The following is a 229,225-nucleotide window of genomic DNA, read 5'->3' as shown; positions in this document are numbered from 1 at the left end:
CTGACCGCGACGAGAGCATCCTGTCCGAGCTTGACGAATACGCACTCGAGGCAGCCCTGCAGCTGGCCGAAGCCCGCGGGGGAGCCAAGGCAGGCAACCAGGTCATCGCGCTGAGCATGGGCCCTTCGGGCGCCGTCAACGCCATCAAGAAGGCGCTGCAGATCGGGGCGACCGAGGGCGTGCACCTCACGGATGACGCACTGGCCGGTTCGGACGCCGCCGCCACGTCCCTGGCGCTGGCAGCAGCAGTCCGGCACCTGGGCAGCGTGGACCTGGTCATCACCGGCATGGCGTCAACCGACGGTGAAACCTCCCTCGTTCCCGCCCAGCTGGCCGAACGGCTCGGCCTCCCGCAGGTCACCTTCGCCTCCACGTTGGAGGTCGACGGCGGACGCCTCACCGCGCGCCGCGACGCTGACACGTCGTCCGAGACGGTGGAAGCACCGCTCCCGGCCGTCGTCTCCGTGACGGACCAGATCAACGAGCCGCGCTACCCCAACTTCAAGGGCATCATCGCAGCCAAGCGCAAGAGCATCACCACGCTCTCCCTCGCTGACATCGGTGTGGACCCGGCGCAGGTGGGGCACGCCGGTTCCTGGACCCGCGTGCTCAGTGCGGAGGAACGTCCGCCCCGGACCGCCGGGACCATCATCACCGACGAAGGCGATGCCGGCATCAAGCTCGTTGACTTCCTGGCCGCCCAGAAGCTGCTCTAAGAGGGACCACAGACATGGCAAAAGTACTTGTATTCATTGACAACCCCGGGGCTGCGCTCAAGAAGAGCAACCTTGAACTGCTCACTTTGGGCCGCTCACTCGGCGAGACGGCAGTTGCGCTGAACGGGACGCTGCACGACGACGTTGCGGCCACCTTTGCCGAGTACGGCGTCAGCACGGTGCTGTTCCCCTCGGCAGGGGACCTCGATGACTTCCTTGTTGCCCCGAAGGCTGCCTACCTGGCAGCTGCGGCTGAACAGGCCGGGGCCGGCATCGTCCTGCTCGACAATTCGCCTGAGGGCAAGGAGATCGCCGCGCGGGCGGGCATCCGCCTGAACGCCGGCGTCATCACCGACGTGGTAGCCGTGGACGCTGACGGCACCGCGCACAAGTCAGTCCTCGCGGGCTCCTACAACACCGCCTGCAAGGCCTCCACCGCGGTCAGCGTGCTGACCGTGAAGGCCAACAACGTCACCCCGGAGCCGGCTGCGGCGCCAAGCTCACCGGAGACGGCCACGGTGGACGTTCCCGCCGGCAGCACCGCCGCGGCCGCGCGGATCACCGCCCGGGAGCAGAAAGTAGCCAGCGGGCGCCCGGACCTGACCGACGCCCGCATCGTCGTCGCCGGCGGCCGCGGCCTTGATGGCGACTTTGGTCCGGTTGAGGAACTTGCCGACGCGCTGGGCGCAGCCGTGGGTGCCTCCCGTGCCGCCACCGACGCCGGCTGGATCAGCCATGACGCGCAGGTGGGGCAGACCGGCAAGACGGTGTCCCCGCAGCTCTACATCTCGGCGGGAATCTCCGGTGCCATCCAGCAGAAGGCCGGCATGCAGACGGCGAAAGTGATCGTAGCCGTCAATAAGGACGCTGAATCACCGGTTTTCGAGATCGCGGACTTCGGCATCGTGGGCGACCTCTTCGACGTCCTCCCGCAGGCCACAGCCGAGATCAAGAAGCGAAAAGGCTGACTCCTTGACTTCCTCTCCTGCACAGGAACAGGGCCCGTTCAACCCGGACATCCACCGGATTGGGCGGGTGCTCTGTTTTGCGGCACATCCCGACGACATCGACTTCGGTGCTGCGGGCACCATCGCCGGCTGGACGGCGGCCGGAGTCCATGTCAGCTACTGCATCATGACCGACGGCGACGCCGGCGGCTTCGACCCCGCCCACCGGGCGGACATCATCGCCCTGCGCGACGCTGAACAGCGCCGGGCCGCCGAACTGGTGGGGGTCACTGACATCCACTACCTCCACCAGCGTGACGGCTACCTTGAGCCGTCGCACGAGGTGATGAAGGGCGTGGTGAAACTGATTCGGGAAATCCGTCCCGACGTCGTGCTTTCCATGCACCCGGAACGGAACTGGAAGCGCATCCAGAAGAGCCATCCCGACCATCTGGCCGTAGGCGAGGCCGTGACGCGTGCTGTCTACCCGGCAGTGGAGAATCCGTTCGCCTACCCTGAACTGGCGGAAGCCGGCCTGGGGGCCTACAAACTGCCGTGGCTGTGGCTCTATGCCGGGCCGGAAGAACGGGAGAACCATTTTGTGGACGTCACGGAGCACGTGGAGTCCAAGCTTCGGGCAATCCATGTCCACGTCAGCCAGCATCCCGACGTGGAGGCGATGGAGGCAACCGTCCGGCGGGGCATGAAGCTGAATGCCGCACGCGCCGGCCTGCCGGAGGGGCGAAGCGCCGAGGCATTCCATGTGGTTGCGGTCAACGGTCCGGGAACCATCGCGGGCTTCTGACACATTTCCCCGGTGGGAAGACCACAGGCGAAAGCGCCCCGTTCCATGTCCTTCCGGAAGGTGGAACGGGGCGCTTTCAGCTGGTGCGGGAGCGTTCCCCTTAGGCGCCCAAGGGTGCGGCAGCCACCGTGGGCAACGTGGGCGACCGGGACCCGCCCGCCGGCTCCACGGTGATTCCCAGCGCCGCTGCGGAGGAGATCCCTTCCACCACAGCCGGCTTGGAAAGGGCTTCCTCGTCCATCAGGCCCTGGGATACGGGTGCCGAACCATCCTTGGGGATCAGCCACATCTGGTACACCTTGCCGGCGGGCGGCGCAGGAACGCCGTTCATCTTGACAACGGCGGCATCCTCGGAGGACGAAATGAGCAGGGTGGCGGTGCCGCCGCCGGCCACATCCACCGAGGCCTCCCGCAGGTCCCCTGCCCGCACCACCTGGTTGATGGGATCGTTCAGGTCCGCCAGGTATGAACCCACTCCCACGCCGCCGAGGGCGATGGCGGCCGCGGCGGCCACTCCGGCCAGCCAGCGGCGGGTGCCGGAAGGCCGTCGCCGTTCCTCCCGGCGCTGCCGCGCCTTGGCGAGCTCGTCCCCGGCAACCGGCTGCCCTGTTGCCGACGGCCCGGCGGGCGCGGCGGCAGGCCCCGCTGCGGGGGCCGGGCCGTCCGCTTCCGGGTGGTTGTCCTGTGCAGGAAGTTGTGCGACGATGCGGTCGAAAAGGTCGGACGGCGGCTCTTCCTCGACCCGGAAAGTCCTGGCCAGAGTTTCCCTTGCCTGGCGTACCCGGTCGAAAAAGAGGGTACGTTCCGATTCCGGGGCAGCCGAGATGTACTGCTCGATCGCCCGGCGTTCTTCGTCGGTCACCGCGTCCAGGGCATACAGCTCCGCCAGGTCCACGGCCCGGCCGGAAGCCAGGTCCATGGCTACGGTGTCACCAAACGAACTTGGACGGCCGTCGCGGCCATGGTTCATGTCACTCATCTCAACTCACCTCCAGACAGGTCTTCAGCCGGATTAATCCGTCACGGATCCGGGATTTTATGGTCGGTACTGCTGCGTTCAGGCGTTCGGCAACTTCCCGGTACGTGAGGCCGCCGTAGTAGGCCAGCCGCACCGACTCCTGCTGGGTTTCGGTCAGCGTTCCCAGGCAACGGACCACGGCCTCGGCTTCCAGCCTGCTCCCGACCTGGTCCGACACTGTGTCGTGGTCGATGTCCTGGGTGCTGGCGCCGTATTTGGCCTCGCGGTCAGTGGAGGACTGCGAGGACCGGACCCTGTCCACAGCGCGGCGGTGCGAAATGGTCATTAGCCAGGAGAGCGGGCTCCCGGCCTTGGGATCGAACTTCGCCGCGTTCTGCCACACCTGGAGGAAGACCTCCTGCGTGGTGTCTTCGCTGAGTTCGGGGTCGATCAGCACGCGGCGGGCCATACCGAAAACCCGGCGCGACGTGAGTCGGTAGAACTCGGCGAAGGCGGCCTGGTCGCCCCGGCCTATGCCTTCCAGCAGGACTGAAAGCCGGTGGCTGAGATCGGCCGGAGGGTCAGTTACCGCGGCATGGGCCTCGGAATGCGGGGCCTCGGAATGCTGGGCCTCGGAATGCGGGGCATTGGGGGTTTCCATTACTACCAAGCATAAGTGTCCGGACCGTGAATCCTCAGCAGTGCCGCCCCGGCTGCTGCGGGCGGTCCTGGAACGTGACTCCAGCAATGTCACCTGCAGCTCCTTGAACACGATGGAATGTTGTCGGGAGTGATTCGACGCCGCAGCAGGGGCGGATGGGTTGGCTGGGAAAAATGATACGGCCCGCCCGTTGTGTGCCTGGAACGGAGCGGGTCAGATCCTGGCGCCGGCGAAGCCCTGTTGGCGCCACGCTTCGTACACGGCGATGGAGGCGGCGTTGGCCAGGTTCAGGGAGCGCAGTGCCGGCAGCATGGGCAACCGGACGGTGGAGGTGACATGGGGATCTGCCTTCAGTTCCGCCGGCAGGCCCACGGATTCCCGTCCGAACATCAGGACGTCACCCGGCTGGTAGGAGATGTCCGTGTAGCTGGCGGCTCCGTCCGACGTAAAGGCGTACACCCGTTCCGGCTTCAGGTGCTGCCAGGCGTCCTCGATGCTCGGGTGCACAGTGACGACGGCGAGGTCGTGGTAGTCGAGGCCGGCCCGTCGGAGTTTCGCATCCGAAAAGTCGAAGCCTAGCGGTTCCACGAGGTGCAGTTCGGCCCCGGTGATGGCTGCCAGCCGGATGGCGTTGCCGGTATTGCCGGGGATTTCGGGGGCATGGAAAAGGATGCGGAACACGGTTCCATCCTAGCGACCGTTGCAGGCGCAGGGCGTCCAGGGTCAGTGCATGCCGCGCAGCAGCCTGGCCAGCACCGGAACGTTCACCGTATTGGGGGCCGGCCCGGCGGCAAGGAACTCCTTGAGGCCACGCACCATCCCCGCGGCATTGACCACCTGTACGGCTTCCAGCCCGCCTGCCGACCGGCGGTGGTTGTCGATCACCGGCTCATGGAGGTTGCCGTCCGGACTGAGCACGACGGTCCAGCCTGTGACATTCAGTTCCGGGAAGATGTCCTGCATGGCACGCACCACGTGTGCGAGCTGCGGCGGGGGGATGGCACGGCCGCCGTGGTTCAAGGTCCGGCCGTCCCAGGCATAGGCTCCCTTGGGCAACAGCATGGAGCCGATCAGCGCCAGCCGGTACCCGGACAGCACAGCATGGTCGATGTGGCTGTTGTCCGCGGGGGACTGGAGGCCATTAATGAGCCTGGCGGCCGGAATTGCCGGCAGGACCTGTCGGGTGAGGAGCTGGACGGTGCGCATTTCCCGCTGGATGCGTGCCTCGGCGCCGAATATTCCACGCTTCCGGGGCATGCCGTGGACCTGCTGGCTGGCGAGTTCCAGCGGGATAAGGGGAACGTCGCCGGCAGGAACGCTGTCGTACGCCGGGACGTAGACCGGGGGATCTCCGGCGGTGTTGCGGGCGTTGCCTGGCCGGTGGACGGTGGCAGAAGCGCGGCTGCCTGCCGCCGGGGCGTCGAAGTGCGGCTCCCTCCCGGCCTCGTCACCGCGGACAGTGCCGGCGGCGTAGGAGCGGTCGTAGGCTTTCCTGCGGATGGGGTCGATGAGGGTTTCATAGGCCTTTGTCACCCGCCGGAATGCTGCGGCATCTCCCCCGTGATCGGGGTGGGCCGTGCGGGCAGCCCGGCGGTAGGCCACCTTGATTTCCTTCTCCGTGGCTGTCACCGGCACGCGAAGCACCTGGTAATACGAGCCGCTGCTCTCGGTCAAGCACCCATCCTTTGGTTGATTCGGCCAGTCTTCGCAGGTAGCCCGGTCTGCACAGTTTAATGGCCCTGCCTGAACAACGACGTTCCGGCCCCGCCGGGTTCCCTGCGGCCGGCAGGGGCTGGCGTTGCGGGGCGGGGACCAGGGCGTTGGCCCGGGCCCGGATACCTCTAGACTCGTGCATGCGCGGCCGTCCGGCCGCGGCGGGATGCATTGGGGTAGGAATGGAAATGCCGGCGACGGCGGGAACGGCTGGCTGGGCCGGGCGGCGGCCCGTGCCGATACTGGCAGCCGCAATGGCGGCCCTGCTCATGGGCGGCTGCAGCGTTGAGGTACGGGACCCGGCGGCTCCGGAACCTGCGGCCAGCACGCCCGCAGTGGCTACGCCCACCATAACGCCGGGCCACGACGCCGAGGCAGTAGCCGGCCGGGACCTGCCCTTTGCTGCCGGCGGCACCCTGGCCCCGGGGGTGCCGGTTGGAATCTCGGATGGACTCAAGGAAGCTCCGGGCTGGAAGGCCGGGAGCCGCAACGTCGCGGGCGAAAGCCGGTACACCAAGGCCGACGGATGCCTGGTTGCCGCCAAAGCCCGCACCAACCAGAACGCCCTTGCCAGGGCTGATGACCGGGAATCGACCATTGCCCTCTTCGAATACCTTGATCCGTCCATCCTGCCCGGCTACCTGAAAACGGAGACCCTGCAGTGGGGCGCATCCCCGGAAGGGCCAGGGCGCGCGGTGGAGGTGCTGGCCCTGGAGCCGGCACCGCAGCCGGGCGGCAGGGCAACGGCTGTGCTGGCCAGGCTTTTCGGCACGGCCGGTTCGTCGGTCTATGTCTCCATCTCCTGCCCGGACGCCGCCTCGCTCGCGTCGGCCAGGTCCGACGTCGTGCGTTTCCTGCCTCTGGTCCCGCCGGCCGGCTAGCAGCCCCAGGCGCAGCCGCTCCTGCCTCAAGGCATGGACAGTAGAATTGGGAGGTGCCCGTTTACCTGGACCATGCCGCAACCACGCCCCTCTCACCTGAGGCGCTGGCTGCCTTGACGCGTGAGCTCGCGCGCACCGGGAATCCCTCCTCCCTGCACGGCTCCGGCCGACGCGCCCGCCGCGCGGTGGAAGACGCGCGGGAGGCCATTGCGGCTGCAGCGGGGGCCCACCCCTCGGAAGTCATCTTCACCTCGGGGGGCACGGAGTCTGACAACCTGGCCGTCAAGGGCCTCTACTGGTCACGGGTGGCAGAAAACCCTGCCCGTCGCCGCATCCTGTGTTCCGCCGTCGAGCACCATGCCGTCCTGGACACCGTGGAGTGGCTGGAGCGGCACGAAGGCGCCGAGGTGGCATGGCTTCCCGTGGACAGCGAGGGGGTCGTGGAACTGACCGCCCTTGAAAAGGAACTTTCCCGTGACCCGGACACCATTGCCCTGGCAACGGTCATGTGGGCGAACAACGAGGTGGGCACCATCCAGCCCGTCAGCCGGATCGTGGAACTGGCCCACGCCGCAGGGGTGCCCGTGCACTCCGACGCGGTACAGGCATTCGGTTCGCTTCCCGTGGACTTCAAGGCCTCCGGCTTGGACGCCATGTCAATCTCCGGGCACAAAATCGGCGGACCGGTGGGGGTGGGGGCCCTCCTGCTAGGGCGGGCGGTGAAACTGACGCCCGTCCAGCACGGCGGCGGCCAGGAACGTGACGTCCGCTCAGGCACGCTGGACACCGCCTCCATCGCAGCCTTCGCCGCGGCTGCGGAAATGGTTGCGGCCACCCTGGGCCAGGAGTCGGCGCGGATCGCGGCCCTCCGCGACCGGCTGATTGACGGCGTCCATGCACAGGTTCCGGAAGCCGTCCTGCGGGGTGCCCCAGGGAACGGCCGGCTCCCCGGGAACGCGCACTTCACCTTCCCCGGCTGCGAAGGGGACTCCCTGCTGTTCCTCCTGGACCTGGCAGGGGTGGAGTCATCCACGGGTTCTGCCTGCACGGCAGGGGTGCCGAGGCCTTCGCACGTCCTGCTGGCCATGGGCCTGGACGAGGAGACGGCGCGCGGAGCGCAGCGGTTCACCCTGGGCCACGCATCCGTGGAGGCCGACGTCGATGCGCTGCTGGCCGCGCTTCCGGGAGCCTATGCACGGGCGCGGCAGGCGGGCATGGCAGGACACGAGTCCAGTATCCAAACCGCAGGAACCCTGGCCCGCCGGGTGCCGGCCCAGGAATGACGGGAGCTTGCCGCGCCCGTCGAATTGACACCGCCGTAGAATAGATAGGCGAAGATCGTTTCCGGGTGACTGCCCGCCTTTTAAGCCGGCCTCCGGCAGTTCGGCCCCGGAAGTACCCCAACAGAAAGCAAACATGCGAGTTCTAGCAGCCATGAGCGGCGGAGTCGACTCCGCCGTTGCCGCCGCCCGCGCCGTCGAGGCAGGGCACGACGTCGTCGGCGTCCACCTGGCGCTGTCCCGCATGCCCGGAACGTTGCGCACCGGAAGCCGGGGCTGCTGCACCATTGAAGACTCCCGCGATGCATGGCGCGCCTGCGATGTGCTGGGCATTCCGTACTACGTCTGGGATTTCTCCGAGCGGTTCAAGGAAGACGTCGTCCAGGACTTCATCGATGAATACGCCGCCGGCCGCACGCCCAACCCCTGCATGCGCTGCAACGAACGGATCAAGTTCGCGGCACTGCTGGAGAAGGCCATCGCGCTGGGCTTCGACGCCGTGTGCACGGGACACTATGCCAAGGTGATCGAGGACGCTGACGGTAACCGCGAACTCCACCGCGCAGCTGACTGGGCCAAGGATCAGAGCTACGTCCTGGGCGTCCTGACCCACGAGCAGCTCAAGCACTCCATGTTCCCGCTCGCCGATACGCCGTCCAAGGCTGAAGTGCGTGCAGAGGCGGAGCGGCGCGGCTTGTCTGTAGCTAACAAGCCGGACAGCCACGACATCTGCTTCATCCCCGACGGTGACACCGCCGGATGGCTGGCGGAAAAGATCGATATGTCCACCGGTGACATCGTGGATGAAACGGGCACCAAGGTGGGCGAACATCCTGGCGCCAACGCCTTCACCGTGGGCCAGCGCCGCGGACTGAAGCTGGGCACCCCCGCCGCCGACGGCAAGCCGCGGTTTGTCCTTGAGATCCGGCCCAAGGAGAACAAGGTTGTGGTGGGCCCCGAGGCGCTGCTGGCGATTGACGAGATCCGCGGCATCAAAGTCTCCTGGGCCGGAATGCCCATCGCTGAAGTAGGGACGGGCGGGGACTTCGAATGCCACGCGCAGGTCCGTGCCCACGGCGATCCCGTTCCTGCCACTGCACGCATGGAGCCGGCCGGCCGGGATACGGAAGCGGGCGGAGGCCAGCTCGTCGTCCGGCTCGCCACTCCGCTGCGTGGAGTGGCCCCCGGGCAGACGATAGTCCTTTACCAGGGCAGCCGCGTGCTGGGCCAGGCAACGATCGACGCTGCCCGCTCGCTTCAGCGCGCCGCGCTCTAGACCCTTATTTTCGAGCACCGCCCCGGTTCCGCCGGGGCGGTGTTCTTTGTTGTGCGCGCCCTGGCGGGAGGACCGGGGCTCATTCAGGTAAATTTTGTGTCTCAACTCACAAAATCGTCCCGTCTGAGGGTTGACTCTCTGATTGAATCTAGGCATCAGCACCGCGCGCTTCCCGCCTGAGCACATGTACCCGTCAGCGGTCGGCGGGCGCGCACTCATCGAACAGAAAGTTCACAGATGACGAAGAGCAACAAAGCACTGCATGGCGCAATCGCGCTGGCAGGCATCTCCGCAATCGCACTGACAGCCTGCACGGGCCCCTCAGGCGGCGGCGGAACCTCAACCGGCGAGGCAGGAGGCGGTGCCATCACCTACGGCACCACGGACAAGGTGGTCACCCTCGACCCCGCCGGATCCTATGACGGCGGATCCTTCATGGTGATGAACCAGATCTACCCGTTCCTGCTCAACTACAAGCCCGGCACTGCAGACGCCGCGCCGGACATCGCCGAGTCCGCCTCCTTCACCAGCCCCACCGAGTACACGGTGAAGCTGAAGCCCGGCCTGAAGTTCGCCAACGGCAACACGCTGGACTCCTCGGACGTCGTGTTCTCCTTCAAGCGGGTCAAGGCCATTGACGACCCCAACGGCCCGGCCTCACTGCTTTCGAACATGGAAAAGATCGAAGCGACGGACCCCAACACCGTCGTGTTCACCCTTGCGGCCGGAAATGACCAGGTGTTCCCTGGCGTCCTCGCCTCCAACCCCGGGCCGATCGTGGACGAGCAGGTCTTCCCGGCGGACAAGGTCATGGACGACGACGCCATCGTCGCCGCAAAGCCCTTCGCCGGCCAGTACACGATTGAAAGCTACAAGAAGAACGAACTGGTCAGCTTCAAACCCAATCCGGACTACCAGGGCCTGCTTGGTAAGGCGGCCAACGACGGCGCAACCCTCAAGCACTATGCCGACCCGAACAACCTGAAGCTCGACGTGCAGCAGGGCAACATTGACGTTGCCGGCCGCATCCTCACGGCCACGGACGTCGCCGACCTCGAGAAGGATTCCAAGGTCAAGGTCCACAAGGGCCCGGGCGGGGAACTGCGCTACATGGTCTTCAACTTCGACACCATGCCGTTCGGCGCGAAGACGCCCGAAGCCGATCCCGCGAAGTCGCTGGCCGTGCGCCAGGCGATTGCACACCTCGTTGACCGCGACGTCATCGCCTCGCAGGTCTTCAAGAACACCTACACTCCGGTCTATTCCTACGTCCCCAAGGAATTCGAAGGAGCAGCGGAGCCGCTGAAGAGCCTGTACGGCGACGGAAACGGCAAGCCAAGCGTGGACAAGGCCAAGAAGGTCCTGGCCGACGCCGGCGTCACCTCCGTGGTTGACCTGAAGCTGCAGTACACGGACCGCTACGGTACGTCAGCTGCCGACGAGTACGCCCTGGTCAAGGAGCAGCTTGAGAAGTCAGGTCTCTTCGCCGTTGACCTGAAGTCCACGGAATGGACCACCTACACCAAGGAGCGCCGCGCGGACGCGTACCCGGTGTACCAGCTGGGCTGGTTCCCGGACTACTCGGACGCGGACAACTACCTGACCCCGTTCTTTATTCCGGGCAACTTCCTCGGCAACCACTACGAGAACCCCGCCGTCACGGAAATCGTGAAGAAACAGCTCGTCACCACGGACAAGGCGGAACGCAGCGATCTCCTGGGCCAGGCCCAGGAAGCCATTGCGAAGGACCTCTCCACGCTCCCGCTGCTGCAGGGCGCCCAGGTAATGGTGGCCGGAACGGATGTCAAGGGAGTCGAGAAGACCCTGGACGCGTCCTTCAAGACCCGTCTTGGCGTGATGTCCAAGTAGGTCCACTGAACAATCCGGCTCTGACCTAAGACGGGGCGGGACGCGGTGCGCCTGCACAGGTGCGCGTGTCCCGCCCCGTCTGCTGGTCGGGAAGCGGTGAACGCCCACCGCGGGCACCGCAAATAACAACCTGAGGCACCATGACTACATTGATCGACGCGCCGCCAACAGACGCGGACGGCTTGCTTCCGGCGGCCAAGAAATCCTCCGGCGGGGGATTGGGACAGTACATCCTGATCCGTTTCCTGCTGATTTTCCCCACAATATTCATCCTGGTGACTATGGTCTTCTTCCTGATGCGGATCACGGGAGACCCCATCACCGCGGCCATGGGCGGACGCCTGCCCGAGGACCAGCTACAGGCGCGGATCCAGGCTGCAGGCTACGACCGGCCCATCCTGGTCCAGTACTTCGAGTACCTCGGCCAGCTGGCCACCGGCAACTTCGGCCGGACGCTTACCGACAACCGGGCCGTCGTCGAAATGCTGACAACCTACGGCTCAGCCACCCTGGAGCTGAGCATCAACGCGCTGCTCGTCGCCCTCCTGGTGGGCATTCCCCTGGGCATGGTGGCGGCCCACCGCCGGGACAAGGCGCCGGACGCCGTCCTGCGGGTCTTTGCCATTCTTTGCTACGCCACCCCCGTCTTCTTCGCCGGCATGCTCCTGAAGCTGACCTTCTCTGTCTGGCTCGGATGGCTGCCGGTGGCCGGGCGGGCCAAGACCTCCAGCGAACTCGCCCTGACCTCCCTCCAGGCCCCCACCGGGATCTATTGGCTCGATGCCCTGCGGAGCGGCAACATGGCCGCACTCGGAGACGTCCTGGCGCACGCGGTCCTGCCTGCGGTGGCGCTGGGACTGCTGACGGCAGGGATTTTCCTCCGCCTCGTCCGGACCAACGTGATCGGCACCCTGGGCCGGGACTACATAGAAGCGGGGCGGTCCAGGGGCGTCAGCGAATACCGACTGGTCACCAAGCACGCCTACAAGCCCGCGCTCATCCCCATCATCACGGTGATGGGCCTGCAGATAGCGGTCATGCTTGGTGGCGCGGTACTGACCGAAAAGACGTTCGAATGGAAAGGCCTGGGGTTCCAGCTGGCCAACTACCTCACCGCGCGCGACTTCGTCGCGGTGCAGGGAATCGTGGTGCTGCTCGCCATCATCGTGGCCATGACCAACTTCATCGTGGACATCATCGCCGCGCTGATCGACCCCCGCGTGAGGTACTGACCATGAGCATCCCCACTGTTCCCGTCCCCATGGAAAATCCCAGGGCGCCCTGGTACCGGCGCCTGCCGGTGGTTTCACATTTCAACAAGAGCGTGGGCCTCCAGCGTGGCATGCTGGTGGCGGGCCTGATCCTCACCGGCCTCTTTGTCCTGACGGCACTTTTCGCGCCGCTGCTGGCACCTTACGGTTTCTCCCAGCTTTCCGACGCCGACGGCAACTTCCCCACGCAGGAGGCCCCCGGAGGCAAGCACCTTCTGGGCACAACGGTGGGCGGTTACGACGTCCTGTCCCGTGTCGTCTGGGGAGCGCAGACGGCCATCCTGGTGATCGTCGTCGCCGTCGCCATGTCCATCGTCCTGGGTGTTGCCCTCGGCCTAGCCAGCGGCTACCTTGGCGGGTGGCTCGACCGGATCCTGGTGGTCATCGCCGACGCCGTGTACGCCTTCCCGTCCCTGCTGGTTGCCATTGTCATGGCCATTGTCATCAGCGGCGGCCAGTCCAGCCTGCTTGGCGGCATCTTTGCCGCCGGCACGGCAATCACACTGGTGTTCATTCCGCAGTATTTCAGGGTGATCAGGGCGGAGACGGTCCGGCTCAAGGCCGAGCCGTTCGTGGAGTCGGCCAAGGTGGTGGGCGCTTCCAACATCCGCATCATGACCCGCCACATCTACCGCAACGCCACCCGCACCCTGCCGTTGATCTTCACCCTCAACGCTTCCGAGGCCATCCTCACCCTTGCCGGGCTGGGGTTCCTTGGCTTCGGCATCGAGCCGAGCTCGGCCGCTGAATGGGGATTCGACCTCAACAAGGCGCTCGCCGACACGACTTCCGGGATCTGGTGGACCGGCCTGTTCCCGGGCCTGGCGATTGTGCTCACCGTGGTGGGCCTGACCTTGGTGGGCGAGAGCATCAACGACCTGAATGATCCGCGGCTCCGGGGCCGCAAGAGCACGGGCGGCGGTTCGCCCGCGCCGGTGGACAACGCCGCCATCGCAACAGAAGTGAGGGCATCATGACCGTCAACATCGATCCGTCGTCCGGGGCCGGCTCCGGCCACGAGTCCGGCGGCGGCCGTCCGGTCCTCGACATCGACCACCTCCAGGTCACCTTCGCCACCGACGGCGGCCCGGTCCATGCCGTCAAGGACGTCAGCCTGGAAGTCCGGAAGGGAGAAGTGCTGGCCATCGTGGGGGAGTCGGGGTCCGGCAAGACGGTCACCGCCAAGACCATTCTGGGCCTGCTTCCGGAAACAGCCAGCAGCTCCGGGGCAGTGGTGATCAACGGCGCTGACGTGATCAGCGTCAGTGCCGCCAAACTGCGCCAGATCCGTGGCCGCGATGTCGCCATGGTGTTCCAGGAGCCGTCAACAGCCCTGAACCCGGTGTTCACCGTGGGCTGGCAGATCGCCGAAGGCATCCGCGCACACGCCGGCAGCGGCGGTAAGCGGGTTTCGGCCAGGGAAGCCAAGTCCCGGGCCGTCGACGCGCTCCGCAAGGTGGGCATCCCCGACCCCGAACACCGCGTCAACTACTACCCCCACCAGTTTTCGGGAGGACAGAAGCAGCGGGTGGTGATCGCCGCCGCGCTGGCCCTGAATCCGGGGCTGATCGTAGCCGACGAGCCAACCACCGCCCTCGATGTCACGGTCCAGGCAGAGATCCTGGAACTGCTGCGGGACCTGCGGGACAAGTACGGCACGTCCATCGTGCTCATCACCCACAACATGGGTGTGGTCGCGGACCTCGCCGACCGCGTGGTGGTCATGTACCAGGGGGACGTGGTGGAGGAGGCGCCGGCCCGCACCTTGTTCGCTGAACCCAAGCAGGACTACACCCGGAAACTGCTCGCAGCAGTGCCGCACCTGGGGCGCAACTCGGCGTCGGAGGGCCTGACCAGCCGGGCCCACCAGGATGAGGAAATCCTGGTGGAGGCCAGGAACCTCACCATCGAGTACCCCGGCAGGCTGGGAACGCCGGCGTTCAAGGCAGTGGATGGCGTCAGCTTCACCGTCTCCAGGGGCGAAGTCTTCGGGCTGGTGGGGGAGTCCGGTTCCGGGAAGACCACCATCGGGCGCGCAATCGCCGGCCTCAACAGGACCACCGGCGGGAGCCTCAAGGTCCTGGGCTACGAGATGCTGAACCTAAAGGAACGCACCTTCAAGCCGCTCCGGAAGGACATTGGCTTCGTGTTCCAGGACCCGGCGGCGTCCTTCAACCCGCAGCTGACCATCGGGGACTGCATTGCCGAACCCATGGTCATCCACACGAAGCCAAGCCCGGCCCAGGCGCGCAAGCGCGTAGGCGAGCTGCTCGAATCAGTCCAGCTGCCGGCGTCGTACGCGGGCCGCTACCCGCACGAACTGTCCGGCGGGCAGCGGCAGCGCGCCTCGTTGGCCCGGGCACTCAGCCTGAACCCCCGCCTGCTGATAGCGGACGAGCCGACGTCGGCCCTGGACGTGTCGGTGCAGGCGAAGGTCCTGGAGCTGTTCAAGGACATCCAGGAGGAGTTCGGTTTTGCCTGCCTGTTCATCAGCCACGACCTGGCCGTCGTGGACACGCTGTCATCCTGGGTGGGCGTGCTCTATAAGGGGAAGCTGGTGGAGCAGGGAATCGGGAGCCAGGTGATGGGAAGCCCGCAGCATGACTACACGCGGCGGCTCATCGCGTCACTGCCGGTGCCGGACCCGCAGGAACAGGCACGGCGCCGGGAGGAGCACCGGGCACTGCTCGGCATCTGATGGGTCGCGGCAAGCCCGGGGTTTGCGGCGCCGGTACCGGTTGCGGCGCCGGCGCTTAACACCCGGGCTATCCGCGTGCCCTCCCATAGACTTGAGCCATGACGCAGCACAACCCCCACTCTCCTGATTCCGATGACTACGACCCCTCCGCCAGTTCTTTGGCCGGCCAGGTGGACAACTCGGTGATGGCTGAGCTGCTGTCCATCCGTTCCAGCATCGACAACATCGATGCGACCCTGGTCTATCTGCTGGCTGAGCGCTTCAAAGCCACCCAGAAGGTGGGGTTCCTCAAGGCCGCCCACCGGCTCCCCGCCGGCGACCCCGGCCGTGAGGCAGCCCAGATCGCCAGGCTGCGAAGGCTGGCCGAGGATGCGCACCTGGATCCAGCGTTCGCGGAAAAATTCCTGAATTTCATCATCGGCGAGGTCATCAGGCATCACGAGGCGATTGCCGAAGACCACGAGGCGGCCTCCGGACAGCACCCGCAGGCACCAGCACGCGCGTGAGCCGGGACGAACGGCGCCGCGCCGACGCCAGCACCGGACCGGAGAACGGGGCTCCGACGCGTCAGGTGACGGCCACCGCGCTGGGACCCTGGCCGGGTGAAGATCCGGTGGAAGCGGCAAAAATCATCCGCGGCGAGCTGGGCAGCCCCCACCTGCCGTTCCTCGCCGAGCTGCCGGACCGGGGCGTCGGCTCTGATGCCCTGGGACGCACTGCCTGCCTCCTGGAGGAGCTGGCGGTCGACGTCCAGCCGTATGGCTGGCGGCTCGTGGACCGTCCCGGCAAGGACTTCCGGCGTGCGGCCTCCGCCCTTGCCACGGACATCAATGTCCTGGCCGACGTGGCCGGGACCGAGGAAAATCCGGCAGCCGAAATCAAGGTGCAGCTGGTGGGGCCGCTGAGCCTTGCGGCCGGGCTCCACCTGCACAACGGCGAACGGGCACTCATCGACTACGGGGCCCGCCGGGACCTTGCGGCTTCCCTTGCCGCCGGTGTGGGACGGTACCTCTCGCGGGTTGCCGCTGCCGTGCCGGGTGCCCGGCTGGTGGTCCAGGTGGATGAGCCGGACATCGCCGCGGTGCTGGCCGGCACCATCCCCACCTCCAGCGGCTACCGCACCCTGCGTGCTGTGGCCGCCTCCGAAGTACGGGAATCGTGGCGGGTGGTCCTGGACGCACTGCGCGCGTTCGGCGCAGCCGAAGTCGTCATAGCCGTGCCGGCGATCGAGGCGCCCTTCGAGCAGATCCTCGCGGCAGGAGCCGACGGCATTGCCGTTCCGTTTAACGCCCTGACTTCCCGGCAGTGGGAACAGTTGGCTGGAGCGGTTGAGGCGGACAAGCGCCTGTGGATCGGCGCGCTGGATACTGCGGGACGGTCCCTGCCAAAGGTGTCGGACTGCGTCGAGGGCGTGTGGCGCCCCTGGCGCCAGCTGGGGCTGCCCGCCACAGCGCTTGGCACCGTGCGGATCACTCCCTCGCAGGGGCTGGCCGGCGGCACCCCGGCACAGGCCACGGCGGTCCTCGGACGCCTCACGCAGGTGGCGGATGGGCTGAACCAGCTGGCGCTGGGATAGCGGGACTCAGACCCGGTTTTCCCAACGGTCCGGCTGCGCGTAGCGGGGCAGGAAACTCTGGGCTGAACTGCCGCCGGTGTAGGGGCGCAGCCTGTAGTCGAAGCTGCCGGCATACACCAGCACCAGGCCGATCTGCGGCTGGATCACCTTTACCTGGATGCGGTGCTTGCCCGCGGCGCCGTCGGCCGGGTCCCACCACTGTTCCGCGTATGCTTTGGCATCCAAGGCGGCGGGAAGGGGGATGCGGAGGGGGCCAATGAAGAGCCGGGAGGCTTCGGAGATGCCGCGAAGCCGGCCCTCCGGCGTGACGCTCAGGTTCAGGTCGGTCACCAGCCTCCGGTACCGTCCCACGTAGTCCACCAGCTGGGTGGCGCCGGCCCGGCGGGTCGCACTGGTGGTGTCCTGGAAGATCCGCGTCCGGCCCGGGAACCGGATTTCGCGGCGGGCTGTCAGGCTGGAGCGGCCAAAGGGGTCCTGGTAGGCATGGTTCTCAATCCGGAAAGGAATGTTCTCGCCGTACTCGGGGAAGAATGCTTCCTCCCCGCTGGTAAGCCGCAGCAGGGGGCGCAGCCATTCCTGCCGGCAGCCAACGACGTCGAAGGTCCCTTCCCCCACTCCGTAGCTGCCGGAACCCGGGGCCAGGGAAAAGTAATCCTGGAGCTCCGGCTGGAGCCGGGAAAAGTGCGCGCCGAGCGCCTGCTGGTAAATGGGAACGTTCAATGGGGCCTCCTGCGAAACGGTAGGACAAGATGCTGTGAACTCACAATGTACCGGCGGCCTTGAGCCTGATGTACATGTCGGCCAGCTTCGGCGGCAGCTGGTGCGGTTCGGCGTCCACCACTTCCACGCCGTGCTGCCGAAGCTCGGTACTGATGGCCGCGCGCTGCAGCAGCGCCCGCTCTGCGGCGGCGGCGCGGAATACACCGGTGGCGTCGTCGCGTTCCTTGAGCATGGCACCGAGCTGGGGGTCCCGGACGGCTGCCACCACCACCACGTGCTGCCGGGCCAGCTGTGCCGCGACGGGAAGGAGGCCTTCCTCGGGTGCGCCGCCGTCCAGCGACGTCAGCAGGACCACCAGGGAACGGTGCGCGGAAACGGCGCGGACCTGGGCCGGGACCGCTGGCCAGTCCATCTCGATGAGTTCAGCCTCAAGCGGTGCCATCGCCTGGACCAGCTGGCCCAGGAGGTTCCCCTGCCCGGCAGAGCCCGCCCGGGCGCGGGTGCGGCGATCAAACGCCACGAAGTCCACGCGGTCCCCGCCCCGCTCGGCCAGCACACCCAGCAGGAGCGCCGCTTCCATGCCCGTGTCCAGGCGGGTTTCGTCGTCGATCCTTGCCGCCGAGGTCCGTGAGGTGTCCAGGACCATGACCACCCTTCGGTCCCGTTCAGGCCGCCACGTGCGCACCACCACCGCTGACCGGCGCGCGGTGGCCCGCCAGTCAATGGACCGGACGTCGTCTCCCCGGACGTAGTCCCGCAGTGAATCGAACTCGGTGCCCGCGCCGCGGATCTGCACCGCAGCCTTGCCGTCGAGCTCACGCAGTTTTCGCAGCTTTGACGGCAGGTGCCGCCGGGAATGGAAGGGAGGCAGCACCCGCAGCGAACCGGGGCAGTCAATGGTCCGCTGCCGCGCGGCCAGCAGCAGCGGGCCGAAAGAGCGAAGGGTGACGTGGGGTACTTTCAGGTCGCCCCGCCGGACCGGCCGCAGCCGGACGGTGACGCGCCTGCCTTCCCCGGCCGGGACGTCGATGTCCTGCACCGGATTCTGCGCTCCCGCGGAGGGCTGCCATGCGTCGCGAAGGACACCTCGGAGCCGCCGGCCGCCGTCGTTCTGCACCTTTAACACGGCGTCCGTACCCGCATGCAGCGTGACGTTGCCAGGCTCGGAACGCAGGACGTGCACCGGACGCAGGGAAGCCGCCAGCAGGAGGTCGACGGCGGCAAGGGCCGCCAGCGCGGCGGCCACCAGCAGCACCGTTCCCCAGCCCGGCAATGCCAGGACCGGCACGGAGCCCAGCAGCACCAGCAGCACGAAACGCCCGGAGACGGCCATCAGCGGGGAACGGGAACGGACGCCAGGATGCTGCCCAGCACGTCGTCCACGCGTACTCCGTCCATTTGGGCTTCAGGCTGCAGCGCCACGCGGTGCCGGAGGCAGGGGAGGGCCAGGGCCTTGACGTCGTCGGGGGTGACAAAGCTCCTGCCGGAGAGCCAGGCCCAGGACCGCGAAGTGTTCAGCAGCGCAGTGGCGCCGCGGGGCGAGACCCCAAGCAGGAATGAAGGTGCGGAGCGGGTGGCACGCACCAGGTCCACGATGTACGCGATGACTTCAGGGTCCACCGCCACGGAGGCCACCGCCTGCCGCGCCCGTGCCAGGTCCTCCGCACCTGCAACGGCGCGGACGCCGGCGGCGGTAAGGTCCCTCGGATCGAAGCCGGCGGCGTGGCGCCGGATGACTTCCATTTCGTCCTGGCGCCCTGGCAGCGGCATGGTCAGCTTGAGCAGGAACCGGTCAAGCTGCGCCTCAGGCAGCGGATAGGTGCCTTCGTACTCCACCGGGTTTTGGGTGGCAGCGACGAGGAACGGTCCGGGCAGCGGCCGGGACTCGCCGTCCACGGACACCTGCCGCTCCTCCATGGCTTCGAGCAGGGAAGCCTGCGTCTTGGGAGGCGTCCGGTTGATCTCGTCCGCCAGCAGGATGTTGGTGAAGACCGGCCCCTCCCGGAAGGTGAATTCCGAGGTGTGCGAGTCATAAACCAGCGAGCCCGTGATGTCGCCTGGCATCAGGTCCGGAGTGAACTGGACGCGCTTGGTGTCCAGGCTCAATGCGGCGGACAACGCGCGGACCAGCAGGGTTTTCGCGACCCCCGGAACGCCCTCCAGCAGCACGTGCCCCTGTGACAGCAGTGCGATCAACAGGCCGGTAACGGTGGCGTCCTGGCCCACCACGGCCTTTGCCACCTCACTGCGCACGTCCAGGAGTGCCTGCCGGGCGGAGTCATGTTCCATGTGGTCCAGGACCCGGGGGCCGCTGCCTTGCTCGCTCATCGCCTTTTGACTTCTTTCTCTAGGTTGTCCAGCTCCCGCGACCAGGCAACAAGCCTTGCCTCGGTCCGCGGATGTTCGTTGACGAGTTCGTGTATCTGCCGGGCCGGCTGGCCAAGGTGCCGTGCTGCGGCGTTGACCACCTGGTCGGCCGTGGCCCCGGCGCCCACCCGCAGGTGCCCTGCAAGCCGAACCAGGGTTCCGGCCCGAAGATTGTCCCGGGCCTGGTCCACGGCGCGGGAATCGTGGTAGAGCCGGGCCCTGCCCTCTGCTGTCTCCACTGCCTTGACCACCACAGGAAGGGGCTCAAACACCAGCGGGCCAAGGCGCCTGCCCCGCCAGGCTATTGCCGCGGCGGCCACCAGGGCGAGCCACGGCCCGAGGAAACGCACCCAGTCGGGTGCGAGTTCGTCGAGGGTCTGCGGGGAAGCGCCGGTTTCCAGGTCCTCGATGGTCGGGAGGTACCAGACCAGGTCAGGGGAGGTTCCGAGGGTGCGGATGGCCAGCGCAGCGTGGCCTAGATCGTCCAGCCGCCCGTTATTGAGGATGCCGGTGCTTCCCAGGACGGTGAGCCGCCCGTGACCCTCCACGGCAAGCACTCCGGCGGCAGAACCGGCAGGCCGGTAACAGGAGGTCCCGCCGTCGTAAATAAAGCCTGACTCGCCGGACACCGGTCCGGCTGCTTCCGCGTCAGGAAGGCTGCACCCGGGATCCAGCGCGGAGGAGGCGTCCGGGACCACCCCTGCCTGGCGGATGCTGCCGCTGAGCGCGGCCAGGGTCTGCAGCCTGGGCGAAACCAGCACCACACTCTCCGCGGACGCCGCCAGTTCCTGGAGCCGCGGCTCGTCGAGGAAGCCGCTCCTGTCGTACAACAGAAGGGTCGGGGAGGTTCCCGCCTCCAGCGCCGCCATGGCCGCCTCGAAGTTCCCGACGCCGTGGACCTTGACGCCGTGCCGGCCCAGGATCTGCGTGACGGCCCGGGCACCGTCCGGGCCGGCGTTGTTGAGGGACAGGGGAACGGCGTCACCTTTCGGAGCGAGCTGCGCCCAGAGAACCAGCGCCAGGGCTGCGCCGACGAGGGCCCACAGTGCGGCGAGGGCACGGTGCCGCCCCAGCCACCCCCACAGCCCCTTGGCTTTCCCGGTGCCGCTGTCCGGTGCAGCGCCCGGCTCAGGCACCTCGCGGGTTGAGGGTGCCGGAGACACGGCGGTCATGGGCGCGCCGCCGTGTGCGGCAGGGAATCCTGCCGGGCCTGCTCCTGTGGGGCCTGCTCCTGCTGGGCGGGGGTGCGGGCGGGCTTCATGGCTTCGAGGCTCTTGTCCAGGCTGGCCATTGCCTGGTAGTCGGCGGCGTCCGCCGCCAAGTTCCCGTACCGGATAGCGTCGAAGGTCCCTGCTGCCTTGCCCAGTCGGTCCGCTTCGGTACGGAACGGTGCAGCAAGCTCACGGACCACCTCGTCAGCCGTCCGTCCCGGCTGCGGATCCAGGATGGTGCGGTCCTCGGCAGAACGGACCAGCGCCCGGAAGCGGTCGACGACGGCGTCCCCCCACTTCCCGGCCGCAGCGGACGTTTCGGCGCGCTGCCGGTAATCCGCTGGCGTCAAGACGCTGTCAGGCTCAAAGACCTCCCCGGCCCGCCGCACTTTCGCATTCAGCCGGGGTTTGGCAATGATCACGGCGGCGGCGATGACCACGGCGATGACGATCCCAATGACCGGGCTGGGCACTGTGCTCCCGTCAGCCGCGGAACCGTCCAGCGACTGGAGCCAGTCCACGAAGCCCTTCCAGAGCTCCTCAAGCCAGCCCGGAGCAGCTTCGCGGTACTCCGGTTTAGCCAGTTCCTCGGCCGCCCACCGCCGGGCTTCCTCTGCCGCGGGCAGGACCGGGGGTTCAGCGGCCATCCGGCCATGCCCCCGCCACGGGTCCGGGTCCGGGGCTCCAGCCAGGCTGGCTCCAGCCTGGCGTGCCCCTTGCGTGGCCCCGGCCCGGAATGCCGTCCGGATCGGCGCCGGACTCCATCTGGCGGAGCAGTGAGATGTCCAGCCCGTCCTTCCTCATCCGGAGGTCCATGTAGACCAGTGCCATCACAGACGTCTGCAAGGCGTAGCCGAGGGCCCCGGCCAGCGCGCCGAGGATTGCTGTGATGACTCCGACTGCCACGGCGAGGGCCACCTCCTGCTCACTGCCGCCGTGCGGGGACAGGAAACCGGCCACCAGCGGGGGCAGCAGGCCTACCGGGATCATGACGATCTGGCTGGCGACGCCGACCAGAATGCCCACCACCAACGTGATCCCCAGGATCCGCCACCAGTTGGCCCGGGTCAGTTCCCATGACCGGCGGAGGCTGTCCAGCGCACCCAGCTCCTCAATCACGACCGCGGCCGGGGCTACCATCAGCTTCACGTAAATCCATACGTACAGGGCAACGAAACCGAGGAACAGGGGGATGAGCAGCAGGATCCCGATCCCTTCCATGCTTGCGATCAGCGCGACGGCCAACGCTGCGGGGACAAGCATCGCCAGCAGGCCGGCGGCCATCAGCAAGGCAGCAAGCCGGACCAGGGCTCCGACCCGCGGGCGGGCAAGCGACCACATCTGCTTGAAACTGGTGGGCCGGTTGAGGATGGACCGGGCCACCGGCACCACCATGGCGCCCTGCAGGACGGAGGCAATGAAGAGGCTGAGGACGGCCACCAGCAGCATGGCGGCCACGAACCCCAGGCCGAGGGTTGCCAGATCGGCATCAGTGGCGCTGTTTGCCCAGCCTTCGATGGAGCCCGCCGAAGTTGCCGTGGCCGCAGTGAGGACAGCGGTAAGGATGGCGGCGAGGGATTGCGCCAGCAGGGAAGCGCCCAGCATGGCCTTCGCGTTCCGCCGGATCACCTGGAAGGACCCGTCCATGATTTCCCCGAACATCAGGGGACGCAGCGGGACTATGCCCGGCTTCGGGGGAGCAACATACCGCGGCTGGCCGTAGGGAGGGCCCTGGTTCGGAAAGTGCTGGCTGGGATACCGGGGCTGCGGCAACCCGGGATAGGCAGAACCGGGCTGCCCCCAAGGCTGCTGCGGCGAGGGCTGTTGAAACGGCGGCGGCCCCCAAGGCTGCTGCGCCGAAGGCGGTTGCCACGACGGCGGCCCCCACGGGTTCCGGGCCGGCGGTTGCTGCTCCGGAGGTTGTTGCCCGGACGGCTGTTGTCCCGATGGCTGCGGTCCTGGCGGCTGGTGGCCGGAAGGGTGCCGCCAGGCAGCCTGCCGGTCCTGAGGCTCCTGCGCGTCCGAATCCTGTGGTGACACCGATGTTCCTTCCCCCGTACCAGTGCGCCGTCAGCCAGGCGCCCGCTCCATTGACGCAGGCGCGGCGCGCCAACGCACGGCGTGGCACCAGCCTATAGTTCCGGCGTCGGGCATCCTAGCGCCCCGCCATGCCGGAGGGCGTCCAATAGGACAAAGCCATCCTCATAAGGGAATATATAGCTATGAAGGCACGCATTCTGGTGGTAGATGATGACGAAGCGCTGGCCGAAATGATTGGAATTGTTCTCCGCAACGACGGCTTCGAGCCCGTCTTCTGCGCGGACGGCGCCCAGGCGCTGGACGTTTTCCGGTCATCCCGGCCGGACCTTGTGTTGCTGGACCTCATGCTTCCCGGTGTGGACGGCATCGAGGTCTGCCGGCAGGTCCGCGCGGAGTCCGATGTTCCCATTGTCATGCTCACCGCCAAGTCAGATACGTCCGACGTCGTCCGCGGACTCGAGTCCGGCGCCGATGACTACGTGCCCAAGCCGTTCAAGCCGGCGGAACTCGTGGCCCGCGTCCGTGCACGGCTCCGACCCGGTGACCAGAAAGCGCCCGAAACGTTGCGCATCGCGGACATCACCATTGATGTCGCCGGGCACACCGTCAGCCGGGGCAATGAGCGGATCTCTCTGACGCCCCTGGAGTTTGACCTCCTGGTGGCGCTCGCCCGGAAGCCTTGGCAGGTGTTCACCCGCGAACTGCTGCTCGAGCAGGTCTGGGGCTACCGGCACGCTGCCGATACGCGCCTTGTGAACGTCCATGTCCAGCGGCTTCGTTCCAAGATCGAGCAGGATCCGGAAGCTCCGGAAGTCGTATTGACGGTGCGTGGTGTCGGCTACAAAGCAGGGGCCTGAACCCGCGTCGCAAGGCGGTACACCCGGTACGGGCGTGCCAGCTTCCGCGAACCCCGCTCCGGGGGAAACTTCCGGGCACCACAGCAGCGGCACCGGGCCGCCGCCTCCCCCCGAACACACGGACGCCATCAGCCTGCGGGGCCTGACGTTCCGCGCCCATCTCTGGCAGCGGCGGTCCCTGATTGTCAGCCTGCGCGTTGCGCGGCTGGTCAAGACCGGAGTCCGCCGGTTCCTGCCGGCGCTGCGGTACGTCGGACGTTCCCTCCACCGCCGGTGGCGCCGGTCCCTGCAGTTCCGGACTGTCCTCACCACCCTGCTCCTGGCCGTCACCTCCTTCGCTGTGGTGGGCGCGTACCTGTCCAACCAGATTGCCAACAACCTCTTCCAGGAGCGGTTGACGCAGGCCGAGTCGGAGACCCGCTACAACGTCAAGCAGGTGCAGGACACGTTCGACGGCGCGCAGGTCACCGACCAGGCCAGCGTGATCACCCTCGTTTACGACACCCTGAACGCCGTGGAGGGCCGCGGGTCGGTCATCCAGCGCAGGTACGTCTTCGAGGCCGTGCCTGAACAGACCAAACCGCGGAACCGCTGGGTCGAATCCCGGGCCTCCGACCAGTTGACCGTCAGCGTCATTCCGCCGGCGCTTCGCAAGGCCGTGCAGGAATCCGGGAAGGACCAGTACTGGGCATCCACGGTCATCCCGGTCGGCACCGAGGACCGGCCAGGCATTGCCGTGGGCAACAAAGTGACCTTCAACGGCACCGTCTACGAGCTCTACCTTATTTACGACCTGAATACCGCCCAGAAGACGCTGGACGAGATCCAGAGCGTCCTGTGGGCGGGCGGTGCGGTGCTGGTGCTCCTGATCGGAGCCGTCGCCTGGTATGTCACGCGGAACGTGGTCAGCCCGGTCAGCCACGCCGCCATGGTCTCCGAGAAGCTCGCCGCGGGCCAGCTGCAGGAGCGGATGGTGGTCCGGGGTGAAGATGAAGTGGCCCGCCTCGGCGCCTCCTTCAACCACATGGCAGCCAGCCTCCAGGAACAGATCACCCAGCTGGCAACCCTCTCCCAGATGCAGCAGCGCTTCGTCTCGGACGTCTCCCACGAGTTGCGGACACCGCTGACCACCGTCCGGATGGCTGCGGAGGTCCTGTACGACGCCCGGCACGATTTCGACCCCATCAACAAGCGTTCGGCGGAACTGCTCTACAACCAGGTGGAGCGTTTCCAGTCGCTCCTCTCGGACCTGCTGGAGATCTCCAGGTTCGACGCCGGTGTGGCGGTACTGGATGCGGAAGCGGAGGACATCCTGCAGGTGATCGCCCACGCCATCGAGGGTGCGGCCCCGGTGGCTGCCGAATATGGTTCCGAGATTGTCCTCAGGGCACCGGAGGGTGCCGTCATCGTGGAAATGGATGCCCGCCGTATCGACAGGATCCTGCGGAACCTGATCCTCAACGCCGTGGAACACGGCGAAGGTAAGCCAGTCACTGTCACCGTGGCGGCCAGCCAGACCGCCGTCGGGATTGCCGTCCGGGACCAGGGGATCGGAATGGATCCCGCGGAAGCGGCGCGCGTCTTTGACCGTTTCTGGCGGGCAGACCCTGCGCGGGCGCGCACTACCGGCGGAAGCGGCCTCGGCCTGTCCATCGCCATGGAAGACACCAAACTGCACAACGGCTGGCTCCAGGCGTGGGGCAGGAAGGGAAGCGGCGCCAACTTCCGGCTGACGCTGCCGCTCCGCCAAGGAGAAGAGATCGACAAGTCGCCGGTCCAGCTGGAGCCGGAGGACATCACCCTTCCCGGTGAGCCGCGCTCAGAGAACATACTCGTCCTGGAAACGGGTGCCGCGTCGCTTGCTCCGGCATCGTCCCCGAAGGAGGGAAAATGATCGGTCGCGCCGGCCGCCGGGCCAAGCTGCCTGCTTCACTGCTGGTCCTCCTGCTGGTGCTGCTGGCCGGCTGCGCCCGTATTCCCACCTCGGGGCCGGTGGGCAAAAGCAGCGAAGGCAGCGCGGGCAACGTCAGCGCGCCGGTGTTCCTGCCGGCAGCTCCCCAACCGGGTGCCTTGCCGGAAACCATCATCGATTACTTCTACCGGGCAGGCAGCGGCTATGAGGACGACTACGCTGTGGCACGCCAGTACCTGACCCAGGCCGCCTCGGTGTCCTGGAAGCCGGACCAGCGGGCGCTCGTCTACCGGGAGGCGCGGGTGGTGGCAACGGGAAACGAGAACGTCTACAACTACGAGCTGGATGTCGCCTACACCGTGGATGCGGACGGCATCGCCACACAGTCGCCGGAGGGAACCATTGAGAATATCCCGGTGACTCTTACCCAGGTGGATGGTGAATGGCGTATTTCAGGCCTCCCGGACGGCACCGCCATTGCTGAGGAAACCTTCAAGGTGATTTACGGGGCTTACCCCATCTACTTCTACGACCCCACATTCACGTTCGCTGTCCCGGACGTCCGCTGGTTCATCAAGAACAAGACCGTCAAGGCGATGACCAGCGCACTGCTGGCAGGGCCGGCGCCGTACCTGCGCGGGGCGGTGGCGAGTGCCTTTCCGTCCGGCATCAAGCTCGCGCGGGAGTCGGTCCCCGTCGTCTCAGGGGCTGCGCAGGTGGACCTGACGGCCAAGGAACTGATGGAGACGTCCCCGGAGGACCGGCTCCGGATGCAGATGCAGCTGACGCTGACGTTCCGCAGCCAGCCCGACGTCGTCAATGTCGAGCTGCGCGCCAACCAGGACCTGGTGCGGGTGGAAGACAACGGAGCCGTCCTCCCGCCGGTCCAGGACAAGAGCGTGCCGTCCCGCCAGATTGCCATCAGCGGCAACGAGCTGGTGCGGTACGAGAACAACAGGGTTTCGCCGCTTCCGGACATGCAGCCCGTATCATCGTTCGCGCCGCGGTTCCCCGCGGAGTCCCCGGTTTCGCAGACGGCCGCTTTCCTCAACGAAAGCCGCACGACGCTGTACAGCATCAGTCCCGGGCAACCCGCCCGGGCCCTGACCACGAGGAGCACCCTGAGCAGGCCATCCTTCGGCCTCAGTGAATGGGTGTGGTCGGCAGGTCCGGGTGCCACGGGCGGCACTGAAGTTGTGGCGTTCCGCCCGGCCGGGATTGCGGAGGGCGCCGCCGTTCCAACTGTCACCCTGTCGCCCGCATGGCTGGCTGGAAGGACAGTCAAGGAGTTCCGGATTTCCAGGGAAGGGGTCCGGGCGCTGGTGATTTCGGAGCAGAACGGCAAAACCAGGGTTCAGGTAACCGGAATCATCCGGGGCGCCGACGGCACCCCGCGGGAGCTGACACCGCCGGCCACCTTGGCCACCGGCAGCGATCCGGACCAGGGCGTCTGGGTCACGGATACAACTGTTGCCGTGATGAAGGCATCAGCGGGGCAGAACGTCACCCCGGAACTGCTGTCCCTCACCTCCGGGCAGCCGCAGCAGCTGGCACCGTGGCCAGGCCTCGTGGCCCTCAGCGCGGGCAACGGGGCTGAGGAAATCTATGCACAGTCGGCTGAAGGGATTTTCCAGCGGCTTGGTAACGGCTGGTCTCCGCAGATCAAGGGCCCGATCGATCCGGCATTTCCCGGCTGAGAACCGCGGCCGGACATCGTGGCCGGCAGTAGCGCTTCGGGGCACTGTCCACATAGCGCGCCTGCCCGCTGCGCGGCGACGGGGCGCAGGCCGAAGATGGTGGGGTGAGCCGCAGACCCTCAGCCGGCGGGCGGGCCGTGACAGGTGTCCGGCTCGATCCCGACCTTGACCCGCCCGACGGAATTGCCGCCCGGCACCGCTCAGACCACGGCAGCGCCTTCCTCCGGTTCACCGACCAGCTCACGGGAGCGGCGGCGGACCTCCTGTCGCTTGCTGTTCCGGTTGACTGCGTCAGCTGCGGCGCGGAAGACCGGGCGCTCTGCATCCCCTGTGATCGTCGCATCCGGCACCTCACCGCAGCCCCGTTCCGGGCAGAAAGCGGAGCGCCGGCACTCATGGATGTGGACGGGTCGGTGCTGCTTCCGGTGGTGGCTGCCGGCGTCTACCGCGAAGAGCTCGCGCAGGCCCTGCTTTCGTTCAAGAGGCACGGCCAGCAGCAGCTCAAGCGAAGCCTGGGCCGCGCGCTCGCCGGGGCGGTTCGCGCAGCCGCCGAGGGCTCCGGAGAGATCTGCCTCGTCCCCGTGCCCACCAGCACCAAGGCCTACCTGAATCGGGGTTTCAGCCCTGTCCACCTGCTGCTGGCCGGGGCCTCGCAGCAGCTTGCAGGGTTGCCTGTCGCAGATGTCCTCGCCAAGGCCGGCGGGTCCGTCCTGCAGCTGCCGGGCGGCCAAAAAGGCCTGGGCCGGGGCGCCCGGGCGCAGCGGGTGCGCGGTTCCATGCGGGTCTCCAGGCGGGGGCGGGCAAAGGTGGCCGGGCGCCGCTGCGTCATCATCGACGACGTCCTGACCACCGGCTCCACGCTGGCCGAAGCAGCCCGCGCGCTCCATGCATCAGGGGCACAGGTAACGGGTGCCGTCGTCCTCGCTGCGACACGCCCGCCGGACGCCGAGGGCCACGGCGCCCCACTCCCGAAGACCCGCGGAAGCCGCCATGACTTAGAAAAAAATAAACCAAGAAAGGATGAATAACGGGTGCCTATGAACTAACGTCGGTGGTGGGTACCAAGAACAGAATGTACCTTTCGATGGCGGCTCGGAGAGGGGCTCGACTGTCACACAGATCGGCCCAGGGAAGCGCCGCCGTCGTGTCACCGAAGTCATTTGGAGGGCACCATGGAGTTTATGATCAGCGGACGAAATCTGACAGTCTCAGACCGGTTCCGTGAATATGCCGGGGAAAAGATTTCGAAAATCGAGTCGCTTGGGGACAAGGTCCAGCGGGTGGACGCGAAAGTCTCGAAGGAGACCAATGCCCGGCAGACCGGCGACCAGCTGACCGTTGAGGTGACGGTGCTGGGCCGGGGACCCGTGATTCGTGCCGAAGCCAGCGCCGCTGACAAGTTCGCGGCCTTTGATCTTGCCTACAACAAACTGCTTGAACGGCTCCGTCGGGCCAAGGACCGCAAGAAGGTCCACCATGGACGGCACACCCCTAAGGCTGTCCGGGAAGCGACGGCCACCCTGGAACCCGCCAGCACGCAAGAACCGCTTTATGTCGAGGCCAGCCACCGGAATGAGGCCGTCGCCGCCCCCGAGGACAAGTCTCCCTACGATGTTGAAAACGACATCCCGGCCGGCAACTCGCCCGTCCTGATCCGGCGCAAGGTTTTTCCTGCCGCCTCCCTCTCCCTCGACGACGCCGTGGACAACATGGAACTTGTGGGCCATGATTTCTACCTTTTCGTGGACAAGGCCACCAACACGCCGTCGGTCGTGTACCGGCGCCGCGGCTGGACCTACGGGGTCATCACGCTGGATCACGAGTGCGAACCCGGAGACACCGTGGTGGAGGAAAAGGTCATTGCGTACCGTTCGGACGACGCCGCCGCAAACGCGTAGGGTGGTTGACACCATCCACAGAGAGGACTGAAGTGTCAGCGACGCTGAGCCTGGACCAGGCACGGCGGATCGCTTTGGCAGCCCAGGGACTCGACAAAGGACGGCCCACCGGCCCCGTGACCTCACGGGCGGTGGGCCGCACCTTTGCCCGGATCCAGCTCGTCCAGATCGATTCCGTGAACGTCGTCTCCCGGAGCCACCTCCTGCCCTTCTTTTCGCGGCTGGGAAACTACGACCGAACCATCCTCCAGCGAATGACCGCCGTCCATCCGCGGCGCATGGTGGAGTACTGGGCACACGAAGCGAGCTACATCCGCCCGGAGCACTACGCGGACCTCCTCCTGTGGCAGAAGCGCTCCTGGGTCGGCGCCTCCCGCATGGACCCTGACCTTCGCGCCGCAATCGCAGGGAAGATCCTGGACACGCTGGCACGCTCCCGGCCCCTGACCGCGGCCCAGCTGACTGCCAGGATGGGCCACGTCGAGGAGAAGGAGACTGCCAACTGGGGCTGGAACTGGAACGCCGTCAAACGGGTGCTCGAGCACCTGTTCGAGGAAGGCGTGGTCTCCGCGGCAGCGCGGACGGAGCAGTTCGAGCGCAGGTACACGTTGACATCCAGGGTGCTGCCGGAGTTGTCCGGGCCGGCGACAGGCGACGCCGGTCCAGCGGAAGCGATGCACCGGCTGATCGACGCCGCTGCCCAGGCACATGGCATCGGCACCGTACGTTGTTTCGCGGATTACTTCCGCACCCCTCCGAAGGCCGCGGCGGCCGCCGTCGAACATCTGGTGCGGATGGGCAGGCTGGAACGCGTCACAGTTCCGGGCTGGGAGCGTGATGTCTTCCGCCATGTCGAAGCGAGGTTGCCTCGGCGCGCCACCGGCCGCGCCTTGCTGAGTCCGTTCGACTCCCTGGTGTTCGAACGCCGGCGGCTTGAGGAACTGTTCGGCTTCCACTACCGGATCGAGATTTACACGCCCGAACACAAGAGGCGCTACGGGTATTACGTCCTTCCCTTCCTCCTCCGCGACAGGATCGTGGCCCGTGTGGACCTGAAGGCGGACCGCCAACGCGGGATCCTGCTGGCGAGGTCCGCCTTCGCGGAGCCTTACGCCCCGCCGGACACCGCCGTCGAACTCGCTGCGGAGCTTCGGCTCATGGCCGACTGGCTCGGCCTGTCCGAAGTGGACGTCTTCCCGGTTGGAGACCTCTCCGGGAGCCTCGCCGCGGCGGTCAGCGGCAGGGGAGTATCCGCTCTGAGGGAACAAACGGGGCTCGCGGCGGCGTCTCTCCCGTAGACTAAAAACGCCAGAATTCGGCGGCATGAGACTGGGAGCATCTTCACGTGGCATCACTTATCGAAAAACTTCTCCGCACCGGTGACAAAAAAACACTCCGGCAGCTGAGGAACTATGCCGACTCCATCAATGCCCTGGAAGACTCCTTCAAGACCTTCACGGATGCCGAACTCCGGGAAGAAACTGCCCGGCTCCGCGAACGCCACCAGGATGGCGAGGAGCTGGATGACCTGCTTCCGGAGGCTTTTGCCGCAGTCCGCGAAGCTTCGTCACGGACCCTGGGGATGCGCCACTTCGATGTCCAGTTGATGGGTGGTGCCGCCCTGCACCTGGGCAACATCGCGGAAATGAAGACCGGCGAAGGCAAGACCCTGGTGGCGACCGCTCCCGCCTACCTGAACGCGTTGACCGGCAAGGGTGTCCACGTGGTCACCGTTAACGACTACCTCGCCGAATACCAGTCCGACCTCATGGGCCGCGTCTACCGTTTCCTTGGTTTGACCAGCGGGTGCATCCTGGCCAACCAGGACCCGGCGGTCCGGCGCCAGCAGTACGCCGCGGACATCACGTACGGCACCAACAACGAGTTCGGTTTCGACTACCTCCGCGACAACATGGCGTGGGACAGGAACGAGCTCGTCCAGCGCGGGCACAACTTCGCCATCGTTGACGAGGTGGACTCGATCCTCATCGATGAGGCGCGTACCCCGCTCATCATCTCCGGCCCCGCGCAGGGGGACACAAACCGCTGGTACAGCGAATTTGCCAAAGTGGTCCAGCGGCTGCAGCCGGAGAAGGATTACGAGGTCGACGAGAAGAAGCGCACCGTCGGCGTCCTGGAGAGCGGCATCGAAAAGGTGGAGGACTACCTCGGCATCCAGAACCTGTACGAGTCCGCGAACACGCCCCTCATCGGGTTCCTTAACAACGCCATCAAGGCCAAGGAACTGTTCAAGCGGGACAAGGACTACGTCATCCTGGACGGTGAAGTGCTGATTGTCGACGAGCACACCGGCCGCATCCTGGCCGGCCGGCGCTACAACGAGGGCATGCACCAGGCGATCGAGGCCAAGGAAGGCGTCGAGATCAAGGCTGAGAACCAGACCCTGGCCACCGTTACGCTGCAGAACTACTTCCGCATGTACGACAAGCTCTCGGGCATGACCGGCACCGCCGAAACCGAGGCGGCCGAGTTCATGAGCACCTACAAGCTGGGCGTAGTGGCCATTCCGACAAACCGGGACATGCAGCGCATCGACCAGCCGGACCTCGTCTACAAGAATGAAACGGTCAAGTTCGACGCCGTTGTGCGGGACATTGCCGAACGCCACGAAAAGGGCCAGCCTGTCCTGGTGGGCACCACCAGCGTTGAAAAGAGCGAATACCTCTCCCGGCTCCTTGCCAAGGAAGGCATTCGCCACGAGGTCCTCAACGCGAAGAACCATGCACGCGAAGCCGCCATCGTTGCCCAGGCGGGCCGAAAGGGTGCCGTCACGGTGGCAACCAACATGGCCGGCCGCGGTACCGACATCATGCTCGGCGGCAACGCTGAGTTTACCGCTGTGGCCGAGCTCGCGAAGCGCGGACTGGACCCTGGAGAGAACTCCGAGGAGTACGAGTCCCAGTGGCCCGCCGCCCTTGAGGCTGCCAAGCAGTCCGTCAAGGACGAGCATGAAGAAGTCCTGGATCTCGGCGGACTCTACGTCCTCGGCACCGAGCGCCACGAATCACGCCGCATCGACAACCAGCTCCGCGGACGTTCCGGCCGCCAGGGCGATCCCGGCGAATCCCGGTTCTACCTGTCGTTGACCGATGACCTCATGCGGCTCTTCAACTCAGGGGCGGCGGAACGGCTCATGAACAGCTCCGTGCCCGACGACGTCGCACTGGAATCGAAGCTGGTGTCCCGGGCAATCGCCTCCGCCCAGGGGCAGGTTGAGGGCCGCAACGCCGAACAGCGCAAGAACGTCCTGAAGTACGACGACGTCCTTAACCGCCAGCGAGAAGCGATCTACAGCGACAGGCGCCGGATCCTCGAAGGCGACGACCTGCATGAGAAAGTACAGTTCTTCGTCGAAGACACCATCACCGCTTTCATCGACGCCGCAACGGCCGAAGGTAACGGGGACGACTGGGACTACAACCTGCTCTGGACCAACCTCAAGACGCTCTACCCTGTCAGCGTTACTCCGGACGAGATCATCGAGGAAGCCGGCGGGAAGTCCAGGCTCACTGTTGAGTTCCTGAAAGAGGAGCTGTTGTCCGACGCACGGCTGGTGTACCAGGCGCGCGAGGAAGCCATCGGCTCCGAAAGCATGCGGGAACTTGAGCGCCGGGTGGTCCTCTCCGTCATTGGACGGAAGTGGCAGGAACACCTGTATGAGATGGACTACCTCAAAGAGGGCATTGGCCTGCGCGCCATGGCACAGCGTGATCCCCTCGTGGAGTACCAGCGTGAAGGCTTCCTCCTGTTCCAGAGCATGATGGAAGCCATCCGCGAAGAGAGCGTGGGGTTCCTGTTCAATCTCGAAGTGGAAGTCACTCCTGCCCAGGACGTGGTGGTGCCGGATGCACAGGGCGGACACACCGAGCATGTCGAACCGCAGGTACGGGCCGCCGGTCTGGAAGCTCCGGAAAAGCCTGCCCAGCTGCAGTACACGGCTCCGAGCGAAACCGGTGGCACGCAGACCAGGGTAGAGACCCGTTCCTCCGGCCGTTCCGGAAATCCGGCCAAGGCGGCCGCGCAGGATGCGGCAAAGCGCCCCGCAAAGAAAAAGCGCCGCTGACCACAGAAGGACCTGCCTGCCGGCCGCGGTGCCAGGCAATGAGTGCGGGCAGGGCCGGGAACAGAGGTTCCCGGCCCTGCTTTCTTTCCGCTGCGTCGTCAACCAATGACAAGTTCGGTCACCCGCCACACCTGCTTGCTTTGCTCCAGCCGGACGGCAACGGCACGGGCCCGTACGTCGTCCACCACCACTGCGCTGGCCTCGTAAATGCCGTCGGCGACCTCGCAGACCCGGACCGACCTGACAGTCGAGTTGCGATGGAGCCTTGCCAGGGCCGGACTGCCCGTACGCGTGAGCTCGCGGCGGATAAGGGCGGCCCGGTGTTGCAGGGCCGCCAGGCATCGGGGGTCAAGGCGCCGGGCAAGCTGATGGATCGGCCGGATCCCGGCAAGTACCTCCATGGCCGCCTGCACTGTGGTGCGGGTGACTGTGCGGACCTCCGCCATGTCGTCGACGGGACGCAAAGGCGTGGAAGCTGCCTGGCGGCCCGGAGACAACGGTGGCGTGGTTGGCCGGCGCGGCGCATGATTTGCCTCCGCTCCCGGGGCCGTCCCTTGGCCCGCCCTGTTTGTGGTCTTGGCCGTGCGTATCGGTGTCACTGCACTCATTGGTTTCCCCTTGGTTGGATTGCCCGTCAGTGGGATGGCGGACGGGATCGGGCTTGGCCCGTAGGGTGTGGCCTGGCTATTCGCGGCCTGGCTATTTGTGGGCGGGTGAAGGTGGCTGAAGAATCTGTCCCGGGAGCAGCACGTCAGGGTTCTGTCCTATGAGTGCCAGGTTGGCCTGGTACCAGCGGGGCCATTGAAGCGCGATGTCCAGGTCCGAAGCGCCGTGTCCGAGATGACGGGCAGCGATGTCCCACAGGGTGTCTCCCGCCTGGACGGTGACGCCTTCAACCTCCGCAGGCGCTGCTTCCCGGGTGGCACGGATGGCAGGAGCCGCAAGCATGCCCGGATTCACCACCGGCGGGACCGGTTGCCAGCCGGGGTGGACGGGTGGCGGTGGCGCCGTTGTTTCAACGACGGCGTGTTCCTTCCCTGTATGGACCGGCGCCACGTTGCCGGCCGGTGCTTCATTCCCGGATCGGGTCACTGCACCGGCCAGCGTCTCCGTATGGGCCGGCGGGGATTTGGCTGGATCTTGGGCTGTCGCAGTGGCAGGGCCAGCGGGCGCCGAGGATGAGTGGCCTTGCGTGGGTGCCCACACCGGGCCGGGCGCCGGTACCGAGGCGTGGGCCACGGGTCCGGCCAGGAGTTGAACGGACAGCGCGCCGAGCACCAACCGCTGCATGAAAGCGGGGGAAAGCTTCCGCGTGGCTGCTGCGGCCCGGGCTCTGCCTGTTCTGGCCAGGACGGCGGTAGCGGCCGCGCACGCCAGCGACACGAACCACCAGGCCACAATGCCCGCTCCTGCAATGCCTGCTGCGGCAGCCAGATGAATCTCCACGCCGGGCAGCTGCTGCCGCGCATACGAATCCTTCCACTGTGCCAGCAGCCCCGAGCCGATGAGGCACAGCAAAAGGCCCAACAGGAGGACAGCTGCCGCTGCCACGGCGTCGGCAGACAACCGCCGTGATCCAGGCCTAGCCACAGAACTGCTCATTTGATGCAGTTTGATGTTGTTTGATACGCATAAGGAAAGTTTGAGCCCGTGCGTGCAGGTTTGTCCATACGCTGGAAAGAATTACTTGATGCATTGACCGGCCGCCCGGCCCGGTCCTACGCTGACGCAATGCGCTGGGATGCACTCTTCAATGACATGGAAAGCCAATTTGCCGAATCGGAGCGGCTTTCCCTGGACGCGGAGATCAACGAACGGACCCGGGCGGAGATGGTGGACGTCGGGCTCGCGGACCGGCTCCGCGGCGCCTTGGGGTGCCGCCTCGCCGTGCATCTCGCGTGTGGCGATGTTGTCCGCGGCGCGCTGAGCCACGCCGGCGCGGACGCCTTGGTTCTCGATGAGGAGCGGCACCAGGTCCTGGTCCCGTATGCCGCCGCTGTACGTTATGTGGGCCTGGGCAGGTTCTCCGTGGCTGAACCGTCGGCGGTGCGCAGGGGGCTGGGACTTGCGCACGCGCTGCGCGCTTTGGCACGGGACCGCGCGGAACTGGCGGTGACGTTGGCGCATGGTGCCGGTGCGGTGAGGCTGGCCGGGGTCATCGACCGGGTGGGGAAGGATTATCTGGACCTGGCGACGTTCACTCCGGGAGAGGTGCGCCGCAGCAACCAAGTCGGCCAGGTGTCAGTCATCCCCTTGGCGGCGTTGGCGGCCGTCAGGTCACGGCGGACTGGCGATTCTTAGCCGGCGGTGCTGTTGGCGCCGAAGTCCCGGACGGAGCTCAGACGGACCTGGACTTGGATTCCTGGATCATCCGGCTGGCCTCGGCGTAGCGCTCCTCGATGTATTGCTCCAGCATCTTTTCTTCAACCCGCCATTGGCCGCGGCCGCCCACCTGGATGGCCTTCAGTTCTCCACTGCGGACCAGCGCGTACGCGGCCGGCGAGTTGATCTGAAGCTGCTCGGCGACATCTGCGAGCGTTAGGAACCTTGGCATGCCTCCATTTTGCCATCGAATGGGACCTTATGCTGCTGTTATCCACAGATTGGCCCTGTTTGGCATCGTGACTTTCGTTCCAGCGTCACGGCGGTAACAATGAGGGTGTTTGGACACGGCGAGCAGGGCCGGCGCACATAGGGGGAGAATTTTCATGGTTCCTGATTCATCCGCCACAGCGGCCAGGCTGAAACGGCCATCATGGAAGGACCCCCGCCTGCTGGTAGGTGTCCTCCTGGTCCTGGTGTCCGTGGCGGGTGTTGTGTTCCTTGTCGGCAGTGCGGACCGGACCACCGAGGTATATGCGGCCCGTGACGGCATCGCCGTAGGGGAGAGGCTGACCCGGGATAACGTTGTGCGCGCAAAGGTGCGCCTGGGTGAGACGGAGGAGCAGTATATTACGGCCGAATCAGGCATCCCCGAAGGGGTGGTGGCGGTCCAGCGCATCGGCAAGGACCAGTTGGTGCCCCGCGCCAGCCTTGGCTCAGTCGACCAACTCGACCGGAAGCCGGTAGCCCTCACCATCGAGGAAACCCTCCCGGCGCAAGCCGTCGCCGGCGCGAGGGTGGACGTTTGGGTTGCGCAGCCGGATGCCCGCAACGGATTCAGTGAACCGAAACTCCTCCTTCCCGGCGCTGAGATCGCGGAAGTAACTTCCGGCTCGACGGCTCTGGGATCATCAAAAACCACCGTCCTGATGGTGTTGGTGGAGGATGGTCAAATGCCGGCCCTTCTGGGGGCCCAGGCCAATGAGGCGAAAATCTCTGTGGTCTGGAACCCGGGCGGCGGTGCCAGGTGAGCATCCCGGTAGTTACCGTCGGCCAGAGCAGGGACGATCTGGTGGGCGGGCTCGAGCGCCTGCATGGACCGGTAACGGTGGTCAGGAGGTGCACGGAACTTCCCGAACTTCTGGCGGCGTGCCAAAGCGGCCTGGCCAGGGCTGCGGTTGTGGCGGACGGGTCCGAAGGACTGACTTCCTCGCTCGTGGACAGGCTTTCGGCAGTTGGGGTGGCAATCATTGCCCTGACTGACAACGCCGACGAAGCCGCCCGGCTGCGGTCGATAGGGGTAGCTTCAGCGCTGACCGGCGTGGAGTCCGCGGCGCTCTCGGACAGGATCGCAGAGGCGGTAGCCCAACTCACAGGGCGGGGGCCAGGTGTTGCCCGGAGAAGCGGCCCGGCTGACCCCGGGGCTGCACTGAAGTCCGTCCAGGCCGAGCCGCCGGCGGGGCCGGATGAACCGGGTCCGGGCAGGATCATTGCGGTCTGGGGGCCGGCCGGAGCTCCCGGACGGACCACCGTTGCTGCAAATATCGCCGGTGAGTTGGCTGCGGAAGGAACGGCCGTGCTTCTTGTTGACGCCGACAGTTATGGCGCCAGCATCGCGGCTGTCCTGGGCCTCCTCGATGAGTCGGCGGGCCTGGCACAGGCATGCAGGCTCGCGGACCAGGGCCTGCTGGACAGGGAGGCGCTCGAGAAGATCGCCGCGCCAGTGGCAACCAAAGCGGGCACCTTCAGGGTCCTTACCGGGATTACCCGGGCGGACCGCTGGACGGAGCTCCGGGCCTCCGCCCTTGCGCTGGTCCTCGAACGCGCCCGGGAGATTGCGGAAGTCGTGGTGGTGGATGCCGGGTTCTGCCTTGAAGCGGACGAAGAACTCAGTTTCGATACGCTGGCCCCGCGGCGGAACGCAGCCACGCTGCGGTCGCTCGAGCTGGCTGACACGCTCTACGCTGTGGGTGCCGCGGACCCGGTGGGAGTGCCGAGGCTGGTCCGTGGCCTCGCAGAGCTCGAGTTGGCTGTTCCGCAGGCATCACCCATTGTTGTGATGAACCGCGTACGCGCCTCGTCGGTAGGCAGAGGGCCGGAGCGGCAGCTGAAGGATGCCTGGGAGCGGTACGGTCCCGCGTCTGAGCTTAAGGCTTTCCTTCCCTACGACGTGTCTGCGGCGGATGCCGCACTGTTGGGAGGGTCCCTGCTGCTTGAGGTTGCTCCAGATTCGTCCCTCCGCCACGCCATCCGCAATTTGGTTTGTGCATCCGACCAGCAAAATCGGAAATCCTCTGTATTTTCTTCCACAGCACGGCGCCGGGCGAAGGACTAGGCTCGCCATAAGAGCTGCAAGGGTGCAGCGAATATCTTGTGATGGAGGCGTTTGTCGATGTCGTCTGGATCCAGCGTGGAGGATCAGCCCCTTTCCCTTATAGGCGATGAGGGCTTCATTGGGGACTACTACCAGCACCTAGCCGAAGAGGACGCCCGAACGTACCCCCGGGACGTGCTGGTTGCCCGTGCCGACCATCACCGGGAGATCGCCTCCGTCCGGAGGCCTGGCCAGGCGAAGGTCGCCATTGCGGACGAGGAAGACAGCAGCGTGGTCTTCGTTGTCACAGATGACATGCCCTTCCTGGTGGACTCGGTCAACGCCGAACTCGTCCGGCAGCATGCCGCCATCAAGCTGGTCATTCACCCCCTCTTCGTGGCTACCCGGAACAGGGAGAGCGGCGAGCTCACCAAGGTCAGCAGGGTCCCGGCGCACCTTGGGATTTCCAGCGGCGACACGGCCGCCATGCCCAGCCTGTCCCACCTCATTGCCCAGGGTGAGAACGCCTCGCACATGGAGTCCTGGATCGCCGTCGAGATCAACCGCGTCTCGGAAGACGCGAAAGCCTCCCTCCTCGAAGGCCTTGAACGGGTCCTCAAGGATGTCCGCGCCGCCGTGGAGGACTGGCCAAAGATGCGCCAGAAGGCCATCCAAATCGCGGAAAGCCTTGACCAGACAGCCAACTCCTCGCAAATCGCCGAACTGCGGCAGGCGCAGGACCTCCTTCGCTGGCTCGACGACGGGAACTTCACCTTCCTGGGCTACCGGGAATACGACCTGGTCAACGTTGACGGGGAAGACGTCCTGGAGCTCCGTGAAGACAGCGGCCTTGGGCTGTTGCGGCCCTCCACCGACTCGCCCCACATTCAGCACCTGACGGACACCGGCCGGAAGAAGGCACGGGAAAAACGCGCCCTGGTCATCACGAAGGCAAACTCCCGCTCCACCGTCCACCGCTCGGCCTACCTGGACTACATTGGTGTGAAGAGCTTTGACGCCGCGGGGAATGTCAACGGCGAGCGGCGCTTTATCGGCCTCCTGGCAACCAGCGCCTACACCGGCTCCGTCCGGAATATTCCGATTGTGCGCGAGAAGGTTGACGCGGTGCTTCGAAGCGCCGGCTTTCCCCCGGACTCCCACTCCGGCAAGGACCTGCTGGGCATCCTGGAAACCTATCCCAGGGACGAGCTATTCCAGATTGAGGTCCCGGACCTAGCCGCCACTGCCCTCGGCATCCAGAAACTCCAGGAGCGTCGGCGCACCAGGCTGTTCCTTCGGCCTGACATCTACGGCCGGTTCATGTCCGCCGTCGTCTATCTTCCACGGGACAGGTACACCACGAACGTTCGCCTCCGCATCGAGCAGGAGCTGCGCGAAACGTTCCAGGCCGTCTCCATTGACTACGAAGCCCGCATGACGGAGTCGGCGCTGGCCCGCCTGTTCTTCCGCATCCGGCTGCCCAAGAACGCAGACATAAGCAACGTCAATGCGGAGGAGCTGGAGAAGCGCCTTGTGCGGGCTGCCCGCTCCTGGAGCGAAGGGATCGCGGAGGTCCTGCGCGAGGGGCGGGACGTTTCTGAGGCAAAGGAGCTTGCCGCCATCTGGTCGGAAGCGTTTCCCGCCAGCTACCGGGTGGACTACGAAGTCGAGGACGCACTCGAGGACATTGCACGGTTCGAGAAGTACGGTGCCGCCGCGGAACGGGCTGAAGGTACTGTCCAGGAGCGCCCCGGCGTGCACGTCTATCTCCCGGAAGGTGCGGGGGCAACACTGGAGGAGGACGCGCGGGTCAAGCTCTACATGCTGGAGCCCAAGAGCCTCAGCCAGATCCTGCCGTACTTCCACAACCTCGGACTGGAGGTCCTGGACGAGCGGCCTTTCGAAATCGAAACGGCGGACCGCCGCGACTTCTTCCTGTACGACCTTGGCCTGAAGTACCCGGCAAAGGTGGACCCGGTCTCCACGGGCCAGCTCCTTGCCGAGTCCTTCGGCGCTGCAGTGACGGGTGCAGCCGAGTCGGACAGCTTCGACCGGCTGGTGCTGCGCGAGGGTCTGCAGTGGCGGAAGATCACCGTGCTGCGGGCCTACGCGCGGTACATGCGCCAGATGGGTAACACCAACTCCTTCGGCTTCATGGCCGATACCCTGCTGGCCAACCCCCGCGTGACCAAGGGGCTGACTGCGCTCTTCGCCGCGCGCTTCGATCCTTCCCTCAACGACGAAGAGCGCAATGAGGCCCAGGCGTCCGCCCGCAAGGACCTGGACCTGGCCATTGAAAAGGTGGAGACGCTCGACGCCGACAGGGTCCTCCGCACGTTCGTCAACCTGATCGAGGCGACGCTCCGGACCAACTACTACCAGAACAAGCCTCACCTGAGTTTCAAACTCGATCCCGCCCGGCTTGAGGGCCTGCCCTTCCCGCGCCCCATGTTCGAGATCTGGGTCTACGCGCCGCGGGTGGAGGGGGTCCATCTCCGCTTCGGCAAGGTGGCACGCGGCGGGCTTCGCTGGTCCGACCGCCGCGAGGATTTCCGCACCGAGATCCTGGGGCTGGTGAAAGCGCAGACGGTGAAGAACGCCGTCATCGTGCCCACGGGGGCGAAGGGCGGTTTCTTTGCCAAGCAGCTTCCCGACCCCACGGTTGACCGCGCCGCCTGGATGGCGGAAGGGATCGAAAGCTACAAGACCTTCATCAGGGGCCTGCTGGACATCACAGACAACCTCCTCACCGAGGGTGACAGCGAAAGGCTCGTGCCGCCGTCGGACGTTGTAAGGCACGACGACGACGATTCCTACCTCGTGGTGGCTGCCGACAAGGGCACCGCGACGTTCTCCGACATCGCCAACGGGCTCGCTGCCGAGTACGGTTTCTGGCTCGGGGACGCATTCGCGTCCGGCGGATCCGTCGGGTACGACCACAAGGCGATGGGCATTACGGCGCGGGGTGCGTGGGAGTCGGTGAAACGCCACTTCAGCGAACTCGACCTGGACACCCAGACCCAGCCGTTCACCGTGGTGGGCGTGGGGGACATGTCAGGGGACGTCTTCGGTAACGGCATGCTGTTGTCCCGCCACATCCGCCTCCTGGCGGCCTTCGACCACCGCCACATTTTCCTCGACCCCAACCCGGACGAGGAAGCCTCGTTTGCGGAACGGCAGCGTTTGTTCGAGCTGCCGAGGTCCTCGTGGGATGACTACGACAAGTCGCTCATCAGTGAAGGCGGCGGAGTCTTCGCCCGGCAGGCCAAGTCGATCCCGGTTTCGCCCCAGGTCCGCACGGCGCTGGGACTGCCGGCCGAAACCACCGAACTCAGCCCGCCGGAACTCCTCCGCGCAGTCCTCCTTGCCCCCGCCGACCTGCTCTACAACGGCGGCATCGGGACTTACGTCAAGGCGAGCACCGAGACCAACGCCTCGGTGGGGGACAAGGCCAACGACGCGATCCGGGTGGACGGCCGGGACTTGCGCGTCAAGGTGGTGGGCGAAGGCGGAAACCTCGGCATGACACAGCGCGGCCGCATTGAAGCGGCTCTGCAGGGTGTCATCCTCAACACGGACGCCATCGACAACTCCGCCGGCGTGGACTGCTCCGACCACGAAGTCAATATCAAGATCTTCGTGGACCGGATGGTGGCTGCCGGAAAGCTGTCGGCGGAAGAACGCTCCGGCTTCCTTGCATCGATGACCGACGAAGTGGGCCGGCTGGTTCTTGAAGACAACATTGACCAGAACATCCTGCTGCTGAACGACCGGACGAAGGTGGCCGAGTGGAGCCCGAGCTACGAACGGCTGATGGACTGGCTCGAAAAGACGGCCGACCTGAAACGGGACCTTGAGGCGCTTCCCTCCACCGAAGCGCTCCGGGAGCGGCTGCAGCAGGGCCAGGGGCTGACATCTCCTGAACTGTCGGTACTCGCCGCGTATGCCAAGATCGAGCTCGCGACGGCACTGCGGGAAAGCGACCTGGCAGACGACCCCTGGTTCAGGCAGACGCTGCGCGCCTACTTCCCCGCGCAGCTGCGGGAGCGTTTTGACGCTGAACTGGACACCCACCCGCTGCGGCGCGAGATCATTGCCACTGTGGTTGCCAACGACATGATTAACCTCGGCGGCATCACGTTCGCGTTCCGGGTGATGGAGGAAACGTCGGCCAGCGAAGCAGCGGTGGCAAAGGCATTCGTGGCCCTGCGGGAGATCTACGAGCTGGACCACATGGTGGGGGAGCTGAACAGCCTGCCGGCGTCCTTCCCCACCGAGCACTGGAGCGCCGTCCACCTGGACATCAGGCGGTTGCTTGACCGTGCAGTCCGCTGGCTCCTGGGCCAGGGCACGGTCTCCCGGCCGATAGCCGACGTCGTGTCGGAGTTCAAACCCGTGATGGAGCCGATGCGGGCCCACCTGCTGGACTACCTGCGGGGTGATGACCGGGAACGGGTGGCAGGCTGGCTGGAGACAGCGCGTGAATGGGAGCTGCCGGAAGGCCTCGCCCTGCGATGGGCGGAGCTTTTTGAGAGCTTCGTGCTGCTGGACATTGCCAAGATCGCGCATGGGCGCAAAGAGCCTGTGAATGAAATCGCGGCCGTCTACTACACCGTCTTCAACCGGTTCCACGCCGACTCGCTGCTGGAACGGATCAGCAGCCTGCCCCGGCAGGACAGGTGGCAGGCCCTGGCCCGGGCGGCCCTGCGGGATGACCTGTACTCCACCATCTCGGACATGACGATGGCGGTGCTGGACGCCACCGCTGCCAGCGACTCGCCGGAGGCCCGCCTGAAGGACTGGGAGGCTCAAAATGCCGAGCAGCTGAGCCGGGCCAAGTCCATGTTCGACGAGGTCAATTCACTTGAGGCCGACGATATGGCGTCACTGTCGGTAGCATTGAGGCTCTTGAGGTCAATCGTTCGACGCTAGCCAAGCCGGCGTCGCAAATGGAGGTGCAGTGGCAATCTTTACGGACCCTATCAGGGAACATGCTGATTTTGGGCCGGGCGATGCCGAGTGGCTGCACCTCCTGGTGGGGGACTGGCAGATGGTCGCGGACCTGGCGTTCGCGGACCTTGCGCTGTGGTTCCCGCACCCTGACCACGGGTATGTGGCGTTGGCGCATGTCCGGCCCTCCACCACGCACACGGTGTTCCACGGCGACTTCGTGGGCGAGGGCATCCGGTCCGACCTGCAGCCGCTCGTGGACAAGGCATGGAACAGCCGTTCCATCGAACGCTCCAGCGAAACGAACTGGAGCAGTGACATGGCCCTGCGGGTGGAGGCGGTCCCCATGGTCCGCAACGGGCGCACCCTTGCCGTGGTCACCACGCACATGGACCTGTCCAGCTCGCGGATGCCGTCCCGGCTCGAACTGACCTACCGCCAGTGCGCGTATGACCTGCTGCGGATGGGCACGCTGGGGCTCTGGCCGGACTTCGCGTCGCCTACGGGTTCCCGGCGCGGTGCGCCGCGCGTGGGGGACGGGCTGATCAGGCTGGATGCAGAAGGCATCGTGCAGTACGCCAGTCCCAACGGTGTTTCTGCCTTCAGGCGGCTGGGTGACGGGGAATCCCTTGAGGGCCGGTCCCTCGCGGAGGTGACCGCCAGCCTCCTCAAGGACCGCCGCATGGTGGACGAGACGCTCCCCCTCGTAGTGACCGGCCGGATGCCCTGGCGCAGTGAGATCGAGTCCCGGGGGGTGAGCCTGTCCCTGCGCGCGATTCCGCTGCGCGACGAGCAGCAGCGCTTCGGCGCGCTGGTCCTGTGCCGCGATGTGTCCGAGTTGCGCCGGCGGGAAATGGAGCTTGTCACCAAGGACGCCACTATCCGGGAGATCCACCACCGGGTCAAGAACAATCTCCAGACCGTGGCGGCGCTGCTGCGCATGCAGTCCCGGCGCATGGTCAGCGACGAAGCCAAACAGGGCCTGGAGCAGGCGATGCGGCGGGTGGCCACCATCGCGCTCGTCCACGAGACCCTGTCCCAGGGCCTCACCCAGAGCGTGGATTTTGATGAGCTGATCGGACGTCAGTTCCGTCTTTCGGCGGAAGTCGCCTCGCCCTCGCAACAGGTCAGGACGGAACGCTCCGGCACCTTTGGCGAGCTGCCCAGCGACCTCGCCACCCCGCTGGCCCTGGTCATCAACGAACTGGTAACCAATGCCGTGGAGCACGGACTGGAGGGAAGGGCCGGAACGGTCTCGCTGATCGCTGACCGGTCGGAAGGGGATGACGGCGAGGAGCTCACCGTCACCATTGCCGACGACGGCGTGGGGCTTCCTGACACACCCCACGTTGAGGGGCTGGGGCTTCAGATCGTGCGGACCCTCGTGACGAGCGAACTGGGCGGGACCATCCAGTGGCGGCCACGGGAGGGCGGCGGCACTGCCGTCGAGATCCGCCTCAGCCTCGCCGGGAAGTAGGTCGGGAGCCCGGCTACCTTCGCCGGTGGCGGACTTGCCGAGGAGGAACAACTGAAACAGCCCCGGCTGCAGCCTTGGAAGGTTGCAGCCGGGGCTGTTTGTGCCTGGAGGTTTCCGGTGGGATCAGGAAGCGCGGCGGGCGCGGGCAGCGCGGCGCTTCAGCGCCCGGCGCTCGTCTTCGCTCATGCCGCCCCAGACGCCGGCGTCCTGGCCGGACTCGAGGGCCCACTGCAGGCAGGTATCCACAACGGGGCACCGGCGGCAGACGCTCTTTGCTTCCTCGATCTGCAGGAGGGCAGGCCCGGTGTTCCCGACGGGGAAGAAGAGTTCGGGGTCCTTTTCGAGGCACGCTGCGCGGTTACGCCAATCCATGCTGATCAGTTGCTCCATTTCTGGGAAGAGCCCTTGTGAAATTATTCACTAGTAGCTACAAAGGAAAAGGGCCCGGCGGGGCCCCCTTGGTCATCTGAATCAAGCCTGTCATGTTAACGCTGTGTAAACAAGGGGTAATAACGCTTGATATCCCGCGAAAGCTGAGCGATACATCACACCGGCGCTGCTGGCCCTCACCACTGTCCGACTATGTCCGGTAGGGTGCCAGTGTGTCAAGACCCCCGGTAAACCCAGCAGAGCCCCCTTCACCCGCACCGGACCCCGGCCAGGGCCGAAACGGCCAGCACGATAAAGGCCCGAGTGGCCGGCCCGCGGCGGTGCTGGTGGTGGCCCTGGTGGTGGCCGCGGAGGCCACTGCCCTCCTGGTCGCGGCCGGGTGGTACGGCTACCAGTTGCTGGCGGGGAGCCCTGTCCTGTCATTCTGGGGAGCTGTGTTCACCCTTGTACTCCTGCTTGCCTTCTCCGCCTGGCTCTATGCGGTGGCCCTCTTCCTGAACCGCGGCTTCCGCTGGACCCGGGCTGCTGCCCTTGTAGCGCAGCTGTTCGTTCTGACCATCGGATTTCCAACGGTCAGCAGCGGCCTCCTGCTTGCCGGGCTGGCAATGCTGGTTCCGGCCGTCACTGCCATCGTCCTTCTGTTCCAAAGCAAGGTGATCAGTTATGCGTCGCGCACCGGTGGGGGGACGCCGGCACTTTAGCAGGTTCTGCCGCCCGGTCCTGTTATTCCGTCCCCGCCCAGGCAACCTGGACCGGGGAGGACCGCCCCCGGGATATCAGGATCCCCCTGCCCGCAGGGGGATCCGGCTCGATGTCGAACCGGACCCCGAACAGGTCGCCCTCCGAAGCGGACCGCGGAGACAGCAGGAGTCCCCGTCCGGCGGCACGGCAATCCATGACCAACGGAACGCGCTGAAGCAGCAAGGGACTGTAATTTGCGGTCAGGACCACAGGGTGGCCGAGGGCGTGCAACTCAGACAGGTCCTGCAAGGCGCCGGCAGGCAAGAGGTCAATGTCGTCTGCCAGCAGCACCGCCGCCCTCGGCAGTTCCCCCTCCCTGGCCTTGGCCAGCGAACACTTCCAGAATTCCTCCGGGTCCGTGCCGCCGTCCGGGCAGGTCCACCGGCCCGCGGCCGGGTTCAGAGCCTGCAGGGTACGCAGGACGTTCGTCTTTCCCGAACCGGCTCCACCGAGGACGGCGAAGACGCCTCCGGCCGGAATCCGAACGGTGACAGGTTGAAGTTCATCGCCACCAACGCCCAGGAGCAGGTCCCGCGAGTGGGCGTCGCCGGTGCTCCGGCGTGGTCCCTGCCCGTTCGCGAGCGGCGCTTCGGGAACCGTCGCTCCGACGTCATCCATCCTGGCAGCCAAATCCTCAACCTCCGAGACTGATACCAGGGAGGGAAGCGGCTCAATCCGGAAAGGCCGGGTCCCCGCCGCAACGACTTCGTCCGGGCTGGTGCCGTCCTGCGCTGCACTGGCCGAAGCGGGTTCGAAGAGCTGGCAGACGGCTGCTGGGCCGCCGACGATCGGCCCGAAGGCCGCGCCCCTGCCTTTGACCGGGGCCGTGGAAGGCATCTTTGGCCATGCCATTCGGCTGTCCTCATTGGAGCCTGCGGGGAAGTAGATGCGGTTGGGAAGTGATCCGCAGAACCGGGCCGTAACCAGTTCCCTCTCACCGGAGATGAGGACCGTGATTCCGGCGTTGGCGCCATCGCGGACCAGATCCTGGACAAGGTCTTCGGCCCAGGCCAGCGGTCCTGCCCGAAAAGCCGATACCCAGGACCCCCAGCCGGAGATCACAAGGACAAGCGGAACGCGGCTGTCAGCCCGGTTCAGGCGGCTGGCCAGTTCCTGGGCCAGCCGTTCAAGTATGCGGACGGCACGCCGCAGCTCGTGCAGCCCTGCGTGGGCCCCCGTCCGGGTGTGTGCGGCCAGGCCGAGGAATGATCCGCCGGCGTCCAGGAAATAACAGTGTGATTCCGCTGTATGACCGGCCACTTCACGGGCGGCCAGGTCAAGGGCCTCCGCCGCGCCGGACGCCGGACCTCCGACAAAGGCGAGGTGGCTGTCCTTTGCGGGGTTCCACAGCAGGGGCGTCACCTCTTGGCGCTCGGGCAAGTCCACCAGGCCCAGATCAATGGTCCACTGACTGGTGCCGTCCTTCGCCGTTGCCCCGGCGGTCAGGCCGCCACGGGATATTTTCCTCTGGGGTTGAGTGAGCTTCCGGGGCAGAGGAGGGGCAACCGGCGGCCGTGGTGCTGCCCCTGCCTGTGAGGCCCAAAGATTTCGAAGCAGCGAGACGAGGGGAGCTGCTGCTTCTGCCGGTGTCAGGTCTGCGGTGCCGGCGGTGGCCGCGGTGTCTTCGCCCACGGCCTCCAGATACTCCGTGGCGAGCTGTACCTCCGTCTCTTCGACTGCCATGGCACGGCACGCTCCGGTTGCTGCCGCCTGGAATTCCTCCGGCTCCTCCATGCCGCGGGCAATAAAGGCACGCCCCGGAGTTGCCAGCCTGATGCCGGCTGCCGCCGCGGTCCTGATGACGTCGTGGGACTCCATCTCCGACTGGACGCGAAGCGCAATGCTGGATGTGACGTTGGCGCGGATGTCGGCGGTCAGCGCTCCCTGGGGACGCTGGGTTGCCATGACGAGGTGCAGGCCGAGCGAGCGCCCGATGGAAGCGATCCGCATGAGTTCGCGGATTACCTCTGGAGCGTCGTCCACGAGCATCCGAAACTCGTCGATGACGATGACCAGATGGGGAAGGGGACAACTAAGGGATGCGCGTGTGGAACGGTAGGCGGTGAGGTCCGGAACCCGGGCAGCGGCGAGGGCTTCCTCCCGGACCCTGATTTCCGCCCGAAGTGATGCGAGGGTCCGTTCGAGTTCGTGGGTGGACAGGTCCGTCAGGACGCCGACGCAGTGGACCAGGCCCGCCAGCGGACCCAGGCCCGATCCGCCTTTGAAATCGACAAAGAGGAAATTGACCCTGTCCGGGGGGTGGGTGAGCGCCAGCGCCAGCGCCAGGCTTCGGAGCAGTTCCGATTTGCCCGAGCCTGTGGTTCCCGCCACCAGCAGGTGGGGACCATCATTCAGCAGGTCAAGAAGTTGAGGCCCCGTTGCTCCGAGTCCCAGCGGAACGCCTAGACCGCGGATGCCGGCGCTCGCAGCCCAGCGGGCAGCAGTGTCTGCGGGAGTGATCGGCAGCAGTTCGTCCAGTGCGCAGGCAGACGGGACCGGGCGCTCCTGGCCCTCCGGCGGCCTCGGAGAGGCCGCTACCTGCCGACAGAAGCTGCTGAACACGTCCTCGGGTGCCAGGTCCGGGACGAACGCAATGCGGCGCCCCGTTTCCCGCAGGAACGACTGCCGCTCGGCGAGTACCACTTCGGGGACACCCGGAACGGTGTCAGGCTCACAAAACTGGAGCACTTGCCAGCCCAACCCTGCTGCCTTTTCCCGTAGTCCGTCCTCGTCCATAAGTGACGCTTCGATGGACAGGAGGACACCGTGATCATAGGGGGAGCCGAAGCCGTCCGCGAGTGCCTTCATGCCGGCACGCCGGGTTCCTGCGAGGGTCACGCCGGGAAGAAGGCGGGCAGGGAGCGGAAGACTTTCCAGCGGGCCGCAGATGATGATGCGGGTCCTGCTGCCACACGGGTAGCCTGCCAACTGCATGACGAGCGACCTGATCATCGCCTCCGCCACGGTCCGAGGCCCGCGGAACGTGGTGTTGGGGGGATCCGGATCCAGCAGCACGGGGACTTCCCCGACTGACGGAACAATGCGGGGCGCGGTCCCCGACTCGACTTTCAGACAGGCTTCCTGGGCCGCTTGCCCGAGGCGAAGCCACACCCTGCCGTTCCCCTCGGCCCGCGAAGGCGCAACCTGCCCGTGGCGGGCAGCCAGCATCAGCAGCGGGAGGGAGGGCCCCGCCCGCTGCCGCCGCTTCCGGTCCTCCTCCACTGCCGACTGGATCCGTTGTGCGAACTCGCGCGCCTGGCGGCGGCCCGTCGCCAGCGGGATGAGTACGGAGACTGCCGAGACGGCCGCGAAAGCAAGGAACATCCACATTCCTGTGAGGACCGCGAGTCCTATGCCGATGGCCAGGGGGAGCACTGCGGTGAGCAGAAGGATTCCGCGATTGCCGGACTCGGTGAGGCCTGGAACGGTGAGGGGCTCCTTAACTGACGTGCCGGCGTCGGCCAGTGCCTTGTCAGGCAGGTCCAGGAAGACGAGCGACATTGCCGTGTTGCCGCAGCGGATGGTGGAGTCAGTGGTGACGCGCGCATGGCGGACCCGTCCGCCGTCCACATAGGTGCCGTTGGCGCTCTCCAGATCAACGATCATGATGTCCTTCTCGGTGACCACCAGGCGGGCATGTTCGCGGGAGAGTTCAGGATCGGGAACCACGATGCGCGTATTGCTTCTGCCTATCGTGTAGGTGCCGCGCCTCAGGGGGACCAGGATGCCTGCTCCGGCGCCGGTGTGCACAGCCAGCGCGATGGGTGCAGCGGGATCAGGAGCCGGACTCCTCGGCCTTCTTCGGCTGGGGGGCTGGCTCCCGCCGTCGACCAGGATGGCGCCATTCACAAGGGGTGCTTTGCCGAGGCTCATGGAACACAGGTCATCCCCGCCGATAGAGACCGCCCCCGTGCCGAACCTCTCCACCAGCCGGGCGTGGATTTTTGCGCCGGAAGTGCCCGGTGGTGCCGTAATGGAAAGTTCCATGGGCGGCCCGGCCGGAAGCGCGTGGGGGCTGCGGACCAGTGTGCAGTGAAGTGTCATGGGCGTGAATCCTTCGGTGCCTTTGAATCCACGCTAGGCAATCGGCATGGTGTGGAACACGGCCTGAATCTTCTATGTGGACAAGTGGCAGGGGCATTCGATTCGACGGGGCCCGCTATCCCTCGGGTAGGCTAGAGCAGCAGACAATGCGCACAATTGCGCTGCCCGCATTCAATCCAGGAGATTTTGTGACCGCTGACCTCGTCATCGTAGGGTCCGGCTTTTTTGGCCTGACAATCGCAGAACAGGCCGCCACTGAGCTGGGCTTGAAGGTCGTCGTCATCGACCGCCGCCACCACATCGGCGGCAACGCCTACAGCGAAAAAGAAGAGCAGACCGGCATCGAGGTGCACCGCTACGGCGCCCACCTCTTCCACACATCCAACGAGCGGGTGTGGGAGTACGTCAACCGGTTCACGACCTTCACGAACTATGTCCACAAGGTCTATGGCGTGCATAAGGGGGAGGTCTTCTCACTCCCCATCAACCTGGCGACCATAAACCAGTTCTTCCGTGCCAACCTGACACCCGGCCAGGCGCGGGAACTCATCCAGGAGCAGGCCGGCGAGCTCGCCGGGACCGATCCGCAGAACCTCAATGACAAGGGCATCCAGCTGATCGGCCGTCCCCTGTACGAGGCCTTCATCAAGCACTACACCGGCAAGCAGTGGCAGACGGATCCCAAGGACCTGCCGGCCGGCATCATTTCGCGGCTCCCGGTGCGGTACAACTACGACAACCGGTACTTCAACGACAAGTACGAGGGCCTGCCCACGAACGGCTACACGGCGTGGATCGAAAAGATGGCGGAGCACCCGAACATCGAGGTCCGGCTCAACACCGATTTCTTCGATGAGTCGCATGAGTACAGCAAGAACAAGGTGGTCGGGAACATCCCGGTGATCTACACGGGCCCCGTGGACCGCTACTTCGACTTCGCTGAAGGTGACCTGTCCTGGCGCACCATCGACTTCGAGGAAGAAGTGCTGGACATGGAGGACTTCCAGGGCACCTCCGTTGTGAATTACAACGACGACGACGTCCCCTACACCCGGGTCATCGAGCCCCGCCACTTCCACCCCGAGCGTGACTACCAGACGGAAAAGACCGTCATCATGCGAGAGTTCTCACGTTTCGCCGAGAAGGGTGATGAGCCGTACTACCCGGTCAACACGTCCGCTGACCGGGAACGGCTCCTGAAATACCGCGACCTGGCGGCGGCCGAGAAGGACGTCCTCTTCGGCGGGCGTCTCGGGACGTACAAGTACCTGGACATGCACATGGCCATCGGTTCGGCACTGAGCATGTTTGACAACAAGATCCGGCTGCACTTCGAAAGCGGCGTAAAGCTGGAAAGCGGAGGCGTCGACGCATGACTGACACGCCGGGCTGGGCAACGCTCCAGAGGGTCATATTCCCTCCGGAATCAGGAGTGGACACCATGTCCCTCTATGCGGACGCCGGCCCGGCAAGCGGCGTTCGGATGCAGGAGAGCAACGAGTTTGCCCGGAATCCCAAGCCTCTTGGAGAGAGGCTGCACCTTGTTGGGGCAAGCCCGAAGGAGGTGCATTTCGATGACCTGGTGTCCCGTTATTCCATTCGTGTGCGTTCAGGCGAACAGCTTTCGCTCGGAACTTACTTCAATGCCTTCCCGGCCAGTTACTGGCGGCGATGGACCCATGTCAGGCAAATCCGGCTTGTCGTTGAGACCTCCGGCCATGGTTCGGTCACCGTCTACAAATCGAATGCCCGCGGAACGATCCAGCGTGTTGAAGGCGCAAGGCTGGATGGCGACACGACGACGGCATTCGAGTTGTCCATCAAACCATTCGGTGATGGCGGTTGGTATTGGTTCGATCTGGCGTCGAGCCGCGGCGACCTCGTCCTAAAGCAGGCACGCTGGGAAGGGCCCCAGCCGCTGAGGTCCGGGGAACGGGCGACGATCCAGATCACTACTATGGACAAGCCCGACTTCTGCCTCGCCAACATTCGCTCGCTCGTTGAGCATCCGGATGCCCTTGAACTGGCGAAGGAAGTTATCATCGTCGACCAAGGGTCACGAAAAGTGGCGCACCAGCCCGGATTCGCAGAGGTTGCGGAGCTCTTTGGCCCAAAACTCAGGGTGATCGACCAGGCCAACCTTGGGGGTTCAGGAGGTTTCGCGCGGGGAATGTACGAAGCTGTCGAAAACGGCAGCGACTACGTTCTCCTCCTGGACGATGACGTCGTCATGGAGCCGGAGAGCATCATGCGGATGATGGCTTTTTCCGGCAGATGCAAGAATCCCACCATCGTTGGTGGCCATATGTTCGATCTCTACAGCAGGAGCACCTTGTATTCGATGGGCGAGACCATCGACGCCCGCCGCTTCTCGCCAGGCCAGCCGCATCAGGATATGCAGATGCGGCACGACTTTGGCGTTTCCAACCTTCGGCAGACGCCATGGCTTCACCGCCGCGTCGACGTAGATTACAACGGTTGGTGGATGTGCCTGATCCCGACGTCCGTCATCCGGACGATTGGCCTGCCCCTGCCCGTGTTCATTAAGTGGGATGACTCCGAGTATGGTCTTCGGGCCAGAGCTGCCGGAATCCGGACGGTATCCCTTCCAGGGGCGGCACTCTGGCACATCTCCTGGATAGACAAAGACGACCTTGTGGGCTGGCAGGCCTACTTCCACAACCGTAACCGGCTCATTACCGCACTTCTCCATAGTCCCTATCCCAAAGGGGGCAACGTCCTTCGGGAGTCTTTCCAGGAAGACGTCAAACATCTGGTATCCCTGCAGTACTTCACCGCGCACAATCGTTTGGCTGGAAGGGACGACCTCCTGACAGGTCCCGGGCACCTGCATCCCTCCCTGAGTACAAAGCTCGCGGAGATCAACGAACTCCGTGAGTCATACTCCGACGCAACGATGCGCGAGGACGTGGACGATTTTCCTGCGCCTGCACTGGGCGCCGGCCTCTCGGCCGCTGCCGATGTCCAAATGCCCGCCAAGAAGGACATGGTCCAGTGGGGTTTGACCATGGTGGCGCGGCAGCTGATGAAGCAGCCCCCGCCGGAATCGCTGGAACGCCCCCAGGCGTACCTTGCCCACCTTGATAATCGCTGGTTTCGGATAGCCCACTACGACTCCGTCGTAGTTTCAAACGCGGAGGGTACGGCCGCCTCCTGGTATAGGCGCGATCCGAAAAAGCTCAGGGCAATGCTGACACGGTCGGCCAGACAGCATGCACGACTGTACAAAGACTGGAATGCGCTGGCTGATAACTACAGGTCGGCGCTGCCGGCCCTTGTTTCGATGGAGGCCTGGCGCGCCACCTTCGATGCCGCCGCCCCGGCGCAGGGCCATAAAAATGACCCTGCCACCAGGAGCGCCGGCGCTTCTAAATGAATCTCCCGCCGCTCATCATCTGCTGAGCGGTGGCTGCAACGGGGCTATATGCTTCTGCCGTGCCTGTGCCGGCGGCGTAGTCAAGAGGCGGTAGAGGAAACTACCGCAGGTTGCCAACAGCAGGATGTAGATGACCGCGAGCACTTGCCAGGTACCTGGAGGCTGCCACAGCGGTTCAAACATCTCTGTCCAGTTGACGTGATCTTGAATCCCGATGGTGTAGCGGCGCAAGCCTTCCAGGAACACATAGGCGTGCGCCAATCCCCCAAGAACCAACCCCCAGCGGACCATGGACTTAGTCCAAGGCGTAATACGGAACGGGCGGAAGCGCGTTGCGATTCCAGCCGCCAAGATGAGGGTGACAACCATTGCCAGCGTGTATCTTCCCTGCCAAATCCAACCCAGCTGTTCGCTTGAGCTTGCTTGCAGGGCGGTTGGAACTGCGATAACGGTAACCGTCAGCAGCACCATGACCCAGCGCGCCCTGAGAGGGCGGGCCGTGTAGGCAAGGAACAACATGGCCCCAAACCCCAGGACCCAGGCGTAGAGAGCGGCCGGCGGCGGCAGAGTGTCGATCCACCCAAGGACACCTACGTACTCCACCATGAAGAAAACCGTTTTGTCGAGCATGGCAACAGCTGCACTCTCCGCAGGAATGGGGGCGCCCGCCAGCAGGCTTTCGAAGCTTTTCGCCGACACGACCCACCACAGTGCAAAAGCGCACGATACGCCGACGATGAGCAGCGCTACCTGGAATCTCCTTTGTGCCAGCGTGCGCAGAGAAGCATTGATGCCAAAACAGAGCACAGCGGCGGTCGCGGCAATTGCCAACCACAAGAGGGAAAGCGGACGGGTATGTGCGAGAACTGAGGCGGACAGGGTGAAGACAACTAAGAGCAGAGTGCTGAGCCTAACCTTGCTGGCCGTTTGCTCGGCGATGGCGCAAAGACTCGCGAATACGGCCCCCGTGGAGGCAATCTCCAGCGCATTCGGGTTGATCGAGCCGGTTAAGAAGAAGACAGCTGGTGTCAGTGCTATTGAAGCCGCGATGACTGGCCGGTGGAAACGACGCAAGGACGCGGTGGCTGCGAAGATTGCAGCCAGGAAGAATGCCACCATCCACGTACTGATCAGCCTCATGGCATATATCGCAGTTTCGCCGCTGAGGCCGCGGCTACCCAGGCCGACAATGCCGTAATACACAGGATTGTAGTTTCCGGCGGATGTCTTGCCGGTTCTCCATCCTCGATCGGAGGAGTCGATCGGAGTCGCGCAGTCAGCGGTTACGTTTGATTTTTGCGCGAAACATACATGTTGGTTAAGATCCGCGATGTAACCGGGCACTTGAACCATCAAGGGGGCACCTTGGACTCCGGAGCTGGTTCCCGACAGTTGTCCACGGGCTACTGCTGCCGCCTTGATGGTGTGAGCGGGTTCGTCAGGAATGGACATGAGGGGCGAAGCGAAACTCCATACGCTTCCGATGCATCCAAAGAGCAGCCAGGCAACTATGAGGACTCGGAAGGATGAGGGGGCGGGTCGGTGGGTCTTTAGGTGGTTGAACTTGGCTAACAGGGGAGGGAGCGTCGAATGTGGCATGATAGCTTTAAGCGTACTTGGAGGCTGGCTGTCAAGAGGCTGAACACTCCGTTCCACTGGAGAGGATCAACCCCACGATGCGAATTCCCGGTTCTGGCATGCCGTCATCCAATAAATCTTCCGCCGAGGCAGCTCCTCCTGTGCCACGCCTTGCTATGGTCCTTTACCGGCATCCCGTAGTCAGATTTCTGGCGGTTGGTGGTCTTTCATTTGCGCTTGATCTGGGACTGCTGGCGGTGCTTCACGAAGGGTTCGGCGTAGACCTTTGGATTGCCACGCCCATTGCGTTCGTCGTTAGCCTGGTTTTCAATTTTCTGCTCCAGCGAGTATTCACTTTCCAGGCAACGAACAAGGGAAGCGTCAGCGCAGCAAAGTACCTGCTCCTGGTTCTACTGAACATCGTCGTAAGTGATGTGATAGTTACCGGTTTTGATGCTCTTGGCTGGTCGTATGTTTTGGGCAAGACCACTGCAACGACTCTCACCACGGTTTGGAACTATTTCCTCTACCGGCACTGGATCTTCCGGCGTGAACCGCAGGACGTGGAAACGAACTAGTTCTCTGCCCGGTAGGGGGCTTCCGGGGGGGGCAACTCGGGCAACAGACAGCCCGGACGAACGACGCCAAACCCTGAAGGGCCTGCTTCCGGGCACCTTTCATTCCGCAGTGAGCAGGCCCTGCGGCTGGCCGAACACATGCAAGCCCGGCCCAACGGTCCAGCACGATCGACGGTGTGACCACATCCAGTGCCCCGTTCTGAAGGGGCAGGGAGGGCTATGGCGCCGCCCAGGCTGGGTGGAACGCTTCGGCCACGCCCGGGCTTTACACATGTGCATAGCCAAAACAGCCTCCGGCGCTCGTTGTGAGTGCCGGAGGCTTGAAGCGTACGCATCACGGCCTGCCGTGCGGCACCTTCGAATTACATGGACGGTTCCCGCGGCGCCCTGGAGACTTCGGGCTCGGGGGAAACGGGGTGGGAGGCCCCGGATGCGGAAATAAGGTCTGCCGCAGCGTTCCGCTCCGCGTGGGCGGTGGCTCCCGAAGTGGAGAGCCGGCCCGGCCTTCCAGCTCTCACCGAGCGAGCTATCAAAGGCTGCCCGGTGAAGAGGTAGCGGAACAGGATCAGGCCCGCGAGCGCGGTTATAAGAAGGTAAGCGATGGTCAAGGGGAGCCAACCGAACGGCGGCTGCCAGTCAGGCGAAGAGAAAAGCGTCTGCCAGTTGGCGATCTCACTAATGCCTACAACGTAGCGCCTCAAGACATATGCGAAGGTCAAGGTGTGGCAGAAAACAATGAGCCAGAACATGATCCGCGAAACGTGTAAGGCAACGGGGCCGTCCGGGAATCTGAGTTTCCTCAGCCCAAGACCTACGCTGACGAATAGGACCACAACAAGGGGAAGCGTGTAGCGTCCTTGCCAGATGAACCCCATCCCACGCCATAGCGCGGTCTGCAGCAGCGCAGGAACCAGGTAGAGCATTGCGAGGGCAACCCAGTATCCGGTCCAGTTGCGAAGCGGCCGGACACAGAAAGGGATCAGCAGGCCGGCGATCATCAATCCGCCCCAAACCAGCGTCACTAGTTCGGGTGCAGGGGTGTCGAGCCATCCCATGGTTCCGATGTACTGCGGGAAGAAATCGTACGTCCGGTCGAGCATAATCATGAAACCGCGGTACAGGGGGGCGTCGGGATGTGGATTGGCAATTCCCTCTGGCGCCACGCCGACGTTTGCTGGCCCGTTAGCTGCCAGGTACATCCAAACTAACCCCAACAATGCCCCTGGAACGGCCAAACCCACGGCAGCGAGCACCCGCCTGTCCTTAAAGACGGTGACAGTGCGCCGGAACCGGAAAGAGCAGACACCGACGATCAGGGCGCAGAGAAGCCATATCAACGATATTTGCCGGGCGTTTGCGAGTGCCACCGTGGACACGGCAACAGTGGCCAGCGCGGGGATCACACGTCTTGTGTCCCGCCAGTTGTCGAGGATCACCACGAACCCCGCGAATGCTGCCATGGTGGCCGCAATCTCCAAGGAGTTCGGGTTGATGCCCCCGCCAAGGAACAGGATCATCGGAGTCATTGTCAGGGCCGCAACCAAGACGGGGTACTTCGGACGCCTCAGTTCGGTCAGTGCGGTGAAGCCGGCTGCAAAGAAAGCGGCACAGAGTAGAGCGCTTACCAGCCGCATGGCATAGAGCGCCGGGGCGCCGGACATCAGTAGTGATGGCAACCCGACAACAAAGTAGTACATCGGGTTATAGGAGCCTGCAGAGGTCACAGCAATGTTTGTGAAGGTGTCGTCGGCATAAATGGGAGCTGTGCAATCGGCAGCCTGAGCCCGGTTGAACTTGTAGCAGCTTTGGGCGTGGAGGCTCGCAATATAGTTGGGTACACGTACGTGGACGCCGTGGCCGAACGAGGTACCTTCCTCCACCAGGATCTGGCCGCGAACTACAGCTGCGGCCTTAATGGTATGCGCGGGCTCGTCTGGAGAGCCCATGAGGGGGGTGGCGGCCGACCACAATCCGAACAGCAGAAAGAACAGTGCCGTGAGAAGACCGAAAGTAGGCAGTGGTCGGGGCAACCCACGTCGTCGAACATTTCGGAAGAGCAGGGTCATTGTCCGTCTCCAATGGTGCTGATGAGTGCCAGTCCTTCGCTTGCGGCTTTTTTGCTAGGTGACATGACAAACGCGAATGCGTTGGCGTTCTTCTGGGCATCGCTGCCAAAGACATTTTCGCTGAACGAGCGGCCCAGCCGGCTCAGGGCCGGTTCCGAGTACTCCCTGCAGACGTGCAGGTAAATGACAGTGCCCAGGGCATATCCGGAGCGCCCATCCAACGATTGGACGACTGAGGTTGATGAGGCTTCTACATCGCCCGTACTGACAGCGTCTACCACCGAGGAGGCTTGCAGCCTCCGGGGCTTCCCGTCGAACATCAGTTGGGCTGCAGTAAACCTGTTGCCGATAATGCTTCCATCGAGAATGGAGAGGCCACCATTCGTATCGTCAAGTTTGTCCGCAAGAGCCAGCGGCGGCGACGACGACTGCCCGACTACGTCGGCTGGCCAGCGGTCTTCATGCTCGGGATCCCAGTCGGTGCCTGTCCGCTCACTGATGTAGTTGTTGACGGGCCGCACTGTATCCGACGGCCCTTCCGGAACAAGAACAGTGATTGCCAGGTCCGGCAACGCAATTCCAGGGTTCAGCTCAGCCAGCCTCGAATCGTTCCATCGCGTGATTTCCCCGCGCAGTATGGCTGCGAGGGTTCGAGGGTCCAGCACAAGGTCATTTACGCCTTTGATCTTGACCGCAACACCTACCGGCAGGACTCCGGCTGCCAGCGATAATGCGCCCTTATCAGTGCACATACCGCGCACCGCTGCAGCCTCCCGCTCAGGCAGCGGAGCAGAAGTGATTGCAAAGTGCGCTTGTCCGTCCTGGAACGCCTTGAGCCCCGCCGCGGAACCATCGGGCGAGAAGCTGACCGAAGTGCCCTTGACCGCGCTGCCCCATGCCAAACCCCAAGCGCTGACGGCTCCCTGCCCGGCGTTGCTGCCGATGCCGGTAAGAGCGCCCTGGATGGTTCCGGGGGGAGTGGTGGAGCACGAGGTTAGGGTGAAGAGCCCCGACAGTAAAGCGGCGGCCAGGAGACGGGATGTTCGGCGGGAAACAGGAATCACCTGTCCAGCCTAATGCCGACGCGGAGCAGGTACGGGCAGGCTGATGTCTCCCGGCAGTTGCCCATGGTCATGGGCAGGCCGTGATCCGGTAAAGTTTGGCCCCGTCACCTTGTGAATCTACAAGGTCAAGCCCCTGGACATCACTTATGTCGGTTACACCGGGATAGGTTTCGGATCCCGGCAAATCGATCAGGTACTGCGATCCAAAGTCCAAAACGTATTGCACATTCTTTTTCTTCAACGCGCTGCAGACGGCTTCGTTTTCCGGAGCTTCCTTCAGTTCTCGGTCGATAAGCGATGTGTCAGCGTCCTTCTCCGCAAACAGATGAGCCGTCAGTACCCGCCGGTTCGCATAAGCGTAGGCCAAAGAGCTGCCGTTCCAGGGGTTATCGGCGATGACTGCATCCGGAGGAACCTGACTGGGGATTCGTTTCAACAACGCCAACTCGTCAGGAGTCAACAAGTCGGATCCAGCGTCGAACCGATAGACGGTGGCGGCGCCGGCGATATAGTGCGACAAGGGGCCAGCGACAGTTGCGAGCGCAGCGAAGGCAAAGGCCGTAATGGTTGCCAGTGCAGTTGCCCCGGTGTGTGAGCGCCAACGAAACCGGTGTCCGATCACGCGCTGGAGTTTGAAGGCCGCGGCGGAAGCGCGCCAGGAATCCCATATGCGCAGTCCGCCGACCACGGCAAGCGGCGTCGCGAACAGCGGCAGGAGAGCCGCCAGCCGGTAGGTGTCCTGGTACCAGGTCCCCACCAGAGCGTCCCTAAGGGCGCTCTCAGGCAGTGATGCTGCCACGACATAGAGCGCCCCGACGATGCCATAACAGGCGGCGAGCCAACGGAGGCTGCCCATCCGGAAGACCGTGAGCAATCCCGCGATGGACAGGACCGAGACCACCACAGCCGGGATGGCTGACTGCATCGGGCTCATTGTCAGGATTTCACCGACGGCGGCACCCGGCTTAACGGATGGTCCCCAGTTGTCGTACGGAGCAGGGCGGAGCTTGAACCAGAGGGCGGCTGCAACAACAACAACGGCCAACGTCCCGGCAATAAGCAGCCAGGCCCGTCGCGGGTCAGGTTGCCGCAGTTTAGCCCGCTCAGCAAGCCGCCACCACAGCAGGGCAGCGATCGGAAAACCAGCAGCCATAGTGGTGTTAATGGAACTGGTGTGGGCGAAGGCAAGGCCCGCCATCGCGATGGCGAGCGCACAGGTCCAGCTCCGCAGCGGATCCGTACGGGTCCGTCCGAGCCGTGCCAGCCCGGCCAGGGCAGTGATGGCGGCGGGCATCATGCTAATTGCCAGGGCGTAGGGGAACAACGGTCCCCAGACGATCATAAGGAACGGGAACGCCACCTGTGTCCCGGCGACAACGGCTGCAAGGATAAGCGCAGCGGGCCTTCTCGAAACGGTCTTTGCCACCAGAAAAAAGCAGGAAGCGGGCCACAGAACAGCTGCTACGACCAGATTCAGTGCATTTTGCGCTGTAGGGATATCGACGGCGGCCAACTGCACCAGTAAGGCGGCAAAAGAATGCCATGCCGCCGGATAGACAGCATCCAAGCCGCTCACCCCCTGGATAGAAGCAAGGTTCAGCGAGGAAGCATTGCCGGTGTCGAGGATGAACCGGATGGCGTTGAGGTGAAAGACGTTATCGAATACCTGTGAGGGATGCTCAGGTGAGCCGACCAGCTGGATGAAGCGCCAGGTTATCGGAACAGAAGCCAGGGCGATGGCAGCGAAGGGGAGACACTGCCGCCATGACGGGATCCGGGGCATTCGCCACGGAATGCCCCGTGTAATCACCAGTGCGGCCGCGGCAATCAGGGCGCTCACCAGCAGAAACGGCAGGACACTCCAAGGGATCCCCAGTTGTCCGGCAATGACACCCGCAAGGCCTGCGGCCGCCGTCGAATGCAATGGTGCAAGACCAAGGACAGCACCCGGGCGGAATTTCAGGCAGCTGGCAATCAGGGCTCCGGGGACGTACAGCAGGAGGGCTGCCAAAACCACCACCGGGAGGAAGCCGAACCATATCATGGAGTCAATCCCTCCACCTTGTCCTCCGGGGCTTTGGCCCGGATGAGCCGCAAAACGGCTGCGAACTGAATTGCGGTGACCAGGATTTCACCTATCGCCAGGCCAAGGGCCCCGCCTTGGCCGCCCATCAGTCCGGCCAGGACAATCATGGCGGGGAGGCCCACAACGGCACCGGCGATGGTACTGGTGAACACGACCCGCATCTGCTTGGCCGGAACCAGCCAATGGGCGCCAGTCGACGTTGTGACACATACCAGGAGGAATGACAGGCCAAACCAGAAGCACGTCCAAAAGTCCGCAGCCAGTGCCGGGCCAAAAAGCAGCGTGCTGGCCCAAGGCCCGAGGAGGGCCATGATCAGCCACCCGGCGGTACCAAGTCCGGACAGCGCCACCAGCGAAAACTTCCGCCTCTGACGGTGGTCCGTACCAAACTCGCTGACCCAGCCCTGCAGGCTGTTGCCCAACGCGGCAGTAGCCAGTTGACCGATCCGGTACAGCTTCTCGGCCGACACAAAGGCGGCCAGGCCGCTTGCCGACGCAGCAAACTGAACCACCAGTACAGGCGTTGAAGCGTAAGCTCCGGCAGCTACAGTGATTCCTGCGCCTGCCCGCAATCCCCAGATTTCCCTGAAAACAACCGGTAGTGACAGGCCCCTGTAATCCTGGCGGTCGGAGTGGTTCTTGTTGAACCAGAAGGTTCCTGTCAAGCCCAGCACCAGCAATGCCAGCGGGTACAGATAGATCTCACTCGTCGCGAAAATCAGCGGTATCACTCCGAGCGTCGCTGCCATCCTCGGCAGGACGTCGTACTTGGCTATCCGGCCGGCGTGTCCGGTCGCGATGCAGTACCAGGCCGGCGTCAGGCCCGCCGCCGCCTGGGCGCAGGCCATCAGGAATGCGACCGGGAACTGGCTGGTGCCGCTAGCGAACCCCAGGGCGAGCGCCATCAGGGGCACAGAGCAAACGAACATGAACGAGCGGGTGACGAAGCTGACGGCATAATGCCGGCGCCGCACGCTTTCCTCGCTGGCTGACGCGACGGCGGCGGGTCCCGTGAGGGGCCAGCCGAGCCCGATGACAATGGCGGCAATGGCGCCTACGGCCTGCCCGACAGCCAAAGAGTTCCACGCCGGAGCGCCGCCCACCCTTGCAATGATTGGCAGGAGGATGAAGGAGGCCAGCGAGGCGAGCAAGGGTAACCCGGCGAACGCCGCGATCCTTTTGATCATGCCGTCGCTGCTCCGGGGTTGGCTGGTTTGCTACAGGTAGTCATACGCGTCCTTGCCAAGCCGGCCGTTCACGAACACGTCTTCAACCTCCCGCTTGAACCGGGAACGTTCATTCAGGATGGTTGCCCGGTAGGTGTCCTGTTTTGCCACTTCAACATCGAAGTTTTCGATGAGCCGAGGCAGCATCCCCACGGCTGTTGCCACCTCTTCGTCGCCGGGGGTGATCTTGTGCTCCCAGGGGATGGGGACGTCGGCATAGAAAGCACCTGAGCCCCGGCGGGCAACGACGGTGAGCGCGCCGGACAACGTGGCTTCGCGGGGCATGCGGTCCTTGCCAGGGTGATGACCCAGGTCCAGGTATACGCCGCAGCCCTGGAGGGTTTCGACGACTTCCGCCCGGGTCATTCCTACGATGGGACGCCATTCCAAGGAAGGAGGGCATTGGGCCTTGACGGCTTCGATGATGTGCCCACCCTTGGCGGGGTTGTACGTGACCATGTTGCGGTTGCGCTGAAGGGCTGTGGTCCCCTGGAACTCGTCCGTTGGTGTGTAATCGGAGATGAGTGAGGGTACGACGTCCAGGCGCGTGGCGATAAAGGCCCAGGCATAGGACGACTGCACCAAATGGACAACGTCACGGTCCTTCCGAAGGGACTCCGGATTAACGCGGTTCTTCCACATCCGGGCATAGGGAAAGGCGGCTTCGCGTGCCTTCTTCAAAAGGCCGGCCTGGTTGCGGTGCCACATCCGTTCGGCCATGAACGTCAGGGAATTGTCGATGCTGAGCCACCAGCACATCCGCCGGGCGTGCTTCACTTTCGACATCTCAAAAACATAGGTTTCCGGGAAAACCACCGTGTTCCCGGGCGCATCCACGATTTCAGGGGCTTCCGGTGCGTCATAGATGTTGTACTGTTCCACCCGCGGGTTCCGGGCCGTGTGGGGATGCGGGACGAGAAAGGCATCCTGGCCAAGCTCGCGCAGCATGTCGACGAGCTGGTGGAGGGCTTCCGGCCCCCCGGTCCTGAGTCCCTTGTGGTAGAGGACGAAGATGGTTCCTGAGTTGGTGGTCATGGGTGTCTTTCGATCTCGGCCGGGCCAGGGGGTTGCCCTGAGTACTGGGATTCTTCCTTAGCGCAGGCGGGCGGCGAGGGCGTCGTCTATCTTGCCCATCTTCTGACGGAGCGCATCGCGGACACCTGCCACGGCCGCGACGAAATGCTTCCGCCTATTGGGGCCAAATCCAAAGCGGACAACGTTGCTTTGGATTTCCATGTAAATCCTGCGAAGCACCCACGTTGGCTGTTTCATCGCATACCGGCGGGCAAGGATGAGTGAATTGCGGGTGATGTAGTAAACACGGAACGGCGCGTGGTAGTAGACGAACAGCTTCTTTGAGCCGACGCGGGCATGCCATCCCAGAATTTTCATGGGGCGCGCACTGCCAAGGCTGTGCTCCAGGTTGCATCCCCGTCCCGCGAGGGCACGGAGTCCATGCTCGCGTAGGCGGGCATTGAATTCAGAGTCCACGCAGTCGATGAAAAAGCCCTCGTCAAAGAACCCAACGACATTGAAGACGCTTGTCCGTACCAAGCTGCCGCTGGTCATGGGGTCGAAGATCTGGGCTTCCTGCCGATCGCCCCAGGTGGGCAGTGGAATATGGTTATGTGACTCCGCGCACACCATGCCCACGCTTCGAGGCTCGCGGGAGGAAGCCGCGGTTTCGAGTGCGGACGTGATGTAATCGCCGGTAAAGCGGGAGTCCTGGTCCATGGTGACGATCCACTCCGGACCCCACCGCTCCACTGCTTCCTTGATTCCAACATTCAGTGCCCGTGCTATGCCGGAGTTAGTGCTCAGCCGTACCACGATTGCGCCGGCGTCCTCCATCTCCGCCAGCGCCTGTGAAACGTCGCCCGGCGAGCCGTCGTCGACGACCACAACGTGGGAGACGAAGCGCAGCAGCCATTTGACGTTGGAGACGTTTTCCGGACCTGGGTTGTATGCGGAAACGACCCCGCACACGTCCTGGTGCGGTTCTTTGGCTTCAAAGTCTGCAGGCGCCATTACTGCGCCGTCCTGGCGTGGCGAAAGCGTCGTCGTACAGCCTCGACAACGTTGCGGAGGAACGCGATACGTGCCCGGACTATCTTTGAGGCGGAGCGGATGCCGTGAGGGGTCAGGTTCCCGCCGTGCAGTCGGTGAAGGATGGTGTCTTCTTCCATGTAGATAATGGAGCGGTTGACATTGCCCACGGTTGCCACCCACTGGTCATGTGATTCAGTCATGTACGAGGGGAAAGGCAATACCTGCTGGAGGATTTCCTGCCGGAGCGCCATGGCACAGCCCCAGTGCAACCGGTAGCCCACGACAATGCCGAGGATGTTTCGGAGGTTGTGTGTCGAGTCCTTGGAGCGCAGCCGAATTTCGTGGAACGAGCCCAGCGGACCGTCAAAGTGCCGGCAATTGCTGACAACCATGTTTTTGCCGTCCATGGCGGAGATCATGCGTTCCACCCTGCCAGGGAGCCACACGTCATCCTGGTCGGAAAGGAATACGAATTCTCCGCGCGCCTCACCAAGGGCCCGTTCGAAAGTGCGGACGTAACCGTTGTTGCGCTCGGCCTGGATGAGCCGGATCCGCGGATCATTGATGCCGGCCACTAGCTGGGATGTCTCGTCGGTGGAGCAATCGTTGACCACTACCAGCTCATCGTGCGGGCCAATTTCGCTCAGGATTGAGTCGATTTGTTCCTCTATATGGCGCGCGCCATTGTACGCCGCCATGCACACGCTCACGCGCGGCTTGGGGGCGGTTTCGGGCTCCATCAGTTTTTCTCCTCAGGCCTCCGGGCGGTGCCAGCGGGGCGGGCAGGTCCCAAGCAGTCTAGCAAGCTGTGCCTGCCCGAATGGACGCATGCCAGTCAACTATAATCGAGGGGACGCAGCCGCCGAGCTCTTCGCGCGGAAACCACGGAAGGAACCTCAGGTCCATGACCGTTGACGTAATGTTGCCGTACTACGGCGATGTCCATCAGATGAAGCTTGCAGCCCGCAGCGTAATGAATCAGGAGAACCAGGACTGGCGGCTTGTTGTCATCGACGATGGGTACCCGGATCCTGAACCCGAACGATGGTTTTCGACCATCACGGATCCTCGGGTTACCTACCTCAAGAACGACCAGAACCTGGGCGCAAACGGCAACTACCGCAAGGCGCTGACCCTCGTAGAAGCCCCTTACGTCGTCATTATGGGCGCCGACGACATCATGCTCCCCAACTATCTCGACGTTGTGGTGAGCGCCTTCGAAGAGTACCCAAAGGCAGACGTTGTCCAGCCGGGGGTGCAGGTAATTGATGAGCAGGGCATCGCGTGCACGCCGCTCGTGGATGCTGTGAAGAAGGTCTATGCACCCAAGACCAGTGAGCGCATCGAACTTAAGGGTGAGGCCATGGCGACAAGCCTGGTGCGTGCCGACTGGGCGTACTTCCCGTCCCTGGCATGGCGTTCAGAGACGGTCAAGCGTATCGGGTTCACCGAAGGTCTCGACGTTGTCCAAGACCTCGCCCTCTTGCTCGATATCGCCGCAGAGCACGGTTCGATGATTGTTGATCCCGTGCTGGCCTTCCTGTACCGCAGGCACCAGGCGTCCGACTCGTCGGTGCGTGCACTGGACGGCAGGCGTTTTGATGAGGAGCGGCGCTTCTTTCAGCAGCAGGCTGAGCGGTTCAGCCGTCTTGGCTGGAAAGGTGCCGCGCGCGCTGCGAGTTTCCACACCACCTCCCGGCTCAACGCTGTGTCGCTAATCTTTAAATCAGTCGGGAAAGGCAAGTTCGATTCACTGCCCCGGCTGGCGAAGCACGTCGTCAGATAGGGAGCAGCGAACAAAAAAGGACGCCTCGGGCGTCCTTTTTTGTTGTTTCCCTCACATCCGCGGCCGGGCTCTCCTATTGGCCGTTTTCGGGTTCCTCCCCAGACGTGGAGACCGCTTTCAGGCGGTGTCGAACATCGGCCAGGTCCGCCCTGAGAAGGGCTACTTCCTCGCAAAGGATCCGCACCTCGTCTTCAGCCTGAGACTGCTCCCTCGAGAGGTGCAGGCACACTCCCACCAGGAGGACCAGCGTCATGATGAAGAGGAGGTTTGCCGGTACCTGGATTCCGAGGAGTCCACTGGCTTTCTCCAATACGGAGGGGAAGGCCGAGAGCAGGAGGGTGCCGATACCGATCACGATCCACAGCACAGCGTACTTTTCACGCAGTTTCTGGCGGCGGAGCATTTCGAACACAAAGAACAGGATCGCCACGACGACGATGGAACCCATAAGGAGTGACATGTTGAATTCCTAGTTGGTGGACGGCTCGGTTTTCTTTCGCGTCAGTGCGAACAGCAAAGCCATTCCTGAGCGTCCGAGATAAATGGCGGCTTTGAGGGGGTCATGGCTTGGCGTTCCGCCCTGGCGGGCGCGCATTGAAACCCCAACCTGTTTAACCGTGCAGCCGGAACGGATCGCGACAACAAGGGAGTCGATGGTGTCGCCGAGGTATTCCGCAGGATAGTGATCCACGTACTGGCGGATGGCTTTTGTATTTGCGGCCCGAAACCCTGAGGTGACGTCGGTCAAAGTGGTGCCGGCAACACGGGAAACCGTCCATGCCAGTACTTTCATGGCCCATTTCCTGGGTCCACGCACCGTGTAATTGCCCTTGTCGGCGAACCTGGCGCCGATGGCAATGTCGGCATCCTGAAGGCCGTCCAGCACCGTTTTGATATCCCGCGGATCGTGCTGGCCGTCAGCATCGACTTGGATCACTTGGCTGTAGCCATGGTTCTTCGCATATTTGAATCCGGTACGCATTGCGCCGCCGACTCCCATATTGAAAGGAAGCTGGAGGACCATGGCGCCGGCATCACGTGCCACCTGGGCAGTGTTATCGCGGGATCCGTCGTCGACGACCAATACATCGCACAGAGGCCCAAACTCGTACACTTCCCGAATGGTGTTGCCAATGGATTCGGACTCATTCCAGGCAGGCATGATGACCAGTGTTTCGGGCCTGCGGTTGCTTAGTGTCACGGGTTGATCAACTCATTCTTCAAGTATTCGGCCAACCGGTTGCTGGAGGAGGCCGGCTCAAAGCCCGTCGCTTTGATCTTCGTCAAGTCCAACGTGCTTGCGAGGGGGCGGGGCGCGGCGGTTTTACCGCTGAAGTATTCTTCGGTGGTAACTCCGCTCACCGCTTCCCTTGGGCTGCCCGACAGCTCGTAGACGTCGGCGGCAATGTCGGCCCATGACTGCGGCTCACCCTCATTGCTGAGGTTATAGACGCCATATTCAGCTTCGTGCTCCAACAGGTGCTTGATGCCGGCGGCGATGTCCTGGGTAAAGCTCAGCCGGCCGATCTGGTCGTTGACCACTGATGGTGCTACGCCGCGTTCCGCCAGGGAAGCCATGGTCCGGACAAAGTTGTTGCCGGCTCCGATGACCCAGCTCGTCCGCACGATGTAGTGGCGGGGAACAACGCTCACGATGGCGTCGCCGGCGGCCTTGGTCTGGCCGTAAACGCCGAGCGGGGCGAAGGGCTCGTTCTCGTCGTGAACGCGGCGGGAGCCGTCAAAAACGTAGTCCGACGAGACATGCACCAGTGTGAGGTTGTGCTCGACGGCGGTCCTGGCCAATTGCGCGACGGCCGTGACATTTACGTTCCAGGCGGCCGCACGTCCTTCAGTAGTTTCCGCAGCATCGACAGCCGTGTAGGCGGACGCGTTGATGATCGCCGTGTAGTTCTTCCAGTTGCGGCTGCTGAAGGATTCCGCGGTGGTGAGGTCGAACTCGGCCCTGGACGCGAACTCGACGGATGGGTCGCCGTCGTACAGCTTCCGCAGCGCCTTGCCCAACTGCCCGTCTGCACCGATTACGAGGATCTTCCTGGCTGGCATCGGGGTGACGTCAGCCATCACTGGATGCGCCCTGTCCTTGTCGGAAAGCTCCGCCTGTTCCAGCGGAATCGGCCAGCCGATGGCAGCTGTTTCATCCGCGAGGTTCAGGAAGGTGTACTGCCCCTGCGCGTCAGCGGACCAGTGGTCGTTTACGAGGTAGGAGTATGCAGTGTTGTCCTCAAGGGTTTGGAAGGCATTGCCTACGCCGCGGGGAATGAAAATGGCCTGGCTCGGGTCAATTTCCGCCGTGAAGACTGCACCAAAAGTGGGGCCTTCGCGGAGGTCAACCCAGGCACCGAAGATCCGGCCCGTTGCGACCGAGATGAACTTGTCCCACGGTTCTGCGTGGATGCCGCGGGTGGTCCCGGCCTTTTCGTTGAAGGAGATGTTGTTTTGGACCGGCCGGAAATCCGGCAGTCCGATTTCCAGCATCTTCTCCCGCTGCCAGTTTTCCTTGAACCAACCTCTGTTGTCACCGTGGACCGGGAGGTCATAGAGCACGACGCCGGGAATGGGCGTTTCGTGTGCGGCGAGCTTTTTGGAAAATTCGATCGGCATTCGTTTACTGGCCCTGTTCCTTGTACTTCGCTTCGGTCTGGGCCTTCTGGGGGCGCCACCAGTCCTCGTTGTCCCGGTACCAGGCGATGGTGGCTTCGATGCCTTCGTCGAAGTTGGAGAACTCCGGTTCCCAGCCCAGCTCCTCGCGGAGCTTGGTGGAGTCGATGGCGTAGCGCAGGTCATGGCCAGGACGGTCCACAACGTGGTCGTAGGCGTCCGCCGCCTGGCCCATGTGCTTGAGAATCAGTTCGACGACGTCCTTGTTGTTCTTCTCCCCGTCCGCGCCGATCAGGTAGGTCTCGCCGATCCTGCCCTTGGCGATAATGGCCAGGACCGCGGAGGAATGGTCGTTGGCGTGGATCCAGTCACGGACGTTTTCGCCCTTGCCGTAAAGCTTGGGGCGGATCCCGTCGATGACGTTCGTGATCTGGCGGGGAATGAACTTCTCCACGTGCTGGTACGGCCCGTAGTTGTTGGAGCAGTTGCTGATGGTTGCCTGGAGCCCGAAGGACCGGACCCATGCACGGACCAGCAGGTCTGAGCCTGCCTTGGTGGATGAGTACGGGCTGGAGGGATTGTAGGGTGTCTGTTCGGTAAACCGCTCCGGGTCATCGAGTTCCAGGTCACCGTACACCTCATCCGTGGAGATGTGGTGGAACCGCTTGTGGTGCTGCCTGGCAGCTTCAATGAGCGTGTAGGTGCCGATGATGTTGGTGTCCAGGAAGGGGCGGGGATCGTGCAGGGAGTTGTCGTTGTGCGACTCGGCAGCATAGTGGACCACGACGTCGGTGTCCGCGACAAGGCGGTTCACCAGGGCCGCGTCGCCGATGTCACCGTGGACAAACTCAAAACGATCCTCGGGGAGGCCCCGCAGCGATGCCAGGTTGCCGGCGTAGGTCAGCTTGTCCAGAACAGTGACGTGGGAGTCCGTATTCTCCAGAACGTAGTGGACAAAGTTTGAGCCAATGAAGCCGGCGCCGCCGGTAACAAGAAGTCGCTGCATAATTCCCAAGGGTACCGGATTTGCCGCCGCACTTAGCGAAGGGAAAGATGGGAGCATGCGCGGAATAATACTTGCCGGCGGTACCGGCTCAAGGCTTCACCCCATAACCCTGGGAGTCAGCAAGCAGTTGGTCCCGGTCTACGACAAGCCCATGATCTACTACCCGCTCTCCACCCTCATTCTTGCCGGGATACGGGACATCCTGATTATCACCACTCCGCATGACGCAGAGCAATTCGAACGCCTGCTGGGGGACGGGTCCCGTTTCGGAGTGTCCATCACTTACAAGCAGCAGCCTTCGCCGGACGGCCTTGCCCAGGCATTCGTGCTCGGTGCAGAGCACATCGGTGATGACAGCGTGGCCCTGGTCCTCGGCGACAACATCTTCTATGGCCACGGAATGGGCACACAGTTGCGTCGTTTCGAGAACATCGATGGCGGGGCGGTGTTTGGCTACTGGGTGGCGGACCCCAAGGCCTACGGCGTGGTGGAGTTCGACTCCGAGGGCAAGGCCATCTCGCTGGAGGAAAAGCCGGCAAAACCCAAGAGCCATTACGCCGTCCCCGGACTTTATTTCTATGACAATGACGTTGTGGAGATCGCGAGGAACCTCAAGCCCTCGGCCAGGGGTGAACTGGAGATCACCGACGTCAACCGTACGTACCTGGAGAGGGGAAAGCTGCAGGTTGAGATCCTGCCGCGGGGGACGGCTTGGCTGGACACAGGCACTTTCAACGATCTTAACGATGCCTCGAACTTCGTCCGGACAACCGAAAATCGCCAAGGACTGAAGATCGGTGCACCGGAGGAAATCGCCTGGCGGCTGGGCTTCCTTACCGATGACGAACTGCGGGAGCGGGCCGAGCCTCTGGTAAAGAGCGGCTACGGATCTTATCTAATCGATCTGCTGGAGCACGGCCACTAGAACATAGTCCATAACGAAGAGCGGGACCCGGAGATCCGGGTCCCGCTCTTCGTTATCGCCTGGCTAGTTCAGCCGGATTGTCGCTCCACCGGAGGCGGTCCAGCTGATGCTTCCTCCCTGGAACGTCTGGCTGCAGGATGTCCTGTCGACTGTGCACGTCTGGCTGCTGGTGGGGTAGGCGAGTGTTCCGTTTTCGAAGCCCTGGCTGGCCCAGCTCTGCTGGATCGGGCCCGGCACCATAAGGTGGGCGCCGCTTCCCGAGGACCACATCACCGTGCCCTTCTCGAAGTTCTGGAAGCAGCCGCCGTTCCTCAGGCCGCAGATTGTGGCACTTGTGGGGTAGCCCAATGACCCTGACTCGTAGCCTGTTGCCGCCCACCGCTCCCTGATCGGCGTTGAAGTCATCGCATGTGCCCCGGTTGTGGGCGAGTACATGACCGTTCCCCTGGCGAAGTTCTGGAAGCAGCCGCTGTTCTTGAGCCCGCAAACCAGTGCACTGACAGGGTAACCCAGCTTCCCGCCTTCAAATCCGGAGCCCACCCAAGCATCCCGGACGGGGCCGAACATCACGGCGTTCGCTCCGGTTGCAGGAGACCACATGACGGTCCCGGTGGAGTAGTTCTGGAAGCAGCCGCCGTCAACGAGGCCGCAGATGACGTCGGAGGCAGGGTAGCCCAGTACCCCGTTCTCGAAGCCGGTTTTCTGCCACAGATCCCGGATCGGTCCCCAAATGCTGGGCTGGGCCCCTGTAAGCGGCGAGTACATAAGCGCGCCCTTGGTAAACATCTGGAAGCAGCCGCCGTCCTTGAGCCCGCAATACTGCGGAGATGCGGGGTAGCCGAGGGTTCCTGCGCCCCACCCCAGACGCTCCCAGCCTGCCGCCAGGGGACCGGCAGGAACCGTTTCCGGGGGCGTGCTGGCTGAGTAGCCCACAACGCCCTTTTCAAACGCCTGCCGGCACTCGATCTGCACTCCGCCGCAGCTCGCGGCGCCGGCCGGGTAGCCCAGCCGGCCGTTCTCAAAGCCGGACTTCTGCCAGTAATCCAGCAAGCGGCCGGTAAGGGTAAAGGCACCGCGGGCCGGGGAGAACATAAGTGTCCCGCCCTGGAACAGTTGATAGCAGCCGCCTTCCCGCAGGCCACAGACTTCCCCTGCCACGGGGAACCCGATGGGTTCCCCGTTCGTCCTGGCCGCTTTCCAGGTCTCGCCCATTCCCATGAAGACAGGCCAGGCGCCTGAGGTTGGCGTCCAGGCAATAACGCCACCGCTGAAGTCCTGGGTGCAGGCTGAGCTGCTGCAGGTGGCCTCCGATTTCGGGTAGCCGAGCAGGCCGTTCTCAAATCCCGCCCGGGACCAGGCATCGAGGAGCGGTCCTGTCTTCACCAGGCGGGCACCTGTGGCAGGGCTCCAGAGGACAGAACCAGCCTGGAAGAGCTGGAAGCAGCCGCCGTTCTTGAGCCCACATGTCTGATCGCTTGTGGGGTAGCCCAGAGCGCCATTTTCGTACCCCTGGGCTGCCCAATAGTCTCGGATCGCTCCGAAAGGTACCTGCGATGCCGGCGACGCCGGCGACCACATGATTGATCCACCTTGATAGTTCTGGAAGCAGCCGCCGTTCTTGATCCCGCAAATGACAGCCGAGACCGGATATCCCATCTGGCCGTTCTCGAATCCAGTCCTTGCCCAGGAATCGCGGATTGGCCCGATCATGCTCGGCTGGGCACCTGACAAGGAGGACCACATAACGATTCCCGATTGGTAGCCCCTAAAACAGCCTCCATCCCTAAGCCCGCAGATCGTGTCAGAAGTCTGTGCTCCGAGCGACGGCATGGATGACCGGAGCGCATCAATGGCCCTGGTCGCGGCAGGAGGGATGCCGCTTGAGGCAAATGCCTTCAAGCCCGCGTAATCCCCGTTCCAGACATTGGAGTCGCCGGCGAAGGGGCCGGTGCTGCTGTACTGCCACATGCTGTAAGTACCCCAGCTGGCGGTGGGTACCGGGCCGGCGTTGTTCGTGGGAGAGCCTGGGTACGCCGCAACCCACAGGGGATAGTCACCAAAACCGGCCGGATTTCCCAGGCACTGGTTCCACCAGCTTGTATTGGTGTAGATAACCGGGAGCCTGCCGGTCAGCGCCTGCATGGTGTTGCCAAAATCCCGAACCCAGGATTGCAGCTGGGCTGGGGCCATGTTGTAGCAGGTATTGCCGAAGTAGAACCCGTTGATGGTGCGTCCCTCGTACGGGTTGAATTCGAAGTCCAGGACGGGCGGCATGGTGTACCCGTCGGCGGACCAGCCCCCGCCGTTTTGCACGAAGTAGCGCGCCTGGTCCGCTCCGGAAGACCAGTTGGGTATGGCGAAGTGATAGGCGCCCCGAATCATTCCAACGTTGCGGGACCCCTGGTACTGGGGGCCGTAGGAGGGGTTCGTGTAGTAATTGCCTTCAGTGGCCTTTACGTAAGCAAAACGAGCGCCCATATTCCACTGCTGCTGCCAGTCCACGCTCGGTTGGTGGCCGCTCACGTCCAGTCCCTGGATGCCAAAAGTGGGCATCCAGGTGCCTTCCGTGGACAGTGACTCCGTGCTCAGCCGCTTGAACGAGTCCGAGGGAGCCGAGGCCGTGACGCGGGCGGACCGCTGCCCCATCTCAGCTCCGCCGACGCCGACTGCTTCCGCCATGGACTGGGTAGCCTCTGCAGTGGGCGGGGCTGCCGGCGCTGCCGCCGGTGCTGTTTCTTCGGGAGAAGGGGGCGGCGTAGAGACCGACGGAGAAGGTGAAACAGTTTGCGACGGATCACTCGTCGGCGAGGAAGTTGTCGGCGTCGGGGCAGGCTCAACGGCGGAGGCAATACCCGCCAGGCCTGGGCCGGCCACCAGGGAAGCGGCCAGCAGAACGATCCCAAGGGACTTCCTGACGGGGCGACGGGACTGAGACAGGTTCCGTTTCATATTGGCTCCGGAGACAATGAGGCGCTCCCACGAGCCCTCATCTGGGTTGCTGTTCCGGCTGGTTCCCCCAGGAACCGGACGGACAGGGGTTTTTGACACTTAACGCGCTCACCATAGCACCGTGTTGCTGGTGGAAACAGTGGTGCTGATGGTGCATGTGTTGATCCTGTGGCTATCTTGCGCTTATCCACAGACAATCCTTATGACTTGGCAGCATGTTGTATGGTCCCTAGTCTTTATCCCAGTTGCACTGCCTCCGCCGGGGGCGGCAGTTGTATTGGGGAACGTATGGACGCGCTTGGAATTGTCGAGGACGAGGTCCGTGAGCTGATCCGTCGTCGAGGGCTGGATCCGCTGCACCAGGCTGGTGAGGTGCGCCGGCTTGTTGAGGCAGCGGTTACGGACTACGACGAGCGAGCGCTCATGGGACCTCTTCCTCCCATAGGTCCACTCGATGCAGCGCGCCGGTTCCTCTTCGATGCTGTTGCCGGCTTCGGCGTGCTGCAGCCCCTGCTGGACGATCCCTCAATTGAGGAGATCTGGCTCAACGCGCCCAATGAAATTTTTGTGGCCCGCAACGGCGAATCGGAACTTACCTCCCTGAGCCTCACCGAGCAGCAGGTCCGGGACCTGGTGGAGAGGATGCTCAAGAGCTCAGGGCGCCGCCTGGATATGTCGTCTCCCTTTGTGGACGCAGCACTTCCCGATGGCTCCAGGCTCCACGTCGTCATTCCCGATGTGACCCGCAAGCACTGGGCAGTGAACATCAGGAAGTTCGTGGTGAAGGCCAGCCGCCTTGAACATCTCGTCGAGCTCGGCACGCTCACGCCGCAGTCAGCCCGTTTCCTGGGTGCAGCCGTATCAAGCGGCCTCAACATCCTGGTTTCCGGTGCAACCCAGGCCGGCAAGACCACGATGCTGAACTGCCTGGCAGCGAGCATCGGCAGCCGGGAACGTGTGATCACCGTTGAGGAGATCTTCGAACTGCAGTTTCCCCTGCGCGACGTCGTCGGCCTCCAATGCCGGCAGCCGAACCTGGAGGGTGAAGGCGAGATCCCGCTTCGCCGGTTGGTCAAGGAAGCCCTTCGCATGCGGCCCGACCGGCTGGTGGTGGGCGAGGTCCGTGAGGCGGAGAGCCTGGACATGCTGATCGCCTTAAACAGTGGCCTTCCAGGCATGTGCACCGTCCATGCAAATTCAGCACACGACGCCGTCACGAAGATCTGCACCCTGCCCCTGCTCGCGGGAGAAAACATCTCAAGCGCCTTTGTTGTCCCCACCGTCGCATCCTGCATCGACCTGGTGGTGCACTGCAGCAGGCACGCCAACGGACGCAGGGAGGTCACCGAGATCCTCTCCTTGGGCCGCCGCGTCGAAAACGGCATCATCGAGTCCTCCCCGGTGTTCACCATGATGGATGGCACCCTGCAGGCCAGGGCCAACTCGATGCCTGCCGCTGAAAAGTTCAACCGGGCAGGCTACGACGTCGCGGCGTTGCTGGATCCGCGATGACGTCAGCATTGCTGGGGGTGACGGCAGGGACGGGCCTCTTCCTGATCTGGTGGTCCTGCTGGGAGTCTCCGGCACACGGTCCGCGGGAGCGGAAGGCCAGCCGCCTGGCCGATCTTCTCGCCTCCGCGGGCGTGGACAGAGTATCTCCGGGCGGATTGTTGGGTACGTGCTTGGGCCTGGGGCTCTTCGTGGCCCTGGTGTTCTACGCCATTAGCCGCTCCTGGCCAATCGCTGGCTGCTTCGCGCTGTTCGCGGCATGGCTCCCCGTCAGTGTCCTGCGCTGGAGGGCGAAAAAGAGAAGCGCCCTGTTGCGACACTTGTGGCCCGACGTCGTCGATCACCTCCGCTCCGCGATACGCGCCGGTTTGCCGCTGCCCGAGGCACTGATTCAGCTGGGGGACAAAGGCCCCGAAGAGTTGCGGCACGTCTTTCGGGAATTCGCCGCCGACTATCGCGCGGGAGGCCAGTTCGATGCGTCGCTGAACAAGCTCAAACACCGGCTCGCCGACCCTGTCGCTGACCGCATTGTCGAGGCCCTGCGCCTCACCCGCGAGGTCGGGGGCTCCGATCTGGGCAAGCTGCTCGGTACGCTGGCCGAATTCCTCCGCGAAAGTGCTCGCACCCGCAGCGAACTTGAAGCGAGGCAGTCCTGGACCGTCAATGCGGCGCGCCTTGCTGTCGCTGCCCCGTGGATCGTCATGATCCTGCTGGCAACGCGGCCGGAAGCGGTGCAGGCTTACAACACGGCTGTAGGCGCGGCAGTCCTGCTCGGGGGACTGGTGGTTTCGCTGGTCTGCTACTCCATCATGCTAAGGATTGGCGCTCTTCCGCAGGATGAGCGGGTGTTGAGGTGATCGGGATTTCGCCGGCGGCAGTTGTATGTGGGGCTGTACTGGGCGTCGGCCTATGGCTCGTCGTGTTTAGATCCCCGCTCATGCGTGCCACCACACTGACAGAACGCATCGAGCCGCAGCTGAGGTCCCAGAACCTCGAATCACGGCTCCTGAACTCCGCGGAGCAGAACCTGACGCCCTTCGGACCGCTCGAAAGGATACTTCGCCCGGTTTTCCGTGACGGCATGGCGGCGCTGGGACGGCTGAACCCCTCGCCGGGAGCCACCGCCCGACGCTTGGCACAGGCAGGCATCAACAAATCTTCCATCGACTTCCGTGCGGAGCAGCTCCTGTGGGCTGCTGCAGGCTTCGTGGTTTCCCTTGGCTTAATCCTCATAGGAGCAGCAGCCGGGAGGTTCAGCCCATTGTTTGCGGCCGTGGCAGTCCTGGGCAGCGCCGTGGGCGGCTTCATGCTGCGTGACTATTGGCTGGGCGCGCAGGTCCGTCGGCGGGAAGCACGAATGATGGCGGAGTTCCCGAGTCTCGCCGAACTGATGGCGCTCGCCGTCAGCGCAGGGGAGAGCGCAACCGGAGCGCTTGAGAGGGTCTGCCGCAGTGCCAGGGGCGAACTGTCCCAAGAGTTCTCGAACATTCTTGCCGAGACCCGGGCCGGCAAACCGTTGGTGACGGCACTGCAGGAATTCTCGGGCAGGACAGATCTGGCGCCACTGGTCAGGTTTGTTGACGGCATCATCGTCGCAGTTGAGCGAGGCACACCGCTCGCGGATGTCCTTCGTGCCCAGGCCCAGGACGTGCGGGACACAGCCAAACGGGACCTCATGGAAGCTGCGGGCAAGAAGGAGATCGCGATGATGGTGCCGCTTGTATTCGGCGTGCTCCCCCTGACTGTGGTCTTCGCCGTTTATCCCGGGCTTGCAGCCATCAACCTGGGCTTCTAGGAAGACAAGACACGGAACGCAAGAAGCTCGAAGAATCAAATCAGGAAGAGGACGAGAAATGAAAACCATGGGTAACCGCTGGGCATCCCTGCTCCTGGTGTTGGGTGCCCTGCTGGGCACCGGACTTTGCTCAGGAGGGCGCCACGCTGAGGACCATGAGAGGGGAGACGTCCCCGGATGGGTCATGATCACCTTGATGTCAGCAGTCCTGGTGGCCGCGCTCCTGGCACTTGCCGGACCGGCGCTCGAAGCAATGTTCAACCAGGCGATGGAAACGGTCGGAAGCTAGCCGATGACGCAGTCCTCCCGTCGCGCCGGCCAGGCCAGCAACAAATGCGGGTTGCCCGGGGCGCGGGAGCAGGGCTCGGCAGTGGTGGATTTTGTCTTGGTGGGAGGGCTCCTCACCATGTTCTTCCTGGCGATTATCCAGCTGACCTTGATCCTGCACGTTCGGAATACCTTGATCGATGCGGCGGCGTCAGGGGCACGCTACGGAACCCTGGCGGACCGGGGAGCGGCGGACGCAGAGGAACGGACCCGCCGGCTGATTGGCGTAGCCCTGACTTCCGGATTCGCCGAACACGTCAGCACCAGCGAAGTGACCGTCCAGGGGCTTCGCACCCTCGAAGTGACAGTCCGGGCTCCAATGCCCGTGATCGGTCTCATCGGTCCCCGGGAGATGCTGGAGGTGAAGGGGCATGCGGCGGTCCAGCCATAAATGCCTGTGGTCCCCGCTCAGGGCCGGCCTGGGCGAAGCCCTTTGCCGGATACCGCGGCAAAGCGATGCGCCGCAGGAACCTGCCCGCAAGCACGAACAGGGGAGCGCGGTGGTCGAATTCACGTTCCTGGCCCTTCTGCTGATGGTGCCGCTGGTCTACTTCGTCATCACCGTGGGGCAGATCCAGGGCGGCTCCTTTGCCGTGGTGGGAGCAGCCGACCAAGCCGCGAAGGTTTATGTGGCCCAGCCTGACGGAACAACCGCCCAGGCTGCAGCAGAACAGGCTGTCGCCGTCGCCCTTGCCGACTTTGGGCACCAGCCTGAGGAGGCGAGCGTTGCCACATCCTGCAATCCGGCAGACTGCCAGGCCGCAGGCACCGCAGTCACCGTTACAGTGACCCTGGCCGTGCCCCTGCCGTTCGTGCCCTTTAACGATGGTTTCCGGCTGGCGGCGAGCGAGGTACAGGCATCCTCGACTCAACTGGTGGGCCGGTTCCGGTGACCAGCAGGACCGTGACCGGCAGGACACGAGGCGAGGACGGCCAGATGATGGTGATGATCCTCGGCTACGTAACCTTGGCGTTGCTGGTGGCAACGGTGGTGGTTGGCATTTCGTCCGTCTACCTGGAGCACAAGCGGCTGCTGTCGCTGGCCGACGGCGCCTCCCTGGCCGCCGCTGACAGCTACACCCTGGGCGAGGTGGAAGGGCAAGGCGGCAGCCCGTCGGCCACCCTCAACCCCGCCCGGGTCCGGAGCGTCGCAGCCGACTTCCTGGCAAGGAGCCCCGCATCGCAGCGTTTCGACGGCCTGGCGGTCACGGGGGCAACAGGCAGTCCCGACGGCGCCACCGCCGTCGTTGTCTTGACCGCAGCAGTCCATCCGCCGCTGGTGAACTTCCTGGTGCCCGACGGCATCAGGATCGAGGCAACGTCGACGGCCCGCTCGCGGCTGACGCGCTGACTTCCCGGACGCGCAGAATGTATGCGCTCCGGGCGCCCACTAGCGCACGCCGGTGCGCTGCCCCGGATAGCGTAGGCTTAAACAACCATGGCCAATATTGATTTTTCTGCTGAAATCCGCGCCCTTCGCGCTACCTACGAGTCCATTGAGCGGGTCTCCGACGTAGACGCACTGAAGGAAGACATCGCCGAATTGAGCGAGCGGGCGGGCGAGCCGGACCTGTGGGACGACCCCGCAGCGGCGCAGAAAATCACCTCACGCCTTTCCCACCGACAGTCGGAACTGGAACGCCTCAACAACCTTGTGTCACGGATCGATGACCTCGAGGTCCTGGTGGAGCTGGGGCAGGACGAGGACGACGCCGATTCCATGGGGGAGGCAGCGGCTGAACTCGAGTCCATCAAGAAGGCCCTGAAGGAACTGGAAGTGGTCACCCTGCTTTCCGGTGAGTATGACGAACGGGAGGCAGTGGTTTCCATCCGCGCAGGTGCCGGCGGCGTGGATGCTGCCGATTTCGCCGAGATGCTGATGCGCATGTACCTCCGCTGGGCGGAACGCCACGGTTACCCCACCACGATCATGGACACCTCCTACGCGGAGGAAGCCGGGCTGAAGTCGGCCACCTTCGAAGTCAAGGCACCCTACGCCTTCGGCACGCTCAGCGTCGAGGCCGGCACGCACCGGCTGGTCCGCATCAGCCCCTTCGACAACCAGGGCCGGCGCCAGACGTCCTTCGCCGCCGTCGAAGTAATCCCGCTGATCGAACAGACAGACTCCATCGAAATACCGGACAACGAGATCCGGGTTGACGTTTTCCGCTCATCCGGCCCTGGCGGACAGTCGGTCAACACGACGGACTCCGCAGTCCGCCTCACGCACATCCCCACCGGCACCGTCGTGTCCATGCAGAACGAAAAGTCGCAGCTGCAGAACCGCGCCGCCGCCATGCGCGTGCTGCAGTCCCGGCTCCTGCTCCTTAAGAAGGAGCAGGAAGACGCTGAAAAGAAGGCACTGGCCGGCGACGTCAAGGCATCCTGGGGTGACCAGATGCGGTCCTACGTCCTGAACCCGTACCAGATGGTCAAGGACCTGCGGACCGAGCACGAGGTGGGCAACACCTCGGCCGTGTTCGACGGGGAGATCGACGACTTCATCGACGCCGGAATCCGCTGGCGCACCGACAACCGCAACGCTGAAAAATAGGCCACGCGGCCGCCAAGGCCCAAGAGCGAATTCGCCGACACGCCCCCGGATAACAGCGTGATACGCAAAGACTCCTGCGTATAGTCGAGGGGCCGGGGCCCTACTTCCCCCAAACGAAAACCCGCGCACCGGCTGCAGAACTGGGCTGCATCAGAATCAGCCATGCCCTGCAGGGTACTTAGGGCCATGATCCGATTCGAAAATGTCACCAAGGTCTACGACCAGAAAGCCCGGCCTGCGCTGGACTCCGTCAACCTTGAGATTGACCGCGGCGAATTTGCCTTCCTGGTGGGCGCATCCGGCTCCGGCAAGTCCACCTTCCTCCGGCTGGTGCTCAAGGAAGACCGGGCGACATCCGGCGCCGTCTACGTCGCCGGCCAGAACGTCGCCAAGATATCAAGCTGGCGCGTGCCCAGGCTCCGCCGCGGAATCGGCGTCGTCTTCCAGGACTTCCGGCTCCTGCCCCAGAAAAACGTCTTCGCCAACGTAGCTTTCGCGATGCAGGTCATCGGCAAGAGCCGCAGCGTCATCAGGGACACCGTCCCCGAGGTCCTGAAGACTGTTGGCCTCGAGGGCAAAGAGCACCGCATGCCGCACGAGCTCTCCGGCGGTGAACAGCAGCGCGTGGCCATTGCCCGCGCAGTGGTCAACAGGCCCGGGATCCTCCTCGCCGACGAGCCCACCGGAAACCTTGACCCCACCACCTCGATGGGCATCATGGGTGTCCTGGACAAGATCAACCAAAACGGAACCACCGTGGTGATGGCCACCCACGATGACGACATCGTCAACGAGATGCGCAAGCGCGTGGTGGAGCTCAAGAACGGCATCGTCATCCGTGACGAAGCCAAGGCGCTCTACACCTCCATGATTCCCGTTGTCGGCCAGTCGCGCAGGCTCAAGGACGCCAGCGGCCGGGAAAACCCCGAAGCGGGCCTGCCCGGCGAAGGCGAGGGACAGCGATGAGGCTAGCGTTTATCCTCGGTGAGATCGGCAGCGGACTCCGCCGCAACCTCTCCATGGTGGTCTCGGTCATCCTGGTCACCTTTGTCTCGCTCACCTTCGTGGGCGCGGCCGGCATGCTGCAGATGCAGATCAACCAGATGAAGGGCTACTGGTACGACAAAGTCCAGGTGGCCGTCTTCCTGTGCAGTGAAGGGTCGACGGCGGCGGGTTGCGCCAGCGGGCCAGTCACCCCCGAGCAGCAGGAGAGCCTCAACGCCTTGCTGGAATCTCCCGCAGTGGCGCAGTACATCAACGACTTCCAGTTCGAGTCCAAGGAAGAGGCCTACAAGCACTTCAAGGACCAGTTCTCGAATTCGCCCATCGTTGACTCGGTCACGCCGGACCAGCTCCCGGCATCCTTCCGCATCAACATGAAGGATCCGGAAAAGTACCAGATCATCAGCGAGACCTTCTCTTCCCAGCCGGGAGTGGAAACGGTGATCGATCAGCGCCAGCTCCTTGAGCGCCTGTTCTCGGTCATGAACGGCGCCTCGCTGGTGGCCGTCAGCATCGCAGGCGTGATGATTGTGTGCGCCATCCTGCTGATCGCCACCACCATCAGGCTCTCCGCTTTCAGCCGCCGCCGCGAAACGGGCATCATGCGCCTGGTGGGGGCCTCCAAGACAGTGATCCAGCTTCCCTTCATCCTGGAAGGTGTCATTGCCGCCGTCATCGGCGCGGCGCTGGCCTCCGCCACGCTCTGGGCCGTGGCCCACTTCTTCCTGGGCGACTACATGGCCCAGCAGTACCCGGACACAGCCTTCATCTCCGCCGGGCAGACGCTGATCCTCGCGCCCGCATTGATAATCCTTGGCGGATCCTTGGCCGGAATTTCGTCTCTCTTGACCTTGCGCAGATACCTTCGCGTCTAGGTATGCAAACCGAACTAGGAATGCCCATGAACTTAACGGACCAAACGTCGCCGCGACACCGGCTCAACAGCCGCCGCACGGCGCACCGCAAAAGCATTCTCAGCGGCGTGCTGGCAGTCGTCCTAGCCGCGGGCCTGGCCTCCTCTTCGGCGCCGGCCTTCGCTGACGAGCTCGAGGACAGGCAGAGGGCACTGGAAGCGGAGGCTGCCCGCGTCCAGCAGTCCCTGGAATTCGTTGATTCGCGCATTGCCAAGGCGGCCAGCGACCTGGTGATCTACCAGGGCCAGTTGCCCGGCGCGCAGCAGGCACTGCTCGAGGCGCAGGGGCGCGTGGCCGGTGCCGTCAAGGAGGTGGAGGCGCTCTCCGCCCGTGTGGACATGGCGCAGCAGAACAAAGCCAAGATCACCCAGCAGCTTGAGACGGACAAACAAAAGATTGCCGACACCAAAAAACTGATCGGCCAGATCGCCACCCAGGCGTACAAATCCGGCGGCGTTCCGTCCAACCTGTCACTTTTCTTCGGGGCCAACAACGGCGGCAGCCTCACCGAAACCATGGACCTGGCGGACCAGGCCATGCGGAGCCAAAACGCCGCCATGGACAAGCTGTCGCAGCAGAACGCGACCAACGTGAACTCCGAAGCCCGCCTGCAGGCCGTGGAAGCCGAGATCAAGGACCTCAAGGCAAAGGCCGACGCAGCCCTTGAGCGGGAGAAGGCCGCCCGTGATGAAGCGGCCGCGAAGAAGGAAGAAGTAGACCGCCTGATCGCCGACACCACCCGCCTTGACGCCGAACTCCAGGCGGCCAAGCCCGGCATCCAGTCCCAGCTCGCCGGCGTGCAGGCCAGCCAGAACGCTGTGGCCGCGGAAATCCAGGAACGCGACAGGAAACTCCGCGAAGCCTGGGAAGCCGAGCAGCGCAGGCTGGCGGCGGAAGCCGCTGCCGCTGCCGCGGCCGCCGCGGCAGCGAGGAACCAGCCGCCGCCCCCGGTGCAGCCTTTTGTGCCCTCTGTAGGATCGCCGTCGGCCTTTGGCCTCCGGCACCCGTTCGACGGCAGCGTTCCCATCACCTCCGGTTTCGGCTGGCGGGCAACCCCGCCGGGCACCATCGACTTCTACGGCCAGGGCGGGTACCTGCACACCGGCATCGACTTCGGCGCCGCCTGCGGCACGCCCGTCTATGCGGCAGCGGCGGGAGAGGTCTTCAGCTCGGGCTGGAGTTCTGCTGACGGCGGCGGCTGGCGGGTCAAGATCTCCCACGGCCTGATCGAGGGCAATACCCTGAACACCATCTACTACCACAACGCCAGCATCGTGGTGTCGAACGGGCAGCGGGTCTCGCAGGGACAGCTGATTGCCTACTCGGGCAACACAGGTAACTCCACGGGCTGCCACGCCCACTTCGAGACCTGGCTGAACGGCGCCGCCGTGGACCCGATGCGCCTGCTGTAGGGCGGCCGTCAGCCTGCCGTAGACTGGTATGACTCCGCGCCGGCCGGGCCGGAGGACATCCGATTCTCGAACTGAGGAGCTTTCCCTTGCCTAAAGAAAGTGGCCGTAAAGTGGTGGCCACCAACCGTAAGGCCCGGCATGACTACCACGTGCTGGACACCTACGAGGCTGGAATCGCGCTCATGGGCACCGAAGTAAAGTCGCTGCGGGAGGGCCACGCGTCCATGGTGGACGGGTTCTGCACCTTCTACAACGACGAGCTGTGGATGGAAGCCATCCACATCCCCGAGTACAACCAGGGGAGCTGGACCAACCACGCCGCCCGCCGCCGCCGCAAGCTGCTGCTGCACCGTGAGGAGCTCATCAAGATTTCCCACAAGGTGCGGGAATCGGGCTACACCATCGTGCCGCTGCAGCTGTACTTCGTTGACGGCAAGGCCAAGGTGGAGATCGGCGTGGCCCGCGGTAAGCGTGAATACGACAAGCGCCAGACCCTCCGCGAGCAGCAGGACAACCGTGAGGCGCAGCGTGAGATGCGGGAACGCAACCGCCGCCGCTAGTGGTCCGGCGGCCGGGAATGAATCCCCGGGAACATGCGTTACTATAAGTAGTCCGGAGGGGAAGCCCGCCGGTTTGATAACAAAATACGGGGATGATCGGTTTCGACGATGTTAGTCGCGACAGGTGAAGCGGGCCGAGGATGCAGAATTATCTCGTAAACGCTGTCTGCAAACCAATAAGTGCCAATTCTAAGCGCACTGACTTCGCTCTTGCTGCCTAAGCAGTAAGACAGTCCGTCAGCCCGAGGTTGCTATTGCCCCGGAACCTGGCGTCATTTAGATAGCCACTGCTGCTTACCCCCGTCATCGGGGTGAGCGGGACTCTTAGATGACTGGGCCCGGATCAGCCAGCTGTTTGCAGCATGGCTGGGGCCGAGAAAATCCGACGCAAACTGCGCCCGGAGAAGCCCTGACAACACGACATCGGACGGGGGTTCAATTCCCCCCATCTCCACATTTTGAAAAGCCGCAAGGCACACTGAAAGACCCGGACCCCTCGTCCGGGTCTTTCAGTGTTTAAGCGCACGGCCTCAAGAAACGGCTGTTCACCGACGGCGTAGCCGGTCCGGGACTAGCAGCCGCCGTCCATGGGTTGTCCTCTATAAGATCCGGCGTCGCGGCCCGGGCTGGGCCGGAGGCAGCCGGAGCAGCCAGGAGGTGCCCCATGAACCAGACGCGCAAGCCCAGCCCGGAAGAGTTCGACGACGGCCCGCTGGACTCATATTCGGAGACGGTCATGCGGGTGGCTGAGACGGTTACGCCGCACGTTGCGGCCATAGAAATGACCAGCACCCGCCGGACCGGCCGGTTCCGCGTGGGAGCAGGTTCTGCAGTCCTTTTTACCGAGGACGGCTATCTCCTGACGAATTCGCACGTGGTGGCGGGCACCACTAAGGGCCATGCCGCGTTTGCCGACGGCAGCCGGACCGATCTCGAACTGGTTGGCGTGGATCCTTTGTCGGATCTCGCCGTGGTCCGCGGCAAGGCACCGAGGGTGGCCCCTGCCCGGTTCGGCGACGCTGAGACTCTGCGGGTGGGCCAGCTGGTCATTGCGGTCGGGAATCCGCTCGGGCTGGCAGGATCGGTCACGGCCGGGGTGGTCAGCGGCCTGGGCCGTTCCATCCCGGTCTGGGCGGGCGGCAACCGGCGGGTGATCGAGGACGTCATCCAGACCGACGCGGCCCTCAACCCAGGCAGTTCCGGCGGCGCCCTGGCAGACGCGCACGGCAGGATCGTGGGCATCAACACCGCAGTGGCCGGCGCCGGGCTTGGCCTCGCCGTGCCCATCAACACGACGACACGGCGGATCATCGCAGCCCTGCTGAAAGATGGCCGGGTCAGGCGGGCCTACCTCGGAGTGGTCAGCACCCCCATTCGGCTAAACGCCAGTGCGGTGATCAGGACGGGCCAGCGGGAGGGGCTCAGGGTGGTGGAGGTGCTGGCCGGATCGCCTGCAGAACGCGCGGGACTACAGGCCGGCGACATCATCCTTACAGCCGGAAGCCGTGCCGTCAGTAACGCTGAAAGCCTGCAGAAACTGCTGTTCGCCGATGCAATCGGCAAGCCGCTGCAGATCAGGGTGCTGAGGCACGGCAGGGATGAGGACCTCGTTGCCGTACCCGATGAGATGCAGGCAAACGGCCAGTAGAGCTACCGGCGCTTCTTCAAGTGCGCCACCGGGTCCTGGGCGCCCTCAGGGTTCTTCGCCTTCTTCTCGGCGCGTTTTTCCTTGATGGTCTTGACCGGCTTCTTTGCCAGGTTCTGGTGGGGTGTTTTGTCCGGCATGGCGTGCTCCTTACAGCAGGGGACGGGCTGCGTCCCACTTCGTAAGTTACGCCTATTCAGCCCCGAATGTAATGGCCTGGATCGACACGAAATCAGTCGGGAACAGGTACGTCGGCGATGCCCACAAAACGTGTCCCGACGCCGTCGAACTCGCTGCGGACGTACCCCTCACGCGTGCGGGGCACCTCTTCGGGATCGTGGTGCCCGCACACCACGTAGGTGAAGTCCGGCCACCATTTCTTGGGGCGGGCGGCTTCCTCGTAACCGCAGACTGCGCATTCCAGATGGACCCACACAGGGCGTTTGCCGGTGCGGTTTGCGCGGGACTGGACCAGCCAAGGCGGCGGGTTGTCCAGGATTTCACCCAGCTCGGCCTCGGTCATCCACTTCGGAAGGCCATGGCGCTGTGCCATCTCCATGGGTACATCAAGGGCAATGGCCGCGTCGCGTCTGCTAATCATCACCATCCACGATACGGGAGCCCGCCAAATCAGCGCGCCGTCACCACAGCTGACAAGGCAGCAAACGCTAGGACACCAGGGCGATCCCGGCAGCTGCCGCGCCAAAACCCAGGACCAGGTTGGCCGCAAGATTCACTGCGGCAGCGCCGAATCGTTCTTCGCTGAGCAGCCGCACCGTTGCGGTGGTCCACGAACTGAAGGTGGTCAGCCCTCCGGCCAGGCCCGTGGCCAGGCCGGCCTGCCACTCGGCGCCAAGCCCCAGCGCCGCAGTGGAGCCGTGCGCTGCTCCGATGACGAAGCTGCCTGCCACGTTCACCAGCAGCGTGGCCCAGGGCCAGTGCAGCCTCTCTGCGCTGCCTGTGGCGCGTGTACTGCGGATGGAGCTGTGATGCGCAAACCAGCTGTCCACGCCGAAGCGGAGAAGGGCGCCTGCCACGCCGAATATTCCTACCATGACCGCCGCGATCACCGGCGGACCCCGGGGCGCCGGCCAACCAATTTCCCGGCCCGCCACCCCACGCCGGCGGCCGCAAGTCCAAGGAGCAGCGACAGTGCGAGGTAGGCGGACCACACACCATGCTGCCCGGCCCGGGCCAGTTGGTCCACGGAAAAGACCACGGCCGAGAATGTTGTGAAGGAGCCCAGCAGGCCAGGCCCCAGCCCGGCCCGCAGCCAGAAGGCAGTCTGCGGCCGGGCCATCCACATGGTGGTGAGGGCGGCCAGGACAAAGCTGCCGGCCACGTTGATGCCCAGGGTGGTCCAGGGAAAGGCGCCGGGCAGTTCAGGAAACGCAACAGCCAGGCCGTAGCGCAGCTCGGTGCCGATCAGGGCGCCGGCCGCCACCGCAAGCCAGGCGCGCAGCCCTACGCCGGAAGTCTTCAGCCGGCTCACACCCTGGGCAAGTCAGCGTCCCCGAGGAGGCAGCCGGGGTGGGGGTGGTCGCTGTGCACCCACAGCGCCGACGTAACCTCGTCAGCGAGGTCGTAGTTCCGTTCGCGGCCCGAATTGCTGATCCGCACCACCAGGGCGCCGCCGAAGGGCCGGCGGCCCACCACCTCAACTTCGGCGTCGAGGTCTATCTCCTCGGCGGCCAGGTAGCGGAGCAGTTCCGGGTTGTCGTCGCTGATCCGGGTAATCCGGCCGGTATGGCCCTCATCAAGTTCACCCATGAGGTGCGCGCGGGGCATGAACACTTTGCCATCGGCGGTGGGGATCGGATCGCCGTGCGGATCCCGCTGCGGGTTGCCCAGCTTGGCTGCCATCCGTTCTATGAAGGTGTCCGAGACGGCATGCTCCAGCAGTTCGGCTTCGTCGTGCACCTCGTCCCAGCTGTACCCCAGCTGCTGGACGAGGTACGTCTCGATCAGCCGGTGGCGCCGCACCATGGAAAGGGCAAGCCGGAGACCGGCGTCCGTGAGCCTGATGGCACTGTACGGTTTGTGGTCCACCAGGCCCTGGTCCTTCAGCTTGCGGACCATTTCCGATACGGAGGAATTGGCCACGCCAAGGCGCTGCGCCAGCTGGGAGGACGTGATGGGCTTGTCCTGCCATTCGGTGAATGAGTAGATGACCTTGACGTAGTCCTCGATGGAGGAGGAGGGCGCGCTGGTCTTCACGGGATCAAGCCTACCGGCTCGCCGCCGCCATGCGGGGACTGGCGGGGCCGGCGGTGGAGGGCACTCATGCCCTCACCGCCCGCCAGGCCAGGGTGAGGTATGGCAACTCCAGGTCTTCGTCCGGCGCATGTCCGAGGTGCTCATGCAGGTACCAGTCGAGGTTCGCCAGTACCTTCGCCCGGGTGGCCTCACCCGCACGGAGGTAGTAGCTGCGCGACTTTGTCAGCTCCATCAGGTCGGTGGTGGTGACGGAGTCCTGCCAGTGCGTCAGGTGGTCCTGCAAGCCCTCGAACTCAGGCCCCACCAGCGGCCGGAAACCGGGTTTGTAGACGTCCCCGGCATGCATGATCCTCGAGAGCCGGTGGACCCAGGGGACGGACGTGTCCAGCTGGTTCCACACCAGGCCAAGCGTTCCCCCGGGGCGGAGGACGCGGGCCAGTTCCGTGCTTGCCCGCAGCGCATCGCACCAGTGCCAGGCCTGCGCCACGGTGACGACGTCGAACGCTGAGTCAGGCAGGCCGGTGGCCTCCGCGGTGCCCAGGACAGCCGCGGCGCCGGGATAATGTTCCGCCAGCTGTCCGAGCATGTCGGCTGAGGGGTCCACCGCCGTGACGGACAGCCCCAGCCGCAGCAGCAGTTCAGTGAACTTGCCCGTGCCGGCACCAACGTCGAGCGCGTACCGGGCGCCCGGAGGTACCAGCCACTGTGCTGTCTCAGCGGGATACCCGGGCCGCACCTGCTGATAGTGCCTACCGCCATCCTGGAAGCTCTGGCCCAGCTCCCGCCGCCGGCCGTGATCCAGCCTGGGGCCACCCCGTGCCACGCGTGGCCTCCTTCGTTGGGTCTCGTTGCTACCTTCCGAATTTACCGTACCCGCCCGGGCGTGGCTGAGCGCACGCCGCAGGTCAGTCGTCGATGCAGGGGGCGGCGCCGGCCGTTCCCGGGGTGTTGGGCGCCCAGTGGGGGTAGGTGCGCTTGTCGTTGGCGGGAACCCAGCGGCCCGCGTCCACCACGTAGTCCCAGCCGAGCCCCTTGGTCCGCAGGTCCCGGATGCCTGCCAGCAGACGCTCGGCATCGTCAAGCCGGGATCCCACGCCGAAGCTGGCACGGAGGGATCCGGACGGCAGCCCCAGCCGCTTCAGCAGCGGGTGGGCGCAGAAGCGGCCGTCACGCAGGCCCACGCCATGCTCTGCCGACAGGTACGCCGCCACCAGTCCGGCGTCGTAGCCTTCGACCGAGAAGTTGACCACGCCGATGGTGTCCGTATCCGGGTTGGTGTCCTGAAAGATCTGGTGGACGGTCACGCCGTCGATTCCCTGCAGGCCCTCCACCAGGTAGGAGCGGATGGCCGATTCGTGCGCGTGCCAGCGGTCCTGGTCCAGCCCCGCGATGACCTGCGTTGCGCGGGCCAGGGTGGCCGCTCCCAGCACGTTCGGTGATCCGCCCTCGTGGCGGGCCGGGCCCGTTGCCCAGCTGACGCCGTCGAGCCTTGCCTCCTTGACGGCGCCGCCGCCGGCAAGGTGCGGTGTTCCGGCGTCGAGCCAGTCCGGCCGGCCCACCAGCACACCGGCGCCAAAAGGCGCGTAAAGCTTGTGCCCCGAGAAGGCGATGTAGTCGACGTCGTCAGCGGTGATGTCGATGCGGCGGTGCGGCGCCAGCTGGGCCGCGTCCACCACGATCCGTGCGCCGTGCTCGTGGGCGAGTGCGGCGAGGGCACGGACGGGAAGGATCTCGCCCGTGACGTTCGACGCGCCGGTGACGGCGAGCAGGCTTACCCCGCCGTGCTGCAGTTCGGCACGCACGGCCTCAATGGTTCCTGCGATGGTGTCGTCCGCCACGATGCTGCGGTGGGGGACACCCTGCCATGGCAGCAGGTTGGCGTGGTGCTCAATGTCGAGGTACAGGACGTCGCCGTCAGCCCGGCCGTTCGTGACGGGCAGGCAGCCGGCCAGCAGGTTGAGGGAGTCGGTGGTGTTCCGGGTGAAGATCACGGAATCGTCCGGGCGGCCGCCCACGAACTCCCGGACGATGGCACGGGCATTCTCGTAGACCGAGGTGCTGATCTGGGAGGCGTAGCCGGCTCCGCGGTGCACGCTCGCGTAGAACGGCAGGATTTCATTGAGGTAGGCGGACACCACGGAAAGCGCCGGCGCGGACGCGCCATAGTCCAGGTTCGCGTACCGGACGTGCCCGCCATGGATCAGGGGAGCCTGGATTTCGGCGCCCGTGACTGCCGCCAGGGGACGGCCGGCTGCGGCGTGGCGCTGGTCGAAGAGGGCGTCCTGTCCGGGCTGTGCTGCGGCGTCAGGCTGGATTGCGGCGTTGGGGGAGACGGTGGCTGTTGTCACAGAGACCTCACTTTGGAACAGGACTCCGCTGGGGGAATCCGCGCTTGCCGCATCCGTTCCGGACCGGCCTGGTCGTCACCCGGGGCACCCCACCGCGAATGGAGGGTTGCCGGCCAGCAAACCGGGGTTTAGCGCTGGCACTCGTGACCTGGTTAAGAGCGTAGGACATAGCCCGCGCAGGCTAAAAGCCGGCTGGAATGTTAAGGCCATTGTTACGCGCAGTTGAAAAGGTCCGCTTTTGCCGAAGATAACGACGGCGGGCGCCTCCTTTCGGAGGTGCCCGCCGTTGATTATTCGGAAGAGGAGGGTCAGAGGAGGTCGTCCAGGTCCGGGTTCAACCGGCGCAGCACCTCCGAGTGAAGGATGGAATTCGTGGCCAGTGCGTTGCCGCCGAACGGGCCGTCCTCACCTTCCAGCGATGTGAACCGGCCGCCCGCTTCAACCACGATGGGCACCAGGGCGGCCATGTCGTAGAGGTTGAGCTCGGGCTCGCAGGCGATATCCACCGAGCCTTCCGCCACCATGCAGTACGACCAGAAGTCCCCGAATGCCCTGGTACGCCACACGTCCTCCGTGAGGCCCAGGAATTCGTTGAGGTTACCGCGCTCCTTCCAGCCGCCAAGGCTCGAATAAGACAGGGAAGCGTCGGACAGTTTGGACACGTTGGACACGCGGAGGCGGGTTGCGGCTGCCAGGGAACGTCCCATATAGGCGCCCATGCCCTTGGCCGCCCACCAGCGCTTGCCCAGTGCAGGGGCGCTCACCACGCCCACCACCGGCTCGCCTTCGTCCACGAGGGCGATCAGGGTGGCCCACACCGGAACGCCGCGGACGAAATTCTTGGTGCCGTCGATGGGATCGATGATCCACCGCCGCGCACCATGGCCGGTGCTGCCAAACTCCTCGCCGAGTACGGCATCGCGCGGACGGGAACGGGAGAGCTGGCCGCGGATGGCCTCCTCGGCCGCCTTGTCGGCATCGGTGACGGGCGTCAGGTCCGGCTTGGTCTCGATGTGGAGGTCCAGCGCCTTGAAGCGGCTCATTGTCTGGTCGTCCACTGAGTCGGCCAGGACGTGGGCCAGGCGCAGGTCATCGTTGTAGCTCGAAGCGGGTTGGATCATGGTTCCAAACTACCGTCTGCGCGCCGTTCTGCCGGGAACCGGGCCCCGTCAGTTAACGCTGCCCAGCTCCTTGGCCTCCTGGGCTTCCATTCGGGGGTCCGTCCCCAGGAGCCGCCGCAGGGAGGCCAGCCTTGCTGAACCGGTGGGTCCGGCATGGCCTCCCGCTACCCACGCGTCCAGCCCACAGTCCACGGCGGTGGCTGTGTGCTTGCAGCCGCGCTCGCAGTCATCCGTGCCGGGGGAGAGGTCCGGGAAGGAGCGCAGGATCCGGTCCGGGTCCACGTGGGCCAGGCCGAAGGAGCGGATGCCGGGGGTGTCGATGATCCAGCTGCCGGACGGCGCGTCAGCGAGGCGCAGGGCGAGGGCGGACGACGACGTGTGCCTGCCCCGGCCGGTCACCGCGTTCACCCCTCCGGTGGCCCGTTCGGCCCCGGTCAGCGCATTCACCATGGTTGACTTGCCCACGCCGGAATGCCCCAGCATCACGGTCACTTTCCCGCCGAGGTGGGTCCGGAGCTCCGCGACGGCGGCCCTGTCCAGGCGGGCGGAGAGCCCGTCGTCGGAGCGGGCATCCACGCCCGAGGCCTGCGCATCCGCCGTCCGGCTGATGATCACGGGGAAGTCCAGGTGGGTGTAGTTGGCCAGCAGCTCCGCAGGATCCTTGATGTCCGCCTTGGTGACCAGCAGGATCGGCTCGATACCGGCGTCGTAGGCGGCCACCAGGGCGCGGTCGATGAAGCCAGTCCGTGGCTCGGGGTTGGCAGCGGCCACCACAATGACCAGTTGGTCCGCATTGGCCACCACGGCGCGTTCCACGGGATCAGTGTCATCGGCGCTGCGCCGCAGGAGCGTTTTGCGGTCCTGGATTTTCACCAGCCGCGCCAAAGTGTCCGGCTCGCCGGAGACGTCACCCACGAGTGAAACGAAATCCCCCGCCACCACCGGGTTCCTTCGCAGTTCCCTTGCCCTGGCGGCAATAACCACACGCTCGTTGCCCGAGTCCTCACCCACCACAGCCCTGTAACGGCCCCGGTCAACCGTGATGATCCGGCCGGTGACGGCGTCGTCGTGGCTGGGCCTGTCCTTTGTGCGGGGCCTGGAGCCCTTTTTGCTGGGCCGAATCCGGACGTCGGATTCGTCCCAGGAGTCAGTGCTCCGCGCCACCGCTGGAACCTTCCGCCCCCGCCTCGGGGGTGCCGTCCTGCGCAAGCATGTCCGCCCACAACCGGGGGAAGTCCGGCATGGTCTTGGCGGTGGTGGCGATGTCCTCCACCTCGACGCCCTCCACGGCCAGGCCGAGGATGGCTCCGGCGGTAGCCATGCGGTGGTCCGCGTAACTGTGGACGACACCGGCGTGCAGCCTGGCAGGACGGATCACCAGGCCATCGCTGGTTTCCTCAGCGTCACCGCCGAGCCGGTTGATTTCGGCCACCAGCGCGGCAAGCCGGTCCGTTTCGTGTCCCCGCAGGTGGGCAATGCCGCTCAGCCGCGACGGCCCGTCCGCCAGTGCACACAGGGCGGCTACGGTGGGGGCCAGCTCGCTGGTGTCGGCGAAGTCCGCGCCCTTGATGGCCGGTCCGCCCGTGACTGTCAGGACGCCGTCGTGCAGGGTGACGTCCGCGCCCATCCGGGCGAGGATGCTGCGCCAGAGGTCACCCACCTGCTGCGTTTCCTCGGGCCAGCCGGGGATCCGCACGGTGCCCCGCGAGGCCAGGGCCGCTGCGAGGAACGGCCCGGCGTTGGACAGGTCCTGCTCGATCCGCTGGTCAAACGCCCGGATGGGTCCCGGGCTGACAACCCAGTGGTTGGGAACGGAGTCGTCCACGGCAACACCGGCCCCACGCAGGACGGCCACGGTCATGTTGATGTGGTCGAGGCTGGGCACGGGTTTGCCCACGTGTTCCAGGTGCAGCCCCTCGGTGAACCGTGCCCCCACCAGGAGCAGCGCCGAAACGAACTGGGAGGAGGCGCTGGCGTCGATTACCAGGTGGCCGCCGCGGACCTCACCCGTGCCATCCACCACAAACGGCAATGACGACGGCGTGCCGCCCTCCGTGGAGGAAACGGCCACTCCCAGCGACTTGAGTGCTTCGATGATGGTTCCCATCGGCCGCTTGCGGGCGTGGGGGTCGCCGTCGAATTCGCCGGCGCCCCTGCGCAGTGCCGCGAGGGGCGGGACGAACCGCATGACCGTGCCGGCGAGGCCGCAGTCAATCCTGGCCAGGGACGGGGCGGCGTCCGGGTTCAGCGGAACAACTTCCAGGTCGGGTCCGAAGGCTCCGTCCCCGGGCACCTCCGTAATGGTGGCCCCCAGCTGGCGAAGTGCTTCGATCATCAGCGCGGAGTCCCTGGAGTGCAGCGGTGCGCGCAGGCGCGACGGTCCGTCAGCCAGGGCTGCAAGGACCAGGTACCTGTTGGTCAGCGACTTGGAACCGGGTACCGTGACGGTGGCATTGACGGGCCGGGACGCGAAGGGAGCGGCCCAGTGGGGGACAGGCGTGCCGGAATCATCCCGGACGGCGGCTGCTGCGGTCATACGTTGTTATGCCCCCGTGGCCTGCTCCACCGCGCGGCGCACGGCTTTGTCCGCTTTGTGGAGTTTCTTGTTGGTGGTCTTCCTGGCATCCGCCGCGAGGTGGGACGCGCCCTTGCGTGCATCCGCGGCCAGGTGCTCTGCCCGCCAGGCCAGGCCCGGCTTGCCGGCAGTATCCACTGACGCCAGCAGTGCGCCCCCGCTCAACGACAGGTTCTTGAGGAGCTGGTTACGCCGGGTGTCGCGGCCTTCCTTGCTGCTGATGTCTGCGCTGCGCCATTCGACGAACGTGTTGAGCAGGGAAACCACGGTGAGCACAGTGGCCGAAAGCCTGGAGAACTTGCCCAGCCCGAACAGCACGCCGGCACCAACCTGGGTTCCGCCGATGACGCGGGCCAGGGTCTTCTCGTCCGTTTTGAAGGGCAGCGAGGCGGCCGCCTTGCGGAGCAGCGGCGAGAGCTGCTGCGCGGTGTCGTCAGCGTTCTTGAGCTTATCCATTCCAGCAAGGACAAAGCTGGAGGCCAGCATGGGGCGGGCGAGCGTGCGGACAAAGGACATGGATTTCCTCCCGGGTGGACGAACCGCGTCGAATGCGGCGGAGTCCGTCCTAGTCTTGCACTTTTGGGGAATATTTGCCGAGCGCGGGAGGTTATGGATGTCGGATCCGGGAACACCGGTCCGCAGGGAAGTCATGGGTGAAACCATGGAACAGATGGCCGGGCACGGATCGCCAGACGCCGGTCCCCGGCCGGACAAGCAGAGCGGAGTTGGGCCCTTGGCGCGCGTGTTGGACGGAATTGAAGCAGCAGGCCCGGTGGCACTGGACACGTTTAAGTCGGAACCATCAGGGTACGGGCCGCCGCGTGCGCGGAGCCTGACAGTAGACTTGAGGGCAATGAGCACCTTGGATCCGGCCGTTTCGGCCATGTACGAAGCTTCCCATGACGAAGCGAAGAGCAGCCTTGCCGCCGGAACAGAGGCTGCCGATTCCGCAGTTGTCCCGGTGGCCGGGCCTGCCGCGGAAACGGGCGGGGACCTGGTGGATGTTTCCACTGAATCTGTGGAAGAACGCAGGCTGAGGTTCGAGCGCGATGCGATGCAGTATGTCGACCAGCTGTATTCGGCGGCGATGCGCATGGCCCGGAACCCGTCAGATGCCGAGGACCTCGTCCAGGAGGCCTACACCAAGGCTTTCTCCGCGTTCCACCAGTACAAGCCCGGAACCAACCTCAAGGCCTGGCTCTACCGCATCCTGACCAACACGTACATCAATCTGTACCGCAAACGGCAGCGGGAGCCGCTCCAGTCCAACTCGGACACCATCGAGGACTGGCAGTTGGCGAGGGCTGAGTCCCACACCTCCAGCGGTCTCCGGTCCGCCGAGGCCGAAGCGCTGGACCACCTCCCGGATTCCGACGTGAAAAGGGCGCTCCAGGACATTCCCGAGGAATTCCGCCTTGCGGTCTACTTCGCCGATGTCGAAGGGTTCGCCTACAAGGAAATTTCAGACATCATGAACACGCCCATCGGCACGGTGATGTCCCGGCTCCACCGCGGCCGGAGAATGTTGCGGGACATGCTGGGGGAGTACGCCGCAGAGCGCGGATTCAAGACAGCCGCCGAATCACCGGACGCGGCAGGAAGCACACAACAGGAGAGCAGGAAATGAGCGACTGCCAGGGATTGGGCGATTGCGATGACACCCGGATGCAACGGATCTACGAGTACCTCGACGGTGCTTTGACCCGCGAGGACATCACCGAAATCAAGAACCACCTTGATGATTGCCCGGAATGCACGGAGCAGTACGACCTCGAATGCGTGATCCGCAACATGGTTAAGCGCTCCTGCACCGAGGCTGCCCCGGAAAACCTGAAGAACGCCATTCTTGACCGGATCCACACGATCCGGCCGGTAGACGCGTAGGGCGGCCGCACAGCCGCCGCTGACAACAGCAAAGGACCCCGGAAGCCATGTGGCTTCCGGGGTCCTTCGCTTGAACCGTATTTCCTGGCATGTGCCTAGGTGTTGGGGCGCTTCCCGTGGTTCGCGCCGCCACGCTTACGGTCACGACGCTTGCGTGCACGCTTGCTCATAGCTGGCCTCCTTCTTACTGTTGGTACTCAAAAGAGCTGCCCTCAAGTCTCGCACATCAAGTAGCTGCCCGCGAACCAGGGACGGCCGCGTGACCTGCGCTTTGTCAGCTGTAAGGGCGTACAGGCCTAGGGTCTGAGCGAGTTGCGGATCGAGATGCCGGCCTGTTCGAGGACGGTCCTGACTGTTTCCAGTGCCAGGGGGCTGAGCGGCTGCCTGCCTGCGTGCAGCCGCAGTTCCGCCCTGAGATCGTCCCGGAACCGCTGGAGCATCATTTCCGCTTCCTTCAGGGAGCGCTGGCTTTCCGGGGGCAACCTGCCGGGGACCTTGAATTCCGTCGACAGCGCGGTGGCCCGCGCGGCCTCCGCCGTGGCGGCAAGATCCGCGCGCAGGCCCCGCATGTTGCTGCGGATGTCCTCGCGGAGGTTGTCGGCCAGGCGCCGGACGGAGGCGGAGATTTGGCTCTCCACCCCGGCCAGTTCGTCACGGCGCCGGTTCAGCTCAGCCAGTCCGGAAGCGGTGATGCGGTAGTTTGTCCGGCGCCCGGCGGATTCCGTGGCCACCAGACCCTCCTCCTCAAGTTTTCCCAGCCGCGGGTAAATGGTTCCGGCGCTGGGGGAGTAGGTGCCACCAAACCGTTCCTTGAGTTCCTTGATGAGCTCGTAGCCGTGTTTGGGACCTGACTCAAGCAGTGCCAGCAGGTAAAGGCGAAGCGCGCCGTGGGCGAATACCGGGGCCATTAGGAGCCGGCTTCTGCATTTTCAACCGCCGGGCCGTGGAAGATGGAGGTTTTGCCGGACACCGTGTTCGTCCGCACCAGCATGAGCTGTCCGTCCGGGCCCGCAATGGTTTCCACCTTGCCGCCGACCACCGTGTACCGCTGGTCTCCGATCACCACCGCACCGCTGGCAGACTTGGCCACGATGTCCACGCCGACGTCATGGGGCAGGCGGATGGTGAGGTCTCCGGACACCGAGTTGGCCCCGAAATCGTGCGTGAAGCCCAGGAGGTCAAAGCTCATGTCCCCGCTGACGGTGTTGGCGCGGATATTGCTCAGGTGCCCGGATGCGGTCACTTCGCCGGAGACGCTCTTGGCGGTGAGGACACCGGTGTGGTTCCGGGCGGAGACTTCTCCGCTGATGGTGCTGATATGCAGTTCACCCTCGGTACCGTCCGCCATGACCGAGCCGGAAACCGTGTTCAGGCGGGTCTGCCCTTTGATGCCGGACACCAGCCCGTCACCGCTGACTGTTCCCGCCTCCACGCGGACGTGGGCAGGAACGGCAATACTGATGACGGCTGAATTCTCGCTGTTGTGGCTGACGGTCCCCATCAGGTTCTTGAACCAGCCCTGGGGTCCGTGCAACTGGTGGCGGACCTCCAGCCGGCCATCGCTGAGGGATACCGCCACCGGGTCTCCCTGGACGTCCGCGATCTCGATCCGGGCTACGGGTTCCTCGTGCGTGACTACGTCGAAGCGGCCCTGGACCATGCCCAGCTTCAGGGACGCCACGCCGTCGACGTCGATGGTCTGCGGGCTGGTGACAGTCCATTCTTGATCAGTCACGGGGTCCTCCAAAAGGCGATATATCGTGTTGACCCTTCCAAGCTACCCGCCCATGGAAACAGCGTCAAGATATATCGCGAATCGGGCCTACTCCGGGACGTCCATGCCGAGCCACTGGAACCAGCCCCGGTGAAGAACCAGCCATGCCATCAGTCCGTAACCTGCCTGCCCCGGAGTTCCCCCGTTGGCTGCCAGGTCCTGGCGCCACTGTTCGTGGTTCAGGAGAGGGGAGAAGGTGTCAACGTACAGGTGCTTGCGCCGTGTTGTGACGTCGGCGAAGGCCGTGTTCAGCTCATCCAGGCGCCTGTTCCGGTTCGGGTCCAGTGTGGGGGGCGGCCCCACGACGAAGACCTCGATCCGGTTCTGCGACGCCGAATCCAGGATGTTGGCCAGGTTGAGCCTGCTGCGCGCCGTGGAGAGCCCAAACTCGATGTCACGCCCGGAAAGTCCGATGACCAGCCTGTTTTCGGCGTGGTCGCTGAACCGGCGGCCGGCTTCCTCGAGCCACCGCGCGGCCAGGCCTTCCGTGCCTTCCTGCGGGCATGGGAGGGCGTAGCTTTCCAGGAGCATGCTGTCCCGGGGCGTGCGGGCGAGGACGCGTCCCAGCCAGCCGAGCGCCCGGGGATCACCCAGTCCGGCCAGCAGTTCATCTCCTACAGCTGCAATGCGCAGCTTCCTGTCTTCCACACGTTCCTCTTTACGTCAGTGCCTTGCCGCTGCAACCGTGGATTCAACTGCCGGCCACGGAGCGGCGCCTGTGCATTCGTTGGGGCTGTCCATCTCGCGCCGTGCGTTTCATCGGCGCTGTGCACTCCATTAAACAGAACTGCCCGGCCGGAGTCTGGGATTTCGACGTCCGGCCGGGCAGCCTTACTGCTTTACTTCCGTGCAAATGCCTGCTTCAGGAGGACGTCCTGCTCAGCGGCGTGCCGCTTCATGGACCCTGCAGCGGTGGATGCCGAGGCCGGGCGGGAGACCAGCCGGATGCGGCGATCGAGGGCGTCCGGCAGGTTCAGGCCGATGAATGGCCACGGCCCCTGGTTGGCGGGCTCATCCTGGGCCCAGACCACCTCGGCGTTCGGGTACTTGGCCAGCTCCTTTGCGATCTCCTCGTGCGGCAGCGGGTAGAGCTGCTCCACGCGGACAATCGCGGTGGTCTTGTCACCGGTCTTTTGCCGCGTGGACAGGAGGTCGTAGTACAGGCGGCCGGAGACCAGGAGCACGCGTTCGACGGCGCCTCCCGCCAGCTGCTCGTGCTCGCCGATCACAGGGCGGAAGCTGCCGGTGGTGAAGTCCTCCACCGAGGATGCGGCCGCCTTGAGGCGCAGCAGCTGCTTGGGCGTGAAGATGATGAGCGGCTTCCGCGGACGGCTGTAGGCCTGGCGGCGCAGCAGGTGAAAGTGCGAGGCGGCCGTGGTGGGGTTGGCCACGATCATGTTCTCTTCGGCGCACAGCTGCAGGAACCGCTCGATCCTTGCGGAGGAATGGTCCGGTCCCTGGCCTTCGTAGCCGTGGGGCAGCATCAGTACCAGCGAGGAGCGCTGGCCCCACTTCTGCTCAGCGGAGGAGATGAACTCGTCGATGATGGTCTGCGCGCCGTTGACGAAGTCGCCGAACTGCGCTTCCCAAAGGACCAGCGCGTCAGGCCGTTCAACGGAGTAGCCGTATTCGAAGCCCATGGCCGCGTATTCGGAGAGCAGGGAGTCGTAGATCCACAGCTTCGCCTGGTCGTCGGAGAGATGGCCCAGTGGCAGCCATTCCTTGCCGTTGGCGCGGTCGTGGAAGACGGCGTGGCGCTGCACGAACGTGCCGCGGCGGGAGTCCTGGCCGGCAAGGCGTACGGGGACGCCTTCCATGATCAGCGAGCCGAAGGCCGCGATTTCACCGAAGCCCCAGTCGATGCCGCCTTCACGGGACATCTGTTCACGCTTCTCGAGCAGCTGCTTGAGCTTGGCGTGGACGGTAAAGCCCTCGGGGACCTCCACATGGGCCTTGCCGATCCGGGCCAGGGTCTCGGCGGAGATTGCCGTGGAGGCAGGGGCATTGACGCCGGAGTCCGACTGCTGGGAGATGGGACGCTCGATGTCCGAGACGGCGGCAGTATCCGCCGTCACGATCGGGATGGGGGAGGTCTGCGCCGCGTGGGTTTCGGCAAAGACGCGTTCCAGGCGCTCCTGGTAGTCGCGGAGCAGCTGTTCGGCCTCTTCCTCGGTGATGTCGCCACGGCCGATGAGGGACTCGGTGTACAGCTTGCGGACTGAGCGCTTGGCTTCGATCAGGTTGTACATCAGCGGCTGCGTCATCGAGGGGTCATCGCCCTCATTGTGCCCGCGGCGGCGGTAGCAGACCATGTCGATGACAACGTCCTTGTGGAACCGCTGGCGGAACTCGTAGGCGAGCTGTCCGATGCGGACCACGGCTTCGGGGTCGTCGCCGTTCACGTGGAACACCGGTGCCTGGATCATCTTGGCAACGTCCGTGGAGTACGTGGACGAGCGGGATGACGAGGGGGCCGTGGTGAAGCCCACCTGGTTGTTGACCACAACGTGGATGGTGCCGCCGGTGCGGTAGCCACGGAGCTGGGACAGGTTGAGTGTTTCGGCAACCACGCCCTGGCCGGCGAAGGCGGCGTCGCCGTGGACCATGATGGGCAGGACCGGGAAGGACTCGCCCTGGTCCAGCCGGTCCTGCTTGGCGCGGACGATGCCTTCGAGGACGGGGTCCACGGCTTCCAGGTGGGAGGGGTTGGCGGCCAGGTAGACCTTGGTTTCCTTGCCGTTGTCCGAGGTGAACGTCCCTTCGGTGCCAAGGTGGTACTTTACGTCGCCGGATCCCTGCACGGAGCGCGGGTCCTGGGTGCCTTCGAACTCCCGGAAGACCTGCGCGTAGGTCTTGCCGGCGATGTTGGTGAGCACGTTGAGGCGGCCGCGGTGGGCCATGCCGATGGCAACCTCGTCCAGGCCGTCGTCGGCCGCGTTGGACATGATGGCGTCCAGCAGCGGGATCAGCGATTCACCGCCCTCGAGGGAGAATCGCTTCTGGCCAACGAACTTGGTCTGGAGGAAGGTTTCGAAGGCCTCGGCTGCGTTCAGCTTGGAAACGATGCGCAGCTGCTCTTCGCGGCTGGGCTTCGAGTAGGGGTGCTCCAGCTGGTCCTGGAACCACTTGCGCTCGGCAGGCTCCTGGATGTGCATGTACTCGATGCCCGTGGTGCGGCAGTATGCATCGCGCAGGACACCCAGGATGTCGCGGAACTTGAGCATGGGCTTGCCGCCGAAGCCGCCCGTGGGCCATTCGCGGTCCAGGTCCCAAAGTGTCAGGCCATAGGTGAGGACGTCGAGGTCGGGGTGCTTGCGCTGGACGTACTCCAGCGGATCGGTGTCCGCCATCAGGTGTCCGCGGACGCGGTAGGAGTGGATCAGCTGCTGGATCCGGGCCACCTTGTTGATTTCGTCGGCCGGGTCCACCTGCTTGTCGGCGCTCCAGCGCACGGGCTCGTAGGGGATGCGGAGGGACTCGAAGATTTCGTCGTAGAAGTCCTGCGCACCCAGCAGCAGCTGGTGGACCAGCTTCAGGAACTCGCCGCTGCCGGCACCCTGGATTACCCGGTGGTCGTAAGTGGACGTCAGCGTGAGGACCTTGCTGATCGCGTTATGGGCGATGATCTTTTCGCTGGCACCCTGGAATTCCGCAGGGTAGTCGAGGGCGCCGACGCCGATGATGGCGGCCTGGCCCTTTGACAGGCGGGGCACCGAGTGGACCGTGCCAATGCCGCCGGGGTTGGTCAGCGACACCGTAGTGCCCTGGTGGTCCTCCGCGGTCAGCTTGCCGTTGCGGGCACGCTTGATGAGGTCCTCGTAGGTGTGCCAGAACTCGGAGAAGTTGAGGGTCTCGGCCTTCTTGATGTTTGGCACCATGAGCAGGCGGGTGCCGTCAGGCTTGGGCATGTCGATGGCGATGCCGAAGTTGACGTGGGCCGGCTGGACCGCAACCGGCTTGCCGTCCACTTCGTCGTAGTACACGTTCATCGACGGGAACTGGGAAAGGGCGCGGATCACGGCATAGCCGATGAGGTGCGTGAAGGAAACCTTGCCGCCGCGGGCGCGGGCGAGGTTCGAGTTGATGACCACGCGGTTGTCGATCAGCAGTTTGGCCGGGATGGCGCGGACGCTGGTGGCGGTGGGCACCTGGAGGCTGGTGACCATGTTGGTGGCGATCGCCTTTGCCGGTCCGCGAAGGACGGAGACGACGTCCTCTTCGGGGGCGGTGGGGGCCTTGACGTTCTTGGGCAGCTGCGCGGGGATGGGCTGCGAGCCGGTTCCGGTCCCGGTCTTCTTGCCGCCGTCGCGGGCTTCGGTGGCGGGAGCCTTCTTTGCCGGGGCTGCAGCGGACGCCGGCGGCCCGGCAGGAGGTGCCGGAGGCGCGGCGGGGGCAGCGGCCGGCGACGGTGCCGGGGCTGCGGGGGCGGGGTTTACGGCAGGCATTTCCCGGGTGGCAGGGTGGGCTGCGGCATGCGCCGGATGTCCGTTGGAAGAAGAACTGTTGCCCGACTCGAACGATTCAAACAGCGGCCACCACTTGGCATCCACAGCATTCTTGTCCTGCTGGTACTGCTCGTACAGTTCGTCAACGAGCCACTCGTTTCCGCCAAATTCCTCTGGTAGACGGTGGCTAGGCTGCTCTGGCACTTGAAATACGCCTCTTCCATGAGTTTGATTTCTCTCCGGCCCCACGGTGCCTCAGCAACACGTTCGAACCGATCTCTGCGTCCTCTGAACCCAGACCTTTGCAAGTCTAGTGAGCATCTTGTCTTAACTGCCAATAAGGGTGATTCAAATCATGAAGTGACGCCGGGATCGCTGAATGTGGCGTTATGCACCACGGTCGAGCAGCGCCCTGCCGTGGCAAGAACCAGGCTGGGGGAGCTGCCGGCGGGCCGGCGGCGGCGGGGCGGGGGGTGCTGCTCCTGTAGACTAAAAACCTTATGGACAGTAAATCTAGGTGCCGGCCTGGGGGCTGTCAGCGGAGCATGAAGACCAGCTCCGCGCAGTCCACCCGCAGAGCCGGCAAACCCCGAACACGAGCCCATCATCCGCCGGCAGCCCGGCCGGCCGTAGCCCCCGCGGAAAGAGCGTCGGTCTCTGCCGACCATCCTCCGCCGGGAAGATCGTCCAGTCCCCGGCTTTCCCTTTTAAATGCCACGCCGTCGGCAACCGCCTCCCGGGCGGGATGCTGAATGGAGTGGCTACTCCTCGCAGCAGGACTGCTGCTCATCGCCGGTACGGGTTTCTTCGTCGCCGTCGAGTTCTCCCTCATCGCCCTGGACCAGGCAACGGTCCAGCGCGCCATTGACGACGGCGACACGGCCGCCGCGCCATTGCTCACCTGCCTGAAGTCGCTGTCTACGCAGCTGTCCAGCTGCCAGCTGGGCATTACCCTGACCACCCTCCTCACCGGCTACGTGATGGAGCCCTCCTTGGGCCGCCTCCTGGAGGCCCCCCTGGCCGCCGTCGGACTTGCCGGCGTCGCGGCCTCCTCCATTTCCCTGGTCCTGGCCATGGTGATCGCCACCCTGCTCTCCATGCTCCTGGGCGAACTGGTGCCCAAGAACATGGCCATTGCGCTGTCCTTCCCCGTAGGGCGGGCCCTGGCGCGGCCGCAGCTGATGTTCACCGCCGTCTTCAGGCCCGCCATCGTGGTGCTCAACGGATTCTCCAACAAGGTGCTGAACGTTTTTGGACTGGAAGCAAAGGAGGAAATCTCCGGCGCCCGGACGCCCGCGGAACTTGCATCCCTGGTGCGCCGTTCGGCGGCGATGGGAACGCTCGACGCCGGCACCGCCAACTTCGTGGCGCGCACCTTGAACTTCTCCACGAGGACAGCGGCGGACGTGATGACGCCGCGCATCCGGGTGGAGACGATCGACGCCGACCAGCCGGTCTCGGATGTGGTGGATGCCGCGCGCCGGACCGGATACTCCCGTTTCCCGGTCATCGGTGACTCCGCGGACGACATCCGGGGGCTGGTGCACGTGAAGAAGGCGGTGGCTGTTCCCTGGGACCGCCGCCCGAACCTGGAAGCCGGGGCCATCATGACGGAGGTCCTGAGGGTTCCCGAGACCATCCACCTTGACGCGCTGCTGGCAGAACTCAGGGACGGCAACCTGCAACTCGCAGTGGTCCTGGATGAGTACGGCGGAACTGCCGGCATCGCCACCCTTGAGGACCTGGTCGAGGAAATCGTGGGGGAGGTGGCGGATGAGCACGATAAGGTCCGCCCGGGACTGCTGCAGAGTGCCTCCGGCGACTGGTACTTCCCGGGCCTGCTTCGCCCGGACGAGTTGTCCGAGCAGATTCCGCGGCTGACCGTCCCCGACGAAGCGGCCTATGAGACCGTGGGCGGGTACGTCATGAGCAAGCTGGGCAGGATTGCCGCCGTGGGGGACACGGTTCCCGTTGGCGGGGGGACACTGAGTGTCACCAGGATGGACGGCCGCCGGATTGACCGGATCTGCTTCCACCCGGCCGTTGAGCCCGAGCCCGCGGCCACCGATGACAAGACGAAGCGCAACGGCAGGTCCAAGCGCAACGACAGGACAGAACAATGAGCGACTGGGCCGGAATCGTCTGGCTGGGGATCCTGCTGCTTGGTAATGCGTTCTTCGTTGCCGCTGAGTTCGCGGTCATGTCCGCGCGGCGAAGCCAGATCGAGCCGCTGGCCGAGGCCGGGTCCAAGCGTGCGCAGACCACCCTCCGCGCCATGGAAAACGTGTCGCTGATGCTGGCATGTGCCCAGCTTGGCATCACCGTGTGTTCGCTGCTGATCCTGCTGGTGGCTGAACCTGCTATCCACCACCTGCTGGCCGTCCCCCTGGAGACGCTTGGCCTGCCGATGGAGATCGCCGACGTGGCGGCCTTCGCCGTTGCCCTGATGCTGGTGACGTTCCTGCACGTCACCTTCGGCGAGATGGTGCCGAAGAACATTTCGGTAAGCGTGGCGGACAAGGCGGCGCTGCTGCTTGCCCCGCCGCTGATGTTTGTTGCCCGGCTGGTTCACCCCGTGATCTCGGTCCTGAACTGGTCCGCGAACCACATCCTCAAGCTCCTCCGCATTGAGCCCAAGGATGAGGTGAATTCCTCCTTCACCCTTGAGGAGGTGCAGTCGATCGTGCAGGAGTCCACCCGCCACGGCCTGGTGGACGACGACGCCGGGCTGATCACCGGCGCGCTGGAGTTCTCCGAATACACGGCCGCGGACATCATGGTGCCGCTGGACAAGCTGGTCATGCTGAAGGCGTCCACCACACCGGTGGAGTTCGAAAAAGCAGTCAGCCGCACCGGGTTTTCCCGGTTCCCCATGCTTGACGAGGACGACATGCTGTACGGCTACCTCCACGTCAAGGACGTGCTCTCCATCCCCGAGGAGGCGTATGGGCTGCCGATAGCCGAAAGCCGCATCCGGTCGTTGGCCAACCTGGCACTGGACGACGAGATTGAAAAGGCGATGTCCGTCATGCAGCGCACTGGCTCGCACCTGGCCCGGGTGATCGGCCCGGACGGCAACACCCGGGGCGTCCTGTTCCTCGAGGACGTGATCGAGCAGCTGGTGGGCGAGATCAGGGACGCCACGCAGGCCACCGGCATCCGCAGGCTGGGACAGCCGAACGGCAGTTGACCCGACGGCGCCCTTCCCGGCCAGTTCGGGGAAGGCGCCTTTTCTGCCGGCCTTCCGTCCTAAATAGGAATGATTCCCATTTAGGTATAAGCTGGACTGGTTGTTTTCACCTTCCCCTTTGAATGAGGTTCCCGTGCGCCGTACCGCCGCTGCCCGATCGTCCCTGGCCGCCCTTGCCGGGCTAGGCCTCCTGCTCACCGCGTGCAGCCCGCAGGCGGAACCGTCAACGCAGGCTGCCGACGGGATCAACGTGGTGGCGTCAACCAACGTCTATGGGGACATCGCCAAGACAATCGGCGGTGACAAGGTCAGCGTTACGGCCCTCATCACCAAGACCAGCCAGGATCCGCATTCCTACGAAGCCACTGCCCAGGACCGTCTGGCAGTGTCCAAGGCGGACCTTGTCCTGGAAAACGGCGGCGGTTACGACGGCTTCATCCACACCCTGGCACAGGACAGCGGCCTCGACGACGCGAAGGTGCTGAACGCCGTCGAACTTTCCGGCCTTGCCCACCCGGAGGAGGAAAAGCCCTCCGCTGGGGCGACCACGACGGAACCGGCAGCGGGGGATGACTCCGCGCACGGCCACGGCGAAATGAACGAGCACGTCTGGTACAGCCTGCACGCCATGGAGCAGCTGGCCGACGGCATCGCCGCCAAGCTCGGCGAGCTGGACCCCGCCTCTGCTTCGACCTTCCAGTCGAACGCTTCCGCCTTCAAATCCAGCGTTGAAGAGCTGCACACAAAGCTCGATGCCCTCAAGCCTGCGTCAGCCGGGGCCCAGGTTGCCGTCACCGAACCCGTGCCCCTCTACCTCCTTGAGGATGCCGGGCTGGTGAACGCCACCCCGGCGGACTACACTGCTGCGATTGAAGAAGGCTCCGACGTGCCGCCTGCAGTCCTCAAGGCGGCAACCGACCTGGTAACCACGAAGTCGGTGCGGCTCCTCGCCTACAACAGCCAGACCGAAGGCCCGCAGACGGAGTCGCTGAAGAAGGCCGCGGAAACTGCCGGGGTTCCGGTGGTGGATTTCAACGAAACACTGCCTGAGGGCAAGACGTACCTGCAGTGGATGACGGACAATGTGGACAACATCAGCAAAGTTCTGGAGACAAATAGTTGAAACCCCTGGTCAGCCTTACCGGTGCGTCCCTGAAGTTCGGTAAGCGGGCGCTCTGGGAGGACCTGGACCTGGACATTAAGCCCGGCGAGTTCTTCGCCGTGCTTGGTCCCAACGGAAGCGGCAAGACCACATTCCTGAAGGTCCTCCTGGGGCTCCAGGACCTGCACCGCGGCCAGGCCGTCCTGGGCGGCCGCCCCGTGGAGCGCGGGAGCAGCCTGATCGGCTACATCCCGCAGCAGAAATCGTTCGCTCCGGACACTCCCATGCGTGCCAGGGACCTCGTGGGCCTGGGCGTTGACGGCCACCGCTGGGGCCTGCGGCTGAACACCGCCAAGGCCAACCGCAGGATTGACGAACTCCTTGAACTGGTTGGTGCCACGGAATACGCAAAAGTCCCGGTGGGCCAGCTGTCCGGCGGCGAGCAGCAGCGGCTCCGCGTGGCGCAGGCGCTTGCCACGGATCCGCAGGTCCTGCTTTGCGACGAACCCCTGCTCTCCCTGGACCTGCACCACCAGCAGGCGGTCAGCGCCCTGATCAACAAGCAGTGCCGCGACCAGAACAGCGCCGTTGTGTTCGTGACGCACGAAATCAACCCCATCATCGACTACGTGGACCGTGTCCTGTACTTGGCCGGCGGACGCTTCAGGGTGGGAACCCCGGAGGAAGTCATGACCACGGAAGTCCTCTCCTGCCTCTACGGCAGCCACGTTGAGGTTATCCACGCGAACGGCCGCATCGTGGTGGTGGGCCTCCCTGACGCCACTACCCACCACCATGCGGAGACGCACGCAGCGGGAGAGGCTGCCTGATGGACGCGGACAGCATCCTTGGCGCTATCTTCAGCTTCGAGAACTACGGCGAGCTGCTGGTCCTGGTCCAGAACTCGATTTGGGCAGGTGCCGTCCTGGGCCTGCTGGGCGGGCTGGTTGGCACCTTTGTCATGAAGCGCGACCTGGCCTTCGCGGTCCACGGCATATCCGAACTCTCCTTCGCCGGTGCCGCTTTTGCCCTGCTGGTCGGCGCGAACATCGTCTTTGGATCGCTCATCGGATCGGTTGCCGCCGCCCTGCTTTTGGGCCTGATGGGCGTCCGGGCCAGGGATAAGAATTCAATCATCGGCGTGATCATGCCGTTCGGGCTGGGACTTGGGATCCTGTTCCTGTCCCTTTACGAAGGACGGGCTGCCAATAAGTTCGGCCTGCTGACCGGGCAGATCGTGTCCGTGGACACGGTGCAGCTCCAGGCGCTTGCCGGTACCGCCGTGGTGGTGATGCTGGCCCTGGTGGCCATTTGGCGGCCGCTCAATTTCGCCAGCCTGGATCCGGAACTGGCGGAGGCCCGGGGTGTTCCCGTCCGGACGCTTGCCATCGTATTCATGGTCCTCCTGGGCGTCTCCGTAGCGCTGTCCATCCAGGTGGTGGGCGCGCTCCTGGTCCTCGCCCTGCTGATTACCCCGGCCGCGGCGGCGCTGCGGGTGACGTCGTCACCGGTGGCGGTGGTGGTGCTTAGCGTGGTCTTTGCCATGACGGCCACGGTGGGCGGGATCCTGCTGGCCCTGGGCGGGCGCATCCCCATCAGCCCCTACGTCACTACCCTGTCGTTCCTGATCTACGTGGTGTGCCGGGTGGTCGGGTCGGTGCGGGCCGCAAGGGGCATCAACGGGCGGGTCCTGGCCGCATCCTGAAAGGCGGCCTGCCTACAGGCCTGCCGCCTGCATGGTCGCCGACCTGGCTGCGTGCCTAAAGGATGCCGGCGGCCTGGCGCACTGTGCAGTCAGGGCAGAGCCCGAAAATCTCCACCGTGTGGGCCACGTCGGTGTATCCGTGTTCTGCCGCGATGCGCGCCGCCCACGTCTCGACGGCGGGGGCCTCCACTTCCACGGCCTTTCCACAGTTGCGGCACAGCAAGTGGTGATGGTGCCCGGTGACGGCGCAGCGCCTGTACACCGCTTCACCGTCGCCGTTCCGCAGAACGTCCACCAGCCCCTCGTCCGCGAGAGACTGCAGGATCCGGTAGGCGGTTGCCAGCGAGACCGGGGCGCCCTGGTTTTGCAGGATCCGGTACAGCTCCTGCGTGCTGACGAAATCGTCGAGTTCATCCAGGGCGGCGCTTACGGCCCGGCGCTGCTTCGTGACGCGCTGTTCCTTGCCGCTGCCCGGCACGGGGGACGGGGTGGTGGAATCAGCCTTGGCGCCGAAGGGCATGGGTGGACTCGCTTCCTCAGGATGGTGGCAAAGATACAGATTACCAGCCGGAGCGTCGTGGACACGGTCCCGCGGCGGACCCTAGGCTGGCGCTATGAAGCTGACCAAATACACCCACTCCTGCGTCCGCCTTGAAAAGGACGCCCGGGTCCTGGTCCTGGATCCGGGCAACTTTTCCGAGTCGGCGGAGGCCCTGGAAGATGCGGAGGCGGTCCTGGTCACGCATGAGCATGCCGACCACATCGACGTTCCGGTTGTGGTGGAGGCGTTGCGCGCAAACGGGGCGCTGGCGGTTTTCGCTCCGGCGCGGGTTGCCGGCCAGCTGCAGGACAAGGCCACGGGCGAAGCCGCGCGCATCCATGCCGTGAACCCTGGCTCAACATTCCAGGCTGCCGGCTTCACCGTCCGCAGCTTTGGAGGCCAGCATGCCCTGATCCACCCGCAGATCCCCGTTGTCGCCAATATCGGATACCTCATCGACGACAACGTCTACCACCCGGGGGACTCCTTCGTCATTCCGGACGGGACCAGCGTCCGGACCCTGTTGGTTCCCCTCCACGCGCCGTGGAGCAAATCCGCCGAGGTGCTGGACTTTGTGATCGGCGTCCGGGCGCCGAAGGCGTTCCAGATCCATGACGGACTGCTCAACGAGAACGGCCTGAAGATCGTGGAAGGCCATGTCCAGAGGATCGGCGCCAAATACGGCACCGAATACACCCATCTGGCTGCCCGGGAGTCGGTGGAAGTTTGAACCCCTTGATCGACGTGGCCGGCCTGCAGGCCCGCCTTGCCGAACACCGGCGCACGGTGCTCCTTGACGTCCGCTGGGTCCTGGGCGATCCGCACGGTTACCGCCACTACCTGCAGGGGCACCTGCCGGGTGCCGTGTTCGTGGACCTCGCCACCGAACTTGCCGCCCCGGCAGTTCCGGAGCGCGGGAGGCACCCGCTGCCGGCCGCCCGGGACTTCCAGGAAAGCGCCAGGCGCTGGGGCATCCGCGACGGCGACGTCGTGGTTGCCTACGATGACAGCGGCAGCATGGCCGCGGCACGCGTGTGGTGGATGCTTCGGAACGCCGGCTTCGCGGACGTTTACCTGCTCGACGGCGGCCTGGCCGCCTGGCGTGCCGCGGGCCTTCCGGTGGAAGCAGGACCGGTTGTCCCGGAGGCGGGAGACGTGACGCTCGCGGACGGAAACATGCCGGTGCTCGACGCCGCTGCCGCGGCCGGCTGGCCGCACGCCGGCCTCTTGCTGGATGCCCGTGCCGGGGAGCGGTACCGCGGGGAGTTTGAGCCTGTTGACCCCCGGGCCGGACATATCCCGGGTGCGGTCAGCGCGCCGACGTCGGAAAACGTGGACAGCAGCGGGCGGTTCCTGCAGTCTGACGCCCTCCGCCGCCGTTTTGAGTCGCTGGGCGTCCGGGACGGAGTGCGCGTCGCGGTGTACTGCGGCTCCGGGGTCACTGCGGCCCATGAGGTGGCAGCCCTGGAACTCGCCGGCTTTCGGGCTGCACTGTATCCGGGCTCGTTCTCGGAGTGGTCCAACAACCCGGACCTGCCGGTGGCAACCGGCGCAGAGCCCGGCCGCCCAAGCGGACCGCCGAGTGGAAACACGGTTGCGGTCAAGGGTAGCGTCCCACTATGACTCCAGGACGCCCCGTACCGCCGCCCCTTGCCAAACCAGTCGCCCCGGAACCTGCCGCTCCTGAAGCAATTGCTGTCGACGGCGGCCGCCTCGCTGCCGCGTACGGCGCGACGTCACCGGACAGCGGGCTCGTGCCGCTGACCCTTGCCCGGCGCGCTCCCGGGGCGGACGACGTCGAAATCGCCATCGAGTTCTGCGGGCTGTGCCACTCGGATGTGCATGCAACCCGCGGCGAGTGGGGCGGCAAGGTCTGGCCGCTGGTCCCGGGACACGAAATTGTGGGCACCGTCAGCCGGGTGGGCTCCGCGGTGACGGATTTCGCCGCTGGCGACCGCGTGGGTGTGGGCTGCATGGTGGACTCGTGCCGCGAATGCGAAAGCTGCCTGGACGGCCTGGAGCAGTACTGCGAAAGCGGCATGACCGGCACGTACGGGGCCGTTGACCGGCGGAACGGCGGCGCCCTGACGCAGGGCGGCTACTCCTCCTCCGTGGTGGTGGACCGCCGCTACGTCCTGCGGGTGCCGGCAGCCCTCGATCCCGCCGCCGCTGCCCCACTGCTGTGCGCCGGCGTCACCACGTTCTCGCCGCTTCGGCACTTCGACGTCGAAGAAGGCGACGTTGTGGGCGTGGTGGGGCTGGGCGGACTCGGCCACATGGCCGTCAAGTTCGCCAAGGCAATGGGAGCGAAGGTGGTGGTGTTCACCACGTCGGAGGCAAAAGTGGCGGCTGCCGTGGAGCTGGGCGCGGATGAGGTTGTCCTGTCCCGCGACGAAGCGGCGATGGCAGCGGCCAACCGCAGCATCGACCTCATCATCGACACCGTGGCGGCCCCGCACGACCTGAAACCGTTCTTCCGGACCCTGCGGGTGGACGGTGCGCTCTTCCAGCTGGGCCTGCCGTCGGAGGCGATGCCGCCGGTGAACCCGGGCGCGCTCATCGGGCGTCGGCTTTCCTACACCGGCTCGCTGATTGGCGGCATCGCCGAAACCCAGGAGATGCTGGACTTCTGCGCCGGGCACGGTGTTGCTGCGGACATCGAGGTGGTGCGGGCAGACCAGCTGAATGAGGCCTACGACCGGATGGTGGCAGGCGATGTGAAATACCGTTTTGTGCTGGACACCAGCACCTTGCAGGGACCCGCCAAGGAGGCAGACGCATGAGCACGCTTTTCACCAGGATCCTGAACGGCGAAATCCCGGGCCGCTTCGTCTGGCGGGAACCGGATGTTTCCGCTTTCCTCACCACCGGTCCGCTGGCTGACGGCCACACCCTGGTGGTACCCACTGAGGAAGTGGACCGGTGGACGGACGCGTCGCCGGAAACGCTGGCGAAGGTCATGGAGGTGGCCCGGCGGATCGGTGCTGTGCAGGTGGAGACCTTCAAGGCCGCGCGGGCCGGGCTGATCGTGGCGGGTTATGAGATCAACCACCTCCACGTGCACGTCTGGCCCTCAAGGAGCATGGCCGAGTTCAATTTCGCGACGGCGGACCAGAACCCCGATCCGGACATCCTCGACGCCAACGCCGAGAAGCTCCGCCAAGGGTTGCGGGCCGCCGGGTACGGCGAGTTCGTCCCGTCCTAGGCAGCCCGTCCCGGTCCCGCTCCCGGTTTCCGCCTAGGCCGGGGCAAGTGCCTTGTTGAGCACGGCGCGGATCCTCTTCTCCGACACCGAATACGCTGTTCCGAGTTCAACGGCGAAGAGGCTCACCCGGAGCTCCTCGAGCATCCAGCGCACCTGGGTTAACTCAGGGCCGGCCTTCCGTCCGGGGAGCAGGGCCGATACGGCGTCGTCGTAGTCGTCCTCGAGCCGCTGCACCGCGGCCATGTTCAGGGCGTCGCGCTGGACGTTGCCCGGCAGGCGTTCCAGCCTCTTCTCAATGGCCGTAAGGTACCGGGGGAGCTGGCTCAGCTGGGCGTAGCCCGTCCGTGCCACAAAGCCGGGGTAGACCAGCTGTTCCAGTTGGCTTTTGATGTCGTTGAGGGCACTGATCAGCGCCAGGCTGGTGGTGCCCTTCAGCTGTTTTTCGATCCGCCGGGTGCTGGCCAGGATGCGTTCCACCACGGCGGTGACGCTGAACACGGTGTCGATCAGTTCGGCCCGGACCACCTCGTACAGCCGGTCAAAGGACTCCCGGTCCCAGGGCAGTTCCGCGGGCGTGAGCTTGTCGATGGCGGCCAGCGCGCAGTCCGCGATCAGGCTTGAGACCGAGCCGTGCGGGTTTTGGCTGAAAGTGAGTTTCTCCGTGTTGCTCAGGTGCTCCAGCACGTACCGGTCAGGAGCCGGAACGCGCAGGGCCAGCAGCCTGACCACCCCGCCGCGCATTGCCTCCTGCTGTTCCTCGGCGGTCTGGAAGACACGCAGTGACACCGACGTGCCCTGGTCCACCAGTGCCGGGTAACCCGTCACTGTATGGCCGTTGACCGTGCTGCTGACCTGGCGCCGGACCGTTCCGACCGTCCATTCGGTGAGCCCGTCCTGTTCCCGGAAGCCGGGTGGGGCTCCGGCCCCCGGCACTTCGGCAGGCTGCCGCGCCGCGGATGATCCGGCGTCGCGCGTTTTCCCTGCTTTTTTGCCGTTGCCGGCGCCGGGCGCGGTGGAGGCAGGCGTGGCCCCCAGCGACTCGGCGATGGCCCGCCGCGTTGCCGGGGCCAGCTTCTCCTGGAGCGCGGCGAGGTCCTTGCCCTCGTCCAGGACTTTGCCCTTGCTGTCCACCACCTTGAAGCTCACCCGCAGGTGCGGGGGCACCGCGTCCCAGTTCCACGAACCCGGCGGGATGACGTGTCCCCGGATCCGGCGCAGGGCAAGCTCAAGGGAAGGTTCGAGTTCATCCACGGCTGGATCGAAATCGGCCTCCAGGAGTGCCACCGCCTGCCGGGCAACGTCCGGGGCGGGAACGAAGTTCTTCCGGACCTGCTTGGGCAGGGATTTGATCAGGGCCGTCACCAGCTCAACACGCTGCCCGGGTATGAGCCAGCGGAAGGCCTTGTCATCCAGCTGATTAAGGAACAGCACCGGCACCTCGGCCGTGACGCCGTCGGACGGGTTGGGCGGCGAACCCGGAGCCACCGGGTGGAACTCGTAGCTCAGCGGAAGCTCGAAGCCCTTGTGCAGCCACGTTTTGGGGTAGGCGGAGTCGTCAAGGTCGTCCGCGTCGTCGCTGAGGAGGAGGGATTTGTCGTAGTCCAGGAGGTCCGGGTTCTTCTGCCGCGCTTCCTTCCACCACTTGTCGAAGTGCCTCTCGGACACCACGTCAGGTCCGATCCGCGCATCGTAGAACTCGAACAGCGTCTCGTCATCCACCAGGAGGTCCCGGCGGCGCATCCTGGCCTCCAGTTCCTCCACCTCATTGAGGAGGGCCCGGTTGCGGTGGAAGAACTTGTGGTGGGTTTTCCAGTCGCCTTCCACCAGGGCATGGCGGATGAAGAGTTCCCGGGCGACGACGGGGTCAACCCTGCCGTAGTTGATCCTGCGCTGGGCGATGATGGGCACGCCGTAGAGGGTGACCTTTTCGTAGGCCATCACTGAACCTTGCCGGGTGGACCAGTGCGGTTCGCTGTAGCTGCGCTTCACCAGGTCCGGGGCCACCTGCTCGGCCCATACAGGATCGAACTTCGCAGCCACCCTCGCCCAGAGGCGGCTGGTCTCCACGAGTTCCGCCGCCATCACGAATGTGGGCGACTTCTTGAAGAGGGCAGAGCCGGGGAAGATGGCGAACCGGCTGCCGCGGGCTCCGGCATACTCCCGCTTGCGCTCATCCAGGATGCCGATGTGGCTCAGGAGGCCGGAAAGAAGGCTGATGTGGATGCCCTCGTGGTTGCCCACCGGATCGGCAAGCCGCTTGTTGTCGAGGCTGATGCCCAGGGGCCGGGCCAGCTGGCGCAGCTGGGCAAACAGGTCCTGCCACTCCCGGACCCGGAGGTAATTGATGAACTCGGCCCGGCACATCCGGCGGAAGGCGGACGACGAGAGCTCCTGCTGCTTCTCCTGCAGGTAGTTCCAGAGGTTAAGGAAGCCGGTGAAGTCCGAGTTCTCGTCCTTGAACCGGTTGTGCTTTTCCGCCGCGAGTTGCTGCTTGTCTGTTGGACGCTCGCGCGGGTCCTGGATGGTGAGGGCCGCGGCCAGGACCATCACCTCGCGGACGCAGCCGCGTTTGCCCGCCTCCACGATCATCCGGCCCAGCCGGGGGTCCACCGGCAGCTGGGCGAGCTTCTGCCCGACGGCGGTGAGCCCGCCGCCGCTTTTAGCCCCGTCCGTGCCGTTCTGCGGCCGGGCGGCAGCGAGGGCGCCGAGTTCGCGGAGCAGCGTGACGCCGTCGTTGATGGCCCGTGTTTCGGGCGGCTCCACGAAGGGGAAGTTTTCGACGTCCTTGGGGCCGCGCGCCACTCCCATGGCGGTCATCTGCAGGATGACGGCGGCGAGGTTGGTCCGCAGGATTTCCGGGTCGGTGTACAGCGGCCGCGAATCGAAGTCTTCCTCGGAGTACAGGCGGATGGCGATGCCGTCCGAGACGCGGCCGCACCGCCCCGAACGCTGGTTGGCGGACGCCTGCGAGACCCGTTCGATGGGCAGCCGCTGGACCTTGGTGCGGTGCGAGTACCGGGAGATGCGGGCGGTGCCGGTGTCGATGACGTACTTGATGCCTGGAACCGTGAGCGAGGTTTCGGCGACGTTGGTGGCCAGCACGATCCGCCGCTTGTTGCCCGGGTGGAACACCTTGTGCTGTTCCTGCAGGCTCAGCCGGGCGAAGAGCGGAAGGACTTCCGTTCCGGCCAGCCGGCGGTTGGACTGGATGCGGGCCTGCAGCGCTTCGGCAGCGTCGCGGATTTCGCGCTCGCCGGAGAAGAACACCAGGATGTCGCCCGGCGCTTCCAGGGCAAGTTCGTCGACGGCGTCACACACGGCGTCAAGCGGATCGCGGTCTTCCTCGAGTTCGTCATCGGAACCGTTCTCGTCGTCAGGGCCGGCTCCGCCCGGCGGCTGGGAGAGCGGGCGGTACCGGATTTCCACCGGGTAGGTCCGCCCGGAGACCTCGACAATGGGTGCGGGTTCTTCCGGTGTGCCGAAATGGTTGGCAAAGCGCTGGGGGTCGATGGTGGCGGAGGTGATGATCACCTTGAGGTCCGGCCGCTGCGGCAGGATCCGCTTGAGGTAGCCCAGGATGAAGTCGATATTGAGGCTTCGCTCGTGGGCCTCGTCGATGATGATCGCGTTGTACTTGCGCAGCAGTTTGTCCCGCTGGATTTCTGCAAGCAGGATGCCGTCGGTCATCAGCTTGACCTTCGTGGCGCGGCTGACCTCACCGGTGAAGCGGACCTGGAAGCCCACCTCCTGGCCGATGTCCACGCCAAGTTCCTCGGCGATGCGCTCGGCCACCGTGCGGGCGGCCAGCCTGCGCGGCTGGGTGTGGCCGATCAGCCCGTTTTCGCCCAGGCCAAGTTCGAGGCACATCTTTGGTATCTGGGTGGTCTTACCGGAACCGGTCTCGCCGGCGATGATGGTGACCTGGTTCGCCGCTATGGCTGCCATCAGGTCTTCGCGCCGCTCGGAGACCGGCAGCTCGGCGGGATAGGAGATGTGAAGTGTCATGTCTGCTGACAGTCTACTGCGGGAGCCCGGGCTTCCCGTCTGTACTGCCGGCAGTTGTCCGGCGCCTTTTGGTCCTGCCGGCTAGAAGACGCGGAGCGTGTAGTTGATGCTGGGGAGGTCCAGGGCGGACCAGGCTTCGTGGGATTCGACAGGAGGCGTATGCCCCCGGCCGTCACGCAAAAGCGCTGAAACGGTGGCGGCGGCCACGAGGAGGATCAGGAGGACGAGGAGGGTTATGAGGATTTCCATGACTCCATGCTTCTCCTCCCCGCAGCCAAGAAAAAGTGGCAGAAATGCCCAAAAAGCTATAATTCCTGCCACAATGGAAGCATGCTCAAATCAGTGGCTCTCATCGTGGTTCCCAACTTCTCGATATTCGAGTTCGGTACTGCCTGCGAGGTCTTCGGTATCGACAGATCCGGCCGGGGGAGCGGCGTCCCGGCCTTCGACTTCCGCGTCTGCACGCCGCAGCCTGGTAACGTCCGGCTCAAGTCCGGCCTGTCCCTGAACGTCGGCCTGGGACTTGAGGCAACCGACGATGCGGACCTGGTCATCATGGCGCCCTACGGCAGGGACGACGAGTTGCCCGAATCCGTCCTCGAGGCGCTCCGGGCTGCCGATGCGAGGGGAGCCTGGGTAATGTCCATCTGCTCGGGCGCTTTTGCCTTGGCCCGCGCCGGCTTGCTCGACGGGCGCCGCTGCACCACCCACTGGCACTACTCAGGCCAACTGGCTGCAGAGTATCCGCGCGTGCAGGTGGACGAAAACGTCCTCTACGTGCAGGACGGCAACATCATCACTTCCGCAGGCACCGCCGCCGGGATCGATGCGTGCCTGCACCTTGTGCGCGTCGAACTGGGGGCGCAGGTGGCGGCCGCGATCGCCAGGGACATGGTGGTTCCCCCGCACCGTGACGGCGGCCAGGCGCAGTTCATCGACCGGCCAATGCCAGCCTGCGGTTCCGCTCCCATGGAGGAACTGCTGCGCTGGATGGTGGAGAACCTGGACCGCGAGCACACAGTGAACGAACTGGCGTCACGCGTCCACATGTCGCCGAGGACCTTTGCACGGCGGTTCAGGTCGGAGACCGGAGCGACGCCTGCCGCCTGGCTCAATTCACAGCGTGTTCTCCGCGCCCAGGAACTCCTTGAGTCCACCGACCTGAACATCGAAGAAATCGCCAGGGAGTCCGGCTTCGGGCACCCTGTCCTGCTGCGGCACCACTTCGCCAAGGTCCTGGACACCAGCCCGCAGTCATACCGCCGCGCTTTCCGCGGCCAACTGGCTGTGGCGGGATAGCGCCCCTTGCACGCTAGCCGGGCGCCGGTCCGTTGCGGCGTTGTTTGGCGCGGATTTCCTCGGCCGCTTCCCGCGTACTGTCCACGAGAATCCGCCAAGGTCCGGTGACGGCCTGCTCAGGCAGGGCTGCCCGGCGCTGCCCTGCCCGGATCGAATAGATGAACCTGTCCGGTTGGGCTTCCGCAAACTGCTCGGCAGCTGCCTTCGGGGTCCTGGGTACTGAATCCCACGGGCATGCCTCCACGATGGGCTGCCACTGGCTGATGGCGCTCTTGGATTGGGCTTCCACAGTCCACACCCGTGGTATCGCGGCGATTCCTCCGGTGCGCTCAACACTGATCTTCATGGCCTGGTCCTTGGGCTTGCCCTACAGCCCGGCTGCCGCCCCGAAGTACGGCAGCCAGGCGTCCGTTAAAGCTTGACCTTCACAGTTTCCCACGCCTTCCGGACGGCGTCATGCTCGGTGGATCCGGAACCGAAAAGCTCCACGGCGGATGCGGCCGTGGCACGCGCAAAGACCCTGAAGGTCGCCGTGGGAGGCAGTGTTCCGCCCGTGAGTGTCTCGTACCAGATGCGCCCGGGCGAGTCCCAGGCGTTTCCCCCGAGCGTCTCCGCCACGAGGTAGAAGGCGCGGTTGGGGATGCCGGAGTTGATATGGACCCCGCCGTTGTCTGCGCTCGTCTTGACGTACGCGTCCATGGAGTCCGGCTGGGGGTCCTTGCCCAGCACGTCGTCGTCGTACGCCGTGCCGGGGGCCTTCATGGAACGCAAGGCGCTGCCCTGCACTTCGGCTGTGAAGAGGCCCTCGCCGATCAGCCAGCTGGCCTCGGCAGTGGACTGGTTTTTGACATACTGCTCGACCAGTGCGCCAAAGACGTCGGACATGGATTCGTTAAGGGCGCCCGCCTGGTTGCGGTAGGCGAGCGCGGCGGAATACTGGGTGACGCCGTGGGCCAGTTCGTGGCCGATGACGCTCAGGGACCGGGTGAACCGTTCGAAGACCTCGCCGTCGCCGTCGCCGAAGACCATCTGTTTGCCGTCCCAAAAGGCGTTGTCGTACAGCTTGCCGAAGTGGACCGTTGCGTCCAGCGGCAGCCCGCGTCCGTCGATGGAGTTGCGTCCGAACACGTCCGCGTACAGGCGGTGCGTGTGGCCCAGCCCGTCGTAGGCCTCATCGACGGCAGGGTCATCCGTGGCGGCTTCACCCTCCTTGCGGACCAGCCTGCCGGGGAGGGTCTCTGAGCCGCCGGCGTCGTAGATGGCCCGGGTTGACGGTCCCGGCTTCGCCTGGCGGACGCCTGCCGGAATGCCCGGCACAGGCTGGGACCGTGCTGAATGGAACGACTCCACATGGCCCAAAGCTTCCTTGGCTGCCCTGGCCGCGGAGGAAAACTCCGGCGCACCCTGTTTGGCCAACCGCCTCAACAGGTATGGCGGAACGATGGAACAGAACGGAACGTGCATGGCGTACCCCCTCGACTTGGTGATTTCAGCCTACGAGGGCGCACCGACAATCCTTCGCAGGCTCACGTACGGAAGCAGGCAGCGTGCACGGGCGTATGGGAGCAGAAAACCCCGCCACTTCATTGAAGTGGCGGGGTTCTTCTGGTGCCCTCGATAGGATTCGAACCTACGACCTTCTGCTCCGGAGGCAGACGCTCTATCCCCTGAGCTACGAGGGCAATCCGGGGTTTCCTGCCGTTGCTGGCGGGACGTCCTAGAGCTTAGCAGGAAGGTGGCCCGCAAGGGAAAATCGCTACCGCCCCGCCGCCCCGTGCGCGGTCCCGGGCCGGAATCAGTAGCCGGAGAATGAGTCCACGTGGAGCCGGCGGGCCCCTGCCTGCTTAGCCGCCCGCCGCAGCGAGGCGACGCTGGCCGGTGATCCCGAGACGTAGACGTCCCGCTCCGCGATGTCCGGGACCAGTGCCCGGAGGGCTTCGCCATCCAGCCGCGTGCCGTCCCAGGAGGCGGCGGCCAGGTCCGGCGGCGGCGCGGAACCATCCGCAGTGCGCACCAGGACGCGGATGCCCGCCGCCCGCAGTTCCTGCGCATAGGCAATCTCGTCGGCGCTCCTGGCAAGGAGGAGGAGGACAGCGTCCCGTTCCCGCAGTCCTCCCGAAGACAAGTGTGAAAGGTAGGGCGTGATGCCGATTCCGGCGGCAATCAGCAGTACCGGCTTCCGGGGATCCCGGGGAAGGACAAAGTCTCCCCCCACGGAGGTGGCGGTCACTTTGTCCCCGGGCTTCAGCGCAAGGAGGACCCGCTTCGCCGGGGACACCGGCTCAGCTGTCCGCACGCCAAACTTCACCAGGCGGTCGTCCGGCGAACCTGTCAGGCTGAACACACGACGCCGTCCCTTCCTGTCCGACTTGACCTGCGGCAGGTCCAGCTCCATGTACTGCCCCGGCACAAAGCGGACCGGCCGGGACGGCTCGAAGGAGAACTCGGTAGTGCTGGGTGTCAACGCCCTGGTTCCGGCAAAACGAAGGGACACGCTCCCATGCTGGCCCGCCAGGAAAGCCAGCAGATTGCCCAGCAGGAGCGCCGCCTCCGGAGAGTTGGCCAGGAAACCGACGTTGTAGGGGACCGCGAAAACAACACCTACCACTGCAGCCAACGCCAGCTGCTGCCAGCGCCGCGGCGGCAGCGTCAGCGGCTCGGTAAGCATGAACCCCGCAAAGAACAGCAGCGGCCGCTGGGCAAAGGACTGCCACAAGGCCATGCCCGCTGACAGCCCGGCCTGGATCAGTTCGGAAGTGATGATCGCGGCGGCAACAACGGTGAACACCGAAGCCATGAGGAACTTCCGGGTGCGGTACAGGACCAGCAGGATCCCGGGGACCAGCAGCCACAGCATGGCCGGCGTGGCGGCCCACCAGGTTGCGATATTCAGGCCGGTGAGGCCCGTGACGAACGCGCCGGCGGCGGCGGGGTTGAACACATGCCGGCCGCGCCAGGCGAGGGCGTATTTCGACGCCGATGCCAGCACGCACGCCAAAGCCACTCCCGCCACATCCATGGGGGCGAAAGAGGGCCAGAACAGGAAATAGAGCAGCAGCCCGGTGATCAGCGACGACTCGGAGTGCGGCCGTACCCGGAACAGCACTGCCAGCGCCCTGTTCGACGCGTACGTCAGCCCAAGGCAGAGGACCAGGTGCGCCAGCATCTCCGGAATGCCGAAAGTCAGCCAGCCCAGGGCATCCAGCAGAAGGCTGTATCCGGCGAGGGCCGCCAGGACCAGGAGGATCAGCCGGTACATGGTGAACCGGCCCAGCACGGTATCCAGCAGGCCGGCCGCGGACAGGGCCGGTCCGGCCCCCGGCGCTTCAACGGGGCTCATGAAAACAGTGTCCCTTCAAATCCTGCGGAATGGGTGGCGCTTCCGTCCGAGAAGACCGTCAACCAGGAAAAATCGAAAGACCGCTGGAGTTCGTCACCAGGGAGGAAAAAGAGCGCCGTTGCCAGGGCATCGGCCAGCATGGTGGTTTCCGCCAGTGTCCACGTGGCCACGGCGGTCCTGACAGGGCGTCCGGTCCTGCCATCCAGGACGTGGTGCAGGCCGTCGCCCCAGGCGCGCCGGTTTGCGGCAGATGCACAGAGTGCCCGGCCGGCCAGCTGCACCACCCCGATGGCCTGGGCTTCGTTGTAGGGGTGTTCCAATGCCACCGGAACGGGATCCGGGCCACGCGCCAGGAGGTCCCCGCCGGCATCGATGATGAAGGCCTCCACGCCTCCCGCTTCAAGCTCCGCCGCCAGCAGATCCACGAGCAGGCCCTTGCCGGCGGCCCCGATGTCCAGGACGGCAGGAGCCTTCGTGGTGAGGGTGGTGCCGGCCCAGTTCAGTACGTCGTCCCAGGCCGGAGCAGGCAGCGGGGAGCCGGACGGCCGAAGCGAGTAGCCGGCGTCGTAGCCCAGGCGCTCCAGGCTGGTGCCGATGAGCGGGGTCATGGCCCCGCCGGTGAGCTGGTAGAGGGTGCGGTAGACCAGCCCGAGCGGTCCGGCCTCGGCGGGAAACTCGTACCGGCCGGGTTCCCTGGCCATCGCGGTGACGCGGGAATCGTCCCGGAAGCGGGACCAGTCGGCGTCGAACCGTTCCACCACGTCCAGGAGGCGGGTCCGCAGGGCCGGACCGAGCAGCCCGGGCGCAGAGACCTGCCAGTGCGTCCCGATCCCCTCAAACGCAAAGTCCTCCCGGTCCCCGTCCGGCACGGCCTACCGGGCCTCCGACTTGATCTGCTCCAGGGCCTTGTTGAAACCGCCGCTGGTGAGGGAAGAGCCCGCAACCTTGGACACATTGAGCTCGTCGATGTTCCTGCCAACCACCTGGGCCGCGATTCCGCCGGCAAACTCGCCCTGGAACTTGCGGGTATTCGGGTTGGACGGATGCTGGGTGATCTGCACGTCCGTGACGGTCCCGGCGGCGAGCGTGAGCTGGACGCCCACTGTCTCCGTACCGTTGGGCGACACATAGGTGCCGTCGGCGCTGTACATGCCGTCCTTGTATTCCGCCCCGCCGGCCGCCGTTGTCGACGCTCCGGTGGCGGGGGTGGTTGCCGCGGTGCTGCTCCCGGCTGACGGCGCGCAGCCTGCCACCGCTCCCGCCAGGGACAGGCCGGCGACTCCGGCGTAGACACTTTTACGGACTGAGGGTCTCATCAGGGTTCTCGTTTCATCAGGGGACGCAGGAAGGGATCTGCTCAGTGCTTACTGTGTTGTCAACGCAAAAGCCAGCGTATTGGTTCAACCTGTGCGGAGATTTCCGGTTTCCTGTGGATCGACAGGGTGCAGGAAGCGCCCTGGATTCCTTTGCTGTGACCGGCCCCCGGTAGTCTAGAAGGGTGACTCCCGAAGAACTCTCCCTCGCCATATCCGCCTGCCTGAAGGATGCTGTCGCCGCCGGTGACATCGCCCTTGCAGCATCAGCTGTCCCTGATGAGGTGCGCGTGGAGCGACCCAAGAACCGGGACCACGGCGACTGGGCTACCAACATTGCCCTGCAGCTTGCCAAGCAGGCCGGCACCAGCCCGCGTGAATTCGCCACCATCCTCAGTGCCCGGCTGAAGTCCATCGACGGCGTTGCCGCCGTGGACATCGCGGGGCCGGGGTTCCTGAACATTACCGTGGATGCGGCTGCCGCCGGCGCCCTGGCCAAGGTGATTGTCGAAGCCGGAAAGCAGTACGGCACCAACTCCGCGCTCGCCGGCCACACGGTGAACATGGAGTTTGTCTCGGCCAATCCCACCGGTCCGCTGCATATCGGGCACACCCGTTGGGCGGCGTTGGGGGATTCGATCGCGCGCGTGCTGCGTGCGTCCGGGGCGGATGTGACCGCTGAGTATTACATCAATGACGCCGGCACGCAGATGAACGTCTTCGCACACTCCGTCTACAACCGGCTGCACGGCCTCCCCGTGCCCGACGGCGGCTACCCCGGACAGTACATTGCGGACCTTGGGCATGAGGTGCTGACGGAGCACCCGGACATCCGCGAACTGACTGAAGTTGCGGCCCTTCCGGTGATCCGCGCCGCTGCCTACGAGGCGCAGATGAAGGACATCAAGGCCACCCTTGCGGACTTCGGCGTGGAGTTCGACGTGTTCTTCTCCGAGCAGGAGCTGCACGACGCCGGCGCGATCGAGAGTGCAGTGGCGCGCCTGCGCGAGCAGGGCCACGTGTTCGACGACGGCGGCGCGGTCTGGCTGCGGACCACGGACTTTGGCGACGACAAGGACCGGGTGATGATCCGGGCCAACGGCGAGCCGACGTACTTCGCAGCCGACGCCGCCTACTACCTGTCCAAGAAGGACCGCGGCTATACCGAGAAGATCTACCTCCTCGGCGCGGACCACCACGGCTACATCAACCGGCTCAAGGCGATTGCCGCGTGCGCCGGCGACGACCCCGAGGTTCACATCGAGGTGCTGATCGGGCAGCTGGTGTCCGTTAACGGAGCGAAGCTGTCCAAGCGCGCCGGAAACATCATTGAGCTCAAGGACCTGATCGACTGGCTTGGGAAGGACGCCGTCCGCTATTCGCTGGCACGCTTCCCCGCAGATTCGCCCCTGACCCTGGACCCGGAGCTGCTGAAGAAGCACAGCAACGAAAACCCGGTGTTCTACGTCCAGTACGCCCACGCCCGCTCCCGCGGTGCTGCCCGGAACGCCGTGGCGGCCGGAGTGGAGCGCCAGGTGGACGGCAAGGACAGCTTTGACGCCTCGCTGCTGGACCACGCCACCGAGAACGAGCTGCTTTCCTACCTGGGCAGTTACCCCTCGATCGTGGCCAAGGCCGCCGAGCTGCGCGAGCCGCACCGTGTGGCCCGCCACCTCGAGGTCATCGCCGGCGCCTACCACCGCTGGTATGACGCCTGCCGCATTGCGCCCATGGGCGACGAAGCGGTGACGGATGTCAACCGCACCCGGCTGTGGCTCAACGACGCCACGAGCCAGGTGCTGGCCAACGGCCTTGACCTGCTTGGCGTTTCCGCGCCGGAACGGATGTGATCCAATGACTGCACAGGACCCCATTGCCGGTTCTCCGCTAGCCCCGGGCTGGCTGTCTGTCCCTGCGGACCTGAATGCCCTTGAGCCAAAGATGTGGGCACAGGATGCAGCCAGGAACGAGTCCGGTGAACTCACCATCGACGGCATTCCCGTCAGCGAGCTCCAGCGGCAATATGGAACCCCGCTCTTCGTCATGAGCGAGACCGACTTCCGTGCCAGGGCACGCGCCTTCAGCGACGCCTTCAACAATGCGTTCGCCGATATCTGCGGGGGAGTGGACGTCTACTACGCCGGCAAATCATTCCTGTGCACCGCCGTGGTGCGGTGGGTCGAGGAGGAGGGGCTGCGGCTGGACACTGCGTCCGGCGGCGAGCTGGCCGTCGCGGCAAAGGCCGGGATTCCCGGCGCCGACGTGGCCCTGCACGGCAACAACAAGTCCGACGGCGAGATCCACCGTGCGCTGGACATGAAGCTGGGCCGGATTGTGGTGGACAGCCTCAGCGAACTGGTCCGGGTGGGCGCCATCGCTGAACTGCGCGGGGAAAAAGCCAAGGTCATGCTCCGGCTCACGCCCGGGGTCCACGCGCATACCCACGAATTCATTGCCACGGCCCACGAGGACCAGAAGTTCGGCCTCTCCATGGCGGCGGACACCACCGAACAGGCCGGGCTGTCCGCTGCCGAAGAAGCAGTGGCAGCCGCTGCCGCGCACCCGGGCATTGAACTGCTGGGACTGCACTGCCACATCGGATCCCAGATCTTCGAGCCGGACGGCTTCGCGATGGCTGCCGAGAAGCTCCTTCGCTTCCTCGCCGCCATGCAGGAAAAGTACTCCATTGTCCTTCCGGAGCTGGACCTCGGCGGCGGCTACGGCATCGCCTACACCCCGGTGGACACCCCCCGCCCCGCAGCCGAGATCGCGGAGGCGATGGCCGCCGTCGTCCGTTCCACCTGCGCAGAACTGGGCATTGACTCGCCCCGCATCTCCATCGAACCCGGACGCGCCATCGTGGGCAGCACCACCTTCACCCTTTACGAAGCGGGGACGATCAAAACCGTGCGCGTGGACGCGCCGGCCCCCTCCGGAGCCAGTGACGGAGGCAACAACGTTACGTATCCGCGCCGGTATGTTTCGGTGGACGGCGGCATGAGCGACAACGCCCGGCCCGTGCTCTACGACGCCGATTACTCCGCAATTCTGGCCTCCCGCGCGTCCGCGGCGGCTCCGCAGCTGTCCCGCGTGGTGGGCAAACATTGCGAGAGCGGCGACATAGTTGTTAGAGATGTATATCTGCCCGAGGACGTGGCAGCCGGTGATCTGCTTGCTGTACCGGGGACCGGCGCCTACTGCTGGGCCCTGTCAAGCAACTACAACTATCTGGCCCGGCCGGGCGTTGTCGCGGTGCGCGACGGATCTGCCCGGCTGATTGTCCGCGGGGAAACCGAAGAAGATCTGCTGAACCGCGACATGGGAGCCTGAATGACGGAATTGCGAACCCTGAAAGTAGCCCTGCTGGGCTGCGGCAACGTTGGGGCCCAGGTTGCGCGGATCCTCATTGAGGACGCCGACACCCTTGCCGCCCGCACGGGCGCGAAGCTGCAGTTGAGCGGCATCGCCGTGCGCAACGTCAATGCCCCCCGCGACGTGGACCTGCCGCAGGAGCTCTTCACCACCGACGCCGAGACGCTGGTCAAGGACGCGGACCTGGTGATCGAGCTGATGGGCGGCATAGAGCCGGCCCGCACGCTGATCCTTTCTGCCCTTCGCAACGGTGCCTGCGTTGTCACGGGCAACAAGGCGCTCGTGGCGCAGGACGGCCCCACCCTGCACGAGGAGGCTGACAAGGCGGGCGTCCAGCTCTCCTATGAGGCCGCCGTCGCCGGTGCCATCCCCATCCTGCGTCCCATCCGCGACAGTCTCGCCGGCGACCGGATCACGCGCGTCCTGGGCATCGTCAACGGAACCACCAATTTCATCCTTGACCAGATGGACAGCACCGGAGCCCAGTTCGCCGATGCCCTCGCCGAAGCGCAGCGCCTTGGCTACGCCGAGGCGGACCCCACTGCCGACGTCGAAGGCCACGATGCCGCCGCCAAGGCCGCCATCCTTGCCTCGCTCTCCTTCCACACCCGGTTTGCCCTGGAAAACGTCCACTGCGAAGGGATCAGCTCGGTCACTGCGGCGGATATTGCCGCGGCCAAGGACGCCGGCTTTGTCATCAAGCTGCTGGCGATTGCGGAGAAGCTTCCCGCAGCAGGCACGGATGCCGACGGCGGCGAGGGCGTCTCCGTGCGCGTGCACCCCACGCTGCTTCCCCGGGAGCACCCGCTGGCCGCCGTCCGCGGCGCCTTCAACGCGGTGTTCATCGAAGCCGAGAATGCCGGCGAACTGATGTTCTACGGACAGGGAGCCGGCGGTACCCCCACTGCGTCCGCTGTCCTGGGCGACCTGGTCTCGGCCGCGCGCAGCCTGGTCCTCGGCGGACCCGGCCGGACGGAAACCACCACCGGCCAGGTTTCGGCGCTGCCGATCGACGCGGCCGTTACCAGCTACTACATCGGGCTCGACGTCGCCGACCAGCCGGGCGTGCTGGCCAGGATTGCCCAGCTCTTCGCCGAGCACGGCGTATCCATCGAGATCATGCGGCAGACCATCCACCGTGACGCGGAGTCCAACGTGGAATCCGCCGAGCTGCGGATCGTCACCCACCGCGCGTCAGAGGCTGCCCTAGCGGCCACCGTCGAGGCCGTGAAAGGCCTGGACGTCATCAATTCAGTTACATCCGTTCTGCGGGTAGAAGGAGTCTAAGTGGCTCACCAATGGCGCGGCGTCATCCGCGAATACGCTGACCGTCTGCCCGTGACGGAATCCACCAGGGTCATCACCCTTGGCGAAGGCGGCACACCGCTGGTGCGCGCGCAGAAGCTTTCCGAGCTCACCGGTTCCGAGGTGTACCTGAAGGTTGAGGGCATGAACCCCACGGGTTCCTTCAAGGACCGCGGCATGACCATGGCCATGACCGCCGCCGTCGCCTCCGGGGCAAAGGCTGTAGTCTGCGCCTCCACCGGTAACACCTCCGCCTCTGCTGCCGCCTACGCCACCGCTGCCGGCCTGAAGTGCGCTGTCCTGGTGCCGGAAGGCAAGATTTCCATGGGCAAGCTCAGCCAGGCCATCGCCCACGGCGCCACGCTGCTGCAGGTGGACGGCAACTTCGACAACTGCCTGGACATCGCCCGGAAGCTGGGGGAGTCCTACCCTGTGTTCCTGGTGAACTCAGTCAACCCGGCCCGCATCCAGGGCCAAAAGACCGGTGCCTTCGAAATCGTCGACGCGCTGGGCGACGCTCCGGACATCCACGTCCTGCCGGTCGGCAACGCCGGAAACATCACCGCTTACTGGAAGGGCTACAAGGAGTACTCCGCTCCCTTCGAGTCCGAAACGGCCGGCACCCTTCCCGCCGTCTCCACCAAGACCCCGGCCATGTGGGGTTTCCAGGCGGCTGGCGCGGCCCCCTTCGTCGCCGGCCACCCCATCACCGAACCGGACACCATTGCCACAGCCATCCGGATCGGCAACCCCGCCTCCTGGGACGGCGCCATTGGCGCCCGTGACGAGTCCGGCGGACTGATTGACGCAGTCACGGATGAGGAAATCCTGAATGCGCACCGCTGGCTGTCCGCACGCGAGGGCGTTTTCGTGGAGCCCGGATCCGCCGCAGGCGTGGCCGGGCTGCTGAAAAAGCACGCCGCCGGTGAAGTCCCGTCGGGCAAGACGATCGTCATCACCGTTACGGGCCACGGCCTCAAGGACCCCCAGTGGGCCCTGCGCACCGAGGACGGGAGCGATGTGCAGCCGGTCAAGGTACCCAACGACGTCGTCACGGTTGCAGCCGAACTGGGACTGGAAGACAAATAACCGTGGAAACCACCCTCACTGTGCCTGCCGAGTCCGCAGCAGCTGCGCCGGCAGTCCCGGCCGGCCAGCTGGTGACCGTTCGCGTGCCCGCCACCAGCGCGAACCTGGGCCCCGGGTACGACAGCCTGGGGCTCGCCCTGTCGCTGCACGACACCCTGACGGTGGAAACCCTGGGCAGTGGCGAGCTGCACTTCGACCTCAGCGGCGAGGGGGCTGAAACACTTCCCCGCGATGCCAGCCACCTGGTGGTCAGGGCCCTCACGGAGGCCCTGCACCGCCTGGGCTTCCGGCACGAGGGGCTTCGGATCACGGCGGACAACGTCAACCCGCACGGGCGGGGGCTCGGATCCTCGGCGTCGGCAGTGGTAGCTGCCGTGACCGCAGCCAATGCCTTGGTTCCTGAGGCTGCCCGCCGCGGGAAGGACTGGATCCTCCAGCTCACGTCCGAGATGGAGGGGCACCCGGACAACGTCGCACCCGCCATTTTCGGCGGACTGGCACTGTCCTGGCAGAACAATGACCAGTACAGCAGCACGCGGGCAACGGTGTCGGAATCGGTCATCCCCGTTGTGGCGGTGCCTGACTTCGAACTTTCCACGGAGGCGGCGCGGGCCCTCTTGCCGGCCTCGGTGGGCCACCACGCGGCCGCAATGAACGCCGGCCGCGCCGCGCTGCTGATCCACGCACTGACGGCCAAACCAGAATTCCTGCTGGCCGGCACCGAGGACTACCTGCACCAGAGCTACCGGGCGGAGGCAATGCGCCCGTCCGCAGCGCTGATCGGGGCGCTGCGCACGGCGGGATATGCCGCCGTCGTTTCGGGCGCCGGGCCCACCGTGCTGGTCCTGGCTGACGGCGAGGCTGAGGCTGCCGCCGTTGTGGCTTTCATCGAGGACTTCATCGCAGCCAACACGCCGGATATGGCATGGCGGGTGCTGAAGCTGGCAGTGGACGTTGAAGGTGCTAAGGTGGAGATGCACCGGCGGTAATTCCGCCTATCTGATCTCCTCCAGCATTCATTTGCGATTTGATCTCCTACTGCGCAATCTATTCCGGTGCCGCCTGCTTGGTCTGTCGCAGGAATCTGTAGCTATAAAGCTGCCCCTGATGCGTCAGCCCATCCCTCCGCCACGGGCGGAGTGGAAGGTGAATCAGTATCCGGCCCTGCTGGCCGATCTCCAACCGGCAAGGCCGAACAATCCGGCTGCAGATCTGAACTGCAGCCCAGATCAAATCATCGCGTCCAGCTCCTCGTCTGGACGCCGTCGAGGGGGAAGGATCCTTCGTGACCGAAACCACTGAGCTGTCGCCAGCTGTGGAACTATCATCTTCTGCTGCCGAATCGCCGGCCGCACCCGCCAAGAGCAGTGGCCTCGCAGGCCTTAAGCTCGCCCAGCTGCAGGCACTTGCCAGCCAGCTCGGTATTTCCGGCGGTTCCCGGATGCGCAAGGGGGACCTGGTCTCAGCCATTTCCGCCCATCGCGCCGGCACCCCGTTGACCAAGGCTCCTGCCAAGGCAACCGAGAAGCGGGCCGAGAGCATTGCCGCCCCGGCCGTCTCCGCCCCGGCTGCCGCCGCTCCGGCTGAGACTCCGGAAGCGCCCGCCGAAGGCACCCGCGCCCGCCGTGGCCGCAGCCGCCGCGCAGTGAGCGACGGAGTGGTGGCACCGGCCGCCGCTGAGCCCGCTGCTGCCGAAACGGGCCCCGCCGCGCCGGTGGAAGCGCCTGCGGAGGCTCCCGAAGCAACTGAAGGCGCCACCGAGCGCCGCCAGCCGCGCACCCGTAACCGCCGCCGCGGCGAAGCTGCCGCCGCAGCACCCCAGGGTGCGGAGGCCGCCGAGGCTCCTGCCGTGCAGGCCGACGTCGAACAGCGCCCCGCAGCACAGGCCGCGGAACAGCGCACCTCAGAACTGCGGACGTCAGAACAGCGCACTGAAGCTCCGGCTGAGGGCGATGCAGGCCAGCGCACCGACCGCCGTGAAGGCGGCCGCACCCGCGGCCGCGACGGCGGCCCGCGTGAAGGCACCGAGGGCGGCCGTGACAACGCAGGCAGCCGCGAGGCCGGCCAGCGCGAAGGGTCCCGCCGCGAGGACAGCCGCGACAGTGACGACTCCGACGGCGGCAGCCGCCGCAACCGCCGTAATCGGCGCGACCGGAACGATCGCAATGACCGCTCGGGCGGCCAGGACCGGGACAACTCCCGCAATGACCGCTTCCGCGACCGCAATGACCGCCGCCGCGGCCGCGCCCAGGGTCCGGATGTCGACGACGTTGAGGTCACCGAGGACGATGTCCTCCTGCCGGTAGCCGGCATTTTGGACGTCCTGGAGAACTACGCGTTCATCCGTACCTCCGGTTACCTGCCGGGCCCCAACGACGTCTACGTCTCCCTGGCCCAGGTCAAGAAGTACAACCTCCGCAAGGGTGACGCCGTCGTCGGCGCCATCCGGGCGCCCCGCGATGGCGAAGACCGCAGCCAGCAGTCCGCACGCCAGAAGTTCAACGCCCTGGTCCGCGTCACTTCCGTCAATGGCAAGACGCCGGAAGAGCTCAAGGACCGCGTCGAGTTCGCCAAGCTGGTTCCGCTCTACCCGTCCGAGCGCCTGCGCCTGGAGACCGATCCCAAGAAGATCGGCCCCCGTGTCATCGACCTCGTGGCGCCGATCGGCAAGGGCCAGCGTGGCCTGATCGTCTCGCCGCCGAAGGCCGGAAAGACGCTCATCCTGCAGTCCATCGCCAACGCGATCACCACCAACAACCCTGAGGTCCACCTCATGATGGTGCTGGTTGACGAACGCCCCGAAGAAGTCACGGACATGCAGCGCACCGTCAAGGGCGAGGTCATTGCCTCCACCTTCGACCGTCCTGCCGACGACCACACCACCGTGGCCGAACTTTCCATCGAACGCGCCAAGCGCCTCGTGGAAATGGGCATGGACGTTGTGGTCCTCCTGGACTCCATGACCCGCCTGGGCCGTGCCTACAACCTGGCGGCACCGGCCTCGGGCCGCATCCTGTCCGGTGGTGTCGACTCCGCGGCACTGTACCCGCCCAAGCGTTTCTTCGGTGCAGCCCGCAATATCGAAAACGGCGGCTCGCTCACCATCCTGGCCACCGCGCTCGTAGAGACCGGTTCCAAGATGGACGAGGTCATCTTCGAAGAGTTCAAGGGCACCGGCAACATGGAGCTCCGCCTGTCCCGCCAGCTGGCTGACAAGCGCATCTTCCCGGCCGTGGACGTCAACGCGTCCGGCACCCGCCGTGAAGAGAACCTGCTCTCGCCCGAGGAAGTCAAGATCATGTGGAAGCTGCGCCGCGTCCTCTCCGGACTCGAGACCCAGCAGAGCCTTGAACTGCTGACCAACAAGATCCGGGAAACCCAGAGCAACGTTGAGTTCCTCATGCAGGTCCAGAAGACGACGCTTGGTGCGAAGTCGGATAACGACAAGTAGCTGGGTTACCGCTCAAAATATGCCGGCCCCGCCTCTGCGCCGGGTGGCTTGCGATCTACGATCCCAAGCCACCCGGCTCCGGCAGGCCCGAAAGGGAGATGACGAGGGCCCCGACCTGAGCTTGCGAAGGTTGGGAGTCATCGACTGCTCCCTGGCCGGCATATTTTGAGCGGTTCGTCGTTAACGGTTCCGCACCAAGAGACGCGACGCGGGGTCACACTTGGCCCTCCGGGAGCCCTGGATTGGGCGTTAACTGACCCCGCGTTGCAGTAACTAGACTTGTACAAGTCGAAAGAGGTTTTAAATGTTTGAGTCCGTACAGGGCCTGCTTGATGAGCATGACTCCATCCAGGCGCAGCTGGGGGATCCTGCTGTTTATGCTGACCAGCGGCTTGCCCGGAAGCTGGGGCGGCGGTCGGCTCAGCTTAATGGCATTGTTGAGGCCTACCACAAGTGGGAGGCTATCCGGGATGACCTTGCTGCCGCCAAGGAAATGGCGGGGGAGGACCCCGAATTTGCTGCCGAGGTTCCCGAGCTTGAGGCCGCGCTGGAAACCGCCGCGGCCAAGCTGCGGCGGCTGCTCATTCCGCGGGATCCTGACGACGCCCGCAACGTCATCCTTGAAGTCAAGGGCGGTGAGGGCGGCGACGAGGCTGCGCTCTTTGCCGGCGACCTGCTGCGCATGTACACCCGGTACGCGGAATCGCGCGGCTGGAAAACCGAAATCATTTCCGCCACGGAATCCGACCTTGGCGGCTACAAGGACGTCCAGGTGGCCGTGAAGGGCAACTCGAACGATCCTGCCGAGGGCGTTTACGCCCGCCTGAAGTTCGAGGGCGGCGTACACCGCGTCCAGCGCGTTCCCGTCACCGAATCCCAGGGCCGCATCCACACCTCGGCGGCCGGCGTGCTGGTCCTCCCCGAGGTGGACGAGCCCGAAGAGCTTGAGATCAACCAGAACGACCTCAAGATCGATGTCTACCGGTCTTCCGGCCCGGGCGGCCAGTCGGTCAACACCACGGACTCTGCCGTGCGCATTACCCACCTTCCCACCGGAATCGTGGTGGCCATGCAGAACGAGAAGTCGCAGCTGCAGAACCGTGAAGCCGGCATGCGCGTGCTGCGGGCACGCATCCTGGCTCACCAGCAGGAGCAGATCGACGCCGAGAACTCGGCCCAGCGGAAGTCGCAGATCCGCACCATGGATCGCTCGGAGCGCATCCGCACGTACAACTACCCGGAAAACCGCATCGCGGACCACCGCACCGGCTACAAGGCATACAACCTGGACCAGGTGATGAACGGCGACCTGGAACCCGTCATCCAGTCCGCAATTGAGATGGACGAACAGGCTCGCCTGGACGCCATCGGCGATTAGTCCTTCCGGCACATCCCAGACATGACACTTGAGCCAGGCCAGTCGCTTGCGGATGCCGTCGCCGAGGCAACAGCCATCCTCCGGGACGCCGGCGTGCCCAGCCCCCGCGTGGACGCCGAACTGCTCGCCGACCACCTCCTGAGTGTCGGGCTCGGCCGCCTCCGCGCCATGATGCTTGGCGATACTCCAACGCCGGAAGGCTATGCGGCCCTCGTGGCGGAGCGTGCCGGCAGGACGCCGCTGCAGCACATCACCGGTGTGGCGCATTTCCGCTACCTCGAACTGGCCGTGGGGCCGGGGGTCTTCATTCCCCGCCCGGAGACCGAGTCCGTGGTGCAGTTGGTGATCGACCACGTCATCGGCGTGCCGCACCCGCGCATTGTGGACCTTGGTACCGGATCCGGCGCCATCGCCGGCTCCATCGCCCACGAGGTGCCCGCCGCCGAAGTCCACGCGGTGGAGTTCAGCCCCCTCGCCCACGCCTGGGCTGCAAGGAACCTGGCGCCCCTGGGCGTCAACCTCGTCCAGGGGGACCTGCGGGACGCGCTGCCGGAGCTCAACGGAACTTTCGACGTGGTGGTGTCCAACCCGCCCTACATCCCCGCCGAAGCCATCCCCAACGAACCCGAAGTCGCCCTCCACGATCCGCCCGAAGCGCTGTACGGCGGGGGAGCGGACGGCATGGAACTTCCGACGGCGGCCGCTGCCTCCGCGGCCCGCCTCCTGCGGCCGGGCGGCTACTTCGTGATGGAACACGCGGAAGTCCAGGCGGGCTGGATCTCGGCCATGCTGGCCAGGGCAGGGAACTGGACCGGAATCAGGACGCATCTGGACCTCAACGGCAAGGAACGCGCCACCAGCGCCCTGCTCGCGGATCCGGACTACAGGGAATGAAAGAATAGGCGAGTGACCACTACCTACGACTGCACCAGTGACGACGAGCGCGCCAAGGGGCTGGAGCACGCCCAGCGGGCCATCAGCGAGAAGAAGTGCGTGGTCTTTCCCACGGACACTGTTTACGGCATTGCCGCCGACGCCTTTTCGCCCCAGGCGGTGACCATGCTGCTGGTATCCAAGGGACGCAGCCGCACCATGCCACCGCCCGTGCTGATCCCGCGGATCAATGCACTTGATGGACTGGCTACGGATGTGTCCCCGGATGCCCGCAAGCTTGCGGAGGCGTTCTGGCCGGGCGGCCTGACCCTGATCCTGCACGCCCAGCCGTCCCTCGACTGGGACCTGGGCGAGACCAAGGGGACGGTGGCACTGCGCATGCCTGACGACGAGATCGCCCAGGAACTGCTGACCCTTACCGGGCCGCTCGCCGTATCCTCTGCGAACCGCACGGGCCACGCGCCCGGGCAGACGGCCGCCGCCGCGCGCGAGCAGCTTGCCGATTCAGTGGAGGTCTACCTGGAAGGAGGCTTCCGGCCGCAGGAAGGCCAGGACGCCGTGCCCTCCACCATTGTTGACGCCACGGGGCCGCACCTGCGAGTGGTCCGCAACGGTGCCGTAAGCCTTGACCAGCTCCGGGAACACGTTCCGGGTGTTCTGGGCCTGGGGGAGATCCCCATGGCTGAAGAGGAACCGCTGGATGCAGAACCCGCTGACGCGTCGCCTGCGGTTGCAGCTCCCGTGGCGGAGGAGCAGGCCGCCGCGCCGGTCCAGCCCCCGGCAGGGTCCTCCGCCGTCGAACCCCCCGCTCCCGCAACCCCGGCGCCGGCGCGGGACACTGAATCTTGATGGCACTGGACCGCCAGCAGGTCCCGGTGCTGGATGTTGAAGCAACCCCGCTGCGCGTTCCGGAACTGGTGGCGGAGCTCAGCCGCTACGTCCAGGAAGGCTCCACCCGGACGGTGCTGGGCCATAACCTCCACAGCGTCACGCTGACCCTCTCGGATGAGGGCTTCCGCGACCTCTACCAGCGGAGCGACGTGGTCCTGCTGGACGGGGCTCCCGTGCTCTGGCTGTGGGGGAGGACAGGCAAGGCTGAAGGCCCCGTCATGGACTACAGGCTGGGCTCGACCGACTGGCTTCCGGCGCTGGACCAGGTGCGGGGACTGGAGCGGATCGCCGTGCTTGGCGCCGGTGCGGAGGCCAACGCCGGCGCCGTCAGGAAGCTGCAGTCAATCGTCCCCGGCGCAAAGGTTGCAGGCTTTCCGGGGGAGGGCTGGGATGACGGGCTTGAGGATGAAGCTGTGGCCTGGCTCCACCGGCAGCAGCCGCAGCTGGTCCTGATCGGACTTGGCATGCCCCTGCAGGAAAAAGTCCTGCAGCGGCGCCTCGGCGAGATGCCGCCCGCGGTCTACTGCGCCGTAGGCGGAGCGATCGAACAGCTTGCCGGCTTCCAGAAGCTCGCCCCCCGGTGGCTGGGCAGGCTGGGACTGGAGTGGGCGTGGCGCCTGCTGCTTCATCCCCGCCGCGTGGCGTACCGCGTGCTTGGCGAGCCCTGGGTGCTGCTGTGGCTCCTGGCCGCCCGCGGGCTGAAGCGCCAGGGGCTGGCGCGCAGGAGCTAGGAACCGCAGCCTAGAACTTCTGGTCTTCCAGCGGCGCGAACCCCTTGCCCCGGAGGCCGGTGGTGAAGGACCTGGCCCAGCCCAGGAAGCCGGGAAGGTCCCGGCGCTGCAGGAAGTAGCCCAGATAGCCGCCCACATCCGCAACGAAGGACCTGACGCGGAAGTACCGGCGGATCAGATAGCCGCGGTTCCGGTAATAGTAGTACCGCTTGAAGGCCGATTCCGGAACAATGACGTGCCAGCCGGCGCCGAACACATGCTGGGTCTCCGAAAACGCGTGCGGGTGGGTGATGGCGGTAGTGGTCACCGTGCCGAACCTGATCCCCGCCTTGCGAAGACGGATGGTGAAGTCAACCTCGTCGCCGCGGATAAAGAGCCGCATGTCGGGCAGGCCCACTTTAAAGAAGACGTCGGAACGGATCAGCGCCCCGTTGAAGAAGTGGCCGTCGTTGGGCAGGAAACCCAGCTTTTCCACCTCGGCGCGGCTGTGCGTGACCTTGCCGTCCAGGCGGAAGAAAAAGGAAAGCCGGTCGGGCTGGCCCGGCGCCGTCACCAGCGGAACCACCGCTTCCAGGTCCCGTGCCTCAGCCTCACGCACCAGCGTTGCAAGGCATTCCGGATCAGCCGGCTCGGCGTCGTCGTCCATCATCCAGATCCATGTGGCACCGCTGGCCACGGCCTTCAGCGCCGCCAGGGCGAATCCGCCTGCTCCACCGAGGTTTGCTTCCGAGCGGACGTAGTCGACATTCGGGTGCTTGGCGGCGACGTCCGCGGCCGGGGCCGTGCCGCTGTCCACCAGGCAGATCGTCTCCACGGGTGCGCTCTGCGCGTTGATCGCATCCAGCAGGACAGCCAGTTCATTGGGCCGGTCGAAGGTCACGGCAGCGACGGCTATGCGGGGGGTCATTGGGGTCCTTTCAGCATGGCTGACAGGGATTTCCCCGCTCGCACTGCGCCGTGTGGCGCGAAGCCATGATGCTGTTGGCGCTAGTATCTTTGACTAGAGTCCACTGTAATACAGCCCTGTAAGGCACTGCGTTTTGTAAGACACTGCGTTCTGTAAGGCACTGCGTTTTGTATGGCACTGCGCATACGGAAATGCGTACTGCCTGCTGCGCGCTCGGCGACGGAGAAGTTTCATTTATCGAAGAACAGATTCCCGGCCCGTGAGCCCCTCGACCAAGGACCAGCTGCCGGCACGGTTGCCCTGCTTCAGCCTCCCCCCTGAAACGGCCCCCGCCCCATGATCATGTACCTGCTGATGGGGCTGACGGCTGCCATCGTGTCCTACGCGGCCACCTGGGCAGCGCGGGTCGTCGGCCACCGGCTGGAACTGCACCTGCCCATCCGCAGCCGCGACATGCATTCGATCCCGGTGTCGCGGCTGGGCGGCGTGGCGATGTTCCTCGGAGTGATGGTTGCGCTGATTGTTGCCAGCCAGTCATTCTTCGTCAAGGACATCTACCGCAATAACTTCTCCCCCTGGGGCGTCCTTGCCGGTGCTGCCGTCATCGTCCTGGTGGGCGTGGCGGACGACCTGCTGGACATCCGCTGGTGGGTGAAACTCATCGGGCAAAGCGCCGCGGGCCTTACGGTGGCCATCTGGGGAGTCCAGATGACCATCGTCCCCTGGGTGCCGGAAGCGATCTACCTCGAAAACGAGACGGTACGGGTGCTCTTGACCGCGGGGCTGATCGTCACCACGATGAACGCCTTCAACTTCATCGATGGCCTGGATGGCCTCGCCGCGGGTGTGGCCATCATCGGCGGGACCGCGTTCTTCTTCACCGCATACTGGGTGCACCGCAACGCCGTGCTGCTGGACTATTCGGACCTCGCCACCCTGATCACCGCCGTCCTGGTGGGCAGTTGCCTGGGCTTCCTCCCGCACAACTGGTTTCCGTCCAAAATCTTCATGGGCGATTCCGGTGCGATGCTGATCGGGCTGCTGATGGCTTCTGCCGGCGTCGTGTCCACCGGACAGATCACGTCGGGGCTGTATGACAGGGCCAACGGTATCTCCACCGTGATTCCCATCCTGCTTCCGTTCGCCGTCCTCTTCCTGCCGCTGCTGGACCTGGGCCTGGCCGTGGTGCGGCGCACCGCCCGCGGCCGCTCGCCCTGGTCCGCGGACAAGGGCCACCTGCACCACAAGTTGCTGGACATCGGCTACTCGCACCGCACCGCGGTGATCCTGATGTACCTCTGGACCGGCATCCTCTCCTTCGGGGGACTGGCCTTCGCCATCTTCCCGTGGCAGGTGGTGCTCGCTGTGGACCTCTTCGCCACCCTTGTCATGGGCCTCGTCACCGCCTGGCCGTACCTTGCCCGGCGCGGCGAAGAGACGCGGGCGTAACCTCGATGCCAATTATTTCTATCTCGTGTAGAATTTAGGGGCAGCCAAAGCTGCCCCTCCAAACCTGCCTGCCGGCGAACCGCCTGTTGGTGCCGACGATTGGGATCGAATGACCTCCAACGCCGAGTCCGGACCTCCGTCCGGCAACGGAAGTGTTGGCGCATCCGGCCCCACTCCGTCGCTCTGGCTGCACCTCCTCAAGCTGAGCTCGATTGCTTCTGCCGCCGGCCTGCTCCTCTGCGCGGTCGCAGCCGTGCTTCTGCAGGGCGTGAACGCCGCCCTGTCCAGTACCGCGGGCGGCCTGCTGGTCATGCTGTTCTTCGGAATCAGCCTCCTGGTGGGACATTTCGTGGGCCGCGGCAACCCTTCGGGCGCCATCGGCATGTTCGTGGCAACCTACTTCGTCAAGGTGGTCGGCTTCGCCGTCGTGCTGTTCGTCGTAGGGGCTCCGCAGTGGCTGCAAGGGCGCTGGTTTGTGGCCGGAGCGGTGACCGCAGTGGTCCTGTGGCAGGCTGCTGAAATCTACGGTTTCAGCAAGGCGCGCCTGCAGATCTACAACGAGCCGGAACAAGGAAAACCATGATGCGTGATCCGAAGAAGCCCAACAAAGGCCGCAACGGGAACAGCGGATCGAGCGGTTCTGCCCCCGGTGTATCGAGCGACGGAACCAGCGGCGGATACAACGCCGGCATGGCCGTATTCAGCTACATCATTGGCGGAATCATCGTCTGGAGTTTGATAGGGTGGGGACTGGATTACGTGTGGGGAACGCGCTGGATCGTGCTCGCAGGCGCCCTGCTTGGAGCCGTCGGAGGTTTCTACCTTTCCCACATGCATGGCCTTACCAGTTCTCGAAACAATGCTGGGGAGCGCCGTGCTTCCAGCGGGCCGTCCCAGGACGGCGACACTAATGCCAAATAATTTCACAGGGGGAACAGCAGGCCTTCCGGCTGCCGGTCCCCGCCCAACGCCCAATGATGGACACTGCAGAGAGGAAACGCGTTGATCGCGCTTGCGCTCCCGGCCCAAGATTCAGGAGAGTTTACTCCTCCTGGTATTAACGAAATGCATTTGCCGGCAATCCTGCCGTGGGGTGCCGCAGAAGGATTCTCCAAGCAGATGCTGCTGGTCCTCCTCTCTGTCGTCTTTATCGCCGTCTTCTTCGTGCTTGCCGCACGCAAGCAGCAGCTGGTACCCGGCAAGCTCCAGTTCGCCGGAGAGGCCGCCTACGGCTTCGTCCGGAACGGAATCGCCAAGGACATCATCGGCGGCAGGGACTTCATGAAGTACGTCCCGCTGCTGTTCAGCCTCTTCTTCTTCATCCTGGTCAACAACATCTACGGGGCCATCCCGTTCTTCCAGCTCCCCACGTTCTCGCACGTGGGCGGCGCCTACGTGCTGGCCGGCATTGTCTACGTCACCTGGATCGCCATCGGCGTCAAGAAGAACGGACTCCGTTACTTCAAGCTGGCCACCGTGCCCTCCGGTGTTCCGTGGTTCATCCTTCCGATCGTCATCCCGATCGAGATCATCTCCAACTTCCTGGTCCGGCCTGTTACGCACAGCCTCCGTCTGTTCGCCACCATGCTCGCAGGCCACCTCATCGTGATGATCGCCGGCTACGGCATCGAGTTCCTCGTCATGCAGGAGAACCTCCTGCTCAAGGGAACCTCGCTCCTGGTCCTGGCCGGGGCGATCGCCATGTACATGCTTGAAGCCCTGATCATGGTCCTGCAGGCCTACGTCTTTACCCTGCTGACTGCGATCTACATCGAAGGTGCACTTCACGCCGACAGCCACTAGGCACCCTGCCTGCCGGCAACCCGCCGCCGGGCACTAAGACTTCCCCTCGCGGGGATAGAGCAAACCAAACAACCTGCCACATGGGTGGCATCTTGAAAGGAATAAAAATGGAAGGCAATCTCAACCTCGTAGGTTACGGTCTGTCCGCAATCGGCGGTGGTATCGGTGTTGGTCTCGTATTCGCTGCCTACATCAACGGCGTTGCACGCCAGCCGGAAGCACAGCGCGTCCTGCAGCCGATCGCATTCCTCGGCCTTGCGCTGACCGAAGCCCTCGCCATCCTCGGCCTGGTCTTCGCCTTCGTTCTCTAGTCCTTAGAGCGAAGCGAACTTACAGAACCGAGTAGATAAGGACGGGTGAAATATGAATCAGCTGATCATCTCAGCCGCCACTGAGGGCGAAGTCAACCCCCTGGTTCCCAATATCTGGGAAATGGGCGTTGTCTTCGTGGGCTTTGCCATCCTCTTTTTCATCGTGGTCAAGTTCGTTGTCCCGATGTTCGAAAAGACCTTCGCCGAGCGTGCCGAGGCCATCGAAGGCGGCATTGCAAAGGCTGAAAAGGCCCAGGCTGAGGCGTCTGCTGCACTCGAAGAGTACAAGCAGCAGCTGACCGACGCCCGCACCGAAGCCAACCGCATCCGTGAGGAAGCCCGCGCCGAAGGTGCCCAGATCCTCGCGGATCTCAAGGAGAAGGCAGCTGCAGAGTCTGCCCGCATCACGGCCCAGGCCCACGCACAGATCGAGTCCGAGCGCCAGGCGGCCGTTGTGTCCCTGCGTTCCGAGGTCGGCACCCTGGCCACCACCCTGGCGGGCCGGATTGTCGGCGAAGCGCTCAGCGACGACGAGCGTGCAGCACGGGTCGTGGACCGTTTCCTGGCAGATCTGGAGACCCAGAACGCAGGTGCAGCTAAGTAATGGCAGGCGTATCGAGCGAATCGCTGGCAACAGCGCTGGCAGAGTTGGAAGCCAAACTTCCCACCGCGTCGCTGCAGCTGGCAAAGGAACTCTTCGGAATTCTGGGAATGGTGGACAGCTCGGCTGGCTTGCGCCGCGCCCTGACTGACCCGTCCCGCAACGGTGACGAAAAGTCGGCGCTGGTCAAGCAGCTGGTTGGCGGGAAAGTCTCCGCTGATGCTGCAGAGATCGCGGGCGGACTGGCCAGCTCGCGCTGGGCAACGGCCCGTGACATCGGCGATGCACTCGAGACTCTTGCCGCAACGGTGGTCATTTCCGTTGCTGAAAACAAGTCGGCCGTTTCTGCCTCCGGAATCACTGGCCTGGAAGAACTGGAAAACGATCTGTTCTCCTTCAACCAGGCCGTTGCCTCCAGCCACGAGGTGCAGCGTGCTCTGTCCGAACCACAGGCCAGTGCTGCGGCCAAGGCCACACTGGCCGCGAAGCTGGTGCCAGCTGCAAGCGAGGAAGCTAAAGTCCTCATCTCGCAGGCCGTCACCCAGCCCCGCGGCATCAAGCCCACGCGGCTGGTTCAGCGGTTCGCCGAACTGGCGGCCAAGCGGCAGCAGCGCTGGATTGCAACGGTCAGCGTGACCCGTCCCCTGACGCAGACGCAGCTTGACCGCCTCCAGGCGGGCCTGAATGCCATGTACGGGCGGGAACTGAAGGTCAACCTCAATGTTGACCCGTCACTTATTGGCGGCATCCGTGTCCAGGTTGGTGACGAAGTGCTCGACGCTTCGGTCCTCGCCAGGCTGGGCCAATTGCAGCGCCAGCTGGCCGGCTAGCCGGACAAGCACAACCTAACTGATAGAAACCCCGGTCACCGGAAACGGTGATCACAAAACAGGAGAGCAGGGACTGCAGATGGCCGAATTGACCATCAACGCCGACGACGTCCGTATTGCGCTGAACGAGTTCGCGGCGTCCTACGAACCCGGAAACGCAGAACGCGTAGAGGTCGGCCGCGTATCTACCGCTGGTGACGGCATCGCCCGTGTTGAGGGCCTTCCCTCGGTCATGGCGAACGAGCTGCTTCGCTTTGAGGACGGCACGCTGGGCCTGGCCCAGAACCTCGACGTCCGCGAAATCGGCGTCATCATCCTCGGCGACTTCACCGGCATCGAAGAAGGCCAGGAAGTCCACCGCACCGGACAGGTTCTGTCCGTTCCCGTGGGCGACGCCTTCCTTGGCCGCGTTGTCGACCCGCTGGGCATGCCCATCGACGACCTCGGCGAGATCAAGGCCGAAACCACCCGCGCACTGGAGCTCCAGGCTCCCGGCGTGACCCAGCGCAAATCGGTGCACGAGCCGATGCAGACCGGACTCAAGGCCATCGACGCCATGATCCCGATCGGCCGCGGCCAGCGCCAGCTCATCATTGGCGACCGCCAGACCGGCAAGTCGGCCATTGCGATCGACACCATCATCAACCAGAAGGCCAACTGGGCTTCGGGCGATGTGACCAAGCAGGTCCGCTGCATCTACGTGGCGATCGGTCAGAAGGCGTCCACCATCGCCGCCATCCGCCAGACCCTCGAGGACAACGGCGCACTGGAGTACACCACTATCGTGGCGTCTCCGGCATCCGACCCCGCAGGCTTCAAGTACCTGGCACCGTATGCAGGTTCCGCTATCGGCCAGCACTGGATGTACGGCGGCAAGCACGTCCTCATCGTGTTCGATGACCTCTCCAAGCAGGCCGAGGCCTACCGTGCAGTGTCGCTGCTGCTCCGCCGCCCGCCGGGCCGCGAAGCCTACCCGGGCGACGTGTTCTACCTGCACTCCCGCCTGCTGGAGCGTTGTGCAAAACTGTCCGACGAACTGGGTGCCGGTTCCATGACGGGCCTGCCGCTGATCGAGACCAAGGCGAACGACGTGTCCGCCTACATCCCGACCAACGTCATCTCCATCACCGACGGCCAGATCTTCCTCCAGTCGGACCTCTTCAACGCCAACCAGCGCCCCGCTGTCGACGTTGGTGTGTCCGTTTCCCGCGTGGGCGGCGCCGCACAGGTGAAGTCCATGAAGAAGGTCTCCGGCACGTTGAAGCTGGATCTGGCCCAGTACCGCGACATGCAGGCATTCGCCATGTTCGCGTCGGACCTGGATGCCGCATCCCGCCAGCAGCTGACCCGTGGCGCCCGCCTGATGGAACTGCTCAAGCAGGGCCAGTACTCGCCGTTCCCGGTGGAGAACCAGGTTGTGTCCATCTGGGCCGGCACCAACGGCTACCTGGACGACGTTCCGGTTGAGGACATCAGCCGCTTCGAGTCCGAGTTCTTGGAGCACCTGACGCACAAGTCCTCGATCCTCACCACGCTGGCGCAGACCAATGTGCTGGACGACGACACCGCAGCAGCCCTGAAGTCCGCCATCGTGGACTTCAAGAAGGGTTTCTTCGGCGAGGGCGACGACCGCTTGGTAGGCGCCGGCCACGAGGAGCATGAAGCCATCTCCGAGGGCGAAGTCGACCAGGAAAAAATCGTCAAGCAGAAGCGCTAGTTCCGCTGGCCGGATGTGCCGGGCCCAAGGGCCCGGCGCATCCGGTCTAAGGAATGTTAGGAAAGGATAAGTATGGGAGCCCAGATCCGGGTCTACCGCCAGAAGATCAGCTCGACCACGTCGATGCGCAAGATCTTCAAGGCGATGGAACTGATCGCTACCTCGCGCATCGGCAAGGCCCGTGCGCGCGTAGCAGCTTCACTGCCTTACGCGAACGCGATCACACGCGCCGTTTCTGCTGTCGCAACTCAAAGCGAAATCGACCACCCGTTGACCACCGAGCCGGATCAGATCCGCCGTGCCGCTGTCCTGGTAATTACCGCGGACCGTGGACTGGCAGGTTCGTACTCGGCCAGCGTGCTCAAGCAGGCGGAAGGTCTCATCGAGCTGCTCCACGAAGAAGGCAAGGAAGTCAAGACGTACGTCGTTGGACGTAAGGCCCAGGCCTACTTCGATTTCCGGAACCGTGAATACGCACGGGTCTGGACCGGAGGGACGGACGCACCCGAATTCGCCACCGCGCGCGAAATCGGCGAAGCACTGCTGTCCGAGTTCGCAACCGACTACGAAGAGGGCGGCGTGGACGAGATCCACGTGGTGTACACCCGCTTCAAGTCCATGGTTACCCAGGAGCCCACTGTCATCCGCCTGCTTCCGCTGGAAGTAGTGGAAGAGCAGGCCGCTTCTGAATCGGACCTGTTGCCGCTGTACGAATTCGAGCCGGAAACCGAGCAGGTTCTTGATGCCCTGCTGCCGCGCTACATCGAGTCACGCATCTTCGCGGCCATGCTGCAGGCTGCGGCTTCGGAGCTTGCTGCACGCCAGCGGGCCATGAAGTCCGCCGGCGACAACGCCACGGACCTCATCAAGAAGTACACGCGTCTGCGCAACACGGCCCGCCAGGCTGAAATTACGCAGGAGCTTTCCGAGATTGTTGCCGGCGCCGACGCCCTCGCGTCCTAGCCTGCAGCAGGTCGGATTCCGCAGGACCTGCACCACCACAGATAAACTTAAACCCACGCCATCTACTGAGTGAAGTGAGAGAGATGACTGCCACTGCTACCGAACACGTAGCCGCAACGTCCGGTGCCACCGGCCGCATTGCGCGCGTAATCGGCCCGGTTGTCGACGTCGAATTCCCGGCTGACGCAATCCCGTCCATCTACAATGCCCTCACCACCGAGATTACTCTCAACGGTGTAACCAAGACCATCACGTTCGAGACCGCCCTGCACCTGGGCGACAACCTCATTCGCGCCATCTCCCTGCAGGCTACCGACGGACTGGTCCGCGGCACCAACGTAGTGGACACCGGCGCCCCCATCTCCGTACCCGTTGGCGACGGCGTCAAGGGCCACATCTTCAACGTGCTGGGCCAGCCCCTGGACGTTGCAGAGTCGGAACTGGACATCAGCGAACGCTGGCCGATCCACCGCAAGGCACCGAACTTCGCCTCGCTCGAAGGCTCCACCGAGATGCTGGAAACCGGCATCAAGGTCATCGACCTCCTCACCCCCTACATCAAGGGTGGCAAGATCGGCCTCTTCGGCGGCGCCGGCGTGGGCAAGACCGTTCTGATCCAGGAAATGATCACCCGTGTGGCCCGCAACTTCGGTGGTACCTCGGTATTCGCCGGCGTCGGCGAGCGTACCCGTGAGGGCAACGACCTCTGGGTTGAAATGGAAGAGGCAGGCGTCCTCAAGGACACCGCCCTTGTGTTCGGCCAGATGGATGAGCCGCCGGGAACGCGCCTCCGCGTGGCCCTGTCCGCGCTGACCATGGCGGAGTACTTCCGCGATGTCCAGAACCAGGACGTGCTGCTCTTCATCGACAACATCTTCCGCTTCACGCAGGCAGGTTCCGAGGTCTCCACCCTCCTCGGCCGCATGCCCTCCGCCGTGGGCTACCAGCCGAACCTGGCTGATGAGATGGGCCTCCTGCAGGAGCGCATCACCTCCACCAAGGGCCACTCCATCACCTCGATGCAGGCCATCTACGTCCCCGCGGATGACTACACCGACCCAGCCCCGGCAACTACCTTTGCGCACCTGGACGCGACCACGGAACTTTCCCGTGAAATCGCCTCCCGTGGCCTGTACCCGGCAGTTGACCCGCTGACGTCCACCTCCCGCATCCTGGACCCCCAGTACATCGGCAAGGACCACTACAACACGGCTGTCCGTGTCAAGCAGATCCTGCAGAAGAACAAGGAACTCCAGGACATCATCGCCATCCTCGGCGTTGACGAACTCTCCGAAGAGGACAAGATCGTCGTGTCGCGTGCACGCCGCATCCAGCAGTTCCTCTCGCAGAACACCTACACCGCCAAGCAGTTCACCGGCGTCGAAGGTTCCACGGTTTCCATCAAGGACACCGTCGAAGGCTTCTCCGCCATCTGCGATGGCGAGCTCGACCACATCGCAGAGCAGGCGTTCTTCAACGTCGGCGGCCTGGATGACGTAGAGCGCCAGTGGGCCAAGATCCAGGAACAGACCAAGTAATATGGCTGAGCTTGAGGTTGAGATTGTCGCAGCGGACCACTTTGTGTGGTCCGGAGCGGCCAAGATGGTCAAGGCCCGCACCAGCGATGGTGAAATCGGAATCCTGCCCGGCCACTCGCCCCTGCTGGCGATCCTGGCCGAGGGTGAACTGGCCATCCAGCCGGTTTCGGGAGACCGGATTGCGGTAGAGGTTGACGGCGGGTTCTTCTCCGTCGACAACAACCGTGTGGTTATCGTTGCTGACAACGCCCAGCTGGGCGGCTCGGCTACCGCTGGGATCCGCTAGCATCACTTTGATGGACGCACCGGGTCTGTTCATCGCCTTGGCAGTCGCTTTTGGATTGCTGATATTTGCACTGTGCCTTTCGGGGGTGCGCCGCTTCAATCTGCGGCGTGCCCTCGGCACGGTGGACGCCTCCATTTGCATGGCTGGAAACAGCTGGCAGATGGGGGTTTGTCGTTATCAGGACAACGACCTTGAATGGTTCCGGCTGCTCTCCCTTAGCGTGCGGCCCAAGCACAAGTTCAAACGGCATTCCCTGGAACTGCTCGGCCGGCGGACGCCCACGGAGGCCGAGGCTGTCAAGGTGCAGCCCGACGTCGTCATTGTTGAACTGCGGTACGAAGGCCAGGACATGCGCCTCGCCATGAACTTCGACGCCTACACGGGCCTCTCTTCCTGGCTGGAAGCCGGCCCGGTCATCGGCATTGGGACTTGGCGCTAGCCAACGTGGACTGGTTGTTCGACATCCGGCTCATCGACGGGCCGCTATATTGGGCTTCCCTCGCCCTCGGGGTGGCCGGTGCCGCGTACCTGCTGCTGCCCCCGTCCGCCGTCGCCAGGCGGAGCTGGTTCTTGAAAGTCATTGCGGCCGCGGCTGCCGCCTTCGCCCTCGTGGCTTCCATCCACTGGGCTCTCATCAACGTCTTCTCGATCTTCCCGGAGAACATTCCCGATACCGTCCTCCTGTGGGTGGTGCCCGGCGTGGCCGCCCTGATCCTCCTCCTCCTGAGGATGCCCCGAAACACGTGGCGCCAGCGTACGGCCGGGTTGGTGGCCGCCCTTTTGGTGACGGCACTTTCGGCAGTGCAGATCAACGCCTATTTTGGCCTCAACAAGACGGTCAGCGATCTCTTCGGCACAGCACTCGCGAGGATCCCGACGCTGGAGCAGGAGCTGATGCGGCAGCCGGGACAGTCCGACGGCGCTACCCTCCGCGGGTGGGTGCCGCAAGGGGACGTCCCTGCCGAAGGCGAGCTGCGGAAGGCCTTCATCCCTGGGGAAAAGTCCGGGATGAGCGCCCGGGACGCGTACATCTACCTGCCGCCCGCCTACTTCGCCAAAAACCGGCCAGCCCTGCCGGTGCTGGTCCTGATCGCCGGACAGCCGGGCGGCCCCGCGGACTGGCTGACCGGCGGTGCCCTGGGCGGGCACATGAATTCCTTTGCGGCGGCGCACGGCGGCCTGGCACCGGTGGTGGTGATCCCCGATCCCAACGGCTCGCAGTCTGCCAACACCATGTGCATGGACAGCCAGATAGCGCAGGCTGACACCTACTTGTCACGTGACGTGCCGGCCTGGATCAGTTCCACCCTGGCCGTGGACACCAACCATAGTCAGTGGGCCATTGGCGGCTTTTCCTTTGGCGGCACCTGTGCCCTGCAGATGGGAACCCGGCACCCGGATCTCTTTCCGGCTGTCCTTTCGTTCTCCGGGGAAGCTGAACCGGCCATCGCCAAGGAGCGGCAAAAAACCATTGACGCTGCCTTTCCGGGGAGGCCGGAGGAATTTGAGCGGCAAACCCCCCTGGCCATCATGAAGGAACAGCGCTTCGAATCCAGCGGCCTGTACTTGACTGCCGGACAGAACGACCCAGAATTTGTGGGTTATCTCCGTACTCTGGCCGCCGCGGCACGGGAGGCCGGCTTTGACGTCCGCGCCTACGAGGTGGAACAAACAGGCCACTCCTGGGACACGTCCTCCAAGCGCCTTGCCGATGCACTGGAGTTCCTGGCCGCCCGCTGGGGGATGGGGCAATGACAACGGGACATAAGGTCCGGACAGGATCGCTCGCCTGGGCAACGGTGGTCCGCCCGACACTCGACCGTGCCATCAGTGCCCTGAAGTCAATGCCCTTCTCAGTGGCGGTCCTGCTCGTGTTCCTCGCCACCGGTGCTGTCACCGGCAGCTTCCTTGCCGGGCCCCCGGAGCAGTTGCTGGACGGGGCAGGCGTCAGCGGGCCGGGGCTGCGGGCCGGCAACTGGTGGTGCCTGTTCACCAGCCTCTTCTTCGCCACGAACCCGCTGGCCTATATTTCCGCGTCGCTGATGATCCTCCTGCTGCTGGGGCTTGCCGAGCGGAAACTGGGAACCGTCGCAGCGGCCGCCTTCTTTTTCGGAGGACAGTTCGGTGCCGTAACGCTCTTCCTGCTGATCACGCAACTGGCGGGATACGTGGGGGACGGGTGGCTCGACCGGATGGCCGACGACATCCTGATCGGACCCTACCCTGCAGTCCTCGCGGCAGGTCTGGCAGCCTCCGGCCGGCTGCCGGTCCTCTGGCAACGCCGGCTCCGGACAGCTGTGCTGTCCATCTCCCTGCTGCTGGTGCTGTACATCGGGCATGCAGAAACGGTGATCGGCCTGATCGGTGCCATCCTGGGACTCCTGGCCGGCTGGTGGATCCAGGGTGATCGCGGCCAGCTCCACCGGCACCGGTCAACCGGCCGCGAAGCACGGAACCTGCTGGCCCTGACGGTGGCAGTCTTTGCGGTGGGGCCCATCCTCACCGGAATCGCCAGGTCACCCACAGGCCCGCTGGCGCTCCTGCGCGACGTAGTCCTCAACCCGATGCCAACCCTGAGCCAACTGGAGTTCAACTGCGGCGCAACCGTGGAGTCGTCCTGCCTTGAAGCGGGCCGGGCAGGCTTTGCCGGGCCCTTCGGACTCGCGCTTGCGGTGGTTCCGGTCATCCTGCTGCTGATCTGTGCGGACGGCATGCGCCGCGGCCGGCGCCTGGCCCTGAACATCGCCATAGTCATCCAGCTTGCGGTCACAGCCCTTGCCGGCGTCTATCTTGCGCTGTTCGCACTGATCCCGTCCAGGCCGCACAGCGCGTCCGCCACACCCATGGCCTCGGCGTTTGCCCATGTGCTTCCCCTGGTGTTCGTCCCCCTGCTCCTGGCGGTCCTTTTGTGGCTCAACCGGCGTCAGTTCCGCGTCCAGACGCGGCCTGCTGCCCGCCGGACGCTGGCCGCAGTCGTGGGAGGAACATGGCTTGTCCTCGCCGGAGCATACGCGGCGGCCTGGTTCTGGGCCGGCGGTCTGGTACGCGACGGCGGCATCCTGGCGCTCTTTGCAGAGCTTGCGCGCCAGTACGTCCCGGTTCCCATCCCGCAGTACTACCACCGGGTGTTCGCCGACCGGAACAACCTGGAAGCGGTGCTCTTTGCCTATTCCGGACCCGTGTTCTGGGTTGTCGCGCTGGTCAGCGTGTGGTGGGCCCTGCTCAGCGGCCACCACGGCAACGACTCCGGACGGCAGGACAGGATCAAAGCACGCGCCCTGCTCCACCAGGGCGGCGGACCCCTGTCCTGGATGGCGCTGTGGGAACCCAACACGTACTGGTTCAGCCCCGACGGCCGCGGCGCCGTGGCGTTCCAGCGGCACGGCAGCGTGGCTCTGACACTGGGCGGCGCTTTCGGGCCGCCAACTGCACAAGGGCGGGTGACCGAGGGTTTCCTTGACTACTGCAGCCACGAAGGCCTCATCCCTGCGCTCTACTCCTGCGATGATTCGCTCTGGCCGATGCTGCGGGAACGCGGTTTTTCCAGGGTTGCCGTTGCCCAGGAGACCCGGCTGGCCGTCCGTGAACTCGAATTCAAGGGCAAGGAGTGGCAGAACGTCCGGACCGCACTGAACAGGGCAGCCAAGCTGGGGGTTCAGGCTGTTTGGGGAACGTACCAGTCCCTGCCGCCGGCGCTGCGGTCCAAGCTGATCGAGGTCTCCGAGGAATGGGCGGCCGGAAAGACCGTTCCCGAAATGGGTTTTACCCTCGGCGGCATCGACGAGCTCGATGACCCGGAGGTGCTGTGCTGCCTTGCCGTGGATGCCGGCGGCACGGTCCACGGGGTGACCAGCTGGTTGCCGGTTTATGACGGCGGGGTCCTGGTCAGCAGGACGCTTGACGTCATGCGCCGCGGCGCCGACGGATTTCCCGGGGTCATGGAATTCCTCATCGCCTCTGCCGTGCTTGAGCTGCGCAGTTCGGTTGAGGTGATCTCGCTCTCGGGCTCACCGCTGGCCAGCCTTCCCGAATCCCCTGCCGGTGACGGCTCCCGTTCTGAGGCCCCCGGTGAAGGCGAAGCGGACAACCTGGTCCGGATACTCGACCTCGTGGGCCACGCACTGGAACCCGTCTACGGATTCCGCTCCCTGGCCGCATTCAAGTCGCGCTTCAAACCCGAATACCGTGCGCTTTACCTGTATTACCAGGACGCGTTGTATCTGCCGGCGATCGGCCGGGCATTGACCCGCGCGTACCTGCCCGGGCTTTCCCTTCCGCAGGGCGCCCGCCTGGTGCGCAAATTGGTGAAATAGCTGTCCTGATTAACAACAATGGTCCCCGGCATAATTGCCGGGGACCATTGTTTCGCTGCCCGGCCGCAGCTGCGGCCGGAATGCGGGACTAGACCAGCGTTACGCCGGTAGCCTGGGGACCCTTGGCGCCCTGGCCGATTTCGAACTGAACGCGCTGGTTCTCGTCGAGGGTCTTGAAGCCGCCGGTCTGGATTTCGGAGTAGTGGACAAAAACGTCCCCATCCGAATCATCCGGGGTAATGAAGCCGAAGCCCTTTTCAGCGTTGAACCACTTGACGGTTCCCTGTGCCATTTATTTCTCCTCATTATGGAACTTTTTAAGATCGGCACACCTCGTGCCGGCCTTGGTCACTCCGCGAGAAGAATCCTGAATTACCGTCCCGGAAAGGGAAGCGGCGTTGCAGGAGCTTCGCGCTCGCAACATGTCTTGCGAGCATGAAAAACACCTACACAAAGACTGAGACAAGAATTTCATGCCCGTTCCCGCAGGTCAACGGTTTGCACGGGGAAACGGACAAATTTTCGGCAAAAGACAGGTTAATGCGCATGTCAGGAGCTTATTCAACCGGGGTTTGAACACCTTGGCCCTGCGGTCAGAAAAGCCGTGACTCGCTGTCGTCAACGCCGCGCATGGCATCGTAGTCCAGGGTCACGCAGTCGATCCCGCGGTCGTTGGCAAGGACCTTTGCCTGCGGCTTGATTTGCTGGGCCGCAAAAATCCCGCGGACCGGGGCAAGGAGGGGGTCGCGGTTGAGCAGTTCGAGGTACCGCGTCAACTGTTCCACCCCGTCGATGTCACCGCGGCGCTTCAGCTCAATGGCCACAGTGGCGCCCTCAGCGTCGCGTGCAAGGATGTCCACCGGGCCGATGGCGGTGAAGTATTCCCGGCGGATGAGGGAGTAGCCGGCTCCCAGTGTTTCAATCTGTTCCGCCAGCAGGCGCTGCAGGTCCGCTTCCACGCCGTCCTTGATCAGCCCGGGGTCCACGCCGAGGTCGTGGGAGGACTCGTCGAGTTTTTCGTGGATGTTGATGATGAGCCGGTCGTCGGTTTTGGCGGACTGGACGGTCCACTGCTCCACCACCCCGAGTTCGAGGTCCACGTCCTCGGGGGAAATCACCCTGAGCGTGGCCGGCGGGCTCATCCAGTTGAGCGGTTTGTAGGAACCGCCGTCGGAGTGGACCAGGACGGAGCCGTCGGCCTTCACCAGCAGGAGCCTGGTGGCAAGCGGGAGATGGGCTTTGAGCCGGCCAACGTAATCAACGGAGCATCGGGCTATGACAAGTCGCACGCCGTACAGACTACCGTCTGCCGGGTGCAGGCTCCGCCGGCCGTCTCCGGGCGGCTGCGGCCGGCTCCGGCCGGTTGAGGAGCCTGCCGGCCCGCCGCTGGGGCAGAATGGAGGCATGCCGCGCTCCAACCGCCCCCGCCGTCCCGTTTCCGGAAAGGGTTCCGGGTCCGGAAGAGCGGGCGCCGGAAAGAAGGGCGGCCAGGACGTCCCCGAACTCGACCTCGAACGCGCACGTGCCGGCATCGTGCGGCGGGAGACTGCGCCCGACGGCGAATGGATGGTCCGCACCATGACCGCCAAAAACGCCGAGAAAACCTACATCTGCCCCGAATGCTCCACCGCGGTGCTGCCCGGCGTCGCCCACCTGGTGGTCTGGAAGGATGACCACCTGTTCGGGGCCGCGGCCGGCCTGGCCGAACGGCGGCACTGGCACACCAACTGCTGGATGTCGCGCAGTTACCGCTACCGCTGACGGGCGGGCAAAGATGCGCCCGCTGTCGCTAAGCTGGCAGGCATGACTTTTGATCCGGCGTCGTACGAATTCCACCAGGCCGCAGGGCCCGCTCCCATCCGTGCCTCAACCGTGCTGCCCGCCAAACGCGAGCTGGTGAAGCTGGACACGGAAGACGGACACACCCTGGTGGCCGAGCTGGCGCTGCCGGAATCCGGCCCCGTGAATGCCACGTTGATCACGCTGCATCCCCTTCCAACGCACGGCGGCTTCATGGACTCGCATGTCTACCGCAAGGCGTCCTACCGGCTGCCGGCGCTTGCCGGCATCGCCGTGCTGCGGTTCAATACCCGCGGAACCGCGTCCCCGCACGGAACCAGCAGCGGGGCCTTCGACGAGGGCGTCGGGGAACGCCATGACATGGAGGCCGCGGTGCGCTTCGCCGTCGAACGCGGCCTGCCCAACCGCTGGCTGGTGGGATGGTCCTTCGGCACGGAACTCGCCCTGATGTACGGAGCCGTGGAACCCGTGGCGTCCCTGGTTGAGGGCGCGGTCCTGCTCTCGCCCCCGCTGCACCGCGCCACAGATGAGCACCTGCGCCTCTGGGCCGCATCAGGAAAGCCGCTCACGGTCCTGGTGCCGGAGCACGATGACTTCCTCAAGCCGGACGAGGCCGCAGCCCGCTTCAGCCTGGTCCCGCAGGCCCGCGTGGTGGGCGTGGACGGCGCCAAGCACCTGTGGGTGGGGGAGAAGTACGCCTCCCGGGTGCTCAACGAAATTGTGGATGACGTCACCGAGGCGGGATCGGGCGCTGCCGGACTGCCGCACGAATGGAACGGGCCCGCGGCAACAGCGTCAGCCTAGGGAACGGCTGGGGCCGGGTCCGGTGACGCACACTTAGTGCTGGTCCTGCCTGACGATGTAGATCTCCCTGACCAGCAGCAGGACGGCGGCCGCCGTCGGAATGGCGATCAGCGCGCCGAGCACGCCCAGCAGGCTGCCGCCGGCAATGACTGAAATGACGGCCACGGCGCCGGGGACCGCCACGGCCTTCTGCATGATGCGCGGCGAGATGAAGTAGGCCTCGAACTGCAGGTAGGCGAAGTAGCAGATCCCGTACACCGCTGCCGCCTGCCAGCCCTCGGTGAGCGAAACCAGCAGTACCACGATCCCCGCGATCATGCCGCCTACCAGCGGAATGAACGCGAGCAGGGCCACCACGAACGCCAGCAGCAGGGCGAAAGGGATGCCCACGATGGACATCACGATGAAGGCGAAGGTGGCGTTCAGGAGGGCAACCACCGCCTGGCCGATCACGTAGTTGCCCACCGATCGGGTGATTTCCTCGGACAGCGCTTCAACGCGGTGCCGCCGGGAACGCGGCGCCAGCCGGTAGCCCCACTTCTTCATTGCGGGCAGGGCAGCGAGGAAGTACAGGCTCAACACCAGGACGATCAGGGTGCCGAAGAGGCCGTTGGCCACGGTGGAGCCAAAGCCCACCACGCCCCCGAAAATCCCGCCCATCGCGGCGGGGTCGTTGACGAACTTCTCCAGTTCCTCTGTGATCCGGTCGCGCACGCCGAACTGGTCATCCAGGCTGCGGAAAAAGTCGGAGTCGATGAAGTCCCGGATCCACACCGGTGCCTGCTCCACGATCTGGGTGACCTGCTCCACGATGGTGGGAATGAGCGTGGCAAAAAAGCCGACGACGGCGCTTATCAGCACCGTGACGGACACCAGGATTCCGGCGGGGCGGGGGATCTTCCGGCTTTCCAGCCAGCCGACCACAGGTTCCAGCCCCAGCGCGATGAACAGCGCAGCCACAATCCACAGCAGCAGCTGCGTGGTGTTGGAGCCGATCCAGTAGACCAGCAGGGCAAGTCCGACGCCCACCGTGCCCATGAAGCCCAGATAAAGGGGATGCTGCGGCGAGATTCGGGGGCCGGGGCTGCCGAACTGCGGCTGTACCGCGCTGTCCCGGCTGGCGTCTTCCCCGTTCTGGCGGGAGTACTCCGGCGGCATTTCAAACCGGAGCCTGGGTTGGGCGCCGGGGAGTGGCTGGCGCAGGCGGTGAAGCAGCAGCCCGAGGGCGGCCGCGGCGGGCCTCTTCCGGCGGGCAGCTGCGGGACCCTGCGGAGCGGCTGCCGGCGGCTGCCCACCCCCCGGGTTCTCTGGCGCCGCGGAGGATTCGTCCGTCTTGTCAGTCACTGGTTTTAAGGGCCTGTTCCGTTGATGGCACCGCGTCGGCGGGCCGGTGTGATGATCATCGCAAACACTATCAGCAGCCTTGTCAACAGCAGCGGAACGGCCCGGCCGGCGACCCGCTGGCGGTCCTCGCAGAAGCCCCGATCCGGGCCTTCGATAACAAAACGGATACTATTGAAAGGAAACCCCCGCTGATGATAGGTGTTCCCTTGCGTTTAAAGACTGCAGTCGCACTCGTGCTGCTCGGCCTCCTGACACTTCTGGCCGGCATCGGCCAGAGAACCATCTGGGCCCCCTCCGAGACTTTTACGGCCGCCGCTCCGGTGGATGCTGCCGAGGCCCCGCTGACCGTGATCGACCAAAACCTGCGCACCCTTCACGGCGGGACCGTCAAGATCAAGATCGAGGGCGACGGCAACTTCCTCCTGGCAGCGGGCCGGCCGGACGACGTGGAGGCGTGGGTGGGCCAGACTGCGCACAACACCATCACCGGCGTGTCCGGGGACGAGAAGTCGCTGCTGGTTGAACACGCCGACGGCGAAGCCACCGCGCCCAACCCCGCCGGCTCGGACCTCTGGGTTTCCACCGAGAATGCGAGCAGCGAGCTTGAATACTCGTGGACAGCACCGGCGGACGGCGACTGGACACTCCTGCTCGCCTCCGACGGAACCAAGCCGGCGCCGGCCACCGTTTCCATGACGTTCCCCAACGACACGTCCACCCCGTGGGCCATCCCGCTGATCATCCTCGGCTCGCTGCTGATCCTGGGTGGAATCGCCCTGGCCCTGCTCTCCGCCCGCAGGCGCAACGGCGAAGGCGACGGCAAGGGCAGCGGCTTTGCGCAGCGCGCCCGGGCCCGCAACGAGGCACGGTCCTCGCGGGTAACCATGGCGGCCGCCGGAGTAGTGGCTGTTGCCGTCGTGGCCGGAAGCGGTGCCGCCGCCAGCGCCACATCGCCGGCGCCTTCCCCGGATCCGTCTTCCGCAGCTTCGCCTGCCGCGCAGGGGCAGTCCGGTCCGCCCGTCCTGCTGGATGCCCAGTTCCGCAGGATCCTGGAACAGGTTTCCAGCGCCGTTGACGCCGGCGATGCCGCAAAGGATGCGGCCAAGCTCGCGGACCGCGTGGGCGGCACTGAGCTTGAGGTCCGCACCCAGAATTACAAGATCCGCTCCCAGGTGGGCTCCTACGAGCCCCGCATGCCGGTCCGCTCCACCAAGCTGCTCACCACCGTGGTGACCAGCGACCGCGAGTGGCCGAGGTCCGTTATGGCGGTGACCCAGGGCGACGGCAACGTGGTGCCGCAGCTGCTGACCTTGGTCCAGCCCTCTCCGCGCGAGAACTACAAGCTGGTGGAAACCAACCCGCTGCAGCCCGGAACCACCTTCCCCACCATCAACCGGGACGGCACGGAGACCCTGGCCGCGGGCGACAAGACCGGCCTGCTCTACAGCGGCGAGGAGGCCATGTCCGGCCTTGCCGACCGACTGACCACCGCTGAGTCCGCCTACAAGGACAAGCTCGTGGAAGGGGAGTCCTCGCCGTACATTGCGGACACCCTGTCCTACCAGGCCGAGGTGGTGAAGGCCGGCGAGAACGGCAACTTCTCCTTCACCCACAAGGTGGCTCCGGAAAATACGGTTGTTTTCCGGACGGCTGACGGCGGCGCCCTGGTCCTGGGCCGGATCAACTTCGGCTTCGAGGGAACCCCCAAGGCCGCAGGTGACAAGCTCACCATTGGTGACGATGCCGCAGCCCTGGCCGGCGGCAAGGAAACCACCACCGGCATGGTCCTGACCTTCGCCGAGTCCGTGGCCGTGTACGTGCCGCCGGCAGGGTCAACCGACCCGATGAAGCTCGTCGCTGCGACCCGCGGACTGACGGGGGCCAGCTTCAAGTAACCCCGGTTCCTTCAGTAGCCCCGGCAGCGGCCGGAGTGGCTAGAGTGGAAAGCATGAGTTCGCCAGCTTCCCGCCCAGTCCCTCCTGCCGCTGCCAACCTGCTTAACCTGCGCGGCGCCGTCGACCTTTCCACGCTGAAGCAGCGCCCCGCGTCCCCGGCCGGGACCGGAACGCCGCAGGGCGGAGCCCCCGATGCTCCTGGCTCGCCGGAACTGAAAGTCAACGTCACCGAAGGCAATTTCCAGCAGCTGGTGGAGCTGTCAGCGCAGGTGCCGGTTGTTTTTGCGCTCTGGGCCTCCTACTCGCCGGAGTCCGCAACCATGCTGGACGTCCTGGAGCGGGTGGTGGCAAGCTACGGCGGCCGCCTGGTCCTCGGCGCCGCGGACATCGAGGCGTTCCCGCAGTTGGCCCAGGCCTTCCAGGTGCAGGCCGTGCCCACCGCGGTGGCCGTCCTCAAGGGCCAACCCGTACCGCTCTTCCAGGGCGGCGCAGACGAACAGCAGGTCCGCAGCCTCTTTGACGAACTGCTGAAGGTGGCTGCGGCAAACGGCGTGACCGGCAGCCTGGGTGCCGGCGCGGCTGAAGACGACACCCCCGCGCCCCTGCCGCCGCTGCACCAGGCGGCTTTTGACGCCATCGAGGCGGGGGACTACGCCGCAGCAGCCGATGCCTACCGCCAGGCACTGACCGAGATGCCCTCGGACCACGAGGCGAAGGCCGGCCTGGCCCAGGTGGAGCTGATGGCCAGGCTGCAGCCGCTCTCCGCGCAGGACAGCGAAGCCCTGCGGGCGCTGGCGGCCAACGAACCGGACAACCTTGAGGCGCAGCTGGGCGTGGCGGACCTGGATGTGGCAGGCGGCCACGTGGAGGATGCGCTGAACCGGCTGGTCACCTTCATCGGCAGGAACTTCGGCCCGGAACGCGAAACTGCCCGCGTCCGCCTGCTGGAGCTGTTCGACGTGGTGGGGTCTGCCGACGAGCGGGTGGGCAAGGCGCGCCAGGCACTCGCGAGGGTCCTTTTCTAGTGCCGGCACTGTTCCAGCCGCTGAAGCTCCGGGGGCTGGAGCTCCAGCATCGCGGCTGGGTCTCACCCATGTGCCAGTACAGCTGCGATCCCGACGACGCCCCCGGCGTGCCGAACGACTGGCACCTGATGCATTTGGGGTCCTTCGCGGCCGGCGGCGCAGCGCTGATCCTCACCGAGGCAGCGGCCGTCAACGCCGAGGGCAGGATCAGTCCCCGGGACGCCGGGCTCTACAACGACGCACAGGCCGAGGCCTGGCAGCGGATCACGTCCTTCGTGCACCGCCACGGCCCGGCGGAGGCCAAGATCGGCGTGCAACTCGCCCATGCCGGCAGGAAGGGATCCACCTACTGGCCGTTTTCCGGCAGGCAGGGCAGCGTGCCGGAGTCCGACGGCGGCTGGACCACTGTGGGTCCCTCGGCATCGGCTTTTGACGGCTATGCCGTTCCCGCCGCGATGACGGAGGAACAGATCCGCGGCGTCATCGGCGACTTCGCCGCGGCTGCCGGACGTGCCCTGGACGCAGGCTTCGACACCATGGAAATCCATGCCGCCCACGGGTACCTGCTCCATCAGTTCCAAAGCCCGCTGATCAATACCCGCGACGACCAGTGGGGCGGGGACGAAGCCGGCAGGAACCGACTGATGCTCGCCGTGGTGGACGCGGTACGGGCGGTCATTCCGGAGTCCATGCCGCTGCTCCTGAGGATCTCCGCCAGCGACTGGGCGGACGGCGGTGTGGACCTTGCCGCTTCCGTGCGCCTGGCCCGGCAGGCAGCCGAACACGGGGTGGACCTCATCGACGTTTCCAGCGGGGGTGCCGTGGCTCATCAGCACATCAAGGCCGGCCCCGGCTACCAGACCGGGTTTTCCGCCGCCATCCGCAAGGAAGCCGGAGTGGCCACCGGGACCGTTGGCCTGCTCACCTCCGCCGGGCAGGCAGAACACGCCCTTGCCACGGGACAGGCTGACGGCGTCCTCATTGCCAGGGCAGCGCTGCGGGACCCGCACTGGTGGCTGCGGGCCGCCTTCGAACTGGGCCACGACATTGCGTGGCCGCCGCAATACGAACGGGCCGTTCCCCGGCATTCATTCTGATGTCCGGCTCGATGGAGGCCCGCCGGCAGCACAAAGGCGCAGCTGGATAAGGGGCGTCGCCACGCCTTGTTTACTCCTCCTGCGGGAGGACCCCGAAGGGGTGGGCTGAGGGCTACGCTGGCTTCATGACTGCTCCGCAACCCGAGCCGGCGCTGCCACCGGACCCGGCCGCGCTTCCCGGCCCTGCGGCACACCTGCCTGCCTTGTCCATCAGGGGCCTGGCCAAGCGCTTCGGCGGCAAAATCGCCGTGGACGGCATCAGCCTGGACGTGCCGGCAGGTTCCTTCTACGGGATTGTGGGCCCCAACGGTGCCGGCAAGACCACCACGCTGTCCATGGCCACCGGCCTGCTTCGCCCGGACTTTGGCACAGCGGTGGTCCATGGCGTGGACGTGTGGCAGCGGCCGCTGGAAGCCAAACGGCTAATGGGCATCCTTCCGGACGGCGTGCGGCTGTTTGACAGGCTGACCGGGGAACAGCTGATCACCTACGCCGGGCTGCTGCGGGGAATGGACAAGGATGTCGTGGCCACGCGCGTTGCGGACCTGCTCGCGGCCATGGACCTCCAGGATGACGCCGGCACACTGGTGGTGGACTACTCCGCCGGCATGACCAAGAAGGTCGCGCTGGCCTCCGCCCTGATCCACGCGCCCCGGCTCCTGGTCCTGGATGAACCCTTCGAGGCGGTGGACCCCATCTCCGCGGCCAACATCCGCTCGATCCTGGACAAGTATGTTGCCTCCGGCGGCACCGTCATGGTGTCCAGCCACGTCATGGACCTGGTCCAGCGGATGTGCGACCACGTGGCAGTGGTGGCCGGCGGCCGGCTGCTGGCTGCGGGAACGGTGGACGAGGTGCGCGCCGGGGCAACACTTGAGGACCGGTTCGTCCAGCTGGTTGGCGGCCGCAGCCACACGGAGGGCCTGGAATGGTTGCGCACCTCCTGAGGCTCAAGCTCACCCTGCTGCGCAACGGCCTGCGCCGCAGCCCCTTGCAGCTGGTGGGCATGGCCTTCGCCGGACTGTATGCGCTCGGCCTGGTGGGCATGCTGGTGGTGGTCCTGGTACTGCTGCGCAACGCGCCGCACGATCTCGCCTACGCCGCCGTGGTGCTGGGCGGGTCCGCTGCCATCCTGGGCTGGGGAATCGTGCCGGTGGTGGCGTCGGCAACGGACATGACGCTGGACCCTGCGCGCTTCACAACCTTCGCCATCCCCATGAACCAGATGCTGGCGGGACTGGCCCTGGGCGGCCTGATCGGAATTCCCGGGCTCGCAACGTCCCTCGTTGCCCTGGCCACGGTGGTGACGTGGTCCCGGGCGGTCCTTCCCGCGCTCGCTGCCTTCGCCGGAGCAGTGCTGGGGGTGATGACCTGCGTGGTCATCGCCAAGGTGGTCACAACCGCGACGGCAAGCCTGGCAGCGTCACGGCGCTTCAAGGACATCAGCGCCGTCGCCTTCATGGTGCCCCTGGTCCTGATGGGACCCATCGTGGCCGGGGTAGGCCAGGGCATCTCCTCGTCCGCCGGATTCCTCCCCGGCTTTGCCCGGATGCTGTCCTGGACGCCGCTCGGGGCCCCATGGTCCATTGCCGGTGACGTCGCCGCCGGCGAGCCAGGCGCGGCAGCCCTGAAGCTGCTCCTGTCCGCGGCAACACTTGCCGCCCTGGCGTGGGCCTGGAAGGTCCTGCTGGAGCGGGCGCTGGTGTCTCCTCCCTATGCGGGAAGCGGGAAGAGGAAAGGCGGCAAGCTGGGACTTTTGGGGGTCCTGCCCGCGGTCCCGGCCGGGGCGGTGATGGCCAGGTGCCTCACGTACTGGTTCCGGGACCCGCGGTATTCGGGCTCGCTTGTGGTGATCCCGTTGCTTCCCGTGGTGCTGCTGTTCCAGGGCAGCCAGACCGGGGATTACACCAGCCTGGCTTTCCTCGCCCCGATGTCCGCGTTCATCCTCGCCTGGTCCATCTCCGCCGATGTGTCCTATGACAACACCGCGTTCGCCCTCCACCTGGCCACGGGCGTCCGGGGCGTGGCGGACCGGCTGGGCCGTGCCCTGGCCTGCCTGGCGTTCGCCCTGCCGGTGGTGCTGGTGTTTGCGCTGGGGTACTCCGCCTTCACGGGGGACTGGGGTGCCCTGCCCGGCCAGCTGGGCCTCAGCCTGGGCGTCCTGTTCACCGGCCTGGGCCTGTCTTCGGTTGTCTCCGCACGCTACACCGTGGCCGTTCCCTTGCCGGGCGACAGCCCGTTCAAAAAACCGCCGGGCAATGTGGGGCAGACCCTCGCGGTCCAGTTCGGCGGACTGGTGCTCCTGATGGTCCTGGTCCTGCCGGAGGCCGGGCTCCTGGCCGCCCAGCTGGTCACCGGCAACCGGATCTTCGGCTGGATCAACCTTGGCGCAGGGACGGCCCTGGGCCTGTGCCTGTTCGTGGCAGGCGTGCGGCTGGGCGGAAAATGGCTGGATGCCCGCGGTCCCGAGCTCTTGGCCCAAGTGGCCGTCAACCGCTGAAAAACTTCGGAAAGGAAGAGCATGGAAGTAGTCATCCTCAACGGCAGCAAACAGATCGGTAAGCTCGCCGCTGACGCCATCGAGGAACTCCTGCGGCGCAAACCGGGTGCTGTCCTGGGCCTGGCAACGGGCTCGTCCCCGCTGCCCGTCTACGATGAGCTGGCCGCCCGGCACGACCGGGACGGCCTGGACTTTAGCCGGGCGCACGCATTTGCCCTGGACGAATACGTGGGCCTTCCTGCCGGCCATCCCGAGTCATACCGCGAAGTCATCCGGCGTGAATTCACCAACCGGGTGAACATCTCCCCGGAGAATGTGCACGGACCGGACGGGACAGCCGAGGACATTCCGGCGGCCTGCCGCGCCTACGAGGAAGCCATCAGCGCCGCCGGCGGAATCGACCTGCAGCTCCTGGGAGTGGGGACGGACGGCCACATCGCGTTCAACGAACCGGGGTCCTCCTTCACCTCCAGGACCCGCATCAAGAGCCTCGTCGAGCAGACACGCCGGGACAACGCCCGGTTCTTCAACAGCCTGGCCGAGGTCCCGCACCATGTCCTCACCCAGGGCCTCGGAACCATCATGGAGGCGCGGCATGTCATCCTGGTGGCAACGGGCGCGCGCAAGGCACAGGCGGTCCGCGACTTCGTGGAGGGTCCCGTCTCGGCCATCTGCCCGGCGTCGATCCTCCAGTTCCATCCGCACGCCACCGTCCTGCTGGACCAGGCCGCCGCCTCGGCGCTGAAGCTGGCGGATTTCTACCGTCACACCTATGACAACAAGCCCGCCTGGCAGGGCCTCTGACCACCGGCTGGCCGCTGGCTGACCGCGGGCCGGCAGCCAGGGTGCCCGGCGGAAAAGTACGACGGCGGCCGGTTCCGGGCGGCGCGGCGGCAGCGTCCGGCGTCGAACGTGGCCCCGCTCGAACGGCTAAGATGGTTCGCATGACTAGCATGACGGACCCTCTCGAGAACGACCCGATGCGCGAGCTTTCCGGGGCTGGATCGTCCACAGCCACCATTGAGCGCGAGGAACTGCGCCAGGAAGTGGAACCCGGGGACCGGGAGCGCTTTTCGCACTATGTGCGCAAGGAAAAGATCATGGAGTCCGCGCTGACCGGGGAGCCCGTCATCGCCCTGTGCGGCAAGGTCTGGACGCCGGGCCGGGACCCGCAGAAATTCCCGGTGTGCCCGATGTGCAAAGAGGTCTATGACGGCCTCCGCCCGGGCAACGACGGCGGCAAGGGTCCCGGAGGGGACTCGGGCAACAACAAATAGTGACGGAGACGCTCTTTGGCGGCCCCACCCTGCCTCCGGCTTATCCGGAACGCGCAGCCTGGGGAACCGCCCCGAAACTCCGTGCCTGGCAGCAGGAAGCGCTTGACCTATACCTGAGCAACAGCCCCCGTGATTTCCTCGCGGTAGCTACCCCGGGCGCCGGCAAGACCACCTTTGCCCTCCGGGTGGCTTCCACGCTCATCGACTCCGGCGCCGTGAACCGGGTGACCATCGTGGCGCCCACGGACCACCTGAAGCGGCAGTGGGCGGATGCGGCGGCCAGGGTGGGAATCGCCATCGACCCCAACTTCAAGAACTCCGACGGCCAGCACGGCCGCGGCTTCATCGGGGTGGCCGTCACGTATGCCCAGGTGGCCAGCAAGCCGCTGCTGCACCGTGCCAAGACCGAGGCCGCCCGCACCCTGGTGATCCTGGACGAGATCCACCACGGCGGCGAGGCCCTGTCCTGGGGCGACGGCCTGCGCGAGGCGTTCGACCCCGCAGTGCGGCGCCTCTCCCTGACCGGTACGCCGTTCCGCTCGGACACCTCGCCCATCCCGTTCGTCGAGTATGCCGAGGACCGGGACGGGATCCGCCGCTCCAAGGCCGACTACACCTACGGCTACGGCAACGCCCTGCGGGACCACGTTGTCCGCCCGGTGATGTTTATGGCCTATTCGGGGCAGATGCGCTGGCGGACCAGTGCCGGTGAAGAGATGGCGGCGTCGCTGGGGGAGGCCGCGGTGACCAAGGACATCACGTCACACGCCTGGCGTACCGCCCTAAACCCCGCAGGCGAGTGGATTCCGGCTGTCCTGGCCGGTGCGGACAAGCGCCTCAGCGAGGTCCGGCGGACCGTCCCCGACGCCGGCGGCCTGGTGATTGCCACTGACCACGAGGACGCGCGCGCGTACGCCGGGCAGCTCAAGAGGATCACGGGGGAGTCGCCCACGGTCATCCTTTCCGACGACGCCAAGGCATCCAGCAAGATCGAGGAATTCACCGCCAGCGAGAAACGCTGGATGGTGGCGGTCCGGATGGTGTCCGAAGGCGTTGACGTGCCCCGGCTTTCCGTGGGCGTGTACGCCACATCGACTTCAACGCCGCTGTTCTTCGCCCAGGCTGTGGGGCGTTTCGTGCGTGCCCGCAAACGCGGGGAAACGGCGTCGGTCTTCCTGCCCTCGGTGCCGCAGCTGATGGCCCTGGCCAACTCCATGGAGGCGGAGCGGGACCATGCCCTGGACCGCCCCGAGAAGGAAGACGGGGACGGCCTGTTCAATCCCGAGGACTCGCTGATGGCCGAGGCCAACCGCGAGGACAAGGCGTCGGACAGCCTGACCAAGGGCAAGTTCGAGGCCCTGGATTCACAGGCGTCCTTTGACCGTGTGCTGTTCGACGGCGGCGAGTTCGGCACGGGCGGCGAAGTGGGGTCCGACGACGAGATGGACTTCCTGGGTATTCCCGGGCTGCTGGACGCGGAGCAGGTGGGCACGCTGCTGCGGCAGCGCCAGCATGAGCAGCTGAACCGCAAGAATCGGAAGGCTCCTGCGGCGGCCGAAACCCCGGCGCCGGCCGTCCCGGACCACCGGATGCTGATGGACCTCCGGAACGAGCTGGCCAAGAACGTGGCCGCCTGGTCTGCCCGCACGGGGACCCCCCACGGCGTGGTGCACACCAAGCTGCGGACGGTGTGCGGCGGACCGCCCGTTGCCCAGGCAAACGAGGAGCAGCTGCAGTCGCGTCTGCGGAAGCTCCAGGACTGGTTCATCGGCCGGAAGTAGCGGCCGAAGCCGCCAGGGACACTCAGGCGACGTCTACCCCGCCGAGTTCCATTTCGGCCACCGCGTCCTCCAGGTCCTCCGCGATCCCCGCGGTCAGGGACCGGAGGACGGTGACCGAGTAGCCTGCCTGGACGGCGTCCAGGGCGGTGGCCATGACGCAGTAGTCGGTGGCGATTCCCACCACCACAACGTCCTCGACGTCGTGGCTTTGCAGCCAGTCATCCAGCCCGATAGCGTCCTCGTCGGGGGCGAATTTTTCCTCGCCTGCCGGTCCGGGCAGGGCCCCGGGCCGGCGTTCCCCGGTGGGCACTGCGTCTTCAGGGGCCAGCAGGCCCTCGAAGCCGGAGTAGGCAGCGGCGAACTGGCCTTTCTGGAAATACGCCTGGATGTATTCGGTGTCGAGGTCCGGATGGAGTTCGGCGCCCCGGGTCCCGGCCACGCAGTGCGGCGGCCAGCTGTCCTTGAAGTCCGGTGTGTCGGAGAAGTGGGCGCCCGGGTCGATGTGCCAGTCCTGGGTGGCCACGATGTGGTCGAACTCGCCGTGGTGGGCGTCCACGTATTCGCTGATGGCGCCGGCAACGTCCGCACCGCCGGATACGGCGAGCGAGCCGCCTTCACAGAAATCGTTCTGGACGTCGACGATGATCAGTGCGCGGGACATCAGTCCTCCTCAGTTGTCTTCATAGAGAGTCGGGATGGCGGCTTCACCGCGCTGCAGGCGGTTAACCACCGGGGGGAGTTCCGCCATGGAATCAGCATGGCGCTGGCGTGCGCGAAGCACCCCTTCATGGCCGGTCCAGCCCGGCATCACCTCGCCGTTCTTCATGAACTGCTGGAGCAGCGGGCGGTCATTGCCGTCATCCTCGGGCCGGTGCCCCACGCCCACCACTTCGGCAGTGGCGATGCCGCGTTCATCCAGCTTGCGCAGCGCGTATTTGCGGCCGCCCACACTGGCCTTGTTCTTGGCCGCCTTGGCGACGGAGACGAAGTTTCCGTCATCGTCCGTGCGGCTGACCAGTTTGTAGACCATGCTGGCGGTGGGTGCGCCCGAGCCGGTGACCAGCGAGGTGCCCACCCCGTAGGAATCGACCGGGGCGGACTGCAGGGCCGCAATGGCGTACTCGTCGAGGTCGGACGTGACCACGATCTTGGTGTTCTCGTTGCCGAGGTCGTCCAGCAGGCGGCGCACCCACTGGGCCTGCGCAACCAGGTCCCCGGAATCCAGGCGGACCGCTCCCAGCCGGGGACCGGCAAGGTCCACTGCCGTGCGGACGGCCGCTTCGACGTCGTACGTGTCCACCAGCAGGGACGTATGGTGCCCGAGGGACGCAATCTGCGCCTCGAACGCGTCGCGTTCGGTGTCGTGCAGGAGGGTGAAGGAGTGGGCGGCGGTGCCCACCGTCTTGATCCCGTAGCGGATGCCGGCCTCAAGGTTGGAGGTGCTGTCGAACCCGGCAATGATGGCCGCCCTGGCGGAGGCGGTGGCCGCTTCCTCGTGGGTGCGCCGGGAGCCCATCTCGATGCAGGGCCGGCCTCCGGCGGCACTGACCATGCGGGACGCGGCAGAGGCGATGGCGCTGTCGTGGTTCAGCACGGACAGCAGGTAGGTCTCCAGCATGCAGGCTTCGGCGAAGGTGGCTTCGACGATCAGGATGGGGGAATTGGGAAAGTACGCTTCACCCTCCGGGTAGCCCCAGATATCCCCGGAGAAACGGTAGGAGGCCAGGTATTCGAGGGTCTGGGCATTGACTACCTTGGTGCGCTCCAGGAACTCCAGCTCCGCTTCCCCGAAACGGAAGTTGGCGATGCCCTCAAGCAGCCGTCCGGTGCCGGCCACGATCCCATAGCGCCGGCCGTCCGGCAGGCGGCGGGCGAACGCCTCGAACACCGATTTGCGGTGCGCGGCCCCCGAGTGGAGCGACGCCTGCAGCATGGTCAGCTCGTAGTGGTCGGTGTAGAAAGACGTGCGGGGATGGTCCCAGCCGGCGGAGGTACTCACGAAAGTTACTCTAGTCCCCACCGGCTCCCGCGTCTCGCTCCGCTTCGCCGCGGGGCCCTCGCCGGTGTGGGCCCACCCACCGGCTCCCGCGTCTCGCTCCGCTTCGCCGCGGGGCCCTCGCCGGTGTGGGCCCACCCACCGGCTCCCGCGTCTCGCTCCGCTTCGCCGCGGGGCCGGGCCCATCATCCCCATAGAATGGATAGATGACCATAAGCGTTGCGCCCGGCCCCGATACACGGGAGGGCACCCGGACCGGAACAGCGGAATCCACCGATTCCCTGACGGCACCGGACATCCCCTGGAACCTGGTGATCTGGAACGATCCCGTCAACCTCATGAGTTATGTGAGCTACGTTTTCCAGAGCTACTTCGGCTACTCGGAGAGCAAGGCGAACAAGCTCATGATGGAGGTCCACAAGAAGGGCCGGTCCATTGTTGCCTCCGGCAGCAAGGAGCAGGTGGAGCGCCACGCGGTGGCGATGCACGGTTTTGGCCTGTGGGCGACGGTGGAGAAGGCCAGCGGCGGGAACGGCGGCAGCACCCGCAAATCCGGCGGACCGGGCCAGGGCAAGGGGAAACGTGGCTAAGGCATTCAAGTACGGACTCAAGGGCATTACCGGCTATCTTGAGCCTGCGGAGCGGGACCTGCTGCGCAGCCTGATCAGTGACGTCATTTCCATGCTGCAGCCGGAGGAACGGACGGGGCAGGATCCGCTGGCCGCCCTGATCGGCCTGGACATGGACGTCGCCGAGCCTTCGGACCGCGCCGTTAAGCGCCTCCTTCCCAACGTCATGAAGGACGACGCCGGCGCGTCCCTTGAGTTCCGCCAGCTCACCGAGCGGTCGCTGCGGGAGACAAAGATCGGCGCCCTCCAGGCGGCCGCCCTGGACCTGGACAAGGACGAGATTGTGCTGACGCCCGAAGGGGCGAAGCACTGGTCCATGGCGCTGAACGACGTCCGGCTTGTCCTGGCCGAGCGGCTGGACATCCAGGATGAGGAGGATGCCGAACATGTCCACCTCATGCAGGACTGGTCTCAGGCGGAGGACGTGGAAAGCTACCTGGCGCTGGTCTACAACTTCGCCACCTGGCTCCAGGAATCACTGGTCCAGGCCATGCTGCAGTCCTTGGACGCCCGCCGATGAGCGGCGCAGGCCGGTCTCCGTCCCCGTGCTGTGACACACCAGACATGAGCTGCTGGCCACAAGATCACCGCCGGGGCTGCAGGGAAGCCCTATCCTCGAATAATCATGAGTAGAGCCTCGAGCATTGATCCGCCGGCAGGCGCTGCAGCCGGGTCCGCCGCAAGCGACATCCCTGCCGCCGCCGTGGAGTCACGGCCCATCGGTGTCTTTGACTCCGGCGTGGGCGGCCTGACGGTGGCACGGTCCATCATCGACCAGCTGCCCAATGAGTCCATCCTCTACGTGGGGGACACGGCGCACGGGCCCTATGGCCCCCTGCCCATCGCGGAGGTGCGGGCAAACGCCCTCGGTGTGATGGACGAACTCGTGGACTCCGGCGTCAAGCTGCTCACCATCGCCTGCAACTCGGCGTCGGCCGCTGTCCTGCGGGACGCCCGGGAGCGCTACACGGCCAAGTACGGCATCCCGGTCATCGAGGTCATCCAGCCGGCGGTGCGGCGTGCCGTTGCCGCTACCCGCAGCGGACGGGTCGGCGTGATCGGCACCTCCGCCACGGTAGGGTCCCGGGCCTACGAGGACACGTTTGCCGCGGCTCCCGACCTGGCGATCACCTCGGTGGCGTGCCCTGAGTTCGTCAGCTATGTGGAGGCCGGCGTCACCACCGGACCGGCCCTTCTTGCTGTTGCCGAGGAGTACCTTGCACCCCTCAAGGCGGCCGGCGTGGACACGGTGGTCCTGGGCTGCACGCACTACCCGCTGCTCACGGGGGTCATCTCCTACGTCATGGGAGCGGACGTGACCCTCGTGTCCAGCGCCGAAGAGACCGCCAAGGACGTCTACCGCGCCCTGGCCACCCACGGTCTCCAGCGCACGGACGCCACGCCCCCGGAGCACCACTTTGTGGCCACCGGCGATGCCGGCCAGTTCGAGGCCCTGGCCAGGCGGTTCCTTGGCCCGGAAGTGCTCTCCGTCCGGCACGTGGACCATGTGTCCGCGCAGTACCCCACCGGCAGCCTTGCCCGGATCACCCCCGAGATGATCGCTGCCGCCCAGGGCGCCGCCGCCCGTCCGCGGATCTCCAACTTCGTTGGGACGTCAGTGACCGGGGGGCCGGGCCAGTGAAGCTCACCATCGTCGGCTGTACCGGTTCCTTCCCCGGCCCCGGATCGCCCGCATCCTGCTACCTCCTGACCGCGAACGACGGCGAGCGGACCTGGAAAGTGGTCATGGACCTGGGCAGCGGGGCACTGGGTGCCATCCAGCGGTACACGGACCTCGAGGACATCGACGCGATCTTCCTGACCCACCTGCACCCCGACCACTGCATGGACCTCTGCGGCCTGCACGTGGCCGTCCGCTGGAAGCCCGGCGGCTGGGGCCGGGGACGGATTCCGGTCTGGGGACCGGCCGCCACTGCAGACCGGATGGCCACCGCGTACGGGCTGCCGCTGGACCCTGGCATGCATGAGGAATTCGACTTCACCAACTGGGCCGAACGCCAGCCGGTCACCGTGGGTCCCTTCACTGTGACCCCCTTTGCCGTGAACCACCCCGTGGAGGAGGCCTACGCCCTGCGGGTGGAAGTGGTGGAACCGGACAAGGAGGGAAACACCGTCTCCCGGACCCTGACGTACTCCGGTGATACCGATTCCTGCGCCGGGCTTGAGGAAGCCGCGAAGGACGCAGACCTCTTCCTGTGCGAAGCTGCATTCGAGGAAGGCCGCGACGACGGAATCAAGGACGTCCACCTCACCGGCAAGCGTGCGGGGGAGGCCGCCGCGGCGGCGGGGGCACGCCGGCTCCTGCTGACGCACATTCCGGTATGGACGTCCCAGACCACCGTGATGGCCGAGGCCCGGCCGGTGTTCGGCGGCGATGTTGCGGTAGCGGTTGCCGGCGTCCACTACACCATCTAGGCCCCGAAACAGGGCCAGGCGTCGGCAGCACCTGCAGTGGATAAGCTAAAGGCATGACTTCTGAAGCAACTGCAGTGCCCATCGTGCGCGCCGACGGCCGCGCTCCCGACCAGCTCCGGCCCATCAGCATCACGCGCGGATGGTCTTCCCAGGCCGAAGGATCGGCCCTGATCGAGTTCGGCAACACCCGGGTCCTGTGCACCGCCTCCCTGACCGCGGGCGTCCCGCGCTGGCTCAAGGGTGAGGGCCGCGGCTGGGTCACCGCCGAGTACGCCATGCTGCCGAGGGCCACCAACACCCGCTCCGACCGCGAATCGGTCAAGGGCAAGATCGGCGGCCGCACCCACGAGATCTCACGGCTGATCGGCCGTTCGCTCCGCTCGATCATCGACACCAAGGCCCTCGGTGAGAACACCATCGTGCTGGACTGCGACGTCCTCCAGGCCGACGGCGGAACCCGCACGGCAGCCATCACCGGCGCCTACGTTGCGCTCGCTGATTCCATCCGCTTCGCCCGGGACAACAAGCTGATCGCAAAGAACGCCCAGCCCCTCATCGACACCATCGCCGCGGTGTCCGTGGGCATCATCGACGGCGTTCCCATGCTGGACCTGCCGTACGTGGAGGACGTCCGGGCCGAAACGGACATGAACGTGGTGGTCACCGGGTCCGGCAAGTTCGTGGAGGTGCAGGGCACGGCTGAGGGCGCACCCTTTGACAGGGCAGAACTGGACCAGCTCCTGGACCTTGCCCTGCTGGGCACCACGCAGCTCGCGGCCATCCAGCGCGAAACCCTGGCAGACACGCTGTGAGCGCGGCCGCCGCCGCCCCGTGGCAAGGTGCTGCCCCCCGCCTGGTCCTCGCCACGCACAACAAGGGCAAACTCCGGGAACTGCGTGAGCTGCTGCGGGGACAGGTGCCCGGGCTCGACGTCGACACGCAGGTGGTGGACGCGGCGGCTGCAGGTGCCCCGGACGTCGTCGAAACAGGCGTGACGTTCGCCGAGAATTCGCTGCTCAAGGCTCGCGCTGTCGCCGAGGCCACCGGCCTGGTGGCCATCGCCGACGACTCCGGCCTCGCCGTGGACGTCATGGGCGGAGCACCCGGGATTTTCTCAGCCCGGTGGGCCGGCAGCCATGGCGACGACGCCGCCAATCTCCGGCTCCTGCTCAGCCAGCTCTCGGACGTTCCGGACCACCATCGGGGCGCCGCCTTCGTCTGCGCGGCGGCCCTCGCGGTCCCGGACGCGGACGGCACCCCCGGACGCGAGGTAGTGGAATACGGGCAACTCGAAGGGATCCTGCTGCGCGAGCCGCGGGGGAACGGCGGCTTCGGCTACGATCCGGTACTCCAGCCCGCGGGGGAGGACCGCAGCTGTGCCGAGCTGTCCGCCGAGGAAAAGAACGCCATCAGCCACCGGGGCAAGGCGTTCCGCGCGCTGCTGCCCGCCATCGTCGAGGCCCTGCAGGCGCCAAAGTCCTGACGCCCGCCGGTGGACGGCTCGCTGGGCAAACAAAAAAGGTGTGCACCCCGCCGAAGCGGGGGCACACCTTTTGCGTAGGATCCCTGGCCGGCTTCCTAGGGCAGGCGCGGCGTCTTCTGCTCGTCCTCGGGGGCGTGCTCTTCGATGAACTCGTCCACCGGATCGGTGCCGTAGGCCTTCGCCTGCCGCTTGGCGGAGATGCCGCGGAGGACCTCCACGCCGATGGGGAGGACCGAAACCAGGACGATGGCGATGAAGATGATGTCCAGGTTCTCGCGGACCCACGGCACGCGGTCACCCAGCAGGTAGCCCAGGAGCGTCACGCCGCCGCCCCAGAGCACTGCACCGATGACGTTGAAGAGGAAGAACTTCTTTTTGCTCATCTGGGCCACGCCCACGATGACGGGAACGAAAGTCCTGATGATGGGGACGAAACGGGCCAGGATCAGTGCCTTACCGCCGTGCTTTTCGAAGAACGCGTGTGCGTTTTCCACGTTCTCGCGCTTGAAGAGGCGTGAGTTTGGCTTGTTGAAGATGGCGGGGCCGGCCTTTGAACCGATGAGGTAGCCGGTCTGGTTTCCCACGATGGCCGAGATGATGATCAGCAGCGCGAACAGCAGCACGTTGAACTTGATGGTGTCCGTGGCCACCAGCAGTCCGGCGGTGAACAGCATGGAATCACCCGGCAGGAAGAAGCCAACCAGCAGGCCGGTTTCCGCGAAGACGATTCCGCAGACCAGCAGGACCACCCAAGGTGCCAGGGCGGGATCGGCCAGGAAGACCTGGGGGTTCAGCCAGTCGGGCAGGAAGGAGGCCAGCTGGGGCTGCACCGGTCCTGCCCCGCCCAGCATGGACACGGCGAGGTCATTCATCACAGGAAAGTTCACCTCTCAAGGGTACTTGACAGAGCTGTGCCTGCACGGAGGGGCGGCATCCCGGCGGTAAGGTGGGGGCCGTGGGTTTGGACTTTACGGCGATCGACTTTGAAACTGCGAACGGCTTTCGGGGCTCTCCCTGCGCAGTGGGCCTGACCAAGGTCAGGGGCGGCCGGATCGTCGAGGAAGCTTCGTGGCTCATGCGGCCGCCGCAGGACCACGACCACTTTGACTACCACAACGTCCGGATCCACGGCATCCGGGCCGAGGACGTGGCCGGCAAGCCCCGCTTCGGGGACCTCTTCCCCGAGATCGGGGCCTTCATCGGCGACGACATCCTCGCGGCGCACAATGCTGCCTTCGACCTGGGCGTGATCCGTTCCGGCCTGGAGGTCTCGGGCCTGCCGGGGCCCGCTTACGACTATGTCTGCACCGTGATGCTCTCCCGGCGGTGCTATTCCCTGGTGTCCAACTCCCTGCCGTTCGCCGCGGAGGAAGCCGGCGTTCCCCTGGTGAACCATCACGACGCCGCCGAGGACGCACGGGCGTGCGCGGGGATCCTGATCGACATAGCCCGCAGGAACCAGGCCAACAGCATCGCCGAACTCTACCTCTCCCTGGGACTGGTGATGCCCCGGCAACAGGCTTTCCACCCCGCGACGGATGCGCTCTCCAAGCCGAGCCTGGCCGCCCTCACGGCTGCGTCCGGCAGCACTGCTGCGCCGCTCCGGTCCTTCCAGGCGGGCTGGCCGGAGGAGGGCGCCAACCCGCTGCCCAACCCCGACGCCGAGCCCGGCCATCCCCTGTACGGGCAGACCGTCGTCTTCACCGGGCAGCTGTCCATGGGGCGCCCGGAGGCGAAAAGGCGCTCTGCGGACGTCGGCGCCCGTCCCGAAAGCCGGGTAACCGGACGCACCACGGTCCTGGTGGTGGGCGACGGCTTTGTCGCCGCAGACCTTCGGTCCGGCAGGCTGACGGGCAAGGCCCGCCGGGTCCTGGAACTCCATGAGCGGGGGCAGGCCATCGAGGTGCTCTCCGAAGGGGAGTTCCTGCAGATGGTGGGCGGTTTCGCGGCCGCGGGCATCGCCTGAGGTGCCCGCCGGTTCATCCGGCGCAACAAACCTTGGTTGCGGGACAGACCGCTCCTAGCCTTGGCTCATGAGTTCCGTGTTCGCCTTCCCGAATCCCGTCAATGAGTACGCCGCACGCGTGACCGCGGGCCTGGTTGTGCTGCTCGCGGTTGTGACGGCAGCGAGCGGCTCAGTGTGGGGCCTGCTGGCCATCGCCGTCGGGTTCTGGCTGCGCGTGCTGTTCGGGCCGAGGGTTTCGCCGCTGGCGCTCTTGTCCGTGAAGGTCATCACGCCGCGGCTGGGACGGGTGAAGCTGGTCCCTGGACCGCCAAAGCGCTTCGCGCAGGGGATTGGGGCCGCAGTGTCCACCACCGCCCTGGTCCTGTTCGTGGCCGGGGCAGCGCCCGCAGCATGGGCAGCACTGGGCATCCTGGTCGTCGCGGCGTCACTTGAGGCTTTTGCAGGCTTTTGCCTGGGGTGCGTGATCTTCGGGTTCCTGCAGCGGAACGGACTGATTCCGGAGGACGTCTGCGAGGCGTGCAACAACATCAGCCTTCGGCGGTCGTAACCCTCACCAGCAGATCGGCCATGCCGCGGACCGCCTCGGGCGCTTCCAGCGATCCGAGCCAGTCTGCGGGCAGGCACTCCTCGCCGTAGAAGGCCCCCAGGATATTCCCGGCCAGCGAACCGGTGGAATCGCTGTTCCCGCCGTGGTTCACCGCCAATGCCAGCGCCGTCCGGAAGTGCCGGACGGGCAGCGTGCCTGCGCCGGCGTCGTCCGTGCCCTGGTTGTCCCCGCCCGTACCGCCTGTGCCTGGCGCAGTGGCAAGCACCGCGTAAAGCGCGACGGCGAGTGCTTCCGCCGCGGTCCGGCCTTCACCCAGTGCCTCCGTGAGTTCCTCCGGGCTGACTACGCCCTCGCCCGCGAGCCGGAGGGCGGATTCCAGGCGGTCGGGCAGTTCCGGTGCCACCTCGTTGAGCGAACGGGAGCGGGCGGCCACTGCGGCAGCCGCCTCGTGGAGCCCTTCGCCCGTGACGAGCCGGTGGATCAGCAGGCTGAAGATTCCGGCACTCTGGCGCGCCGCCGGGTGCCCGTGCGTCAGGGAGGCGGCGTCTGCACTCAGCTTATAGACGGAGTCGGGCGTGATGTGCGGGACCAGCCCGAACGGCGCCGACCGCACCACCGTTCCGCAGCCCTTCGACACCGGATTTACCGGGCGGAAGACAGTCCCCATCTCACCCGTGGCCAGCCCGGAGATGGACGCCTTGTCCGGACGCCGGCGCTCGTGGAGCACTGCCTGGCGGTCGATCCACCGCGGCTGGGGTGCGGGGGCCGCCGCAGGGGCAGACTCTCCCTGCGTGGCCAGCCACCGGAGGTACGCGAGCCACAGGCAGGCGTTGACGTCCGCGCCAACCCCGGAATTCGCCCACTCAAGTGCCTCCACCAGTCCGTCAACCGTGTAAAGGGTCAGCTGGGTCTCGTCCGAAAAGGGGCTCCCGGACAGCTCATGGAAACCGGTAAGGCCGTGCCCGCCGAACCGGCGCCGGATCTCCTCCATCGAGTCCGTGCCGACGGCATAGCCCAGGGCATCGCCCAACGCGCCGCCCAGCAGGCAGCCGTGGATGCGTGATCTCAGTGCGGGCGCGGACGGGCCGGGTTCAATGCTCATGCTGCAAATTTACCGCGGCAGCGGCCGGCTTCCTGACGGGTGCCGGCCATCGCCGTCCGGGTCAACGCGCGGGCGCGGCAAACGCCCGGAAGCAGCTGGAATAATGGAGGGGTTGCCCGGCGGCCGCACCGCCATCTCCTGCCTACCAAAGGGTCCACCATGAGCACCCCCGCCCTTGACCATCACGACGCCTTGCTGCCCCGCGGTCCGGAGGCCTCACGCCCCGGACTGCTGCCCAGGCTGGGGGCCGAGGCCTTCGGCACGCTGTTCATCGTGGTGGCCGGCCTCGGTGTTCCGCTGTTCACCATCCCGGACTCCAGCCCCCTCCCTGCGGCGCTTGCAGCCGGCCTGGCCGTGACCGCCGCGATGCTCGCCTTCTCGCACGTTTCGGGCGGCCACTTCAACCCGGCCATCACCGTGGGGCACCTCCTGGCCGGACGGATCCGGGCCGGCGCCGCTGCCGCCTATGCCGGTGCCCAGCTGGCCGGTGGACTGGCCGGTGCCCTCGCCCTCTTCGGAATCCTGCGCACCCTCCCGGGGATTGCGGACAGCCGCACCGCTTTCGACACCGTCACGGCCGGCTTTGGCGAACACTCCATCATCCAGGCGCCGCTCGCTGCGGTGCTGCTCCTTGAAATGCTCGGCGCCGCAATCGTTGTTGCGGTCTTCCTGGGGACGTCCGGCAGGGACAACTCGCAGGACGGCGGCGGCCGGTCCGCCGCTGCCGTGGCGATCGGCCTGTCCTTTGCGGTCCTCCTGCAGCTGGGCCAGTCGGTGGGCAACCTGCCGTTTAATCCTGCCCGCGCAGTCTCGTCCGCCCTTTTCAGCTCGGGCTGGGCTGCCGGGCAGCTGTGGGTTTTCCTGGCTGCCCCGGTGGTGGGCGCTGCCCTTGCGGGACTGGTGTTCCGGAGCTTCGGAGCGGCCGCTGGCGGACGCCGGCCGGCTGTCAGCGCGGTCCCCGGGACGCAGGGCGCAGACGTGTCCCCGCCCGCAGTGCCCGCCGTTTCCGGTGCGGACGGACGCCCCGATCCACGCACGGACAAGCCCGGGCCGGGGACCAGCGAAGCCCAGGACTTCTTTGAAGGAACGCGGGGCTGATCCCGGTGCCCGCGGCGGTTGCCTTCGCTGTCAGTGGCAGCCGATAGCTTAGGAACATGCGGTTACTACACACTTCGGACTGGCATTTGGGCCGGTCTTTCCACGGCGTCGGGATGCTGGACGCCCAGCGCGCCTTCGTTGACCAGCTGGTCGGTGCCGTCCAGCAGCACGGCGTGGACGTTGTCCTGGTGGCGGGGGACGTCTATGACCGCGCCCTTCCCGGTGTGGACGTGGTACGCCTGCTTGACGAGGCCCTGGTGCGCCTGACCGCTGCCGGCGCCAAGGTGGTGCTGACCAGCGGCAACCATGATTCCGCCATCCGCCTGGGCTTTGCGTCCCGGCTCCTGGAACGCGGGGGAGTGCACCTCCGCACCAGGATCGAGGACCTGGACGAACCGCTGCTGCTGCCGCTGGGGGACGCGGCTGCCGGGGAAGGTGGCAAGGCCGTGCTGGCCATCTACGGCATTCCGTGGCTCGAACCCCGGCTCGTCGCCGAACAACTCGGTGCGGACACCCCCAGCCACTTTGAAGTTACCCGGGCCGCAACAGGGATGATCCGCGAGGACATCAAGCGGCGTTCAGCGTCGGCCACCGTTCATTCCGTGGTCCTGGCCCACACCTTCGCCAGCGGGGGGATCAGCTCGGACAGTGAGCGGGACCTCAGCATCGGCGGCGTCGGGGCCGTACCGCTGGACCTCTTCGAGGGCTTCAGCTACGCCGCACTGGGGCACCTGCACGGACGCCAAACCCTGTCGCCCCAGGTGAGGTATTCGGGCTCGCCGCTCGCTTACTCCTTTTCGGAAGCCACCCACCAGAAAGGCGGCTGGCTCGTGGACCTCGGCGCGGACGGAGTCACCTCAGTGCGGGAAGTCCTGTGGCCGGCGCCGCGCGCACTGGCCGTGCTGCGCGGGCCCCTGGCGGAGCTGCTGGAATCGCCCGCGCACCAGTGGGCCGAAACCGCCTACTGCCAGGTCACCCTGACCGACGCCCAGCGGCCCGCCCGAGCCATGGAGCGGCTCCGTTCCCGGTTCCCGGACACCCTGGTCCTTGGTTTCGATCCGGAGGGCGGAGCCCAGGCCGCCGCCTCAAGCTACAGCAGCAGGCTGGCCGAGGCGCCGGACGACCTCGCGGTGTGCTGCGGCTTCCTGGAACATGTGCGCGGCAGGGAACCCGATGCGGCCGAAAAAGCCGCGGTGGCTGCTGCCCTGGAGAACGTCCGGCTCCTGGAGGCTTCACGATGAGGATCCACCGCCTCCTGATCTCCGCGTTCGGGCCCTTTGCCGGTACCGAGGAGATTGACTTCGACAGGCTCAGCGCCCATGGCCTTTTCCTGCTCAACGGCCCAACAGGCGCAGGAAAGACCAGCGTCCTGGATGCCATCTGCTTTGCCCTGTACGGCTCCGTTCCCGGGGCCCGCCAGGACGGAAAAAGGCTCCGCAGCGACCATGCGGAACCGGCGCAGGAGCCTGCCGTCACCTGTGAGTTCTCGGCCCAGGGCCGCCGCTTCGAAGTGACGCGGTCCCCGGCCTGGGACAAGCCGAGCGCCCGGGGGAAGAACGGCTTCACCACGCAGCAGGCCAAGACGCTGCTGCGTGAACGCGTCAGCGGAACCTGGACGGAAAAGTCCGCCCGCAATGATGAGGCCGGCGCAGAGATTCTGGCCCTGCTTGGCATGGACCGGGAGCAGTTCACCCGCGTGGTGATGCTGCCCCAGGGCGACTTCGCCGCTTTCCTCCGTTCCAAGGCCACCGACCGGCTGGAACTTCTGCAGAAGCTTTTTGGTACCGAACGGTTCGAATCGGTGGAGCAGGAACTGGCCCGCCAGGCGCAGGCAGCCAAGGAGGAAGTCTCCCTCCTCGCCGGCCAGCTCGAAATCCTGGCGGCGCGGGCGGAGTCGGAGACGGCCCCCCTGGGATTGGACGTGGCCGGCGCTCCATCCCCGGATGATGCGGTGGCCCGGCTCGAATGGCTTGAAAGCGCGGTAAACGGGCGCCTGGCGGAACTCACGGGCCAAGCGGAACGGGCGGAAGCCGCAAGCACCGAATGCAGGGACGCCGTGGAAGCGGAAGCAGCGCGCGGGGAGCGGCGCCGCAAACTCGATTCCGCCGCGGCCCGGAAAGCGGCCGTGGACCAGGGGGCGCAGTTGCTGGAGGAACAGCTCCTCCGGCTGGCCCGGCACCGGAAAGCCGAGGTCCTGCACGGGCAGCTGCTGAACGTTGATGCAGGTGCCGCGAAGGTCCGGCGGGCCGCTACTGCCGTGGAGTCCGCCTTTACGCTGCTCAGCATGGCCGCAGGGGAAGACCCCGAGCTGGCCCAACTGGAGTTGGGAATTGGCGCGGTCCCGCCTGCGGACGGGGCAGGAGCCGCTGCCGGCTGCGCCGCCGAACTGGGGCGCCTGCGTTCGCTCCTTGCCGTCGTGGAGGCCCGGGTGCCGGACGAGGACAGGCTGCTGGGCCTCCGGAAGCGCCACAGCGGGCTGGTGAAAAAGCAGGAAGAACTCGCCGCCGTCCTCGTGCAGGCGGGCAGCCGCTCCGAAGAACTCCAGGCCGAGCGGCGCCGCCTCCAGGACGGGCTGCAGGATCTCGAGCAGCGAGCGGGTGCCGAGGCCCTGCGGCGGAAGGAAGCCGCGGCCGCGGAGGAGCTGCTCGACGTCGTCAGGCGCTATGGCGGGGCCGTTGTTGTCCGGGACCAGGTCAAAGTCCGGTACGACGGGTTCCGGGACAGCCAGCTGGAAGCAAAACGCCACTGGCTGGACCTCAGGGAAGAGCGGCTCGCAAACGCTGCTGCTGAGCTGGCAGCCAAGCTGGTCCCTGGGGAGCACTGTGCCGTCTGTGGCAGCACCGATCATCCCGCCCCCGCCGCAGGCGGTCCGGGTGGTCCAGGGCTCGCGCAGGAGGAGGAGGAAGCGCGGCGTGTCCACGAGGCGGCGGAGGCCGCCTGTGCCGTGGTTGCCCATGAACTGGCAGAAGCCAGCCAATTGGTGGCCGTCCTGGCGGGCCAGGGCGGGGAAACAGCCGCGGAAGAGGCCGAAAACGGCGCGGTCCGCGCGCGCCTGGCAGCTGCCGAGGCAGAGGCCGCGGTCAAGGAACTCAGCGCTGTCCGGTTGCGGCTCGAGAAGCTTGAGGCCGCTGTTGAAGCAGCACAAAAATCGAGGACGGACGCAGAAGCCGAGCTTGCCCGGACTGTGGCCTCGCTGGCCGATGTGACCGAACAGTCCGCCGCCCTTGACCAGGCACTGGCCGGGCTCAGGGGAAGCCACCGGAGCCTGGCCCAGCGGTTGCGCGCGCTGGAAAACGCAGTGGCAGTCCTCAATAAGGCGGTTGAAGCACAGGCCCAGCTGGAACAGGCGGAGGCCCAGGCCACCGAGGCGCGGGAGCAGCTGGAACAGGCTCTTCCTGCCGCCGGCTTCGCAACCGCCGGCGAGGCCCGGGAACAGCTGCTTGAGGCCGCCGAGGCAACAGCCCTCCAGGCCAGCGTACGGGCCGCCCAGGACGAGCAGGCAAAGGTAGCGGAACTGTTCGTTTCCGCGGATGTTGTGCTGGCACTGGAAGAAAAGTCGGCCGGTTACGAAGTGGACCCGGCGCGGCTTGCGGCGCTCCGGGAAGCTGCGGCCACCGCCGTGCAGGAAGCCCGGGACGCGGACCTTGCTGCCGGCATGGCGTCCAGGTGCCTGGCCTCGCTCCGGGGTATCCGGGCCGAGTACAGCGATCTGGCAGGATCGGCGCGGCAGCCTGCCGAGCGGGCACAGATGCTCGCGGGCCTGGCGGATGCCGCAGCAGGCCGGGGCGAGAACACATACCGGATGAGCCTGAACAGCTATGTCCTGGCCGCCCGCCTGGAGCAGGTGGCCCTGGCGGCCTCGGAGCGGCTGGTGGCTATGAGCGATGGCCGGTACCTGCTCCAGCACACTGATGCCAAGGCCGCGCGCGGCGCAAAGTCGGGGCTTGGCCTGGAGGTAGTGGACCAGTGGACCGGGTTCCGCCGGGACACCTCCACGCTGTCCGGAGGCGAGTCGTTCATGGCCTCCCTGTCCCTGGCGCTCGGGTTGGCGGACGTGGTCCAGCAGGAGGCCGGCGGAGTGGAGATCGAGACCCTGTTCGTGGACGAAGGGTTCGGCAGCCTGGATGAGCAGTCCCTCGAACAGGTGATGGACGCCCTTGAAGGCCTCCGGGACGGCGGCCGCGTGGTGGGGCTTGTCAGCCACGTGGCAGAGATGAAGCAGCGGATCGGCGCCCAGCTCCAGGTACTGAAAGGCCGGAACGGATCGACGCTGCGGATCTCCGACGCGGTGGATGCTCCTTTGTGACCGCGCCGGCCGTCTCGGCAGCCGGATATAATTGGACAGTTACCGGGTTGCGCGCATCGGGAGGAGGGACGGTGTGCACAACATGAACGAGCCCGGAATTGACTTCATCCACCTCACCTGACAGCCCGCAAGTAACTGTCCCTGCCGGCCAGCCGTCGCCTTTCCCTGCACCCGTCCACGTCCCTGAGCCGCCTGGCGCCGCCAACCAGCCAGCTGCCAACCCGACGTCCGCCAACCCGGCTCTCGGCGGCAGCCGCTTCGCCCGGCTGCCCCATCTTGCCGGCCGCAGCTTTATTCCGCTGGGGCTGTTTGCGCGGCTTCCGCTGGCCATGCTGACAGTCGGGACACTCACGCTGGTTACGTCAGCCAGCGGTTCCTACGCACTGGGCGGGACGGCTGCCGGTGCGGTCGGGATCGGTTCGGCATTGGGCGCTCCGGCCTTGGGAGCCTTGGCCGACCGGCGCGGACAACGTCCCGTGCTGTTGATCGCGTCCCTCCTTAATACCGCGGCAGTGGTGGCCCTGATGCTTGCGGTGTGGGCCATGGGGGAGTTCGGCGGTGTCACTGCGGCGGTGCTGGCGTCCGCCTTCGTGTCCGGTGCAAGCTGTCCGCAGGTCGGACCGCTGGCCAGGGTGCGGTGGATGGCCCTGGCCTCACGGGGGCCGGCCGCGGACAGGGCGAAGGACCTGCACACTGCCCTTTCCTACGAAAGCACCGCGGACGAAGTGACTTTTGTCCTTGGGCCGGCCCTGGTGGGAATCCTGGCCAGCCTGCTGGCGCCCTGGCTGCCCCTTGCCCTTGCGGCCGCCATGACCATCACCTTCGTTCCGGCCTTCGCCGTGCACCGCACCCATCGTGCCGTTCCGGTCATCAGGGCTGCTCCGGCGGGCAGCGCGGCCCGGACCGCCGCGGACCGGCGTTCGCAGGGTGCAGGAACCGCTGCCGGGCGCCTCCCGGCAGCGGTGGCCCTGCCGGTGCTTGCCATGGTGTGCATGGGAACGTTCTTTGGCTCGACGCAGGCCGCCCTGAGCTCGTTTTCGGGATTGTTTGGAGGCTCGGAGGTTGCCGGCCTGCTGTACGCCTCGATGGGCCTGAGCTCGGCCGCGGCGGCATTGTCGGTTGCCTACTGGCCGCAGGCCTTCAGCCTGTCCGGGCGGTGGGCGCTTTGCGCCGGGCTGATGGCCGCGCTGGCCCTGCTCCTGCTGCTGCCGTCCTCGATGCCCGGGATGGTGGCGGCGCTGCTGGTCCTGGGCCTCCCGGTGGGGCCGGTCATGGTCACGGTCTTTGGCGTCGGCGGTGCCGTCGCTCCGGCGGGCCGGCTCGGCACCGTAATGACGGCGCTGGCCAGCGGCATCGTGGCCGGCACTGCCCTTGGCTCGTCCTTGGGCGGCCAGCTGGCCGAACTGCACGGTTACGCAGCGGCGTTTGTTGTCCCGGTCTGTGCCGCAGCGGTCCTGGCACTCCTAGGTGCCGCGTCCGGCGTTGTTCTTCGCCGCAGGCCCTAAGCCAGTTGCCGCTCGATCCTGGCGGCGCTCTCCACCAGAGCCGCGCCCACCGTCGCGGGGTCATGGGATGAGCGGATATAGACGACGGCGAGGGCGGCCGGGCGGCTGCCGGGTACCCGGACGGGCGCAGCCAGGGACGATACGCCGGCGATGACCTCGTCGTGGCTGGCCGAGTATCCGGCGCGGCGGGCCTCGGCGGCCTCGGGGCGGTAGGGGATTCCCGTGGCCAGCCGGTCCCATTCGGCCTCGGTGAGCGCCGACTGGATGGCGATGCCCGGGGCGCCGGCGTTGACGGGATGGCGGGTGCCGGGGTGCTGGGCCACAGTGGCGCCCGAGTGCCTGGGTTCCACCGTGAGCAGGGTGATGCAGTCGTGGTGGTCCCACACGGCCACGAACGCCGTCATATCCAGGGTATTGGCGAGTTGCGTCAGCTCCGGAAGGGCTGCCGCCTGCAGGTTGCGCGAAACCCCGCGTGCCAGGACAGCCAGCCCCGGCCCCGGCTGGACCCGCCCGGCGTCGTCCCGCACCAGCAGCGAGTGGTCCTCCAGGGTCCGGAGGATGCGGTATGCCACCGACCGGTGCACGCCCATCGCGTCCGCCAGTTCCGCAATGGTCAGCGGGCCGGGCGCTGCCGCGAGGATCTCCAGGGCGCGGATTCCCCGGGACAGGGTTTGCGACGCGGACGCCTGGGCCGGCGCTGCTCCGGCCGGCGCTGCAGCGGTGGGATTCATGGTGACCATCCTAGGTGGCAGGTTCCGGCAGGGGGTGCCGGGGATCCGGCCAGGCGCGCGGTGTCCTCAATTCGAAAGGGCAATTCAAATATAGAACTGGGTGATCGCGGAGCCCAAACGTCAGGTCGGCTTTCCTGCAGGTTCCCGCAGTTCAACAGGCTGCGCATAAAAGTTTGCGCGGGCCGTGTTGTGCCTCACATTTTCGTAGTACCCTACTAACTAACTGACCGTTCTGTCGGTAATCCTGATGGCGTCCCGGCAGCGCTGCTGCCTTGAACAATGGAGTTTCAATGACCACACCTTCCAAGGTGGACACACTCGCCGGTCCCAGCACCCGGCGGGAGGAACGCAAGGTCCTCGCCGGCACCCTCGTCGGAACCACCATCGAGTGGTACGACTTCTTCATTTTTGCCCAGTTGACCGCAACGCTGCTGTCGCCGCTGTTCCTGGCACCGCTGAACCAGTCCAACCCCGGGCTGGCACAGATCCTCTCATTCGCCCTGATCGGCATCAGCTTCCTCTTCCGGCCCCTCGGCGCCGTGGTGGCCGGCCACCTGGGCGACCGCCTGGGCCGCAAGGCGATGCTGGTCTTCACCCTGGTGATGATGGGTGCAGCCACCGCCCTGATCGGCATGCTGCCCACCTACGCCCAGATCGGCGCCTGGGCACCTGTGCTGCTGATCACGCTCCGCATCATCCAGGGCTTCTCAGCCGGCGGCGAGTGGGGCGGGGCGGCGTTGATGGCCGTTGAACACGCGCCCCTGAACAAGCGCGGCCTCTTCGGTGCCTACCCGCAGATCGGCGTGCCCATCGGCATGATCCTGGCCACCGGCCTGCTCTTCTTCCTCAACACCAGCATGTCCAAGGAGGACTTCGCGGCCTGGGGCTGGCGCGTGCCGTTCCTGCTCTCCATTGTCCTTATCGTGGTGGGGTACCTGATCCGGCGGGCGGTGGCCGAAAGCCCCGTCTTCCGGGAGATGGCTGCCCGGAAGCAGGAAAGCAAGGCCCCGCTGGGCGAGCTGGTCCGCAGCCACAAGAAGCCGGTCCTGTACTCCACCATGATCTTCATCGGGAACAATGCGGCCGGCTACCTGCTGATTGCCTTCTTCATCGCCTACGCCACTAGGACCTTGAAGATGCCTACCGCGGAGGTGCTGCTGGCCACCACCCTGGCCTCCTTCGGCTGGCTGATCTTCACCCTTGCAGGCGGCTGGCTCTCGGACCGCATCGGCCGGGTCAAGACCTTCCTGACGGGCTACGCCATCATCTTTGCCTGGATGATCCCGATGTTCGCCCTCATCGACACGAAGAACATCTGGTTCTACGGCCTGGCGCTGTTTGTCCTCACCATCGGGCTTGGGCTGTCCTACGGGCCCATGTCAGCCATGTACGCCGAGATGTTCCCCGCGAATGTGCGGTACTCCGGGATTTCCATCGGCTACGCTTTCGGCGCCATCCTGGGCGGGGCATTCGCGGCGACCATCGCTGAAACGCTGCTGCAGTCCACCAAGTGGACCGGGTCCATTGGCATCTACATCATGGTCCTGTGCGTCATCTCCGCCATTGGTGTGGTTCTGGCCAAGGAAACCAAGGGGCGGCCACTCGGCGTCAGCCACCACTAATCCCACCACCGCCCAGTGCAGGACGACGGCGGGCCGGACCATGGCGGTCCGGCCCGCTTCGCCGTCTGGGCCGCCTGTGCCGTGCCGGTTCGTCTCCTTTGCCATACTGCGAAAGGACATGGCCTGCGGTGTTACTGCTCCAGGATGCTGATCGCATCGTCGTCGGACAACTGCTCAAAGTGCCGGTAGAAACTGCCGACCGCGCGGAACTTTCCGGGCAGGTGCAGGCACAGGACGGCGTCGCATGCGCGCTCCACGGAGGCCTCTGCCTCAATGGAGCCGACCGGGGCAGCCGCCACGACGGTTGCCGCACCGCCGTCGCGCACTGCTTCCACTGCTGCGCGCATGGTGGCTCCCGTCGCCAGGCCGTCATCGACCAGGAGGACGGTCTTTCCGGCGAGGTCGAGGTCCACGCCCGGATAGAGCTCCGCGCGGCGGAGCAGCTCGGCGCGTTCCCGCTGCTCCACGGCGTCGAGCCATTCCTGGCGGACGCCGTGTTCAAGGACGCGGTCCAGCAGGGGCTTGTTGACCAGCCGGACGGTTCGGCCGTGGACCCAGGCCAAGGCGCCGTAGGCTGTTTCTTCATGGCCGGGAATTCCGAGCTTCCGGACCAGGACGGTTCCGAGTGGAAGATGGAGGGCCTTTGCCACCGCGGCTGCCACGGGGATTCCCCCGCGGGCCAAGCCAAGCACAAGGGTGTCGGGCCGCTCCCGGAACTGCGGAAGGATGGCCGCAAGGCGTTCGCCGGCGTCCGTACGGTCTTCGAAGAACGTGCGCATCAGTCCCTCCGCGAAAAGGCTAGACGGCCAGGAAGGAAATGGCAGCCTGCTTGAAGGCCCTGCTCGTCACAGCGTTCGTATGGTTCCTGCCGGGCAGGATAAGCTGCTCGGCCATGGAACCGGCCTTCCGCGCCAGTTCTTCAAGCTGCGGCAGGCTGGCGGCCCGTTCGTCCATTTCCCCCGCCACCAGGAGCATCGGCACGTGGGGAACTGCCTCTGCGGGGTCGTACGGCTCGGCCTTGATGGCCTCCACAAGGGAGAGCAGCGCGAAGATGTTGTTGCTGGGCAGCAGGAGTGCCATCTTGAGCAGCCGGGCCGTGGACTCGTCGGCGATGGGTGTGCCGTCGGCAAGGTAATCCTGCGCGGCGCGAAGGTCGAACTCGGCCAGCGGATCAGAAATGTTGGGGCCGCCAAGGACAAGGCGGTGGGTGATTTCCGGCTGGGTGGCGCCGAATTCCCAGGCGAGCCTGGAGCCCAGCGAGTAGCCCACAATGTCGAGGCCGCTGGAAGGGTCACCCTCCTGCAAAGGCCGCACGCCGGCGTCGAACGCTGTTTGAAGCAGGTCTGCGCGGATCCTGCTGGGGGAGTAGGAGTCCCGGTCCTCCGGGGCGCCGCTGCGGCCGTGGCCGGGCAGGTCCACCGTGATGACCCGCCGGCCGGCGTCCAGCAGCGCGGCCACCCACCCGGTGTCCTCCCAGTTGAGCTTGCTGGAGGAGGAGAATCCGTGCACCAGCAGGACCGGGCGGAACCCGGCATCAACCGCAGGATCATGCACCGCCACGTAGAGTTGCGGGTCCGTGCCTTCCACGGTGTGCGTGTGCTGTTGGCCGGTGTGCCTGCCGCTCATGGTGTCAGTCCTCATCAAGTACGGCGCCCAGGCGGACCCGGCGCTTCGGAACCTCGTGCTACTGGTTTTACTCTACCTGCCGGCCGCCCGGCTGTTTCCCCTCACCGGCGGCAGCCCCCGGCCCCAACTAGGTAGCGGCCCGTGTGGGGTGGGCGGGGGCAAAAGACACGATGCGCCGCCAAGGTGGGGCGGGCCACCCCCCGCCCCCACCTTGGCCGCGCCAAGTGTCGTTTCGGCGGCTCAAAACGACACTTGGCGCTACCTAGTTGGGGCGGCGGGTCCGGGCGGTGAGCCGGGCGCCCGCCGCGCAGGCCAGGGCAATCGCGGCGACAAGGGCAAAGGTGCTGACGAGCTGGAGGCGGCTCTCTTCCGCGCTGAACCCCACAGCGAAAATGACGGCCAGCAGGACAAGTCCCAGGATGGTCAGCCCGGGGAAACCCTTCATCCGGAGGGGCAGCGGAATTCCTGCCCGGTCCGCCCGCCGCCGCAGGATCAGCTGCGAGACGAGGGCGCTTCCCCAGACCACCAGGCAGGTGGAGCCCACCAGCTGGAACAGGGCCGGAAGGATCCGTTCGGGGAACAGCAGCTCCAGGACGGTGGCGATGAAACCGAAGGCGACCGATACCCCCACCGCGAGCATGGGGACGTTGGCGCCGCCCAGGCGGGTGAGGATGCGGGGCGCTGCGGAGCGCTGTGCGAGGGAGTAGGCCATCCGGGACGCCCCGTAGAGATTGGCGTTCAGTGCGGAGAGGAGTGCGACGACGGCCACCAGGGTGATCGCCGTTCCGGCGCCGGGGATTCGCGCCGCGTCCAGCACGCCCGCGAAGGGTGAGGCGAGGCTTTCCGAGGTGGCCGGAAGGACGGCGGCGATGACGAACACGGAGCCGATGTAGAACACCAGGATGCGCCAGACAACAGTGCGGATGGCCTTGGCCACGCTCCGCTCCGGATCCTGTGTTTCGGCCGCGGCAACGGACACAATCTCCGTCCCGCCGAACGCGAAGATGACCACGAAGAGTGCGGACGCAATGCCGCCCAGGCCCTGCGGCGCAAAGTCGCCGGTGATATTGGACAGTCCGGGTGATGTGACGGGCAGCAGGCTCAGGAGGAGGGCGGCACCCACGGCCAGGAACAGCACGATCGCGGCAACTTTGAGGATGGCGAACCAGAACTCGAACTCGCCGAAGTTCCGGACCCCCGCGAGGTTGATGCCGGTAAAAACCACCATGAACACCAGTGCCAGCGCCCACACTGGAATGACCGGCCAGACGGAGAAGAGGAGTGCGGCTGCCCCCAGCGCTTCGGCGGCGATCACCACCACGAGCTGGAGCCACCAGAGCCAGCCGATCGTGGCGCCGGCCGTCTTCCCCAAAGCGCGTTCCGCGTAAACGGAGAAGGCGCCGCTGTTGGGGTTCGCGGCAGCCATTTCGCCCAGGGCCCACATGACCAGGATGATCAGGGTGCCGGCCACGAGGTAGGAAATGAGGACGGCGGGGCCGGCCGCCTGCACTCCCGCGCCCGAGCCCAGGAACAGGCCGGCGCCGATGGCGCTGCCGAGCCCCATCATGGTCAGCTGCCGGGGCTTCATGCTGTGGGGAGGATGCGCGGGCTTTCCGGTGGGCCGGGTTGTGGTGGACTTCATCGTCATGTGCCGTGAACCTTCTTGGGGTTTGGATGGTGCCGCCTTGTGGGACCTCTTGAATTTACCGTTTACGGTCTCGCAGCGGAATTTGATGCCCCGGGCGGCGGGAACCCCGGGACGGCAAACTTCCGAAATAGTTGGCGTTTATGGAGCGGCAGGCCGTAGAATTAGTTTTGGTCAAAATGACCATAACTCGGTCGGGCGCCTCTGCGGAGGGCGAGCCCCTGGTCCCCGGAAAGGCGGTGGGACATGTACTCCAGTTCTGCCAACGTCTCCGAGCGCCAGGCCGCGCCGCCGTCGCTGGCCATCTCCACGGTCATCTTCGCGCTCCGCCCCAGTGAAAAATCCGGGCGCCCTACGCTCTGGCTGCCGCTGGTGCGAAGGATCCGGGAACCCTTCAAAGGACTATGGGCGCTGCCGGGCGGCCCGCTGAGCCACGCGGAGTCGCTCCAGGACGCGGCCTCACGGAACCTGAGGGAGACAACAGGACTTGCCCCCAGCTACCTGGAGCAGTTGTACGCGTTCGGCGGGCTTCACCGCTCACCCACCCAGCGCGTGGTTTCGATCGTCTACTGGGCCCTGGTCCAGCCGACCGAAGCCGCGCTCGCGGATGAGTCCGAGAACGTCCGGTGGTTCCGTGCGGACCGCCTTGGCGAACTCGCCTTTGACCACAACGCGATCGTGGACTACGCGTTGTGGCGGCTGCGCAACAAGTTGGCCTACGGCTCCGTGGCCTACCACCTGCTGGGGGAATACTTCACCCTGGCCCAGGTGCGGGAGGTTTACGAAGCCGTCCTGGACCGCGAGTTGGATCCGGCGAACTTCCGCAGGCAGCTCAAGTCCACCCCCGAAATAGAGGAAACGGGCGAGTACCTCCAGGGTGGCAAGCACCGTCCACCGCGCCTCTACCGCTTTACCGGCCGGCCCGGCCTTGACCCAGACAACAGGAGCACACCATGAGCAGCGTCAACACGGCAATCCAGCTGATCACGCGCGAGCAGGCCGAAAACGGCGCCACCGCAAAGGGCAGCACCTGCAGCCCGGCCCTGGCCAAGGGCCCCTGGGACTACGACCTTGCCGAGGCGCTCGCCGGCGTTCCCGCCTACGGCCCGGGTGCCTCCAGTGCGGACGTGGCTCCCGCCGCCACCCCCCGCCAGGGCCAGCTGCCCGAGGAATACAAACTGGCCAGCGACGCCGAGCTGGGCGAAAGGATCCTGGCCGCGAAGGCTGCGCTGGGGGACCGGGCCGTCATCCTGGGGCACTTCTACCAGCGCGATGAAGTGATCCAGTACGCCGACTTCGTGGGCGACTCCTTCCAGCTGGCCAACGCCGCACTCACCCGTCCGGACGCAGAGGCGATCGTTTTCTGCGGCGTCCACTTCATGGCCGAAACCGCTGACATCCTCTCCGCCCCCGGGCAGGCCGTCATCCTGCCCAACCTGGCGGCCGGCTGCTCCATGGCGGACATGGCCGACGCCGACTCCGTGGCTGAGTGCTGGGAGCAGCTTGAGGAGATTTACGGCACGGAGCCCGACGCCGAGGGCCGGGTTCCGGTCATCCCCGTCACCTACATGAATTCCTCCGCCGCCCTGAAGGCCTTCTGCGGCGAGCGCGGCGGCATCGTCTGCACCTCCTCCAACGCCAGGACCGTCCTGGAGTGGGCGTTCCAGCGCGCCCGGCGGGTGCTGTTCTTCCCGGACCAGCACCTGGGCCGCAACACTGCCAAGGCCCTGGGCGTGCCGCTGGAGCAGATGCCCATGTGGAATCCGCGCAAGGACCTGGGCGGCAACGACGAACAGGCGCTGCTCGATTCCCGCGTCATCCTGTGGCACGGGTTCTGCTCGGTGCACAAGCGCTTCACCGTGGCCCAGATCGAGAAAGCCCGCGCCGATTTCCCCGGCGTCCAGGTGATCGTGCACCCGGAGTGCCCCATGGAGGTGGTGGACGCTGCCGATTCGGCCGGCTCCACCGACTTCATCAGGAAGGCCATCGCCGCGGCCACGGAGCCCACCACTTTTGCCATCGGCACAGAGATCAACATGGTGAACCGGCTCGCCGCCGAATACCCGCAGCACACCATCTTCTGCCTGGATCCCGTGATCTGCCCCTGCTCCACCATGTACCGCATCCACCCGGGCTACCTTGCCTGGGTGCTGGAGGAACTGGTGGCCGGGCGGATCGTCAACCGGATCACGGTGGCGGACTCCGTCCAGGACCATGCACGGACCGCGCTCGAGCGCATGCTCGCCGCCAGGCCATAATGTCCGCCGCGCCCATTGTTCACGGCACACGCCGGCGGCTGGTCGTCGTCGGCAGCGGTATTGCCGGACTTTACGCCGCACTGCTGGCGGCCGACGCCGGGGCAGACGTGGTGCTGCTGAGCAAGGGCCAGCTTTGCGAGAGCAACACCTGGTACGCCCAGGGCGGCATCTCAGCCGTGCTGGACGAGCCCACCCCCGGGGACACCGTTGCGGCCCACATTGCCGACACCCTGCAGGCAGGTGCGGGACACTGCAACGAAGAGGCAGTCCGGCTCATGTGCACGGAGGCCCGCAGGGACATTGCCGGGCTGGAACGGTTCGGCGTGGTCTTTGATCCCGGTGAAGACGGCGGCCCGGCATTGGGGCTGGAAGCCGCCCATTCCGCCCCGCGGATCCTGCACGCGGGCGGCGACGCCACAGGCGCGAAGGTGGCCGCGGCCCTGATCCGTGCAGTGCTGGCCCGGCAGGCAGGCGGTTCCCTGGCACTTCATACCGGCGCCCACGCCACAGCCCTCCGGCAAACGGACGGCCACGTCAACGGCGTCGAGTTCCTGCAGGACGGCCGGACACTCACACTGCGCGGGGACGCCGTGCTGCTCGCCACCGGCGGAGCAGGCCAGCTGTTTGCCCAGACCACCAACCCCGTGGTGGCCACCGCCGACGGCCTTGCGCTCGCCGTCCGCAGCGGGGCAGCAGTGTCCGACCTGGAATTCTTCCAGTTCCACCCCACCTGCCTGGTGCCCGGCGCCGGCACCCCGGGCCCGGGCCCGGGCACCGCGCGCGGGCTGGACCAGGATCCGCTCCTCATCTCCGAAGCCGTCCGCGGCGAAGGAGCCGTCCTTGTCGATGGCAACGGGAAGCGATTCATGCGGGCTTACCACCCCGGCGCCGAACTCGCCCCCCGCGACGTGGTCTCCCGCAGCATTGCCCTGCACCTTGCCAAGCTCGGCGATCCCAACGGCCACGTCTACCTCGACGCGCGCGTCATTGAGCAAGCAAAGGGTCCCGGATTCCTGGCGAAGCGGTTCCCCACCCTCACGCAGAGGACCCTCGACGCCGGCATCGACTGGACCCGCGAACTGGTTCCGGTGGCACCCGCGGCCCACTACTGGATGGGCGGAGTCCTTACCGACCTCCACGGGCGCACCACGGTTCCCGGACTGTATGCGGCCGGGGAAGTTGCGTGCACCGGGGTCCAAGGGGCAAACCGGCTGGCCAGCAACTCCCTCCTGGAGGGACTCGTCTTCGGCCGCCGCGCTGTTGAACACTTCCTATCTCCTGACGTTCCCGGCTGGGGTGCGCCTGCCGGCGCTCCTCCGCTCGCTGGCTCGGCCGCGGGCGGCCTCCCCTTGACGCTCGCTTCCGGAGCCCCGGAAGGCGCCGAAGACGGGTCCGCCTTGGGTGCGACTTCAGCAGGCGCCGGGGCCGGGTTCGATGCACTGGGTGGGAGCCGGCCGTCCAACTTCGGTGGGGGGAGTGAGCCGTTCTCCCGTGAGGCCCTGCGCCGGCTGATGACTGCCAAGGCCGGGGTGCTTCGCTCCGGGGAGCTGCTCCGGGAAGCGGGGGACACCCTGGGGCGGTGGGCCGCCGTCGTTCGTCCCGGCACTGTTGCCCCTGCCGCGGACGCCCGACTGCATGAGGACCGGAACCTGCTGCTGGCAGCGCAGCTCCTGGTGGCTGCGGCCCAGGAACGCCAAGAGTCCTTGGGCGCCCATTACCGCAGCGATTGCCCGGAGGATGCTTCCGGCATCAGGGAAGAATTCGACACCACGTACCCGAACCGCCCGAAAGTGAGCGTCCTCCATGACTGAAACAACCCTGCTTGACCTGGCGCTGCCGTCGGCGCCGGTGCGGGAGATCCTGGAGCGCGCCTTCGCCGAAGACGCTCCGGCGGGGGACATCACCTCCCAGCTGCTCATCCCCGCCGAAGCCCGCGCCACCGCCGTGCTGAACGCCCGCGTGCCCGGCGTCTTCAGCGGCGCCACCGTGTTCCGCGACGCCATGCTGCTGGCGGACCCGGACACGGACGTGGAACTGCTGCTGGGGGACGGCGACAGGTTCGACGCCGGCACGCACCTCGCGAGGGTGAGCGGACGGGCCCGCTCGGTCCTCCTCGCCGAACGCGTGGCCCTCAACCTGGTCCAGCGGATGTCCGCGATCGCCACCAGGACCGCGGAATTCGTTGAGCTCACCGAAGGGACGCCCGCCCGCATTACCGACACCCGCAAGACCACCCCCGGACTGCGGATCCTGGAGCGCTTCGCGGTGCGCTGCGGGGGAGGCGCCAACCACCGGTACAGCCTGTCGGACGCGGTTCTCGCCAAGGACAACCACCTGGCCGTCATGACCGGAGGGGACCCCGCCAGGCTCACGGGACTGCTCCTGGCCGCCAAGGCGCAGCTGGGGCACACCACGCACTTCGAGGTCGAGGTGGACCGGATGGACCAGATCGAACCTGTCCTGGCGGCAGGCGTGGACACCATCATGCTGGACAACTTCACCGTGGAGGAGCTGCGCGCCGGCGTTGCCCTGGTTGCAGGCCGGGCACGGGTGGAGGCCAGCGGCAACGTCAACCTCACCACCGTCGCGGGAATTGCCGCCACGGGGGTGGACGTCATCTCCGTTGGCGCGCTCACCCACACGGTGGCCGCGCTGGACCTCGGCCTGGACGTGGAACTGACGGCCGGGTGAATACACCATGATCTTCCTTGATGCTGCCGCCACCACCCCGGTCCGCCGCGAGGTCCTGGACGCCATGTGGCCCTACCTGACCGGCGAGTTCGGAAACCCCTCCAGCCACCACACCCTGGGCGAGGCTGCTGCCAGGGCGCTCGCGGATGCAAGGGCCTCGGTGGCAGCGGTCCTGGGCTGCCGGCCCGGTGAGGTCACCTTCACCTCCGGCGGCACCGAAGCGGACAACCTGGCCGTTAAAGGCATTGCCCTGGCGCGGCAGGCAGCCGACCCCGCGCTGAACCGGGTGGTGATCAGCGGCGTCGAACACCCGGCCGTTGAGGAGTCCGCACGGTACCTGGCACGCTTCCACGCCTTCGAGGTTGACGTGGTGCCGGTGGACGGGACCGGGCAGGTCACTCCCGAGGCGCTCCTCGCAGTACTGCGCCCGGAAACCGCGCTGGTCAGCATCATGTACGCCAACAATGAAGTGGGGACGGTCCAGCCGGTCGCCGAACTGGCCGCCGCAGCACACAGCCATGGGGTTCCCTTCCATACGGATGCAGTGCAGGCGGCGGGCTGGCTGCCCCTTGACACCAGGGCGCTGGGCGTTGACGCGATGAGCCTTTCGGGCCACAAACTGGGGGCACCCAAGGGCTGCGGGGTGCTCTTCGTCCGCGGCCGCACCAGGATCGAGCCGCTGATCCACGGCGGCGGCCAGGAGCGCGGCCGCCGTTCGGGGACGGAGAACGTTGCAGGTGCCGTGGGGCTGGCCGCCGCGCTGGCACTCGCCCAGGCCGGCCAGGAGGAAGAACGACGGCGGGTGGCCGCCCTGCGGGACAGCTTTATTGACGCCGTGCTCACGGGGGTACCGGGGGCGGTGCTGACCGGGCACCCCGCAGAGCGGCTGCCCTCCGTGGCATCGTTCTGCTTCCCCGGAACCAGCGGCGAATCGGTGCTCCTGGAACTGGAGCGCCAAGGGGTGGTGTGCTCGAGCGGCTCCGCCTGCGCAGCCGGGTCCGATGCGCCGTCGCCGGTCCTCACGGCCATGGGGTTCGAGGCTGAGGTGGCCCAGACAGCGGTCAGGTTCAGCTTTGACGCCGCGGTGGCGGGGGAGGACCTGGCGGTTGCCGCCAAAGCTGTCCGGCAGGCAGTGGCAAGCGTGCGGACCCTCGGCTCCTAGCCGTTACGGATGCCCCCGGTGCGACCTGCTAGTAGAGCTCTCCGACGGGGATATCCACGGCCAGCCGGTTTGACGGGCCCGGCAGGGGGCACGCCCAGGCCTCGTTGTAGGCGCAGGACGGGTTGTAGGCAAAGTTGAAGTCCAGGACAAAGGGGGCATCCGGTCCTGTCCCGTGGACGCCGTGGAAGGCTCCCTTGATGGTGTCCAGGAGGTAGCGGCCTGCCCCGTAGCTTCCGCCGGGCTGGCCTGCGGTCGCGTCGCGGAAGGGCACGAAGATGCCGCCGCCGTAGCCCCGCAGCTTCCACACGGCGAGCTGCCCCATCTCGGGGAGGTCGAACGTGCCCATCCTGACGAAGTTCACCACGCCGTCGGTCCCGGTTTCGATGCTCATTTCCCGTCCGGCACCTTCCTTGGTCAGCGGAACGTGGAAACGGAAAATCGGATCATAGTCCGCAGTCTTCAAGCCCCCGAAGCGTGCTTTCTCCTCGGCAGTCAGCGGGGATGCAGGGTGCGTGGCGAACATGAGGTCCCGCTGGTGGCGCCAATACAGATGCGCTTCCGCCGGACTCTCGGCCGAGACTTTGCGGACATTGGCGTACAGGCCAAAGGTCCGGAGGCGCCAGTCGGCGATGTCGACGGCGGAAATGTCCGCCAAATCTTCTTCGGCCGTGCCGTGGTGGGCTTCCATAAGCACCAGCCTAGTCCCCGGCGCCGGAGTTGCGCGTCCGACGGCGACACGCATCCCTGCCATACGGCTTCCGCGCATCGGCGCAGGCCGAAACACCGTCCGGGGAAAGGACCCGACGCTGCCGCGTCCCGTTAGGCTGGCTGCATGGAAGGCATGGCAACATCAAGGGCCCTGGCGGGCGCATCAGTGCTCGTGGCCGGCGCGCTCCTGGCAGGATGCTCCACACCGTCAAACAGCGGGCCGGGATGGACAGCGGAGCCTGGCGGGCCGGGCACCGCGGCCGCCTCCACCGCGCCGGCGGAAGCATCAGCGTCAGCAACGGCCTCCGGAAGCGCCAAGCCCGGTGCCACGGAGTCCGCTACGGCCGGGCCCGTGGCCACGGCTTCCGCCTGGAAAACCTTCTCGGACCCTGCAAAGAGCGTGAGTTTCGAGCTGCCGCAGGAGTGGATAGCGCAGTCGGTGGCCCCGGAGGAGGGTGCCCTGCCCGGGGCCTTGAAGGTCGAGGTGAAGAAGCCCGACGGCACCTTCATGGCGGCACTGCGGACGGGACTCCCGCCGTCGTCCGCTGAATGTCCGCAGGACGCGCGGCGGCCCTACACCGTGATCAGCAGCGTGCCGTCGGACATGAAAGCCGAAGGCGGGGAGGGGACCATTCCGCCCAGGGTTGTGTTCAGGGTGATCCAGGGGTACCGGTACTTCGGCTCGTACGGGGTCACGAACCTTGTGGGCGGGGCGGACGGCCAGGCCTGCGAACTGCGCAACGTCATCCGGGGCCCGGCCGGCAAGGGGGACTACTCCTTCGGTGACCTGGTAGCCGTCAGGGCATTCGCGCCAGACGAAAAAGTGGCACCCGCCAAGGCATTCGACACTCTTGGCCAGGCCGCACAGTACGTCGGTGATAGCAGCGACTTCGCCAACGTCCAGCGGATGCTAATGTCTCTGGAGATCAAGAACTAGTCCCCGTTCCCGGCCCACATCAACGGCCGCGACAACCGGCGACTTCCTTCCACTGCCGACACCCCCGGAGAGTCATGGAACGCACTGTTTCCGCACGCCTGGTTTTCAGGACCACAGCCAACACCAAGGTGGCCATGGCCATAGCCGCGGCGAGGAACGACGGCTATTCCTCGTTTGAGGAAAGCCTGTCCATCACAGCCGGCGGCCGGCAGGTTCCCGTGTCCGAGGTGCCGGACCACCACGGCGGCAGGCTGCACTACATGGAGTTCACCGACCCGGCCGAAGTGACCGTGGAATACTCCGCGACGGTGGCGGGGAAGGCACTGCCCGAGGAAACCGGGCTGGCCGACCGGATCCGGTACGTCCGGCCCAGCCGCTACGCGGAATCTGACCGCCTGTTGCCCACCGCGTATGCCGAGTTCGAAGGACTCTGCGACGGCGAACTGCTGCTCGCCGTCCGGAACTGGGTGAACGGGGAACTCCGGTACATGAGCGGCTCCTCCCGCGGCACGGACGGTGCGGTGGAGACACTCCTCAGCCGCCGCGGGGTGTGCCGCGACTTTGCGCACCTGGCCATTGCGCTGCTGAGGTCCAAGGACATACCCGCACGCCTGGCGGCCGTGTATGCCCCCGGCCTGAGCCCCATGGACTTCCACGCCGTGGCCGAAGCATACGTGGAAGGCGCATGGCACGTCATCGATCCCACCGGGCTGGCCCCGCGGGAGTCGATGCTGCGGATCACGGCGGGCAGGGACTCTGCCGACACGGCGTTCCTGTCCACGGTGGGCGGAAGCCTGACGCTGAACCAGATGCAGGTCACCGCCGTGGTCAACGGAGACCTCCCGGTTGAGGATCCCGCCCGGCTGGTGGCGCTGGGCTAGCCCGGTTCCTGCCGGGGCGGGCGCGGTCCCAGGGAGCTCCTGAGCTTGGTGGTGAGCCTTGTCAGTTCCTTCTGCTCAGCCGGTGTCAGGGCGGGACCCAGGACGGCGGAGATATCGCGCACGTGCTCGCGCCCGATCTCCTTCTGAAGCTCCCGCCCCTCGTCAGTCAGCTTCAGGAGCACGCCACGGCCATCCTCCGGTGCCGGCATCCTGGCCACGAGCCCGCGCTTCTCCAGCCGCTCCACCAGGCGGCTCAGGCTGGACTGGCTCAGCAGGACGTTGTCATTGAGCTCGTTGAGCCGCAGCCAGCCTGACGGGCAGCGGGACAGCGTGAACAGGACGTCGTACTCGTTCACCGCGAGCTTCCGGAACGCAGGCCCGGACTGCAGCTTGCGCATCACCGCCACCTGGGCCCGGAACAGCGACTCCCAGGTCTCTGCTGCGAGGCGGACCGGCGATTCAGGAGCCTTGCCGGCCATCACGCCTCCGCAGCAGACTTCTCGGCGTCCTGCGCTGCCAGCAGCGCGGCAACCCGGCCGGCGTGCGTGGGCGGCTCAGGAATGTGCGCGGGCTTGCGGGCGGCGTATTCCTTGCGCAGGACGGGCAGGACTTCCTCGCCGAACAGGTCCAGCTGCTCCAGCACCGTCTTCAGCGGCAGGCCGGCGTGGTCGATCAGGAACAGCTGCCGCTGGTAGTCGCCGAAGTACTCCCGGAACGTCAGCGTCTTTTCGATGACCTCCTGCGGGCTGCCGACGGTCAGCGGCGTCTGGGAGGTGAAGTCCTCCAGTGACGGGCCGTGCCCGTACACAGGGGCATTGTCGAAGTAGGGGCGGAACTCCTTGACGGCGTCCTGGGAGTTCTTCCGCATGAAGAACTGGCCGCCCAGGCCCACAATCGCCTGGTCCGCCTTGCCGTGGCCGTAGTGCTCGTAGCGCTCCCGGTAGAGGCCGATCAGCTGCTGATAGTGCTCCTTGGGCCAGAAGATGTTGTTGGCGAAGAAGCCGTCCCCGAAGTAGGCCGCCACTTCCGCGATCTGCGGCGTGCGGATGGAACCGTGCCACACGAAGGGAGCGACGCCGTCAAGCGGGCGGGGCGTGGACGTAAAGTTCTGCAGCGGGGTCCGGAACTTGCCGGACCAGTTGACGGTGTCCTCGTCCCAGAGCTTGCGCAGCAGGCTGTAGTTCTCGATGGCCAGCTCCACGCCGTCCTGGATGTTCTTGCCGAACCACGGGTACACCGGCGCGGTGTTGCCGCGGCCCAGGACCAGGTCCACCCGGCCGTCAGCCAGGTGCTGGAGCATCGCGAAGTCCTCGGCGATCTTGACCGGGTCGTTGGTGGTGATCAGCGTGGTCGCCGTTGAAAGGGTGATCCGCTCGGTCTGGGCGGCGATGTAGGCAAGGGTGGTGGTGGGGGAGGAGGAGAAGAACGGCCGGTTGTGGTGCTCGCCCAGGGCGTAGACATCCATCCCGATTTCCTCCACCTTTTTGGCGATGGCCACCGAGGCCTTGATGCGTTCGTTCTCGGTGGGGGTCCGGCCCGTCGTGGGGTCCGTGGTGATGTCGCTGACGCTGAAAACACCGATCTGCATGATGTGCCTTTCCGTTCCTGGACTGCTGGCTTGTTCCCAGTGTAGTCCAATTTAGATGCATTTGCATCTATCGACGGGTACAACGCGTCCTGCGGGAAAATATTCCGGGCCTGCCGTCGGCCCTGCCTATTCGGGGCTTCCGGGTGCAGCGCGCCTGCCGCTGGTTTTCCGCACCATGCCGGTGGTCCAGTCCCGGAACTCCTCATCGACGTCAGCCCCCGGGCCGAATTCCGGCCTCGCCTGCAGTTCCCGGAGCAGGGCCTTCCTCTCGCGCCGGCCCTCCACCAGCCTGTACAGGACAGGCACCAGGACCAGGGTGAGGGCCGTGGAGGAGATGAGCCCTCCGATGACCACCACAGCCAGGGGCTGCGAGATAAAGCCGCCGCCGCCCGTGAGGCCCAGCGCCATGGGGGTGAGGGCGAACACCGTTGCAAGGGCTGTCATCAGGATGGGACGCAGGCGCTGGCGCGACCCGTGCGTGATCGCGTCCGCAACGTTCATGCCCGGCCGTCCGTCGCGCGGCTGCCGGTACTGGTTGATGAGGTCGATGAGCACGATCGCGTTGGTGACCACAATGCCCACCAGCATGAGCATGCCGATCAACGAAGGCAGTCCCAGCGGGACCCCGGTGACCAGGAGCAGTGCGACGGCCCCGGTGGCCGCGAACGGCACCGAGACCAGCAGGATCAGCGGCTGGACGAGCGACTTGAAGGTGGCCACCATGATGACGTAGACGATGGCGATTGCCGCCAGCAGCGCGAGCCCGAGCTGCTGGAAGGACTCCTGCTGCTGGGTGGTGGCACCGCCGATTTCGGCGGTGACGCCCGCCGGCAGCTGTACTTCTTCGAGCCGTTTCTGGACCTCCGCGTTGACGGCGCCCAGGTTGGAGCCCGACGGCGTCACGGAGATCCGCGCTGTGCGCTGGCCGTTGCTGGCGGTGATGGATACAGGGACGTCCACCTGTTCAACCGCGGCGATGGTGCCGAGCGTGACAGGGCCCCCGGCTGCCGGCAGGGGAATTTGCCGGACCGCGTCGATGCTGGTGAACCTGGTGCCTTTGCCGATCCGGACCGGGAAGTCATCCGTGTCGATCCGGACGGTTCCGGCGGGGATGGGGCTGATGGTGGATGCGAGCACGCCCGCAACCTGTTCCTCGTTGAGCCCGGCGGCGACGGTCTTCGCCCGGTCAACCTTGACCTGGACCACCGGCTGGCTTGCCGCGAGGTTGGTTGCCACCTCGCTGGTGCCCGGTACGCCGGTCATCGCCGAAACCATGGTGTCGCTGGCCTCGCGGAGGTCGGCGGTGGTGGCGGCCTTGAGCGTGATGTCCACCGTGGACGATGTGCCGAAGCCGCCCTGCTGGGTGCCCACCGAGACCTTCCCGGAATCGGGGACCTTCGCCAGTTCGCTCCGCACCGTCTCCTGCAGCCGTGCCTGGTTCGCCTTTTCGTCCGTGACCACCGTGAACGTGGAGTTCGAGGACCCGGTGGAGGTGAGCGCGGCGAACCCGGCCTGCGCGTTGCCGGACGTCACCTGGACGTCCTTCACGCCGTCGATGCCTCGAAGGACTTCTTCCAGCCGGACGGCCGCTGCGCTGGTGTCCGCCAAACTGGTTCCGGCGGGCAGCACCTGCCGGACCGTGAGGCTGTTCTGGCCCGAGTTACCCAGGAGGTTCGTGGCCAGCAGGGGCGTCATGGCCGCCGTTGCGCCAAGCACCAGGACGGCGGCAACAAGGGTGAGCACCGGATGCTTCTGGGTTTTGGTGAGGATGGGCAGGTACCCGCGCTGGAGCCTGCTCCGCTGTTCCGCTTCCAGCGCCCGTTCCCGCACCTCGTCCGCGTTGCGGCGGGCAGCTGCTGAACCTGCCGCAGCCGCACCGGCCGCGGCGCCGGTGTTCTTCAGGAACCAGTACGCCAGCACCGGGACGATGGTCAGCGAAACCAGCAGGGATGCAAGCAGCGCCATGGTGACCGTGAGGGCAAACGGCCTGAACAGCTCGCCCGCGAGCTCACCCACGAAGGCAATGGGGAGGAAGACCGCAACGGTGGTGAGCGTGGATGCGGTAATGGCCCCCGCCACCTCCCTGATGGCGGTCAGGATGGCGGTGACCTTGTCTTCGCCGTAGCTCAGGTGCCGCTTGATGTTTTCAATGACCACAATGGAGTCGTCCACCACCCGGCCGATGGCGATGGTGAGCGCGCCGAGCGTCAGGATGTTCAGGGAATATCCGGTGGCGGACAGGCCGATAAAGGTGATCAGCAGCGAGAGCGGGATGGAGACTGCCGTGACCAGGGTGGAGCGGGTGGACATCAGGAAGACAAGGATGACCGCCACCGCGAAACCCAGCCCCAGCATGCCCTCGGTAGTGAGGTCCTTGATGGATTTTTCGATGAACGGTGCCTGGTCGAACACCGGGGTGAACTTGGCGTTCGAGCCAAGCTCGGCTTCGAGTTCGTCGAGGGTGTCCCGGACTGCGTGCGAAATGCCCACCGTGTCGCCTTCAGGCTTTTTGGTGATGGACACGGCAAGCGTTTCCGAACCGTTGGTCCGGGTGATGGAGGTGCGTTCGTCATCCTTGAGGGCGACGTCCGCCACGGCGCCGATCGTGGCGGCGTTCCTGGCCCCGGCAAGCGGAAGCGCCTTGATGGCGTCCAATGAATCGACCGGGCTGCCGATCTGCAGTGACAGCGTCTTGCCCTGCTCCTCCAGCGTTCCGGCCGGGATCAGCGCACCGTTGTTGGCCATCGCATCCCGGATGGAGGCGATGGTGGCGCCCGATGCCGCCATCGCGTCGGGCCGGGGAAGGATCTCGATGTGCTGGGTAGCGCCGCCTGTCACGTCGGCGCCCCGGACGCCGTCGATCTTCTGCAGGCGGGGCACGCTCAGCCGCTGGAGGTCGGCGTTGAGTTCGCTGAGGCCCTTGTCCGAGGAAACCGCCAGGAAAACGATGGGAAAATCATTGATGCTGCCGGCGAAGGCCTGCGGTTGGACGTCCTCGGGCAGGGTCCGCTTGGCGTTGGAGATGGCCCGGTCAATCTGGTTCCGTGCCCGGTCCAGGTTGGAACCGTACGTGAACACCATGGTGATCTGGGAGACGCCGCTGCGGGACGTGGAGGAGGTGGATTCCAGCCCCTCCACGCCGTTCAGGGCAGTCTCCAGCGGCCCGCTCACCTGCTTGTCCACCACCTCCGGGGAGGCACCCGGCATGGCGGTCAGCACGGTGATCTGCGGGAACTCGATCGACGGGATGAGTTCCTGCTTCAGCGACGACATGGTGATCACGCCAAAGACGGACGCGAAGACAGTCACCAGTGCGATCAGGGCCCGGTTCGCAAGTGAGAGTTGTGCCAGCCGGAACATCGCATGGTCTCCTGAGGGGTTGACTGACGGATACGGACCCGGACGTGCCGGCCGCCGGCCCCGGCAGGGTCAGCGGCTGGCGGAAACGCTCTCCAGCTGAAGCGACTTGGCTGTTGCCTTTTCCAGCTCGACGGCAAGCTCCGGGTTCTCGTCCAGCTTGACCCCGTAGCCGGGCATCATGTCCTTCAGCTTGGACTGCCAGCCCTTGAAGTTCCGCGGGAAGGTCTTCTTCAGCAGTTCGATCATGATAGGGACCGCAGTGGATGCTCCGGGGGACGCGCCCAGGAGCGCGCCGATGGAACCGTCACGGCCGGCGATCACTTCAGTTCCGAACTGGAGGATGCCGCCCTTCTGCGGATCTTTCTTGATGATCTGTACACGCTGGCCGGCTGTGATCAGTTCCCAGTCACCGTCCTTGGCCTCCGGGTAGTACTCACGCAGCGCTTCGACTTTGTCGCCGTGGCGCTTGGCCACTTCCTTGACCAGGTACGCGGTGAGGTCCATGTTGTCCTTCGCCACCGCCAGCATTGGAATGATGTTGCTCGGCCTGATGGACCGCGGAAGATCGAGGTAGGAACCGTTCTTCAGGAAGTTGGTGGAGAACCCCGCATACGGTCCGAACAGCAGCGAACGCTTTCCGTCCACGTACCGGGTGTCAAGGTGGGGCACCGACATGGGCGGCGCGCCCACCGATGCCTGGCCGTAGACCTTGGCACTGTGCTGGGCGGCGATGGTCTCGTCCGTGCAGCGGAAGAACTGCCCGGAGACCGGGAACCCGCCGTAGCCCTTGCTTTCCGGGATGCCCGAAGCCTGCAGCAGGTGCAGGGCGCCGCCGCCGGCACCCACAAACACGAACTTGGCGTGGATCTTGCCGTGCTCGCCTGACTTGGGGTACTTCAGCGAAAGGTCCCAGCCGCCGTCGGACGCCCTGGAGATGCCCGTGACGTCATGGCCGAAGTTGATTTCGACGCCGTTGTTCCCAAGGTAGGTGGTCAGTTCGCGGGTGAGTGCCCCGAAGTCGACGTCGGTGCCCTCTGCGGCGCGGGTAGCGGCGATGCGCTGCTTGGGATCGCGCCCCTTCACGATCAGCGGCGCCCACTTGGCGATCTGGCCGTGGTCCTCGGAGTACTCCATGCTCCGGAACAGGGTGTGGGGCTTGAGTGCCTCGTACCGGGTCCGCAGGAAGCGCGTGTGGTCCTCGCCGATGACGAAGCTCATGTGCGGCACGGTGTTGATGAAGCCCTTGGGCGAGCCGATCAGGTTCCGGTCCACCAAATGGGACCAGAACTGGCGGGACAACTGGAACTGTTCATTGATCTGCAGCGCCTTGGAGGGGTCCACTGAGCCGTCTTTGGCTGCAGGGGAATAGTTGAGTTCGCAGAGGGCAGCGTGGCCGGTGCCGGCGTTGTTCCACGGGCCGGAGCTTTCCAGCCCGGGCTGGTCCAGCCGTTCGAACTGGGAGATGGTCCAGTCCGGCTCCAGCTGCTTGAGGAATGCCCCCAGTGTGGCGCTCATGATGCCGCCGCCAATCAGGACGACGTCGGCATGTGGGGTCTTGGAAATGAAGGTCACGATCAGTCTCCGATTGCAGCGGCTCTGGCTGTCACAGAATATCCCCGGGCAGCGGACATACTGAAATTGGGCCGCTCCGTCAAGGCTTTAGTTGCACCTTCGTGAAAACTTCATTTAAGACCGGCGACGCCGGATAGCTCAGGACACGGTCGGACAGGGCCAGGGCGGAGATGGGGAAGGCGACGGGGACTGCGGGTACGGTCGCCGCAATCTGGGCGTTGATGGTGTGATATTGCTCATCCCGTTCCTTGCCTTCGGGCAACCCGCGCGCCCGGTTGATCTTCGAAAAGACCTGGGGATCATGGTAGCCAAACTCGCCGTTCTTCTCCCCGAAGAGGGGGCCCACGAAATTATCGGCATCGGAGTAGGAGCCGTTCCAGCCCAGGAGATGGAGCGCGTGGTCGCCGGGGGACTGCACCTTCTGCAGGTAGCCGTCGGACCAGTCCACCGGAACCGGCTGGATGTTGAATCCGACGGCGGTGAGCTGGCGGCTGATCTCGGCATAGACCTTCTCGGGGGTGGGCAGGTAGGGGCGGGTGACGTTCAGGGGGTAGTAGAACTTGAGTTCCTCGCCGGCGTACCCGCCCTCCTTCAGGTACTCCTTGGCCTTGGCGGGGTCGTGGCCCAACTCCGGGGCCTCGTTGTTGAAGCCGCTGATCTTGGGCGGGACGAACTGCGTGGCCTTGGCCGTGTTGTCGATGAAGAACCTGCGGATCAGGGTCTCCTTGTCGATCGCCATTTCGATCGCCTGGCGGACCTTCAGGTTCTGGAGCACGGGGACATCCTGGTTGATGCCCACGTACATGACGGAGAAGGGGTCGCGCTGGACGATCTGCTTTCCGCGCTTGACCAGTTGATCGAAGTTGCCCACCGTTACGGCGTCATAACCGTCGATCTTGCCGTCGAGCAGGGCCTGGAGCCTGGCCTGCGGGTGGTCGTAGGCGACGAAGTTGATGGTGGAAATCTGGCCGCGTTCGCCCCAATAGGACTTGTTGGTGGCCAGCGTCACGCTTCCTTCGTCCCAGGAGGAAAGGCTGAACGGACCGGTTCCCACCGGCTTGGTGCCAAAGGCGGAGACGGGCTGGCCGCCGCGGCTTTGGTCAAGGACATCGGCCTTGCCCGCGGCGAGGGCGGCAGGGGAGGCCATGGCAAAGGCCGGCAGCGTAAGGGCCTGGAGGAAGGCGGTGAACCGCTGGGTAAGGTCAATCCTCACAGTGTCCGCTGAGAGTGCGGTGCAGCTTTTGAAGATGGAGAGCTCCGGCTCGTCCGAATGCGCCTTGAAGACACCCTTGAAGGTTCCGCCCGGAGCCTGCCGCCTCAACTCCGCGGAAAAGGCGAACCAGCGGTTGAAGTTGACGCAGACGGCCTCCGCGTTGAACGGGGTCCCGTCCTGGAAAACGACGTCGGAGCGGAGTTTGAAGGTGTAGGAACGGCCTTCGTTCGATTCAGTCCACTCCGTGGCGAGCAATGGCGTGGGCTTTCCGGTGATTTGGTCCACTCCCACCAGCCCTTCGAGGATCTGGCGGGTAATGCGCTGGGACTCGACATCGTTGGACAGGGCCGGATCCAGGCCCAGGGGCTGGGCAGCAGTCCCAAAATTGAAGGTGGCGGCGGGCTCGGCGGCGGTTGTTGCGCTGGGGGAGTCCGACGACGGCGAGGGAGCAGGGACGGCCGTGCAGGAGGTCACGCCCAACGCCAGGAGGACAGCGCCCGTCTTGATGACTGTCCGCCGCGAAGTACTGCTGGGCACTCGTTTATCACCTCTGGATCTGCCGGAGCCGCCGCGTGCGGACCGAAGCCCAGTCTAATAGACGCCACCTGCAGATCCCTGGCGCCGCCGGGTGTTCCGGCCGCGGGGCAGCAGCGGCCTCCGCGGCACAGGGAAGCCGGGGGCCATCCTTTCGGCCCCCGGCTTCGCTGTTCCCGCGGACACGGTGGGGTGTCCGCACCTGGTGGTTACTTGGGCATCAGCACCGAGTCGATCAGGTAGACGGTGGCGTTCTTGGTCTGGACGCCGCCGCAGACCACGTTGGCGTTATCAACCTTGAGCTGGTCACCGCTGCCCGTGACAGTAACTGAACCGCCCTGGACCGTAGCGTGGGTGCCGGCGATCTTGTCGGGGGTGATCTGGCCGGGAACAACGTGGTAGGTCAGGATCTTGCTCAGGAGGGCGTCGTCCGTCTTCAGGGTTTCGATGGTGGCGGCATCGATCTTGGCGAAGGCGTCATCCACCGGAGCGAAGACCGTGAACTCGCCGCCGTTCAGCGTGTCCACCAGGTCAACCTTGGGGTTCAGCTTTCCGGAAACGGCCGCGGTGAGGGTTGTCAGGATCGGGTTGTTGGACGCTGCAACCGCCACCGGATCGAGGGCCATGCCTTCAACGGAGCCTGCACCTGAGGGGACCTTTTCGGCGTAGCCGGCGCAGCCCGGGCCAACCAGGTTGGCCGCCGGATCCATGGCCGCAGCGGAGGCGGTGGCGGACGGTGAAGGCGCCATGCTCGTAGCCGCCGGCGATTCCGCGGGAGCGGAGGAGCCGGACGTCGATGCCGAACCGCCACAGGCGGTGAGGCTGAGCAGAGCTGCTGCTGCTACGCCTGCGACGGTGAAGGTTGTGCGCTTGATGGTCTGCATTTCGGTTCTCCTTGGATTGTGGCGTCTGCCCGCCGCGGACACACTGTCGGACGGCGTCGTTCGAATCTTGCTGGTGGGCACCTGCCCTTGGCCGGTGTCTCACTGGGTATTCGGCCGGGGGCGGGACGCGGATGGGTGCATTCCAAGGAGTTTTTCGGCGCCCTGCGAATTTTGCCGTGCATACGCGCAGGTGGCGGGCCGGTTAAACGGAGTGGTCCCCCGGCCACAGCCGGGGGACCACATAGTGCGCAAGGGGGGACTTGAACCCCCACGCCCGAAGGCACAGGAACCTAAATCCTGCGTGTCTGCCAATTTCACCACTCGCGCAGGGCTTCCTGCCGCCGTTTCCCTTCGGCAGGGCCCGACGGCGGATGCCAGTGTCCATTGTAGCGTCGCCACGGCAGGGCTTTGGTTAGCGCCGCATGGTCAGGCGTCGAGGTTAAGGTCCCGCCGCAGCTTGGCAACGTGGCCCGTGGCCCTGACGTTGTACTGGGCCAGCGCAACCTTGCCCTCGGGGTCCACCACGATGGTGGAACGGATCAGCCCCTCGTAGGTCTTGCCGTAGTTCTTCTTCTCGCCCCAGGCACCGTACGCCTCCGCAACGGCATGGTCCGCGTCCGAGAGCAAGGGAAAAGTGAGCTCTTCCTTTGCCGCGAACTTCGCCAGTTTTTCCACCGGATCGGGGGAGATGCCCAGCACGTCGTAGCCGGCCGACTGGAGAGAGGCAAGGTTGTCGCGGAAATCGCACGCCTCCTTGGTGCACCCCGGTGTTGCGGCTGCCGGGTAGAAGTACACAATGGTGTGGCGGCCGGGGCGCCCGGACAAACTGACGTCCGCGCCGGAAGAGTCCTTCAGTGTGAAACCGGGCGCGTCGTCGCCGGTTACGAGTCTGTCAGCCAATGTTTTTCTCCTTTTCGCGGGCGGGACACACCAGCCTAGTAAGGGCAGGGAACCAGTGCTAATCGGCACTTGGCTATACTTGCTGCATGCCTGATATGGATCACTGGCCCACGGGGCGCCTCTTGTCCACTGCTGCGCGCCTCGTTGAACACTCCTGGAATGAAAAACTGGGTGCCATCGGCCTCACCCATGCGGGAGTCATTGCCATCGAGGTTCTCGATGCGCAAGGCCCCATGACCCAGGCGCAGCTTGCCCAATACGTTCGTGTCCAGGCGCAGACTATGGGTAAGACGCTCAGCCGCCTTGAGGCCCACGGACACATCGTCCGCGTCCGCAGCACGTCGGACCGCCGGAGCCATGTGGTGTCTCTCACCGAGCAGGGCAAAGAAGCCGTTAAGGCCGCGGTGGAAATGGAACGGTCGGTGCTGGCGTCAGCCTCAATTGATCCGGACTTGCTGCGTCAGGAACTCCAGGCTGTCGTGCGCGAACTGGCCAGCCAGTTCGCCACAACCCCCAGCTCCGCCAACGGCGCGCTGGTGGAGAACACACCCTAGAAGTAAGGCGCCGGCCTAGTCGCCGGCGGGCAGGCGTGACTGCGGCCTCCACGGGCTGCGGTCACGCCTTTTTTGTTGCCCGAGGACGGCCCCCGGCCACCGCCGCCACGTCGGCGCCACGCAGGTCCCTCCGCGGTGGCCAGGGGCCGAAACAAGTGGGGACACAACAAAACAGCCTCCTGCTCGCGTTTCCGCGAGCAGGAGGCTGTTTTCCCAATCGTGCACCCCCCGGGACTTGAACCCGGAACCCATTGATTAAGAGTCAATTGCTCTGCCAATTGAGCTAGAGGTGCATCTTTTTGCTGTGATCACCGGGCTTTTCTTTCCCGGTTGATCTCCGCAACGACATGAAACTCTACACGAACTTTTTGCGCATGTGAAATCGGGTGGAAAGCCGGGCCCGCATCGCGGGGGAGGGGGCAGAACCAGCACAAAATCAGGGTTTTTGTTGTCGGGTGGGAGCCGGAATCCGCCCTCCGGCGTCCTGGCGACGCCGCGGATCGTGCCGCACGGGCCTGTGAAATGGGCCACAGGGCAGCAGTGAAACCGGTGGTGGTGCCGTAGGCGCCGGCGCGGGCCTTACTCGAGCCGCTTCCGGCGGGGAACCCGGAAGCCCGCGGCCTCGGCATGGGCGGCCGACTCAAACCAGACCTCGGCCCGCACCTGGTCATATTCGGGATGCCCCTCCTCGTAATAGACCATGGTTCCGGCGTCACCCTTGACCGTGTAGCCGGCCGGTCCGCTGCCATCCGCTCCCGCGGCCGCTGAGCCCGCCCCGTAGGGTTCATCCGCCGCCAGGTGTCCTGCGGGTTCCGTCGCTGCTGCGGCCTGGGGCTGTCGGGCGTGGTCGGCTCCGTTTTCAGTCACGGCGGAAGACTGGGTGCGGTCCGCCGTTTCTGCCGCGGGCGCGCTGTCGGGAACGACGGCAGCTGTCGGCGTTGCGGGCGCGCCGCCACCGGCGGGCTGGCCGGCGGCAGAGGCACTCGCAGCACTACTCACAGCACCACGTGCAGTGCCGTTTTCAGTACCGGCACCCGCCGGCGTGGAAGCCCGGCCCGCCGGACCGGCGTCGTCCAGGTCCTCCACCGCCGCCGTCTCGGCGCCCGGGAGGGTGGGGGCCTGCGGCTCCGTGTATTCAGGGTGATGGACCGGCCGGGATGCCGGCGCCGGTTCTGCCGGCTGGTCCGCGGGAGCCGGGGAAGGAGCCGCCATGGACGCGCCACCGGTCCCGGCCGGGCTTTCCTGCAGAGGACTTTCCTGCGGCCCGCGGTGCGATGCTCCGCCGGCTGCAACGACAGAGGAGCCCGAGGCCTCGGACCATTTGGTTTCCCACTCGTCCTCGTCCTGGCGGCGGCGCTCGTCCTGGCCGGGTACTGGCGGGACTGCAGCCGGTGCCGCCGTATCTGCGGGTTCCTCTGCGGTGGTCGGCGCTGCAGGTTCGGCGGGACGGCCGAAACCTGCTGCGCCGGGAAGGCCGGTGGTGCCGGCTGCTTCAGCAGAGGCAGCGGCGCTTCCGCCCGAGAGCGCTCCGTCGGTGCGCGTGCGCTCGGCGCCGGACTCCCCGGACGGCTTGGATGCACTGTTGCGGTTCAGCAACCACCACACAACGCCGATGATGACAATGATCAGGATGATCCAGAAAACGAAATCCATGGCAGGCCCTTCAGTCCGGATGGCAAGGTGTCTTTTCCTGACGCTACGTCCGGCGGCCACGACTGTCCAGATTGACGGCAGTGGCTGTTGCGCGGGGCGGGGCATGGAAGACGCCCGTGAGCCGGCGCCGGGCGGGACGGGCCTCGAACGACTCGTCTCACTATGCGGGATGGCAGTCCATGATCCGGCATCGAATTTCAGGCTTTTGGTATTGAGGGGCGTGAACCTGTCGTTCCGGTGTGCAGCCGAGCCCTAGACTTTCCCCTATGAGTGACGCCCAGATCGCAACCGAGAACAAGCCTGACATCAAACCCCGGAGCCGGGTCGTAACGGACGGAATCCACGCGGCGCCCGCCCGCGGCATGTTCCGGGCGGTCGGTATGGGAGATGACGACTTCGCCAAGCCCCAGGTCGGCGTCGCCAGTTCCTGGAACGAAATCACTCCCTGCAACCTCTCCCTGAACCGGCTTGCGCAAGGCGCCAAGGAAGGCGTCCATGCCGGCGGCGGGTTCCCCATGCAGTTCGGCACCATTTCGGTTTCCGACGGCATCTCCATGGGCCATGAGGGCATGCACTTCTCCCTGGTGTCACGCGAAGTCATTGCCGACTCCGTGGAGACCGTTATGCAGGCGGAGCGGATTGACGGTTCGGTCCTGCTGGCCGGCTGCGACAAGTCCCTCCCCGGCATGCTGATGGCAGCTGCCCGCCTGGACCTGTCCAGCGTCTTCCTTTACGCCGGTTCCATCATGCCGGGCTGGGTCAAGCTTGAGGACGGCTCCGAGAAGGAAGTCACCCTCATCGACGCGTTCGAGGCCGTTGGTGCCTGCGCCGCGGGCAAGATGAGCATGGAGGACCTGACCCGCATCGAAAAGGCCATCTGCCCCGGCGAAGGTGCCTGCGGCGGGATGTACACGGCCAACACCATGGCCTGCATCGGCGAGGCCCTGGGCATGTCCCTGCCCGGCTCGGCCGCCCCGCCCTCGGCAGACCGCCGTCGTGATGAATTCGCCCGCAAGTCAGGCGAGGCAGTGGTCAACCTGCTCCGCCAGGGCATCACTGCGCGCGACATCATGACCAAGAAAGCGTTCGAGAACGCCATCGCCGTCACCATGGCCTTCGGCGGCTCCACCAACGCCGTGCTGCACCTCCTGGCGATCGCCCGCGAGGCCGAAGTTGAGCTGACGCTGGATGACTTCAACCGCATCGGCGACAAGATCCCCCACCTGGGCGACCTCAAACCGTTCGGCCGCTACGTCATGACCGACGTGGACAGGATCGGCGGCGTGCCGGTGATCATGAAGGCACTGCTCGACGCCGGCCTGCTGCATGGCGACTGCCTCACCGTCACCGGCAAGACCGTGGCCGAGAATCTCGACGCCATCAACCCGCCGGATGTGGACGGCAAGATCCTGCGCGCGCTGGACAACCCCATCCACAAGACCGGCGGCATCACCATCCTGCACGGCTCCATGGCGCCCGAGGGCGCAGTGGTGAAGAGCGCAGGCTTCGATGCCGATGTCTTTGAAGGCACCGCCCGAGTCTTCGAGCGTGAACAGGGAGCCCTGGACGCCCTGGACAACGGCCGGATCCACGCCGGGGACGTCGTCGTTATCCGCTACGAAGGCCCCAAGGGCGGTCCGGGCATGCGCGAGATGCTCGCCATCACGGGCGCCATCAAGGGCGCAGGCCTGGGCAAGGACGTCCTGCTCCTTACCGACGGCCGGTTCTCCGGCGGCACCACAGGCCTGTGCATCGGCCACGTGGCCCCGGAAGCGGTCGACGGCGGCCCCATCGCCTTCGTGAAGGACGGTGACCGTATCCGCGTGGACATCGCAGCCCGCAGCTTCGACCTGCTGGTGGACGAGGCCGAGCTCGAAGCCCGCAAGGTGGGCTGGGAGCCGCTCCCGGCCAGGTACACCAAGGGCGTGCTCGCCAAGTACGCCAAGCTGGTGCACAGTGCCAGCACAGGCGCATACTGCGGCTGATGCCTTCCCCTTGCATGAGTCGCTGAGCGCCTCATGCAAGGGGCCCCTCGGCATCACCCTTGTTTAGCCCCTTCCGGGCCAGGGTGATTGGCTGTAGGTTTTGATCCTTCCGCTGGAGGATCAATAAGTGGACAATGGGGTCCACATGGTGAGATCGTGACACGGCTCGTTGACACGCATCTCGCCCAGAGGGAAAACTGAACGCATGACTTTCGTTACCAGCTGCGCTGTTGCAGAAGCAGTCGTCGTCCTTAGCAAGCGCGTGGCCCACTAGCCCCGGCAACGAACTGTCACGCGCGAACCCCTCGAAGAGCCGCCAGGCTGAGGGGTTTTTTTATTTCCCGCAGTTTCCACGAACCACAGATGATCCACAAGGAAGAGTCCGATGAGCAAAGGATCGCCCATCAGCCCCTCGCTGATGGCCACCAAGTCCGCCGGAGCCGCCAAGGCTCCGGACCGCGCCGACCGGACGGCTGAGAACGCCGTCGTCGCCGAGCTTGCCGCCGTCTCTCCTGTCCTTGGGCCGAACAACGTCGTACCCCCGACGGTGATGACCGGCTCGCAAGCAATTGTCCGCTCGCTCGAAGAACTCGGCGTCGACGATATTTTCGGTTTGCCCGGTGGCGCGATCCTGCCCACCTACGACCCCTTGATGGCCTCCAGCATGAACCACGTGCTGGTCCGTCACGAACAGGGAGCCGGCCACGCCGCGCAAGGCTACGCCATGGTGACCGGGCGGGTGGGCGTCTGCATCGCCACCTCGGGCCCGGGCGCCACCAACCTCGTTACCGCCATCATGGATGCCCACATGGACTCCGTTCCGCTGGTGGCCATCACCGGCCAGGTGTCCAGCGGTGTGATCGGCACCGACGCGTTCCAGGAAGCCGACATCGTGGGCATCACCATGCCCATCACCAAGCACTCGTTCCTGGTGACCGACCCCAACGACATCCCGCATGTCATGGCGGAAGCGTTCCACCTCGCTTCCACCGGGCGCCCCGGTCCCGTCCTCGTGGACGTGGCCAAGGACGCCCAGGTAGGCGAGATGACCTTCTCCTGGCCGCCGCGCATCGACCTGCCCGGTTACCGCCCGGTCACCCGAGGGCACAACAAGCAGGTACGCGAGGCCGCCAAGCTGATTGCCGCGGCCAGCAAACCCGTGCTGTACGTGGGCGGCGGTGTCATCAAAGCGCACGCATCCGCTGAGCTGCTGGCACTCGCCGAGGCCACGGGAGCCCCGGTCGTCACCACGCTGATGGCCAAGGGCGCGTTCCCGGACTCACACCCGCAGCACATGGGAATGCCCGGCATGCACGGCACCGTTTCGGCGGTGACTGCCTTGCAGCAGTCGGACCTGCTGATCACCCTCGGTGCCCGGTTCGACGACCGCGTCACCGGCGTGCTGAAGACGTTCGCACCGATGGCCAAGGTCATCCACGCCGACATCGACCCGGCCGAAATCTCCAAGAACCGCACTGCGGATGTGCCGATTGTTGGTTCGGTCAAGGAGATCATTCCGGAGCTCACCGAAGCCGTCCGCACCCAGTTCGAGGCGTCGGGCACCCCGGACCTCACCACCTGGTGGGCCTTCCTCAACAACCTCAAGGAAACCTACCCGCTGGGCTGGACCGAGCCGGACGACGGCCTGACCGCCCCGCAGAAGGTCATCGAGCGGATCGGCGCCCTGACCGGTCCGGAAGGCATCTACGTGGCAGGCGTTGGCCAGCACCAGATGTGGGCAGCTCAGTTCATCAAGTACGAGCGCCCGCATGCCTGGCTCAACTCGGGCGGCGCCGGCACCATGGGCTATGCCGTGCCGGCTGCGATGGGCGCCAAGGTGGGCGAGCCGGACCGGGTGGTCTGGGCCATCGACGGCGACGGCTGCTTCCAGATGACCAACCAGGAACTGGCCACCTGCGCCATTAACAAGATCCCCATCAAGGTTGCCGTCATCAACAACTCCTCCCTGGGCATGGTGCGCCAGTGGCAGACCCTCTTCTACGAAGGCCGCTACTCGAACACCGACCTGAACACCGGCCACGACACCGTCCGCATCCCGGACTTCGTCAAGCTGGGGGAGGCGTACGGCTGCGCCTCGTTCCGCTGTGAACGCGACGAGGACATCGACGCCACCATCCAGAAGGCCCTCGAAATCAATGACCGCCCCGTAGTCATCGACTTCGTGGTGAGCCCCAACTCCATGGTGTGGCCGATGGTGCCCGCCGGCGTGAGCAACGACCAGATCCAGGTTGCCCGCAACATGACCCCGGAATGGGAAGAAGAGGACTGACCATGAGCCGCCACACACTTTCCGTCCTGGTGGAAGACAAGCCGGGCGTCCTGACCCGGGTTGCGAGCCTCTTCGCCCGGCGCGCCTTCAACATCAACTCCCTGGCCGTCGGCCCCACCGAGGTTCCGGGCATTTCCCGGATGACGGTCGTTGTCGACGCCGACGGCGACCTCATCGAGCAGGTCACCAAGCAGCTCAACAAGCTGATCAACGTCATCAAGATCGTTGAGCTGACTTCCGAATCTTCCGTACAGCGCGACCACATCCTGGTCAAGGTACGTGCGGATGCCGCAACACGCCTGCAGGTTACCCAGGCCGCAGACCTGTTCCGTGCCGCCGTCGTCGACGTGTCCACAGACTCGTTGGTGATCGAGGCAACCGGTACCCCGGAGAAGCTCGCAGCGCTGCTTTCAGTGCTGGAGCCCTTCGGCATCCGCGAAATCGTGCAGTCCGGCACCCTGGCCGTTGGACGGGGATCCCGCTCCATGAGTGACAGGGCGCTGCGCTCCGCTTAGGCCCTCAAGGCCCCGCGCGGCAGTACGCAACGCCCGTAACCGCACCACGCAAGACACCTATCTACAATCCACTCAAGAGGAGTTACGCAAGTGACTGAAATGTTCTACGACGACGACGCCGACCTGTCGATTATTCAGGGCCGCAAGGTAGCCATTGTTGGCTACGGTTCCCAGGGCCACGCCCACGCGCTTAACCTGCGCGATTCCGGCGTCGAGGTTGTTATCGCCCTGAAGGACGGCTCCAAGTCCGCACCCAAGGCCGAGGACGCAGGCTTCACGGTCAAGAACGTTGCCGACGCCGCCGAATGGGCCGACGTCATCATGATCCTGGCGCCGGACCAGCACCAGCGCTCGATCTACAACGACTCCATCAAGGACAAGCTGAAGCCCGGCAAGGCCCTTGCCTTCGCCCACGGTTTCAACATCCGCTTCGGCTACATCCAGGCTCCGGAGGGCGTTGACGTCATCCTCGTCGCCCCGAAGGCTCCGGGCCACACCGTGCGCCGCGAATTCGAAGCCGGCCGCGGCATCCCGGACATCATCGCCGTCGAACAGGACGCCACCGGTTCCGCCTGGGAGCTGGCCAAGTCCTACGCCAAGGCCATCGGCGGCACCCGCGCCGGCGTCATCAAGACCACCTTCACCGAAGAAACCGAAACGGACCTCTTTGGCGAGCAGGCCGTCCTGTGCGGCGGCGTGTCCCAGCTGGTCCAGTACGGCTTCGAAACCCTGACCGAAGCCGGCTACCAGCCGCAGATCGCCTACTTCGAGGTCCTCCACGAGCTCAAGCTCATCGTCGACCTCATGTGGGAAGGCGGCATTGCCAAGCAGCGCTGGAGCGTTTCGGACACCGCTGAGTACGGCGACTACGTCTCCGGTCCCCGCGTCATCACCCCCGAGGTGAAGGAAAACATGAAGGCCGTCCTGGCCGACATCCAGTCCGGCGCCTTCGCCAAGCGTTTCATCGAGGACCAGGACAACGGCGGCGTCGAATTCAAGGCCCTGCGTGCCAAGGCTGAGCAGCACCCCATCGAGGCTGTTGGCCGCGAACTGCGCTCCCTCTTCGCCTGGCAGCAGCAGGACGTGGACTACGTCGAAGGTTCCGCAGCCCGCTAAGGCTGGCCCAACGTGCCGTTATAAAGTCAGACTGTGAGGCCGGGTTCACACTTAACAATGTGAGCCCGGCCTTTCCGTCGGCCTAGACTATTTTTATCCCCCGGACTGCAACGCAGAGGATCAGCCGTGTCAAAACCCGTAGTACTGCTCGCCGAAGAACTTTCCCCCGCTACCGTCGAGGCCCTGGGCCCGGACTTCGAGATCCGCCAGACCGACGGCGCCGACCGCTCCCAGCTGCTCTCCGCCATTGGCGACGTTGACGCGATCCTGGTCCGCTCGGCAACGCAGGTGGACGCCGAGGCGATCGCCGCTGCGAAGAACCTCAAGGTCATCGCCCGTGCGGGAGTAGGCCTGGACAACGTGGACATCAAGGCAGCCACGCAGGCCGGTGTCATGGTGGTGAACGCGCCCACCTCCAACATCGTCTCGGCAGCAGAACTCACGGTGGGACACATCCTCAGCCTGGCCCGCCACATCCCGCAGGCCAGCGCCGCCCTCAAGGACGGGGAGTGGAAGCGCTCCAAGTACACGGGCATCGAACTCTTCGAAAAGAAGATCGGCATCATCGGCCTCGGCAGGATCGGCGCCCTCGTCGCTGCCCGCCTGAAGGGCTTTGACACCAAGATCCTCGCCTACGATCCGTACATCACCTCAGCCCGTGCGGCACAGCTCGGCGTCCAGCTGGTGACCCTGGATGAGCTCCTGGCCCAGGCGGACTTCATCACCATCCACATGCCCAAGACGCCGGAGACGGTGGGCATGCTGGGCGCGGACGCCTTCAAGAAGATGAAGAGCACCGCCTACGTTGTCAACGTGGCCCGCGGCGGACTGGTGGACGAGGAAGCACTCTTTACGGCCCTGCAGGACGGCGAAATCGCCGGCGCCGGCGTGGACGTCTTCTCCAAGGAGCCGAGCACCGACCTGCCGTTCTTCAAGCTGGACAACGTGGTGGTCACCCCGCACCTCGGGGCCTCCACCGACGAAGCCCAGGAAAAGGCCGGCGTTTCGGTCGCCAAGTCGGTCCGCCTCGCCCTCGCCGGTGAACTGGTGCCCGACGCCGTGAACGTGGCCGGCGGCGTCATCGCCCCCGACGTCCGCCCCGGCATCCCGCTGATCGAGAAGCTGGGCCGGATCTTCACAGCCCTGACCCATGCCTCCCTGACCCAGTTCGACGTTGAGGTTGCCGGCGAGATTTCATCCCTCGATGTCAAGGTCCTGGAGCTGGCCGCCCTCAAGGGCATCTTCGCCGACGTCGTGACCGAGCAGGTCTCCTATGTCAACGCGCCGGTCATCGCCGAGCAGCGGGGCATCAACGTCCGCCTGATCACCACCCCGGAAACCGAGTCCTACCGGAACGTCCTGACCCTCCGCGGCGCCCTCAGCGACGGCAGCCAGATCTCGGTGGCCGGTACCCTGACCGGACCCAAGCAGATCCAGAAGCTGGTGGGCATCAACGGGTTCGAGGTGGAAATCCCGATCAGCGAACACCTGGTGGTAGTGGCCTACACCGACCGCCCGGGCGTGATCGGAACGATCGGCCATATCCTGGGCATGAACAACATCAACATCGCCGGCATGCAGGTTGCGCGCTCTGACGAGGGCGGCCAGGTGCTCGCGCTCCTGACCATCGACAGCTCGGTGCCGCAGCAGGTCCTCGACGCCATCAAGGCCGGCATCGGCGCCGAAATGGTACGTGAAGTGGACCTGGAGGACTAGTCCACGGCAGCGAAACGCCGTACCCGCCGGACCCGCTTCGGCGAGTCCCCGCAAGGCCACGTATGATTGGCCGGTCTGCTTACAATGGCTTGGTCCTGATTCAGGACCGGGGCCGGCAGGCCGGCCAATTACCTTTTGCACATCAGTCCGTAATAGTCCATGTCCGCCCCGCGCGGACTCGAATGTGCGCACGCATTCCAGGTTTCAGGGAGTTCCATGAACGCCGTCCAGAGGTTCATCAGAAGCAGGGTGCTGCTGTTGACCGCGGCCATCTTGATCGCAGCCATGTGCTTGTCGGTCCTCGTCCAAAGCCAGTCACAGGCTGCACTCAACAGGACCGTGGATGAAAATTCACGGGGACTCTATGACATCCTGGTCCAGGCCAAGGCGCCTTCCGGCGCGCTGATGCAGCCGGAGATCGCCAACGGGACCGGAGGCATCAGCTTTGAACAGCTGGAAGCCATCAAAAAGCTGACCGGAACCTCCGTGGCAGCCCCCATCAGCCTCGTCTCCCGGGTGACCCAGAACCTCGAGTCGCCCCGCCTGGAGGCCATGGACTACCTGGGCTACAACGCCGGGCTGGCCGGCACCGCAACCGCCGACCAGGCCGCCGGGGCAACCGCCCCGGACCAGTGGCCTGCCGCCGAATCCGTGCTGAGCGACGAAAGCAAGAAGTACCGCCTGACCGCCAGCGCCGTCAGCTCCGACGGCGTCTCTGAGCAGACGCTGTTCAAGTCCACTGCCGAAGGCACCCTGGGCAAGGCCAAGCTCGTTGAAGAAAAGGCCGCCGGAGGCAGCAGTATCAGGATCGCTGCACCCAAGGATGAAACGGGCATCAAGTTTCCCGCCCCGGCCGGCGGCTCCGAGCACAACCTCTTCAACCTGTCCGTATCACTGCCCCTCGCCCCTGAGGTAACCGAATCGGTGGTTGCTGTCGATCCGGCCGCAGAGCGCGCCCTCCTGGGTTCCGCCGGTGACTTCCTGGCTCCGCTGGAAAAGGCGCCGCCGGCCGACGCCCGCGACGCCGGGGCAATTGGACGCTACTTTGAGGGACTTTTCACCAACGGCATCAGCCTGGACCAGCTGAAGGAAGGGCCGGACTTCCTCGGCGTCAAGCTCAAGTACTGGGCACCGCTGATGACGCAGTACCAGCAGGCCAAGCGGACCGGGCAGCTGACTGCCGACTCCCAGGCCATTCCGCTGATCGTGCGCTCCGGCACGTCGCTGGACCTCAAGTACAACGTCAAGATCGAAGAGATTGACGGCGCCGGCAAGGTCGTCAAGGACGTCGGTACCGTTTCCCGGTCCCTGGACAAGGATTACCTCCCGTTCGTCTCCAAGGACCCCTTCGTCCTTTCCTGGCCGGGCTCCACGGACCACTCATCCCTGCTGGGGAGCACCGGCAACTTCAACCAGGGCCTCTACACCCCGGCCACGTGGAGCACCGACTTTGCCGCCGCACCCAAGTACACGGACGGCGAAACGGCTGCGAACGGCGCCGTGGACAAGGCAGCAGTTCCCGGCGAATGGGTGACCGTCAACCGGCTGCCCGAGAAGAGCGCCAACGGCGCCCCTGTTGACCAGACCCAGCGCGAACCCGTGGACGAACGTTCCTACCGCGAGAACCTCGAAACGGGGTCGCAGGCAGCTGCTCCGCTGGCGATGGTCTACGGCACGTTCGACCCCTCTGCCGTTGCTGCCGCCGCCGGCGACGTCAACAAGCTGCCGCTCGGTGGCTACGACCCCACCCCGTTCACCCTGGTCAAGGACGCTGCCGGAAACGATGTCCCGGCCACGGAGCTGGAACCTTCCCTGAGCGCCACCGGCCTGGCCAGCCAGTCCGCCGGTGCCATCACCGATTACTACGGGCTTGCCGCTGCCCGGGGTTACACCGACAACGCCAGCGTGATCGACGCCGTCCGGGTCCGCGCGAAGGCGCCGGGCAGCTGGAAGCAGGCGCAGCCCGACGTCGAGAAGCTGGCGGGCGAAATCCGCTCGATGGGCCTGGAAGCCACCATTGTGGCCGGTTCCGCACGCGAGGATGCCAGCATCTTCGTTCCCGGCTACTCCAAGGACGGCGCCGGGAAGGAATCCGCCCTGGGCACCGTCCGGCAGTCCTGGGTGCGGCAGAACGCTGCCGAAGCCGTCACCGGATCCTTGTCCGGCACCAACGTCACGCTGCTCTTCCTGACGCTCTGCGGTGCAGCCCTCCTGACGGGGGCATCCACCGTCAGCTACATCCGCAAGCGAAGGAGCGAAGCCGGAACGCTCCGGGCCATGGGCTGGACCCAGCGCCGGGTGCGCCGGTGGGTGCTGGAGGAGTTCGGAGTGGGCGCCGTCCTGCTGGCCGTCGCCGGGACCGTGCTGAGCCTGGTGAGCTGGAGCCTTGCCACGGCCCTCGTGTCCGTGTCCGTCCTTGTGCTCTACGCCGCTGCGGCCTTCTTCGCAGCGCAGCAGCTGCGCCACGGCCACGTCGTGGACCAGGAGCCGCAGCATGACGAGCGGCTCATTCCGGTGGACTCGCCGCTGACTTTCGCCAACCGCCAGCTGAGCACCAACAAATTCAACACGATCTCCCTTGCCCTGGCCGTAGGCGTGTTCGGCGCTGCAGTGGGCGGCCTCATCGCCTTGCTCATTGACATTCCCCGCGCTGCCGGCGCCAGTGCCCTGAGTGGCCTGGCCGCAGCCAGTGTTGCCCTGCCCAGCATCCTCCTTGCTCTTTCGGGCGTGGCTGTCGGGCTGGTGCTCACGCTGGTCACCGGGCGGTTTGAGCTCAACGCCAAGCGCCAGTACCTCGGCATCCTCGAGGCGATGGGTTGGAACCCGGACATGCTGCGCCAGGTCCGGCTGTTCGAGAATGCCCTGGTGGGAACCCTTGCCCTGCCGCTGGGCGTGCTGGGCGCCCTGGGGATAGGCCTGCTGCTGGCGCCGTACGCTGCACTGTGGGCGGGCGTGGCAGGCCTTGTGGCTGTACTTTGCTGGATACCGATTGCAACGAAAGTGGTCCAATGACAAACCCGACGAATGTCCAGCGGAGCCGCCGGTCCGGCTCCGCGGAGGTCCCCCTGCAGACCCGCGCCAACACCATCGTCAAGGCCGCCGACCACGGGACCCCGCTGGAACTGAACGACATCACCATCCGCTACGGCGGGGGCAAGGGCGGTGCCGAAGCCGTCAGCGTGGTGGAAGGCTTCGATCTCACCCTGCACGCCGGCGAGATGCACTGCGTTGCCGGCCGCAGCGGCTCCGGCAAGACCAGCATCCTCACCGTCGGCGCGGGACTGACGCTGCCGACGTCGGGCCGTGTCTACTGGGAAGGCGATTCCCTCGAAAGCATGGGCGACGACGAAATCGCCGACCGCCGTCGTGCCTTGATCGGTTACGTCGACCAGGGCGGTGCACTGATTGACGGGATGAGCGCCCTCGAGAACGTGCTGCTGCCCGCTGTCCCTGACGGCGAAGTGGACCAGCGCCGCGACATGGCCAACGACCTGCTGGACCTCGTGGGGCTGGGCCGCCGCATGCGGCACCGTCCTGCCCAGCTCTCCGGCGGTGAACGCCAGCGCGTCGCCATTGCCCGGGCACTGATCCTGGGCACGCGCGTCCTGGTGGTGGATGAGCCCACTGCCAGCCTCGACCGTGCCTCTGCCAACCGGATCATCAGCATCCTGAAGGACACCACGTCGGACGGAATCGCCGTCCTGGTGGCCTCGCACGACCACGAACTCGTCCGTCTCAGCGATACCCTGACCGAACTCATCTAGCCCGCCCCTCCGCACCGAAGGTAACGTCCTCTACGTGACTGCTTCAGAGAAAACGCCGTTCTACATCACCACGGCCATCACCTACCCCAACGGGGTGCCGCACATCGGCCACGCCTACGAGTACATTGCCACCGACGCAATGGCCCGCTTCAAGCGGCTGGACGGCTACGACGTGATGTTCCTGACCGGCACGGACGAGCACGGGATGAAGATCGCCCAGACGGCCGAGAAGGAAGGCATCACTCCCAAGGAACTGGTGGACCGGAATGTCGAAGCCTTCAAGGCGGCGCATGCCGCGCTGGGGATCTCGTACGACCGTTTCATCCGGACCACTGACGAGGACCACTACGCCGCGTCGCAGGCCATCTGGAAAAAGATGGAAGCCAACGGGGACATCTACCTGTCCAAGTACGAGGGCTGGTACTCCGTCCGGGACGAAGCCTTCTACGTTGAGGACGACACCGTGGTCAAGGACGACGGCGTGCGCTACTCCAAGGAGACGGACACGGAGGTGACGTGGACGGCGGAGGAGAGCTACTTCTTCCGGCTGTCCGCCTACCAGGACAAGCTCCTGGCGCTCTACGAGTCACATCCGGAGTTCGGTGCCCCGCAGTACCGCTTCAACGAAGTCATCAGCTTCGTGAAGCGCGGCCTGGAGGACCTGTCGATCAGCCGCACCACGTTCGACTGGGGCGTCCCGGTTCCGGGCAACGACAAGCACGTCATGTACGTCTGGGTGGACGCCCTGACGAACTACCTCACGGGAGTTGGCTACCCCGACGTCGAATCTGAAAAGTTCCGGAAGTACTGGCCCGCCGACGTGCACATCATCGGCAAGGACATCTCACGCTTCCACGCCATCTACTGGCCCGCCTTCCTCATGAGCGCAGGCCTTGAACTGCCCAAGCGCGTCATGATCCACGGCTTCCTGCAGAACAACGGAGTGAAGATGTCCAAGTCCTTGGGCAACGTGGTGGCTCCATCAGATTTCGTGGACCAGTACGGCGTGGACCAGGTGCGGTTCTTCTTCCTCCGCGAAGTGCCGTTCGGCGCTGACGGCAGCTACAACCACGACGCCATCGTGGGGCGGATGAACGCGGACCTGGCCAACAACTTCGGCAACCTGGCCCAGCGTTCGCTGTCCATGGTCGCCAAGAACTGTGGGGGCACGGTCCCCGTTCCCGGCGCGTTCACTGCGGAGGACAACGCCATCCTGGAGCAGGCCGGCGGCCTCCTCGCCGCGGCCCGGGCAGCCTTTGATAAGCAGGAATTCAGCCGCGCCCTTGAAGCGATCTGGGGAGTCCTCGGCGACACCAACGCCTATTTCGCCGAGCAGGCGCCGTGGGTGCTGCGGAAAACCGACGTTGAGCGGATGAATACCGTGCTTTACGTGACGCTCGAGGTGCTGCGGATCGTGGCCATCCTGGCACAGCCGGTCATGCCCGCCGCAACGGCGGCGCTTCTGCAGACGCTGGGCCAGCCCGAAGGGGAAGCCCGGCAGTTCGCGGCCATTGGCACCCCGATCGTTGCAGGGACGGAGCTGCCGGCCCCTTCGCCGGTGTTCCCGAAGTACGAAGAGCCGGCTGAGGCCAAGTAGTTCCGTATTCCGAAGATAAGTACGTCCTACTGGGGATTCCGGACAGGAAAATCCATAGCCTGAACGTGTTAGCAAACTGACAGTTCGCATCTGGGAGAACCGTCGCCCCGATGCTGTCTGTTTGCCCTTCGACCCGTTACTCCGGGTTGATCCGTCAGGTTGGGGCGGTGCGTTCTCCTTCGCGTCTGGACAGTCTGAAGCAGACTATGGACGGAGACGGAAATGAAACGGATCCTTGCCACCTTGGGGGTCACAAGCCTCGCACTCCTGGGTGCAACAGCCACGGCATTCGCCACAGGCGAATCGGGCGGCGGTGAAAAAATCACCATCTGCCATGCCACGGGATCGGAAACGAACCCCTACGTGCCGATCACCATTGACCTCAATGCGTTGAACGGCCACGCCGGCCACCAGCATGAAGAGGACATCATCCCGGCCAACAACGGGAAGGTCCTGCCTGGCGGCCAGAACCTTGACAAAGTGGATGTGTGGAACGCCGGTTGCGCCAAGCCCGGTGGAAATCCCGCCGGGCCGCCCAAGGACAACGACAAGAAGATCACCATCTGCCACGCCACGGGTTCGGAAAAGAACCCCTACGTGGTCCTTTCAATCGCGTTGCAGGGCCTGAACGGCCACGGTGGTGCCCACCACCAGCACAGCGAGGACATCATTCCGCCGAACAGCGGAAAAGTGATTCCTGCCGGTCAGAACTGGACCGCTGAGGGGCAGGCAACCTTCAACAACAACTGCGTTCCGGTGAAAATTACCACGACGCCGCCGACTACCCCGCCGACGGTACCGCCGGGTGGAAATGTCGTTCCTCCTGCCGGTGGAGTGGTGCCCGGGACGAATCCCCGCGGCGCTGTTGCCGGAGGCGGTGCGGGTGCAGTGGCCTCGCCAAACGAGGGCTTCAACGTGCAGACCGCGGTCTCGGCGCCGTCCGGTTCGGGCGCAGCTCCGTGGCTTGGCGGCCTGGCCGCCGTGATGGTTGCCGGTGCCGCCCTTGCCGTCCGGAAGACGATGGCTAGGACTGCCGTCCGCGGACAGCAGCGCGGATAGCGCGTGGTAGCCGCCGCCCCGGCGGCATTCGGGTAAAAGGGACGCGAAGCGCCGTGCAGGTGTTGCACGGCGCTTTGCGTCTCCCGGCATTTTCCCCACGCTGAACCGAAGCATGAGGACAATTCATGGCAGGTAATGACCCGGAGGAAGTACCGGGAGAGAACGCAACATCCGGCACGACCGGCCACGGTCACGGGCTTTCAACTCTCAGGACCGTTGTTCTGCTGGCCCTGGCCGGAGCCGTGGGCTTCCTTGCCGTGGCCCTTCTCCCTGCGCTGGTTGAGCCCGGGGCGCGGACGTCGCCGCCGGGCGGCGCAACAGCGGTGGCCTCAGCGCCCGCTCCACTGCAGTCCGAGACGGGCGCCGTTTCAGTTTCCCCTGTTCCGGCCATCACCCCGGAAGTGCCGTCGGCCGCCGCCGGGGCGCCGGCTGCTCCTCCGGAGCGGCTGGTCTATCCAGTTGCTGATATCGACGTCCCCATCCATCCGCTCGATCCGAGCAGCTCGGACGTTGCCTCCCAGACCATAATTCCGCCGCCCACCATGGACGGATACTGGCTGACCCCCTACGGAATGCCGGGGGCGGGCTCCACCAACACCACCTACGTTGTGGGCCACAGCTGGCAGGACCTTGAGGCGCCCTTCAACCGGCTCAGTTCAAAGGCGGCAGCGGGGGACAGGCTCACGGTTGCCACGTCCGCGGGTGAGCTTGAATACCAGGTGGACTCTGTCACCACGTACGTAAAATCGGGACTCAAGGACAGTCCTGTCTGGGATGTTGCGCCCAACAGGCTGGTCCTCATCTCGTGCTACACGGACGACCTCTGGGGCACGAACGTCGTTGTCAGTGCCTCCCCGGTAGCCCAGTGAGTGCCGCCCAGCGCCTCCTGCCGCCCGGCGCTGCGGCGGCCCTCGGCATCTTCTCGAATATTGAGACGGCTTGACCAGCATATGGATGTTTTGGCTAACCTGAATCCATGAGCGCATCCTCCATTGATCTTGCAGTTATTCCCGGCGACGGCATTGGCCCCGAGGTGATTGCCGAGGCCATTAAGGTCCTCGAAAAGGCCGTGGCAGCGGAGGGCGTGGAGCTCAAGCAGACCCACTACAAGCTCGGTGCAGAGCACTGGCTGGCCACCGGGGAGACCCTGCCGGACGAGGTCCTGGCGGACCTCCGGACCCGGGATGCCATCCTGTTCGGCGCGGTGGGCGCCGCCCCGGGAGACACGCGTATCCCGTCGGGACTTATTGAACGCGAGATGCTGCTCAAGCTCCGCTTCAGCCTGGACCACTACGTCAACCTGCGGCCGTCCCGGCTCTATGGAACGGTGGGAAGCCCGCTCGCCAACCCGGGCACCATTGACTTCATCGTGGTCCGCGAGGGCACCGAGGGGCCCTACGTGGGCAACGGCGGCACCCTGCGTGCGGGCACGCCCCACGAGGTGGCCACCGAGGTTTCACTGAACACTGCCCACGGCGTGGAACGGGTAGTCCGGGACGCGTTCCGCCGGGCCAGCGCCAGGGAGCGCAAGCACCTCACCCTGGTCCACAAGCACAATGTCCTGGTTTACGCGGGGCACCTGTGGAAGCGCACCGTTGAGGCGGTGGCGCAGGAGTTCCCGGAGGTCACCCACGACTACCTCCACGTGGACGCCGCCACCATCTTCATGGTCACCGACCCGTCCCGCTTCGACGTGATAGTCACTGACAACCTTTTCGGCGACATCCTCACCGACCTGGCCGCCGCGATCACCGGCGGCATCGGGTTGGCGGCATCCGGCAACATCAACATGGACCGCACGGCCCCCTCCATGTTCGAACCCGTGCACGGGTCCGCCCCGGACATTGCGGGCCAGGGCAAGGCAGACCCAACGGCTGCCATCCTCTCCGCTGCGCTCCTGCTGGACCACCTCGGCTACGCCGCAGCGGCCCGCAGGATCGAAGCGGCAGTGGTTGCCGACGTCGAGAAGCGCGACGGCGGTTCACGCACCACGAGTGCCGTGGGCGACGCCATCGCCGCCGGGCTCTGACACCGCGCCAGGGGCTCCGGCATCGGGCGTAAGCTTGTCTCGAATCACCAAATGCCGCCGCGCCGTTCAGTGCTGAACACGGGGCGGCCGATCGTGGAGGAACCATGACCCAGACCGCCCATGGCGTCGAATTCAGCCAGCAGCTTTCGGCCAACCCGAAGTCTGCTGAAGAGCGTGCAGCCATCCTGGCCAACCCGGGATTCGGCAACCACTTCACCGACCACACCGCCGTGGTGGACTACAGCGTGGACGAGAACGGCCACGGCGGCTGGCACAACGCCAGGATTGAACCGTACGGTCCCATCGTCCTGGATCCCTCTGCCGCCGTGCTGCACTACGGCCAGGAGATTTTCGAAGGCCTCAAGGCCTACCGCCATGCCGACGGCTCCATCTGGTCCTTCCGTCCCGAAGCAAACGCGGCCCGCCTGAACAAGTCAGCCCGCAGGCTTGCCCTTCCCGAGCTGCCGGCTGAATACTTCCTCGGAGCGATCCGAGCCCTGGTGAACGTGGACAGGGACTGGGTTCCCGGCGGCGACGGCGAGGCCCTCTACCTGCGGCCGTTCATGATCGCCACCGAGGCCTTCCTGGGTGTGCGCGCCGCACGCGAAGTTTCCTTCCGGGTGATCGCCTCACCGGCCGGCAACTATTTCGGCGGTGAGCTGAAGCCCGTATCCATCTGGATCTCCCGTGAATACGCCCGTGCCGGCCGCGGCGGAACGGGCGATGCCAAATGCGGCGGCAACTACGCCGCGTCGCTGATTGCCCAGCAGGAAGCAGAAGCCAACGGCTGCAAGCAGGTCCTCTTCCTCGACCATTTCAACGACAATGCAGTCGAGGAACTGGGCGGCATGAACGTCTTCTTCGTGATGAAGGACGGCTCGCTGGTCACCCCCGCGCTGACCGGCACCATCCTGGAAGGCATCACCAGGATGTCCGTCATCCAGGTGGCCAAGGACATGGGCCGCCAGGTCACCGAGCGCAAGATCACCCTTGACGAATGGCGCGACGGCGTTGCTTCCGGCGAGATTGCCGAGGTCTTCGCCTGCGGTACCGCAGCCGTCATCACCCCGATCGGAGTCCTCAAGGACGCCACCGAGTTCATCGGCTCCGAGGACGCCAAGGCGGGGGAGACCACCATGGCCATCCGCGAGCAGCTGCTCGGCATCCAGACCGGAACTGTCCCGGACACCCACGGCTGGCTGACCCGCCTGGCCTAGGCGCCCACTTTCCAGACGCGTACGACGGCGCCTGCCGGACTTTGCTCCGGCAGGCGCCTTTCGCGTCTGCAAGGATGGTGTGGTGACTTCAGCTTCCGGCCCCGTCCTGCAGCGCAGCTCGGCCCTGACCCGGTGTCTCCTGGCGCCCAATCCAGGACCCATGAGCCTGGCGGGGACCAACTCCTACGTCCTGCACGCACCCGGTAACCCCGGCGCCGTGGTGGTGGATCCCGGTCCGTTCGACGAGGCCCACCTGGAGGCCCTGGCAGCGGCAGGCCCCGTGGACCTCATCCTCATCACCCACCGCCACGCGGACCACACAGCAGGTTCCGCCCGGCTCCATGGCTTGACCGGCGCCCCCGTGCGTGCCGCCGACGCCGTCCACTGCCACGGGAGCGGCACTCCTTTGCAGGATGGCGAAGTTCTTTCCGCCGCGGGCGTGGACATCCGGGTGGTGGCCACTCCCGGCCACACTTCCGATTCCGTGTGCTTCCACCTCCCCGGCGACGGTGCCCACGGCTCGGTCCTGACCGGGGACACCATCCTGGGCCGCGGCACCACAATGCTCGACTACCCTGACGGAACCCTCGCGGACTACCTTGCCTCCCTCGACCGGCTGGAAGCGATTGGCCCCGCCACAGTGCTTCCCGCCCATGGTCCCGTTCTTCCGTCGCTGGCGGAAATTGCGCGCGCCTACCGCAGCCACCGCCTCGAGCGGCTGGAACAGGTCCGCGCTGCGCTGGACACCCTGGGCCGGGACGCAACCGCCCGTGACGTCGCCGGCGCGGTGTATTCCGACGTCGACCCTTCCGTGCGGCGGGCCGCTGAAACGTCCGTGGCGGCGCAGCTCCACTACCTCCGGGGCACTGCGGCCCAGACGTAGCACTGGCAGGCGCGGGGTGGCGAGACGGTAGGGTAGGAGCCATGCGTATTGCCAGGTTTGTCGTTGATTCTGATCCCCTCTACGGCGTTGTCGAAGGTGACACGGGCAGTGAGGAAATCACTGTCATCCACGGAGACCCGTTCTTCAACGGGGTGGAGCGCACCTCCGTCCGCCACAAGCTGGAGGACGTCCGGCTGCTGGCCCCGATCATTCCCCGCAGCAAGGTCATCGGCGTGGGACGAAACTTCGTGGAGCACGCGCATGAACTCGGCAACGAAGTCCCGGCCCAGCCCCTCCTGTTCCTGAAGCCCAACACCGCCGTCGTGGGCCCCAACGATCCTGTAGTGCTGCCGGAGTTCTCCGAGGAAGTCTCCTTCGAAGCTGAGCTCTGCGTGGTCATCGGTAGGATCTGCAAGGACGTCCCTGAGGACCGCGTGGACGACGTCATCTTCGGCTACACGTGCGGCAACGACCTCACTGCCCGGGACGTCCAGAAAACCGACCTGCAGTGGACCCGGGCCAAGGGCTTTGACACCTCCGCGCCGCTGGGCCCGTGGATCGAGACAGAGCTGGATACCGAGGACCTGCAGATCCAGGGCAGGCTGAACGGGGAGCTGCGGCAGGACGGCAGCACCAGCCAGATGGTCAGGGGAGTGCGCGAACTGGTCTCCATTGTGTCCCAGGCTTTCACCCTCCTGCCCGGCGACGTCATCATGACGGGGACTCCGGCCGGCGTGGGACTCGTCAACGCGGGGGACCGCTTCGAAGTGGAGATTGAGGGCATCGGCCGCCTGTCCAACCCCATCGTGCGCCGCTGACGCCAGGCCCGCCTTCACCCCTGGCGGCAGACGGTAAAGTTGGAGCCACTATGACTACTGCTTCCGCGTCGACTGCTGCCTCCTTGCCCTCCGTTTCTGCCGACACTCCCGTACGGGTCCGGTTCTGCCCGTCACCCACGGGCACCCCGCACGTGGGGCTGATCCGCACGGCACTGTTCAACTGGGCCCATGCCAAGCACACCAAGGGCACCTTCGTCTTCCGCATCGAGGACACGGACGCTGCACGCGACTCGGAGGAGAGCTACCAGCAGCTGCTGGAAGCATTGAAGTGGCTCGGCATCACCTGGGAAGAGGGCGTGGAAGTGGGCGGGCCCCACGAACCGTACCGGCAGTCGCAGCGGCTGGACCTTTACAAGGACGTCGTGGCCAAGCTGATCGAGGCCGGCTACGCCTATGAGTGCTACTCGTCCCCCGAGGAGGTCGAGGCGCGCCACCGCGCGGCCGGCCGCGACCCCAAGCTCGGCTACGACAACTTTGACCGCGAGCTGACCGAAGATCAGGTGGCTGCCTTCAGGTCCGAAGGCCGGCAGCCGGTACTCCGGGTCCGGATGCCCGATGAAGACGTCACGTTCACCGACCTGGTCCGCGGCGAGATCACCTTCAAAGCCGGCAGTATCCCGGATTACGTCATCGTGCGTGCGGACGGGTCCCCCCTGTACACCCTGGTAAACCCCGTGGACGACGCCCTCATGGGCATTACCCACGTACTGCGCGGCGAGGACCTGCTGTCCTCCACACCGCGCCAGGTTGTCCTCATCCGCGCCCTGATGGAAATCGGTGTTGCCAGCTACATGCCGGAGTTCGGCCACCTGCCCTACGTGATGGGCGAAGGCAACAAGAAGCTGTCCAAGCGTGATCCGCAGTCCAACCTCTTCCTGCTGCGCGACCGCGGCTTCATTCCCGAGGGCCTCCTGAATTACCTGTCCCTGCTGGGCTGGAGCCTGTCCGCGGACGAGGACATCTTCACCGTGGACCAGCTGATCGAAAACTTCGATGTCCACGACGTTCTGGCCAACCCTGCGCGCTTTGACATCAAGAAGGCCGAAGCCATCAACGGGACCCACATCCGGATGCTCGCGCCGGGGGACTTCCGGGAGCGGCTGGTGCCGTACCTGCGCACCGCGGGCTACGTGGGGGAGCAGCTCACGGCGCGGCAGGAGGAAATCCTCACCGAGGCCGCGCCGCTGATCCAGGAGCGCATCACGCTCCTGGGCGAGGCGCCCGACATGCTCGGATTCCTGTTCAAGGATGACGACGCCATCGATGTAGCGGACGACGCCCGGAAGGGACTTCCGGAGAACCTTGGGGAGGTCCTCGATGCGGCAATCGCCGCCCTGGACGGCGTGCAGGAGTGGACGGCGGAAGAAATCCAGGCTGCCCTGAAACGGACCCTGGTTGAGGAGCTGGGCATCAAGCCCCGGCTCGCCTTCGGACCGGTGCGTACGGCTGTTTCCGGCCGCCGCATCTCGCCGCCGCTCTTCGAGTCCATGGTGATCCTCGGCCGGGAATCCTCACTCCGCAGGCTCCGGGCCTTCCGCGGCTGATGTCAGCTCCCACCGCTGCCTCCACCAGTTTCCTGGACACGCCCTTCGGGGCGGTGCGGGGGATCCTGTTCGACATCGACGACACACTGGTGGACCTCGAGTTCTCGATGACAACCGCGCTGCGGGAAGTCAGCGAACACCTCCTGCCCGGACTGGACCAGGCCGGGTGGGAGAGGTTCGGCCGTATCTTTACGCACGAAACCACCCACTATTACGACCGCTACCTGGCCGGTGAACTCACGTTCAACGAGCAGCGGCTGCTGCGCGGCCGTGCCGCCCTGGGCCACTTCGGCGTCGAGTTGGACGAGGGCGAGCAGTCCCACCAGTGGCTGGCGGCCTACATTGAAAAGCAGCCCGCCTACGTAAAGCCCTTTCCGGATGTCATGCCGCTGCTGGACGTCCTGGACCAGGCAGGCATCCCTTACGGGGCGGTCAGCAACAACGTGCATGATTACCAGCGCGCCAAGCTGGACGGAGCCGGACTGGAACGCGTCCGGCGGCTGGTGGGGACGGACACGCTGGGCGTGGCGAAGCCCGATCCGGCCATCTACCTGGAAGGTGTCCGGCTGCTGGGTACCGCACCGGCCGACACGCTCTATGTGGGCGACAACCGGCTCCTGGACGCGGAGGGCTCGACGGCGGCGGGGCTGGTCGGCGTTTGGCTCAACAGGGTGGGGGAGCCGGTGGCGGAGTTTGAAGGCAACGCCGTGTCCTCGCTGGCAGAGCTGGTCGGCTAGGAAGCGCTCCGGGCAGGGGTCCGGCCGTCCTCCCCGCCCGGGGAAGTTCCGCTCTGCTCGGCCCGTTCACGCAGGCCGGCCAGCATTTTGCGGATCATCCAGAAGTCGGCAACTTCCAGCAGTGCCGAGAACGCAATGGATGCCGGCGACCACCGGATGCGGGAGCGGATCCGGGTGAGGAGCCGGGTGGTTCCGTCCGGTTGCGGGTCAAGCTGCCAAACCCATGTGGTGTCACCCGGGGTTCCCCAGACCATGGAGCGCGGGTAGTCCATTGAGTAGACGTTGATACCGTGCTTGCCGTCCGGACTCATCGGCAGTGTGTCGCCCGGTTCCAGGGCCTGCCATTCGGGGCGGATCTGCCTGGCGCTGGGACGTCCGAGGTTGTCCAGCAGGTCATAGCTGTACCACCCGGCCCGCCGCACCCCGACCTGGACAAGCCAGGGCCAGATCCGTTCGGGTGCAGCTCCGACTGAGATGGCACGGGTGGCGTTGAAAGTCGGAGACCGCACCAGGTCATCACCCGGCAACGCCCGGGCCACCTCATCAGGGGTTGCGCCCCACGTCAAGTGCCGGGGGCGCCAGGCCCGAGCCCACGCCGCGACCCCGGCCGCACCGAGCAAACCGATGACTGTCCGCGCCCTCCAAGCCATTGCGTCGCCCCTTCCGTCCGTCCATTCACTATGCAAGGATGTCGTGGCCAGCATCACCCGCGCCGATTTGTGCGAGCCAAGAGTCTCAGGTAAAGTAATTTCTCGTGCTGAGGCGCACGGAGCAGGGTAAAGCCCCTGAAATCCGGCCCGAAAGTATCATTGGGATATGGTGTAATTGGCAACACTACGGTTTCTGGTACCGTCATTCTAGGTTCGAGTCCTGGTATCCCAGCTCTGGTTTGAGCAGCAGTTCCAAGCTCGAAACAGACGGTTTCAGCCGGTCCGCCGATTTGAAACCAAAGCAAAGTGTGTGAAAGAATCACTGAGCTTGATCAGCGGAAACGCTGGCAAAAGTACGGAAATGTACACGGCCCCATCGTATAGCGGCCTAGTACGCCGCCCTCTCACGGCGGTAACGCGGGTTCGAATCCCGCTGGGGTCACCACCGAAATGGTCCCGGGCAAACGCCCGGGGCCATTTTGTTTTGCCATGGCCCCGGGTAGTGCGCAATACGCCGCGACGGCGCCGCCGATTGCCGTAAGCGTCGTCGCGTGACTCGCCGGAACTGCGGCTGCTGTCGATGTGAACTGGCATGATGATGCTGTGACCTCCCGGAACGAGCAAGACGCCCCGCAGGATCCGCAGCGCAAACCTTCCGGCAGTGCTGCGGCCTCTGCGGCCTTAACGCTGCTCGAAGAGGTGCGCAATGATCTTGCGGCGGCGGAGCTGCCCCTTGCCCTGCCGGATGCTGAGCTGGCGCGCCGCGAGGCCGCCAGCGCCGTGGCCCAGCTCGATGACTACATCCTCCCGCGGTACCGCAGCCTTGACGCTCCGCTCCTGGCCGTCGTCGGAGGTTCAACCGGAGCCGGCAAGTCGACACTCGTGAACGGGATCGTAGGCCACCCGGTAACCCGTGCAGGCGCCATCCGCCCCACTACCCGCCAGCCCATCCTCCTGCACCACCCGTCGGAGGCGGCCTGGTTCGAGGGCCAGCGCGTGCTGCCGAGCTTGAACAGGATCCGCGGTTCCATCGTCAGCAGTCCCGTGCCCGCCAACCGGGCAGGAGCGGTTCCGGACGCCGCTGCAATGTCATCCCTCGTCCTCGTGGCGGACCCCGGGGTGCCCGCAGGAATCGCTGTCCTCGACGCCCCCGATGTGGATTCCATCTCGGATGACAACCGCAAGCTGGCAGCCCAGCTGCTGGCCGCCGCCGACCTGTGGGTCTTCGTCACCACCGCCAACCGTTATGCCGACGCCGTTCCATGGAAACTGCTCCTGAATGCAGCCTCGCGGGACATCATGGTGGGGGTGGTCCTGGACAGGGTCCCTCCGGCGGCGGAGGCAGAAGTCAGCGAGGACCTGCGCGGCCTCCTGGACCGCGAAGGCCTGGGGGCGGCGCAGATGTTCGTGATACCTGAAACCAGCCTGGATCCCATGGGCATGCTCCCCGCCGGGGCGGTCCAGCCGCTGCGGACCTGGCTGACAGGGCTGGCCGCTGACGCCGCCGGCCGGTCCGACATTGCCCGCCGCACGCTGAACGGAAACGTCAGGGCGATGGC

The 229,225-nt window shown here is 65.6% G+C and carries 201 protein-coding genes, 5 tRNA genes, 1 other RNA gene and 1 riboswitch (2 of these 208 running past the window's edge); of the genes, 130 read left to right on the top strand and 77 right to left on the bottom strand.

Annotated elements, in window-relative coordinates; all coding sequences use genetic code 11:
• The 3 genes in view from ACQ3DC_RS01300 to ACQ3DC_RS01290 are tightly spaced (at most 14 nt apart) and all read left to right on the top strand, a layout consistent with a single transcriptional unit that may run on beyond the window.
• A protein-coding gene (locus ACQ3DC_RS01300; protein WP_104998470.1) for an electron transfer flavoprotein subunit beta/FixA family protein crosses the window boundary here: on the top strand, positions 1–716 show its 3' portion. 76 nt of this gene lie to the left of the window's left edge; the window shows 716 of its 792 coding nt (coding positions 77–792); its start codon lies off the left edge, out of view; its stop codon occupies positions 714–716.
• A 14-nt stretch (positions 717–730) separates the two neighbouring features.
• Positions 731–1,684, top strand: a complete 954-nt coding sequence (locus ACQ3DC_RS01295; RefSeq protein ID WP_157241743.1) for an electron transfer flavoprotein subunit alpha/FixB family protein — start codon at positions 731–733, stop codon at positions 1,682–1,684.
• A gap of 4 nt (positions 1,685–1,688) precedes the next feature.
• The gene (locus ACQ3DC_RS01290) at positions 1,689–2,468 is read left to right on the top strand and encodes a PIG-L deacetylase family protein (RefSeq protein ID WP_157241744.1); all 780 of its coding nucleotides are present in this window, start codon (positions 1,689–1,691) and stop codon (positions 2,466–2,468) included.
• Between the two features lie 100 nt (positions 2,469–2,568).
• Here the strand turns inward: ACQ3DC_RS01290 and ACQ3DC_RS01285 are convergent, their stop codons facing one another.
• The 4 genes from ACQ3DC_RS01285 to ACQ3DC_RS01270 form a co-directional block, all read right to left on the bottom strand.
• The gene (locus tag ACQ3DC_RS01285; RefSeq protein WP_430751361.1) at positions 2,569–3,447 is read right to left on the bottom strand and encodes an anti-sigma factor; all 879 of its coding nucleotides are present in this window, start codon (positions 3,445–3,447) and stop codon (positions 2,569–2,571) included.
• A gap of 1 nt (position 3,448) precedes the next feature.
• A complete protein-coding gene (gene sigK / locus ACQ3DC_RS01280) occupies positions 3,449–4,087 on the bottom strand; it encodes an ECF RNA polymerase sigma factor SigK (protein ID WP_321213956.1) in 639 nt (212 codons plus the stop codon).
• 213 nt (positions 4,088–4,300) lie between these two features.
• The gene (locus tag ACQ3DC_RS01275) at positions 4,301–4,768 is read right to left on the bottom strand and encodes a tRNA (cytidine(34)-2'-O)-methyltransferase (protein ID WP_321213955.1); all 468 of its coding nucleotides are present in this window, start codon (positions 4,766–4,768) and stop codon (positions 4,301–4,303) included.
• A 42-nt stretch (positions 4,769–4,810) separates the two neighbouring features.
• Complete coding sequence (locus ACQ3DC_RS01270; protein ID WP_430751360.1) at positions 4,811–5,761, bottom strand: J domain-containing protein; 951 nt, start codon at positions 5,759–5,761, stop codon at positions 4,811–4,813.
• 227 nt (positions 5,762–5,988) lie between these two features.
• Between ACQ3DC_RS01270 and ACQ3DC_RS01265 the strand changes: the two genes are divergently transcribed.
• The 9 genes from ACQ3DC_RS01265 (at position 5,989) to ACQ3DC_RS01225 (ending at position 16,651) form a co-directional block, all read left to right on the top strand.
• Complete coding sequence (locus ACQ3DC_RS01265) at positions 5,989–6,681, top strand: hypothetical protein (RefSeq protein ID WP_421092257.1); 693 nt, start codon at positions 5,989–5,991, stop codon at positions 6,679–6,681.
• A 53-nt stretch (positions 6,682–6,734) separates the two neighbouring features.
• On the top strand, positions 6,735–7,964 hold the full coding sequence (locus tag ACQ3DC_RS01260) for a cysteine desulfurase family protein (RefSeq protein ID WP_370460658.1): 1,230 nt from the start codon (positions 6,735–6,737) through the stop codon (positions 7,962–7,964).
• A 133-nt stretch (positions 7,965–8,097) separates the two neighbouring features.
• Positions 8,098–9,237, top strand: coding sequence for a tRNA 2-thiouridine(34) synthase MnmA (gene mnmA, locus ACQ3DC_RS01255; protein ID WP_157241748.1), 1,140 nt, complete (start codon positions 8,098–8,100; stop codon positions 9,235–9,237).
• Between the two features lie 237 nt (positions 9,238–9,474).
• Entirely contained in the window at positions 9,475–11,106 is a 1,632-nt protein-coding gene (locus tag ACQ3DC_RS01250; protein WP_157241749.1) for an ABC transporter substrate-binding protein, read from the top strand.
• A 140-nt stretch (positions 11,107–11,246) separates the two neighbouring features.
• Positions 11,247–12,338 carry an ABC transporter permease gene (locus ACQ3DC_RS01245; RefSeq protein ID WP_157241750.1) on the top strand — a complete coding sequence of 364 codons (1,092 nt, stop codon included), beginning with the start codon at positions 11,247–11,249 and terminating at the stop codon, positions 12,336–12,338.
• Positions 12,339–12,340: 2 nt separating this feature from the next.
• Positions 12,341–13,354, top strand: coding sequence for an ABC transporter permease (locus ACQ3DC_RS01240; RefSeq protein ID WP_430751359.1), 1,014 nt, complete (start codon positions 12,341–12,343; stop codon positions 13,352–13,354).
• Complete coding sequence (locus ACQ3DC_RS01235) at positions 13,351–15,075, top strand: ABC transporter ATP-binding protein (protein ID WP_157241752.1); 1,725 nt, start codon at positions 13,351–13,353, stop codon at positions 15,073–15,075. The genes ACQ3DC_RS01240 and ACQ3DC_RS01235 overlap by 4 nt, the downstream gene beginning before the upstream one ends.
• A 98-nt stretch (positions 15,076–15,173) precedes the next feature.
• Positions 15,174–15,581 carry a chorismate mutase gene (locus tag ACQ3DC_RS01230; protein ID WP_157241753.1) on the top strand — a complete coding sequence of 136 codons (408 nt, stop codon included), beginning with the start codon at positions 15,174–15,176 and terminating at the stop codon, positions 15,579–15,581.
• 65 nt (positions 15,582–15,646) lie between these two features.
• Entirely contained in the window at positions 15,647–16,651 is a 1,005-nt protein-coding gene (locus ACQ3DC_RS01225; RefSeq protein WP_421092353.1) for a hypothetical protein, read from the top strand.
• Between the two features lie 6 nt (positions 16,652–16,657).
• On the opposite strand, the gene ACQ3DC_RS01220 is transcribed toward ACQ3DC_RS01225, so the two are convergent.
• The 6 genes from ACQ3DC_RS01220 to ACQ3DC_RS01195 are packed head-to-tail and all read right to left on the bottom strand — an operon-like array spanning position 16,658 to position 22,611.
• Positions 16,658–17,371 carry a DUF4166 domain-containing protein gene (locus tag ACQ3DC_RS01220; RefSeq protein WP_430751358.1) on the bottom strand — a complete coding sequence of 238 codons (714 nt, stop codon included), beginning with the start codon at positions 17,369–17,371 and terminating at the stop codon, positions 16,658–16,660.
• Between the two features lie 40 nt (positions 17,372–17,411).
• Complete coding sequence (locus ACQ3DC_RS01215) at positions 17,412–18,704, bottom strand: DUF58 domain-containing protein (protein ID WP_430751357.1); 1,293 nt, start codon at positions 18,702–18,704, stop codon at positions 17,412–17,414.
• Entirely contained in the window at positions 18,704–19,699 is a 996-nt protein-coding gene (locus ACQ3DC_RS01210) for an AAA family ATPase (RefSeq protein WP_157241756.1), read from the bottom strand. Before ACQ3DC_RS01210 ends, ACQ3DC_RS01215 begins: the two co-directional genes overlap by 1 nt.
• Positions 19,696–20,910 carry a DUF4350 domain-containing protein gene (locus ACQ3DC_RS01205; RefSeq protein WP_430751356.1) on the bottom strand — a complete coding sequence of 405 codons (1,215 nt, stop codon included), beginning with the start codon at positions 20,908–20,910 and terminating at the stop codon, positions 19,696–19,698. Before ACQ3DC_RS01205 ends, ACQ3DC_RS01210 begins: the two co-directional genes overlap by 4 nt.
• Entirely contained in the window at positions 20,907–21,596 is a 690-nt protein-coding gene (locus ACQ3DC_RS01200; protein ID WP_430751355.1) for a DUF4129 domain-containing protein, read from the bottom strand. Before ACQ3DC_RS01200 ends, ACQ3DC_RS01205 begins: the two co-directional genes overlap by 4 nt.
• A complete protein-coding gene (locus ACQ3DC_RS01195; RefSeq protein ID WP_323056584.1) occupies positions 21,586–22,611 on the bottom strand; it encodes a hypothetical protein in 1,026 nt (341 codons plus the stop codon). Before ACQ3DC_RS01195 ends, ACQ3DC_RS01200 begins: the two co-directional genes overlap by 11 nt.
• Before the next feature lie 560 nt (positions 22,612–23,171).
• On the opposite strand from ACQ3DC_RS01195, the gene mtrA reads away from it, so the two are divergent.
• The 7 genes from mtrA (at position 23,172) to secA (ending at position 33,437) form a co-directional block, all read left to right on the top strand.
• Positions 23,172–23,846: an MtrAB system response regulator MtrA gene (gene mtrA, locus ACQ3DC_RS01190; RefSeq protein ID WP_102974915.1), complete on the top strand. Its 675-nt coding sequence runs from the start codon at positions 23,172–23,174 to the stop codon at positions 23,844–23,846.
• Between the two features lie 142 nt (positions 23,847–23,988).
• Positions 23,989–25,740, top strand: coding sequence for an MtrAB system histidine kinase MtrB (gene mtrB, locus ACQ3DC_RS01185; protein ID WP_157243075.1), 1,752 nt, complete (start codon positions 23,989–23,991; stop codon positions 25,738–25,740).
• A complete protein-coding gene (locus tag ACQ3DC_RS01180; RefSeq protein ID WP_430751354.1) occupies positions 25,737–27,455 on the top strand; it encodes an LpqB family beta-propeller domain-containing protein in 1,719 nt (572 codons plus the stop codon). The genes mtrB and ACQ3DC_RS01180 overlap by 4 nt, the downstream gene beginning before the upstream one ends.
• A gap of 104 nt (positions 27,456–27,559) precedes the next feature.
• Entirely contained in the window at positions 27,560–28,483 is a 924-nt protein-coding gene (locus ACQ3DC_RS01175; RefSeq protein WP_430751353.1) for a ComF family protein, read from the top strand.
• Between the two features lie 144 nt (positions 28,484–28,627).
• On the top strand, positions 28,628–29,353 hold the full coding sequence (hpf, locus tag ACQ3DC_RS01170; protein ID WP_157241760.1) for a ribosome hibernation-promoting factor, HPF/YfiA family: 726 nt from the start codon (positions 28,628–28,630) through the stop codon (positions 29,351–29,353).
• A gap of 32 nt (positions 29,354–29,385) precedes the next feature.
• Complete coding sequence (locus tag ACQ3DC_RS01165; RefSeq protein WP_430751352.1) at positions 29,386–30,651, top strand: winged helix-turn-helix domain-containing protein; 1,266 nt, start codon at positions 29,386–29,388, stop codon at positions 30,649–30,651.
• Between the two features lie 47 nt (positions 30,652–30,698).
• On the top strand, positions 30,699–33,437 hold the full coding sequence (secA, locus tag ACQ3DC_RS01160; protein WP_430751351.1) for a preprotein translocase subunit SecA: 2,739 nt from the start codon (positions 30,699–30,701) through the stop codon (positions 33,435–33,437).
• A 98-nt stretch (positions 33,438–33,535) separates the two neighbouring features.
• Here secA and ACQ3DC_RS01155 read toward each other — a convergent pair whose 3' ends face one another.
• Positions 33,536–34,045, bottom strand: a complete 510-nt coding sequence (locus ACQ3DC_RS01155) for an Rv3235 family protein (RefSeq protein ID WP_430751350.1) — start codon at positions 34,043–34,045, stop codon at positions 33,536–33,538.
• Between the two features lie 91 nt (positions 34,046–34,136).
• Positions 34,137–35,039, bottom strand: coding sequence for a LysM peptidoglycan-binding domain-containing protein (locus ACQ3DC_RS01150; protein WP_323056579.1), 903 nt, complete (start codon positions 35,037–35,039; stop codon positions 34,137–34,139).
• A 129-nt stretch (positions 35,040–35,168) separates the two neighbouring features.
• Here ACQ3DC_RS01150 and ACQ3DC_RS01145 point away from each other — a divergent pair, with 129 nt between their 5' ends.
• Positions 35,169–35,738 carry a hypothetical protein gene (locus ACQ3DC_RS01145; RefSeq protein ID WP_157241763.1) on the top strand — a complete coding sequence of 190 codons (570 nt, stop codon included), beginning with the start codon at positions 35,169–35,171 and terminating at the stop codon, positions 35,736–35,738.
• A 37-nt stretch (positions 35,739–35,775) separates the two neighbouring features.
• Here ACQ3DC_RS01145 and ACQ3DC_RS01140 read toward each other — a convergent pair whose 3' ends face one another.
• Entirely contained in the window at positions 35,776–35,991 is a 216-nt protein-coding gene (locus ACQ3DC_RS01140) for a helix-turn-helix domain-containing protein (RefSeq protein WP_009356834.1), read from the bottom strand.
• A gap of 154 nt (positions 35,992–36,145) precedes the next feature.
• Here ACQ3DC_RS01140 and ACQ3DC_RS01135 point away from each other — a divergent pair, with 154 nt between their 5' ends.
• Genes ACQ3DC_RS01135 through ACQ3DC_RS01120 form a run of 4 tightly spaced genes read left to right on the top strand, consistent with a single transcriptional unit; the run spans position 36,146 to position 44,500 of the window.
• Positions 36,146–36,790, top strand: coding sequence for a hypothetical protein (locus tag ACQ3DC_RS01135; RefSeq protein ID WP_430751349.1), 645 nt, complete (start codon positions 36,146–36,148; stop codon positions 36,788–36,790).
• On the top strand, positions 36,787–38,094 hold the full coding sequence (locus ACQ3DC_RS01130) for an AAA family ATPase (RefSeq protein ID WP_430751348.1): 1,308 nt from the start codon (positions 36,787–36,789) through the stop codon (positions 38,092–38,094). Before ACQ3DC_RS01135 ends, ACQ3DC_RS01130 begins: the two co-directional genes overlap by 4 nt.
• A gap of 57 nt (positions 38,095–38,151) precedes the next feature.
• Complete coding sequence (locus tag ACQ3DC_RS01125; protein ID WP_430751347.1) at positions 38,152–43,005, top strand: NAD-glutamate dehydrogenase; 4,854 nt, start codon at positions 38,152–38,154, stop codon at positions 43,003–43,005.
• 28 nt (positions 43,006–43,033) lie between these two features.
• Positions 43,034–44,500 (top strand): sensor histidine kinase, encoded by a 1,467-nt coding sequence (locus tag ACQ3DC_RS01120; protein WP_321213935.1) that lies wholly within the window; start codon positions 43,034–43,036, stop codon positions 44,498–44,500.
• Positions 44,501–44,623: 123 nt separating this feature from the next.
• Here the strand turns inward: ACQ3DC_RS01120 and ACQ3DC_RS01115 are convergent, their stop codons facing one another.
• Positions 44,624–44,872: a WhiB family transcriptional regulator gene (locus ACQ3DC_RS01115; RefSeq protein ID WP_015937605.1), complete on the bottom strand. Its 249-nt coding sequence runs from the start codon at positions 44,870–44,872 to the stop codon at positions 44,624–44,626.
• Between the two features lie 230 nt (positions 44,873–45,102).
• On the opposite strand from ACQ3DC_RS01115, the gene ACQ3DC_RS01110 reads away from it, so the two are divergent.
• Entirely contained in the window at positions 45,103–45,591 is a 489-nt protein-coding gene (locus ACQ3DC_RS01110; RefSeq protein WP_370460663.1) for a hypothetical protein, read from the top strand.
• A gap of 22 nt (positions 45,592–45,613) precedes the next feature.
• Here ACQ3DC_RS01110 and ACQ3DC_RS01105 read toward each other — a convergent pair whose 3' ends face one another.
• A complete protein-coding gene (locus ACQ3DC_RS01105) occupies positions 45,614–49,675 on the bottom strand; it encodes an FtsK/SpoIIIE domain-containing protein (RefSeq protein WP_430751346.1) in 4,062 nt (1,353 codons plus the stop codon).
• 188 nt (positions 49,676–49,863) lie between these two features.
• Here ACQ3DC_RS01105 and glf point away from each other — a divergent pair, with 188 nt between their 5' ends.
• A complete protein-coding gene (gene glf, locus ACQ3DC_RS01100; RefSeq protein WP_430751345.1) occupies positions 49,864–51,051 on the top strand; it encodes a UDP-galactopyranose mutase in 1,188 nt (395 codons plus the stop codon).
• Between the two features lie 65 nt (positions 51,052–51,116).
• Positions 51,117–53,072 carry a glycosyltransferase gene (locus ACQ3DC_RS01095; protein ID WP_430751344.1) on the top strand — a complete coding sequence of 652 codons (1,956 nt, stop codon included), beginning with the start codon at positions 51,117–51,119 and terminating at the stop codon, positions 53,070–53,072.
• A 15-nt stretch (positions 53,073–53,087) separates the two neighbouring features.
• On the opposite strand, the gene ACQ3DC_RS01090 is transcribed toward ACQ3DC_RS01095, so the two are convergent.
• Positions 53,088–54,671, bottom strand: a complete 1,584-nt coding sequence (locus ACQ3DC_RS01090; RefSeq protein ID WP_430751343.1) for a DUF2142 domain-containing protein — start codon at positions 54,669–54,671, stop codon at positions 53,088–53,090.
• 77 nt (positions 54,672–54,748) lie between these two features.
• Here ACQ3DC_RS01090 and ACQ3DC_RS01085 point away from each other — a divergent pair, with 77 nt between their 5' ends.
• The gene (locus tag ACQ3DC_RS01085) at positions 54,749–55,228 is read left to right on the top strand and encodes a GtrA family protein (protein WP_231754890.1); all 480 of its coding nucleotides are present in this window, start codon (positions 54,749–54,751) and stop codon (positions 55,226–55,228) included.
• A 362-nt stretch (positions 55,229–55,590) separates the two neighbouring features.
• Here ACQ3DC_RS01085 and ACQ3DC_RS01080 read toward each other — a convergent pair whose 3' ends face one another.
• From ACQ3DC_RS01080 to ACQ3DC_RS01050, 7 genes are all read right to left on the bottom strand, one after another.
• A complete protein-coding gene (locus ACQ3DC_RS01080; RefSeq protein ID WP_157241771.1) occupies positions 55,591–57,294 on the bottom strand; it encodes a DUF2142 domain-containing protein in 1,704 nt (567 codons plus the stop codon).
• Positions 57,291–58,358 carry a substrate-binding domain-containing protein gene (locus ACQ3DC_RS01075; RefSeq protein WP_323056575.1) on the bottom strand — a complete coding sequence of 356 codons (1,068 nt, stop codon included), beginning with the start codon at positions 58,356–58,358 and terminating at the stop codon, positions 57,291–57,293. The genes ACQ3DC_RS01080 and ACQ3DC_RS01075 overlap by 4 nt, the downstream gene beginning before the upstream one ends.
• A gap of 67 nt (positions 58,359–58,425) precedes the next feature.
• Positions 58,426–60,402 carry a DUF6541 family protein gene (locus ACQ3DC_RS01070; protein WP_430751342.1) on the bottom strand — a complete coding sequence of 659 codons (1,977 nt, stop codon included), beginning with the start codon at positions 60,400–60,402 and terminating at the stop codon, positions 58,426–58,428.
• Entirely contained in the window at positions 60,399–61,631 is a 1,233-nt protein-coding gene (locus ACQ3DC_RS01065) for a lipopolysaccharide biosynthesis protein (RefSeq protein ID WP_323056573.1), read from the bottom strand. Before ACQ3DC_RS01065 ends, ACQ3DC_RS01070 begins: the two co-directional genes overlap by 4 nt.
• Positions 61,632–61,661: 30 nt before the next feature.
• Positions 61,662–62,705, bottom strand: coding sequence for a hypothetical protein (locus ACQ3DC_RS01060; RefSeq protein ID WP_321213926.1), 1,044 nt, complete (start codon positions 62,703–62,705; stop codon positions 61,662–61,664).
• A gap of 57 nt (positions 62,706–62,762) precedes the next feature.
• A complete protein-coding gene (locus ACQ3DC_RS01055; protein WP_430751341.1) occupies positions 62,763–63,698 on the bottom strand; it encodes a glycosyltransferase in 936 nt (311 codons plus the stop codon).
• Complete coding sequence (locus ACQ3DC_RS01050; RefSeq protein ID WP_430751340.1) at positions 63,698–64,459, bottom strand: glycosyltransferase; 762 nt, start codon at positions 64,457–64,459, stop codon at positions 63,698–63,700. The genes ACQ3DC_RS01055 and ACQ3DC_RS01050 overlap by 1 nt, the downstream gene beginning before the upstream one ends.
• 164 nt (positions 64,460–64,623) lie before the next feature.
• Between ACQ3DC_RS01050 and ACQ3DC_RS01045 the strand changes: the two genes are divergently transcribed.
• Positions 64,624–65,505 carry a glycosyltransferase family 2 protein gene (locus ACQ3DC_RS01045; RefSeq protein WP_157241778.1) on the top strand — a complete coding sequence of 294 codons (882 nt, stop codon included), beginning with the start codon at positions 64,624–64,626 and terminating at the stop codon, positions 65,503–65,505.
• A 73-nt stretch (positions 65,506–65,578) separates the two neighbouring features.
• Here ACQ3DC_RS01045 and ACQ3DC_RS01040 read toward each other — a convergent pair whose 3' ends face one another.
• From ACQ3DC_RS01040 to rfbB, 4 genes are read right to left on the bottom strand one after another with little or no spacing between them, the layout of a single operon-like run.
• Entirely contained in the window at positions 65,579–65,965 is a 387-nt protein-coding gene (locus tag ACQ3DC_RS01040; RefSeq protein ID WP_157241779.1) for a DUF2304 domain-containing protein, read from the bottom strand.
• A gap of 9 nt (positions 65,966–65,974) precedes the next feature.
• Positions 65,975–66,667: a glycosyltransferase family 2 protein gene (locus ACQ3DC_RS01035; protein WP_421092283.1), complete on the bottom strand. Its 693-nt coding sequence runs from the start codon at positions 66,665–66,667 to the stop codon at positions 65,975–65,977.
• Positions 66,668–66,702: 35 nt separating this feature from the next.
• A complete protein-coding gene (locus tag ACQ3DC_RS01030) occupies positions 66,703–68,127 on the bottom strand; it encodes a sugar nucleotide-binding protein (protein WP_430751339.1) in 1,425 nt (474 codons plus the stop codon).
• Between the two features lie 4 nt (positions 68,128–68,131).
• Entirely contained in the window at positions 68,132–69,130 is a 999-nt protein-coding gene (rfbB, locus tag ACQ3DC_RS01025; RefSeq protein WP_430751338.1) for a dTDP-glucose 4,6-dehydratase, read from the bottom strand.
• Positions 69,131–69,185: 55 nt separating this feature from the next.
• On the opposite strand from rfbB, the gene rfbA reads away from it, so the two are divergent.
• Positions 69,186–70,055: a glucose-1-phosphate thymidylyltransferase RfbA gene (gene rfbA / locus ACQ3DC_RS01020; protein WP_321213922.1), complete on the top strand. Its 870-nt coding sequence runs from the start codon at positions 69,186–69,188 to the stop codon at positions 70,053–70,055.
• A 63-nt stretch (positions 70,056–70,118) separates the two neighbouring features.
• On the opposite strand, the gene ACQ3DC_RS01015 is transcribed toward rfbA, so the two are convergent.
• Complete coding sequence (locus tag ACQ3DC_RS01015) at positions 70,119–73,004, bottom strand: GH25 family lysozyme (RefSeq protein WP_430751337.1); 2,886 nt, start codon at positions 73,002–73,004, stop codon at positions 70,119–70,121.
• A gap of 288 nt (positions 73,005–73,292) precedes the next feature.
• Between ACQ3DC_RS01015 and ACQ3DC_RS01010 the strand changes: the two genes are divergently transcribed.
• The 14 genes from ACQ3DC_RS01010 to ACQ3DC_RS00945 all read left to right on the top strand — a co-directional run bounded on the left by ACQ3DC_RS01010 (position 73,293) and on the right by ACQ3DC_RS00945 (position 84,725).
• Positions 73,293–74,516 (top strand): CpaF family protein, encoded by a 1,224-nt coding sequence (locus ACQ3DC_RS01010; RefSeq protein WP_157241785.1) that lies wholly within the window; start codon positions 73,293–73,295, stop codon positions 74,514–74,516.
• Positions 74,513–75,370 (top strand): type II secretion system F family protein, encoded by an 858-nt coding sequence (locus ACQ3DC_RS01005; RefSeq protein WP_430751336.1) that lies wholly within the window; start codon positions 74,513–74,515, stop codon positions 75,368–75,370. Before ACQ3DC_RS01010 ends, ACQ3DC_RS01005 begins: the two co-directional genes overlap by 4 nt.
• Positions 75,367–76,308, top strand: coding sequence for a type II secretion system F family protein (locus ACQ3DC_RS01000; RefSeq protein WP_430751335.1), 942 nt, complete (start codon positions 75,367–75,369; stop codon positions 76,306–76,308). Before ACQ3DC_RS01005 ends, ACQ3DC_RS01000 begins: the two co-directional genes overlap by 4 nt.
• Before the next feature lie 58 nt (positions 76,309–76,366).
• Complete coding sequence (locus ACQ3DC_RS00995; protein ID WP_157241787.1) at positions 76,367–76,597, top strand: hypothetical protein; 231 nt, start codon at positions 76,367–76,369, stop codon at positions 76,595–76,597.
• A gap of 3 nt (positions 76,598–76,600) precedes the next feature.
• Positions 76,601–77,026 carry a TadE family protein gene (locus ACQ3DC_RS00990; RefSeq protein WP_409339684.1) on the top strand — a complete coding sequence of 142 codons (426 nt, stop codon included), beginning with the start codon at positions 76,601–76,603 and terminating at the stop codon, positions 77,024–77,026.
• Positions 77,007–77,528 carry a hypothetical protein gene (locus ACQ3DC_RS00985; RefSeq protein ID WP_430751334.1) on the top strand — a complete coding sequence of 174 codons (522 nt, stop codon included), beginning with the start codon at positions 77,007–77,009 and terminating at the stop codon, positions 77,526–77,528. Before ACQ3DC_RS00990 ends, ACQ3DC_RS00985 begins: the two co-directional genes overlap by 20 nt.
• Before the next feature lie 44 nt (positions 77,529–77,572).
• A complete protein-coding gene (locus tag ACQ3DC_RS00980; RefSeq protein ID WP_321216267.1) occupies positions 77,573–77,986 on the top strand; it encodes a pilus assembly protein TadG-related protein in 414 nt (137 codons plus the stop codon).
• A gap of 87 nt (positions 77,987–78,073) precedes the next feature.
• Complete coding sequence (gene prfB / locus ACQ3DC_RS00975; protein ID WP_430751333.1) at positions 78,074–79,189, top strand: peptide chain release factor 2; 1,116 nt, start codon at positions 78,074–78,076, stop codon at positions 79,187–79,189.
• Between the two features lie 186 nt (positions 79,190–79,375).
• The gene (ftsE, locus tag ACQ3DC_RS00970) at positions 79,376–80,155 is read left to right on the top strand and encodes a cell division ATP-binding protein FtsE (protein WP_157241790.1); all 780 of its coding nucleotides are present in this window, start codon (positions 79,376–79,378) and stop codon (positions 80,153–80,155) included.
• Entirely contained in the window at positions 80,152–81,066 is a 915-nt protein-coding gene (gene ftsX, locus ACQ3DC_RS00965; protein ID WP_157241791.1) for a permease-like cell division protein FtsX, read from the top strand. Before ftsE ends, ftsX begins: the two co-directional genes overlap by 4 nt.
• Positions 81,067–81,092: 26 nt before the next feature.
• Entirely contained in the window at positions 81,093–82,517 is a 1,425-nt protein-coding gene (locus ACQ3DC_RS00960) for a peptidoglycan DD-metalloendopeptidase family protein (RefSeq protein WP_321213891.1), read from the top strand.
• 86 nt (positions 82,518–82,603) lie between these two features.
• Entirely contained in the window at positions 82,604–83,077 is a 474-nt protein-coding gene (smpB, locus tag ACQ3DC_RS00955) for an SsrA-binding protein SmpB (protein WP_009356865.1), read from the top strand.
• Positions 83,078–83,165: 88 nt separating this feature from the next.
• Positions 83,166–83,534: a transfer-messenger RNA gene (ssrA, locus tag ACQ3DC_RS00950) on the top strand.
• Positions 83,535–83,741: 207 nt separating this feature from the next.
• A complete protein-coding gene (locus ACQ3DC_RS00945; protein ID WP_421092290.1) occupies positions 83,742–84,725 on the top strand; it encodes a S1C family serine protease in 984 nt (327 codons plus the stop codon).
• A gap of 2 nt (positions 84,726–84,727) precedes the next feature.
• Here ACQ3DC_RS00945 and ACQ3DC_RS00940 read toward each other — a convergent pair whose 3' ends face one another.
• The 11 genes from ACQ3DC_RS00940 to ACQ3DC_RS00890 form a co-directional block, all read right to left on the bottom strand.
• Entirely contained in the window at positions 84,728–84,862 is a 135-nt protein-coding gene (locus tag ACQ3DC_RS00940; protein ID WP_255428760.1) for a hypothetical protein, read from the bottom strand.
• Positions 84,863–84,954: 92 nt separating this feature from the next.
• On the bottom strand, positions 84,955–85,323 hold the full coding sequence (locus ACQ3DC_RS00935; RefSeq protein WP_157241794.1) for a hypothetical protein: 369 nt from the start codon (positions 85,321–85,323) through the stop codon (positions 84,955–84,957).
• Between the two features lie 67 nt (positions 85,324–85,390).
• Positions 85,391–85,792, bottom strand: coding sequence for a fluoride efflux transporter FluC (locus ACQ3DC_RS00930; RefSeq protein ID WP_370460665.1), 402 nt, complete (start codon positions 85,790–85,792; stop codon positions 85,391–85,393).
• Positions 85,789–86,214, bottom strand: a complete 426-nt coding sequence (locus ACQ3DC_RS00925) for a fluoride efflux transporter FluC (protein ID WP_323056567.1) — start codon at positions 86,212–86,214, stop codon at positions 85,789–85,791. The genes ACQ3DC_RS00930 and ACQ3DC_RS00925 overlap by 4 nt, the downstream gene beginning before the upstream one ends.
• Positions 86,211–86,939 carry a metal-dependent transcriptional regulator gene (locus tag ACQ3DC_RS00920; protein ID WP_321213887.1) on the bottom strand — a complete coding sequence of 243 codons (729 nt, stop codon included), beginning with the start codon at positions 86,937–86,939 and terminating at the stop codon, positions 86,211–86,213. The genes ACQ3DC_RS00925 and ACQ3DC_RS00920 overlap by 4 nt, the downstream gene beginning before the upstream one ends.
• A gap of 64 nt (positions 86,940–87,003) precedes the next feature.
• Complete coding sequence (locus ACQ3DC_RS00915) at positions 87,004–87,762, bottom strand: class I SAM-dependent methyltransferase (protein WP_430751332.1); 759 nt, start codon at positions 87,760–87,762, stop codon at positions 87,004–87,006.
• Positions 87,763–87,844: 82 nt separating this feature from the next.
• Entirely contained in the window at positions 87,845–89,287 is a 1,443-nt protein-coding gene (locus ACQ3DC_RS00910) for an aminotransferase class V-fold PLP-dependent enzyme (protein ID WP_430751331.1), read from the bottom strand.
• A gap of 35 nt (positions 89,288–89,322) precedes the next feature.
• Positions 89,323–89,436: riboswitch (SAM riboswitch) on the bottom strand.
• Positions 89,437–89,595: 159 nt separating this feature from the next.
• Complete coding sequence (gene hisN, locus ACQ3DC_RS00905; protein WP_157241797.1) at positions 89,596–90,408, bottom strand: histidinol-phosphatase; 813 nt, start codon at positions 90,406–90,408, stop codon at positions 89,596–89,598.
• A 48-nt stretch (positions 90,409–90,456) separates the two neighbouring features.
• Positions 90,457–91,572, bottom strand: a complete 1,116-nt coding sequence (rsgA, locus tag ACQ3DC_RS00900) for a ribosome small subunit-dependent GTPase A (RefSeq protein ID WP_321213884.1) — start codon at positions 91,570–91,572, stop codon at positions 90,457–90,459.
• Positions 91,556–92,944 carry a 3-phosphoshikimate 1-carboxyvinyltransferase gene (gene aroA, locus ACQ3DC_RS00895; RefSeq protein WP_421092294.1) on the bottom strand — a complete coding sequence of 463 codons (1,389 nt, stop codon included), beginning with the start codon at positions 92,942–92,944 and terminating at the stop codon, positions 91,556–91,558. The genes rsgA and aroA overlap by 17 nt, the downstream gene beginning before the upstream one ends.
• A 6-nt stretch (positions 92,945–92,950) precedes the next feature.
• Positions 92,951–93,499, bottom strand: coding sequence for a DoxX family protein (locus tag ACQ3DC_RS00890; RefSeq protein ID WP_157241800.1), 549 nt, complete (start codon positions 93,497–93,499; stop codon positions 92,951–92,953).
• 337 nt (positions 93,500–93,836) lie between these two features.
• Here ACQ3DC_RS00890 and ACQ3DC_RS00885 point away from each other — a divergent pair, with 337 nt between their 5' ends.
• Both ACQ3DC_RS00885 and rsrA read left to right on the top strand, forming a co-directional pair.
• Positions 93,837–94,610 (top strand): sigma-70 family RNA polymerase sigma factor, encoded by a 774-nt coding sequence (locus ACQ3DC_RS00885; protein WP_157241801.1) that lies wholly within the window; start codon positions 93,837–93,839, stop codon positions 94,608–94,610.
• Positions 94,607–94,867, top strand: a complete 261-nt coding sequence (gene rsrA, locus ACQ3DC_RS00880; protein ID WP_157241802.1) for a mycothiol system anti-sigma-R factor — start codon at positions 94,607–94,609, stop codon at positions 94,865–94,867. The genes ACQ3DC_RS00885 and rsrA overlap by 4 nt, the downstream gene beginning before the upstream one ends.
• Before the next feature lie 95 nt (positions 94,868–94,962).
• Here the strand turns inward: rsrA and ACQ3DC_RS00875 are convergent, their stop codons facing one another.
• The 5 genes from ACQ3DC_RS00875 to ACQ3DC_RS00855 form a co-directional block, all read right to left on the bottom strand.
• Positions 94,963–95,037 carry a 50S ribosomal protein bL37 gene (locus ACQ3DC_RS00875; protein ID WP_369299106.1) on the bottom strand — a complete coding sequence of 25 codons (75 nt, stop codon included), beginning with the start codon at positions 95,035–95,037 and terminating at the stop codon, positions 94,963–94,965.
• A gap of 126 nt (positions 95,038–95,163) precedes the next feature.
• Positions 95,164–95,775 (bottom strand): PadR family transcriptional regulator, encoded by a 612-nt coding sequence (locus ACQ3DC_RS00870; protein ID WP_157241803.1) that lies wholly within the window; start codon positions 95,773–95,775, stop codon positions 95,164–95,166.
• Positions 95,775–96,602 carry a DUF4097 family beta strand repeat-containing protein gene (locus ACQ3DC_RS00865; protein ID WP_370460667.1) on the bottom strand — a complete coding sequence of 276 codons (828 nt, stop codon included), beginning with the start codon at positions 96,600–96,602 and terminating at the stop codon, positions 95,775–95,777. Before ACQ3DC_RS00865 ends, ACQ3DC_RS00870 begins: the two co-directional genes overlap by 1 nt.
• Before the next feature lie 87 nt (positions 96,603–96,689).
• The gene (locus tag ACQ3DC_RS00860; protein ID WP_321213879.1) at positions 96,690–97,289 is read right to left on the bottom strand and encodes a GDSL-type esterase/lipase family protein; all 600 of its coding nucleotides are present in this window, start codon (positions 97,287–97,289) and stop codon (positions 96,690–96,692) included.
• Between the two features lie 191 nt (positions 97,290–97,480).
• Positions 97,481–101,290 carry a multifunctional oxoglutarate decarboxylase/oxoglutarate dehydrogenase thiamine pyrophosphate-binding subunit/dihydrolipoyllysine-residue succinyltransferase subunit gene (locus ACQ3DC_RS00855; protein ID WP_430751330.1) on the bottom strand — a complete coding sequence of 1,270 codons (3,810 nt, stop codon included), beginning with the start codon at positions 101,288–101,290 and terminating at the stop codon, positions 97,481–97,483.
• 548 nt (positions 101,291–101,838) lie between these two features.
• On the opposite strand from ACQ3DC_RS00855, the gene ACQ3DC_RS00850 reads away from it, so the two are divergent.
• From ACQ3DC_RS00850 to ACQ3DC_RS00830, 5 genes are all read left to right on the top strand, one after another.
• Complete coding sequence (locus ACQ3DC_RS00850) at positions 101,839–103,209, top strand: hemolysin family protein (protein WP_157241805.1); 1,371 nt, start codon at positions 101,839–101,841, stop codon at positions 103,207–103,209.
• Complete coding sequence (locus ACQ3DC_RS00845; RefSeq protein WP_421092299.1) at positions 103,206–104,276, top strand: hemolysin family protein; 1,071 nt, start codon at positions 103,206–103,208, stop codon at positions 104,274–104,276. The genes ACQ3DC_RS00850 and ACQ3DC_RS00845 overlap by 4 nt, the downstream gene beginning before the upstream one ends.
• A 133-nt stretch (positions 104,277–104,409) precedes the next feature.
• Positions 104,410–105,399: a metal ABC transporter solute-binding protein, Zn/Mn family gene (locus tag ACQ3DC_RS00840; RefSeq protein WP_430751329.1), complete on the top strand. Its 990-nt coding sequence runs from the start codon at positions 104,410–104,412 to the stop codon at positions 105,397–105,399.
• Positions 105,396–106,208, top strand: coding sequence for a metal ABC transporter ATP-binding protein (locus ACQ3DC_RS00835; RefSeq protein ID WP_430751328.1), 813 nt, complete (start codon positions 105,396–105,398; stop codon positions 106,206–106,208). Before ACQ3DC_RS00840 ends, ACQ3DC_RS00835 begins: the two co-directional genes overlap by 4 nt.
• Complete coding sequence (locus tag ACQ3DC_RS00830; protein WP_323056561.1) at positions 106,208–107,083, top strand: metal ABC transporter permease; 876 nt, start codon at positions 106,208–106,210, stop codon at positions 107,081–107,083. Before ACQ3DC_RS00835 ends, ACQ3DC_RS00830 begins: the two co-directional genes overlap by 1 nt.
• Positions 107,084–107,138: 55 nt before the next feature.
• On the opposite strand, the gene ACQ3DC_RS00825 is transcribed toward ACQ3DC_RS00830, so the two are convergent.
• A complete protein-coding gene (locus ACQ3DC_RS00825) occupies positions 107,139–107,603 on the bottom strand; it encodes a Fur family transcriptional regulator (protein WP_430751327.1) in 465 nt (154 codons plus the stop codon).
• A 94-nt stretch (positions 107,604–107,697) separates the two neighbouring features.
• Between ACQ3DC_RS00825 and ACQ3DC_RS00820 the strand changes: the two genes are divergently transcribed.
• Genes ACQ3DC_RS00820 through ACQ3DC_RS00805 form a run of 4 tightly spaced genes read left to right on the top strand, consistent with a single transcriptional unit; the run spans position 107,698 to position 110,829 of the window.
• Positions 107,698–108,354, top strand: coding sequence for an MBL fold metallo-hydrolase (locus ACQ3DC_RS00820; protein WP_323056560.1), 657 nt, complete (start codon positions 107,698–107,700; stop codon positions 108,352–108,354).
• Complete coding sequence (locus tag ACQ3DC_RS00815; protein ID WP_430751326.1) at positions 108,351–109,247, top strand: sulfurtransferase; 897 nt, start codon at positions 108,351–108,353, stop codon at positions 109,245–109,247. Before ACQ3DC_RS00820 ends, ACQ3DC_RS00815 begins: the two co-directional genes overlap by 4 nt.
• Positions 109,244–110,407 (top strand): NAD(P)-dependent alcohol dehydrogenase, encoded by a 1,164-nt coding sequence (locus ACQ3DC_RS00810; protein WP_430751325.1) that lies wholly within the window; start codon positions 109,244–109,246, stop codon positions 110,405–110,407. Before ACQ3DC_RS00815 ends, ACQ3DC_RS00810 begins: the two co-directional genes overlap by 4 nt.
• Entirely contained in the window at positions 110,404–110,829 is a 426-nt protein-coding gene (locus tag ACQ3DC_RS00805) for an HIT family protein (protein WP_157241814.1), read from the top strand. Before ACQ3DC_RS00810 ends, ACQ3DC_RS00805 begins: the two co-directional genes overlap by 4 nt.
• Positions 110,830–110,862: 33 nt before the next feature.
• Here the strand turns inward: ACQ3DC_RS00805 and hrpA are convergent, their stop codons facing one another.
• Together hrpA and ACQ3DC_RS00795 are read right to left on the bottom strand one after the other, a co-directional pair.
• Positions 110,863–114,834 (bottom strand): ATP-dependent RNA helicase HrpA, encoded by a 3,972-nt coding sequence (gene hrpA / locus ACQ3DC_RS00800; protein WP_430751324.1) that lies wholly within the window; start codon positions 114,832–114,834, stop codon positions 110,863–110,865.
• An 81-nt stretch (positions 114,835–114,915) separates the two neighbouring features.
• Complete coding sequence (locus tag ACQ3DC_RS00795) at positions 114,916–115,083, bottom strand: hypothetical protein (protein ID WP_197432488.1); 168 nt, start codon at positions 115,081–115,083, stop codon at positions 114,916–114,918.
• Between the two features lie 81 nt (positions 115,084–115,164).
• Between ACQ3DC_RS00795 and ACQ3DC_RS00790 the strand changes: the two genes are divergently transcribed.
• Positions 115,165–116,133: a GlxA family transcriptional regulator gene (locus tag ACQ3DC_RS00790; protein ID WP_430751323.1), complete on the top strand. Its 969-nt coding sequence runs from the start codon at positions 115,165–115,167 to the stop codon at positions 116,131–116,133.
• Between the two features lie 13 nt (positions 116,134–116,146).
• Here ACQ3DC_RS00790 and ACQ3DC_RS00785 read toward each other — a convergent pair whose 3' ends face one another.
• The 6 genes from ACQ3DC_RS00785 to ACQ3DC_RS00760 form a co-directional block, all read right to left on the bottom strand.
• Positions 116,147–116,479 (bottom strand): protealysin inhibitor emfourin, encoded by a 333-nt coding sequence (locus ACQ3DC_RS00785; RefSeq protein WP_104998388.1) that lies wholly within the window; start codon positions 116,477–116,479, stop codon positions 116,147–116,149.
• A gap of 65 nt (positions 116,480–116,544) precedes the next feature.
• Positions 116,545–117,597, bottom strand: a complete 1,053-nt coding sequence (locus ACQ3DC_RS00780) for a M4 family metallopeptidase (protein ID WP_157241818.1) — start codon at positions 117,595–117,597, stop codon at positions 116,545–116,547.
• 142 nt (positions 117,598–117,739) lie between these two features.
• A tRNA-Arg gene (locus ACQ3DC_RS00775) sits at positions 117,740–117,815 on the bottom strand.
• A 113-nt stretch (positions 117,816–117,928) separates the two neighbouring features.
• On the bottom strand, positions 117,929–119,473 hold the full coding sequence (locus ACQ3DC_RS00770; RefSeq protein WP_430751322.1) for an FAD-dependent oxidoreductase: 1,545 nt from the start codon (positions 119,471–119,473) through the stop codon (positions 117,929–117,931).
• Positions 119,470–120,342: an FAD:protein FMN transferase gene (locus ACQ3DC_RS00765; RefSeq protein WP_430751321.1), complete on the bottom strand. Its 873-nt coding sequence runs from the start codon at positions 120,340–120,342 to the stop codon at positions 119,470–119,472. Before ACQ3DC_RS00765 ends, ACQ3DC_RS00770 begins: the two co-directional genes overlap by 4 nt.
• Positions 120,343–120,345: 3 nt before the next feature.
• On the bottom strand, positions 120,346–120,789 hold the full coding sequence (locus ACQ3DC_RS00760) for an FMN-binding protein (RefSeq protein ID WP_430751320.1): 444 nt from the start codon (positions 120,787–120,789) through the stop codon (positions 120,346–120,348).
• Between the two features lie 182 nt (positions 120,790–120,971).
• On the opposite strand from ACQ3DC_RS00760, the gene argS reads away from it, so the two are divergent.
• From argS to ACQ3DC_RS00710, 10 genes are all read left to right on the top strand, one after another.
• Positions 120,972–122,636 carry an arginine--tRNA ligase gene (gene argS / locus ACQ3DC_RS00755; protein ID WP_323056554.1) on the top strand — a complete coding sequence of 555 codons (1,665 nt, stop codon included), beginning with the start codon at positions 120,972–120,974 and terminating at the stop codon, positions 122,634–122,636.
• A gap of 4 nt (positions 122,637–122,640) precedes the next feature.
• On the top strand, positions 122,641–124,116 hold the full coding sequence (gene lysA, locus ACQ3DC_RS00750; RefSeq protein WP_430751319.1) for a diaminopimelate decarboxylase: 1,476 nt from the start codon (positions 122,641–122,643) through the stop codon (positions 124,114–124,116).
• Complete coding sequence (locus ACQ3DC_RS00745; protein WP_430751318.1) at positions 124,117–125,445, top strand: homoserine dehydrogenase; 1,329 nt, start codon at positions 124,117–124,119, stop codon at positions 125,443–125,445.
• Positions 125,446–126,552 (top strand): threonine synthase, encoded by a 1,107-nt coding sequence (gene thrC / locus ACQ3DC_RS00740; RefSeq protein WP_321213864.1) that lies wholly within the window; start codon positions 125,446–125,448, stop codon positions 126,550–126,552.
• Positions 126,553–126,554: 2 nt separating this feature from the next.
• Positions 126,555–127,541 carry a homoserine kinase gene (gene thrB, locus ACQ3DC_RS00735; RefSeq protein WP_321213863.1) on the top strand — a complete coding sequence of 329 codons (987 nt, stop codon included), beginning with the start codon at positions 126,555–126,557 and terminating at the stop codon, positions 127,539–127,541.
• 296 nt (positions 127,542–127,837) lie between these two features.
• On the top strand, positions 127,838–130,003 hold the full coding sequence (rho, locus tag ACQ3DC_RS00730) for a transcription termination factor Rho (protein ID WP_421092308.1): 2,166 nt from the start codon (positions 127,838–127,840) through the stop codon (positions 130,001–130,003).
• A gap of 304 nt (positions 130,004–130,307) precedes the next feature.
• Positions 130,308–131,381: a peptide chain release factor 1 gene (gene prfA / locus ACQ3DC_RS00725; protein ID WP_104998378.1), complete on the top strand. Its 1,074-nt coding sequence runs from the start codon at positions 130,308–130,310 to the stop codon at positions 131,379–131,381.
• A 21-nt stretch (positions 131,382–131,402) separates the two neighbouring features.
• On the top strand, positions 131,403–132,275 hold the full coding sequence (gene prmC / locus ACQ3DC_RS00720; RefSeq protein WP_430751317.1) for a peptide chain release factor N(5)-glutamine methyltransferase: 873 nt from the start codon (positions 131,403–131,405) through the stop codon (positions 132,273–132,275).
• A gap of 12 nt (positions 132,276–132,287) precedes the next feature.
• Positions 132,288–133,124 carry an L-threonylcarbamoyladenylate synthase gene (locus ACQ3DC_RS00715; protein ID WP_430751316.1) on the top strand — a complete coding sequence of 279 codons (837 nt, stop codon included), beginning with the start codon at positions 132,288–132,290 and terminating at the stop codon, positions 133,122–133,124.
• Positions 133,124–133,897: a WecB/TagA/CpsF family glycosyltransferase gene (locus tag ACQ3DC_RS00710; protein ID WP_157241826.1), complete on the top strand. Its 774-nt coding sequence runs from the start codon at positions 133,124–133,126 to the stop codon at positions 133,895–133,897. Before ACQ3DC_RS00715 ends, ACQ3DC_RS00710 begins: the two co-directional genes overlap by 1 nt.
• 10 nt (positions 133,898–133,907) lie before the next feature.
• Here the strand turns inward: ACQ3DC_RS00710 and ACQ3DC_RS00705 are convergent, their stop codons facing one another.
• Positions 133,908–134,804, bottom strand: a complete 897-nt coding sequence (locus tag ACQ3DC_RS00705) for a glycosyltransferase (RefSeq protein WP_157241827.1) — start codon at positions 134,802–134,804, stop codon at positions 133,908–133,910.
• Between the two features lie 336 nt (positions 134,805–135,140).
• Here ACQ3DC_RS00705 and ACQ3DC_RS00700 point away from each other — a divergent pair, with 336 nt between their 5' ends.
• The 14 genes from ACQ3DC_RS00700 to ACQ3DC_RS00635 all read left to right on the top strand — a co-directional run bounded on the left by ACQ3DC_RS00700 (position 135,141) and on the right by ACQ3DC_RS00635 (position 148,615).
• The gene (locus ACQ3DC_RS00700; protein WP_430751315.1) at positions 135,141–136,253 is read left to right on the top strand and encodes an MraY family glycosyltransferase; all 1,113 of its coding nucleotides are present in this window, start codon (positions 135,141–135,143) and stop codon (positions 136,251–136,253) included.
• Between the two features lie 109 nt (positions 136,254–136,362).
• Positions 136,363–136,836, top strand: coding sequence for a hypothetical protein (locus ACQ3DC_RS00695; protein WP_421092311.1), 474 nt, complete (start codon positions 136,363–136,365; stop codon positions 136,834–136,836).
• Positions 136,836–137,174, top strand: a complete 339-nt coding sequence (locus ACQ3DC_RS00690; RefSeq protein ID WP_157243091.1) for an AtpZ/AtpI family protein — start codon at positions 136,836–136,838, stop codon at positions 137,172–137,174. Before ACQ3DC_RS00695 ends, ACQ3DC_RS00690 begins: the two co-directional genes overlap by 1 nt.
• An 81-nt stretch (positions 137,175–137,255) precedes the next feature.
• A complete protein-coding gene (gene atpB, locus ACQ3DC_RS00685) occupies positions 137,256–138,056 on the top strand; it encodes a F0F1 ATP synthase subunit A (RefSeq protein ID WP_321213856.1) in 801 nt (266 codons plus the stop codon).
• A 107-nt stretch (positions 138,057–138,163) separates the two neighbouring features.
• A complete protein-coding gene (gene atpE, locus ACQ3DC_RS00680) occupies positions 138,164–138,367 on the top strand; it encodes an ATP synthase F0 subunit C (RefSeq protein WP_009356484.1) in 204 nt (67 codons plus the stop codon).
• Between the two features lie 52 nt (positions 138,368–138,419).
• Complete coding sequence (locus tag ACQ3DC_RS00675; RefSeq protein WP_323056548.1) at positions 138,420–138,971, top strand: F0F1 ATP synthase subunit B; 552 nt, start codon at positions 138,420–138,422, stop codon at positions 138,969–138,971.
• Entirely contained in the window at positions 138,971–139,798 is an 828-nt protein-coding gene (locus ACQ3DC_RS00670) for a F0F1 ATP synthase subunit delta (RefSeq protein WP_321213855.1), read from the top strand. The genes ACQ3DC_RS00675 and ACQ3DC_RS00670 overlap by 1 nt, the downstream gene beginning before the upstream one ends.
• Before the next feature lie 79 nt (positions 139,799–139,877).
• Positions 139,878–141,515: a F0F1 ATP synthase subunit alpha gene (atpA, locus tag ACQ3DC_RS00665; RefSeq protein WP_157241833.1), complete on the top strand. Its 1,638-nt coding sequence runs from the start codon at positions 139,878–139,880 to the stop codon at positions 141,513–141,515.
• 72 nt (positions 141,516–141,587) lie between these two features.
• Positions 141,588–142,478: a F0F1 ATP synthase subunit gamma gene (locus ACQ3DC_RS00660; RefSeq protein ID WP_157241834.1), complete on the top strand. Its 891-nt coding sequence runs from the start codon at positions 141,588–141,590 to the stop codon at positions 142,476–142,478.
• 83 nt (positions 142,479–142,561) lie between these two features.
• Entirely contained in the window at positions 142,562–144,016 is a 1,455-nt protein-coding gene (gene atpD, locus ACQ3DC_RS00655; protein WP_157241835.1) for a F0F1 ATP synthase subunit beta, read from the top strand.
• Between the two features lies 1 nt (position 144,017).
• A complete protein-coding gene (locus ACQ3DC_RS00650) occupies positions 144,018–144,302 on the top strand; it encodes a F0F1 ATP synthase subunit epsilon (RefSeq protein WP_157241836.1) in 285 nt (94 codons plus the stop codon).
• Between the two features lie 10 nt (positions 144,303–144,312).
• Positions 144,313–144,741 carry a DUF2550 domain-containing protein gene (locus ACQ3DC_RS00645; protein ID WP_157241837.1) on the top strand — a complete coding sequence of 143 codons (429 nt, stop codon included), beginning with the start codon at positions 144,313–144,315 and terminating at the stop codon, positions 144,739–144,741.
• Positions 144,742–144,746: 5 nt separating this feature from the next.
• Complete coding sequence (locus tag ACQ3DC_RS00640; protein ID WP_430751442.1) at positions 144,747–146,057, top strand: alpha/beta hydrolase; 1,311 nt, start codon at positions 144,747–144,749, stop codon at positions 146,055–146,057.
• A complete protein-coding gene (locus ACQ3DC_RS00635; RefSeq protein WP_430751314.1) occupies positions 146,054–148,615 on the top strand; it encodes a bifunctional lysylphosphatidylglycerol flippase/synthetase MprF in 2,562 nt (853 codons plus the stop codon). Before ACQ3DC_RS00640 ends, ACQ3DC_RS00635 begins: the two co-directional genes overlap by 4 nt.
• Before the next feature lie 88 nt (positions 148,616–148,703).
• On the opposite strand, the gene ACQ3DC_RS00630 is transcribed toward ACQ3DC_RS00635, so the two are convergent.
• Positions 148,704–148,907 (bottom strand): cold-shock protein, encoded by a 204-nt coding sequence (locus ACQ3DC_RS00630; RefSeq protein WP_011692441.1) that lies wholly within the window; start codon positions 148,905–148,907, stop codon positions 148,704–148,706.
• Between the two features lie 301 nt (positions 148,908–149,208).
• Positions 149,209–149,904: an endonuclease NucS gene (gene nucS / locus ACQ3DC_RS00625; protein ID WP_321213851.1), complete on the bottom strand. Its 696-nt coding sequence runs from the start codon at positions 149,902–149,904 to the stop codon at positions 149,209–149,211.
• A 115-nt stretch (positions 149,905–150,019) separates the two neighbouring features.
• Between nucS and ACQ3DC_RS00620 the strand changes: the two genes are divergently transcribed.
• Together ACQ3DC_RS00620 and ACQ3DC_RS00615 are read left to right on the top strand one after the other, a co-directional pair.
• Positions 150,020–150,376 (top strand): ATP/GTP-binding protein, encoded by a 357-nt coding sequence (locus ACQ3DC_RS00620; protein WP_157241840.1) that lies wholly within the window; start codon positions 150,020–150,022, stop codon positions 150,374–150,376.
• A gap of 42 nt (positions 150,377–150,418) precedes the next feature.
• Positions 150,419–151,219, top strand: a complete 801-nt coding sequence (locus tag ACQ3DC_RS00615; protein ID WP_430751313.1) for an alpha/beta hydrolase — start codon at positions 150,419–150,421, stop codon at positions 151,217–151,219.
• 33 nt (positions 151,220–151,252) lie between these two features.
• Here ACQ3DC_RS00615 and ACQ3DC_RS00610 read toward each other — a convergent pair whose 3' ends face one another.
• A complete protein-coding gene (locus ACQ3DC_RS00610) occupies positions 151,253–152,563 on the bottom strand; it encodes an AI-2E family transporter (protein WP_321213849.1) in 1,311 nt (436 codons plus the stop codon).
• Positions 152,564–152,754: 191 nt separating this feature from the next.
• Here ACQ3DC_RS00610 and ACQ3DC_RS00605 point away from each other — a divergent pair, with 191 nt between their 5' ends.
• The 8 genes from ACQ3DC_RS00605 to ACQ3DC_RS00570 all read left to right on the top strand — a co-directional run bounded on the left by ACQ3DC_RS00605 (position 152,755) and on the right by ACQ3DC_RS00570 (position 162,138).
• Entirely contained in the window at positions 152,755–154,458 is a 1,704-nt protein-coding gene (locus ACQ3DC_RS00605) for a hypothetical protein (RefSeq protein ID WP_430751312.1), read from the top strand.
• 53 nt (positions 154,459–154,511) lie between these two features.
• Positions 154,512–155,483, top strand: coding sequence for a tetratricopeptide repeat protein (locus ACQ3DC_RS00600; RefSeq protein WP_157241843.1), 972 nt, complete (start codon positions 154,512–154,514; stop codon positions 155,481–155,483).
• Entirely contained in the window at positions 155,483–156,580 is a 1,098-nt protein-coding gene (locus ACQ3DC_RS00595) for an NADH:flavin oxidoreductase/NADH oxidase (protein WP_321213846.1), read from the top strand. Before ACQ3DC_RS00600 ends, ACQ3DC_RS00595 begins: the two co-directional genes overlap by 1 nt.
• 125 nt (positions 156,581–156,705) lie before the next feature.
• A complete protein-coding gene (locus tag ACQ3DC_RS00590) occupies positions 156,706–157,527 on the top strand; it encodes an ABC transporter ATP-binding protein (RefSeq protein ID WP_157241844.1) in 822 nt (273 codons plus the stop codon).
• Positions 157,509–159,080, top strand: coding sequence for a transporter (locus tag ACQ3DC_RS00585; RefSeq protein WP_430751311.1), 1,572 nt, complete (start codon positions 157,509–157,511; stop codon positions 159,078–159,080). The genes ACQ3DC_RS00590 and ACQ3DC_RS00585 overlap by 19 nt, the downstream gene beginning before the upstream one ends.
• Before the next feature lie 21 nt (positions 159,081–159,101).
• Complete coding sequence (gene nagB, locus ACQ3DC_RS00580) at positions 159,102–159,884, top strand: glucosamine-6-phosphate deaminase (protein ID WP_321213844.1); 783 nt, start codon at positions 159,102–159,104, stop codon at positions 159,882–159,884.
• 131 nt (positions 159,885–160,015) lie between these two features.
• Complete coding sequence (locus tag ACQ3DC_RS00575; protein WP_139029610.1) at positions 160,016–160,357, top strand: DUF3039 domain-containing protein; 342 nt, start codon at positions 160,016–160,018, stop codon at positions 160,355–160,357.
• Positions 160,357–162,138, top strand: coding sequence for a DEAD/DEAH box helicase (locus ACQ3DC_RS00570; protein ID WP_321213843.1), 1,782 nt, complete (start codon positions 160,357–160,359; stop codon positions 162,136–162,138). Before ACQ3DC_RS00575 ends, ACQ3DC_RS00570 begins: the two co-directional genes overlap by 1 nt.
• Positions 162,139–162,160: 22 nt before the next feature.
• Here ACQ3DC_RS00570 and ACQ3DC_RS00565 read toward each other — a convergent pair whose 3' ends face one another.
• On the bottom strand, positions 162,161–162,799 hold the full coding sequence (locus tag ACQ3DC_RS00565; RefSeq protein ID WP_157241847.1) for an isochorismatase family protein: 639 nt from the start codon (positions 162,797–162,799) through the stop codon (positions 162,161–162,163).
• Between the two features lie 9 nt (positions 162,800–162,808).
• Positions 162,809–164,137, bottom strand: a complete 1,329-nt coding sequence (locus ACQ3DC_RS00560; protein ID WP_321213842.1) for a nicotinate phosphoribosyltransferase — start codon at positions 164,135–164,137, stop codon at positions 162,809–162,811.
• Positions 164,138–164,340: 203 nt separating this feature from the next.
• On the opposite strand from ACQ3DC_RS00560, the gene clpS reads away from it, so the two are divergent.
• From clpS to rdgB, 6 genes are all read left to right on the top strand, one after another.
• The gene (clpS, locus tag ACQ3DC_RS00555; protein WP_157241848.1) at positions 164,341–164,724 is read left to right on the top strand and encodes an ATP-dependent Clp protease adapter ClpS; all 384 of its coding nucleotides are present in this window, start codon (positions 164,341–164,343) and stop codon (positions 164,722–164,724) included.
• Positions 164,717–165,283: a DUF2017 domain-containing protein gene (locus tag ACQ3DC_RS00550; RefSeq protein ID WP_321213841.1), complete on the top strand. Its 567-nt coding sequence runs from the start codon at positions 164,717–164,719 to the stop codon at positions 165,281–165,283. The genes clpS and ACQ3DC_RS00550 overlap by 8 nt, the downstream gene beginning before the upstream one ends.
• Before the next feature lie 105 nt (positions 165,284–165,388).
• Positions 165,389–166,405 carry a glutamate racemase gene (gene murI / locus ACQ3DC_RS00545; RefSeq protein WP_321213840.1) on the top strand — a complete coding sequence of 339 codons (1,017 nt, stop codon included), beginning with the start codon at positions 165,389–165,391 and terminating at the stop codon, positions 166,403–166,405.
• On the top strand, positions 166,402–167,199 hold the full coding sequence (locus tag ACQ3DC_RS00540; RefSeq protein WP_321213839.1) for an MBL fold metallo-hydrolase: 798 nt from the start codon (positions 166,402–166,404) through the stop codon (positions 167,197–167,199). Before murI ends, ACQ3DC_RS00540 begins: the two co-directional genes overlap by 4 nt.
• 53 nt (positions 167,200–167,252) lie before the next feature.
• Entirely contained in the window at positions 167,253–168,011 is a 759-nt protein-coding gene (gene rph / locus ACQ3DC_RS00535) for a ribonuclease PH (RefSeq protein WP_157241850.1), read from the top strand.
• Positions 168,008–168,682, top strand: coding sequence for an RdgB/HAM1 family non-canonical purine NTP pyrophosphatase (gene rdgB, locus ACQ3DC_RS00530; RefSeq protein ID WP_321213838.1), 675 nt, complete (start codon positions 168,008–168,010; stop codon positions 168,680–168,682). The genes rph and rdgB overlap by 4 nt, the downstream gene beginning before the upstream one ends.
• Positions 168,683–168,777: 95 nt before the next feature.
• Here rdgB and ACQ3DC_RS00525 read toward each other — a convergent pair whose 3' ends face one another.
• The gene (locus tag ACQ3DC_RS00525) at positions 168,778–169,554 is read right to left on the bottom strand and encodes a VTT domain-containing protein (protein WP_157243098.1); all 777 of its coding nucleotides are present in this window, start codon (positions 169,552–169,554) and stop codon (positions 168,778–168,780) included.
• 83 nt (positions 169,555–169,637) lie between these two features.
• Between ACQ3DC_RS00525 and ACQ3DC_RS00520 the strand changes: the two genes are divergently transcribed.
• Both ACQ3DC_RS00520 and ACQ3DC_RS00515 read left to right on the top strand, forming a co-directional pair.
• A complete protein-coding gene (locus tag ACQ3DC_RS00520) occupies positions 169,638–170,648 on the top strand; it encodes an exonuclease domain-containing protein (protein WP_430751310.1) in 1,011 nt (336 codons plus the stop codon).
• A 67-nt stretch (positions 170,649–170,715) separates the two neighbouring features.
• Positions 170,716–171,195, top strand: a complete 480-nt coding sequence (locus ACQ3DC_RS00515; RefSeq protein WP_157241851.1) for a DUF4395 domain-containing protein — start codon at positions 170,716–170,718, stop codon at positions 171,193–171,195.
• On the opposite strand, the gene ACQ3DC_RS00510 is transcribed toward ACQ3DC_RS00515, so the two are convergent.
• A complete protein-coding gene (locus ACQ3DC_RS00510) occupies positions 171,176–172,297 on the bottom strand; it encodes an ADP-ribosylglycohydrolase family protein (RefSeq protein ID WP_430751309.1) in 1,122 nt (373 codons plus the stop codon). The two genes, ACQ3DC_RS00515 and ACQ3DC_RS00510, sit on opposite strands and share 20 nt — an antisense overlap.
• Before the next feature lie 159 nt (positions 172,298–172,456).
• Between ACQ3DC_RS00510 and ACQ3DC_RS00505 the strand changes: the two genes are divergently transcribed.
• From ACQ3DC_RS00505 to ACQ3DC_RS00490, 4 genes are all read left to right on the top strand, one after another.
• Entirely contained in the window at positions 172,457–173,395 is a 939-nt protein-coding gene (locus ACQ3DC_RS00505) for an aquaporin (RefSeq protein WP_430751308.1), read from the top strand.
• Positions 173,396–173,451: 56 nt separating this feature from the next.
• Positions 173,452–174,636 carry an exonuclease SbcCD subunit D gene (locus ACQ3DC_RS00500; protein ID WP_430751307.1) on the top strand — a complete coding sequence of 395 codons (1,185 nt, stop codon included), beginning with the start codon at positions 173,452–173,454 and terminating at the stop codon, positions 174,634–174,636.
• Positions 174,633–177,701, top strand: a complete 3,069-nt coding sequence (locus tag ACQ3DC_RS00495) for an AAA family ATPase (protein WP_430751306.1) — start codon at positions 174,633–174,635, stop codon at positions 177,699–177,701. Before ACQ3DC_RS00500 ends, ACQ3DC_RS00495 begins: the two co-directional genes overlap by 4 nt.
• 98 nt (positions 177,702–177,799) lie before the next feature.
• Positions 177,800–179,206 (top strand): MFS transporter, encoded by a 1,407-nt coding sequence (locus ACQ3DC_RS00490; RefSeq protein ID WP_416235541.1) that lies wholly within the window; start codon positions 177,800–177,802, stop codon positions 179,204–179,206.
• Here ACQ3DC_RS00490 and ACQ3DC_RS00485 read toward each other — a convergent pair.
• Positions 179,203–179,937, bottom strand: coding sequence for an IclR family transcriptional regulator (locus tag ACQ3DC_RS00485; RefSeq protein ID WP_197432489.1), 735 nt, complete (start codon positions 179,935–179,937; stop codon positions 179,203–179,205). The genes ACQ3DC_RS00490 and ACQ3DC_RS00485 overlap by 4 nt on opposite strands.
• Before the next feature lie 290 nt (positions 179,938–180,227).
• Between ACQ3DC_RS00485 and ACQ3DC_RS00480 the strand changes: the two genes are divergently transcribed.
• Positions 180,228–181,559 carry an MFS transporter gene (locus tag ACQ3DC_RS00480; RefSeq protein ID WP_157241858.1) on the top strand — a complete coding sequence of 444 codons (1,332 nt, stop codon included), beginning with the start codon at positions 180,228–180,230 and terminating at the stop codon, positions 181,557–181,559.
• 131 nt (positions 181,560–181,690) lie between these two features.
• On the opposite strand, the gene ACQ3DC_RS00475 is transcribed toward ACQ3DC_RS00480, so the two are convergent.
• From ACQ3DC_RS00475 to ACQ3DC_RS00465, 3 genes are all read right to left on the bottom strand, one after another.
• Positions 181,691–182,338, bottom strand: coding sequence for a phosphoribosyltransferase (locus ACQ3DC_RS00475; protein WP_157241859.1), 648 nt, complete (start codon positions 182,336–182,338; stop codon positions 181,691–181,693).
• 19 nt (positions 182,339–182,357) lie between these two features.
• Positions 182,358–183,185, bottom strand: coding sequence for an alpha/beta fold hydrolase (locus ACQ3DC_RS00470; protein ID WP_323056538.1), 828 nt, complete (start codon positions 183,183–183,185; stop codon positions 182,358–182,360).
• A gap of 262 nt (positions 183,186–183,447) precedes the next feature.
• A complete protein-coding gene (locus tag ACQ3DC_RS00465; protein WP_430751305.1) occupies positions 183,448–184,833 on the bottom strand; it encodes an amino acid permease in 1,386 nt (461 codons plus the stop codon).
• Between the two features lie 243 nt (positions 184,834–185,076).
• On the opposite strand from ACQ3DC_RS00465, the gene ACQ3DC_RS00460 reads away from it, so the two are divergent.
• From ACQ3DC_RS00460 to ACQ3DC_RS00440, 5 genes are read left to right on the top strand one after another with little or no spacing between them, the layout of a single operon-like run.
• Positions 185,077–185,787 (top strand): NUDIX hydrolase, encoded by a 711-nt coding sequence (locus ACQ3DC_RS00460; RefSeq protein ID WP_104998334.1) that lies wholly within the window; start codon positions 185,077–185,079, stop codon positions 185,785–185,787.
• A complete protein-coding gene (gene nadA, locus ACQ3DC_RS00455) occupies positions 185,784–187,088 on the top strand; it encodes a quinolinate synthase NadA (RefSeq protein ID WP_323056536.1) in 1,305 nt (434 codons plus the stop codon). The genes ACQ3DC_RS00460 and nadA overlap by 4 nt, the downstream gene beginning before the upstream one ends.
• Positions 187,088–188,899, top strand: coding sequence for an L-aspartate oxidase (gene nadB / locus ACQ3DC_RS00450; protein WP_430751304.1), 1,812 nt, complete (start codon positions 187,088–187,090; stop codon positions 188,897–188,899). Before nadA ends, nadB begins: the two co-directional genes overlap by 1 nt.
• The gene (gene nadC, locus ACQ3DC_RS00445) at positions 188,892–189,779 is read left to right on the top strand and encodes a carboxylating nicotinate-nucleotide diphosphorylase (RefSeq protein WP_430751303.1); all 888 of its coding nucleotides are present in this window, start codon (positions 188,892–188,894) and stop codon (positions 189,777–189,779) included. The genes nadB and nadC overlap by 8 nt, the downstream gene beginning before the upstream one ends.
• A gap of 7 nt (positions 189,780–189,786) precedes the next feature.
• Positions 189,787–190,941 (top strand): cysteine desulfurase family protein, encoded by a 1,155-nt coding sequence (locus ACQ3DC_RS00440; RefSeq protein WP_157241864.1) that lies wholly within the window; start codon positions 189,787–189,789, stop codon positions 190,939–190,941.
• A gap of 28 nt (positions 190,942–190,969) precedes the next feature.
• Here ACQ3DC_RS00440 and ACQ3DC_RS00435 read toward each other — a convergent pair whose 3' ends face one another.
• Positions 190,970–191,629, bottom strand: coding sequence for a DUF1684 domain-containing protein (locus tag ACQ3DC_RS00435; protein WP_157241865.1), 660 nt, complete (start codon positions 191,627–191,629; stop codon positions 190,970–190,972).
• Positions 191,630–191,773: 144 nt separating this feature from the next.
• On the opposite strand from ACQ3DC_RS00435, the gene ACQ3DC_RS00430 reads away from it, so the two are divergent.
• Complete coding sequence (locus tag ACQ3DC_RS00430; protein ID WP_197432491.1) at positions 191,774–192,586, top strand: hypothetical protein; 813 nt, start codon at positions 191,774–191,776, stop codon at positions 192,584–192,586.
• Between the two features lie 74 nt (positions 192,587–192,660).
• A complete protein-coding gene (locus tag ACQ3DC_RS00425; RefSeq protein WP_421092327.1) occupies positions 192,661–193,467 on the top strand; it encodes a transglutaminase-like domain-containing protein in 807 nt (268 codons plus the stop codon).
• Here the strand turns inward: ACQ3DC_RS00425 and ACQ3DC_RS00420 are convergent.
• The 8 genes from ACQ3DC_RS00420 to bcp form a co-directional block, all read right to left on the bottom strand.
• Positions 193,464–193,946, bottom strand: coding sequence for a MarR family winged helix-turn-helix transcriptional regulator (locus tag ACQ3DC_RS00420; RefSeq protein ID WP_157241867.1), 483 nt, complete (start codon positions 193,944–193,946; stop codon positions 193,464–193,466). The two genes, ACQ3DC_RS00425 and ACQ3DC_RS00420, sit on opposite strands and share 4 nt — an antisense overlap.
• Positions 193,946–195,055: an LLM class flavin-dependent oxidoreductase gene (locus ACQ3DC_RS00415; protein WP_157241868.1), complete on the bottom strand. Its 1,110-nt coding sequence runs from the start codon at positions 195,053–195,055 to the stop codon at positions 193,946–193,948. The genes ACQ3DC_RS00420 and ACQ3DC_RS00415 overlap by 1 nt, the downstream gene beginning before the upstream one ends.
• A gap of 126 nt (positions 195,056–195,181) precedes the next feature.
• Complete coding sequence (locus ACQ3DC_RS00410; RefSeq protein ID WP_430751302.1) at positions 195,182–198,415, bottom strand: efflux RND transporter permease subunit; 3,234 nt, start codon at positions 198,413–198,415, stop codon at positions 195,182–195,184.
• Between the two features lie 69 nt (positions 198,416–198,484).
• A complete protein-coding gene (locus tag ACQ3DC_RS00405; RefSeq protein ID WP_430751301.1) occupies positions 198,485–199,987 on the bottom strand; it encodes a malate:quinone oxidoreductase in 1,503 nt (500 codons plus the stop codon).
• A gap of 79 nt (positions 199,988–200,066) precedes the next feature.
• Positions 200,067–201,737, bottom strand: a complete 1,671-nt coding sequence (locus ACQ3DC_RS00400; RefSeq protein WP_321213830.1) for an ABC transporter substrate-binding protein — start codon at positions 201,735–201,737, stop codon at positions 200,067–200,069.
• A 206-nt stretch (positions 201,738–201,943) separates the two neighbouring features.
• Positions 201,944–202,618 (bottom strand): fasciclin domain-containing protein, encoded by a 675-nt coding sequence (locus ACQ3DC_RS00395; protein WP_157241871.1) that lies wholly within the window; start codon positions 202,616–202,618, stop codon positions 201,944–201,946.
• A 245-nt stretch (positions 202,619–202,863) separates the two neighbouring features.
• Positions 202,864–202,945 (bottom strand) — tRNA-Leu (locus ACQ3DC_RS00390).
• Positions 202,946–203,044: 99 nt separating this feature from the next.
• The gene (gene bcp / locus ACQ3DC_RS00385) at positions 203,045–203,518 is read right to left on the bottom strand and encodes a thioredoxin-dependent thiol peroxidase (protein ID WP_157241872.1); all 474 of its coding nucleotides are present in this window, start codon (positions 203,516–203,518) and stop codon (positions 203,045–203,047) included.
• Positions 203,519–203,613: 95 nt separating this feature from the next.
• On the opposite strand from bcp, the gene ACQ3DC_RS00380 reads away from it, so the two are divergent.
• Positions 203,614–204,072 carry a MarR family winged helix-turn-helix transcriptional regulator gene (locus ACQ3DC_RS00380; RefSeq protein WP_157243103.1) on the top strand — a complete coding sequence of 153 codons (459 nt, stop codon included), beginning with the start codon at positions 203,614–203,616 and terminating at the stop codon, positions 204,070–204,072.
• A gap of 220 nt (positions 204,073–204,292) precedes the next feature.
• On the opposite strand, the gene ACQ3DC_RS00375 is transcribed toward ACQ3DC_RS00380, so the two are convergent.
• Together ACQ3DC_RS00375 and ACQ3DC_RS00370 are read right to left on the bottom strand one after the other, a co-directional pair.
• Positions 204,293–204,365 (bottom strand) — tRNA-Lys (locus ACQ3DC_RS00375).
• A 286-nt stretch (positions 204,366–204,651) separates the two neighbouring features.
• Positions 204,652–205,725, bottom strand: coding sequence for a hypothetical protein (locus ACQ3DC_RS00370; RefSeq protein WP_430751300.1), 1,074 nt, complete (start codon positions 205,723–205,725; stop codon positions 204,652–204,654).
• Between the two features lie 266 nt (positions 205,726–205,991).
• Here ACQ3DC_RS00370 and ilvD point away from each other — a divergent pair, with 266 nt between their 5' ends.
• The 16 genes from ilvD to ACQ3DC_RS00290 all read left to right on the top strand — a co-directional run bounded on the left by ilvD (position 205,992) and on the right by ACQ3DC_RS00290 (position 227,016).
• Positions 205,992–207,710: a dihydroxy-acid dehydratase gene (ilvD, locus tag ACQ3DC_RS00365; protein WP_157241874.1), complete on the top strand. Its 1,719-nt coding sequence runs from the start codon at positions 205,992–205,994 to the stop codon at positions 207,708–207,710.
• 385 nt (positions 207,711–208,095) lie between these two features.
• A complete protein-coding gene (locus ACQ3DC_RS00360) occupies positions 208,096–210,000 on the top strand; it encodes an acetolactate synthase large subunit (protein ID WP_157241875.1) in 1,905 nt (634 codons plus the stop codon).
• Positions 210,001–210,002: 2 nt separating this feature from the next.
• Positions 210,003–210,515 (top strand): acetolactate synthase small subunit, encoded by a 513-nt coding sequence (gene ilvN, locus ACQ3DC_RS00355; protein ID WP_009356538.1) that lies wholly within the window; start codon positions 210,003–210,005, stop codon positions 210,513–210,515.
• A gap of 90 nt (positions 210,516–210,605) precedes the next feature.
• Positions 210,606–211,631, top strand: coding sequence for a ketol-acid reductoisomerase (gene ilvC, locus ACQ3DC_RS00350; protein ID WP_321213825.1), 1,026 nt, complete (start codon positions 210,606–210,608; stop codon positions 211,629–211,631).
• A gap of 126 nt (positions 211,632–211,757) precedes the next feature.
• Positions 211,758–213,347 carry a phosphoglycerate dehydrogenase gene (gene serA, locus ACQ3DC_RS00345; RefSeq protein WP_321213824.1) on the top strand — a complete coding sequence of 530 codons (1,590 nt, stop codon included), beginning with the start codon at positions 211,758–211,760 and terminating at the stop codon, positions 213,345–213,347.
• 216 nt (positions 213,348–213,563) lie between these two features.
• Positions 213,564–216,359 carry an ABC transporter permease gene (locus ACQ3DC_RS00340; RefSeq protein WP_323056525.1) on the top strand — a complete coding sequence of 932 codons (2,796 nt, stop codon included), beginning with the start codon at positions 213,564–213,566 and terminating at the stop codon, positions 216,357–216,359.
• Entirely contained in the window at positions 216,356–217,111 is a 756-nt protein-coding gene (locus ACQ3DC_RS00335) for an ABC transporter ATP-binding protein (RefSeq protein ID WP_430751299.1), read from the top strand. Before ACQ3DC_RS00340 ends, ACQ3DC_RS00335 begins: the two co-directional genes overlap by 4 nt.
• Positions 217,112–217,145: 34 nt before the next feature.
• A complete protein-coding gene (gene metG, locus ACQ3DC_RS00330; protein WP_323056524.1) occupies positions 217,146–218,708 on the top strand; it encodes a methionine--tRNA ligase in 1,563 nt (520 codons plus the stop codon).
• Between the two features lie 222 nt (positions 218,709–218,930).
• Entirely contained in the window at positions 218,931–219,767 is an 837-nt protein-coding gene (locus ACQ3DC_RS00325) for a hypothetical protein (protein ID WP_323056523.1), read from the top strand.
• 125 nt (positions 219,768–219,892) lie between these two features.
• Positions 219,893–220,636 (top strand): class F sortase, encoded by a 744-nt coding sequence (locus ACQ3DC_RS00320; RefSeq protein ID WP_430751298.1) that lies wholly within the window; start codon positions 219,893–219,895, stop codon positions 220,634–220,636.
• A 107-nt stretch (positions 220,637–220,743) separates the two neighbouring features.
• A complete protein-coding gene (locus ACQ3DC_RS00315; protein ID WP_323056521.1) occupies positions 220,744–221,796 on the top strand; it encodes a 3-isopropylmalate dehydrogenase in 1,053 nt (350 codons plus the stop codon).
• 104 nt (positions 221,797–221,900) lie between these two features.
• Positions 221,901–223,013, top strand: a complete 1,113-nt coding sequence (locus ACQ3DC_RS00310; RefSeq protein ID WP_157241881.1) for a branched-chain amino acid aminotransferase — start codon at positions 221,901–221,903, stop codon at positions 223,011–223,013.
• A gap of 82 nt (positions 223,014–223,095) precedes the next feature.
• Positions 223,096–223,896 (top strand): MBL fold metallo-hydrolase, encoded by an 801-nt coding sequence (locus tag ACQ3DC_RS00305; protein ID WP_430751297.1) that lies wholly within the window; start codon positions 223,096–223,098, stop codon positions 223,894–223,896.
• 41 nt (positions 223,897–223,937) lie between these two features.
• Complete coding sequence (locus ACQ3DC_RS00300; protein ID WP_321213817.1) at positions 223,938–224,714, top strand: fumarylacetoacetate hydrolase family protein; 777 nt, start codon at positions 223,938–223,940, stop codon at positions 224,712–224,714.
• A gap of 50 nt (positions 224,715–224,764) precedes the next feature.
• Positions 224,765–226,279: a glutamate--tRNA ligase gene (gene gltX / locus ACQ3DC_RS00295; RefSeq protein ID WP_430751296.1), complete on the top strand. Its 1,515-nt coding sequence runs from the start codon at positions 224,765–224,767 to the stop codon at positions 226,277–226,279.
• The gene (locus ACQ3DC_RS00290; RefSeq protein ID WP_157241885.1) at positions 226,279–227,016 is read left to right on the top strand and encodes an HAD family hydrolase; all 738 of its coding nucleotides are present in this window, start codon (positions 226,279–226,281) and stop codon (positions 227,014–227,016) included. Before gltX ends, ACQ3DC_RS00290 begins: the two co-directional genes overlap by 1 nt.
• Here ACQ3DC_RS00290 and ACQ3DC_RS00285 read toward each other — a convergent pair.
• Entirely contained in the window at positions 227,013–227,666 is a 654-nt protein-coding gene (locus ACQ3DC_RS00285; protein WP_430751295.1) for a hypothetical protein, read from the bottom strand. The genes ACQ3DC_RS00290 and ACQ3DC_RS00285 overlap by 4 nt on opposite strands.
• Positions 227,667–227,826: 160 nt before the next feature.
• Between ACQ3DC_RS00285 and ACQ3DC_RS00280 the strand changes: the two genes are divergently transcribed.
• From ACQ3DC_RS00280 to ACQ3DC_RS00270, 3 genes are all read left to right on the top strand, one after another.
• Positions 227,827–227,898: transfer RNA gene (locus ACQ3DC_RS00280), tRNA-Gln, on the top strand.
• Between the two features lie 137 nt (positions 227,899–228,035).
• Positions 228,036–228,111, top strand: a tRNA-Glu gene (locus ACQ3DC_RS00275).
• Between the two features lie 158 nt (positions 228,112–228,269).
• A protein-coding gene (locus ACQ3DC_RS00270; protein WP_430751294.1) for a dynamin family protein crosses the window boundary here: on the top strand, positions 228,270–229,225 show its 5' portion. The gene runs 838 nt beyond the window's last position; the window shows 956 of its 1,794 coding nt (coding positions 1–956); the start codon lies at positions 228,270–228,272; its stop codon lies beyond the right edge, outside the window.

Source organism: Paenarthrobacter sp. NEAU-H11, from assembly GCF_050573415.1.
Lineage (GTDB): Bacteria > Actinomycetota > Actinomycetes > Actinomycetales > Micrococcaceae > Arthrobacter.
This window is presented reverse-complemented; position numbering and strand designations above follow the sequence as displayed.

Bases quoted from the DNA above. Each gene is read 5' to 3' on its own strand.
- ACQ3DC_RS01015 (WP_430751337.1), bottom strand. From the start codon at position 73,004: ATGAAACGGAACCTGTCTCAGTCCCGTCGCCCCGTCAGGAAGTCCCTT.
- ACQ3DC_RS00620 (WP_157241840.1), top strand. From the start codon at position 150,020: ATGCCGCGCTCCAACCGCCCCCGCCGTCCCGTTTCCGGAAAGGGTTCC.
- ACQ3DC_RS00995 (WP_157241787.1), top strand. From the start codon at position 76,367: ATGAAAACCATGGGTAACCGCTGGGCATCCCTGCTCCTGGTGTTGGGT.
- ACQ3DC_RS01250 (WP_157241749.1), top strand. From the start codon at position 9,475: ATGACGAAGAGCAACAAAGCACTGCATGGCGCAATCGCGCTGGCAGGC.
- ACQ3DC_RS00310 (WP_157241881.1), top strand. From the start codon at position 221,901: ATGACCCAGACCGCCCATGGCGTCGAATTCAGCCAGCAGCTTTCGGCC.
- ACQ3DC_RS00525 (WP_157243098.1), bottom strand. From the start codon at position 169,554: ATGAATGACCTCGCCGTGTCCATGCTGGGCGGGGCAGGACCGGTGCAG.
- ftsX (WP_157241791.1), top strand. From the start codon at position 80,152: ATGAGGCTAGCGTTTATCCTCGGTGAGATCGGCAGCGGACTCCGCCGC.
- ACQ3DC_RS00850 (WP_157241805.1), top strand. From the start codon at position 101,839: ATGGAGTGGCTACTCCTCGCAGCAGGACTGCTGCTCATCGCCGGTACG.
- ACQ3DC_RS00870 (WP_157241803.1), bottom strand. From the start codon at position 95,775: ATGGCCCCGGTATTCGCCCACGGCGCGCTTCGCCTTTACCTGCTGGCA.
- ACQ3DC_RS00340 (WP_323056525.1), top strand. From the start codon at position 213,564: ATGAACGCCGTCCAGAGGTTCATCAGAAGCAGGGTGCTGCTGTTGACC.
- ACQ3DC_RS00325 (WP_323056523.1), top strand. From the start codon at position 218,931: ATGAAACGGATCCTTGCCACCTTGGGGGTCACAAGCCTCGCACTCCTG.
- ACQ3DC_RS01180 (WP_430751354.1), top strand. From the start codon at position 25,737: ATGATCGGTCGCGCCGGCCGCCGGGCCAAGCTGCCTGCTTCACTGCTG.
- atpA (WP_157241833.1), top strand. From the start codon at position 139,878: ATGGCCGAATTGACCATCAACGCCGACGACGTCCGTATTGCGCTGAAC.
- ilvN (WP_009356538.1), top strand. From the start codon at position 210,003: ATGAGCCGCCACACACTTTCCGTCCTGGTGGAAGACAAGCCGGGCGTC.
- ACQ3DC_RS00945 (WP_421092290.1), top strand. From the start codon at position 83,742: ATGAACCAGACGCGCAAGCCCAGCCCGGAAGAGTTCGACGACGGCCCG.
- ACQ3DC_RS00810 (WP_430751325.1), top strand. From the start codon at position 109,244: ATGACTCCAGGACGCCCCGTACCGCCGCCCCTTGCCAAACCAGTCGCC.
- ACQ3DC_RS00745 (WP_430751318.1), top strand. From the start codon at position 124,117: ATGACGGAATTGCGAACCCTGAAAGTAGCCCTGCTGGGCTGCGGCAAC.
- ACQ3DC_RS00630 (WP_011692441.1), bottom strand. From the start codon at position 148,907: ATGGCACAGGGAACCGTCAAGTGGTTCAACGCTGAAAAGGGCTTCGGC.
- aroA (WP_421092294.1), bottom strand. From the start codon at position 92,944: ATGACCGCAGCAGCCGCCGTCCGGGATGATTCCGGCACGCCTGTCCCC.
- ACQ3DC_RS00935 (WP_157241794.1), bottom strand. From the start codon at position 85,323: ATGATTAGCAGACGCGACGCGGCCATTGCCCTTGATGTACCCATGGAG.
- gltX (WP_430751296.1), top strand. From the start codon at position 224,765: ATGACTACTGCTTCCGCGTCGACTGCTGCCTCCTTGCCCTCCGTTTCT.
- ACQ3DC_RS01125 (WP_430751347.1), top strand. From the start codon at position 38,152: ATGTCGTCTGGATCCAGCGTGGAGGATCAGCCCCTTTCCCTTATAGGC.
- prfA (WP_104998378.1), top strand. From the start codon at position 130,308: ATGTTTGAGTCCGTACAGGGCCTGCTTGATGAGCATGACTCCATCCAG.
- nadA (WP_323056536.1), top strand. From the start codon at position 185,784: ATGAGCAGCGTCAACACGGCAATCCAGCTGATCACGCGCGAGCAGGCC.
- mnmA (WP_157241748.1), top strand. From the start codon at position 8,098: ATGCGAGTTCTAGCAGCCATGAGCGGCGGAGTCGACTCCGCCGTTGCC.
- ACQ3DC_RS00960 (WP_321213891.1), top strand. From the start codon at position 81,093: ATGAACTTAACGGACCAAACGTCGCCGCGACACCGGCTCAACAGCCGC.
- ACQ3DC_RS00885 (WP_157241801.1), top strand. From the start codon at position 93,837: ATGAGCACCTTGGATCCGGCCGTTTCGGCCATGTACGAAGCTTCCCAT.
- ACQ3DC_RS00335 (WP_430751299.1), top strand. From the start codon at position 216,356: ATGACAAACCCGACGAATGTCCAGCGGAGCCGCCGGTCCGGCTCCGCG.
- ACQ3DC_RS01045 (WP_157241778.1), top strand. From the start codon at position 64,624: ATGACCGTTGACGTAATGTTGCCGTACTACGGCGATGTCCATCAGATG.
- ACQ3DC_RS00470 (WP_323056538.1), bottom strand. From the start codon at position 183,185: ATGAGCGGCAGGCACACCGGCCAACAGCACACGCACACCGTGGAAGGC.
- nadB (WP_430751304.1), top strand. From the start codon at position 187,088: ATGTCCGCCGCGCCCATTGTTCACGGCACACGCCGGCGGCTGGTCGTC.
- rph (WP_157241850.1), top strand. From the start codon at position 167,253: ATGACTTCTGAAGCAACTGCAGTGCCCATCGTGCGCGCCGACGGCCGC.
- ACQ3DC_RS00495 (WP_430751306.1), top strand. From the start codon at position 174,633: ATGAGGATCCACCGCCTCCTGATCTCCGCGTTCGGGCCCTTTGCCGGT.
- lysA (WP_430751319.1), top strand. From the start codon at position 122,641: ATGACTGCACAGGACCCCATTGCCGGTTCTCCGCTAGCCCCGGGCTGG.
- ACQ3DC_RS00615 (WP_430751313.1), top strand. From the start codon at position 150,419: ATGACTTTTGATCCGGCGTCGTACGAATTCCACCAGGCCGCAGGGCCC.
- ACQ3DC_RS00980 (WP_321216267.1), top strand. From the start codon at position 77,573: ATGATGGTGATGATCCTCGGCTACGTAACCTTGGCGTTGCTGGTGGCA.
- ACQ3DC_RS01105 (WP_430751346.1), bottom strand. From the start codon at position 49,675: ATGACACTTCACTGCACACTGGTCCGCAGCCCCCACGCGCTTCCGGCC.
- ACQ3DC_RS01245 (WP_157241750.1), top strand. From the start codon at position 11,247: ATGACTACATTGATCGACGCGCCGCCAACAGACGCGGACGGCTTGCTT.
- ACQ3DC_RS00710 (WP_157241826.1), top strand. From the start codon at position 133,124: ATGGCACTGGACCGCCAGCAGGTCCCGGTGCTGGATGTTGAAGCAACC.
- ACQ3DC_RS00460 (WP_104998334.1), top strand. From the start codon at position 185,077: ATGTACTCCAGTTCTGCCAACGTCTCCGAGCGCCAGGCCGCGCCGCCG.
- ACQ3DC_RS00760 (WP_430751320.1), bottom strand. From the start codon at position 120,789: ATGAGACCCTCAGTCCGTAAAAGTGTCTACGCCGGAGTCGCCGGCCTG.
- ACQ3DC_RS01035 (WP_421092283.1), bottom strand. From the start codon at position 66,667: ATGCCTGCCTGGAATGAGTCCGAATCCATTGGCAACACCATTCGGGAA.
- ilvD (WP_157241874.1), top strand. From the start codon at position 205,992: ATGAGTGACGCCCAGATCGCAACCGAGAACAAGCCTGACATCAAACCC.
- ACQ3DC_RS00465 (WP_430751305.1), bottom strand. From the start codon at position 184,833: ATGACGATGAAGTCCACCACAACCCGGCCCACCGGAAAGCCCGCGCAT.
- atpE (WP_009356484.1), top strand. From the start codon at position 138,164: ATGGAAGGCAATCTCAACCTCGTAGGTTACGGTCTGTCCGCAATCGGC.
- ACQ3DC_RS00785 (WP_104998388.1), bottom strand. From the start codon at position 116,479: ATGAAGATCAGTGTTGAGCGCACCGGAGGAATCGCCGCGATACCACGG.
- hpf (WP_157241760.1), top strand. From the start codon at position 28,628: ATGGAGTTTATGATCAGCGGACGAAATCTGACAGTCTCAGACCGGTTC.
- ACQ3DC_RS01010 (WP_157241785.1), top strand. From the start codon at position 73,293: ATGGACGCGCTTGGAATTGTCGAGGACGAGGTCCGTGAGCTGATCCGT.
- ACQ3DC_RS00770 (WP_430751322.1), bottom strand. From the start codon at position 119,473: ATGAGCCCCGTTGAAGCGCCGGGGGCCGGACCGGCCCTGTCCGCGGCC.
- ACQ3DC_RS01095 (WP_430751344.1), top strand. From the start codon at position 51,117: ATGTCCCTCTATGCGGACGCCGGCCCGGCAAGCGGCGTTCGGATGCAG.
- ACQ3DC_RS00825 (WP_430751327.1), bottom strand. From the start codon at position 107,603: ATGCCCTTCGGCGCCAAGGCTGATTCCACCACCCCGTCCCCCGTGCCG.
- ACQ3DC_RS00985 (WP_430751334.1), top strand. From the start codon at position 77,007: ATGCGGCGGTCCAGCCATAAATGCCTGTGGTCCCCGCTCAGGGCCGGC.
- ACQ3DC_RS01145 (WP_157241763.1), top strand. From the start codon at position 35,169: ATGCGCTGGGATGCACTCTTCAATGACATGGAAAGCCAATTTGCCGAA.
- ACQ3DC_RS01295 (WP_157241743.1), top strand. From the start codon at position 731: ATGGCAAAAGTACTTGTATTCATTGACAACCCCGGGGCTGCGCTCAAG.
- ACQ3DC_RS01055 (WP_430751341.1), bottom strand. From the start codon at position 63,698: ATGGCGCCTGCAGACTTTGAAGCCAAAGAACCGCACCAGGACGTGTGC.
- ACQ3DC_RS00320 (WP_430751298.1), top strand. From the start codon at position 219,893: ATGGCAGGTAATGACCCGGAGGAAGTACCGGGAGAGAACGCAACATCC.
- ACQ3DC_RS00670 (WP_321213855.1), top strand. From the start codon at position 138,971: ATGGCAGGCGTATCGAGCGAATCGCTGGCAACAGCGCTGGCAGAGTTG.
- ACQ3DC_RS01285 (WP_430751361.1), bottom strand. From the start codon at position 3,447: ATGAGTGACATGAACCATGGCCGCGACGGCCGTCCAAGTTCGTTTGGT.
- atpD (WP_157241835.1), top strand. From the start codon at position 142,562: ATGACTGCCACTGCTACCGAACACGTAGCCGCAACGTCCGGTGCCACC.
- ACQ3DC_RS00480 (WP_157241858.1), top strand. From the start codon at position 180,228: ATGACCACACCTTCCAAGGTGGACACACTCGCCGGTCCCAGCACCCGG.
- ACQ3DC_RS00315 (WP_323056521.1), top strand. From the start codon at position 220,744: ATGAGCGCATCCTCCATTGATCTTGCAGTTATTCCCGGCGACGGCATT.
- ACQ3DC_RS00485 (WP_197432489.1), bottom strand. From the start codon at position 179,937: ATGAATCCCACCGCTGCAGCGCCGGCCGGAGCAGCGCCGGCCCAGGCG.
- ACQ3DC_RS00285 (WP_430751295.1), bottom strand. From the start codon at position 227,666: ATGGCTTGGAGGGCGCGGACAGTCATCGGTTTGCTCGGTGCGGCCGGG.
- ACQ3DC_RS00795 (WP_197432488.1), bottom strand. From the start codon at position 115,083: ATGGAAATCCTCATAACCCTCCTCGTCCTCCTGATCCTCCTCGTGGCC.
- ACQ3DC_RS01090 (WP_430751343.1), bottom strand. From the start codon at position 54,671: ATGCCACATTCGACGCTCCCTCCCCTGTTAGCCAAGTTCAACCACCTA.
- ACQ3DC_RS00940 (WP_255428760.1), bottom strand. From the start codon at position 84,862: ATGCCGGACAAAACACCCCACCAGAACCTGGCAAAGAAGCCGGTCAAG.
- mtrA (WP_102974915.1), top strand. From the start codon at position 23,172: ATGAAGGCACGCATTCTGGTGGTAGATGATGACGAAGCGCTGGCCGAA.
- ACQ3DC_RS01205 (WP_430751356.1), bottom strand. From the start codon at position 20,910: ATGACCGCCGTGTCTCCGGCACCCTCAACCCGCGAGGTGCCTGAGCCG.
- ACQ3DC_RS00410 (WP_430751302.1), bottom strand. From the start codon at position 198,415: ATGTTCCGGCTGGCACAACTCTCACTTGCGAACCGGGCCCTGATCGCA.
- ACQ3DC_RS00845 (WP_421092299.1), top strand. From the start codon at position 103,206: ATGAGCGACTGGGCCGGAATCGTCTGGCTGGGGATCCTGCTGCTTGGT.
- nadC (WP_430751303.1), top strand. From the start codon at position 188,892: ATGACTGAAACAACCCTGCTTGACCTGGCGCTGCCGTCGGCGCCGGTG.
- ACQ3DC_RS00890 (WP_157241800.1), bottom strand. From the start codon at position 93,499: ATGTCCTTTGTCCGCACGCTCGCCCGCCCCATGCTGGCCTCCAGCTTT.
- ACQ3DC_RS00425 (WP_421092327.1), top strand. From the start codon at position 192,661: ATGGAACGCACTGTTTCCGCACGCCTGGTTTTCAGGACCACAGCCAAC.
- ACQ3DC_RS00440 (WP_157241864.1), top strand. From the start codon at position 189,787: ATGATCTTCCTTGATGCTGCCGCCACCACCCCGGTCCGCCGCGAGGTC.
- ACQ3DC_RS00830 (WP_323056561.1), top strand. From the start codon at position 106,208: ATGGACGCGGACAGCATCCTTGGCGCTATCTTCAGCTTCGAGAACTAC.
- ACQ3DC_RS00420 (WP_157241867.1), bottom strand. From the start codon at position 193,946: ATGGCCGGCAAGGCTCCTGAATCGCCGGTCCGCCTCGCAGCAGAGACC.
- ACQ3DC_RS01235 (WP_157241752.1), top strand. From the start codon at position 13,351: ATGACCGTCAACATCGATCCGTCGTCCGGGGCCGGCTCCGGCCACGAG.
- ACQ3DC_RS01070 (WP_430751342.1), bottom strand. From the start codon at position 60,402: ATGATATGGTTCGGCTTCCTCCCGGTGGTGGTTTTGGCAGCCCTCCTG.
- ACQ3DC_RS01150 (WP_323056579.1), bottom strand. From the start codon at position 35,039: ATGAGCAGTTCTGTGGCTAGGCCTGGATCACGGCGGTTGTCTGCCGAC.
- ACQ3DC_RS00435 (WP_157241865.1), bottom strand. From the start codon at position 191,629: ATGGAAGCCCACCACGGCACGGCCGAAGAAGATTTGGCGGACATTTCC.
- ACQ3DC_RS00805 (WP_157241814.1), top strand. From the start codon at position 110,404: ATGAGCACGCTTTTCACCAGGATCCTGAACGGCGAAATCCCGGGCCGC.
- ACQ3DC_RS01065 (WP_323056573.1), bottom strand. From the start codon at position 61,631: ATGATCAAAAGGATCGCGGCGTTCGCCGGGTTACCCTTGCTCGCCTCG.
- ACQ3DC_RS01060 (WP_321213926.1), bottom strand. From the start codon at position 62,705: ATGACCACCAACTCAGGAACCATCTTCGTCCTCTACCACAAGGGACTC.
- ACQ3DC_RS00395 (WP_157241871.1), bottom strand. From the start codon at position 202,618: ATGCAGACCATCAAGCGCACAACCTTCACCGTCGCAGGCGTAGCAGCA.
- ACQ3DC_RS00705 (WP_157241827.1), bottom strand. From the start codon at position 134,804: ATGACCCCCCGCATAGCCGTCGCTGCCGTGACCTTCGACCGGCCCAAT.
- ACQ3DC_RS01040 (WP_157241779.1), bottom strand. From the start codon at position 65,965: ATGTCACTCCTTATGGGTTCCATCGTCGTCGTGGCGATCCTGTTCTTT.
- ACQ3DC_RS00415 (WP_157241868.1), bottom strand. From the start codon at position 195,055: ATGCAGATCGGTGTTTTCAGCGTCAGCGACATCACCACGGACCCCACG.
- ACQ3DC_RS00585 (WP_430751311.1), top strand. From the start codon at position 157,509: ATGGTTGCGCACCTCCTGAGGCTCAAGCTCACCCTGCTGCGCAACGGC.
- ACQ3DC_RS01115 (WP_015937605.1), bottom strand. From the start codon at position 44,872: ATGGATTGGCGTAACCGCGCAGCGTGCCTCGAAAAGGACCCCGAACTC.
- rfbB (WP_430751338.1), bottom strand. From the start codon at position 69,130: ATGCAGCGACTTCTTGTTACCGGCGGCGCCGGCTTCATTGGCTCAAAC.
- ACQ3DC_RS01200 (WP_430751355.1), bottom strand. From the start codon at position 21,596: ATGGCCGCTGAACCCCCGGTCCTGCCCGCGGCAGAGGAAGCCCGGCGG.
- ACQ3DC_RS00600 (WP_157241843.1), top strand. From the start codon at position 154,512: ATGAGTTCGCCAGCTTCCCGCCCAGTCCCTCCTGCCGCTGCCAACCTG.
- ACQ3DC_RS00635 (WP_430751314.1), top strand. From the start codon at position 146,054: ATGACAACGGGACATAAGGTCCGGACAGGATCGCTCGCCTGGGCAACG.
- ACQ3DC_RS00475 (WP_157241859.1), bottom strand. From the start codon at position 182,338: ATGCGCACGTTCTTCGAAGACCGTACGGACGCCGGCGAACGCCTTGCG.
- ACQ3DC_RS01210 (WP_157241756.1), bottom strand. From the start codon at position 19,699: ATGAGCGAGCAAGGCAGCGGCCCCCGGGTCCTGGACCACATGGAACAT.
- sigK (WP_321213956.1), bottom strand. From the start codon at position 4,087: ATGGAAACCCCCAATGCCCCGCATTCCGAGGCCCAGCATTCCGAGGCC.
- ACQ3DC_RS00660 (WP_157241834.1), top strand. From the start codon at position 141,588: ATGGGAGCCCAGATCCGGGTCTACCGCCAGAAGATCAGCTCGACCACG.
- ACQ3DC_RS00575 (WP_139029610.1), top strand. From the start codon at position 160,016: ATGGTTCGCATGACTAGCATGACGGACCCTCTCGAGAACGACCCGATG.
- ACQ3DC_RS00590 (WP_157241844.1), top strand. From the start codon at position 156,706: ATGACTGCTCCGCAACCCGAGCCGGCGCTGCCACCGGACCCGGCCGCG.
- nagB (WP_321213844.1), top strand. From the start codon at position 159,102: ATGGAAGTAGTCATCCTCAACGGCAGCAAACAGATCGGTAAGCTCGCC.
- ACQ3DC_RS00605 (WP_430751312.1), top strand. From the start codon at position 152,755: ATGATAGGTGTTCCCTTGCGTTTAAAGACTGCAGTCGCACTCGTGCTG.
- ACQ3DC_RS00360 (WP_157241875.1), top strand. From the start codon at position 208,096: ATGAGCAAAGGATCGCCCATCAGCCCCTCGCTGATGGCCACCAAGTCC.
- ACQ3DC_RS01135 (WP_430751349.1), top strand. From the start codon at position 36,146: ATGGTTCCTGATTCATCCGCCACAGCGGCCAGGCTGAAACGGCCATCA.
- ACQ3DC_RS01085 (WP_231754890.1), top strand. From the start codon at position 54,749: ATGCGAATTCCCGGTTCTGGCATGCCGTCATCCAATAAATCTTCCGCC.
- prfB (WP_430751333.1), top strand. From the start codon at position 78,074: ATGGCCAATATTGATTTTTCTGCTGAAATCCGCGCCCTTCGCGCTACC.
- ftsE (WP_157241790.1), top strand. From the start codon at position 79,376: ATGATCCGATTCGAAAATGTCACCAAGGTCTACGACCAGAAAGCCCGG.
- ACQ3DC_RS00820 (WP_323056560.1), top strand. From the start codon at position 107,698: ATGAAGCTGACCAAATACACCCACTCCTGCGTCCGCCTTGAAAAGGAC.
- ACQ3DC_RS00695 (WP_421092311.1), top strand. From the start codon at position 136,363: ATGACCTCCAACGCCGAGTCCGGACCTCCGTCCGGCAACGGAAGTGTT.
- ACQ3DC_RS01140 (WP_009356834.1), bottom strand. From the start codon at position 35,991: ATGCCAAGGTTCCTAACGCTCGCAGATGTCGCCGAGCAGCTTCAGATC.
- murI (WP_321213840.1), top strand. From the start codon at position 165,389: ATGAGTAGAGCCTCGAGCATTGATCCGCCGGCAGGCGCTGCAGCCGGG.
- ACQ3DC_RS00505 (WP_430751308.1), top strand. From the start codon at position 172,457: ATGAGCACCCCCGCCCTTGACCATCACGACGCCTTGCTGCCCCGCGGT.
- ACQ3DC_RS00515 (WP_157241851.1), top strand. From the start codon at position 170,716: ATGAGTTCCGTGTTCGCCTTCCCGAATCCCGTCAATGAGTACGCCGCA.
- ACQ3DC_RS00500 (WP_430751307.1), top strand. From the start codon at position 173,452: ATGCGGTTACTACACACTTCGGACTGGCATTTGGGCCGGTCTTTCCAC.
- ACQ3DC_RS00790 (WP_430751323.1), top strand. From the start codon at position 115,165: ATGCTCAAATCAGTGGCTCTCATCGTGGTTCCCAACTTCTCGATATTC.
- ACQ3DC_RS00780 (WP_157241818.1), bottom strand. From the start codon at position 117,597: ATGCACGTTCCGTTCTGTTCCATCGTTCCGCCATACCTGTTGAGGCGG.
- ACQ3DC_RS00700 (WP_430751315.1), top strand. From the start codon at position 135,141: ATGATCATGTACCTGCTGATGGGGCTGACGGCTGCCATCGTGTCCTAC.
- ACQ3DC_RS00690 (WP_157243091.1), top strand. From the start codon at position 136,836: ATGCGTGATCCGAAGAAGCCCAACAAAGGCCGCAACGGGAACAGCGGA.
- ACQ3DC_RS01215 (WP_430751357.1), bottom strand. From the start codon at position 18,704: ATGGCCGTCTCCGGGCGTTTCGTGCTGCTGGTGCTGCTGGGCTCCGTG.
- ACQ3DC_RS00650 (WP_157241836.1), top strand. From the start codon at position 144,018: ATGGCTGAGCTTGAGGTTGAGATTGTCGCAGCGGACCACTTTGTGTGG.
- ACQ3DC_RS00510 (WP_430751309.1), bottom strand. From the start codon at position 172,297: ATGAGCATTGAACCCGGCCCGTCCGCGCCCGCACTGAGATCACGCATC.
- ACQ3DC_RS00430 (WP_197432491.1), top strand. From the start codon at position 191,774: ATGGAAGGCATGGCAACATCAAGGGCCCTGGCGGGCGCATCAGTGCTC.
- ACQ3DC_RS01195 (WP_323056584.1), bottom strand. From the start codon at position 22,611: ATGTTCGGGGAAATCATGGACGGGTCCTTCCAGGTGATCCGGCGGAAC.
- rfbA (WP_321213922.1), top strand. From the start codon at position 69,186: ATGCGCGGAATAATACTTGCCGGCGGTACCGGCTCAAGGCTTCACCCC.
- rsrA (WP_157241802.1), top strand. From the start codon at position 94,607: ATGAGCGACTGCCAGGGATTGGGCGATTGCGATGACACCCGGATGCAA.
- ACQ3DC_RS00675 (WP_323056548.1), top strand. From the start codon at position 138,420: ATGAATCAGCTGATCATCTCAGCCGCCACTGAGGGCGAAGTCAACCCC.
- ACQ3DC_RS00300 (WP_321213817.1), top strand. From the start codon at position 223,938: ATGCGTATTGCCAGGTTTGTCGTTGATTCTGATCCCCTCTACGGCGTT.
- ACQ3DC_RS00380 (WP_157243103.1), top strand. From the start codon at position 203,614: ATGGATCACTGGCCCACGGGGCGCCTCTTGTCCACTGCTGCGCGCCTC.
- ACQ3DC_RS01240 (WP_430751359.1), top strand. From the start codon at position 12,341: ATGAGCATCCCCACTGTTCCCGTCCCCATGGAAAATCCCAGGGCGCCC.
- ACQ3DC_RS00290 (WP_157241885.1), top strand. From the start codon at position 226,279: ATGTCAGCTCCCACCGCTGCCTCCACCAGTTTCCTGGACACGCCCTTC.
- ACQ3DC_RS00645 (WP_157241837.1), top strand. From the start codon at position 144,313: ATGGACGCACCGGGTCTGTTCATCGCCTTGGCAGTCGCTTTTGGATTG.
- ACQ3DC_RS01005 (WP_430751336.1), top strand. From the start codon at position 74,513: ATGACGTCAGCATTGCTGGGGGTGACGGCAGGGACGGGCCTCTTCCTG.
- ACQ3DC_RS01230 (WP_157241753.1), top strand. From the start codon at position 15,174: ATGACGCAGCACAACCCCCACTCTCCTGATTCCGATGACTACGACCCC.
- hisN (WP_157241797.1), bottom strand. From the start codon at position 90,408: ATGATCCAACCCGCTTCGAGCTACAACGATGACCTGCGCCTGGCCCAC.
- prmC (WP_430751317.1), top strand. From the start codon at position 131,403: ATGACACTTGAGCCAGGCCAGTCGCTTGCGGATGCCGTCGCCGAGGCA.
- ACQ3DC_RS01030 (WP_430751339.1), bottom strand. From the start codon at position 68,127: ATGCCGATCGAATTTTCCAAAAAGCTCGCCGCACACGAAACGCCCATT.
- ACQ3DC_RS01050 (WP_430751340.1), bottom strand. From the start codon at position 64,459: ATGGAGCCCGAAACCGCCCCCAAGCCGCGCGTGAGCGTGTGCATGGCG.
- ACQ3DC_RS00565 (WP_157241847.1), bottom strand. From the start codon at position 162,799: ATGTCCCGCGCACTGATCATCGTCGACGTCCAGAACGATTTCTGTGAA.
- ACQ3DC_RS01265 (WP_421092257.1), top strand. From the start codon at position 5,989: ATGCCGGCGACGGCGGGAACGGCTGGCTGGGCCGGGCGGCGGCCCGTG.
- hrpA (WP_430751324.1), bottom strand. From the start codon at position 114,834: ATGACACTTCACATCTCCTATCCCGCCGAGCTGCCGGTCTCCGAGCGG.
- ACQ3DC_RS01155 (WP_430751350.1), bottom strand. From the start codon at position 34,045: ATGAGTGCAGTGACACCGATACGCACGGCCAAGACCACAAACAGGGCG.
- ACQ3DC_RS00990 (WP_409339684.1), top strand. From the start codon at position 76,601: ATGACGCAGTCCTCCCGTCGCGCCGGCCAGGCCAGCAACAAATGCGGG.
- ACQ3DC_RS00370 (WP_430751300.1), bottom strand. From the start codon at position 205,725: ATGGATTTCGTTTTCTGGATCATCCTGATCATTGTCATCATCGGCGTT.
- clpS (WP_157241848.1), top strand. From the start codon at position 164,341: ATGACCATAAGCGTTGCGCCCGGCCCCGATACACGGGAGGGCACCCGG.
- ACQ3DC_RS01080 (WP_157241771.1), bottom strand. From the start codon at position 57,294: ATGACCCTGCTCTTCCGAAATGTTCGACGACGTGGGTTGCCCCGACCA.